General features: G+C 62.2%; 222 protein-coding genes, 1 pseudogene and 1 riboswitch (2 of these 224 cut by a window edge). Of the genes and pseudogenes, 107 read left to right on the forward strand and 116 right to left on the reverse strand.

What is annotated here, in order from left to right:
* The 3 genes in view from hpaE to ABI796_RS18875 are tightly spaced (at most 14 nt apart) and all read right to left on the reverse strand, a layout consistent with a single transcriptional unit that may run on beyond the window.
* Positions 1-853 carry the 5' portion of a 5-carboxymethyl-2-hydroxymuconate semialdehyde dehydrogenase gene (hpaE, locus tag ABI796_RS18865; RefSeq protein WP_141283856.1) on the reverse strand. The gene continues 659 nt to the left of window position 1, outside the view, so the window shows 853 of its 1,512 coding nt (coding positions 1-853); it begins with the start codon at positions 851-853; its stop codon lies beyond the left edge, outside the window.
* 14 nt (positions 854-867) lie between these two features.
* Positions 868-1,572 carry a GntR family transcriptional regulator gene (locus tag ABI796_RS18870; RefSeq protein ID WP_141283785.1) on the reverse strand — a complete coding sequence of 235 codons (705 nt, stop codon included), beginning with the start codon at positions 1,570-1,572 and terminating at the stop codon, positions 868-870.
* On the reverse strand, positions 1,565-3,076 hold the full coding sequence (locus ABI796_RS18875) for a fumarylacetoacetate hydrolase family protein (protein WP_141283784.1): 1,512 nt from the start codon (positions 3,074-3,076) through the stop codon (positions 1,565-1,567). The genes ABI796_RS18870 and ABI796_RS18875 overlap by 8 nt, the downstream gene beginning before the upstream one ends.
* Positions 3,077-3,252: 176 nt before the next feature.
* Here ABI796_RS18875 and ABI796_RS18880 point away from each other — a divergent pair, with 176 nt between their 5' ends.
* Entirely contained in the window at positions 3,253-3,843 is a 591-nt protein-coding gene (locus tag ABI796_RS18880; protein ID WP_141283783.1) for a YdeI family protein, read from the forward strand.
* Between the two features lie 42 nt (positions 3,844-3,885).
* A complete protein-coding gene (locus ABI796_RS18885) occupies positions 3,886-4,590 on the forward strand; it encodes an alpha/beta fold hydrolase (protein ID WP_141283782.1) in 705 nt (234 codons plus the stop codon).
* Positions 4,591-4,697: 107 nt separating this feature from the next.
* Here ABI796_RS18885 and ABI796_RS18890 read toward each other — a convergent pair whose 3' ends face one another.
* Entirely contained in the window at positions 4,698-5,216 is a 519-nt protein-coding gene (locus tag ABI796_RS18890) for a hypothetical protein (protein WP_141283781.1), read from the reverse strand.
* Positions 5,217-5,399: 183 nt separating this feature from the next.
* Between ABI796_RS18890 and ABI796_RS18895 the strand changes: the two genes are divergently transcribed.
* From ABI796_RS18895 to ABI796_RS18910, 4 genes are all read left to right on the forward strand, one after another.
* Complete coding sequence (locus ABI796_RS18895; protein ID WP_141283780.1) at positions 5,400-5,597, forward strand: CsbD family protein; 198 nt, start codon at positions 5,400-5,402, stop codon at positions 5,595-5,597.
* A gap of 303 nt (positions 5,598-5,900) precedes the next feature.
* Complete coding sequence (locus ABI796_RS18900) at positions 5,901-6,170, forward strand: GlsB/YeaQ/YmgE family stress response membrane protein (RefSeq protein ID WP_011776522.1); 270 nt, start codon at positions 5,901-5,903, stop codon at positions 6,168-6,170.
* Positions 6,163-6,423: a hypothetical protein gene (locus ABI796_RS18905; protein WP_141283779.1), complete on the forward strand. Its 261-nt coding sequence runs from the start codon at positions 6,163-6,165 to the stop codon at positions 6,421-6,423. Before ABI796_RS18900 ends, ABI796_RS18905 begins: the two co-directional genes overlap by 8 nt.
* A gap of 247 nt (positions 6,424-6,670) precedes the next feature.
* The gene (locus ABI796_RS18910) at positions 6,671-7,534 is read left to right on the forward strand and encodes a helix-turn-helix domain-containing protein (RefSeq protein WP_141283855.1); all 864 of its coding nucleotides are present in this window, start codon (positions 6,671-6,673) and stop codon (positions 7,532-7,534) included.
* Here ABI796_RS18910 and ABI796_RS18915 read toward each other — a convergent pair.
* From ABI796_RS18915 to ABI796_RS18935, 5 genes are all read right to left on the reverse strand, one after another.
* Positions 7,526-8,089 carry a cysteine hydrolase family protein gene (locus ABI796_RS18915; RefSeq protein ID WP_141283778.1) on the reverse strand — a complete coding sequence of 188 codons (564 nt, stop codon included), beginning with the start codon at positions 8,087-8,089 and terminating at the stop codon, positions 7,526-7,528. The genes ABI796_RS18910 and ABI796_RS18915 overlap by 9 nt on opposite strands.
* Positions 8,090-8,129: 40 nt before the next feature.
* A complete protein-coding gene (locus ABI796_RS18920; RefSeq protein ID WP_141283777.1) occupies positions 8,130-9,065 on the reverse strand; it encodes an SDR family oxidoreductase in 936 nt (311 codons plus the stop codon).
* A 78-nt stretch (positions 9,066-9,143) separates the two neighbouring features.
* A complete protein-coding gene (locus ABI796_RS18925) occupies positions 9,144-9,947 on the reverse strand; it encodes a DUF1206 domain-containing protein (RefSeq protein WP_246095798.1) in 804 nt (267 codons plus the stop codon).
* Positions 9,948-10,062: 115 nt separating this feature from the next.
* A complete protein-coding gene (locus tag ABI796_RS18930) occupies positions 10,063-10,263 on the reverse strand; it encodes a hypothetical protein (protein ID WP_141283775.1) in 201 nt (66 codons plus the stop codon).
* A 172-nt stretch (positions 10,264-10,435) separates the two neighbouring features.
* The gene (locus tag ABI796_RS18935; protein ID WP_141283774.1) at positions 10,436-10,729 is read right to left on the reverse strand and encodes a hypothetical protein; all 294 of its coding nucleotides are present in this window, start codon (positions 10,727-10,729) and stop codon (positions 10,436-10,438) included.
* Between the two features lie 193 nt (positions 10,730-10,922).
* On the opposite strand from ABI796_RS18935, the gene ABI796_RS18940 reads away from it, so the two are divergent.
* The 8 genes from ABI796_RS18940 (at position 10,923) to ABI796_RS18975 (ending at position 15,011) form a co-directional block, all read left to right on the forward strand.
* The gene (locus ABI796_RS18940) at positions 10,923-11,417 is read left to right on the forward strand and encodes an Asp23/Gls24 family envelope stress response protein (RefSeq protein WP_141283773.1); all 495 of its coding nucleotides are present in this window, start codon (positions 10,923-10,925) and stop codon (positions 11,415-11,417) included.
* Positions 11,414-11,605 carry a DUF2273 domain-containing protein gene (locus tag ABI796_RS18945; protein WP_141283772.1) on the forward strand — a complete coding sequence of 64 codons (192 nt, stop codon included), beginning with the start codon at positions 11,414-11,416 and terminating at the stop codon, positions 11,603-11,605. Before ABI796_RS18940 ends, ABI796_RS18945 begins: the two co-directional genes overlap by 4 nt.
* Positions 11,602-12,132, forward strand: coding sequence for a hypothetical protein (locus ABI796_RS18950; RefSeq protein ID WP_246095797.1), 531 nt, complete (start codon positions 11,602-11,604; stop codon positions 12,130-12,132). The genes ABI796_RS18945 and ABI796_RS18950 overlap by 4 nt, the downstream gene beginning before the upstream one ends.
* The gene (locus tag ABI796_RS18955; RefSeq protein WP_141283771.1) at positions 12,129-12,710 is read left to right on the forward strand and encodes a hypothetical protein; all 582 of its coding nucleotides are present in this window, start codon (positions 12,129-12,131) and stop codon (positions 12,708-12,710) included. Before ABI796_RS18950 ends, ABI796_RS18955 begins: the two co-directional genes overlap by 4 nt.
* Entirely contained in the window at positions 12,707-13,312 is a 606-nt protein-coding gene (locus tag ABI796_RS18960) for a hypothetical protein (RefSeq protein WP_141283770.1), read from the forward strand. The genes ABI796_RS18955 and ABI796_RS18960 overlap by 4 nt, the downstream gene beginning before the upstream one ends.
* A gap of 99 nt (positions 13,313-13,411) precedes the next feature.
* The gene (locus tag ABI796_RS18965; RefSeq protein WP_141283769.1) at positions 13,412-13,996 is read left to right on the forward strand and encodes an RNA polymerase sigma factor; all 585 of its coding nucleotides are present in this window, start codon (positions 13,412-13,414) and stop codon (positions 13,994-13,996) included.
* Positions 13,987-14,649 carry an Asp23/Gls24 family envelope stress response protein gene (locus ABI796_RS18970; RefSeq protein WP_246095796.1) on the forward strand — a complete coding sequence of 221 codons (663 nt, stop codon included), beginning with the start codon at positions 13,987-13,989 and terminating at the stop codon, positions 14,647-14,649. Before ABI796_RS18965 ends, ABI796_RS18970 begins: the two co-directional genes overlap by 10 nt.
* Entirely contained in the window at positions 14,646-15,011 is a 366-nt protein-coding gene (locus tag ABI796_RS18975; protein WP_141283768.1) for a hypothetical protein, read from the forward strand. Before ABI796_RS18970 ends, ABI796_RS18975 begins: the two co-directional genes overlap by 4 nt.
* Before the next feature lie 28 nt (positions 15,012-15,039).
* On the opposite strand, the gene ABI796_RS18980 is transcribed toward ABI796_RS18975, so the two are convergent.
* Positions 15,040-17,901: a glycoside hydrolase family 3 C-terminal domain-containing protein gene (locus ABI796_RS18980; RefSeq protein ID WP_246095795.1), complete on the reverse strand. Its 2,862-nt coding sequence runs from the start codon at positions 17,899-17,901 to the stop codon at positions 15,040-15,042.
* Between the two features lie 185 nt (positions 17,902-18,086).
* Between ABI796_RS18980 and ABI796_RS18985 the strand changes: the two genes are divergently transcribed.
* From ABI796_RS18985 to ABI796_RS18995, 3 genes are read left to right on the forward strand one after another with little or no spacing between them, the layout of a single operon-like run.
* Positions 18,087-19,793, forward strand: a complete 1,707-nt coding sequence (locus ABI796_RS18985) for an extracellular solute-binding protein (RefSeq protein WP_246095794.1) — start codon at positions 18,087-18,089, stop codon at positions 19,791-19,793.
* Positions 19,794-19,805: 12 nt separating this feature from the next.
* A complete protein-coding gene (locus ABI796_RS18990) occupies positions 19,806-20,870 on the forward strand; it encodes an ABC transporter permease (RefSeq protein WP_141283767.1) in 1,065 nt (354 codons plus the stop codon).
* Entirely contained in the window at positions 20,867-21,790 is a 924-nt protein-coding gene (locus tag ABI796_RS18995) for a carbohydrate ABC transporter permease (RefSeq protein WP_141283766.1), read from the forward strand. The genes ABI796_RS18990 and ABI796_RS18995 overlap by 4 nt, the downstream gene beginning before the upstream one ends.
* A 7-nt stretch (positions 21,791-21,797) precedes the next feature.
* Here the strand turns inward: ABI796_RS18995 and ABI796_RS19000 are convergent, their stop codons facing one another.
* Positions 21,798-22,823 carry a LacI family DNA-binding transcriptional regulator gene (locus ABI796_RS19000; protein ID WP_141283765.1) on the reverse strand — a complete coding sequence of 342 codons (1,026 nt, stop codon included), beginning with the start codon at positions 22,821-22,823 and terminating at the stop codon, positions 21,798-21,800.
* Between the two features lie 25 nt (positions 22,824-22,848).
* Between ABI796_RS19000 and ABI796_RS19005 the strand changes: the two genes are divergently transcribed.
* Positions 22,849-24,921, forward strand: coding sequence for a beta-galactosidase (locus ABI796_RS19005; RefSeq protein WP_141283764.1), 2,073 nt, complete (start codon positions 22,849-22,851; stop codon positions 24,919-24,921).
* Between the two features lie 6 nt (positions 24,922-24,927).
* On the forward strand, positions 24,928-27,105 hold the full coding sequence (gene yicI / locus ABI796_RS19010) for an alpha-xylosidase (protein ID WP_141283763.1): 2,178 nt from the start codon (positions 24,928-24,930) through the stop codon (positions 27,103-27,105).
* A gap of 89 nt (positions 27,106-27,194) precedes the next feature.
* Here the strand turns inward: yicI and ABI796_RS19015 are convergent, their stop codons facing one another.
* The 4 genes from ABI796_RS19015 to ABI796_RS19030 form a co-directional block, all read right to left on the reverse strand.
* The gene (locus ABI796_RS19015; RefSeq protein WP_141283762.1) at positions 27,195-27,692 is read right to left on the reverse strand and encodes a hypothetical protein; all 498 of its coding nucleotides are present in this window, start codon (positions 27,690-27,692) and stop codon (positions 27,195-27,197) included.
* Between the two features lie 77 nt (positions 27,693-27,769).
* Entirely contained in the window at positions 27,770-28,675 is a 906-nt protein-coding gene (locus ABI796_RS19020; protein WP_170224923.1) for a cation transporter, read from the reverse strand.
* Between the two features lie 72 nt (positions 28,676-28,747).
* A complete protein-coding gene (locus tag ABI796_RS19025; RefSeq protein ID WP_141283760.1) occupies positions 28,748-29,170 on the reverse strand; it encodes an STAS/SEC14 domain-containing protein in 423 nt (140 codons plus the stop codon).
* Positions 29,171-29,319: 149 nt separating this feature from the next.
* Positions 29,320-30,261, reverse strand: a complete 942-nt coding sequence (locus ABI796_RS19030) for a GlxA family transcriptional regulator (protein WP_170224921.1) — start codon at positions 30,259-30,261, stop codon at positions 29,320-29,322.
* A gap of 131 nt (positions 30,262-30,392) precedes the next feature.
* On the opposite strand from ABI796_RS19030, the gene ABI796_RS19035 reads away from it, so the two are divergent.
* A complete protein-coding gene (locus ABI796_RS19035; RefSeq protein ID WP_141283759.1) occupies positions 30,393-31,031 on the forward strand; it encodes an isochorismatase family protein in 639 nt (212 codons plus the stop codon).
* 9 nt (positions 31,032-31,040) lie between these two features.
* Here ABI796_RS19035 and ABI796_RS19040 read toward each other — a convergent pair whose 3' ends face one another.
* Positions 31,041-32,456: an MFS transporter gene (locus tag ABI796_RS19040; protein WP_141283758.1), complete on the reverse strand. Its 1,416-nt coding sequence runs from the start codon at positions 32,454-32,456 to the stop codon at positions 31,041-31,043.
* A 78-nt stretch (positions 32,457-32,534) separates the two neighbouring features.
* Between ABI796_RS19040 and ABI796_RS19045 the strand changes: the two genes are divergently transcribed.
* Entirely contained in the window at positions 32,535-33,764 is a 1,230-nt protein-coding gene (locus ABI796_RS19045) for a GAF domain-containing sensor histidine kinase (RefSeq protein ID WP_141283757.1), read from the forward strand.
* An 86-nt stretch (positions 33,765-33,850) separates the two neighbouring features.
* Positions 33,851-35,509 carry a polysaccharide deacetylase family protein gene (locus ABI796_RS19050; RefSeq protein WP_373091978.1) on the forward strand — a complete coding sequence of 553 codons (1,659 nt, stop codon included), beginning with the start codon at positions 33,851-33,853 and terminating at the stop codon, positions 35,507-35,509.
* A gap of 161 nt (positions 35,510-35,670) precedes the next feature.
* On the opposite strand, the gene ABI796_RS19055 is transcribed toward ABI796_RS19050, so the two are convergent.
* A complete protein-coding gene (locus ABI796_RS19055) occupies positions 35,671-37,239 on the reverse strand; it encodes a serine/threonine-protein kinase (RefSeq protein ID WP_141283755.1) in 1,569 nt (522 codons plus the stop codon).
* 174 nt (positions 37,240-37,413) lie between these two features.
* Positions 37,414-38,076 (reverse strand): TetR/AcrR family transcriptional regulator, encoded by a 663-nt coding sequence (locus ABI796_RS19060; RefSeq protein WP_141283754.1) that lies wholly within the window; start codon positions 38,074-38,076, stop codon positions 37,414-37,416.
* A 112-nt stretch (positions 38,077-38,188) separates the two neighbouring features.
* Here ABI796_RS19060 and ABI796_RS19065 point away from each other — a divergent pair, with 112 nt between their 5' ends.
* From ABI796_RS19065 to ABI796_RS19085, 5 genes are all read left to right on the forward strand, one after another.
* On the forward strand, positions 38,189-39,649 hold the full coding sequence (locus tag ABI796_RS19065) for a purine-cytosine permease family protein (protein WP_246095792.1): 1,461 nt from the start codon (positions 38,189-38,191) through the stop codon (positions 39,647-39,649).
* Complete coding sequence (locus tag ABI796_RS19070) at positions 39,646-40,887, forward strand: serine hydrolase domain-containing protein (RefSeq protein ID WP_141283753.1); 1,242 nt, start codon at positions 39,646-39,648, stop codon at positions 40,885-40,887. Before ABI796_RS19065 ends, ABI796_RS19070 begins: the two co-directional genes overlap by 4 nt.
* A complete protein-coding gene (locus ABI796_RS19075; RefSeq protein ID WP_141283752.1) occupies positions 40,884-42,503 on the forward strand; it encodes an amidohydrolase in 1,620 nt (539 codons plus the stop codon). Before ABI796_RS19070 ends, ABI796_RS19075 begins: the two co-directional genes overlap by 4 nt.
* A 108-nt stretch (positions 42,504-42,611) precedes the next feature.
* A complete protein-coding gene (locus ABI796_RS19080) occupies positions 42,612-43,205 on the forward strand; it encodes a histidine phosphatase family protein (protein ID WP_141283751.1) in 594 nt (197 codons plus the stop codon).
* Positions 43,206-43,315: 110 nt separating this feature from the next.
* Positions 43,316-44,035 carry a hypothetical protein gene (locus tag ABI796_RS19085; protein ID WP_246095791.1) on the forward strand — a complete coding sequence of 240 codons (720 nt, stop codon included), beginning with the start codon at positions 43,316-43,318 and terminating at the stop codon, positions 44,033-44,035.
* A gap of 122 nt (positions 44,036-44,157) precedes the next feature.
* Here ABI796_RS19085 and ABI796_RS19090 read toward each other — a convergent pair whose 3' ends face one another.
* Entirely contained in the window at positions 44,158-44,802 is a 645-nt protein-coding gene (locus ABI796_RS19090) for a TetR family transcriptional regulator (RefSeq protein WP_141283750.1), read from the reverse strand.
* 133 nt (positions 44,803-44,935) lie between these two features.
* Here ABI796_RS19090 and ABI796_RS19095 point away from each other — a divergent pair, with 133 nt between their 5' ends.
* The 3 genes from ABI796_RS19095 (at position 44,936) to ABI796_RS19105 (ending at position 48,359) form a co-directional block, all read left to right on the forward strand.
* Positions 44,936-46,543, forward strand: coding sequence for an APC family permease (locus ABI796_RS19095; protein ID WP_141283749.1), 1,608 nt, complete (start codon positions 44,936-44,938; stop codon positions 46,541-46,543).
* A complete protein-coding gene (locus ABI796_RS19100) occupies positions 46,544-47,443 on the forward strand; it encodes a carbon-nitrogen hydrolase family protein (RefSeq protein ID WP_141283748.1) in 900 nt (299 codons plus the stop codon).
* A 118-nt stretch (positions 47,444-47,561) separates the two neighbouring features.
* The gene (locus tag ABI796_RS19105) at positions 47,562-48,359 is read left to right on the forward strand and encodes a ZIP family metal transporter (RefSeq protein ID WP_141283747.1); all 798 of its coding nucleotides are present in this window, start codon (positions 47,562-47,564) and stop codon (positions 48,357-48,359) included.
* Positions 48,360-48,479: 120 nt separating this feature from the next.
* On the opposite strand, the gene ABI796_RS19110 is transcribed toward ABI796_RS19105, so the two are convergent.
* The gene (locus ABI796_RS19110) at positions 48,480-48,710 is read right to left on the reverse strand and encodes a DUF6458 family protein (RefSeq protein ID WP_043470828.1); all 231 of its coding nucleotides are present in this window, start codon (positions 48,708-48,710) and stop codon (positions 48,480-48,482) included.
* A 116-nt stretch (positions 48,711-48,826) separates the two neighbouring features.
* Complete coding sequence (locus ABI796_RS19115) at positions 48,827-49,723, reverse strand: SDR family oxidoreductase (RefSeq protein ID WP_141283746.1); 897 nt, start codon at positions 49,721-49,723, stop codon at positions 48,827-48,829.
* 117 nt (positions 49,724-49,840) lie between these two features.
* On the opposite strand from ABI796_RS19115, the gene ABI796_RS19120 reads away from it, so the two are divergent.
* Positions 49,841-50,443 carry a helix-turn-helix domain-containing protein gene (locus ABI796_RS19120; RefSeq protein ID WP_141283745.1) on the forward strand — a complete coding sequence of 201 codons (603 nt, stop codon included), beginning with the start codon at positions 49,841-49,843 and terminating at the stop codon, positions 50,441-50,443.
* Positions 50,440-51,414: a DMT family transporter gene (locus ABI796_RS19125; RefSeq protein ID WP_246095790.1), complete on the forward strand. Its 975-nt coding sequence runs from the start codon at positions 50,440-50,442 to the stop codon at positions 51,412-51,414. Before ABI796_RS19120 ends, ABI796_RS19125 begins: the two co-directional genes overlap by 4 nt.
* Positions 51,415-51,432: 18 nt before the next feature.
* Here the strand turns inward: ABI796_RS19125 and ABI796_RS19130 are convergent, their stop codons facing one another.
* The gene (locus tag ABI796_RS19130; RefSeq protein ID WP_141283850.1) at positions 51,433-52,551 is read right to left on the reverse strand and encodes an NAD(P)-dependent alcohol dehydrogenase; all 1,119 of its coding nucleotides are present in this window, start codon (positions 52,549-52,551) and stop codon (positions 51,433-51,435) included.
* A gap of 132 nt (positions 52,552-52,683) precedes the next feature.
* On the opposite strand from ABI796_RS19130, the gene ABI796_RS19135 reads away from it, so the two are divergent.
* Together ABI796_RS19135 and ABI796_RS19140 are read left to right on the forward strand one after the other, a co-directional pair.
* Complete coding sequence (locus tag ABI796_RS19135; protein WP_141283744.1) at positions 52,684-53,346, forward strand: TetR/AcrR family transcriptional regulator; 663 nt, start codon at positions 52,684-52,686, stop codon at positions 53,344-53,346.
* Positions 53,347-53,445: 99 nt separating this feature from the next.
* Complete coding sequence (locus ABI796_RS19140; protein ID WP_141283743.1) at positions 53,446-55,305, forward strand: glycoside hydrolase family 15 protein; 1,860 nt, start codon at positions 53,446-53,448, stop codon at positions 55,303-55,305.
* Here ABI796_RS19140 and ABI796_RS19145 read toward each other — a convergent pair.
* Both ABI796_RS19145 and ABI796_RS19150 read right to left on the reverse strand, forming a co-directional pair.
* Positions 55,274-55,474, reverse strand: a complete 201-nt coding sequence (locus tag ABI796_RS19145) for a hypothetical protein (RefSeq protein WP_141283742.1) — start codon at positions 55,472-55,474, stop codon at positions 55,274-55,276. The genes ABI796_RS19140 and ABI796_RS19145 overlap by 32 nt on opposite strands.
* A 115-nt stretch (positions 55,475-55,589) precedes the next feature.
* Positions 55,590-56,420 (reverse strand): DUF2382 domain-containing protein, encoded by an 831-nt coding sequence (locus ABI796_RS19150; RefSeq protein WP_141283741.1) that lies wholly within the window; start codon positions 56,418-56,420, stop codon positions 55,590-55,592.
* 397 nt (positions 56,421-56,817) lie between these two features.
* Here ABI796_RS19150 and ABI796_RS19155 point away from each other — a divergent pair, with 397 nt between their 5' ends.
* From ABI796_RS19155 to ABI796_RS19180, 6 genes are read left to right on the forward strand one after another with little or no spacing between them, the layout of a single operon-like run.
* The gene (locus ABI796_RS19155) at positions 56,818-58,167 is read left to right on the forward strand and encodes an MFS transporter (protein WP_141283740.1); all 1,350 of its coding nucleotides are present in this window, start codon (positions 56,818-56,820) and stop codon (positions 58,165-58,167) included.
* Positions 58,167-59,174, forward strand: coding sequence for a C-terminal binding protein (locus tag ABI796_RS19160; protein WP_141283739.1), 1,008 nt, complete (start codon positions 58,167-58,169; stop codon positions 59,172-59,174). Before ABI796_RS19155 ends, ABI796_RS19160 begins: the two co-directional genes overlap by 1 nt.
* Positions 59,171-60,244 carry a zinc-binding dehydrogenase gene (locus tag ABI796_RS19165; RefSeq protein WP_141283738.1) on the forward strand — a complete coding sequence of 358 codons (1,074 nt, stop codon included), beginning with the start codon at positions 59,171-59,173 and terminating at the stop codon, positions 60,242-60,244. The genes ABI796_RS19160 and ABI796_RS19165 overlap by 4 nt, the downstream gene beginning before the upstream one ends.
* Positions 60,241-61,029, forward strand: a complete 789-nt coding sequence (locus ABI796_RS19170; protein WP_170224920.1) for an SDR family oxidoreductase — start codon at positions 60,241-60,243, stop codon at positions 61,027-61,029. The genes ABI796_RS19165 and ABI796_RS19170 overlap by 4 nt, the downstream gene beginning before the upstream one ends.
* Positions 61,026-61,727, forward strand: a complete 702-nt coding sequence (locus tag ABI796_RS19175; protein ID WP_141283737.1) for a bifunctional 4-hydroxy-2-oxoglutarate aldolase/2-dehydro-3-deoxy-phosphogluconate aldolase — start codon at positions 61,026-61,028, stop codon at positions 61,725-61,727. Before ABI796_RS19170 ends, ABI796_RS19175 begins: the two co-directional genes overlap by 4 nt.
* On the forward strand, positions 61,724-62,713 hold the full coding sequence (locus ABI796_RS19180) for a sugar kinase (protein ID WP_141283736.1): 990 nt from the start codon (positions 61,724-61,726) through the stop codon (positions 62,711-62,713). The genes ABI796_RS19175 and ABI796_RS19180 overlap by 4 nt, the downstream gene beginning before the upstream one ends.
* A 159-nt stretch (positions 62,714-62,872) precedes the next feature.
* On the opposite strand, the gene ABI796_RS19185 is transcribed toward ABI796_RS19180, so the two are convergent.
* Complete coding sequence (locus ABI796_RS19185) at positions 62,873-63,643, reverse strand: IclR family transcriptional regulator (protein WP_141283735.1); 771 nt, start codon at positions 63,641-63,643, stop codon at positions 62,873-62,875.
* Between the two features lie 134 nt (positions 63,644-63,777).
* Here ABI796_RS19185 and ABI796_RS19190 point away from each other — a divergent pair, with 134 nt between their 5' ends.
* Positions 63,778-65,178, forward strand: coding sequence for a glutamate decarboxylase (locus ABI796_RS19190; RefSeq protein WP_141283734.1), 1,401 nt, complete (start codon positions 63,778-63,780; stop codon positions 65,176-65,178).
* Between the two features lie 35 nt (positions 65,179-65,213).
* Positions 65,214-66,074: a class II glutamine amidotransferase gene (locus ABI796_RS19195; RefSeq protein WP_141283733.1), complete on the forward strand. Its 861-nt coding sequence runs from the start codon at positions 65,214-65,216 to the stop codon at positions 66,072-66,074.
* Between the two features lie 85 nt (positions 66,075-66,159).
* Here ABI796_RS19195 and ABI796_RS19200 read toward each other — a convergent pair whose 3' ends face one another.
* Complete coding sequence (locus ABI796_RS19200) at positions 66,160-67,542, reverse strand: MFS transporter (protein ID WP_141283848.1); 1,383 nt, start codon at positions 67,540-67,542, stop codon at positions 66,160-66,162.
* 244 nt (positions 67,543-67,786) lie between these two features.
* Here ABI796_RS19200 and ABI796_RS19205 point away from each other — a divergent pair, with 244 nt between their 5' ends.
* Entirely contained in the window at positions 67,787-68,671 is an 885-nt protein-coding gene (locus ABI796_RS19205; RefSeq protein ID WP_141283732.1) for a helix-turn-helix domain-containing protein, read from the forward strand.
* A gap of 90 nt (positions 68,672-68,761) precedes the next feature.
* Complete coding sequence (locus ABI796_RS19210; RefSeq protein WP_141283731.1) at positions 68,762-69,385, forward strand: hypothetical protein; 624 nt, start codon at positions 68,762-68,764, stop codon at positions 69,383-69,385.
* A gap of 115 nt (positions 69,386-69,500) precedes the next feature.
* On the opposite strand, the gene ABI796_RS19215 is transcribed toward ABI796_RS19210, so the two are convergent.
* Positions 69,501-69,959, reverse strand: coding sequence for a VOC family protein (locus ABI796_RS19215; protein ID WP_141283730.1), 459 nt, complete (start codon positions 69,957-69,959; stop codon positions 69,501-69,503).
* Positions 69,960-70,073: 114 nt separating this feature from the next.
* Here ABI796_RS19215 and ABI796_RS19220 point away from each other — a divergent pair, with 114 nt between their 5' ends.
* Complete coding sequence (locus tag ABI796_RS19220) at positions 70,074-72,269, forward strand: HNH endonuclease signature motif containing protein (RefSeq protein WP_344761907.1); 2,196 nt, start codon at positions 70,074-70,076, stop codon at positions 72,267-72,269.
* Positions 72,270-72,316: 47 nt separating this feature from the next.
* Here ABI796_RS19220 and ABI796_RS19225 read toward each other — a convergent pair whose 3' ends face one another.
* Both ABI796_RS19225 and ABI796_RS19230 read right to left on the reverse strand, forming a co-directional pair.
* Positions 72,317-73,504 carry a 4-hydroxybenzoate 3-monooxygenase gene (locus ABI796_RS19225; RefSeq protein WP_141286714.1) on the reverse strand — a complete coding sequence of 396 codons (1,188 nt, stop codon included), beginning with the start codon at positions 73,502-73,504 and terminating at the stop codon, positions 72,317-72,319.
* 118 nt (positions 73,505-73,622) lie between these two features.
* Positions 73,623-74,363, reverse strand: coding sequence for an IclR family transcriptional regulator (locus ABI796_RS19230; protein ID WP_141286722.1), 741 nt, complete (start codon positions 74,361-74,363; stop codon positions 73,623-73,625).
* 265 nt (positions 74,364-74,628) lie between these two features.
* Here ABI796_RS19230 and ABI796_RS19235 point away from each other — a divergent pair, with 265 nt between their 5' ends.
* Positions 74,629-75,927, forward strand: a complete 1,299-nt coding sequence (locus ABI796_RS19235; RefSeq protein WP_373091990.1) for an MFS transporter — start codon at positions 74,629-74,631, stop codon at positions 75,925-75,927.
* 60 nt (positions 75,928-75,987) lie between these two features.
* On the opposite strand, the gene ABI796_RS19240 is transcribed toward ABI796_RS19235, so the two are convergent.
* The 3 genes from ABI796_RS19240 to ABI796_RS19250 form a co-directional block, all read right to left on the reverse strand.
* Positions 75,988-76,416 carry an Hpt domain-containing protein gene (locus ABI796_RS19240; RefSeq protein WP_141286718.1) on the reverse strand — a complete coding sequence of 143 codons (429 nt, stop codon included), beginning with the start codon at positions 76,414-76,416 and terminating at the stop codon, positions 75,988-75,990.
* The gene (locus tag ABI796_RS19245; protein ID WP_141286720.1) at positions 76,413-76,730 is read right to left on the reverse strand and encodes a hypothetical protein; all 318 of its coding nucleotides are present in this window, start codon (positions 76,728-76,730) and stop codon (positions 76,413-76,415) included. The genes ABI796_RS19240 and ABI796_RS19245 overlap by 4 nt, the downstream gene beginning before the upstream one ends.
* Before the next feature lie 181 nt (positions 76,731-76,911).
* A complete protein-coding gene (locus ABI796_RS19250) occupies positions 76,912-77,520 on the reverse strand; it encodes a TasA family protein (RefSeq protein ID WP_344761910.1) in 609 nt (202 codons plus the stop codon).
* Between the two features lie 301 nt (positions 77,521-77,821).
* On the opposite strand from ABI796_RS19250, the gene ABI796_RS19255 reads away from it, so the two are divergent.
* Positions 77,822-78,577: a ZIP family metal transporter gene (locus ABI796_RS19255; RefSeq protein ID WP_141286703.1), complete on the forward strand. Its 756-nt coding sequence runs from the start codon at positions 77,822-77,824 to the stop codon at positions 78,575-78,577.
* A gap of 57 nt (positions 78,578-78,634) precedes the next feature.
* On the opposite strand, the gene ABI796_RS19260 is transcribed toward ABI796_RS19255, so the two are convergent.
* Positions 78,635-79,963: a hypothetical protein gene (locus ABI796_RS19260; RefSeq protein ID WP_141286705.1), complete on the reverse strand. Its 1,329-nt coding sequence runs from the start codon at positions 79,961-79,963 to the stop codon at positions 78,635-78,637.
* Positions 79,964-80,282: 319 nt separating this feature from the next.
* On the opposite strand from ABI796_RS19260, the gene ABI796_RS19265 reads away from it, so the two are divergent.
* From ABI796_RS19265 to cls, 3 genes are read left to right on the forward strand one after another with little or no spacing between them, the layout of a single operon-like run.
* Positions 80,283-80,660: a hypothetical protein gene (locus ABI796_RS19265; protein WP_141286707.1), complete on the forward strand. Its 378-nt coding sequence runs from the start codon at positions 80,283-80,285 to the stop codon at positions 80,658-80,660.
* Positions 80,661-80,705: 45 nt separating this feature from the next.
* The gene (locus tag ABI796_RS19270; protein ID WP_141286708.1) at positions 80,706-81,770 is read left to right on the forward strand and encodes an AI-2E family transporter; all 1,065 of its coding nucleotides are present in this window, start codon (positions 80,706-80,708) and stop codon (positions 81,768-81,770) included.
* Positions 81,771-81,775: 5 nt separating this feature from the next.
* Complete coding sequence (gene cls / locus ABI796_RS19275; RefSeq protein ID WP_141286710.1) at positions 81,776-83,284, forward strand: cardiolipin synthase; 1,509 nt, start codon at positions 81,776-81,778, stop codon at positions 83,282-83,284.
* Positions 83,285-83,318: 34 nt separating this feature from the next.
* Here the strand turns inward: cls and ABI796_RS19280 are convergent, their stop codons facing one another.
* Positions 83,319-83,954 carry a DedA family protein gene (locus tag ABI796_RS19280; RefSeq protein WP_246095914.1) on the reverse strand — a complete coding sequence of 212 codons (636 nt, stop codon included), beginning with the start codon at positions 83,952-83,954 and terminating at the stop codon, positions 83,319-83,321.
* 90 nt (positions 83,955-84,044) lie between these two features.
* Here ABI796_RS19280 and ABI796_RS19285 point away from each other — a divergent pair, with 90 nt between their 5' ends.
* The 4 genes from ABI796_RS19285 to ABI796_RS19300 all read left to right on the forward strand — a co-directional run bounded on the left by ABI796_RS19285 (position 84,045) and on the right by ABI796_RS19300 (position 92,130).
* The gene (locus ABI796_RS19285; RefSeq protein WP_303446796.1) at positions 84,045-86,789 is read left to right on the forward strand and encodes a LuxR C-terminal-related transcriptional regulator; all 2,745 of its coding nucleotides are present in this window, start codon (positions 84,045-84,047) and stop codon (positions 86,787-86,789) included.
* 115 nt (positions 86,790-86,904) lie between these two features.
* Complete coding sequence (locus tag ABI796_RS19290; RefSeq protein WP_141286590.1) at positions 86,905-88,707, forward strand: SLC13 family permease; 1,803 nt, start codon at positions 86,905-86,907, stop codon at positions 88,705-88,707.
* A 181-nt stretch (positions 88,708-88,888) separates the two neighbouring features.
* On the forward strand, positions 88,889-90,622 hold the full coding sequence (locus tag ABI796_RS19295) for an MFS transporter (RefSeq protein WP_141286592.1): 1,734 nt from the start codon (positions 88,889-88,891) through the stop codon (positions 90,620-90,622).
* Positions 90,619-92,130 (forward strand): leucyl aminopeptidase, encoded by a 1,512-nt coding sequence (locus ABI796_RS19300; protein ID WP_141286594.1) that lies wholly within the window; start codon positions 90,619-90,621, stop codon positions 92,128-92,130. Before ABI796_RS19295 ends, ABI796_RS19300 begins: the two co-directional genes overlap by 4 nt.
* Before the next feature lie 61 nt (positions 92,131-92,191).
* Here the strand turns inward: ABI796_RS19300 and ABI796_RS19305 are convergent, their stop codons facing one another.
* The 16 genes from ABI796_RS19305 to gcvP form a co-directional block, all read right to left on the reverse strand.
* Positions 92,192-92,452, reverse strand: coding sequence for a GlsB/YeaQ/YmgE family stress response membrane protein (locus ABI796_RS19305; RefSeq protein WP_141286596.1), 261 nt, complete (start codon positions 92,450-92,452; stop codon positions 92,192-92,194).
* 74 nt (positions 92,453-92,526) lie between these two features.
* Complete coding sequence (locus tag ABI796_RS19310) at positions 92,527-93,495, reverse strand: serine/threonine-protein kinase (protein ID WP_141286598.1); 969 nt, start codon at positions 93,493-93,495, stop codon at positions 92,527-92,529.
* Positions 93,492-93,893: a hypothetical protein gene (locus ABI796_RS19315; protein ID WP_141286600.1), complete on the reverse strand. Its 402-nt coding sequence runs from the start codon at positions 93,891-93,893 to the stop codon at positions 93,492-93,494. The genes ABI796_RS19310 and ABI796_RS19315 overlap by 4 nt, the downstream gene beginning before the upstream one ends.
* Positions 93,894-93,972: 79 nt before the next feature.
* Positions 93,973-94,470 (reverse strand): MarR family winged helix-turn-helix transcriptional regulator, encoded by a 498-nt coding sequence (locus tag ABI796_RS19320; RefSeq protein ID WP_246095910.1) that lies wholly within the window; start codon positions 94,468-94,470, stop codon positions 93,973-93,975.
* Between the two features lie 96 nt (positions 94,471-94,566).
* The gene (locus ABI796_RS19325; protein WP_170224988.1) at positions 94,567-95,631 is read right to left on the reverse strand and encodes an FUSC family protein; all 1,065 of its coding nucleotides are present in this window, start codon (positions 95,629-95,631) and stop codon (positions 94,567-94,569) included.
* Between the two features lie 176 nt (positions 95,632-95,807).
* The gene (locus ABI796_RS19330) at positions 95,808-97,067 is read right to left on the reverse strand and encodes a hypothetical protein (protein ID WP_246095911.1); all 1,260 of its coding nucleotides are present in this window, start codon (positions 97,065-97,067) and stop codon (positions 95,808-95,810) included.
* A complete protein-coding gene (locus ABI796_RS19335) occupies positions 97,064-97,639 on the reverse strand; it encodes a hypothetical protein (RefSeq protein ID WP_246095912.1) in 576 nt (191 codons plus the stop codon). The genes ABI796_RS19330 and ABI796_RS19335 overlap by 4 nt, the downstream gene beginning before the upstream one ends.
* A 1-nt stretch (position 97,640) precedes the next feature.
* On the reverse strand, positions 97,641-98,516 hold the full coding sequence (locus ABI796_RS19340) for a hypothetical protein (protein ID WP_141286604.1): 876 nt from the start codon (positions 98,514-98,516) through the stop codon (positions 97,641-97,643).
* A 128-nt stretch (positions 98,517-98,644) separates the two neighbouring features.
* Positions 98,645-99,097: a hypothetical protein gene (locus ABI796_RS19345; protein WP_141286606.1), complete on the reverse strand. Its 453-nt coding sequence runs from the start codon at positions 99,095-99,097 to the stop codon at positions 98,645-98,647.
* 208 nt (positions 99,098-99,305) lie between these two features.
* The gene (locus ABI796_RS19350) at positions 99,306-99,437 is read right to left on the reverse strand and encodes a hypothetical protein (protein ID WP_281283990.1); all 132 of its coding nucleotides are present in this window, start codon (positions 99,435-99,437) and stop codon (positions 99,306-99,308) included.
* A gap of 269 nt (positions 99,438-99,706) precedes the next feature.
* On the reverse strand, positions 99,707-100,726 hold the full coding sequence (gene lipA, locus ABI796_RS19355) for a lipoyl synthase (RefSeq protein ID WP_344761923.1): 1,020 nt from the start codon (positions 100,724-100,726) through the stop codon (positions 99,707-99,709).
* Between the two features lie 120 nt (positions 100,727-100,846).
* The gene (locus tag ABI796_RS19360) at positions 100,847-102,259 is read right to left on the reverse strand and encodes an L-serine ammonia-lyase (protein WP_344761925.1); all 1,413 of its coding nucleotides are present in this window, start codon (positions 102,257-102,259) and stop codon (positions 100,847-100,849) included.
* Between the two features lie 202 nt (positions 102,260-102,461).
* Entirely contained in the window at positions 102,462-103,781 is a 1,320-nt protein-coding gene (glyA, locus tag ABI796_RS19365; protein WP_141284247.1) for a serine hydroxymethyltransferase, read from the reverse strand.
* Positions 103,778-104,161 (reverse strand): glycine cleavage system protein GcvH, encoded by a 384-nt coding sequence (gcvH, locus tag ABI796_RS19370; RefSeq protein ID WP_090821801.1) that lies wholly within the window; start codon positions 104,159-104,161, stop codon positions 103,778-103,780. The genes glyA and gcvH overlap by 4 nt, the downstream gene beginning before the upstream one ends.
* A gap of 84 nt (positions 104,162-104,245) precedes the next feature.
* Positions 104,246-105,382: a glycine cleavage system aminomethyltransferase GcvT gene (gene gcvT / locus ABI796_RS19375; RefSeq protein ID WP_141284249.1), complete on the reverse strand. Its 1,137-nt coding sequence runs from the start codon at positions 105,380-105,382 to the stop codon at positions 104,246-104,248.
* Between the two features lie 11 nt (positions 105,383-105,393).
* On the reverse strand, positions 105,394-108,264 hold the full coding sequence (gene gcvP, locus ABI796_RS19380; RefSeq protein WP_141284251.1) for an aminomethyl-transferring glycine dehydrogenase: 2,871 nt from the start codon (positions 108,262-108,264) through the stop codon (positions 105,394-105,396).
* A gap of 148 nt (positions 108,265-108,412) precedes the next feature.
* Positions 108,413-108,511: riboswitch (glycine riboswitch) on the reverse strand.
* A 171-nt stretch (positions 108,512-108,682) separates the two neighbouring features.
* On the opposite strand from gcvP, the gene mscL reads away from it, so the two are divergent.
* From mscL to ABI796_RS19395, 3 genes are all read left to right on the forward strand, one after another.
* Positions 108,683-109,156 (forward strand): large conductance mechanosensitive channel protein MscL, encoded by a 474-nt coding sequence (mscL, locus tag ABI796_RS19385; RefSeq protein ID WP_141284253.1) that lies wholly within the window; start codon positions 108,683-108,685, stop codon positions 109,154-109,156.
* A 292-nt stretch (positions 109,157-109,448) separates the two neighbouring features.
* The gene (locus ABI796_RS19390) at positions 109,449-110,384 is read left to right on the forward strand and encodes an amino acid-binding protein (RefSeq protein ID WP_141284255.1); all 936 of its coding nucleotides are present in this window, start codon (positions 109,449-109,451) and stop codon (positions 110,382-110,384) included.
* 114 nt (positions 110,385-110,498) lie between these two features.
* Positions 110,499-111,134 (forward strand): hypothetical protein, encoded by a 636-nt coding sequence (locus ABI796_RS19395; protein WP_141284257.1) that lies wholly within the window; start codon positions 110,499-110,501, stop codon positions 111,132-111,134.
* 74 nt (positions 111,135-111,208) lie between these two features.
* Here ABI796_RS19395 and ABI796_RS19400 read toward each other — a convergent pair whose 3' ends face one another.
* The 5 genes and pseudogenes from ABI796_RS19400 to ABI796_RS19420 form a co-directional block, all read right to left on the reverse strand.
* Positions 111,209-111,556, reverse strand: coding sequence for a hypothetical protein (locus tag ABI796_RS19400; RefSeq protein WP_141284259.1), 348 nt, complete (start codon positions 111,554-111,556; stop codon positions 111,209-111,211).
* Between the two features lie 122 nt (positions 111,557-111,678).
* Positions 111,679-111,933 (reverse strand): hypothetical protein, encoded by a 255-nt coding sequence (locus ABI796_RS19405; protein WP_246095830.1) that lies wholly within the window; start codon positions 111,931-111,933, stop codon positions 111,679-111,681.
* Positions 111,934-112,056: 123 nt separating this feature from the next.
* Entirely contained in the window at positions 112,057-113,430 is a 1,374-nt protein-coding gene (locus ABI796_RS19410) for an NAD(P)(+) transhydrogenase (Re/Si-specific) subunit beta (protein WP_141284261.1), read from the reverse strand.
* 119 nt (positions 113,431-113,549) lie between these two features.
* Positions 113,550-113,846 (reverse strand): annotated as a pseudogene (locus ABI796_RS19415) (NAD(P) transhydrogenase subunit alpha); the annotation flags it as partial.
* Entirely contained in the window at positions 113,846-115,009 is a 1,164-nt protein-coding gene (locus ABI796_RS19420; RefSeq protein WP_141284263.1) for a Re/Si-specific NAD(P)(+) transhydrogenase subunit alpha, read from the reverse strand. The gene ABI796_RS19420 and the pseudogene ABI796_RS19415, both read right to left, overlap by 1 nt.
* Before the next feature lie 186 nt (positions 115,010-115,195).
* On the opposite strand from ABI796_RS19420, the gene ABI796_RS19425 reads away from it, so the two are divergent.
* Positions 115,196-115,807 (forward strand): NADPH-dependent FMN reductase, encoded by a 612-nt coding sequence (locus ABI796_RS19425; protein ID WP_141284265.1) that lies wholly within the window; start codon positions 115,196-115,198, stop codon positions 115,805-115,807.
* 130 nt (positions 115,808-115,937) lie between these two features.
* Positions 115,938-116,321: a hypothetical protein gene (locus ABI796_RS19430; protein WP_141284267.1), complete on the forward strand. Its 384-nt coding sequence runs from the start codon at positions 115,938-115,940 to the stop codon at positions 116,319-116,321.
* Positions 116,322-116,388: 67 nt separating this feature from the next.
* Here the strand turns inward: ABI796_RS19430 and ABI796_RS19435 are convergent, their stop codons facing one another.
* Positions 116,389-117,093: an HAD family hydrolase gene (locus tag ABI796_RS19435; RefSeq protein WP_141284269.1), complete on the reverse strand. Its 705-nt coding sequence runs from the start codon at positions 117,091-117,093 to the stop codon at positions 116,389-116,391.
* Positions 117,083-117,421, reverse strand: coding sequence for a hypothetical protein (locus ABI796_RS19440; protein ID WP_246095832.1), 339 nt, complete (start codon positions 117,419-117,421; stop codon positions 117,083-117,085). Before ABI796_RS19440 ends, ABI796_RS19435 begins: the two co-directional genes overlap by 11 nt.
* An 82-nt stretch (positions 117,422-117,503) precedes the next feature.
* Between ABI796_RS19440 and ABI796_RS19445 the strand changes: the two genes are divergently transcribed.
* Both ABI796_RS19445 and ABI796_RS19450 read left to right on the forward strand, forming a co-directional pair.
* Complete coding sequence (locus ABI796_RS19445; RefSeq protein ID WP_141284271.1) at positions 117,504-118,145, forward strand: NADPH-dependent F420 reductase; 642 nt, start codon at positions 117,504-117,506, stop codon at positions 118,143-118,145.
* Positions 118,146-118,356: 211 nt separating this feature from the next.
* Positions 118,357-119,139, forward strand: coding sequence for a VOC family protein (locus ABI796_RS19450; RefSeq protein WP_174754567.1), 783 nt, complete (start codon positions 118,357-118,359; stop codon positions 119,137-119,139).
* Positions 119,140-119,204: 65 nt separating this feature from the next.
* Here ABI796_RS19450 and ABI796_RS19455 read toward each other — a convergent pair whose 3' ends face one another.
* Positions 119,205-120,104 carry a PaaX family transcriptional regulator C-terminal domain-containing protein gene (locus tag ABI796_RS19455; protein ID WP_246095833.1) on the reverse strand — a complete coding sequence of 300 codons (900 nt, stop codon included), beginning with the start codon at positions 120,102-120,104 and terminating at the stop codon, positions 119,205-119,207.
* Between the two features lie 96 nt (positions 120,105-120,200).
* Positions 120,201-120,434: a hypothetical protein gene (locus tag ABI796_RS19460; protein ID WP_246095834.1), complete on the reverse strand. Its 234-nt coding sequence runs from the start codon at positions 120,432-120,434 to the stop codon at positions 120,201-120,203.
* Positions 120,435-120,775: 341 nt separating this feature from the next.
* On the opposite strand from ABI796_RS19460, the gene ABI796_RS19465 reads away from it, so the two are divergent.
* Positions 120,776-121,309 carry a hypothetical protein gene (locus ABI796_RS19465; RefSeq protein ID WP_141284277.1) on the forward strand — a complete coding sequence of 178 codons (534 nt, stop codon included), beginning with the start codon at positions 120,776-120,778 and terminating at the stop codon, positions 121,307-121,309.
* Here ABI796_RS19465 and ABI796_RS19470 read toward each other — a convergent pair.
* The 7 genes from ABI796_RS19470 to ABI796_RS19500 form a co-directional block, all read right to left on the reverse strand.
* A complete protein-coding gene (locus tag ABI796_RS19470) occupies positions 121,293-121,697 on the reverse strand; it encodes an acyl-CoA thioesterase (RefSeq protein ID WP_141284279.1) in 405 nt (134 codons plus the stop codon). The two genes, ABI796_RS19465 and ABI796_RS19470, sit on opposite strands and share 17 nt — an antisense overlap.
* An 8-nt stretch (positions 121,698-121,705) precedes the next feature.
* Positions 121,706-123,064, reverse strand: coding sequence for an aromatic acid/H+ symport family MFS transporter (locus ABI796_RS19475; RefSeq protein WP_141284281.1), 1,359 nt, complete (start codon positions 123,062-123,064; stop codon positions 121,706-121,708).
* 2 nt (positions 123,065-123,066) lie between these two features.
* Positions 123,067-125,457, reverse strand: coding sequence for a bifunctional salicylyl-CoA 5-hydroxylase/oxidoreductase (locus ABI796_RS19480; RefSeq protein WP_141284283.1), 2,391 nt, complete (start codon positions 125,455-125,457; stop codon positions 123,067-123,069).
* Positions 125,458-125,472: 15 nt separating this feature from the next.
* Positions 125,473-127,161 carry an AMP-binding protein gene (locus tag ABI796_RS19485; protein WP_141284285.1) on the reverse strand — a complete coding sequence of 563 codons (1,689 nt, stop codon included), beginning with the start codon at positions 127,159-127,161 and terminating at the stop codon, positions 125,473-125,475.
* A 62-nt stretch (positions 127,162-127,223) separates the two neighbouring features.
* Positions 127,224-128,096 carry an acyl-CoA thioesterase II gene (locus tag ABI796_RS19490; protein ID WP_141284287.1) on the reverse strand — a complete coding sequence of 291 codons (873 nt, stop codon included), beginning with the start codon at positions 128,094-128,096 and terminating at the stop codon, positions 127,224-127,226.
* 3 nt (positions 128,097-128,099) lie between these two features.
* Complete coding sequence (locus tag ABI796_RS19495) at positions 128,100-128,582, reverse strand: cupin domain-containing protein (RefSeq protein ID WP_141284289.1); 483 nt, start codon at positions 128,580-128,582, stop codon at positions 128,100-128,102.
* A 17-nt stretch (positions 128,583-128,599) separates the two neighbouring features.
* A complete protein-coding gene (locus tag ABI796_RS19500) occupies positions 128,600-129,478 on the reverse strand; it encodes a fumarylacetoacetate hydrolase family protein (RefSeq protein ID WP_141284291.1) in 879 nt (292 codons plus the stop codon).
* 137 nt (positions 129,479-129,615) lie between these two features.
* On the opposite strand from ABI796_RS19500, the gene ABI796_RS19505 reads away from it, so the two are divergent.
* Both ABI796_RS19505 and ABI796_RS19510 read left to right on the forward strand, forming a co-directional pair.
* Positions 129,616-130,014, forward strand: coding sequence for a RidA family protein (locus ABI796_RS19505; protein ID WP_090821857.1), 399 nt, complete (start codon positions 129,616-129,618; stop codon positions 130,012-130,014).
* Between the two features lie 94 nt (positions 130,015-130,108).
* A complete protein-coding gene (locus tag ABI796_RS19510; protein WP_141284293.1) occupies positions 130,109-130,453 on the forward strand; it encodes an iron chaperone in 345 nt (114 codons plus the stop codon).
* Here the strand turns inward: ABI796_RS19510 and ABI796_RS19515 are convergent, their stop codons facing one another.
* From ABI796_RS19515 to ABI796_RS19570, 12 genes are all read right to left on the reverse strand, one after another.
* Positions 130,454-131,257: an IclR family transcriptional regulator C-terminal domain-containing protein gene (locus ABI796_RS19515; protein ID WP_141284295.1), complete on the reverse strand. Its 804-nt coding sequence runs from the start codon at positions 131,255-131,257 to the stop codon at positions 130,454-130,456. It abuts the gene before it with no gap.
* A 136-nt stretch (positions 131,258-131,393) separates the two neighbouring features.
* Positions 131,394-132,062 (reverse strand): 3-oxoacid CoA-transferase subunit B, encoded by a 669-nt coding sequence (locus ABI796_RS19520; RefSeq protein ID WP_141284297.1) that lies wholly within the window; start codon positions 132,060-132,062, stop codon positions 131,394-131,396.
* A 2-nt stretch (positions 132,063-132,064) separates the two neighbouring features.
* Positions 132,065-132,748 carry a 3-oxoacid CoA-transferase subunit A gene (locus ABI796_RS19525; RefSeq protein ID WP_141284299.1) on the reverse strand — a complete coding sequence of 228 codons (684 nt, stop codon included), beginning with the start codon at positions 132,746-132,748 and terminating at the stop codon, positions 132,065-132,067.
* A gap of 7 nt (positions 132,749-132,755) precedes the next feature.
* Positions 132,756-133,970: a thiolase family protein gene (locus ABI796_RS19530; protein WP_141284301.1), complete on the reverse strand. Its 1,215-nt coding sequence runs from the start codon at positions 133,968-133,970 to the stop codon at positions 132,756-132,758.
* 76 nt (positions 133,971-134,046) lie between these two features.
* Positions 134,047-134,490, reverse strand: a complete 444-nt coding sequence (pcaC, locus tag ABI796_RS19535; RefSeq protein ID WP_141284303.1) for a 4-carboxymuconolactone decarboxylase — start codon at positions 134,488-134,490, stop codon at positions 134,047-134,049.
* On the reverse strand, positions 134,487-135,290 hold the full coding sequence (locus tag ABI796_RS19540) for an alpha/beta fold hydrolase (RefSeq protein WP_141284305.1): 804 nt from the start codon (positions 135,288-135,290) through the stop codon (positions 134,487-134,489). The genes pcaC and ABI796_RS19540 overlap by 4 nt, the downstream gene beginning before the upstream one ends.
* A complete protein-coding gene (locus ABI796_RS19545; RefSeq protein ID WP_141284307.1) occupies positions 135,283-136,701 on the reverse strand; it encodes a lyase family protein in 1,419 nt (472 codons plus the stop codon). Before ABI796_RS19545 ends, ABI796_RS19540 begins: the two co-directional genes overlap by 8 nt.
* Positions 136,698-137,312: a protocatechuate 3,4-dioxygenase subunit alpha gene (gene pcaG / locus ABI796_RS19550; protein WP_141284309.1), complete on the reverse strand. Its 615-nt coding sequence runs from the start codon at positions 137,310-137,312 to the stop codon at positions 136,698-136,700. The genes ABI796_RS19545 and pcaG overlap by 4 nt, the downstream gene beginning before the upstream one ends.
* A gap of 4 nt (positions 137,313-137,316) precedes the next feature.
* The gene (gene pcaH / locus ABI796_RS19555) at positions 137,317-138,186 is read right to left on the reverse strand and encodes a protocatechuate 3,4-dioxygenase subunit beta (RefSeq protein ID WP_141284311.1); all 870 of its coding nucleotides are present in this window, start codon (positions 138,184-138,186) and stop codon (positions 137,317-137,319) included.
* Positions 138,187-138,236: 50 nt separating this feature from the next.
* The gene (locus tag ABI796_RS19560) at positions 138,237-140,108 is read right to left on the reverse strand and encodes a bifunctional sugar phosphate isomerase/epimerase/4-hydroxyphenylpyruvate dioxygenase family protein (protein ID WP_141284318.1); all 1,872 of its coding nucleotides are present in this window, start codon (positions 140,106-140,108) and stop codon (positions 138,237-138,239) included.
* Positions 140,108-141,010: a shikimate dehydrogenase gene (locus tag ABI796_RS19565; protein ID WP_141284320.1), complete on the reverse strand. Its 903-nt coding sequence runs from the start codon at positions 141,008-141,010 to the stop codon at positions 140,108-140,110. The genes ABI796_RS19560 and ABI796_RS19565 overlap by 1 nt, the downstream gene beginning before the upstream one ends.
* A gap of 293 nt (positions 141,011-141,303) precedes the next feature.
* Entirely contained in the window at positions 141,304-142,074 is a 771-nt protein-coding gene (locus tag ABI796_RS19570; RefSeq protein ID WP_141284322.1) for an IclR family transcriptional regulator, read from the reverse strand.
* A gap of 206 nt (positions 142,075-142,280) precedes the next feature.
* Here ABI796_RS19570 and ABI796_RS19575 point away from each other — a divergent pair, with 206 nt between their 5' ends.
* Complete coding sequence (locus ABI796_RS19575; RefSeq protein ID WP_141284324.1) at positions 142,281-143,618, forward strand: MFS transporter; 1,338 nt, start codon at positions 142,281-142,283, stop codon at positions 143,616-143,618.
* Positions 143,619-143,760: 142 nt separating this feature from the next.
* On the opposite strand, the gene ABI796_RS19580 is transcribed toward ABI796_RS19575, so the two are convergent.
* Complete coding sequence (locus tag ABI796_RS19580; RefSeq protein ID WP_141284326.1) at positions 143,761-146,481, reverse strand: FG-GAP-like repeat-containing protein; 2,721 nt, start codon at positions 146,479-146,481, stop codon at positions 143,761-143,763.
* Between the two features lie 226 nt (positions 146,482-146,707).
* On the opposite strand from ABI796_RS19580, the gene ABI796_RS19585 reads away from it, so the two are divergent.
* The gene (locus ABI796_RS19585) at positions 146,708-146,944 is read left to right on the forward strand and encodes a hypothetical protein (protein ID WP_141284328.1); all 237 of its coding nucleotides are present in this window, start codon (positions 146,708-146,710) and stop codon (positions 146,942-146,944) included.
* A gap of 23 nt (positions 146,945-146,967) precedes the next feature.
* Here the strand turns inward: ABI796_RS19585 and ABI796_RS19590 are convergent, their stop codons facing one another.
* The gene (locus ABI796_RS19590; protein ID WP_141284329.1) at positions 146,968-147,255 is read right to left on the reverse strand and encodes a MoaD/ThiS family protein; all 288 of its coding nucleotides are present in this window, start codon (positions 147,253-147,255) and stop codon (positions 146,968-146,970) included.
* A 7-nt stretch (positions 147,256-147,262) separates the two neighbouring features.
* On the reverse strand, positions 147,263-148,495 hold the full coding sequence (locus ABI796_RS19595) for an exo-alpha-sialidase (protein WP_246095835.1): 1,233 nt from the start codon (positions 148,493-148,495) through the stop codon (positions 147,263-147,265).
* A gap of 375 nt (positions 148,496-148,870) precedes the next feature.
* Between ABI796_RS19595 and ABI796_RS19600 the strand changes: the two genes are divergently transcribed.
* Together ABI796_RS19600 and ABI796_RS19605 are read left to right on the forward strand one after the other, a co-directional pair.
* Complete coding sequence (locus tag ABI796_RS19600; RefSeq protein ID WP_141284331.1) at positions 148,871-150,073, forward strand: GGDEF domain-containing protein; 1,203 nt, start codon at positions 148,871-148,873, stop codon at positions 150,071-150,073.
* A 149-nt stretch (positions 150,074-150,222) separates the two neighbouring features.
* A complete protein-coding gene (locus ABI796_RS19605; RefSeq protein ID WP_141284470.1) occupies positions 150,223-151,002 on the forward strand; it encodes an isocitrate lyase/phosphoenolpyruvate mutase family protein in 780 nt (259 codons plus the stop codon).
* 86 nt (positions 151,003-151,088) lie between these two features.
* On the opposite strand, the gene ABI796_RS19610 is transcribed toward ABI796_RS19605, so the two are convergent.
* Complete coding sequence (locus ABI796_RS19610; protein WP_141284333.1) at positions 151,089-152,012, reverse strand: LysR family transcriptional regulator; 924 nt, start codon at positions 152,010-152,012, stop codon at positions 151,089-151,091.
* Between the two features lie 181 nt (positions 152,013-152,193).
* Here ABI796_RS19610 and ABI796_RS19615 point away from each other — a divergent pair, with 181 nt between their 5' ends.
* Entirely contained in the window at positions 152,194-152,538 is a 345-nt protein-coding gene (locus ABI796_RS19615) for a CBU_0592 family membrane protein (protein ID WP_141284335.1), read from the forward strand.
* 5 nt (positions 152,539-152,543) lie between these two features.
* On the opposite strand, the gene ABI796_RS19620 is transcribed toward ABI796_RS19615, so the two are convergent.
* Positions 152,544-152,744: a hypothetical protein gene (locus tag ABI796_RS19620; protein WP_141284337.1), complete on the reverse strand. Its 201-nt coding sequence runs from the start codon at positions 152,742-152,744 to the stop codon at positions 152,544-152,546.
* A 133-nt stretch (positions 152,745-152,877) separates the two neighbouring features.
* Here ABI796_RS19620 and ABI796_RS19625 point away from each other — a divergent pair, with 133 nt between their 5' ends.
* A complete protein-coding gene (locus ABI796_RS19625) occupies positions 152,878-153,384 on the forward strand; it encodes a universal stress protein (protein ID WP_141284339.1) in 507 nt (168 codons plus the stop codon).
* Between the two features lie 161 nt (positions 153,385-153,545).
* Here the strand turns inward: ABI796_RS19625 and ABI796_RS19630 are convergent, their stop codons facing one another.
* Genes ABI796_RS19630 through ABI796_RS19645 form a run of 4 tightly spaced genes read right to left on the reverse strand, consistent with a single transcriptional unit; the run spans position 153,546 to position 156,520 of the window.
* Complete coding sequence (locus tag ABI796_RS19630; RefSeq protein ID WP_218028015.1) at positions 153,546-153,818, reverse strand: hypothetical protein; 273 nt, start codon at positions 153,816-153,818, stop codon at positions 153,546-153,548.
* Positions 153,819-153,854: 36 nt separating this feature from the next.
* Positions 153,855-154,181 carry a glycosyltransferase gene (locus ABI796_RS19635; protein WP_307723099.1) on the reverse strand — a complete coding sequence of 109 codons (327 nt, stop codon included), beginning with the start codon at positions 154,179-154,181 and terminating at the stop codon, positions 153,855-153,857.
* 57 nt (positions 154,182-154,238) lie between these two features.
* Positions 154,239-155,552: an LssY C-terminal domain-containing protein gene (locus tag ABI796_RS19640; protein ID WP_141284472.1), complete on the reverse strand. Its 1,314-nt coding sequence runs from the start codon at positions 155,550-155,552 to the stop codon at positions 154,239-154,241.
* Between the two features lie 2 nt (positions 155,553-155,554).
* Positions 155,555-156,520: an NAD(P)-dependent oxidoreductase gene (locus ABI796_RS19645; protein WP_141284341.1), complete on the reverse strand. Its 966-nt coding sequence runs from the start codon at positions 156,518-156,520 to the stop codon at positions 155,555-155,557.
* 232 nt (positions 156,521-156,752) lie between these two features.
* Between ABI796_RS19645 and treS the strand changes: the two genes are divergently transcribed.
* Positions 156,753-159,044 (forward strand): maltose alpha-D-glucosyltransferase, encoded by a 2,292-nt coding sequence (treS, locus tag ABI796_RS19650; RefSeq protein ID WP_141284343.1) that lies wholly within the window; start codon positions 156,753-156,755, stop codon positions 159,042-159,044.
* Positions 159,045-159,240: 196 nt separating this feature from the next.
* Here the strand turns inward: treS and ppk2 are convergent, their stop codons facing one another.
* The 4 genes from ppk2 to ABI796_RS19670 form a co-directional block, all read right to left on the reverse strand.
* The gene (ppk2, locus tag ABI796_RS19655; RefSeq protein WP_141284345.1) at positions 159,241-160,185 is read right to left on the reverse strand and encodes a polyphosphate kinase 2; all 945 of its coding nucleotides are present in this window, start codon (positions 160,183-160,185) and stop codon (positions 159,241-159,243) included.
* Positions 160,186-160,271: 86 nt separating this feature from the next.
* Positions 160,272-160,949: a hypothetical protein gene (locus ABI796_RS19660; RefSeq protein ID WP_141284347.1), complete on the reverse strand. Its 678-nt coding sequence runs from the start codon at positions 160,947-160,949 to the stop codon at positions 160,272-160,274.
* Positions 160,946-161,404, reverse strand: coding sequence for a hypothetical protein (locus tag ABI796_RS19665; protein WP_141284349.1), 459 nt, complete (start codon positions 161,402-161,404; stop codon positions 160,946-160,948). The genes ABI796_RS19660 and ABI796_RS19665 overlap by 4 nt, the downstream gene beginning before the upstream one ends.
* A gap of 72 nt (positions 161,405-161,476) precedes the next feature.
* Positions 161,477-162,391, reverse strand: a complete 915-nt coding sequence (locus ABI796_RS19670) for a MurR/RpiR family transcriptional regulator (protein ID WP_141284351.1) — start codon at positions 162,389-162,391, stop codon at positions 161,477-161,479.
* A 176-nt stretch (positions 162,392-162,567) separates the two neighbouring features.
* On the opposite strand from ABI796_RS19670, the gene ABI796_RS19675 reads away from it, so the two are divergent.
* Positions 162,568-163,860, forward strand: a complete 1,293-nt coding sequence (locus ABI796_RS19675) for an exo-beta-N-acetylmuramidase NamZ domain-containing protein (RefSeq protein WP_141284353.1) — start codon at positions 162,568-162,570, stop codon at positions 163,858-163,860.
* 58 nt (positions 163,861-163,918) lie between these two features.
* The gene (locus ABI796_RS19680; protein ID WP_141284355.1) at positions 163,919-165,961 is read left to right on the forward strand and encodes a glycoside hydrolase family 3 protein; all 2,043 of its coding nucleotides are present in this window, start codon (positions 163,919-163,921) and stop codon (positions 165,959-165,961) included.
* A 6-nt stretch (positions 165,962-165,967) separates the two neighbouring features.
* Here the strand turns inward: ABI796_RS19680 and ABI796_RS19685 are convergent, their stop codons facing one another.
* Positions 165,968-166,978: a YdcF family protein gene (locus ABI796_RS19685; RefSeq protein WP_141284357.1), complete on the reverse strand. Its 1,011-nt coding sequence runs from the start codon at positions 166,976-166,978 to the stop codon at positions 165,968-165,970.
* Between the two features lie 91 nt (positions 166,979-167,069).
* Between ABI796_RS19685 and ABI796_RS19690 the strand changes: the two genes are divergently transcribed.
* On the forward strand, positions 167,070-167,747 hold the full coding sequence (locus tag ABI796_RS19690) for a hypothetical protein (RefSeq protein WP_141284359.1): 678 nt from the start codon (positions 167,070-167,072) through the stop codon (positions 167,745-167,747).
* Here the strand turns inward: ABI796_RS19690 and ABI796_RS19695 are convergent.
* Positions 167,744-168,409 carry an alpha/beta fold hydrolase gene (locus ABI796_RS19695; RefSeq protein WP_141284474.1) on the reverse strand — a complete coding sequence of 222 codons (666 nt, stop codon included), beginning with the start codon at positions 168,407-168,409 and terminating at the stop codon, positions 167,744-167,746. The genes ABI796_RS19690 and ABI796_RS19695 overlap by 4 nt on opposite strands.
* Positions 168,410-168,538: 129 nt before the next feature.
* On the opposite strand from ABI796_RS19695, the gene ABI796_RS19700 reads away from it, so the two are divergent.
* From ABI796_RS19700 to ABI796_RS19710, 3 genes are read left to right on the forward strand one after another with little or no spacing between them, the layout of a single operon-like run.
* A complete protein-coding gene (locus tag ABI796_RS19700) occupies positions 168,539-168,904 on the forward strand; it encodes a metal-sensitive transcriptional regulator (protein ID WP_141284361.1) in 366 nt (121 codons plus the stop codon).
* Between the two features lie 49 nt (positions 168,905-168,953).
* On the forward strand, positions 168,954-169,187 hold the full coding sequence (locus ABI796_RS19705) for a heavy-metal-associated domain-containing protein (RefSeq protein ID WP_170224939.1): 234 nt from the start codon (positions 168,954-168,956) through the stop codon (positions 169,185-169,187).
* 8 nt (positions 169,188-169,195) lie between these two features.
* Positions 169,196-171,640: a cation-translocating P-type ATPase gene (locus ABI796_RS19710; RefSeq protein WP_141284364.1), complete on the forward strand. Its 2,445-nt coding sequence runs from the start codon at positions 169,196-169,198 to the stop codon at positions 171,638-171,640.
* 114 nt (positions 171,641-171,754) lie between these two features.
* Here the strand turns inward: ABI796_RS19710 and ABI796_RS19715 are convergent, their stop codons facing one another.
* The gene (locus tag ABI796_RS19715; RefSeq protein ID WP_141284366.1) at positions 171,755-172,027 is read right to left on the reverse strand and encodes a DUF2277 domain-containing protein; all 273 of its coding nucleotides are present in this window, start codon (positions 172,025-172,027) and stop codon (positions 171,755-171,757) included.
* Positions 172,028-172,184: 157 nt separating this feature from the next.
* Between ABI796_RS19715 and ABI796_RS19720 the strand changes: the two genes are divergently transcribed.
* Complete coding sequence (locus ABI796_RS19720) at positions 172,185-172,448, forward strand: WXG100 family type VII secretion target (RefSeq protein ID WP_011776688.1); 264 nt, start codon at positions 172,185-172,187, stop codon at positions 172,446-172,448.
* A gap of 132 nt (positions 172,449-172,580) precedes the next feature.
* Here the strand turns inward: ABI796_RS19720 and ABI796_RS19725 are convergent, their stop codons facing one another.
* A complete protein-coding gene (locus tag ABI796_RS19725; RefSeq protein WP_141284368.1) occupies positions 172,581-173,621 on the reverse strand; it encodes a DMT family transporter in 1,041 nt (346 codons plus the stop codon).
* 71 nt (positions 173,622-173,692) lie between these two features.
* Here ABI796_RS19725 and ABI796_RS19730 point away from each other — a divergent pair, with 71 nt between their 5' ends.
* From ABI796_RS19730 to ABI796_RS19755, 6 genes are all read left to right on the forward strand, one after another.
* The gene (locus ABI796_RS19730; protein ID WP_141284370.1) at positions 173,693-174,241 is read left to right on the forward strand and encodes a CGNR zinc finger domain-containing protein; all 549 of its coding nucleotides are present in this window, start codon (positions 173,693-173,695) and stop codon (positions 174,239-174,241) included.
* A gap of 19 nt (positions 174,242-174,260) precedes the next feature.
* A complete protein-coding gene (locus ABI796_RS19735) occupies positions 174,261-174,770 on the forward strand; it encodes a hypothetical protein (protein ID WP_373092022.1) in 510 nt (169 codons plus the stop codon).
* A 200-nt stretch (positions 174,771-174,970) separates the two neighbouring features.
* Positions 174,971-175,402, forward strand: a complete 432-nt coding sequence (locus tag ABI796_RS19740) for a hypothetical protein (protein ID WP_141284372.1) — start codon at positions 174,971-174,973, stop codon at positions 175,400-175,402.
* A gap of 176 nt (positions 175,403-175,578) precedes the next feature.
* Complete coding sequence (locus ABI796_RS19745; protein ID WP_170224941.1) at positions 175,579-178,308, forward strand: SpaA isopeptide-forming pilin-related protein; 2,730 nt, start codon at positions 175,579-175,581, stop codon at positions 178,306-178,308.
* 98 nt (positions 178,309-178,406) lie between these two features.
* On the forward strand, positions 178,407-179,891 hold the full coding sequence (locus ABI796_RS19750) for a SpaH/EbpB family LPXTG-anchored major pilin (protein WP_170224942.1): 1,485 nt from the start codon (positions 178,407-178,409) through the stop codon (positions 179,889-179,891).
* A gap of 111 nt (positions 179,892-180,002) precedes the next feature.
* Entirely contained in the window at positions 180,003-180,956 is a 954-nt protein-coding gene (locus ABI796_RS19755; protein WP_141284376.1) for a class C sortase, read from the forward strand.
* A 172-nt stretch (positions 180,957-181,128) separates the two neighbouring features.
* Here the strand turns inward: ABI796_RS19755 and ABI796_RS19760 are convergent, their stop codons facing one another.
* The 3 genes from ABI796_RS19760 to ABI796_RS19770 all read right to left on the reverse strand — a co-directional run bounded on the left by ABI796_RS19760 (position 181,129) and on the right by ABI796_RS19770 (position 183,472).
* The gene (locus tag ABI796_RS19760; protein WP_141284378.1) at positions 181,129-181,473 is read right to left on the reverse strand and encodes a hypothetical protein; all 345 of its coding nucleotides are present in this window, start codon (positions 181,471-181,473) and stop codon (positions 181,129-181,131) included.
* A 67-nt stretch (positions 181,474-181,540) separates the two neighbouring features.
* Positions 181,541-182,122, reverse strand: coding sequence for a hypothetical protein (locus ABI796_RS19765; RefSeq protein WP_246095836.1), 582 nt, complete (start codon positions 182,120-182,122; stop codon positions 181,541-181,543).
* Positions 182,123-182,131: 9 nt separating this feature from the next.
* Positions 182,132-183,472, reverse strand: coding sequence for an MATE family efflux transporter (locus ABI796_RS19770; RefSeq protein WP_141284380.1), 1,341 nt, complete (start codon positions 183,470-183,472; stop codon positions 182,132-182,134).
* Between the two features lie 41 nt (positions 183,473-183,513).
* Here ABI796_RS19770 and ABI796_RS19775 point away from each other — a divergent pair, with 41 nt between their 5' ends.
* The 5 genes from ABI796_RS19775 to ABI796_RS19795 all read left to right on the forward strand — a co-directional run bounded on the left by ABI796_RS19775 (position 183,514) and on the right by ABI796_RS19795 (position 189,278).
* The gene (locus ABI796_RS19775; protein ID WP_141284382.1) at positions 183,514-184,101 is read left to right on the forward strand and encodes an antibiotic biosynthesis monooxygenase; all 588 of its coding nucleotides are present in this window, start codon (positions 183,514-183,516) and stop codon (positions 184,099-184,101) included.
* Positions 184,102-184,169: 68 nt separating this feature from the next.
* Positions 184,170-184,604 (forward strand): DoxX family protein, encoded by a 435-nt coding sequence (locus ABI796_RS19780; protein ID WP_141284384.1) that lies wholly within the window; start codon positions 184,170-184,172, stop codon positions 184,602-184,604.
* A gap of 181 nt (positions 184,605-184,785) precedes the next feature.
* Positions 184,786-185,760 carry an acyl-CoA thioesterase gene (locus tag ABI796_RS19785; protein WP_141284386.1) on the forward strand — a complete coding sequence of 325 codons (975 nt, stop codon included), beginning with the start codon at positions 184,786-184,788 and terminating at the stop codon, positions 185,758-185,760.
* Between the two features lie 335 nt (positions 185,761-186,095).
* Positions 186,096-188,660: a LuxR C-terminal-related transcriptional regulator gene (locus ABI796_RS19790; RefSeq protein WP_246095837.1), complete on the forward strand. Its 2,565-nt coding sequence runs from the start codon at positions 186,096-186,098 to the stop codon at positions 188,658-188,660.
* Positions 188,661-188,783: 123 nt separating this feature from the next.
* Positions 188,784-189,278, forward strand: a complete 495-nt coding sequence (locus tag ABI796_RS19795) for a response regulator transcription factor (RefSeq protein ID WP_141284390.1) — start codon at positions 188,784-188,786, stop codon at positions 189,276-189,278.
* Between the two features lie 6 nt (positions 189,279-189,284).
* Here ABI796_RS19795 and ABI796_RS19800 read toward each other — a convergent pair whose 3' ends face one another.
* From ABI796_RS19800 to ABI796_RS19825, 6 genes are all read right to left on the reverse strand, one after another.
* Complete coding sequence (locus ABI796_RS19800) at positions 189,285-190,664, reverse strand: UDP-glucose dehydrogenase family protein (protein ID WP_141284392.1); 1,380 nt, start codon at positions 190,662-190,664, stop codon at positions 189,285-189,287.
* Between the two features lie 53 nt (positions 190,665-190,717).
* On the reverse strand, positions 190,718-191,683 hold the full coding sequence (locus tag ABI796_RS19805; protein WP_141284394.1) for a nucleotidyltransferase family protein: 966 nt from the start codon (positions 191,681-191,683) through the stop codon (positions 190,718-190,720).
* 3 nt (positions 191,684-191,686) lie between these two features.
* Positions 191,687-192,652: a GDP-L-fucose synthase gene (locus ABI796_RS19810; RefSeq protein WP_141284396.1), complete on the reverse strand. Its 966-nt coding sequence runs from the start codon at positions 192,650-192,652 to the stop codon at positions 191,687-191,689.
* Positions 192,649-193,686, reverse strand: a complete 1,038-nt coding sequence (gene gmd / locus ABI796_RS19815; protein ID WP_141284398.1) for a GDP-mannose 4,6-dehydratase — start codon at positions 193,684-193,686, stop codon at positions 192,649-192,651. Before gmd ends, ABI796_RS19810 begins: the two co-directional genes overlap by 4 nt.
* A gap of 47 nt (positions 193,687-193,733) precedes the next feature.
* Positions 193,734-194,960 (reverse strand): glycosyltransferase family 4 protein, encoded by a 1,227-nt coding sequence (locus ABI796_RS19820; protein WP_141284400.1) that lies wholly within the window; start codon positions 194,958-194,960, stop codon positions 193,734-193,736.
* Positions 194,961-195,021: 61 nt separating this feature from the next.
* Entirely contained in the window at positions 195,022-195,267 is a 246-nt protein-coding gene (locus ABI796_RS19825) for a hypothetical protein (protein WP_141284401.1), read from the reverse strand.
* A gap of 518 nt (positions 195,268-195,785) precedes the next feature.
* Between ABI796_RS19825 and ABI796_RS19830 the strand changes: the two genes are divergently transcribed.
* The 9 genes from ABI796_RS19830 to ABI796_RS19870 all read left to right on the forward strand — a co-directional run bounded on the left by ABI796_RS19830 (position 195,786) and on the right by ABI796_RS19870 (position 205,669).
* On the forward strand, positions 195,786-196,442 hold the full coding sequence (locus ABI796_RS19830) for a DapH/DapD/GlmU-related protein (protein ID WP_246095838.1): 657 nt from the start codon (positions 195,786-195,788) through the stop codon (positions 196,440-196,442).
* Positions 196,439-197,764 carry a hypothetical protein gene (locus tag ABI796_RS19835; RefSeq protein ID WP_141284403.1) on the forward strand — a complete coding sequence of 442 codons (1,326 nt, stop codon included), beginning with the start codon at positions 196,439-196,441 and terminating at the stop codon, positions 197,762-197,764. Before ABI796_RS19830 ends, ABI796_RS19835 begins: the two co-directional genes overlap by 4 nt.
* A gap of 29 nt (positions 197,765-197,793) precedes the next feature.
* The gene (locus tag ABI796_RS19840) at positions 197,794-199,128 is read left to right on the forward strand and encodes a lipopolysaccharide biosynthesis protein (RefSeq protein ID WP_170224943.1); all 1,335 of its coding nucleotides are present in this window, start codon (positions 197,794-197,796) and stop codon (positions 199,126-199,128) included.
* 97 nt (positions 199,129-199,225) lie between these two features.
* Positions 199,226-200,011, forward strand: a complete 786-nt coding sequence (locus tag ABI796_RS19845; protein WP_141284407.1) for a hypothetical protein — start codon at positions 199,226-199,228, stop codon at positions 200,009-200,011.
* Positions 200,012-200,043: 32 nt separating this feature from the next.
* Positions 200,044-201,291 (forward strand): glycosyltransferase family 4 protein, encoded by a 1,248-nt coding sequence (locus ABI796_RS19850; RefSeq protein WP_170224945.1) that lies wholly within the window; start codon positions 200,044-200,046, stop codon positions 201,289-201,291.
* The gene (locus ABI796_RS19855) at positions 201,281-202,372 is read left to right on the forward strand and encodes a glycosyltransferase family 4 protein (protein ID WP_141284411.1); all 1,092 of its coding nucleotides are present in this window, start codon (positions 201,281-201,283) and stop codon (positions 202,370-202,372) included. The genes ABI796_RS19850 and ABI796_RS19855 overlap by 11 nt, the downstream gene beginning before the upstream one ends.
* Positions 202,373-202,379: 7 nt before the next feature.
* Positions 202,380-202,979 (forward strand): glycosyltransferase, encoded by a 600-nt coding sequence (locus ABI796_RS19860; protein ID WP_170224946.1) that lies wholly within the window; start codon positions 202,380-202,382, stop codon positions 202,977-202,979.
* A complete protein-coding gene (locus ABI796_RS19865; RefSeq protein WP_141284415.1) occupies positions 202,972-203,964 on the forward strand; it encodes a PqqD family peptide modification chaperone in 993 nt (330 codons plus the stop codon). The genes ABI796_RS19860 and ABI796_RS19865 overlap by 8 nt, the downstream gene beginning before the upstream one ends.
* Positions 203,965-204,094: 130 nt before the next feature.
* A complete protein-coding gene (locus ABI796_RS19870) occupies positions 204,095-205,669 on the forward strand; it encodes a polysaccharide biosynthesis tyrosine autokinase (protein WP_141284416.1) in 1,575 nt (524 codons plus the stop codon).
* Between the two features lie 159 nt (positions 205,670-205,828).
* On the opposite strand, the gene ABI796_RS19875 is transcribed toward ABI796_RS19870, so the two are convergent.
* Positions 205,829-207,250, reverse strand: coding sequence for a sugar transferase (locus ABI796_RS19875; RefSeq protein WP_170224948.1), 1,422 nt, complete (start codon positions 207,248-207,250; stop codon positions 205,829-205,831).
* A gap of 457 nt (positions 207,251-207,707) precedes the next feature.
* Here ABI796_RS19875 and ABI796_RS19880 point away from each other — a divergent pair, with 457 nt between their 5' ends.
* Positions 207,708-208,367, forward strand: coding sequence for a hypothetical protein (locus ABI796_RS19880; protein ID WP_246095839.1), 660 nt, complete (start codon positions 207,708-207,710; stop codon positions 208,365-208,367).
* 346 nt (positions 208,368-208,713) lie between these two features.
* Here ABI796_RS19880 and ABI796_RS19885 read toward each other — a convergent pair whose 3' ends face one another.
* Both ABI796_RS19885 and ABI796_RS19890 read right to left on the reverse strand, forming a co-directional pair.
* Positions 208,714-209,265, reverse strand: a complete 552-nt coding sequence (locus ABI796_RS19885; protein WP_141284420.1) for a transcriptional initiation protein Tat — start codon at positions 209,263-209,265, stop codon at positions 208,714-208,716.
* Between the two features lie 124 nt (positions 209,266-209,389).
* Positions 209,390-210,667, reverse strand: a complete 1,278-nt coding sequence (locus tag ABI796_RS19890; RefSeq protein ID WP_141284422.1) for a hypothetical protein — start codon at positions 210,665-210,667, stop codon at positions 209,390-209,392.
* Positions 210,668-210,941: 274 nt separating this feature from the next.
* Here ABI796_RS19890 and ABI796_RS19895 point away from each other — a divergent pair, with 274 nt between their 5' ends.
* Positions 210,942-211,499 carry an AAA family ATPase gene (locus ABI796_RS19895; RefSeq protein WP_141284424.1) on the forward strand — a complete coding sequence of 186 codons (558 nt, stop codon included), beginning with the start codon at positions 210,942-210,944 and terminating at the stop codon, positions 211,497-211,499.
* Between the two features lie 119 nt (positions 211,500-211,618).
* Here the strand turns inward: ABI796_RS19895 and dnaB are convergent, their stop codons facing one another.
* Positions 211,619-213,007: a replicative DNA helicase gene (gene dnaB / locus ABI796_RS19900; protein WP_017197290.1), complete on the reverse strand. Its 1,389-nt coding sequence runs from the start codon at positions 213,005-213,007 to the stop codon at positions 211,619-211,621.
* A 589-nt stretch (positions 213,008-213,596) separates the two neighbouring features.
* On the opposite strand from dnaB, the gene ABI796_RS19905 reads away from it, so the two are divergent.
* Positions 213,597-214,067: a hypothetical protein gene (locus tag ABI796_RS19905; RefSeq protein WP_141284484.1), complete on the forward strand. Its 471-nt coding sequence runs from the start codon at positions 213,597-213,599 to the stop codon at positions 214,065-214,067.
* 7 nt (positions 214,068-214,074) lie between these two features.
* Positions 214,075-214,650, forward strand: coding sequence for a hypothetical protein (locus tag ABI796_RS19910; RefSeq protein WP_141284426.1), 576 nt, complete (start codon positions 214,075-214,077; stop codon positions 214,648-214,650).
* 3 nt (positions 214,651-214,653) lie between these two features.
* On the opposite strand, the gene ABI796_RS19915 is transcribed toward ABI796_RS19910, so the two are convergent.
* The 5 genes from ABI796_RS19915 to ABI796_RS19935 all read right to left on the reverse strand — a co-directional run bounded on the left by ABI796_RS19915 (position 214,654) and on the right by ABI796_RS19935 (position 218,311).
* A complete protein-coding gene (locus tag ABI796_RS19915; RefSeq protein ID WP_246095840.1) occupies positions 214,654-214,998 on the reverse strand; it encodes a zf-TFIIB domain-containing protein in 345 nt (114 codons plus the stop codon).
* 120 nt (positions 214,999-215,118) lie between these two features.
* On the reverse strand, positions 215,119-215,439 hold the full coding sequence (locus tag ABI796_RS19920; protein ID WP_141284430.1) for a hypothetical protein: 321 nt from the start codon (positions 215,437-215,439) through the stop codon (positions 215,119-215,121).
* Positions 215,440-215,501: 62 nt separating this feature from the next.
* The gene (locus ABI796_RS19925; RefSeq protein ID WP_141284486.1) at positions 215,502-216,128 is read right to left on the reverse strand and encodes an FMN reductase; all 627 of its coding nucleotides are present in this window, start codon (positions 216,126-216,128) and stop codon (positions 215,502-215,504) included.
* A gap of 94 nt (positions 216,129-216,222) precedes the next feature.
* Positions 216,223-217,173: an alpha/beta hydrolase gene (locus tag ABI796_RS19930; RefSeq protein ID WP_141284432.1), complete on the reverse strand. Its 951-nt coding sequence runs from the start codon at positions 217,171-217,173 to the stop codon at positions 216,223-216,225.
* 61 nt (positions 217,174-217,234) lie between these two features.
* Entirely contained in the window at positions 217,235-218,311 is a 1,077-nt protein-coding gene (locus tag ABI796_RS19935; RefSeq protein WP_141284434.1) for an alpha/beta hydrolase, read from the reverse strand.
* A 249-nt stretch (positions 218,312-218,560) separates the two neighbouring features.
* Here ABI796_RS19935 and ABI796_RS19940 point away from each other — a divergent pair, with 249 nt between their 5' ends.
* A complete protein-coding gene (locus ABI796_RS19940) occupies positions 218,561-219,811 on the forward strand; it encodes a CaiB/BaiF CoA-transferase family protein (RefSeq protein WP_141284436.1) in 1,251 nt (416 codons plus the stop codon).
* Positions 219,808-220,761, forward strand: coding sequence for a hydroxymethylglutaryl-CoA lyase (locus tag ABI796_RS19945; protein ID WP_141284438.1), 954 nt, complete (start codon positions 219,808-219,810; stop codon positions 220,759-220,761). The genes ABI796_RS19940 and ABI796_RS19945 overlap by 4 nt, the downstream gene beginning before the upstream one ends.
* Before the next feature lie 21 nt (positions 220,762-220,782).
* On the opposite strand, the gene ABI796_RS19950 is transcribed toward ABI796_RS19945, so the two are convergent.
* Both ABI796_RS19950 and ABI796_RS19955 read right to left on the reverse strand, forming a co-directional pair.
* Positions 220,783-221,226 (reverse strand): SRPBCC family protein, encoded by a 444-nt coding sequence (locus ABI796_RS19950; protein WP_141284440.1) that lies wholly within the window; start codon positions 221,224-221,226, stop codon positions 220,783-220,785.
* Between the two features lie 76 nt (positions 221,227-221,302).
* On the reverse strand, positions 221,303-221,596 hold the full coding sequence (locus ABI796_RS19955) for a DUF4287 domain-containing protein (RefSeq protein WP_141284442.1): 294 nt from the start codon (positions 221,594-221,596) through the stop codon (positions 221,303-221,305).
* Positions 221,597-222,212: 616 nt separating this feature from the next.
* Between ABI796_RS19955 and ABI796_RS19960 the strand changes: the two genes are divergently transcribed.
* Positions 222,213-223,091, forward strand: coding sequence for a hypothetical protein (locus ABI796_RS19960; protein WP_141284444.1), 879 nt, complete (start codon positions 222,213-222,215; stop codon positions 223,089-223,091).
* A 28-nt stretch (positions 223,092-223,119) separates the two neighbouring features.
* On the opposite strand, the gene ABI796_RS19965 is transcribed toward ABI796_RS19960, so the two are convergent.
* The gene (locus ABI796_RS19965; RefSeq protein ID WP_141284446.1) at positions 223,120-224,019 is read right to left on the reverse strand and encodes a diacylglycerol kinase family protein; all 900 of its coding nucleotides are present in this window, start codon (positions 224,017-224,019) and stop codon (positions 223,120-223,122) included.
* A gap of 320 nt (positions 224,020-224,339) precedes the next feature.
* Between ABI796_RS19965 and ABI796_RS19970 the strand changes: the two genes are divergently transcribed.
* Together ABI796_RS19970 and ABI796_RS19975 are read left to right on the forward strand one after the other, a co-directional pair.
* Positions 224,340-225,431, forward strand: coding sequence for an acyltransferase (locus ABI796_RS19970; RefSeq protein WP_170224949.1), 1,092 nt, complete (start codon positions 224,340-224,342; stop codon positions 225,429-225,431).
* Positions 225,432-225,540: 109 nt separating this feature from the next.
* On the forward strand, positions 225,541-225,560 hold the 5' end (the start) of the coding sequence (locus tag ABI796_RS19975) for a histone-like nucleoid-structuring protein Lsr2 (RefSeq protein ID WP_141284450.1). The gene runs 211 nt beyond the window's last position; only the first 20 of its 231 coding nucleotides appear in the window; it begins with the start codon at positions 225,541-225,543; its stop codon lies off the right edge, out of view.

Here is a 225,560-nt window from a genome sequence, read left to right on the forward strand (position 1 = left end):
CGATCGCGGCGTCCAGGTCCGCATCGGCGAACACCACGCACGGGGACTTGCCGCCGAGCTCCATGGACAGGCCCTTGAGGTTTGCAGCAGCGTTGCGGAAGATGGTTTGGCCCGTGGTGGTCTCACCGGTGAAGGAGATCAGCGGCACGTCCGGGTGCTTCACCAGGGCATCACCGGCTTCCTCGCCCAGGCCGTTGACCAGGTTGAACACGCCGTCGGGCAGGCCTGCGTCCTTGAAGATCTGCGCCCACAGCGACGCGGACAGCGGGGTGAACTCGGCCGGCTTCAGCACCACGGTGTTGCCGGTGGCCAGTGCCGGGGCGAGCTTCCAGGACTCCAGCATGAACGGTGTGTTCCACGGGGTAATGAGGCCGGCGACGCCGATCGGCTTGCGGTTCACGTAGTTGATCTGCGAGCCCGGGACCTTCATGGCGTCATCGAACTGGGCCACAATCAGGTCCGCGAAGAAGCGGAAGTTCTCGGCAGCACGGAGTGCCTGGCCCTTGGCCTGGGTGATCGGCAGCCCGGTATCGAACGTTTCCAGCTCCGCGAGGCGGGCTTCCTGGGCCTCCACGGCATCGGCAATTTTGTTCAACACCCGGGCACGCTCGCGCGGCTTCATTTTCGGCCAGGGACCGTTCACAAAGGCTTCCCGGGCGGCGGCGACGGCGAGGTCGATGTCTTCTTTCTGGCCGGCGGCAGCAGTGGCGTAGTTGCCGTTGGATACCGGGTCCAGGACATCGAAGGTCTTGCCGGAAATGGAGTCAACGAACTCGCCGTTGATGTAGTGCTGGATGTGGGACGGCAGGTTCTCTGGAATGTAATGCTTGGTGGTCTCTACGGAGGTCGTCATCATTGAAGTCCTAACTAGTGATCAGGTTTTGCTTGGGCGAGGTAGGCGTCCAGGGTGGCGGCGCGGTGTTGTCGGGCTGCTTTTTCGATGGTGTCGGCGTCTGCGGCGTTCTCGATGAGTTGCAGCAGTGCCTCGTGTTCGCGTACGGATTCCTGGGCGCGTCCGGGGACGAAACGGAACGTGGATGAGCGCAGTGACGCCAGCCGGTTCCAGCCGCGGTGGACGAGGTCCAGGATGTGCGGGTTGGGGCAGTGTTCGAACAGGACGCTGTGGAAGTCCTGGTTCAGCGCGGTAAACCGGACGGGGTCGAAGTGCTCCAGGCACTCACGCATTTCCTCGTTCACAGCACGGGCGCGGGCAATGGCAACCGAATCGATCAGCGGCGCTGACAATGCGGTGGCCGCACCCTCGACGATGCTCAGGGTCTGCATGGTGTAGAGGTACTCGGTGGGGTCGATCCCGGACACGGTGGCGCCGACGTTCCGCTCGAACTTGACCAGTCCTTCGGCTTCGAGGCGGCGGATCGCTTCGCGCACCGGGACTACGCTGAAGCCCAGGTCCTCGGCGATCTTGGCGAGCACCAGCCGGTACCCCGGAGTGTACGTCCCCTCAATGATCCGCGCCTTCACGGTGGCGTACGCTTGCTGGGACTTGCTCTCCGGATGAGCCGTCGGGGCGGCGTTTCCGACGGCGGGACTTCCGACGGCGGTTTCAGTCACCGGAGGCTCCTTCCGGGCTTTGCTGGGCGGACCATTCCTGATAGCGGGCCTGCCATTCCTTGTTCATGGGGTAGAGCCCGTCAACACTGTTGCCTTCCTGGACCATCCGGAAAATGAACGTCTCTTCCTTTTCCTGCTGAATGCAGTCATCCACCAGTTCCCCGGCAATGGCCGGCGGGATCACCAGGATGCCGTCGGAGTCGGCAACAATTATGTCCCCGGGCTGGACCGTGGCTCCACCGCAGGCGATAGTGATGTCCGTATCCCATGGAATGTGGCGGCGTCCCAACACTGCCGGGTGCGGGTTGGCGAAGTAGGTGGGCATTTCCAGGTTGGCCACGGCTGAGTAGTCGCGGACGCCGCCGTCGGTGATGATGGCAGCGGCACCACGGACCTGGGCACGCAGTGCGAGGATGTCCCCCACCGTGCCTGTGCCTTTCTCGCCGCGGGCTTCCATGACCAGGATTTCGCCTTCATTCACAGAATCGATGGCCCGTTTTTGGGCGTTGAAGCCGCCGCCGTGGCTCTTGAAAAGGTCCTCGCGGTTGGGCACGTAACGCAGGGTCCGGGCCAGGCCCACCACCTTCCGGTCCGGGCGGGTGGCCTGCAGTCCATCGATGCTCACGTTGTTCAGCCCGCGCTTACGGAGCTGGGAAGACAAGGTAGCGGTGGCAACCGATTCCAGCTTTGCCTTCAACTCAGGAGTCAGGACGGAAGCAGATCCGGCAGGAGCCAGTCCCGCGGCTTCGCGCGATCCGTACGCTTCTTCCCGCTGGGTGTCATCAGTCTTGGGCTGGGCACCAAAGTCCGCGAACGGCGTCGTGCCTTCCGTTACCTTGGTGGCCAGGCGGCCGCTGCTGAAATCACCTCCGGTGACTTCGATCTCGACGACGTCACCCGGCTTGGCCACAGAAGCGCCAGCCGGGGTGCCGGTGAGGATGATGTCGCCCTCCTCGAGCGTAAGCAACTGGGAAAGGTCCGCCACGAGCTGCGCGAACGGGAAGAGCAGGTCCTCTGTGGTGTCATCCTGGACGAGGTCCCCGTTGTGCCAGGCGCGGATCCGCAATCCGGCCGGATCAACAGCATCCGCGGGAATCAGCGCCGGGCCAACGGGGGTGAACCCGTCACCACCCTTGGACCGGACGTTGGAACCCTTGTCCGCGTAGCGGAGATCGTAAACGCCAAGATCATTGGACGCGGTAACCCACTGGACGTGGCTCCAAGCATCCTCCAATCCCACGCGCCGGGCGGACTTGCCCATCACCAACGCGATTTCACCCTCATATCCAAGCAGTTCACAACCGGCGGGGCGCTCAACCGTGCCCGGAACATCTGCGGAACCGAGCGCCAGTGAGGAAGAAGGCTTAAGGAAGTAGGACGGCTGTTCTGGAGTACGGCCACGCTGGGCCGCGCGACTGGGGTAGTTGATGTGGACGGCAATGACCTTGCGCGTCCGCGCCAGCATGTCCTGACTGACTTCCTGGGTCCGGAACTCCAGTGTCACGGCGCCTCCTCTTCCTCGAACATCTATCAAGTACGAAATCGTATACGAATTACTATGGCCGGGAACGTGATCTGCGTCAACCCCCTTCCCGCCCCCAATTGACTGCCAGTAGTGGTTGTAATGCGCCGCCATAACAACCACTATTGCGAGTTAGTTGGGTGACCATGGCTGTGGGCATGGACCGGGGAAGGGAATTTGTGGAGCGCAAGGACGAGCCAGAGCTGTTGAGGTTTACCGATGGCCAGGAGTGGGAAACCTGGCTCTCCGCGAACCACGCCACAGAGACCGAAGCGTGGCTGGTGATCGGCAAAAAGAACTCGGGCGCCGGGCTCATCGAGATCCAGGATGCCTTGGATGGCGCCCTTTGTTTCGGCTGGATTGACGGCCAGCGGAAGGGCAACGACGAGAAGACCTTCCTGCAAAGATACTCACGGCGCCGGGCCCGAAGCTCGTGGTCCCAGGTGAACGTTGGCAAAGCGGAAACGCTGATCAGTGAAGGCCGAATGCGTCCGGCTGGTTTCGCGGAAATAGACGCGGCCAGAGCCGATGGCCGCTGGGACGCGGCGTACGTCCCGCAAGCCAACGCCGAGGTCCCGGAGGACCTGCGAGCCGCACTCGAGAACAACCAGGAAGCCAGGAAGACCTTTGATGGCCTCAACAAGACCGGGCGCTATCTCATCATCCTGAAGCTACTCAAGACCCGCACACCGGAGTCGCGCGCCACCACCTTGGCGAAGGCCGTGCAGAAGCTGGCAAACGGCAGCTAGCCCCTCTTACATACTGTCGGTGGGCTCCCGTAGGGTACCGGCATGGACATCATCCTTGTACCCGGTTTCTGGTTGGACGCATCCTCGTGGGAGGAGGTGACGCCGCCGTTGGAAGCAGCCGGCCATACCGTGCATCCACTGACGCTGCCCGGCCTGGAGTCGGTGGATGCGCCTCGCGCAGGCATTGGCCTCCGCACCCACATCGATGCTGTGGTGGCCAAGGTTGACTCCCTTGATGGCAAAGTCATCCTGGTGGGCCACTCAGGCGGCGGTGCCATCATCCACGGCGTGGCTGATGCCCGCCCGGACCGGGTGGCCCGGACCATTTACGTGGACAGCGGGCCACTTGGGGAGGGCGCGGTCATCAATGATGAACTGCCCGACGACGGCGATGAGATCCCGTTGCCGCCGTGGGAACTGTTTGAGGAAGAAGACCTCGTGGACCTGTCCGAGCCCCTCAAAGCCGCCTTCCGGGCACGGGCCGTTCCGGAACCCAAGGGGGTGGCCTTTGATCAGCAGCACCTGAATGACGTCCGCCGCTACGAGGTGCCCGCCACCATCATCGCCTGCCAGTTCCCGTCCTCGTTGCTGAAGGAATGGATGGATGCCGGGCACCCGTTCACAGCGGAACTGGCCAGGATCCGGGACGTCCACTTCATGGACCTCCCCACCGGCCATTGGCCTCAATTCACCAAGCCAAAGGAACTGGGCGAAGCGATCCTCACCGCCGTGGAACGCACCCAGTAAATCCCGACGACGGCGCTCACCGTGGGGCGGGCGTCGGCACCCAAACGCAACGGCCGCCGCCAAGTGGGCGACGGCCGTTGCGGTGTGAGGCCGTTTACTTCAGGGCTTCAGTGCTTGGGCGGCGTGTTGGTGGCCGGCCCTTCCGGTGCTGCACCGCCCTCGTCCGTCCAGTCACTTCCCGTGGTGTCATCCAGGGCGGGATCAGAAACTACATCCGAGTGGATGGCAGGTCCAGCGCCAGCGGCATTCCCTGACGCGCCGGTGGGCTCCGTCTTGAGAGTGGACTCCGCCTTTTGTGAGGACACCGTCCTTTGTGAGGACACCGTGGACTTGTCCCCCGGAGTCCCGGAGCCGGGATGCTGACCCGCCTTCGGGGCCGTGATGCCCGGGAACACGGACTCAGCCTTTTCCAGCAACTTTTTGCCTGCCTCATAGAGGTTGTCCAGGATATCCGGCACGGACTCCTGAACTGCTTCCGTTGCCTGATGGACGTTCTCCTGGACTTCGGGGTTCTTCCACAGCTTCTGTGTACCTCCGCGGACCCGCCGATACACCTCCGGCCAGGACTTCGAACCCCATACGTAGCCTACGGCCACGCCAACGGCGAACAATGCTTTGCCTTTCACAGCGATCACTCCTTCCGAGGTGTTTATTCCTCGACACTATCCCCGCGAAGCACACCCTGTCACCTGCCCAATCATTGCGGCCCGGTTAATAGTGATTTGCCGAAAAAGAACATTCGACTAAACTCTTATGCCAACCAGCGGACAACCGCAGGAACTAAACATCGCACCCGAGGAGGTAAACCAATGGGACTGGATGACAAAATCAGCAATGCCGCCGAACAAGCGGGCGGCAAGGTTAAGGAAAAGACCGGCGAAACCACCGGGGACAGGGACCTTCAGGCCGAGGGTCGCGGCGATCAAGCGCGGGCAGACCTCAAGCAGTCCGGTGAGAAAGTCAAGGACGCCGCCAAGGGAGTTGCGGACTCCCTCAAGGGCCACTAGACAGCGAATCCGGGGCATCTCGGGGCCGCAAGCAAGGGCGAGCTAATAGTCAGGTTACTTGCTACTAGCCCCGGGAGCCGCTAGCGTTGCTGGTGTAGTACCGAGTCTGACCCAATCGGCAGGAGTGCTTTATTGGCTGCATTTCATAAATTCATCGGGGTTTCACACTAGTTCCAATTCCCCACATTCCATAGGGCCTTCAAGGGCCCCATTACGGTGCCTACACCTTGGAACAGGCACCCGGTGAACTTACTCGCTTCATCACGTTCATGGAATTTCCATAACAAGAAAGTAGGAGCAAAAATGGGTTTCTTTGGTTTTCTTCTGCTCGGTCTTTTGGCCGGCGCTATCGCAAAGCTTATTCTTCCCGGCCGTCAGGGTGGCGGCTGGCTGATCACCCTTCTCCTGGGCGTCGTCGGCGCTCTTCTGGGCGGCTGGATCGGCGGGCTCATCTTCGGAACCGGCCTGCAGGAATTCTTCTCCCTCACCACGTGGCTCCTGGCCATCGGCGGCTCCATCATCGTGCTGCTGATCTACGGCCTGGTAACTGGTCGCAAGGCACACCATGGCTAATAACCAGAACCGCGATGCCAACGGTGAAGAACTCGAAGGCCAGTATTCCGAAGGCGACTACGGCGACACGGGAGTGTCCCCGGAAACGCTTAAGGATGACGCCGGAGGCGACTACACCGAAGGCGACTACGCCGAGAAGACGGTGCCCTCGGCGGAGGCCGAATTGGACGAAAAGAACACGGAAGACGTCCCTAAGGACCGGCCCTTCTCGTCCGAACCGGACGAAGAAGCATCCGGCTCAAGTCGCCCGTAACATCTGAATACCGTCAAGAACCCGGAGAACTGCAGCTGCAGCCTCCGGGTTCTTGCGTTGCCCGGGTTCTTGCGTTGCCCGGGTCATTGCCATACCCAGGTTGTTCCTGCGCGCCGGGTCCCTCACGGCATGGGCCTGATACTTTCGGGCATGGATTATTGGGGCATCGGCCATGACGCCCGCGTAGCGTCGATGGAAAGGATGGAGTCAGGTGCAAAAAGCAGACGGAGCGCAGGCGGGGGACATGATGCAGGGCTGGAACAGGGCAATCGAGCTCATTGAGCGGGACCTCACCACAGAGGTGGAGGTGCGGGCTTTGGCCACGGCCGCTTTGACATCCGAGTACCACTTCCGGCGCATGTTTTCCTCGCTGGCGGGCATTCCCATCTCTGAGTACATCCGCAGGCGGCGGCTGACAGCCGCTACGGCGGAAGTACTGGAAGGCCTCACGGTCCTGGATGTGGCTGTCCGTTACGGATACGGATCCGCAGAGGCGTTCAACCGCGCATTCAAAGCCATGCACGGGCTGAGCCCCTCTGAGGCCCGGCTGCCCGGCGCCGTCCTACATTCACAACCTCAACTGAGGTTCCATCTCCGAGTCGAAGGAAATACCGATATGAAGCACCGCATAGAAGATCGGCCGGCTTTCCGTCTCATAGGCCTTAAAGCCCGGGTCCCGCTGGTCCACCAAGGACCCAACAACGCCATCATCGAGTTCCAACGAGGATTGGACCCCTCCGTCACCAAGCGTCTTCTGGAGCTTGCCGATATGGAACCGGCAGGTCCCTTGTCCGTTACAGACAACATCGAAGAAGAGCGCACCGAGGGCAGCGAGCTGGACTACTGGCACGCTGTGGCCTCTACCAAACCGGCCCCGGAAGGTTTCGAGTCCCTTGAAGTCCCGGCGGGCCTGTGGGTGGTCTTCGAAGCTGAGGGGAAGTTCCCTGGAGTCCTGCAGAGCATGTGGGCAGACGCTGCCACGGAGTGGTTTCCCGCCAACCCTTACAGGTGGGCACCGGGACCGGAAATGCTCAGCGTTCAGGTGGAGCCTGGCGGCACCCACGGCCGGGGTCAGTTGTGGATCCCCGTTGAGCGGGAGGATCTACGCTGACGGGACCGTTCCCAGAAGCTGGCGGATTCCTTCCAGCGGCAGCACGCTCTGCCGGTATTCACGGGTAAAGACCCGAAGCACGGACTCGGCAGCGTCCGCGTTTTCCGTTCCTATTGCTTCGGCCGCGTAGACGACTTTGATGTTGTGGGCAAAGGCATCGGCGGCGGTTTGGGCAATGCAGTTATGGGCGGAGATGCCGGCGAGAATCACGGTGTCCACCTTCCAGTTGCGCAGGCGCATGGCAAGGTCCGTTCCGAAGAACGCGCTGTCGCGGGTTTTGATCAGCCACGGATAATCCTCAGTGAGCAGGCCGGGAACAAACCCGGCCTGCTCACTGCCCCTGAAGATGAAGCCTTGGTCATCGTCAAGCATGTTCAGGCTCCAAGTGGACTTGTCCCGTTCATGGACGGTTCCCACCAGGAGAACTTTGGCGCCGGCTTGAGACGCTGCGCTGGTTAGCGAATTGCAGGCAGCAACAATTTCTTCCTGACGCCCCTTCAAAGCCGGGTCCTCAAAGTAGGCGTTCTGCATGTCGATCACCAGCACCGCGATCATCTGTTTCTCCCAACCTCAGTTCCCAGAGTCCAGCCGAAGATCAGAGTCCCTTGCCGCCCGTGACGGGAAGGACGGCCCCGGAAATGTAGGACCCTTCATCGGAGGCCAGCAATACGTAAGCGGGTGCCAGTTCAGCCGGCTGCCCGGCGCGGCCCAGCGGCGTGTCCTGCCCAAAGGTGGGGAGCTTATCCGGCCATTCCGTGGCAGGAATCAACGGCGTCCAGATGGGACCGGGCGCCACAGCATTGACACGGATTCCCTTGGGACCGAGTTCCTCGGCCATGGCTTTGGTAAAGGCCACCTGGGCCGCTTTGGTCATGGCGTAGTCGATCAACTGGGCGGACGGATTGAAGGCCTGGATGGAGGCCGTGACAATGATCGAGGCGCCCGGACGGAGGTGCGGAATGGCCGCCTGCGCTGTCCAGATGAGGGAGTACAGGTTGGTTTTGAAAACGCGGTCAAACTCCTCCGTGGGAATGGTCTCCAGGCCTTCGCGGTTCTTCTGGTACGCCGCGTTCAACACCACAACGTTGAGCCCGCCAAGCTCCTGCACGGTCCGTTCCACGATCCGGGCCGCGAACTCCTCATCCCTGGCATCACCGGGCAACAGCAGGACCTGCGCTCCGCACTCACGGATCCATTCCGCCGTCGACTGCGCGTCTTCTTCTTCCTCCGGAAGATAGCTGATGGCCACGTTGGCGCCTTCACGCGCGTAAGCGATGGCCACGGCAGCGCCGATGCCGGAATCACCGCCGGTGATCAGCGCCGTCTTACCCTGCAGGCGGCCGTGCCCTGCATAGCTCTTTTCGCCATGGTCAGGTTGCGGATCCAGCGGCTTGGTAAGACCGGGCTGCTCCTGCTCCTGTTGGGGGAACTCACCCGAGTGGTACCCCTTGCGCGGGTCCGATGGCGCGGAGGACAGGCGGTTCCCGTCCGTGTGAGGCTTGTCAGTCTGATTCGAATCACCTTGAGTCATGGTTCTGCCCCTTTTCGCTTGCACTGCACGGTACTTTTGCCCTGTACCCAGCCATACAAGCTCCTAAACGCAGATGGACTATGTCCGGAGGGTCCTCGCTTTGACCATGAGAAACAGTCCGTACGCGATGAGCCCCAGCGCCACTGCAGCCAACAGGTAGGGCCCGTAAGGCTGCTCCTTGAGGGCTTTCAAACCACCGTCAAGACCGGTTGACTGCTCCGGTTGGGCACGGACCGCGGCGATGACCACCAACAGGCCAACCAGGAACAATGCGATTCCCTTGGCGATGTAGCCCACCACCCCAACCCAGAGTTGGAAGCGATGCACGGAGGGGTTGGATGACAGGGAAAGGTCCTTGGTGAATTTCTTGCGGAAGCCCCTCACCGCAAACACGATTCCGGTGATGGCAATTCCGGCGCCGATGGCAACGAGCAGGAACACTCCGAATGGCGCCTTCATCAGAGTCACGGTGAAATCGCTGCTGGATTCCCGGCTGTTCCGGCCTTGTCCCATGACAAAGGAGATGATGGTGGCGGCCAGGGCAGCGAAGACCAGTGCCTGGCCCAAGGCAGAGAGTCTTTTGGTCAGCTTGTTATCGGATGCGTTCCGGTAGCCCAGAATGGCATTTCCCAATTGCCACAAGGCCAAGGCCGCACAGGCGGCGAAGCAGGCCCAGAGCAGGAGGGGCCCTGCTGGTTTGCTGGCCAGCTCGGTTACCGCGCCACTGACGTCAGCCTCGCCGCCACCGCCCACCGCGAGTTGGATTGCAATGACCCCAATGAGCAGGTGGAGCAAGCCGCTCACGGCATAGCCGGCCCGGGCAACAGCAGCAAAGGTTTGCGAGTTCGCCGCATCCTCCGCCAGGCCAGCGGCCTTTTTCATCTCATCCTTGATGACAAGCCTCCTTATTTTCGCTGTGGACTCCATCGTCCCTTAAACGACGTCGGGCATGTACCCACCCGAACAACGAGGCAGTTGCGCCAGGAAGCCTTGGCGCCTAGAAACCAACTACGGATTGTGGCCAGATGCTCCGGAGGCCCGCGCCCAGAGGATTGAACTGCTCACGGACTGTTACCACGGCACGGGTCTGGCTGAGGCTTTCGCCAGCCTGGCCGGCTGCGTCCTGGGCGGCACGGAGGGAATCGGACTCGATACGTCCAACAACAGTGGTGGGCTGGGCCGAGATCTGGTCAGTCATTTCGGTGGTCCTTCCTGGAAGTTCCCGTCAGCTGATTGGCTGATGTTTCAACCATCTGACGAGGTCCTCAAGAAGGACGCCGGGTCATCTCAAGATTTCCTCAAGATTGGGGAGAGTCAGTGATGGGCAGCCACGCTTCTGGACCGCCTATCCCGAGTACTTACCGCGTGGATCAGTCGCGCGCGGAGTCCTTGAGGAGCCGCTCGATGTCCGCAAAACTCATCCCCGAGGCAATCGCAAGGTCCGGAAGCCCGGCTCCGGCAGCAGAAGCATTACGCATCGCCCTCGCCAGAACGTCCTCAGCCTCGTCCATCTCCCACTGGAGGCCCTCAACCCGGGCCGAGGCGGTCCAGACTTCGTCCAAATACCCGGTTCTCCTGGACGGAGCGGTCGCCGCTGGCGGCGCCTCCACCGTCGTCCCTGGAAGAGCTTTCTCCTGCATGTCCCTCGTTGCTACCGCGGTCATCTGATGCCCTTCCGTGTAAGAATTTATCTCGACAACCTAGTTATATGACAATCTAACTAATTATTCCAGCAGGGTTTTTCTTTGAAGTGACTCACATCACATATTTCCGAGCGTGAGGAATGGGGTAGCCATCACGTCTTATTCACGACGGCGGATAACAAGCGCCGCGCACAACGGACAGGAGCAAATCGACATGACGATTCAAACGCAGACCCCCGCAGGCGTCCCCGCAAAGAAGGCGCAGACTTCCCCAACCTCCTCATCCGAGGCCCCAAACGGCACACCGCTGAAGGGTAAAGACGGACGAGGCGCCACCACGGTGGCCGACGGCGTTGTAGCGAAGATCGCCGGCATTGCCATCCAGGAAATACCCGGCGTTCACGCTCTGGGTGGCGGAGCGGCCAGGGCAATCGGAAACCTCCGCGAGAAGGTAGGCCAGAAGGACCTCACCCAGGGCGTCAGCGTGGAGGTGGGTCAAACCCAAGTGGCTGTTGATGTCACCTTGGTGGTTGAATACCCGCACCCGCTCCAGGAAGTTGCCGACAACGCCCGCGACGCCGTGTACACCGCGATTGAGGACTTGGTGGGCATGGAAGTCACCGAGGTCAACGTGACCATCACCGACATCCATGTGCCTTCCGAGGACGATGATGCCGATGGTTCCGAGCGTGAACCGAGGGTGGCATGAGCCCCACCATCGCTGGCCTTGCCATAGGCGCGGTGCTGGCCTTCGCCGGGCTGGCCTTCGGCTTTTGGGGCCTGTTGCTCACGGCACTGTTCATGGGAGTGGGAGCGGTGCTGGGCCGCTCCGCCGAAGGGAAGCTTGACCTTCGCGGGGTTCTGGATGCCCTGCGGGGCAAGCGCTCCTCCACATGAGCAGGACAGCCCCCACCAGCACAGCCCCTACCAGCACAGGACGCGCCGGCATGGGACGCGCCAGCAGAAGCAGCCTGATGAGCGGAGCCAGGACGGGACACAACCGAATCACCCATAATGCCCTCCGCAAAACGGTGGAAACCGTCGCGGCACAGGCCTTCAACGTGGGCCCCGGCAATGTGGCTGTCTCGCTGGAGGACGACGGAGGCAAGCTGGGGATCAGCGTCTCCGTCGCGTTACCGCTCCCACCGCTTTTGGGAATGCCGTATTCGGACATGGCCCCTGTTGAGGCCCGCCCGGGCGAAGGCACAGTCTTCGCCATGGCCCGGCAGGCCCGTGCTGACATCGTCGCGCAAGGTGCGGAACTCACCGGACTGGAAATCGGCCGCGTGGACATCCGCCTCCACGGCGACAAGAACAGCGGCGCCAAGAACAGTGGCGACAAGAACAGTGGCGGCAAGAACACCGGACGCGGCTCGAACAACAGCGGCAGCAGGAACAACCTCAGGGAAAGGAGAGTCAGATGAGCAAGGACCCGCTGGTACGGCGTCTCATTCGCCGTGAAACGCACTCTTCCAGGGCCCTGCCCTCCATAGTGGCCGCCTCAATCCTGCTGGCGACTGCCCTGTGGTTGACGCTCGAGTACGTGCTGTGGCTGCTCAAGGACCAGCCACTGCTGGCCAGCCCGGCCCAAACGCTCCGCTGGTTGCAGGACCTCCCCGGCAACACCGTCCCCGGGGGCATGATCGGAGCCGGAGCCGGCATGGCCCTACTTGGCATCCTGACCTTGGGGCTGGGTTTGGGAAAGGGCCGCAGGCATCGCCGCTCACTCCACAGCGACCGGGCAGCGGTTGTTGTGGACGACGACGTCATTGCAGCGGCCATCTCCAACACCTCCCGTCTGGCCGGGGGCCTCGCCGCGGGGCAGGTGACCACAACCGTGGGTGGACGGTCCGTCCTGGTACGGGTGCGTCCGACGTCGGGGGTTTCGCTTGAGACTGCAACCATCAAAACAGCGCTCGACGGCGAATTGGCCGCCTATGCGGTGGACCGCCGGTTGGCGTCCCGCATCCAGGTTCTAAAGGAAGGAGCGGTAGGGCAATGAGGAACACCAACAGGGCACTGAACCGCATGGTTCTGACGCTTTTGGGAATTGTCCTGCTGGGAGCCGGTGCCGCACTGATCGCGGCCGGATCCCTCCCCGGGGCCGCGGAAGTGTGGACCAGCACGGCGTCGTTGGTGCGGGACCAAGCACGGAACCTCGCGGGCATGGCGCCCCTGCCGGACCCGGTCCGGAGTTGGTGGTTGGTGCTGGGAGTCGCCATACCGCTGGTGGGCGCCGTGCTCAGCGCCGCTTGGCTGGCTTCCCAGGGCGGCGGCAAAACACCCCGGCTGGCCGAGCAATCAGAAGGCCCCGCCGGACGGACCGTTATTGACTCCGGTTTGGTGTCCGTCGCTATTCGTGAAGCCCTGAGCGGCAACACTGACGTGCTGTCCTCTTCCGTCTCGGCGTGGGAGTCACGCCGCGGCACAGCCCTCCGCATCCGGGTGGAGGCCCGCAAAGGTGCGTCTCCACGGGCTCTGGCAGACTCCGTGGAGCTGCTCCTCCAGCAACTGGACAGGCTGCTGGGGCATCCAATGCCGGTTCTGGTGCGAATCACCAGCGGAACCCGCACGCAAGTGTCAGGTTCCCGTCGTGCCCGGTGACCCTCGAGTATCAAGCGCTAAGAACTAACACCCAGAAGCTCAAAGAAGGCTTCACCTGGAACTAACCCCACCACCCACCGTGCATTGGAAGGCAGAAACGTGACTGGTTCACCCGCAGCGCAGCACCAACTGGACCTGGTGCCCGATGCCCTGTTGGCCGGCCGGGCCGCAGACGGTGACACAGCGGCCTTCGAGGCACTCGCCCGCCGCCACGGCCCCCTGATGAGGGCAACTGCCCGACGATTGACCGGATCGCTGGCCGACGCCGACGACGTAGTGCAGGAAACCCTGGTCCAGGCGTGGAAACAGATGGACACCCTCCGCGACCCGGCGGCTGTGAAGGGCTGGTTGCTCCGGATTGTGGGCAGCCGCAGCATCGATCACTTGAGGAAACGGCGCCATCACGTGGGCCTTGATGATGTGGTGGACCAGATGCAGCACGATCCCAAGCCGCAGGCGGAGGACCCTCAACACCGCGCAGTCAACAGCTCACGAGTGGACGCTTTGAAGGCGGCCCTGGCAGCACTACCCGAGGAACAGCGGCGATGTTGGGTACTTAAAGAGTTCAATGACCAGAGTTACGAGGAGATCGCACTGACGTTGAACATCAGCCCGGCCAGCGTCCGGGGCCGCCTGGCCCGGGCTCGGATCACCCTTGCACGCACGATGGAGGAATGGCGATGAACACCCCCGGCGATGCCTTGGAATGCGGGCACAGTCTTGCCGAGCTGAGCACCTATGTGGACACCGGTCAGATTGCCGATCCTGTCCATCTTCAGTCCTGCCCCGAATGCCAGGCCGGTTTGGCATCCCTGCGCAGCCTCTCCCAATTCGGGAGTGAGCTGCTCAGCTCCGATCTGGCCGATGCCGGTTCCGGCCATGACGACTGGATGCAGTCGATCCTGGACAACCTCCGGTTGGAACTCCGTCCCGGCAGGAGCATCCCCTTGACGGCCGGGGACCCCCGGGACTCCCTCTGGGAAACCGAAGGCTCCATCTCGGCGCTCATCCGTTCGGTTGTGGATGCGTTCCCCGGCACCGCGGCAGGAAAGTGCCGCTTGCACGGTGACATCACCACGGCAGGGGCGGGGATCTGCGTGGAAGTGGAGATAGCGGTTGTGTACGGACATCCCATGGAAGAGCGGGCTGCCGAGCTGCGACGGCAGCTCTCGGAGACCCTGGCCTTTCAGACCGAGCTGACCATTGAGTCCATCAACATCACAGTGACCGATGTCCTGGAACCACCCCCGCCCACATCAGCTGGCCCCGGAAAAGCCGGCACTACCCCTGCCGCATTCACTACCCCTGCACCGATCGATCGGGAGGATCAGCCATGACCGAGTCCCTGGACCCCGCAAGCTCGTCCCCCTCAGTGGCCCTCCCCGCACCAGCAGCATCGGATCTTGCAGAGGAACTGTTGGGCGTCATCCAAGCCGTGGACGGAGTCACAGCCGTGTATCCGGCGCAGCCCCTCTGGCAGTCCATCGCAGGGGCGGCGGTGGCTGTGATCACCGGGGAAAGTATGCCGTTGATCGCGGTCACTGATCATCCTCATGAGCCGGTGGTGAAGGCCCGGATCGGAGTGGGTACGCTCCGGCCGGCGCCCCAGGTGGCCCGCGAAGTAGCTCAGGCCGTCCGCAGCCACCTGCTCCCCCGCGTAGCCGTCGTCGAGGTTTACATTGTCAAGGTAGGCACCTAGCCGTCGCCGCCCCTCCGGCTCCCCGGACTCAGCTCACCTTCAGTTGGTGAACGGTGACGTCCCCGCGGAGCTCCAGTCGAAGCGTCCCGCTTGCGGTCCACGCCGGGAGCCCGGAGGGGTCGACGTCGATGCGAACCTCGCCGCTGTAGCCCTCCTTCAGTTCACACTGGCCAAGCTGCAGCCATGAGCCGGCCGGACCGGAAGTCTGGACGCTGATGCTGCAGCCGCCGAGGCTCCTTGCTGCCCTTGCGGACAGGACCTCACAGTGCACTGCGGTGATGGGCTGCCCGTCCCACGTCCGGTAAACGGCCCGCGCCGGCGCCGAGGGATTGGCCGGAGCGATCGCCGTGCCTGAGAGGGGCCGGGCTGGGACCAGATCCATGTTGGAGGTGGCGTCGTAGAGGCGGGCGGGGACCCACGTGCCCGGCATCCGTCCGGGTTGCCGGCCGCCGTCGGGAATCCGGAACGTCACGCTTACCGGCAGCATCGAGGCGGAGGAGCCCAGGAGGATCACGTATTCACCCGGTTCAACCACCATGGACGCCGTCACCGTGCTGAATGTGGCCAGGCGTTCCACTGGAATGCGCAGCTTTGCTGTTGAGCTGCCATGCGGAGCAACCTCCACGCGCTGGTGGGCTACCAGAAGCCTTCGCGGAAAGTCGTACGGATGGGCAGGAGCTGCTGCATAGGCCTGAACCAGCTCGTGGGCCACGCGATCCCCATGATTGGCCAGGGTGACCTGAACATCAATGAACTTACCGGGGATTTCGCCGGTGATCACGGCGTGGATGTACTGGACCTTTCCGTAGTTCAGTCCGTGTCCCAGCGGATAGAGCGGCTCAGCACGGGTGTACAGGTAGGTGGACTCAGAGCCAATGATGTCGTAGTCCAGAATGTCCGGCAGGTCCCGGTCCCGGGCAAACCACGTTTGCGGGAGGCGTCCTGTGGGTTCGGTGTCACCGCTGAGCACATCCACCACGCCCGGCCCCAGTTCCTGGCCGCCGTGCGATGTCCAGGCAATGGCGGGAAGATCGGCCAAAGCACCCAGGGCATAAGGGTAGGAGGAGACGATCAGCAGGACAGTTGCGGGATTCGCGTCCCGAACAATCCTGACGAGTTCCTGTTCCGACTGTGGCAGGTCCAAAGTGTCCCGGTCCAGGGTTTCCCGCCCGCCAAGGTGGGGGTCGTTGCCAACAACCACCACTGCCACATCGGCTGAGGCGGCAGCGGCCTGCGCTGCCTCGTGGCCGGACTTGATGGTTCTGGGCACAAAACGATCAGCGGCGGCTTCCAACCCGGAGGCCAGCACCAGGCTCCCAGTCCCGGATTCCACCCGCACCCACTTGGACGAAGCAACGTGCTGCAGGGCAACAGTTCCGTCGTGTGAAGGCAACAGCCGGAATGTCTCCTGCACCACCCATCCCCCGATTCGATCCGCCGAGGCCCTGAGGTAACCGTCGCCGTCGGCGGCAACAAAGCGGCCCGTCAAGCCGGACTGAAGACTGAACTCCCCCCGCCCCCAGTCCTTAAGCGTGAAGTGCTCCCCAACGGCCGGTGAGGCTTTGTCCGCCACCAGGACACCGGCGTCGTCAGTGGTTTCCGACGACGGCGGGAGGCCCACGTAGGTGCCGGTGCGGGCACTTCGCAGGGCAATAACGTCCAGGCCGTCCTCCGCAGTGACGTCCTTGTAGCGCCGGGAAAAGGCCTCAGCAATGCCGCACTGGTTCTGCAGGGTTCCGCTGTACCAATCGCTGAGGACACGCTGGCCAAGTGCTCCTATCACGGCAATGGATCCCGGGTTGTCGCCCAACGGGAGGAGTGCGGATTGTGCCTGGTTTCTGAGCAGCACCACGGACTTTCGGGCTGCTTCACGGGCAAGGGCCGCAGTGCTGGCTGCGTCAAGAGCACCTTTGCCGGCATCGGGAGTCCCTGCGCCGGTTTCAGTGAGGCTGCCGCCGTCGTCGTCGAACTCTCCGGTTCTGGCGCGCAGCGTCAGGAGCCTGGTGACGCTGCGGTCAAGGTCCTCCTCCGTCAGCAGGCCACGCTCCAGGGCTTCCTCGAGGTAGGCAATGGACGGGTCCGGGTTGTCGCCGTCGTCGGTGAAGTTGTCCACGCCGGCCTTGAGTGCGGCCGCGTAGGCGGCTGCGGCGTCGGGAAAATACTTCTCCGCCCGGAAGAGCGCGGAGGGAGCTCCGGCATCGCTGACCACGGTGATCTCCTCGCCGTTGGTCCATGCCCGCAGGTGCTGGTTGACCAGATCGGACACATGGGCGGGGCGGCCGTTGACCAGGTTGTAGGAGAGCATCACCGCTCCGGCAACTCCGTCCTCAATGGCTTGCCGGTACGCCGGTAGCTCGTATTCGTGCAGGACCCTGTCCCTGAGATTGCTGGAGGTGAGGCTGCGATCGTGCTCATTGTTGTAGCCAAGGAAGTGCTTCAGGGTGGGCACCGTCAGCCAGGTGCTGGAATCTGTTCCTTTCAGGCCCGCACAAAAGGCGGTGGCAAAGCGGGCAGTCAAGTGGGGGTCCTCGGAAAATCCTTCCTCATTCCTTCCCCACAACGGATGCCGCAGCGGGTTGACCACGGGCGCCCACACGTTGAGGCTGACGCCGGAATCCGCTGCCTTCTTGGCCCGGACCTCATGCCCAACCGCTTGGCCTACACGGGTGATGAGGTCCTCGTCCCATGTTGCGGCCAGCCCCACCGGCTGCGGAAAAACGGTGGCGGGTCCGAGCCACGCCACACCGTGGGCAGCCTCGGTTCCTGTACGAAACGGGGCGACGCCCAGCTCTGGAACCGCTGGAGCGTGCTGGTGGAGCATGGCGATTTTCTGGGTCAAGGTCAGCTGATGGAGCAGCCTCTGCGCTGTTCCAACCTGGTTTTGTGTCACAAAGTTTCCCGTCGTTCACTGTTGAACCGCTTCTACAAAATTGACATCGAACTTCAGTCTTCACCAGGTCAATGTGATTCGCAACACTAAAACCGTTGCATGAAAGTCGCGGAATGCCCTAGGGTGGACGCAATCGAAGCGTTTCGACAATTCCCGCATTGAAAGCCATCACAAAGGAGTGTTTCATGCCTGGTCCCAGCATGCCCCCGTTTATGACTTCCCGAGGAAAACGCGCAGAAGCCCCACTCCGCGGAACGGGAGCCATCAACGTCAACCGTCGATCCTTTCTGGGCGTCCTTGGCGGCGCAGTATTCCTGGCAGCCGCACCTGCAGCGCTGACAGCGTGCAGCCCGGGGGCGTCCGCGCCGCTGGCCACCACTTCCGGCGGACTGGCCGAGGCAGTAGCCAAACTGGTCCCCAGCTACATTCCGCTTGATCTGGTGAAGCCTGACATTCCTTCGGTCAAGGGCTCCACCCCCGGCTTCACCACCCTTCCCGGCACCTTGGTCAAATCGGTCAAGGACACTCCCGGCAAAGGCGGCACCTACACAGCCATGACGCCCGCATGGTGGGCAATACCCCCGTCCTTGCCGGAGAACAGCTACTACAAAGCCGTAAATGCCGAGCTCGGCACCACCATCAACTTCCAGGTGAACGACGGCAACAGCTACGCCGATAAGATCCAGACAGTCCTCGCCTCCCCCAAGGATGTACCGGACTGGGTGGTCATTCCCTCCTGGAACCTTCCGCCCCGCTTCGGCCAGGCCGCCAAGGGCATCTTCACCGATCTCTCCGAATTCCTGGCCGGGGACAAAGTGAAGAAATACCCCAACCTTGCCAACATCCCCACAGCCTCCTGGAAACTTGGCTGCTTTGAAGGCGGCCTCTACGGGCTTCCCTACCCCGGCGCGCTGATTTCGGATGCCATTTTCTACCGTGCGGATCTTTTTGAGCAGCTGGGCGTGGAACCGCCAAAATCCGCAGATGAGTACCTCAAGGTTGCCAAGCAGCTCACGGATCCTGCCAAGAACCGTTGGGGCTCCGAGGACGTGTGGAACGGCGCCCAGATCATGCACGGCGTTGTTCCCAAGTGGAAGCAAGTAGACGGCAAGCTGCAGAACAAGTTTGAAACGGACGAGTACCGGGCAGCGCTGGAGTGGACCGCCAAGCTCTTCGCCGATGGTTCGGTCCACCCGGACGCTGTTGCGGGCAACGCCCAGCAATCCAAGCAGCGCTTCGAATCCGGAGCCTCACTCATGGCCTCGGACGGCGTAGGTGGCTGGCACGAAGCCCTGGCCCGGGTTCTGCCTTCCAACCCGGACTTCAAAATGCTGCCCATGGACTACTTCGCTCCCGACGGCGGCGCGCCCACCTTGTTCCGCGCCCAGCCGGCTGCGATCTTCAGCTTCATCAAGAAGACAGAGGACCCAGCCAAGGTGGAGGAACTTTTGGCCCTGGCCAACTTCATTGCAGCCCCCTTTGGAACGCAGGAAAACCGGCTGATTACCAGTGGCGTGGAAGGCGTTCACTACACCAAGGACGCCCAGGGGATCCCCAAGATGACCGGGAAGGGAAGCCAGGAAGTTACCAGCACTTACGCGTTCCTCGTGGCCGGTCCGATCGTGAACTCCATGGTCCAGTACCCCGGTCTGGTGGAAGCCCAGTCCGGATGGGAGGCCCGCCAGGCTCCCCACGTAACTGAGGACGCCTTCTTTGGCATGCAAATTGAGGAACCCACCAAATTCGCCTCATTGGGCAAACCGTTCAATGATCTCGCGAAAGACATCATCCGCGGCCGCAAGAGCATCAAGGACCTGGACAGCGAAGTGGCATCCTGGCGGAGCAAGGGTGGAGACGAACTGCGCGACTTCTACGCAGGCTTCCTGGCGTAGGACGGCACTTCCATGACTATCGAAACCGAAAAACCCGCGGCTTCGGCCGGGGCCGATACCAGCCAGGCGCCTCACAGCGGATCCGCGCAGCAAACCACAACCGGCAAGTCAAAGTCCGGCCATGCAAAGTCCGGCAAACGCCTGCAGGAACCTGGTTCCGGAAGGCCCCGGGCCGGCAAGCTGGCCCGCTTCAAGCGGGACCGTTCCCTGGTGTTCATGGCCTTGCCCGCAGTACTCCTGCTGGCCGTGTTCGCCTACCTTCCCATGCTGGGCAACGTAGTTGCGTTCCAGGAGTACTCCCCCTTCATCGGCTTTGCGGACAGCCCCTGGGTTGGCCTGGAAAACTTCTCCAGGGTTTTCAGCGATCCCGATTTCTGGATGGCCGTCAAGAACACCCTGGTGATCACTGCTTTCCAGCTGGTCTTCTTCTTCCCCATTCCCATCGCCTTGGCCATCCTGCTCAATTCCCTGATCAACCCCAAGCTGCGCTCAGCCATCCAGGCCGTGGTGTACCTTCCACACTTCTTCTCGTGGGTGCTGGTGGTCTCGGTGTTCCAGCAGCTCTTTGGCGGCGCCGGCCTCCTGAACCAGTCCCTGCGTGCCAACGGCTGGGAAGCAGTTGACGTCATGACCAACCCGGACACCTTCCTCTTCCTGATCACCTCGCAGGCCATTTGGAAGGACGCGGGCTGGGGCATCATCGTCTTCCTCGCGGCACTGAGTGCCATTGATCCCGCGCAATATGAAGCCGCCGCGGTAGACGGCGCGGGGCCCTGGAAGCGCATGTGGCACGTGACGCTGCCCGGGCTGCGCAGCGTGATCGTGTTGCTGCTGATCCTGCGGCTGGGCGATTCCCTGTCAGTTGGCTTCGAGCAACTCATCCTTCAACGGGACGCCGTGGGCGCCGAAGCGGCCGAGGTTCTGGACACTTTCGTCTACTACACCGGCGTGCAGAACGGCGACTGGAGTTATGCGGCCGCGGCAGGCCTCATCAAGGGCGTCATCAGCCTGGCCCTGATCCTTGCGGCGAACAAAGTGGCCCACATATTCGGCGAGAGCGGTGTGTATTCAAAATGAGCATCCTGGTCAAGAACACCAGAAAACCAAACAGCAACTCCCAACGTGCAGCGTGGGAAGAAGAACCGGGTGTTGTGGCGAAGGCGGGGAAATTCCTGATCCTCGGCGCCGTGGTCCTTGCCGTGCTGGGGCCGCTCTACACCATTGTGCTGACCAGCGTTTCTTCCCAAGCCACCATCACCCAAGCCGGTGGTTTGGTACTGATCCCGGGGGAGATCACTTTTGCCGCATACCAGCAGATCCTCAGCGGCGGCGTGGTCACCAGGGCGGTGCTGGTCAGTGTGGGGGTTACTGCAACCGGCACGCTTTTGAGCATGGTGGTGTCCGTTCTGTGTGCCTATGGGTTGTCACGCCCCGGCTCCTTCGCCCACACACCCATACTGTTTACCCTTCTGATCACCATGTTCTTCAGCGCGGGCATCATTCCGGCGTATCTGCTGGTGTCCAGCCTGGGCCTGATCAACACCTACTGGGCGTTGATCCTGCCCAGCTGCATCTCCGTTTTCAACATCATCATCCTCCGCGGCTTCTTCATGGGAATTGACCGCGGCATCCTGGACAGCGCCCGCATGGACGGTGCGAGTGACTGGCGGACCCTCACGCAGATTGTCCTGCCCATGTCCAAGGCTGTCACCGCCGTCATCGCGCTTTTCTACGGCGTTGGGTATTGGAACGCCTTCTTCAACGCCGTCCTCTACATCAATGACAGCGCCATGAATCCGCTTCAGGTGGTTCTGCGTTCCTACGTGCTCCAGGGCGTGACGGTACCGGGACAGATCGACGTCGGCCAAGGGGCGGCAGCTTCGCCCGCACTGCAGATGGCCGTCATTGTGCTGGCCATGGTGCCCATCCTGATCGTCTACCCGTTCGTTCAGAAACACTTCACCAAGGGCGTCATGATCGGCGCGGTCAAGGGATGAGTGCGGCTCAGGGTGCTTCGGCTGTGGTTTCGCCCAAGGTCAGCGACGGCGCAATGAGCCGTAGTTCCGCGGGTTTGTCACGGCTGAGGCGGTCCATCACCATCTCCACGGCAGACCGTCCAATATCCATGGCCGGGATGGAGACGGCGGTCCACGGCCGGGCGGCCGCTTTGGCCACATCTGCCGGAGCAATGACAACCACTGAAATGTCGCCGGGTATGGCCAGGCCGCGGAGCGAAAGTTCTTCCCTGAGCATGGGCAGCAGGGCCTCGTTGTGCACTACCAGCGCGGTGGCCGGATTCTTGCCGGAAAAAACGGCATCCAGCGACTTCGCCAACTGCGGGGAATCTGCCTCGCATGCCACGGACCGGCTGGCAGCGCCAAGGCTGGCTGCGGCGTCGGTAAATCCCTGCAAGGCGCGGTCAGCGTACGTGGCGTGGCGTTTAAGCGAGGCGGGTGGTGAGCCGATGAACGCGATGCTGCGGTGTCCCAGGTCCCACAGGTGGCGGACGGCGAGGCGGGAGGCACCGGAGAAGTCAAAGTCCACGCAGCTCAATCCCCGGGGTTCGTCCGGCATGCCGATCAGGACAGCGGGCTTCTGCAGGCGGGCCAGGACGGGAATGCGGGGATCACGGGCCTCGATGTCCATCATCAACAACCCATCCACCATCGATTGCGAGGTGACTCGTTCGATGCTTCCGGGATCGTCCTGGGTCAGCAGCAGCACATCCTGGTTGAAGGTCCGGGCGGTGGTAACCACGGCTGTTACGAACTGCATCACCACGCCAACGTTCACGTCCGGCCTCAGCGGCACTACCAGTCCCAAAACATTGGATCGGCTGGACGCCAAGGCCCGGGCGCTGGACCGGGGACTGTAGTTCAGCCGGGCCATGGCGGCCTCCACCACGTCCCGGGTTTCTTTCGAAATTGTTCGCTTACCACTCATCACATAAGACACCGTGCTGGTGGAAACGCCGGCCTCCCTGGCGACATCAGTGATGGTCGCACTTGTTGAAGCCTTTCGATTATCCATAGCAACCATTTAACCAAGGAAAACAATGCAACTCCGTAGCCACGGCCTGAAGAACGTCACTGATGCGGCCGGCCTGCTCTTTGGAGCGGACTACAACCCGGAGCAATGGCCGGAAGAGACCTGGCCGGAGGACATCTCCCTGATGAAGCAGGCAGGGGTGAACATTGTGACAGTGGGGGTGTTCAGCTGGGCCCGGTTGCAGCCAGAAGAGGGGCAGTGGAACTTCGGCTGGCTGGACCGGCTCCTGGACTTGCTGGCGAACAACGGCATCCGTGTGTGCCTTGCGACGCCCACCGCGTCCCCACCCCCGTGGCTGGGCCACCGCTACCCTGCCTCGCTTCCCACCACTGCGGATGGCACCACGCTCTGGTACGGTTCCCGGAACCAGTTTTCGCCATCATCCCCGGCCTACCGGGCAGCGGCGTTGGCCGTCACTTCCCAGCTCGCCGCACGTTACGCGGACCATCCAGCCGTTGCCATGTGGCATGTGGGCAATGAACTGGGTCAAGTCAGCTACGACGACGAAACTGCGGTGGCTTTCAGGTCCTGGCTGCTGCGCCGCTACGGATCCCTCGACGCCGTCAATGCGGCGTGGGGGACGGCCTTCTGGAGTCAGGGCTACAGCGGGTGGGAACAGATTCTTCCGCCGCGTGCCGCGCCGTACATGCACAACCCCACCCAGGTCCTGGATTTTCACCGGTTCACCTCTGAGGCCCTCCTGGAGTTGTTCGTGGCCGAGCGTGATGTGATCCGAAGCCATGCCGGGCAACCGGTAACCACCAACCTGATGGGATTCTTCCGGGGTGCCGACTATTTCCGTTTTGCGCAGGAAACGGACTTTATCGGCAACAACCACTACGTTGATCCGGCCGAGCCGCAATCATGGGAAACAGCAGCTCTAACGCACGATCTTTGCCGAGGTTTGGCCGGAGGCGCCCCGTGGATGCTGATGGAATCTGCAACCTCCGCAGTCAGTTGGCGGGGCCACAACGTGCCAAAGGATCCCGGCGCGCTCCGGGTGGACTCGTTGGCAGCCATCGCGCGGGGCTCCGATGCCGTGTGCTACTTCCAATTCCGCCAGTCTGCCTTCGGAGCCGAGCGCTTCCATTCGGCCATGGTTCCCTTGGCCGGAGCTGACACCAGGGTGTTCCGTGAAGTCTGCTCGCTGGGCTCTGATCTTCAGGAGCTGCGCCTCCTGGCCGGCACCCCTGCGCCTTCGAAAATAGCGGTCCTGTTCGACTGGGACAGCTGGTGGGCTTCGGAATCCCCGGACCGCCCCAGCAACCGCCTGGGCGTGATGGATCAGATCCTCGCCTATTACCGGCCCCTGCTCCGGCGCGGGCACTGCGTGGAAGTCATCCACCCCGCAAGTTCCCTGGATCGCTTCGATCTGGTTCTTGCCCCGAGCCTGTTCCTGCTGACCGGGAAGGACGCAGAATCACTGGACGCCTGGGTACTTGCCGGCGGCACCGCCGTCGTAGGTCCTTTCAGTGGAGTGGCCGATTCCAACGGCCACCTTCGCAGCGGCAGGCACCCCACAGTGCTTGCCCGGATGCTGGGGGTGAGCGGGGAAGAATGGCGTCCGTTGGCCGGCCCGGAACGGCTGACGTTCACGCTTGGCAACCTCCCGGAGTCGGAGGCGCTGAGCTGGTCCGAGGACCTGCGCATCCACTCCAGCAGTGCCAGCCCCGTGGCATCCTTCGCCTCCGGTCCGCTGTCCGGCAAACCTGCGGTGGTGCGCAACAGCCACGGCAAGGGGTGGAGCTGGTACGCCGGAGCCGAGCTGCCTGAGAGTGCACTGGCCGCGATCATCGAGGGCGCGCTCAAGGATGCCGGGCTCCCCTCTTTGGTGGCCGCGGAACTGCCTGCAGACGTTGAGCTTGTTCAGCGCGGCGAGTACCTCTTCGTGCTCAACCATGGCTGCGAAACTCGCCGCGTAGAGCTCAGCGGGCACATCAAAGCCAACGGCCCCTCCATTGACCTGCTCACGGGCGCCAGCCACCCAGCCGAACTGATGCTGCCTCCTTACGGCGTCCTGGTGCTGAAAAGCGGCCCTTTTCCTCAAGACCTCCAATCGCCACAAAAGAACGGAAACTGAGTCACCATGAAATTCACTGACGGATATTGGCTCTACCGCAAAGGTTTTTCAGCCCTGCGCCCCCAAGACGTCTCCGACGTGGTGGTTGACGATGATGCGTTGACGGTTTACGCACCTACCAAGCGGATCTCCTCCCGCGGGGACGCACTGAACCTTCCCCAAATCACCGTCACCTTTGACGCCCCGATGCCCGACGTCATAGGCGTGACCATTGAGCATTTCCAAGGCGGTTTGGACAGAGGGCCACACTTTGAGGTCAAACACGACGACGCCGGACCCACTTTTGGCGTGCACCAGGACTTCGCGCAGATCACCTCGGGCGGCCTCACGGCGAAAATCAGCACCAGCGGTGAGTGGGGCGTGGACTTCTTTGGCGACGGCCGGTTGCTCACCAGCTCCACACCCCGGAGCGTTGGAGTCATTACGGACGATCAAGGGCGGACATTCGTCCATGAACAACTCAGCCTGGGCGTGGGAACCAACATCTATGGACTCGGCGAGCGCTTTGGTGCGTTCGTCAAGAACGGGCAGTCCGTGGACATTTGGAATGAGGACGGCGGAACGTCCAGCGATCTTGCCTACAAGAACGTCCCGTTCTTCATGACCAATGACGGCTATGGCGTGTTCGTGAACCATCCGGAGCTGGTTTCCTTCGAAGTGGGTTCTGAGGTGGTCTCCAGGACGCAGTTCAGTGTGGAGGGCCAGAGGCTGCAGTACTACGTGATCCATGGCCCTTCCCCCAAGGACATCATCCGCCGGTACACCGAGTTGACGGGCCGGCCGTCCCGGATCCCGGCGTGGTCCTACGGCCTGTGGCTCTCCACATCCTTCACCACTGACTACGACGAGGAAACGGTGACCTCGTTCATTGACGGTATGGAACAGCGGAACCTGCCGTTATCTGTTTTCCACTTTGACTGCCATTGGATGCGTTCCTTCCACTGGAGTGATTTTGTGTGGGATCCGGCCACGTTCCCTGACCCGGAGGGTATGCTTCGGCGGCTTCATGACCGGGGTTTGAAGGTTTGTGTGTGGATCAATCCCTATATTGCCCAACGTTCCCATCTGTTCCGTGAGGGTTCGGATCTTGGCTACCTGGTGAAGCGGCCTGATGGTTCGGTGTGGCAGTGGGATATGTGGCAGGCGGGAATGGGCTTGGTGGACTTCACCAACCCGGATGCGGTGCGCTGGTACCAGGACAAGCTGCGGGTGCTGCTGGAACAGGGAGTTGACTCCTTCAAGACTGACTTCGGCGAGCGCATCCCCACTGATGTTGCCTGGCATGACGGTTCCGATCCCCAGCGGATGCACAACTACTACTCCCAGCTGTACAACCGGACGGTCTTTGATTTGCTGACCAAGGAGCTGGGTGAGGGGGAAGCCGTGGTGTTCGCCCGTTCAGCTACTGCGGGCGGCCAGTCCATGCCGGTGCATTGGGGTGGGGATTGTGAATCAACGTTCGCTGCGATGGCGGAGTCGTTGCGCGGCGGACTTTCCCTGGCCGCCTCGGGGTTCTCTTTCTGGAGCCATGATATTGGTGGTTTTGAGGGGACGCCTGAGCCGGAAATCTTCAAGCGTTGGATCGCTTTTGGGCTTCTTTCTTCCCATTCGCGCCTCCACGGTTCCAATTCGTACAGGGTTCCGTGGCTTGTGGATGAGGAGTCCGTGGATGTTCTGCGCCATTTCACGGAGCAGAAGATGCGTCTGATGCCTTATCTGCAGATGGCGGCCGAAGAGGCCTATTCGCAAGGTATTCCGCTGATGCGGCCCATGTTCATGGAGTTCCCGGAGGACCCTGGCTGCGCACCTTTGGACCGTCAGTACATGCTGGGGCCGGATCTTCTGGTTGCTCCGGTAATGACTCCGGGCGGGGAGGTCTCCTTCTACCTCCCGGAGGGCACCTGGACGCATTTTCAGACGGGTGAGACGTTGAGCGGTCCGCGCTGGCATCACAAGGAGTGCACCGTAATGGAGGCTGCGGTGTGGGTGCGGGAAGCGGCCGTCATTCCGGTTGGCACGGTGTCCAACCGGCCGGATTACCAGTGGACCGAGGACGTGGAGTTCCATGCTTTTGCGGCCCCGGACGGTCTGCGGCGCACATTGCGCGTTCCTGCCCCTGATGGAGGCAGCAAGACTTTCGAGGTGGTGGTCCAGGGCGGGAAAGTCACGGCGACGTCCCTCTGACGGAATAACGGCACCGGAGCGGCACCGCAGTAAAGGCACGACGGCGCCCCCCGCCGTCGTGCGTTTGCTGCTTTTTGCCGGTGGCCGGCTTAGCGCGCGTCCTTCTTGGCTTGGCGTTGGGCGCCCTGGGAACGGCTGGAGGCGTCCCGTTTGACGCCGCCGGTGGTTTTTTGGTGCGAGCGTGCGCGACCCGAATCGGTGGTGGAGGAGTTCCCGGCGCCGGTGCTTTCCGGTCCGGTGGACTTACCGGCACTGGCGCGTTCCAGCCGCTCATCCTTCAGTTCCTCCGCGGCCTCATGCGCCACCCGGGCCAGTTCTTTGCTGACAATGGAAAGTGCTTCCTCGAACACGAATGCGCGGGCGCGCGCTTTGTCCGATTTGTTGGCAGCGGCTCCGCGGGCGCCGGCCTCCAGCACCTCCTCTGCCGCCTTGCGCCGGTAGTTGGTGGTGTATTTGTTCCGGGCCTTGCGTACCCGTTTATGGAGTTTGAGGAGGCCTTCCTCGTCCAGGAGCTCGAGCCTGGCTGGCTCCAATTCGCGAATCATATCGAGTTGATCTTGCTTCAACACCCACAGATATTGGTCCATTTGCCGATACTTCCATACCTCCCGTCCAAGGTATAGACCGTCACGGAGTTCTCACTTGAAGAGGGTGGGGGCATGTTCTATTCGAAGAGCGTGGGGTCCGCCGTGAGGGCCACGTACGCCCAAACATCAAGGCCCAGGGGCTCGAGTTCCGCCACTACAGCCCGGCGGACGGCATCCTCCTGGCCAATGTTCCACTCGGACCCGGCCACCACGAAGTCCACCTCTACGTAGAGCTTGCGGCCCACCTTGCCGGACCGGATCAGCGGCTCCTGCAGCCCGTACTGTTTCCGGACAGCGTGGACAGCCTCGGTAATGGCGGCGTCGATCTCTTTGGATGGCGCGCCTTCGAGGAGTTCGTTCAATCCTGACCTGATCAAGCCGACGGGGATGTAGGCAAGGATCAGGCAGGCGATGAGCACCAGCACGGGGTCCACGTAGAGGGCCGCGTCAACCAATCCCTGGCCCTGCAGGATCAAGGCAACCCCGGCCCCGAGGACCATCATGACGCTCAGGATGGCTCCCGCCCGCCATTGCGCAATCTCCGCACCCGCCAGGTCCGAGTCCGGTGCCGCACGCCGCATCCACCAGGCCACGAGGAATCCCACTGCGGCGGTAACCGCCCCGTAAACGGCAATGATGGCGGCGCTGACCGGGGCGCCGCCGTCGCGAATGACCAGCACCGCATCAGCTGCAGCCACCAGGAGAGTGGCGGCCACCGCGATCCCCTGGATCAACACCACAAACGGCGTCAGAGCATCCCGCCCAAAGGGAAAGCGACGGGTTGGTCCGGCCGCTGAAGCGGAGGAAGCTGTGAGGGACACGGCGGACAGAATCAGGCCGATGCCCATATAGGCGCCGTCAAAGACAATGATCCTTGTTCCGCTGAGCACGCCCAGGATCAGGGCCCCGGCTGCAGTAATGGCTGAGACCCATAAAGATACCCGCAGGGCGCGTCCCTCAGCCCTGAGCGCCGGTTGGCTCACGGCGACGCCATCAGTTGGCGCCCGTGGCAGTGGCAGCCGGCAAGGACGTTGTTCCTTTCGGTGCCGGTCCGCTCACTGTGAAGATCCTCCCAGGGAACCTGCACGGCGGGTCAATGATTCGCCTGCCGGCTGCCCCTCCAGAAGCCATGCAGTGGCCTCTGCTTCCGAGGTAAAAAACCGGGTGGGGCAAGGTGCCGGCTGGGCGGCCAGCTGGTAGTCGACCAGTATGCGGTCAACGGCGTTTTCACCCAGCAACGCAATTTTGGAGGCCGCGCAGGGTTCAATGAAAACGTCACGTGCAGCCCGGCTCAAGTGGCTCGCGTTGGCCATTCTGACAAGCAACGGATAGCGGGTGCCGCCGGCGAACCCGTTGACTGCGTCCACAGCGGCCCGGGCATTCTGCGCTTCGATCCGGACGCCCGGATGCCACGCCAGCAACAGGACATTGTCCGGTTGGAGCTGGAGGGTGTAATCAACGTGGTCCGCCTCAGCCATAGAACCGTCTCCATCTGTGCAGGTTCCCGGATCTCTGCAGATTCCCGGATCCCTGCACGTTCCCAGGGCAGCCCGCTCGCCACGGGCTGACTCCACCCTGCACCACGAGGCACTGATCGCGTCTCATCCAAAAAGAGTGATCTTTGCGCTCAGGCCGTAAAGCGGCGCCTGTAGTCCGTGGGCGAGGTGGAAAAGGCGCCGGCAAAGTTCTGCCGCAGGGTCACGGCGCTGCCGAAGCCGCATTCGGCCGCCACTTGGTCCATGGACAAATCGGTGGTTTCCAGCAGCCTGCGCGCAGCATCCAGGCGGCGGGTGCGTATCCAGGCCGACGGCGTGGTCCCTGTTGAGGCGCGGAAGGCACGCACAAAGGTTCTCCGGCTCATGTGGGCCTGGGCCGCGAGCCGGTCGATGCTGAGGTTTTCGCCCAACCGACCCATGGCCCATTCGAGCAGCCGGGCCATGAGGTCATCTTCGGCCCGCGGCGGCAGAGGATGCTCAATGTACTGGGCTTGGCCGCCTTCACGGTGTGGAGCGATGACGAGGCTTCTTGCTACTTGGTTGGCTGCCTCCGACCCCAGGCGGGCCCTCACCAGATGGAGGCAGGCATCGAGTCCGGACGCCGTACCGGCGGAGGTCAGGACATCTCCGTGATCGATGTACAGCACGGTCTGGTCCAGGGAAACCTCGGGATGACGGACGGTGAGGGAGTCAAAAGCCTGCCAATGCGTCACGGCAGAACGCCCCTTGAGCAGGCCGGCGTCCGCAACAGGGATGGCCCCCAGGCACAGCCCCACTATGGTTGCGCCCCTGGCATGGGCCTCTTGAAGGACGTGGCTGAGGGCCCCGCCGGGCTCGCGTTCGTCGTCGAACCACGAGGGCACCACCACGACGTCAGCCTGTTCCGCCGTCGAGGGTCCTTGGACCTGTCCCAAGGTGTACCCCTCAGCGGTTTGGACGCTGCCGGCCCGGTCAGAGAACAGGACGGTGGTCCACTCAGCCAATCCTTGGCGGGACACTTCGTCGAACACCATCTGCGGCACCGCCAAGTGGAACATGGTGATGCCGTCGAAGGCATAGACCGCGATTCTCACGCTGAGTTCCTTCTTCCTTTGGCCCAAATCAATCGTATATGGGCAGACGTGCCACTGGTGCGCCGGTTCGCAGGGATCAAAGATGGAATGGTCCGCCAATTCCGCCCCAGCTATTACTCCGGGAGACCACTATGAGCACCACCCGCCGCGCCCTGATCCTCGTTGATGTCCAGCAGCAGTACTTCAGCGGACCCCTGGAGATCCAGTACCCGGCCCACCAAGAGTCGCTTCCCAGGATCACCCAGGCGATCGATGCAGCTACTGCTGCAGGCCTTCCCATCGCAGTGATCCAGCACAGTGAAGGTGAAGGCGCCCCCGTCTTCGCGCCCGGGACCGCCGGGTATGAGCTGCATCCTGAGGTGGAAGGCCGCAGGACCGGTTCCTGGAAGGCGGTGGTCAAGCAGCACGGTTCGGTGTACGCCGGCACCGACGTTGCCGCTTGGCTGCGGGAGCACGACGTCGGCACCGTCACCTTGGTGGGTTACATGACCAACAACTGCATTCTCGCCTCAGCCGCCGAAGCAGAATTTCTCGGCTTCACCACCGAAGTCCTCTCGGATGCCACCGGCGCCATCAACCTCAGCAACCATGCCGGAAGCGCTGATGCGAAGACTGTTCACACCACCTTGATGGCACTGCTGAACTCCAACTGGGCTGCCGTTGCATCCACCCAAGCATGGGCCGGGGCCGTCCAAGCGGGCCAGCCTCTGGAGAAGAGCGATCTGGGCAGCTCCGCCGTAGCGGGAGCGGCCGTGCACGCAGCGCGCTGATCAGCTACCTCAGTGGGAAGACGGCGAGTCCGCGCTTTCGCTCTCCCGTTCTTCCGCCGCTTTCTGCGCATAGGAGGCAGAGACGCGGCGGTAGACGGGCGTGAGGAAAGCGATCAACGCCACCACGATCATGATGATGCCGGCAGCAAGGAACACCAAGGCGATGCCACGGGAAATCCCCTCGCCAAGCAGCGGCTCCAGGCTGGCCGATCCCTCAGCGGAACGGGCGTAGGGGATGATCCAGAACTGGGCGATCGGTGCGATGAGGAAGGAAGTGATGGGCGCTGCTGCGGACTCGAAAGCCATGGCGAAGCCAAACACCCTGCCCTGCCGGGGCAGCGGCACCACGCTTTGGATGACTGTCTGCTCGGCGGCCTCCACCACGGGAACCAGCGCCATGTAAAGCCAGATTCCCACGATGTAGAGCCAGGCCCACTCGCGGAACGTGAACATCGCACCAATGAAGCCCATGAGCACCACGGCAATGAGCATGGTCCGCAAGGGGTTGGAGCCCAAGCCGAACTTTCCAATCAGAGCACCGCCCAGGATGAAGCCGGTAGCTCCAATGGCAAAGACAATCCCCCACATCTCCACGGAGAACATTTCCAGGCCGTAAGGGTCCATCAACGCCATGTAGACGCCGCCGATGAAGTTGTTGAACGTGGAGAAAAGAATCAGCGCAAACAGCCCGGATATTGCCATCACTGCAGCCCATGATCCCCGCAGATCAAAACCACCCTGGGCATCGGAGGCAGCGGCCTTCACTTCCTCCGGGAGACGCAGCGTCAGTAAATGTGCGAAAGCGAGGGCTGTCAGAACCAGGGCCACAACAACGGTCCACCCCATGCCCAGCATCCCCACCGACAACCCGGAGAGGACCGAGGTAACAATGAACATGAGCCCTTGGACCATGCCCACCAACCCGTTGGCGTTGGCCCGCCGATCAGGTTCGATCAGGATGGTGACGGTGGTGGACAGGGCAATGTTGCGCATGTTTTCCACCACGGCGCCGATCAGGATGATCATGGTGAAGATCCAGAACCACGGCTGGGTCAGGTCAAGGAGTGCTTCCTCCGGTGTCAGCAGGAACATGACGCCGGACAGGACGAACATCAGCATGGTGAACGCTGCAGCGAACCGCATCACGGCAAGTTTCCGGTAGCGGTCCACAAAGGTTCCAAAGCTGATGCTGGAGAGTGCGATCAACAGCATGTACGCACCGCCGATCACCCCGGTGGCTATGACGTTGCGTGTCTCCAAATACACCCAGAACGTCAGGGCGAACCACAGGTAGCTGGTGGTGATGTTCGCCAAGGCGGTGTTGACCAGGATCCCGTAGAAGGTCCTGGAACTTTCCGCGGGAGTCCGCAGGGAGAGATCGATGCTGTCAGTAGACGCGGCTGAGGCCGGTTCCTGCTCGGTCATGGGTCCCAGTAAACCACCGCCGCCAACGTCCCGGTAGTATCGGCAGGGAATCCTAATGACGCTTGGGGGAGTAATAAGATGACGGACGTTCAGGGACAGCTGTCCTTCACAGATGACATCAGCCGGGACCTGGAATTGCTGGAATACGGTCTGGACCCCGCCGCGGATTCCACCCTGCTTCCCAATGCCGCCGTCATGAGTGCCCTGCAGAACCTTGTGCGGCTCGCCACGGAGCTTTGCGGCGCTCCTTTTGGCGTGGTCAACATCATCAGCGCGGAGTACCAGCACCAGATCGGCGCTTGGGGTGTGGACCCCGGTGTCTGCTCGCGTGAAGATTCCATGTGTGCCAAGGTTTTCCTCTCCCGCGAGAGGACCGTGGTCCCTGATGCGTCCCGGGATCCACGCTTCGCGGACAACCCTTTTGTTACCGGTGAAATCGGCAACGTCCGCTTCTATGCCTCGGTCCCGTTGCAGACCGAATCCGGGTTTGTCCCCGGAACCTTGTGCGTCTTCTCGGACAAGACCAAAGAGCTGCGTCCCGAGCAGGTGAGCATGCTGGAGGTGCTGGCTAAGCAGGTGGTGGAGTTGTTGGAACTTCAGCACCGCACCGTCCAGCTGGACAGGACCTATGCCGAATTGCGGGAGAGCAACGCCAAGCTCGCAGGCTTTGCCGGCAGGGTCAGCCATGATCTCCGCATTCCGCTCACCACCATCCTGGGCTATGTGGAACTGGTGGAAGACGATCCCGACGTTGAACCGAACAGCACAGCGGCACGTTATTTGGACCGCATCGGCTCCAGCGGGCGCCGGATGCTGGGCATGCTGGAGGACGTTCTGAGCTATTCCAGGGTGGGCGGAGCAGTCCAACCCACCTATGTGTCGCTGCGCGAGGTCACCGAGGAAGTAGCCCGCGATTTGGGCATTGAAAACCACCGGATTGTTGAAGTGGAAGACCTGAGTTTGCATGCCGACCGCGGGCAGCTCCGCACACTGCTGCAGAACCTGCTCTCCAACGCCATGAACTACCGCAGCCCTGAGCGCGATCTCCGCGTCCGGATCAGCGGTGTTTCCAACTATCAGGGCGCAACGGTGTTCGTTGCGGATAACGGTAAGGGCATCAGGCCGCAGGACCGCGCCAAAGCCCTGGAACCACTGGTGCGCCTGCGGCGGGAAGGCGACGGTCCTGGTTCCGGACTTGGCTTGGCCACCTGCAACAGCATCGCCAAGGCTCACGGTGGCGACCTCACCCTGACGGAAACCCCCGGCGGCGGAACCACGGTGGCCATCAGCTTCCCCGCCGGTCTCTAACCACTCCGGGGTGTCGCCGCGGCCCGGGGCGTTGCGCCTGTCATCATTCGAGGCATGACCACCAGGTACGCCCGGTAAAGAAAACCATGCAGCGGCTTGCCCCAGTCCGCTCACCGTTCACGATCCCACTCGTCGTCATCGTGCTCTTCCTGTCCGCCTGCGTCCCCTTTCAGGGTCAGCCGGGGCAGCCGGGCCAGCCGGGCCAGCGAATCCAGCCGGGCCAGCCGGGTTTCAGCGCACCCATCGCGGTGATCGGTCCAGCGCCGTCCAGGATTGATCCGCGGGGGTCTGCCCTCCAGGGATCCATTATTGAGATGACCACGCGCACAGCCGGCCCAGCACCCACCGTTGCCACATGGCAATACATCAGTGGCGCGGAGGCATTCAACAACAGGCTCGATGACCGGTTGCTCGGTATTTTTGATGCCAGGGCCGGTGGGCGGCACCAAGCGGCGGCGCTCCCGGCCACCCCCGGCGCGCTGGTTGCCGACGGCGTTTCCATCACCCACGAACTGGTCCTGGCCGCCGGAAGCGTTGTTGGTTCCAGGTTTGTGCAAACCACCATGAACGACGGCGTCCGGACCGGCCTCGTCCAGGAGGTCACCTACGAGGACCTCACCACAGGCGCCGTCACCTCCAGCGCCGCCCTCATCAACCCCGCCATGACCGGCAGCTTGCGGGCCATGCTTGGCAACGCCATCAGCCCGGTTTCAGCCACGTCGACTCCAGCCCCGGCCGCAACCTTGTCTCCATCCCCGGCTGCAACCCTGTCTACAACCCCGGCTGCAACCCTGTCTACAACCCCGGCTGCAACCCTGTCTACAACCCCGGCCCCCGCCCCGGGTTCCTTTGACGACGCCGCGTTGCTCACCGCCGTCGTGATTACCCCCGACGGTAATCTCAGCGTCACTATCCAACAGGACCCCGGAACGGGCTCGCCTCTGCCCCGCCCGCTGGCCGTGAGGCTGAACGCCGAAGCCACAGCCGATGTCCTTTCACCGGGAGGCCAGGCTCTCCGTGCTGCAGTGATCGGTGCTGCAGTGATCGGTGCTGCAGTGATCAGTGCCGCACCGTTCAAAGCTCCCCAGCCCTCGCCCGATGCCGAAGCGCATATCAACTGCGATCTCGTGGCCTGTGCGGCACTGACGTACGACGACCGGCCAAACGCCCAAACAACCCGCCTGTTGGCGATCCTGGCAAAGCACAAGGTTTTAGCCACGTTCTTCCAACAGGGCGGATACGTCAGGGCCAGCCCGTCCGTGGCTAAAGCCGTGGCAACAGCGGGCCACACCATCGGCAACCACACCATGAGTCACCCCAACCTCAGCAAATTGCCGCCAGCGGGCATCGCGGCCGAGGTCCAGGGGGCCACGAACGTCATTGAGGCAGCAACGGGAACAGCCCCGGCCTATGTCCGGCCACCATACGGAGCCACGAACAGCTCGGTGGCCGCTTCGGTGGGATTGCCCCAGATCCTCTGGGACGTTGACTCCCTGGACTGGCAGTCCAGGAACAAAGCCGTGTTCATCCCCCGGATCATGAACCTGGTCAAGCCCGGATCCATCATCCTCTTACACGACGTCCATGCCTCCACTGTGGACGGCCAGGCGGAACTCATTACCCGGCTCAAAGGCAAAGGTTTCCACCTGGTCACCCTGCCCCAGCTTTTCAAGGGAATCGAGTTGAAACCAGGCGCATCGTACAAGTGCCGCGGCACGGCGCCCGGGTGCGTTGCCGGACGCTGAGCTCACCGGACGCTGAAGAACCTGAACCACTGAACTACTTCAACACAACGCACGACGGCGGGAGGTCGCCGTCGTGCGTTTGTTCAGTCGTGCGTTTGTTGACTCGTTCGAGTTTTGACTCGTTCGAGTATTCAGTCGCTCGTTTATTCAGGGAGCCGCGGCTACTTGCCCTCGCCAGGCCCCTTGGCTTTTTCAGGCTTTTTCTCACTCTTGCCGTTGCTCATTTCCTTGGCAAGGTCCGGGCCCGGAACCACAGCCGGGGCCGGCGCTTGTGCTGGTGCCGGCGCCGTGTCCTGGGCGGGCTCCTGCAGATTGATGACCTCGGCGGGCTGGACGCCGGTATTTCCAGCGTCAGCATTCCCTGTAGTTGCATTCCCGGTATCAGCGTTCCCGGCTTCGGTGGAGCCACCACCAGGAGTGGTGGCGTCACTCGGTATCACGGGCGCAACTGGTTGCGGGTCTGCTTGCGAAACGCCGGTGTCCGCAGGCTGGGTGGGGTCCACTGTCTTGCCTGAAGGGGCCAGACCCTGGGTAAGGATCAGGAGAGCGAGCGGAATGGTCACCGCTGCTGCTGCAACGCCCCGAACGGTCTTGGGCCGCCGTTTGCTGAAGGCCACCAGGCCGGTCACTGTTGCCTGTTTCCGGGTGGCTGCCCTCCCCGCCGGCCGCGAAGGCGCTGAATGTATGGAAGGTGCTGAATGCATGGAAGCCACAGAATGCGTAGAAGGCACCGGAGACACGGAAGGCAGCAGGGCGGTCCTTCGCCCGGACTGTATGCCGTCGTCGGCGAGCGCCTGCTCCACCTCGTGGGCGGTTGGACGCTTGGCGGGATCCATATCCGTCATGGCTTCAAGGAGTTCCCGCAGCGGACCGGGCAGTTCCAAGGGAACCTGCGGCGCGCGGTGAAGGCGGGCTGATGCCGTTTCGATGGGCGTGCCCGGGTACTCAGCCTTGCCCGTGAGGCATTCGAGGAGCACCAGGCCCAGCGAATAGATGTCGCTCGCGGGAGTCAGGCCCAGGCCTTGGGCTTGTTCCGGGCTGAGGTACTGGGCGGTCCCCACAGTGAAGCCGGTGGCGGTGAGTCGGTTGTCGTTCATGACCAAGGCCACGCCAAAGTCCGCGAGCTTCACGGACTGTCCCAGTCCGTCGTCGTCGGATACCAGGATGTTGGCCGGTTTGATGTCGCGGTGGATCACGCCGTGTTCATGGACCTGGGACAGTGCCCCGGCGAGCCGGATCCCGATCCTCGCGGTCTCAGGAACGGTGAGAGGGCCATCGGCCAATATGGCGCGCAAATCCCGGCCTTGGGCCAGTTCCATCACCAAGTACGCGCGTTCTTCGTTGTTCCGCGTGTCTACGCCGGCGTCGAATGCTGCCACCAACCCGGGGTGATCAAAGGCTGCCAGGAGGCGCATTTCGTTTTCCTGGCGGGCACGGAACGATTCATCCCCTGATCCGGGGAGGAAGATCTTGATGGCCACGGATCGGCCCAGCAGGAGGTCGGTCCCTTGGTAGACCGCGGACATGGCTCCTCTGCCCAGCAGGGATTCCAGCTGGTAGCGGCCGTCCAGTATTTCTGTTGTCCCTGTTTCTGTTCCTGCGGTGTGTGTTCCTGCGGTGCCAGTTCCGGCGGTCTCGCTGGAGGTATGGAGTTGGGGGTCCACGGCCTCGTAGTTGTTGCCCACGAATGTCACGTCCTTCAGGCTTACCCGGAGCCACGGACCATTCATCGTCCTGCGTCACCAAGTAATGCCGTCAATCAAACTTTCACGATGGCCGCGCGGCCGTCTGCTTCAGCCACGTGCGGCCCAGGCAATGAGCCCAAACAGCATCATCCGGTTAACCAGATAAGTCATCAGGATACTGATTAAAGAGCCGGAAGGGTAACGCGAGGACTCACATGACTATAAGGGCCTACTGGGGTCGGAGTGGATCCGAAGCCGGTCCACCGCCGCGCGAAGCGTGCCTGCCGGAATGCCCAGCGACCATTCGGCCACGTCCGTGACGAAGCGTTTGAAGGCGTCATATTCAAACGACTCGGAGTTGTTGACGTAGGAACCAACGCCGTCGATGGCCACCCAAATCCGAATACAGGCCGCAAAGGGATCCTCCACGGAGAAGTCGCCGGAGTCGACGCCATCCTCAATGAGGGCGGTCAGTCGGTTGCGATCCAGGTATTCCTGACCCCGCAGCGCCTCAGTCAATGCCGGAATAAAGCGGCAAAGGTGCCGCGCATTGAGCCATAGCCGGCTGAGCTCCAAGGATTCGCGACCTTCGCTGCGCGAGACCAGGTGGGCCATGCGCTCGAGTGGGGTTCCGGCGTCGGGAAACAACTCTTCCCGCTCCTCCGAAACTGCGCGCACAAAGGCGGCGATCACCAGGTCTTCGGCGGCGGGGTAATAGTGACTGATCAGGCCAGGCCGTACACCCAGGCGGTCGGCGACGGCGCGGAGGGTGATCCGCTCCAGCCCCTCAGTTAAGGCAATGGAAGCGGCTTCGGCAAGGATCTCGGCGCGGCGCTCGTCAGGTAATTTTCGGACGCGTTGCGATGTGGGGCTTGACACCATGCCGTTCAGTCTATTGGATTAGTGACCAATAGCACGTTGGTCATGCGACCAATAGCGTCCATGGGCCGGTATCCCAACGGTGCGAACCGGTCCTTGCCCGAGAGGAACAGCGTTGTCCCACCCCCATTTGACCGATGCGGTCAGCTATCCCGAACCCCTTGCCCACCCCGAAAAACGCGGCATTGAACTCATCGAATCGTCCGAACGCCATGGCCGCGCCCGGGACCTCTTTCCGGTGTGGGCCGCCCCCAACGTCAGCGTCCTGAACTTCACGGTGGGCGCCACGCTCATCCTGCTGGGCATGGAGCTCTGGCAGGCTTTCCTGGTCATCATCGCGGGCAACCTCCCGTGGATCCTCACCGGGATCGTGGCCACCAGTGGCCCGGCGGCAGGCACCTCCGGCTCCGTCATCACAAGGGCCATTTACGGAATCCGCGGGAACAGAGTGGTGGTGGCCTTCTTTGGCTGGTTCATTTCCGCAGTTTTCCTGGCGCTCAACTGGCTCGCGTCCTCGTTCATGGGCGCCGAGCTCCTGGCGCAGATTGGCTTCACCGATCCCGTCCTCGTACCGGTGCTCGTCACCATTATTGTTGCCGCCATCACCGTGCTGGTGGCTGTGTTCGGCCACAGCCTGATCCTGCGCAGCTACCCCGTGGTTGCCTCGGTGTTGCTTGCCATCTTCCTGCTGGTGACGGCCTTCGTTCTGCCGCACGTGCAATGGGGCTACACGGCTCCTGCACCGTTGGAGGGTCTGCCGCTATGGTCTGCCATGACCATCGGATTCGCCATCATTGCTTCCTCGCCCCTGTCCTACTCAAATAGCCCGGACCTGGCGCGCTACCTCCCCAAATCCACCAAACCTTCGCACATCATCGCGGCCACAGCCCTCGGTGGCGCTTTGCCAGCCATCTTCTTCACCTCAGTGGGCGCATTGCTCGCAACAGGGATTGGCTCCGCAGCGATGGATCTTGGCATCGAATCGGCGCTCCTGGCCCTGCTCCCGGCCTGGCTCGGGCCCATCTTCGTAGTGGGCATCATCATCAACACCATCGCGCTCAACGGGATGACTACCTACACGGCGAGCATGGCGTTCCAGTCCATCGGCGTACCCATCCGCCGCATCCCCTCAGCGGTGGTAGTTGGAGCGATCGGCACAGCGCTGACCATCTATCTCGTCATGTCCACCAACCTGCTGGACGCCGTGAACCTCATGCTGCAGCTCTTGGTCCTCATCTCCGGACCCACCATGACCATCTTCGCCACGGACGTCATCCTTCGACGCAACCGTTACAGCGGCGAAGACCTCTTTGACGAGCAGCCCGGCAGCCGCTTCTGGTACTCCGGCGGCTGGCACGTCCCCGGTTTGCTCGCCATCGGCCTTGGCGCAGCCGTGGCCTCCCTTTTCCTCACCAGCTCAGTGTGGACCGGCCCTATCGCCGCGGCCATAGGCTTCCTGGACCTTTCGGTGCCGGTGTCCATGGTGGTGACAGCCGGCGTCTACATCGCCCTGACGCGCCTCGCCGCGAAGCGCCGCCCCACCGCAATCCCCTCCATTGAAGGAGCCCCCGCATGACCACCACCGGAGCCCATCCCCCGCGTTACCGCGGCGCCGCCGGCCAGCCAACCCTGGATTCGTGGCAGGAAGGACCGCACAACCGTTGGACCTTCGCCCACCTTGGTGAAATGCTGCCGACGGCGTCAGTCCCCCGCCACTTTCCGTCCGCCCCGGCAGCGGCTACTGAGCGGCTGGGCTCCCTGGCCGTTCCCGGCTTGAGGCAACGGCTGGAGGAGAGCTACACCGACGCATTCCTGGTCCTGCACCGCAACACCGTGGTCGCGGAGTACTACCGCCCTGGCTTCGCCCCCGATGACCTGCACCTGGTCATGAGCATTTCGAAGTCGATGTGCGGCCTGGTGGTCGGGGCGTTGGTGGATTCCGAAGAAATCGTCACGTCCCACCGCGTTGTCCACTACGTCCCCGAACTCGCCGGATCGGTCTACGACGGTCCCACCGTCCAACACGTCCTGGATATGGCTCTCCACCTCAACTACAGCGAGGACTACCTGGATCCGTCTTCCGAGGTGCAGACCCACGACCGCTCTGCCGGGTGGCGCACCCGCCGGGACGGCGACCCCCAGGACACCTACGAGTTCCTCACCACGCTCACAGGCAACGGGACAGTGACACATAATGGTTCGGGGGGCACGTTCCAGTACTGTTCCGCGAACACGGACGTCCTGGCATGGATCATCGAGCGCGTAACTGGACTCCGTTACTCAGAGGCTCTGTCCAAGTACCTGTGGTCCAAGCTCGACGCAGACCGGGACGCCACCATCACCGTGGATTCCAGCGGCTTCGGCTTCGCTAACGGCGGGGTCTCCTGCACTGCCCGCGACCTCGCGCGGGTGGGCCGGTTAATGCTCGACGACGGCGTAGGTCCGGCGGGCCGGGTGGTATCCGAGGGGTGGGTCCGCAGCATACTCGCTGGAGGAGACCGGGAAGCCATGGCCGACGCATCCTTCACCGGCATCCACCCCCACGGCTCCTACACCCGCCAGTGGTGGTGCACGGGAAACGAGCGAGGCAACGTGACAGGAATCGGCATCTACGGCCAGTACCTCTGGATCGATCCCGCCACGGATACGGTGATAGTCAAGCTCTCCACCTGGCCGGAACCGGATAGCGGCCACCTCCACGAGCTCCAGAACCAACTGCTCCTCGATGTCAGCCGCTCCTTGGATCAGCCCCTCGCATCACAAGAGATACCAACAGAAGAAACTGCCCAGGAAAGCAAGGAAACCGCAGCGTGAGAACCCAGCTCTACACCAACGCCCGCATCTTCACCTCCGATACCCGCCGCTGGGCCGAGGCCATGCTCGTCCAAGGCGAACGCATCCTCTACGTGGGAGACATCCACACAGCCGAACGCTTGGGCGCGGACGCCGAGCGGATTGACCTTGAGGGCCGATTGGTGGTCCCCGGCTTTGTGGACGGCCACGCTCACGTCGTCGGCACGGGAGAAGCCTTGGGGCAAGTCAGCCTCTGGGGAGCCAAATCAGTGGAAGAGATTCAGCAACGCATTAAGGCAAGGGCCACCGAACGCCCGGATGCCGAGCGGATCCTGGCTACCGGGTGGCTGCACGGCGCAATACCGGGCGGTGTACCCGATTCCGGCATGCTCGATGCCGTAGTTCAAGACAAGCCCGTGTATGCCTTCGCCTACGATTTCCACTCCGTGTGGGTGAACTCCGCGGCGCTGGCCGAACTGGGGATCGATGAGCACACAAAGAATCCGCACGGCGGAACCATCAAGCGCGATTCCCACGGCCAGGCAACCGGCTACATCGATGAGAACGCGTTCTACGACCTCGTGCTCCCGTTCCTCGACTCACAGGTCAGCGAGGATGAGCACGAGGCCAGCATCGCCGCCGTCCAGGAGGCCTACCGGGAGACCGGCGTGACCACTGCGTGCGATATGGGATTCAACGAGACCGATCTCGAAGCCTTCAACCGGGCCGACAAAGACGGCACACTGACCAGCCGGCTGATCGCCTACTGGCGCGTGAACAACGCTGGATCGGCGGCGGAAAACATCGCCCAGGTCCAGCGGGCGGCCGCGCTCGCCGTCGAGCATGTTTCGCCTTTCCTGCGCGTAGTGGGCATCAAAGTCATCATTGACGGCACCATCGACGGGTGCACGGCAACCTTGGGTATGCCGTACGCCGATGGTTCGAATGCGGAACCGATCTGGAGCCTGGAGGAACTGGCACCCGTGGTTGCTGCGGCGGATGCGGCCGGTTTGAAGGTGGCCATGCACGCCATCGGCGACGAATCGGTGAGGATCGCGATCGGCGCCGTGGAACACGCCGTTGCGGAGAACGGCCCCCGCGAACGCCGCCACCGCATTGAGCATCTTGAGCTGGTGGACAGGGCCGATGTGGATCGCCTCGCCGCGCTGGGCATCACCGCCAGCATGCAGCCGGTTCACGCCGATCCCGCTATCAGCGAGAACTGGGCCGCCAAGTTGGGTGACCACCGCGTGGACCACGGATTCGCGTGGCCTTGGATCACGGCGGCGGGCGCCCGCCTCGCTTTCGGCACGGACTCCCCCACCTCCCCGCACGCACCACTGCCCAATATGTATGTAGCCACCACACGGTCTTCGGCCTTGGACCCGTCCGCCGGAACCAACGTCCCGGAGTTCGCGCTGCCGCTGGCCGATTCCATCGAGCATGCAACGCGCGATTCTGCCTGGACGTGCGGGGCTGAGCATGAGATTGGTCGCCTCGCCGCCGGCCTGTACGCGGACTTCGTGGTCCTGGACACGGACGTTTTCGCTGCAGAGAACCCGGGAGCCCTCCTGGAAGCAAAGGTCCTGCGGACTGTGGTGGGTGGGCGCACCGTCTACACTACGGATCCGCGCTAACCGCAGCCGAACGCCCGACGGCGACCACCCGCCGTCGGGCGCTTCTTCCGTGCTGTGCCGGGGTTACGTGACGTAGGAAACTGCGGCGCAGAGCGCCTGCAAGGCACAATGGAAGGCATGACCCTCACAACTTTCGCCCTCGTCCGTCACGGCCAAACCGATTGGAACGCGGAGCGCAGGTTGCAAGGGGCCACTGACATACCTCTTAACGACGTCGGCCGCGGCCAGGCGCGCGACGCCGTCGCCTTCCTGTCCGGTCAGCAATGGGACACCGTGGTGTCCTCACCGCTGAGCCGCGCCGCCGAAACTGCGGAGATCATCGCCGAGGGTCTCGGCCTCAAGGTTGCCCGGCTGGTACCTGAACTCACGGAGCGCAGCTTCGGTCCCGCCGAAGGACTCCAGGCCGGGCCCGAGCTGGAGGCACTGCGCATTCCCGGCGGTTTCCGCGGCGGGGAGAGCGACCAAGCCGCTGCTGATCGCGGCATTGCTGCTTTGGAATCCCTGGCTGAGGAATTTCCCGGCAAACGCGTCCTGGTGGTGGCACACGGCACCCTGATCCGGCTGACGTTGAGCCGGGCGATCGGACGCACCTTGGACAGCGTGCAGAACGCAGTACTGAACCTGGCCCATCATCACGTGACCGACGGCTGGCAGCTGGAGTACTTCAACGGCGAGCGCGTCACGGCCGACGTCGAGTCCTGAGCTGTTCTTCCCTCCCATCCCGCGCGGCTGGCGCAAACGTGGATCACCGATAGTGTTATCTCGGCTGGGAATGGCCCGGCTGGAAACGTAGCACCCAATGGGGGAATGAAGTGAAGAAGTTTGCGCTGCAAAGCGCCGGAATATCGGCGCTGGTAATGATGGCATTGACCGGCTGTGGCGGGTCCACGGAATCCGCGGGATCCACGGAGGCAGCCACGCCGTCGGCAACTCCTACCGTAGCCAAGCAGTACACCAGTGATGAACTCATGGCCATGGTCAAGCAGGTCAAGAGCCCGTCCGGCAAAGAGCTCACCGTTGTTTCAAGCGAAGAACTCGCGCAGGAAAATCCCATGAAGGCACTCCTGAGCATGTTCACCGTTGAACCTGCCGAGTGCAAGGACCTGGGAACCCTGGGTGGCTCTGAAGTTCTTGAGGGTTCCACTTCGGCCGCTGGCGGAGACTTGAACGCCGAGACCGGTGTCATGACCATGGTTACCCTGACGTCCGGTGTGGATGTTCAGAAACTGAAGGACAGCATGGCCAAGAGCGCCGATCAGGCCAGCAAGTGCGCCACCATGACGTTGTCCATGTCCGGCCAGTCCATGACCGTCTCCACGGAGAAGTTTGAAGGCATCAGCACGGTCCCGGGAACCCAGGGCTACAAGACTGCCATGTCCTCCGCCAGCGGCTCTTCCCAAACCACGTACATGGCGTACGTCATCAAAGACGGAGTCATGATCTCCGCTACAGCATCCGGAAAGGGCGCCGAGGCCGCTGGGGTGGCTGCCGCCGGCGCAATGATGGACCAGGCAGCTGCACTGATCAAGTAGCTGGCGCTTCAGAGGCAAGGGCCGTGATCCTCAGGTGAGGTTCACGGCCCTTGCTGGCCCAGTGGGCAATGGGCAATGGGCAATGGGCAATGGGCAATGGGCAATGGGCGCAGCCTACGCGGTTACCGGGCAGGTGCTGACACACCCCGGGCCACTATGAGCTCGAGCAGGTTCTCAGCTTTGAGGCCTAGAAGGGCAGCCGCGAGGTTCCCCATCAGGTCAAGCACGTACTCGCTGCTGGCACTTCCGGCCAGCACGTCCATCACCAGTCCATCTTCCTGCGCAACCAAGGTCCGGGCGATCTTGGCCGGGTCCAGAAGGGGCGTGAACTCGCCGGCGCTGGTTCCGGCGTCGATGATGTCCCGGTAGACGCGTTCCTGCGCCTTGGTCAATTCTTCCTGGATCCGGCGCTGCCCGGCATCGCGGAGCATGTGGGGCCAGTACTCGTAGAGGATCCGTGAGACGTCGTCGTCCAATCCGGCGGTAGTGCCGGCGCTGATAACCGCGGCGAGCCGCGCCGTCGGGCTCATGCCGGGGTCAACGGATTCAGCGAGCTTCTCAAGGAACCTGCCGGAGGAAGCCTGCACGGCGGCGGCGATGATCTCTGCATGGCTCCCGAAGTAGTACAGCACGGCGTTGGCGGCCATGCCCGCCTCTGCTGCAATGGCGCGCAGCGTAGCGCCCTCCGCGCCGTCACGGGCAGCCACAGCCTGGGCTGCAGCCACGATTTCCTGGCGCCGGATTTCCTTCTTGTCTACCTTTGCCATGGCCGCTCCCCCGTGGACTCTTGAAAATTTCTGTTGACATTGACTCTAGACCGGTATTGAATGGCATTCAAATTTGAATGTGATTCAAATAAATGACTTGAGATACCAACAACAGATTCAACGAGGAGTCTCCGTGTCACATCCCCCTTCCCCCACCCCGCTCACCGGCAACCCACCTCAAGTGGCACCATCAGAAATTCCGACAGCCGGGAATCCTGCGTCCAAAGGCTTGAAGGCCGGATCCATCGGCATCGGCCCCACCGTCGCCCTCGGCCTGGCAGCCGTAGCACCCGCCTACAGCCTGGCCGTGACGCTCGGCTTCGTAGTCCTCGCTGTAGGGGCGAGCACCCCTGCAGCATTCCTCCTGGGCTTCGTTCCCATCCTGTTCACCGCCCTGGCGTTCAGGGACCTCAATAAGGAGATGCCCGATTGCGGCGGCGTTTTCGTCTGGATCACCCGCGTCTTCGGGCCGGTTGCCGGGTGGTTCCTGGGCGGCTGGGTGCCACAGATGGCCACCTTCATTGCGGGCGCCGCCGTGGCTCAAGTCGCCACCACGTACCTGCTCACCTTCTTTGGCTTGGCATCGATCGCCGCCCAACCCCTTGCCGTAGCTGCCATCGCATGTGGGTTGATCGTCCTGAGCGCATGGATCGCGGCGAGGGGAATCGAGCTCTCCGCCTGGGTGCAGTACGCGCTGATTGGCCTCCAGCTGGTGGCACTCGGCGGATTCTGCATCGCAGCCTTCACCGCCATGGCCACGGGTAACGCCACAGAAGGCGCAGAAAAGCCGGGCCTGGACTGGTTCAATCCCTTTGCCTCCGGCGACATGTCCGGCCTTGTGTCCGGCGTCATCCTCTGCCTCTTCATCTACTGGGGCTGGGATGCGCTGATCGCGGTGAATGAGGAAACCACGGACCGGAAAGGCACACCCGGCAAGGCTGTGGTGATCACTACCATCATCCTGCTGTTCTTCTACGTGGTGACGGCTACGGCCGCCGTCGGATTTGCCGGAACTGCCAGCATCATCGATCCCGAGACCGTTTCGGACGTCCTCTCGGTTCTCGGGCCGCAGGTGACGGGAAGCGTTTTTGGCCAGGTGATCGTTCTCGCGGTGGGGCTGTCTGCGTTGGCAGCACTGTTGACGGTGGCGGTCAGCACGCCGCGCACATGGCTCAGCATGGGCACGTACGGCGCCCTCCCCAAGGCCACCACAAAGATGCACCCCAAGCGAGGAACACCCACCACCTCCATCGTCTGGTGGGCCGCCATCACCGCAGCCATCACCCTGGGGCTGACGGCAATCAGCGCTGACTTCATCGGCCTGGCCATCCTGTCGGTGGGACTGATGATCGCTGCGTACTATGCGGCCACAGCCCTGGCCTCCGTGGTGTACTTCGCCCCGCAAATGCGCACCTCCGCATCAGCCCTCATCCTGAAGGGCATCCTCCCTGGTTTAGGCGCACTCCTGATGATCGGAGCGTTCGCTTACAGCGCCGTGGACATGCTGTCCCCTGAATACGCGGGACTGTCCTGGCTGGGAATCGGTTCGGTGTTCTGGATTGGGATCGGCGCGCTGTGCTTGGGCTTGCTGGTGACCGCGATCCTGAGGACCAAACTGCGCCGCTTCTTCTCCGGCGAAGCCATCCCCCGCGGAAATGTCACCACCCGCCACCACCTTCCAACAATTCTCAGCAATCAGATTCTCAGCAATCAGATCCACAGCAACGAAACCGAGGCATAAATGCGCATCCTGTCCATCGCAGCAATCCAGACCACCCCGGTCCCCCACGATCTTGAGGCCACCTGGGCTCGGTTTGAAGCACAGGCTGAGTCAGCCAAGAAGCTGGGCCCCGACGTTGACGTCATCGTGGTTCCGGAACTGCTGCTGTCCGCGCCCGGCGAGTTCCTGCTTCCGGACCCTGAAGGCGAAACCCGTTCCGCTGCACCCATCCCCAGCCCACTGACGGACCGCATCTCGGATCTCGCGCGCAGGCTCAACGTGTGGCTCGTGCCCGGTTCACTGCTGGAAACGGACAACGGAAACACGTACAACACCGCAATAGCAGTCTCACCGCAAGGCGAGATTGTGGCGCGCTACCGGAAGCTCTTTCCTTGGCGTCCGTTCGAGACCACCACGCCCGGCGATTCCTTTGTGACCTTCGATATCCCCGGATGCGGACGAATCGGCCTGGCCATCTGCTTCGATGGCAGCTTCCCCGAAGTTGCGCGCCAGCTGGCCTGGCTGGGGGCTGAAGTCATCATCCAGCCCACACTGACCACTACCCGGGACCGGGCCATGGAAATTGTCATGTCCCAAGCCAATGCCTTCGCCAACCAGGTTTATGTGGTGAACGTCAACGGAGCGTCGCCCTGCGGCGTGGGCGAGAGCGTGATGGTGGATCCTGAGGGGACCATCATGCAGCAAGCCCGGGGTGGGGAAGAGGTCCTGTTCGCCGTACTGGATCTTGACCGCGTCACCCAACTCCGCCGCTACGGCACGCATGGCATCAACCGTCCGTGGGCGCAGCTGAGGGACCAGGAGGGCACCTTGGCCTTCCCCATGTTCGGTGGCGCGCACTTCCAATCACCGGAGTGGGCTGAAGAGTCGGCTCCGGCCGGGCAGGCCAGCCGGAGGGCCTGAGCGCCGGCCAACCCAGGACCCACGCAAACTCAAGAAGCGTTCGACGGCGGGCTGCCGTCGTCGAACGCTTTTTCCGCACCCTAGAGAAGATCAGGTTACTTACTTCTATACTGGCGTTGTGATGGCATCACTGTGGTTTGGATTGATTGCCTCAAGCGCCTTGGTCATAGGCGCAATCATCGGCGTGCGCTTCGAGCTTCCGAAGCGGCTCCTTGCCATCCTGCTGTCCTTCGCCGCCGGCTCACTCATTACTGCGCTGGCCTTCGAATTGTTCGAGGACGCCTACGAACAAGGCGGGATCATCCGGGCGGCGGTGGGGCTCCTGGCAGGCGCAATCGTCTTTACGGCTTTGAGTGCGCTGCTGGATCGCTGGGCGCAACCCGGGCGAACATCACAGTCCAAACCTGCAGACGAAGTACAAGGCAGCCCCAAGCTGGACACCGACGCCGCCGCGTCAGACAAAGCCGCCACCTCCGCCTCAACACGTGGCGCGGCCGGCATGGCATTGTTGGCGGCGGTGACCTTGGACGGCGTGCCGGAAAACGTGGCCTTGGGCATCTCTTTAGGGGAAGGAGCGGGCGGCCTCGCACTTCTGGCAGCCATCTTTGTTTCGAACCTCCCCGAAGCCCTGGTGGGCGCATCATCCATGCGCAGCCAGGGGCGCAAAGCCGGGTCCATCATGCTGCTCTGGAGCGTATGCGCCGTGTTGCTGGTTGCCGCAGTGGTACTCGGCGCCGGGCCACTCTCCTCAGTGGAGCCGGAAACAATTTCACTCCCCCTCGCTTTTGCCGCCGGTGCCGTGATCGCCTCACTCGCCGACACCCTGATGCCTGAGGCCTACGAGCACGGAGGGCCGGCCGTGGCTCTGAGTACCGCAGCAGGATTTGTCCTGTCCTTCACACTCTCCCTGGCCTGAGCAGCACTCAACGCAAGCGGCACTCAACGCAGGAAACGCACGACGGCGAGTACTCGCCGTCGTGCGTTTCTTCTGTAAGTTGCGGCTGCTGGGCCTTGCGAGAACTAGACCCTGCGAGAACTAGACCTCGGGGCGCCGCTCGACCACGGTGTGGGGATCGCCGCGGCGCTCAACCACGGTGCGGCGGGTCCTGTTGGACATGGCAATGGAAATGATGAGGCCGATGATGCCCACCCCAATCAGGATGTAGCCCACCAGGACTTGATCAAGGAAGGGAATGATTCCGGGGGCGAGCGCGAAAGCCAGAATAGCTCCAATGGCAATCAGTGCAATGGAAGAACCAATTCTCATAACGTGCTCCTCAGGTTTTTTCGGTGCAGTCAGGGTCTACACCGAATCTGTGTCATCAGGATACTTATGATCTGCGGCTCCGGCCAGTCATCGCCGCGCCGCTTTAAGCAGCCTTGTTAGTGACCGTAGCGTTCCGCCACCCGGGCGATTGCGTCCTCAGGAGTCGGAGCCGGGCCGAAAACCTGCTCCTGACGGGTGACGTCCGCTACGTACTTTCCGGTTTCAAACCATGCCACCATGCTGGCCATATCGCCCACCAACGGCAGGACCTTAGCCGTCACCTTGCCCAGCCCGGCAATTGCGCCTGAGGGCACGGACATCACCTTGATCTGCTTGCCTGCCCTGTAGCCGGCCAGTTCCGCGGCTTCATGAATGCTCACCGGCCTGCTCCACCCAATGTCTATGCGCTCACCTTCAACAATGTCCGCGTCCACCGCTTCGGCAAGGTAGGCGGCAACATCGCTGGCCAGGACGAACGTCAGCCGGGCGTCCTTGGAACCGAGCCACACGAAGCGGCCCTTCGCAAAAGGATCCCCTCCCATCCCCACCGCCTGGTCAAAGAAGGCCCCCGGCCGCAGGGCCACAAACGGAACACCAAGCCTTTCGAACGCGTCCTCGGCCAGTTTTTTGTTCCAGAAATGGGGAATCTGGGGAGTTTGGTCGCTGGTGACAATGCTGATCAGCACAAAGCGCGGCACGGCAGCGTACTTGGCGGCGACAGCCAGGTTGCTGTTTCCGAACGTATCAATGGCTTGAGCGTTCCTGTCATTGCGGGTATAGCCGGCAGCCGTGGAGATCGCCGCGGAAACCCCTGTCATCGCGGTGATCAGGGAAGCGGTGTCCAGCATGTCGCCGCGGACGATTTCCACACCCTTGGCCTCAAGTTTTGCGGCCTTGGATTTGGGCCGCACCAGCGCCCGGACCTTCTTGCCGCGTTTGAGAAGCTCATCCACCACTTGGCCACCCAGGAAACCCGTAGCGCCAACAACAAGGACAGGCAGGTCTTCGGCCACAGTTTCTCCTCAGTGGTTCTGTTTCTAGGGTCAGTGGTAGCACGCCATGGGAGCTGCAATCCAGAGCCGACTCCAAGTCGCTACTAAAGTGCACTGTTAGTGCAGTATGATGCACTAATGGATGAAAGCACCACCACCCTCTCCCTGGCAATCGGCGCCCGGGTAAAGCAGGAACGCCAAAGCCGCGGATGGACCCTGGATCAGTTGGCCGACGCCGCGGGAGTGAGTCGCCGAATGATCATCAACGTGGAGCAGGGAGCCGCAAACCCCAGCGTCGGAACACTGTTGCGCATCAGCGATGCCCTGGGTGTTGGACTTCCTTCCCTGGTGGAATCCCCCCGGCCCAAAGCGGTCAAAGTGACCCGCAGCGGCGAAGGCGCAACCTTGTGGACCAGCAAACAGGGCGGGCGCGGAGTCCTGGTGGCCGGCACCGAGTCTCCGGATGTGGTGGAACTCTGGGACTGGACGCTTGGCCCCGGAGACCAGCACGGCAGCGAAGCCCACGCCTCAGGAACCAAAGAACTCCTGCAGGTACTCCAGGGCACCCTGACCGTGGACGTCGACGGCCAGGTGACCACCCTTGAAATGGGCGATTCCATGACCTTCCCGGGCGACGTTGCCCACTCCTACGCCAACCAGGGCAAGGAGCCCGCCCGGTTCTCCCTGGCCGTGTTTGAGCCGGGCGTGGGTTCAGGACACCTGCAGGAGGCCGGCTCATGAGGACCCCTCAAAGCCTTCCCGTTCCCCCATGGGGGTTGGCAGTGGCCGCCATGATCTCCGTCCAACTGAGCTCTGCTTTCTCGGTAGGCCTCATTGGCCAAGTGGGCGCGGCAGGGACGGCATGGCTGAGGTTGAGCATGGGTGCCATCATCTTCCTGGCCATCGCCCGGCCGCCCCTTCGCTCTATCCGCAGGCCGGACATCCTGCCCCTCCTGGGACTCGGCATTGCCACCGGGCTCATGACCATCATGTTCCTCGCCGCGATCGAGCGCATTCCGCTGGGCACCACGGTGGCCATCGAATTCCTGGGACCCCTGACGGTGGCAGCGATTCGAAGCCACAACCGCAAAGCCTTGGCGTGGCCCGCATTGGCGCTGGCCGGCGTCGTCCTCCTAACCGAACCCTGGCATGGGGAGATCGATGCGCTGGGCGTCATGTTCGCCGCGATCGCCGCCGTTGGCTGGGGGGCCTACATTCTGCTGACCCAAAAAATCGGCGACCGTTTCACCGGAACAGGGGCCCTCTCGCTCACTGTCCCCGTAGCTGCCGTCACGGCCGCAATAGTCGGTGTTCCACAAGCAGCCGGGCACCTCAGCCTGGAAGTTCTGCTGGCTGCCCTCGGTGTGGCAGTGCTCATGCCGGTGCTCCCCTTCATCCTGGAAATGATGGCCCTGCGGCGCATGACGTCCAACGCCTTCGGCACTCTCATGTCCCTGGAACCGGCCTTTGGTGTGCTCCTTGGACTACTGGTCCTGCATCAGCAACCGTCCATTGTCCAGTTCATTGGCATCACCCTGGTTGTGCTGGCGGGTGCCGCGGCCCAGCGAGGTGGCCAGAGGAACCCGCCGTCCGCTGAGGCGGTCCTGGGCTTGGAGCCGCCGCTTTCCAACGGCCCTGGGAAGGTGACTACGCCAGCCAGCACGCCGGCCAGCACGCCGGCCAACACGTCCGGAAGTTCGGCCCGGACTTAAGCCCGGGATTCTGCGTGCTCAGATGGTGATGACCACCTTCCCGCGGGCTTTACCGCCGTCGAAATAGCGCATGGCTTCCGGCACCTGCACCAGCGGATACGTGCGGTCGATGGCCGGGGCGATGGTCCCTGCATCCAGGAGGCCTGCCAGATACTCAAGGTCGGCGGCCGACTGGGCGCCCAAGATCATGGTGAGCCGTTGCTTGATGAAAGGGGAGAGCATCACGGCCCGCAACTGCCGATCCAAACTGCCCGTCCATGAGCCGCCCTCCTCTCCACCGGTGATCACAGCAGTGCCGGAAGGGGTGAGCGCGCGGCGTAGCCGGGAAACGGAAGGGTTGCCTGCGATGTCGATGATGACGTCGTAGCGGGGAGCGCCCCCGGCGGCATCGCGCCCACCGACACCCGCGAAGTCCTGGGTGGTGTAGTCAATGACGTGGTCCGCGCCGAGCACCCGCACCAGGTCCAGCTTGGCGGTACTTGCCACACCGGTCACCTCGGCGCCGGCTGCCTTGGCCAGCTGCACCGCAAAACTACCCACACCACCTGAGGCGCCGGTGATCAGGACCTTGGGTTCCTTGTCCGCCCGGCCGGAATGGGAGTGGATGCCGCCGGAAGCGGGCTGGATACCGGCGGCATTGGGCTGGATACCGGCGGCACGCAATGCCATCAAGGCAGTGCAGGCAGACACGGGAACAGCTGCGGCTTCCTCAAAGCTGATACCCGCCGGCTTGTGGGCGAGCTGGTTCTCGCGGGCAGGGGCGAACTCCGCGAAGGAGCCCTTCCCCGAGCCGAACACCTGGTCACCCACCACAAACCGCGTCACTTTGGAACCCACAGCTTCCACCGTCCCGGCGAGGTCCAAACCGGGGACCGGATTCCTCGGAGCCCGGAATCCATAAGCCAAGCGGACGGCATACGGCAGGCCTCTGGTGACATGCCAGGTCCCGCGGTCCAGTCCCGCCGCCACAACCTTTACCAGCACCTCGTTGTCCGCCATGGACGGGCGTGGGATTCGAGCCTCATGCAGCATCTCGGCGGAGCCGTAGGCCTCCTGGACAACAGCCCGCATGAACGGAGCCGGCATGGCGGGCTGGTGGTGATCACGTGATTCCTTGGCTTGCTGACCAGTGGTCATGGCCGGACCTTTCAGGAGTGATTGGTTTTTCAGCATTTTCGTACGCTGTACCAATCACGCTACCGTACACTGTACTAAAGCGCTAGGGGCCCACGCTTCCGCCCATAAGCCCCCACTAAACATGGAGACCACGTGACTGCAGCACCCCAGCGACCACCCCTCAGCCGGGAACGCGTTCTCGAATGCGCCGTCGCGCTCGCAGACCAGTCCGGGATCGGCGCCCTGACCATCCGCACGCTGGCACAAAGCATGGGAACCAAACCCATGTCCCTCTACTACTACGTGGCCAACAAGGACGAAATCCTGGACGGCATAGTGGACATGGTCTTCAGCGAGATCGATCCTCCGGCGCCCGGGGGAGACTGGCGCGGGGAAATGCAGCGGAGGGCCCACGGAGTGCGGTCAGCGCTGAGGCGGCACCCCTGGGCAGTGGGCCTGCTGGAAAGCCGATCCGCCCCGGGCCCGGCCACGCTCCGGCACCACGAAGCCACGCTCGCCACCTTGAGGGAGGCGGGCTTCACCGTCCATCTGACAGCCCACGCCTATGCGCTGCTGGACAGCTACATCTACGGCTTCGCCCTGCAGGAAGCCGCCCTGCCGTTCGAGGGGCGGGATACTGCTGCCGGGATCACCAACCCCATCATGGAGCGCTTCGCCACCGGTGAGTATCCGCGGATGGTGGAGATCGCCGTCGAGCATGTCCTCAAACCCGGCTACGACTTTGGCGACGAGTTCACGTTCGGACTCAACCTCATCCTGGACGGCCTTGAACGCTTGAAGTCAGGCACCGACTAAGACCCCGCCTGACGGGAGTCGCGAGTCTCATTGGAGGCGCTCAGGATGACGGGGTACGGTCAGGCATAGCTGACCACGCCGAATAAGGGAGCTGAGTTCATGGCCATGATTGAGGACTATGCCATCATCGGGGACCTGAATACGGCCGCCATGGTGGGACGCAGTGGTTCCATTGACTGGATGTGCCTGCCGCGGTTCGATTCCCCGGCCTGCTTTGCCTCACTGCTGCACAATCCCGACGCCGGCCGCTGGCTCCTCGCGCCCGCCGGAACACCGGAGGGCGGCAACTGCACCCGCCGCCAATACCGCGAGGACACCCTGATCCTGGAAACGGAGTGGGAAGTGGACGGCGGCTCCGTCCGCGTCATCGATTTCATGCCCGTCCGCGACGACGCCGTTGATCTGGTGAGGATCGTCGAAGGGTTGTCCGGCGAGGTGACCATGCAGATGGAACTGGTTCTGCGCTTCGATTACGGCCGGGTGGTGCCGTGGGTCCGGCATAGCGAGCACGGCATCAGCGCGGTGGCCGGCCCCGACTCCGCATATCTCACTACTCCCGTCACGTTGGAGGGCCGGGATAAGCGCACCGTCAGCGAATTCACGGTACGGGCCGGCGAGCGCGTTCCTTTTGTGCTGCGTTGGGCTCCCAGCCACGTGCGGGAGCCGCGAAGGATCGACCCCTTCCGGGCAGTTTCGGTGACGGAGAAGTTCTGGCTTGAGTGGATCAGCCGGAGCGAGATGACCGGCAAGTACAAGGAGCCTGTGGAGCGGTCCTTGATCACCCTCAAAGCCCTCACCTACGCACCTACCGGCGGCATTGTGGCGGCCGCAACCACGTCCCTGCCGGAGCAGCTGGGCGGCCCGCGTAATTGGGATTACCGGTATTGCTGGTTGCGTGATGCCACACTGACGTTGCAGTCACTCCTGGCTGCGGGCTACACAGAGGAAGCGTCCGCGTGGCGGGATTGGCTGCTGCGCGCCATCGCCGGCGATCCTTCGGAGCTTCAGATTGTGTACGGGCTCGACGGCGCCAGGAGACTTCCGGAGGCGGACATCCCCTGGCTGTCCGGTTACGAAGGTTCACAGCCTGTCCGGACGGGAAACGCCGCGGCCCCGCAACTGCAGCTGGATGTGTGGGGCGAGGTCCTGGATGGGCTCTCCCTCACCAGGGCGGCTTCCCCTGACCACGCTGTGGACACGTCCTGGGACATCCAGGTGGCGTTGATGGAGTACTTGGAGGGGGCGTGGAACCAGCCCGACAACGGGCTGTGGGAGATGCGTGGACCCCGCCGGCATTTCACGCATTCCAAGGTCATGGCGTGGGTTGCTGCGGACCGTATGGTCAAGGCTGTCCGAACCTCCGGGTTGCCGGGCCCTGCTGACAGGTGGGCGGCACTTCGCCGGGAGATCCATGCAGACGTCATGGAAAAGGGCTTCGACGAAAAACTCAACACCTTCGTCCAGTCCTACGGCAGTACGGAACTTGATGCGAGCCTGCTCCTGATACCGCGGGTGGGATTCCTTCCGCACCGGCATCCCCGGGTGGCAGGAACAGTGGGCGCCATTCAGAAGGGGTTGACTGACGATGGCCTCGTCCTCCGGTACCGCACCGAGTCCGGCCATGACGGGCTGCCGGGCGATGAAGGCGTGTTCCTGGCCTGTTCGTTCTGGCTGGTGGATGCGCTGCTGGGTATTGAGAGGAAGGATGAGGCAACTCAGCTGTTCGAGCGGCTGCTGAGCCTTCGCAATGATGTGGGGTTGCTCAGCGAAGAGTGGGATCCGCGGACGCAGCGGCACCTTGGAAACACCCCGCAGGCCTTCAGCCATTTCCCCCTGATTCACAGTGCGTTGCAGCTACATGAGGGTGAAGCCCACAGCAGCGACACCCCGCTCCATAAACCCAGGCATCCGGAGCGGTCCAGCGGCTCTACCCTTCGGAATGATGCTCGCCTTCGGTAGCGGGGGCCTCGCCTTTGTGGCTCGCTTCCTCCAAGTGAAGGTCCAGTTTGCGCTCGGCTTCGCGCCTGCGCTGGCCAATGGTCCGCATCTGTTGGGTGGTGGGGTCTCCCCACTCATCTGATGCGGCGCTGGCTGGCCCGGCGGGCTGCCCGTTCTCTTGTTCGCCCATACGTCAATGGTCCCATCACGAGGTGGTCAGCAACAGCTTAAATCCGCCGTTGTGAGGCCCGCCCTGCGCGCTCCCAGGTGTTTTTAGGGCGCAGAGCGGGCCACACAACCAGTGTTTAGCGGCGGTCGCGGTCGATGCCGGTTCCCTCGGTTTCGATCCTCTCCTTACGGACCTCCTCATTTACCTCAACGTCATCGGTGACGGTGTCCTTTTCCAGGCGTACCCGCTCCACCGGAACGGTCTCCTTCTCCACCACGGGCCGCTCTTCGTGGATGGTGACCTCGTGTTCGCTCTCCGTCAGATCCGGGCCGGACATGGCATCACCTGCGTTGGCGTCGGTGATGGGCTCACGCTCCAACCGGACTTCCTCGCGCTGCACCGGAACGGTGGTAGTGACGTTTTCGGTGGTGATGTACTTGCGCAAGCGGGCACGGCCTGCGGCCTGCTTCTCCGTGCCAACGTTCAGCCGCTCTTCAGAGCGCGTCATGGCGTCATCGTCGCGGCGCGTGTCAGTATCCCTCGCGTAGTCGGTATCCCGGGCGTAGTCAGCATCGCGCGTGTAGTTGGCGTCTGTGCCCACTGCGTCCCTGGTGCCGGCATAGTCATCATGGCCACTGAAGCCACGTTCATCTTCGAGTCCGTAGTGGTTGTAGAGGCGGCTTTCCTCCCCGGGATCCAAGTGACCGTCCTCGGCAACCCGCGGAGCGTCCTTGATGTGGTCCTTACTGAAGGGCACTATTACGTCGTCACCTTCCACGGTGGCATCCCGGAGCGGGATGAATGATTCCGAACTTCCGAAGAGACCGGTTTTGACGGTCACCCAGGTGGGCTCACCGGTGTCATCGTCAGTGTAGAAGGTACCAATGGAGCCGACCTTGTCACCTTCAGTGGTGCGGACGTTTCCGTTGAGCCCCATCAAACGGTCAATGTTTTCCCTCGCGAGCATGATGTCTCCTTGGAATGCGGTTCTCTTATGTAGGTTGCCAAGCGGGCTGCATCACCAGGCATGGTTTCCGGACGCCGGGCGGGGAATGGGTTCAACCCGTCGGCTTTAAGGAACACAAATACCATAAGCATGCTTAGTGTTTCTTTGGCAAGCCCTAATTGCGAACCGGGATCCCCTTCACCCAACCGAACCGCACGACGGCGGGTGGCCCGGCTGGCTCGACGGCCGACTGCCGCCGTCGAGCGCTTTTTGCACACTTTCCAGAAATCGCTTTCTTCCCGCTCTCGCATGCACTACATTTATCTCCAGCGGTTTTCGGGATGCTATCCCGATAATCGGAATCTATGAAAAGCGTCCTTATTCACGGCTACCAGCCAACACCCGCTTTGGAGACACATTGACTGAGAACAGCGTTGTTCAGAATGCCGACCGGCCAGGTGCCGGCGCCGCGCCTGAGGTGAAAAACGTCCGTCGGGCCGCATGGGCGGGACTGATCGGAACCGCCCTGGAGCAGTACGACTTTGTGATCTACGGAACCGCCTCCGCGATCATCTTCAACAAGATTTTCTTCCCTAACGTGGACCCTTCAATCGGCATCCTGGCGGCCTTCGGCACTTTTGCCGTCGGCTTTGGCGCCAGGCCATTGGGCGGGCTCTTCTTCTCCAAGTACGGCGACCGTCTGGGCCGCAAATGGGTTCTGGTGGCCACCCTCTTCCTCATGGGCATCGCCACCTTTGCCATCGGCCTGCTCCCCACCTTCGAACAAGCCGGACTATGGGCACCTGCCCTGTTGGTGATTTGCCGTTTCTTCCAAGGCTTCGGAGCCGGCGCTGAACAGGCCGGCGGCGTGGTCCTCATTGCCGAAACCGCACCCAAGGGTCGGCGTGGCAAGTACGCCTCATTGGTGTTCGTCGGGGCAGCGGCCGGCACGGCACTCGGTGCTGTGGTGTGGATTCTGGTCCAGATGATGCCCAAGGAGGCGCTGGAAGCCTACGGATGGCGGCTGGTGTTCTTCTCCTCCATCTTTGTGACGATTGCCGCTTACGTCATCCGCCGCAAGCTCAAGGAATCCCCGGTATTCCAGGAAATCAAAGAGGGCGCAATCGGCAAGCGGGACACTCCTGTGGCAGATGTGGTCAAGAACGGCCGCACCAATCTCTTCCGCGTGTTCTTCATGAACGTCGGCGCCAATGCCCATTCCTACTTGTTCCAGGTGTTCCTGGGCACTTACCTCATCAGCCAGCTCAAGATCGACCCCACGTTCATTCCAAAGGTCCTCCTGGTGGGTGCACTGTTCGCTTGCGTGTCCGCCTACGTGTTCGGCAACCTCTCGGACAGGTTTGGTCGCCGTTCCATGTACTTGGTGGTGACTACCTTCCTGTTCGTCTTCCCCATCCCGGCCTTCCTGCTGATCAGCACCGGCAACCTGTTCCTGATCTCGCTGGTCATTGTGCTGGGCTTCATTTTTGCCGCCCAAGGATCCGTAGGCGTCCAGGCTGCGTACTTCCCTGAGCTCTTCGGCGCACGCTACCGCTACGCCGGGGTGACCCTGGGCCGCGAGTTTTCCTCCGTCTTTGGCGGCGGCATCGCCCCTCTGATCTGCTCCGCACTGGTCACGGCCTTCAGCGGATCCTGGATCCCGGTGGCCATTTACATGATGGCCATCATGGGCATCAGCTTGTTCACCACCATCAAATCCCCGGAGACGGTTGATCGTGACCTTCTCCTTGAAGAGGACGCCAAGTAATGCAGACCCCCGTTACGCCCATCCATCCGAGCAAAATAGTCATCACCGATTGCGACCACCATTCGATCGACATCGAGCGGGCGGTCGCCAGGGAGGCCGGCGTCGAACTGGTTCTGGCGCAATGCCGTACCGAGGACGAGGTGATCGCTGCCGCCGCCGACGCAGACGCGATCGTGGTCCAGTACGCGCCCATCACCGCCAAGGTTCTGGACGCTTTGCCGGGCCTGAAAGCGATAGGCCGTTACGGCGTCGGGGTTGACACGCTCGACGTCGAAGCCGCCACCGCGCGCGGTGTCGCCGTCTGCAACGTCCCCGATTACGGCACAGAAGACGTCAGTGACCACGCGATTGCGCTGGCCGTCAGCCTGGCCCGCGGTATCACGCAACTGGACCGTGGTGTGCGCCGCGGGGACTATTCGCTGGGGCCGGTCCAACCGTTGCACCGGATCCGGGATCGCGTGTTCGGGGTGGTGGGTTTGGGGTTGATCGGCGCCGCCACGGGCCGGAAAGCGAAGGGGCTGGGCTACCAGGTGATCGGGTCCGATCCCCTGCTGACCACGGGCTCTGTCACGGCGGACGGAATCACCGTAGTCAGCTTCGAGGAGCTCATTTCCCGTGCCGACGTCATCTCCCTGCACGTGCCGCTCAACCAGCACACGCACCACCTGATCAACAGTGACGTCCTGGACAGGACCAAGCCCGGAGCCGTTCTGGTCAACACATGCCGCGGCGCTGTGGTGGATACCGATGCTGTGGCAGCAGCCCTGAAGGACGGGCGCCTGCATGCAGCGGGCCTGGACGTCTTTGAAGTGGAGCCCCTGCCCAGGACCAGCCCGTTGCTGGAACTGGAGAACGCGGTCCTCACGCCACACGCCGCCTGGTACAGCGAGGAATCCTACGCCGAGCTCAAACGCCGCACGGTGGAGAACGTGGTGGAGGTCTGTGCCGGGCGTACGCCGCGCAATATCCTCAACCCGGATGCGCTGAAAAAGAGCGTGTGGGCATGAGCGCCGGGGCAGTCGCCGAAACGGCCTCCAGGACCATGCGCGCAGCGGTGTGGACCGGCCCGGACACCATTGAGAACCGGACCGTGCCCCTTCCCGAGGTCCCTGAGGGCTGGGCGTTGGTCAGATCTGAACTCACGGGGATTTGCGGCACGGACTTCTCCATCCTCCACGGAAGCCACCCACGCGCTGAAGCGCCCGTGGTGATGGGCCATGAAATCACCGGAATTGTGGAGCGCGCCGCCCCGGGAGGCCCGGCCGCGGGAACCCGCGTGATTGTGGAACCCCTGATTCACTGCGGAAACTGCCACCCTTGCCGGGAAGGCAACACGCATGTGTGCCGGAGCCTGAAGCTTTACGGGATCGACGTCTCCGGGTCCCTGGCCGAATACGTTGCCTTGCCGGTGGAAACACTCATCCCCATCAGCTCCGGGGTTCCGCTCCGGGAAGCCGCGCTGGCCGAACCGTTAGCCGTAGCTGTGCACGCCGTTTCCCGGTCCGGGCTCCGTGGCGGAGAGCGGGTGGTGGTTTTCGGAGCCGGCCCCATCGGTATTCTTACCGCCCTTGCAGCCCGGCATGAAGGGGCCGGCAGCGTCCTGATTTCCGAGCCCTCCCCGGAACGCCGACAGGTGGCCGAGGAGCTGGGCTTTGACACTGTTGCTCCCGGCGCGGACCCGGTGGAGGCCATTCTGGAGGCAACAGGCGGGGACGGCGCGGACATTGTGTTCGACTCCGCAGCCCACCCCTCCGTGGCGGCCCTGCTGCCGAAGGCTGTCCGGGTCATGGGCACCATCGTCCTGGTGGGTGTCTACAAGAAACCGGTTGAGGTGGACCTCCAGGCCCTGACCTTCGCCGAGAACACGGTAGTGGGGGTCCGCGTCTACACCCGGGCGGACGTCGAACGCGCGGTCAAACTGATCGAAAGCGGCGAGCTGGGCCTCGGACGCGTCCCCGTGGAGGTCTTCCCCCTCAAGGAAACCTCCGCCGCGTTCACCAAAGCCATGACCGCCGGCGCGGTCCTCAAAGTATTCGTGGGCCCTGCTGAAGCGGGCCCCGGCAAGGAAGAAGAATGACAGACACCGGCAGTACTGACACGGCGCCGCTGCGCGCCCCCTTTGACCTGACAGGTTCGACGACGGCCATCACCGGAGCGTCCCGGGGCATCGGCCTGGGCATCGCCTTGGGTATGGTCCGTGCGGGCTCAAACATTGTTGCGCTCCAACGCGGTCCACTCGCCCCGGAACTCGCCAAAGCCGCGGCCGAAGCAGGGGTAATAGCCGAAGCCGTGGCCATCGACCTCTCCAGCCAGGACTCCGTGACCCAGGCGATTGAAACGACGCTGGCCACACACAGGATCGACGTCCTGGTCAACAACGCCGGCACGCAGATCCGCCATGACTCCGTGGAATTCCCCCTGGAGGACTTTGACGCCGTGATGAACATCAATACCCGGGCAGTGTTCCAGCTGTGCCAGGGCTTCGGCAAAGCAATGGTTGAGCGGGGACACGGCAAAATCATCAACCTGGCCTCATTGCTGAGCTTCCAAGGTGGACTCCGGGTTCCGGCCTATGCAGCATCCAAGGGAGCAGTAGCCCAACTGACAAAGGCCCTGTGTAATGAGTGGGCCCCGCACGGGGTGAACGTCAACGCCGTAGCCCCCGGCTACATCGCCACGGACATGAATCAGGCGTTGCTGGCCGACTCTGCACGCAACGAGCAGATCTCCAGCCGGATCCCCGCCGCACGCTGGGGTTCAGGCCACGACCTCGCCGGAGCAGTGGTGTTCCTGGCATCCCCGGCCGCGGACTACGTCCACGGCGTGGTTCTCCCCGTAGACGGCGGGTGGCTGGCCCGATGAACAGCAGCCAGACCCCGGACAGCAGCCAAGCAGCCAACCCGGTTCACCGGCCGGTCCCTTCCGCGATTCTTGCAGCCAACCCGGTGGTGGCCGTCATGCGGGCACAACACGCCCGCGAGTACGCCCCAGTGATCGAGGCCCTGGTCCGCGGCGGAGTCCGATCGATCGAGCTCACCCTCAGCACCCAAGGAGTGTTCGAGGAACTGCCCAGGCTCAAGGAACGCTTCGGCCAGGACGCCGAGATCGGTGTTGGCACCATCACCACCCTCCACCAGGGGCTGCAAGCCCTCGACGGCGGAGCGGACTACCTGGTCACTCCGGCGATGGTCACCGCAGTGGTGAGCGCCGCCGTCGAGCGTGGTATTCCTGTGTTTCCGGGCGGACTGACGCCCACGGAACTGCTGGCAGGCTGGAACGCCGGAGCCACAGCGGTGAAGCTCTTCCCGGCCTCGGCGGTCGGTACCGGATACATCGGCCAGCTCCGCGGGCCGTTCCCTGACATGCGGATTGTGCCCTCCGGCGGAATCGGGATTGACGATGCACCGGCCTGGATCGCGGCCGGCGCCCTGGCTGTCAGCCTTGGCGGCCCGTTGTTGCGCGATGCCTTCTCCGGCGGAAGCCTGACAGAACTGACCACTAGAGCAGAGAAACTCAGCCGTCTGGTCGCCGAGGCAGTGGAAGCGAAGGCAGCCAAATGACCCGCGAGGACCGGGGCTCCGGTGACGTGAAAAACCAGGCCTACAGCGATGTGGTGACCATGGGCGAAACCATGGCATTGATGAAGGCCGCAACACCCGGCCCCTTGGCCCATGCAGGATCGCTGGAACTTGGCATGGGCGGGGCCGAGACCAACTTCGCCATTGCCCTGAAACGCCTGGGCACCAGCGTCACCTGGCTGGGACGGGTAGGCCAGGACAGCCTCGGAGACCTGGTTCTGCGCGAAGTAGCCGCCGAGGGCATCACCACACTGGGCATCCGCGACGCCGGAGCACCCACAGGCCTGATGATCAAGGAACGCCGCACCCTGGAACACCTCAAGGTCTGGTACTACCGTTCCGGCAGCGCCGGTTCACGCCTGGCCCCGGAAGACGTCCCGGTGGAGACCATCCGCAACGCGAAACTCCTGCACCTGACCGGAATCACCCCCGGCCTCTCCGGATCAGCGTATGAAGCCGCCCTCAATGCAGTGAACGTGGCGCGCGAAGCCGGGGTGAGAGTCTCGTTCGACCTGAACTACCGCGCGGCCCTCTGGACAGAGGAGGACGCCGGCCCGGTTTTCCGCCGCTTCATTGAGCTGGCCACCATAGTTTTCGCCGGTGACGACGAAGCCAGGATCGCCGTAGGTCACGGGGCGGATTCCTTTGAACTCGCCCACAAAATCGCCGCTATGGGACCCCGTCAAGTCATCATCAAGAACGGCCCACTCGGCTGCGCAGCTGTCATCGATGGCGTCGAGCTCCGCCAGGAAGCAGTTCGGATCAACGCTGTGGACACGGTTGGGGCAGGAGACGCATTTGTGGCCGGGTACATCTCCGACCTCCTCGCCGGAGCCCCCGCAGAAGAGCGGCTGCGCACTGCCGTGAGGACAGGAGCCTTCGCCTGCCTTGTCCCCGGCGACTGGGAAGGCATGCCCCGACGCCACGAACTGGGGTTGTTGGATGCTTCAGAGCCTGTGACGCGGTAGCCGGATCTGGGTCAGCTGCGGCTGGTTCGGCTGCGGCTGGTTCGGCTGCGGGACTGGGTCTGCTGCGGCTGGGTCTGCTGCGGGACTGGGTCTGCTGCGGCTGGTTCGGCTGCGGCTGGTTCGGCTGCGGCTGGATCTAGCTGCGGCTGGGAGACGCAGCTAGATCCAGGCCCTCTCAAATCCGGGCGGCAGGCAGCTGGTGAGTTCGGGCTGGAACTTTTGCAGCAAGGCAACCAAGGACTGGATGCGATCAGGAGTCATGTGGACGCTGGGGGCCGAAACTGACACGGCGGCGGCCATCGCTCCGCTCAAATCAGGTATCCCAATGGCAAGGCACGTGATTCCGAGCTCGTTCTCCTGATCGTCCATGGCGTAGCCGTTGTGCTTGGCCTGATGAAGCGCGTCCAGGAAGTCTTCGGCCGTCCTGATGGAGAGCGGCGTTGGCGTGATGGCGGGGTTGAAGGCCTGGATCGCCTCGGAATCCGGTTTCTCCGCCAGCAGCACTTTACCCAGGGCCGTGGTCTGGGCCTTGCGGCGAACCCCGGGGTAGGAGGTCATCTCGAACCCGCGGTGGCCGCGGGCCTTGGCCAGATAGATGACTTCATCGGCGGACAGTATCCCCAAGTGAGTGGCATCGAGGGTGATCCGGGCGATGTCTGACAGGATCTGCTGCACGGTCCCCGGCAAATCAATGCTGCTTTGGGCTTGCGTTCCCAGTTCCAGGAGTTTGACGCCCAGATGATAGCTCCGGTCCTCCGACTGGCTCAGGTATCTGGCTCCCACCAAGGAAGTCAGCATTCTGTGGGTGGCTGATCTGCTGAGTCCTGCGGCTTTGGTGATGTCTTCCAACCGATGGTTGCCGGCCGCTACATGGTCAATCAGGCTGAGTCCGCGTTCCAGGGTCCGGGCTCCGGCGGTGGTGGCTTCCATGTTTTCGATTCTCCCACGAAACAACCTGCTGTCCCTATAAATGGGAAACCTTGGGTGGGCGGCCCGTCCCCGGTAGCGTGAGCGGAAGACAGCTTGCGCCCAGCGCAAACGGACGATCCCCAAGGAGTTGCCCGATGAGCAGATCCCACCGAGCGTCACGGCACCAACCGGACACCGCCGTCGAACTCAATCCTTTGTTCAGCAGGCCCGGTGAGTCCACCATATTTCCCCGTTTCACCCTGCCGGAGGGTGAATCCCTGCCGGGCACGGCCTATCAGGTTGTGCACGACGAAGCCATGCTGGACGGCAATTCGCGGCTGAACCTGGCCACGTTCGTGGGGACCTGGATGGAGCCTGAAGCGTCCAAGCTCTACGCCGAGACGTTCGACAAGAACATGATCGACAAGGACGAGTACCCTCAGACCGCCCTCATTGAAACCCGGTGCTGGCGGATGCTCGCGGACCTGTGGAATGCGCCGGATCCCGAGCAGAGCATCGGCACGTCCACCATCGGTTCCTCCGAAGCGTGCATGCTGGGCGGGTTGGCCTTGAAACGGCGTTGGCAACATTCAAGGCGCTCCGCCGGCAAATCCACGGACAAACCCAATCTTGTGCTTAGTTCCGCAGTCCAGGTGTGCTGGGAGAAGTTCTGCAACTACTGGGATGTGGAGCCGCGTTATGTCCCGGTCTCCGCCGAGCATCCCACACTGGACGGCCATGACCTGGACCAGTACGTGGACGAAAACACCATCGGCGTAGTGGCCATCCTGGGAGTGACCTATACCGGCAAGTACGAACCCGTGGAACTCATCTCTGCTGCCTTGGACGAAATCCAGGCACGCCGGGGACTGGACGTCCCCATCCATGTAGACGGGGCGTCCGGAGCAATGGTTGCTCCGTTCCTGCAACCCGAAACAGTGTGGGATTTCCGGCTCCCCCGTGTGGCATCAATCAACACCTCGGGCCATAAGTACGGGCTGGTGTACCCCGGCCTGGGCTGGGTGGTGTGGCGGGACGCGGCGGCACTCCCGGAGGACCTGATCTTCCATGTCAGCTACCTCGGCGGGGACATGCCCACGTTTGCCCTGAACTTCTCCCGGCCCGGCGCCCAGGTATTGCTGCAGTACTACCTCTTTCTCCGCCTTGGCTTTGCCGGATACCGGTCCGTCCAAGCGACCTCCCGCGATGTGGCCCTATACCTTTCCCATGAGATCGGGGCCATGGACGCGTTCACCCTGTGGAGCGACGGCTCGGACATACCGGTGTTCGCGTGGCAGCTCAAGGAAGGCCACACCGAACACTGGGACCTGCACCATCTGTCGGAGCGACTCAGAATGAACGGATGGCTGGTTCCGGCGTATCCGCTGCCTGATGGTTTGAGTGAGGTCACGGTCCAGAGAATCGTGGTCCGCAATGGATTCACCCGGGACCTTGCCTCCACATTCCTGACGGACCTCAAGAAGGAAGTCGACTACCTCGACAGCCTCACGGCACCAATGCCCACCACCAAGCAGTCAGAAGGATTCCACCACTAACTTCGCTACCACTACCGCCCTGAAGGGAATATTCCATGTGCCGTCTCTTTGGGCTCCATGCCGGTCCACGGCCGGTGCGCGCCACATTCTGGTTGTTGGACGCCCCGGACAGCCTCTCGGTGCAGAGCCGGCGGGAGCCCGACGGCGCCGGCATAGGCACCTTTGATACGGCCGGCAAGGCTCACGTTGCCAAACAGGCCCTGGCTGCATGGGAGGACCACGCTTTTGCCCGTGAAGCGCGGGACCTTATGAGCACCACCTTCCTGGCCCACGTGCGGTACGCCAGCACCGGAGCGCTCACCTTGGTCAACACCCACCCGTTCGAGCAGGATGGGCGGTTGTTTGCGCACAACGGCGTCCTTCACGGCCTGGCAGAGCTCGATCAGCATCTGATGGAGCTGGGGGTGATGGACCTGGTGCTGGGGCAATCTGACAGTGAGCGCCTCTTCGCACTGATCACGGCGGAAACCCGACGGGCCGGAGGAGACGTGAGGGCCGGGATAACAGAGGCCATCACATGGGTGGCCAGGGAACTACCCGTGTTCAGCCTCAACTTCATCCTGTCCATGGCCACGGAAATGTGGGCACTGAGGTACCCGGCCACCCACGAGCTGTACGTGCTGGAAAGGCACCCGGCCACCACATCCGCCCCGTTTGACGCGCGAAGTCCCCGAATCCGTTCAAAGAGCACCGAGCTCTCCCGCGCCCCGCATGTTCTTTTTGCCACCGAACCCATGGACTCTGAACCCGGTTGGCGTCCCATGGCATCAGGCGAGCTGATTCACGTCGGGCCGGATCTCGCCATGACTTCCACAACGCCCTTCCCGGCTGCTCCCGCCCGGCTACTCACCCTCGCCGACCTCGAACCCACCGCGGCGGCATCCCAGCGGCCCTGACCGCGGCTGTGCCGGTCCGCGCTTAACGGAACAAGCGCACGACGGCGACCTTCCGCCGTCGTGCGCTTCCCGCCTCGCTGCGGGGCTAAGCCACGCGCTGCTTCTTGAGGAAGACGGCCACCGCAGTGGCAGCCGCGAGGCAGATGGCCGCGTTCACCGCGATGGCCACGGTGACGCCGCTCATCACCGCAGATCCGTCGCTCCCTCCGGCGGCAAGCAACTGCGCCGTGAACACCGCGCTCATCACCGGGATGCCCATGGTGATGCCGATCTGCTGGCTCATGGTGGCCAGCCCGGTGGCCATTCCCTGATCAGCGTCCGGAAGCCCGGACGTGGCGGTGACCATGAATCCCACAATGACCACCAGATTGGCCACTCCCCCAATGAATGTCGCCACCAGGAGAAGGATGATCGAACCCGGATCTGAACTGAGCCATATCAGCGCCCCGGTTGCGGCTGCCTGCACCAGGAACCCATAGACAATCGCGTTCTTACTGCCCATCCTCGTGATGATTTTGGGGCCCAGCAAGCCGCCAAGGACTGTGCCCAAGCCCAGGACCGCGAAGGCCAGACCCGCGCCGAGCGGCGTGTAGCCCAGGACCTGCTGAAGGTACAGGGTGAGCAGGAACACCAGCGACGTCTCGGTGACGAAGGCCAGCACCCCGGCAACGTTGCCCCACGCCACGTTTGAACGTTTGAGAATGCCGAGGGGCACCAGCGGGTGCGGTGCGCGCCGCTCAACCCGGGCAAAGACGGTAAAGAGGACGACGGCGGCCGCAAGCGCACCGAGCGTTAGCGGATGTGTCCATGAATGCTCAGCGGCATGGGTCAGTCCGAATACCAAGGAGAGCAGGCCAAGGGTGACCGTTATGGCTCCGGGAACATCGAGCCGCAGTTTGGATGCGGGCCTGCTTTCGGCGAGGACAACAGGTGCGATGAGGAGGACGGCCACCGCCACGGGAACATTGATGAAGAACGCCCACCGCCAGCTCAAAAGGTCGGTGAGCAGCCCACCCAGAATAGCTCCGGTGGTGAACCCGGCAGCCATCAGGGAGCCGTTGAGTCCAAGCGCTTTATCGCGCAGGTGCCCCTCCGGAAATGAGACCAGCAACAGGGACAACGCAGCAGGCACCACCATTGCCGTGGCTATTCCTTGGCCCACCCGCGCCAGCAGCAGCACCGCAGGATCCCCGGCCAGACCACCAGCCAGTGACGCTGCCCCCAGCAGGGCCATGCCCATCAGGAAGATCTTCCGCCTGCCCGCCAGGTCCGCCACACGGCCGAACAACAACGTGAAGCCGGCAGCGCACAAGGCAAATGCCGTGGCAACCCATTGGAGGTTCTCCAGCGAGAAGCCAACATCGGAACCGATGGCAGGCAGCGCGACGTTGAGGATGGAGAAGTCCACGGCCAGCGTGAAACCCGCGGTCAAGAGGACAAGGAGGGCCAGCCGTTGCCTGGTGGTCATGGCAATCGCGGTTGTGTCCTGCGCGGTTGTGTCCTGCGCGGCTGTGATTTGTGTTGGCGCGCTTTCTGTTGGCCCGCTTTCTGAAGGCCGGGCGCTTTCTGAAGTGCCGACGTCGTAATTGCTGGTTTTGTTGGTAGTTGGCATGCCTACAGCGTGGCCATTTCCCACGACTGTAACCACACCCCGCCGTGGGTACCACTGGCAGTGACAGGACAAGCCCGGCCGATGGCTGAACAATGGGGGCATGGGTACACACAGTGAACTGGGGGATTTCCTCCGCGTCCGCAGGGCAGCCTTGCAACCTGAGGACGTGGGTGTCCTGAATTACGGTATTCGGCGCGTCCCGGGCCTGCGTCGGGAGGAGCTCGCCATGTTGGCCGGTGTCAGCACCACGTACTACACCCGGTTGGAGCAGGGCTTTAGCACGAATGCCTCAGAAGCTGTCATCGAGGCAATCGGCCGGGCCCTGAACCTCAGCAAGGACGAACGCTTGCACCTCTTCAATCTGGCACGCCCCGAAAAGGTGAAGCGTCGTCTCCCGGCCAAGCCGGACAAAGTCCGGCCCGGCACATTGACGTTGATCCAGTCCATGCCCGGAACACCGGCGGTGGTGTTGGGGCGTCGGAGCGAAGTGTTGGCGTGGAATGCCTTGGGGCACCGGCTCGTTGCCGGCCACGTGGACTTCGAAGCCCCGCAGGTACCTGCAAGTCGTCCCAACATGACCCGGCTCCTCTTCCTGGACCATCACACACGGGAGCTGTACGCGCGGTGGCCGGAGGAGGCGGGCCGGGCGGTCGCTTCGCTGCGTCTGGTGGCGGGTAAATCTGCAGATGACCAGGAGTTGGCGTCCCTGGTTGGTGAGCTCACGTTGAAGAGCCCGGAATTCGCAAAGCTCTGGGCCAGGCATCCGGTGGAGAACTGCATGTCCGGGGTGAAATACCTGCACCATCCCGAGGTTGGGTACCTGGAGTTGAACTTCGAGGTCCTAACACCCCCGGACGAATCCGGTCATCGGGTTCTCCTGTATGCCGCGGCACCGGGCTCTCCCTCCGCGACGACTCTTGCGCTTCTGCAACGCCCGGGCGGCATGGAGGGCGTTCCGCGGGGTTTGTCAGCAATTAAGTCCTGAGCAGCAAGTTAGTAAGTACCCTTGCTTTCCTGTCGGAGGTGGTGTTTTGCTTGACTAATCACAGTTCAGGCACCCGGCAAAGGAGCTGACATGGCATACGACAATGACACGGGATCGAGCACCCCTCAGGCCCGCCGGGACGATGTTGTCAGGGCGGAGAAGGAACGCTTTGGGGGCATCAAGTGGGGTTCGGCTTTCTTTGGCTGGTTAACGGCCATCGGCATGACTGTCCTCCTCAGCGCACTGGCCACAGCCATCGGCGTAGGGGTAGGGGCGGCGAACTCATCCGGTGCCGAACAAGCAGCAGACCAGGCCCAGCAGAACGCGGAAACGCTGGGGATCGCGAGTGGGATTGTGCTCGCAATCGTCCTGTTCCTGGCGTACTACTGCGGAGGTTACGTCGCCGGCCGCATGGCCCGCTTCGACGGCGTGAAACAAGGGCTGGCCGTGTGGCTCTGGGGCATCATCATCGCCATCATCGTGGCGGTCCTTGCTGCGGTGGCCGGAAGCCAGTTCAACATCCTGAACAACCTCAATGGCGCTCCACAGATACCCGTGGACGGAAGCCTGATGACCGTCAGCGGCATCATCGGTCTCGTCATCGCTTTGATCGTCCCCCTCATCGGCGCCATTGTGGGAGGCAAGGCCGGTATGCGCTTCCACCGCAAGGTGGACCAAGCCGGCGTCGACCACCAATCCGGGCTCGTGGGCTAAGGCCCACCAAGTACCGCAGACTTTCGACGGCGACCACCCGGGGACGGCTCGGCGACGGCCCGGCGACGGCCCGGCGACGGTCCGGCGACGGCCCGGCGACGGCCCGGCGGCGGCTCTATGGGCTTTTGAATCCGGGCTTTGAGCTTCGGTCTTCGATTGATTCGAGCTCCTGGAAGAGTGTGACCTGGAGGCCCGCGGGTGCTTCGAGCCGCGAGTTCAGGGACCTCCAAGGCGTTTCGCGGGGTTCAGCAATCAAGGTGCCCCCAGCCTCAAGCAAGTCTTTGGTGACCGCCACGGAATCGTCCACTTCGAATGCGATCCGCATCTTGGCGCTCGGCTGACCTTCGGCCTCAACCCGGTCGATGAGCCGAACTTGGGCGGGGTTGGCGATTTCCAAAGTAGCCCGGCCAGCCTCAAGGATGGTCACCCGGGCGTCCCCATCCCCTTCGAAAACGGCCTGCTCGGGCAAGCCCAGGGCGTCACGGAAAAACGTCAAGGCGGCCTCGTAATCCTCCGCTTCCACCACAAGGCGCAACTGGCGGACGGGTGATTTCGCGCTGGGCTCAGTAGTCATGTCTATACCGTAGCCCCCGCCTCTTATCCCCCTGGTCCAGAGCATCCTGGCGGGTTTTCCACATAGCGCAGATGAGGGCTGATAAATGCTGAGCCACCATGACAGGGTTGAACCATGGAAGGCATGGGGCAGATCACGGCGCGGCGGGCAGGTTCGTCCGGTGTAATTGAGGTGCCCAGGAATGCCTCACCCGTATTCCTGGAAATGCCGCCCTCTCCCTCAACGAGCAAGAGCCCGACGACGGAAGGAACCAATGCGGTAACGCCCCGCAAGGCTGGGCTACTTCGTGAATCCGAGTCTGTGTTGAAGGCTGGGAACTCCGCGTTTGAGGGCATTCCCGGCGCGGCGCCTGCGGAGGTGGGCTCAACCACACCGGCGCAGGAGCCCACGGCACAAAGCGCCACCGTCCCCCTGCCCGCGGCGGAGGGCTCAACCACACCGGCGCAGGATCCCAAGGCACAAAGCGCAGCCGTTCCGCTGCCTGCGGCGTTGCATGAGCCGTCTGCTGAGGCTCCCGAAGCCACAGCCGTGGAACGGTCCCATCTGCCGGCTATCCCGGCGGGATCTGCGCGTTCAGCAGGGCCCGAGTGCTCGAGTGGATTCTCGTCGTATGGGTCCGAAGCCGGGCGTGCTGTTCCCGGGCTTCTGGACGGTTCGCTTCTGGACGGTGCGCTTCTGGACGGTATTGCGGCCGTTGATGCGTTGCGGTCGATGGCCTTTGATGAGGTGCGGTTGTTGGGGTTTGTTGGGGCTGCTGATTTTGCGGGCAGGATCGAGGAGATTGCCCGGTGCGTGGAGTATTTGCAGGTTGTTGCCGCCCAGGCTGTGGAGCGGGCCCGCACAGAGGCACAGCAAGTGCAACAGGCACGGTCGGGGCGCTCGTCCTCACCGTCAGCATCAGCATCAGGGGCAGGGGCAGGGGCAGCTGCCGCTGTAACGGGGTGGCAGACGGGCTGGTCAGAATCAGCTGCGGACCCGGAGATCCCCGCCCCTGCTGGTTTCCCGAATCAGCCGGGTGTTCTTGATGACGGGTACCGGAATGCTGCGGAGTTCCTTCGGGCACGGTTGCGGATAGGCATTGGAGAGGCCAGGCGCCGACTCGCCCTCGCCCCCGACGTCCTCCCCCAAATCGGAATGACCGGCCAACAGATCCCGGCCCGCCGCGAAATCCTCGCCGATGCTGTCGGGTCCGCGTTGCTGCCTTCCCGCTCCGCGACGATCATCAGCACCGCCCTGGACAAAGTACGGCACCTCACCGACGACGAAACGCTCACCCGGATGGAACACGCCCTCACCACCACCGCCACCGAGACCGACCCCGACTTCCTCACCAAAATGACCAAACGCTGGATCGACCACATCGACCACGACGGACCCGAACCTTCCGAAGAAACCCTCCGACAACACCAAGGAGCATTCCTGCGCCGCCGACGCCGCTACGGACTGCACCACATCGAAATCTTCGCCACCGACGAACAATACGAAACCCTCACCACCACCATGAACACCGCCACCAACCCCAGACTCCACAACACCACCGACACCACACCCGCCACTGCCACCGCCACAACTGCTGCCACCGCTGACGAGGGAACCGCCACGGCGGGACCGGGCACCAAGGCAACGGAACACCAAACAACGGGCCCCGATCTTGACCGACGCTCCCGGGCACAGAAACTCCTCGACGGCCTCGTCGGCGCGTGCGGTGTGGCGATGAGCACCGGGCAACTACCCTCCAACGGCGGACTCCGGCCCCAACTCACCGTCACCATCGACCACCGCGACCTCCTCAACCAACTCACCACCCCCACCACTACGAGCAGGACCGGGGCGGGCCCAGGGAAACCGAGCAGGACCGGGACAGGAACCGAGGCGGGTGTGGGTTCGGCTATGGCGACGTTCACCGGCCCGATCCACCCTGCCACCATCCGGAAAATCGCCTGCGACGCCGACATCATCCCCGTCCTGCTCGGCAGCGACTCCCGAGTCCTGGACATCGGCCGCACCACCCGGATCTTCCCACCCCACATCCGCAAAGCCATCACCGCCCGCGACGGTGGCTGCGCCTTCCCCGACTGCACCATGCCCGCACCCTGGTGCGAAGCCCACCACACCACCTACTGGTCCCACGGCGGCACCACCGGCACCGACAACGGCACACTCCTCTGCAGCCACCACCACCACCTCATCCACAAAGAACAATGGCGCATCGACATGAAAACCGGCGTCCCCTGGTTCATCCCCCCACCCCACATCGACCCCAACCAAAAACCCCGACGCAACCACCACCACACACCCCAGAGAACATAAACACACCCCCCAAACCGCTATCGGGTTTAGTGCGTGCCTGCTCGGGTTTAGTGCGAGGTCGGCCAGCCCGTGTACGACTCCGCCAGATACGCCTTGGCGTGCTCGGACGTGACCACAGAGTGGAGCTCACCGAGCTGGCGGGCGCGGTCGAAGTCACCGGCACCTGGCACCGTGTGCAGCATCGACGTCATCCAGTAGGAGAAGTGTTGGGCCTTCCACACGCGGTCAAGTGCACGGTCGCTGTAGGAATCGAGCAGCGCAGTGGAACCTTTGGAGTAGTAAGAATCCAGGCCCTCGAAGAGCACCTTGACGTCATGGATGGCAAGATTGAGGCCCTTGGCCCCGGTGGGCGGGACTGTGTGTGCGGCATCGCCGGCGAGGAAGAGGTTGCCGTGACGCATGGGGGTGTGCACGAAGCTGCGGAACGGCAGCACCATCTTTTCCAAGACCGGGCCCTCCTTAAGCTCAAACCCGTTGCCGTTGACGCGCTTGCGGAACTCGGTCCAGATGCGGTCATCGTCCCAGTCGGCCACGTTCTCCTTGGGGTCGCACTGGAAGTACATGCGTTGGACCGTTTCCGTACGCTGGCTAATCAGCGCGAATCCGTTCCCGGAGTTGGCGTAGATGAGTTCGTCAGCGCTGCGGGGGGCTTCGGCGAGAATCCCGAACCATGCAAACGGGTATTCGTGGAAGTACCACTTCCGGTCGGCTTCCGGGATTTGGAATCGGCAGTGGCTGCGGGACCCATCGGCACCCACCAGGAAATCAGCTTGGATTTCGAAGTCCTGGCCGTCGGCGTCGGTGAACCAGACCTGTGGCTTGCCTTCAAGGTTGTGCACAGTGGTGTCCGTAACGCTGTACCGGACGTCACCGCCGTCGGCCTCCCGCCTGGCGGCGAGATCCGCGAAAACGTCCGTCTGCGGGTACAGCCACACCGATTCGCCCACGAGTTCTTTGAAGTTGATGCGGTGGCTCTCGCCGTTGAACCGCAGTTCGATTCCGTCGTGCCTGTCGCCCTCGCGCAGCACCCTGTCCGAAACACCGGAGTCGACCAGCAGGTTCACGGTACCGTGCTCGAGGATGCCTGCACGGACGGTTTCCTGGATTTCCTTGCGGCTGCGGATTTCCACCACCACGGACTCGATGCCCTGCCGTGCCAGCAGGTGGGAGAGCATCAGGCCGGCGGGGCCCGCGCCCATGATGGCCACTTGGGTGGTGATCGTTGTGCGTGCCATGTTTTTCCTCGCTTCGTTGCGGATCCCTGCTTGCTTTGAAGCGGGATGAATCTGGATTCAGTGTGGCCCGCGGGGCGTGATTGACGTTACAGGGATTCCGTTGAACGGAAATCAGCATTTAGTCGCCGAGTTGCCGACCAATCCCCCGAGCAGCCGTTTGGAGCGCGGGGACCAGCGCTTGCAACCGCATCTCGGCCAACGGCACAACCACCCCCAGCGCTGCTACCGTGCGACGCTTGGCGTTCATCACCGGAACCGCAATTCCCCAAGTATCCGGATCCACCACACCAGCCAGTTGCGCGTATCCTTGCTGTGCCGCTTCGGCCAAAAGATGACGCACGACGCCGGCAGTCAGCTTTCCGGACGGATCAACGAATTGTTCGAGGTACTCCGCCTGCAGCTCCCGCGACTGGTATGCCATCAGGGCGAGCCCTGCCGAAGAAATATGGACTGGCATTCGTCCGGCGATTCGTGCCCGGTTGGCCACCGATCCCCGCCGTGAAAGTCGCTCTACAAAGAGCGCCTCCCAGCCGTCGAGCACTGCCAGGTTCACATTCTGATTCAGGACTTGTTGGATGTCTTCCATGAAGGGCATGGCCGCCTGCCTGAGGGCCAGGGTGGGGGAATTCCGATTCACGAGTTCCCATAAGCGCAGCCCCAACCGCACTGTCCCGCCGGCACCAAGATCAAGGAGGCCATGCTCGGAGAGTTGCCGGACCAGACGGTGGGCCGATGACAACGGGAGCCCGGAACGGTCAGCCAGTTCGCTCAGCTGCAACGACGTGACCCCCTCCGGGAAGGCCTCGATCACCCGCACCACGCGGTCAACCACGGAATCACCCGACGCAGAGTTGGCCATGGTGTGCTCCTTTGCTTGCTGGCCGGCGGGTGGTACGCGTCGGCGGGTCATGTTGCGGAACCGGCGGATCATGGTGGCGGACCGCCGGGTGACGCTGCCGGATAGCGTGGCTCCAAGGCTTCCCGGCCCGGCAGATGAAGTGCCGCCTTCCATTCAATGGTATAACGTGTGACGGACAACATGAGGCGGTGATACAACTCTCATAACTGACCGACCGACCGTTCCGGTTGCCGGGACCGCCCATCTGAGAAGTACCGAGGACGCTATGCCAACGATGTCATCTGCCCGCCGCTCCCAATGCCCCGTTTGGCTCTGTTGGCTGGCCATGGTGTTGGACGGCTTCGACCTCGTGGTGCTGGGTACCGTCATTCCAACTCTCATCAAGACCGGCGAGCTTGGCTTCGACGCGTTCGGTGCCACCTTCGCCGCCACCATTTCCTTGGTGGGCGTGGGCTTGGGCGCCTTGTTCATCGCACCGCTCTCGGACAAGTTCGGGCGCCGCAAACTACTGATCGCCTGCGTGGCAAGCTTCTCGCTTTTCACAATCGGAGTGGCCTTTGCCCCGAACGTGGCGGTCTTCTCCCTGCTGCGCATGTTGGCCGGACTGGGTTTGGGCGCGTGCCTCCCCGCCGCTTTGGCGTACATCAACGACTACGCTCCCGCCGGATCCGCTGGCAAGTCCACCACCCGCACCATGACCGGCTATCACGTTGGCGCCGTAGCAACGGCGCTCCTGGCGATTTTCATCGTGCCAAACTGGCGGCTCATGTTCGTCATCGGTGGCGTTGCCGGCCTGGCACTTTTGCCCTTCCTGTGGGCAAAACTCCCGGAATCATTGCCTGAAGCAGCGCCCGCCAATGACCACTCCGCAAAAGCAGAGCAGCGACAGGCCGCTGCCGCCTCGAAGGCGCCGCACGCCGTCGGGAGTTCAACAACCACCAAACCAAAGACGGGCTTCCGCGATCTCCTGCAGAAGCCGTATCCCATGGTGGCCGTGGGGATTGGCATCGCCTCGTTCATGGGCCTTCTGCTGGTCTACGGTTTGAACACGTGGCTGCCGCAGCTGATGGCCGCCGCCGGATACCCCGTCAGCACCGGCCTCACACTGCTGCTCGTCCTGAACCTGGGCGCCGTCGCGGGCCTGTTCCTTGCCGGAATCCTGGCCGATAAACACGGCACTAAGAAGATCGTGCTGATGTGGTTTGGATTGTCTGCGGTGTTCCTGGCAATCCTGAGCGTCAAGATCCAGAACGAGTTCCTGCTCAACGCAGCCGTGTTCGTCACCGGTGTGTTCGTCTTCAGCTCCCAAGTGCTGGTCTATGCCTGGGTCAGCCAACTCTTCCCGCCCCGCCTTCGCGGAACCGCCCTGGGCTTCGCAGCAGGGGTGGGCAGGCTAGGCGCGATCGTGGGACCCGCAGTGACGGGCACTCTGGTTGCGGCAAACATCGCCTACCCTGCAGGCTTCTACGTGTTTGCCGCCGCCGGGCTCTTGGCCGTAGCTGCGCTGTTCCTGGTGCCGCATGAGATTAAGGCAGTTGAGACCGACGTGCCGGTTGGGCGCTGAACCTCAGCATGCACCCGCGAGGCACCTAAACGGGCACTGCCGGGCACCCGAAACTTGCACCTACATTGTCCGGGAATGATGCGAAGTCCGAATGCCGGTGCAGAGTGACTCCCTCGCCTGCCCCAGCAACTGCGGTCCTGCCGCGAAGCAGCGGTCCGTGGAGTGCTGAAGGGCTGGAAATGCCTGCATAGCGGAGTCAAAGAGGTCTTCACGGATCATCAGTTCGATGGCCCGGCATTGGTCCTCTGTTTCCAGGGCACCCACCATGGCCGAGGAGATCTTGAGACTCAGGATGGCATCCATGCTTGCCTCGGAATCGTGCCCGCATAAGCCCCTGGAGATGCTCAGCATCCGGTGCGGCAGCATGGACAGGTAATTGGAGAGGAAGCCGAGTGCCGGGATTGAGTCACCCAACTCATCAGCCAACTCCTGCAGTCTGCACGGTTCCAGGATGGTGGCCTCTGCTGTAGGTGCTGGGTCTTCACTCACCGCTGGCCACCTGGGGCAACTGCACTGCGCGGTGTTGACGCGGTGAGGCCTTGGGCCCTGATGGAGCCTTCGACCACGTTGCCGGCCACCCGGGGTAATGCGCCCGGATGGGTATGGGATGAAGTTGTGGCCGCTGCGGGCTGCTTCACAGCGGCGGTCTTGGGGGCTCCAAGGAAGAGCGCCGCCTCAGGGGAATGCGGGGCTCCAAGGAAGAGCGCGGCCACCAGGAACGACGCAGATTCATGGGTTGGTGCGACGGAACGCCGGCCGTGGGCTGCAGAGGTGGTGCTGGTGCTGGTGCTGAATGCGCTCATGCCTGGCGTTTCCTTTCGTGCCTGAGGTGAAGCTTGCGGGGGATCAAGAATGCCCGGCGTTCTGAGCCGTGGGTGCGGATGGCCAATACCGGCGGACCTGATCGGGCAGGGGGGCGCCCGACCAGGTCCGGCGGGGCTGGTGGTGATTCTTCTACTTACCTGGTGGTTCTGGGGGCAGTGCTTATTTGGTGGTTTCGGTGCGTTGGGTGCCGGTGAAGGCGAAGGCGATGGTGGAGGTGGCGCCTTGGAAGTCGTTGTTCGCGGTGGTGGGGAACGCGGTGGTGATTTTGAGGTTGTCGGTTTTGGCTGAGGTCAGGGAGGTGAGGTTGTTCAGGGCTTTGTTCGCTGCGATCACGGGTCCGGAGGCCAGGACGGTGCTGCGGGTGCCGGTGCAGTTGTAGGGTGCGGTGGCGCCGGTCCAGGGAACACTGCAGTTTTCGATGGTCAGTTGCAGGCCGTTGGTGGCGTCGGTGGTGAGCAGGGAGCCGGTGGCCCCGGCGGAGGTGGTGAGGGTGACGTTGTTCAGGTCTGAGTTGCCGGTGTTGGCCAGGGTGACGAGTTTTTCGACCTTGTCACCGGGCAGCAGTCCCGCGACGGGGACGTTGAGGGTGTTGGCCGGTCCGGGTGCGCCCAGGGCTATGGTGACGGTGCCTGCGGTGACTGCCTGGGAGGCGGAGGTGGAGGACGTGAACGCGCCGTAGGTGCCCATGCCGGCCACGGCGGCTGCGGTGCCGACCAGTGCGACGGAGGCGAGGATTTTGCCGGAGGTGGTTTTGAGGCTGATGGCCATGAGGATCAGTTTCCTTTCGGGAGGCCACCGTGAGACCGGCCGGCCGTTCTTTTCCAGCCTCTCTGGCTGACACGTTCTACTGTGTCGGGCGTGGATCAAGAACAAATCCTGTGAACGGTCAACACTGCCTCAGGAAAACCTCAAGACTCCCGCAAGCCAACCCAGCCTCCAACCAGACCCCAACCCAGCCTCCCAATCGAGCACCCAACCCCACCAACCAACTGAGCCGTTTAGGAGAGTCACTGAGGCCATGTGCAACACTTCTTGATGCACGTGGAAGGCCGAAGAGAGGGCGTTACAAATGCCGATGTGGTTGCAAGCCTTGTTGTGGGGAACGCTGGCCGGTGGTGCTTTGGTCCTCGGGGCGGGCATTGCGTGGATCTGGAAAGTGCCGCCCAAAATTGTATCCACGGTAATGGCCTTCGGTGCTGGCGTCTTGATTTCTGCATTGGCTTTCGAACTCGTTGATGAAGCCGTGGAGGGCGGCGGACTCCTTCCCACCATCCTGGGTTTCCTTTTGGGCGCCGTGATCTTTGTGGGCTCCAATGTCCTGCTGGCCCGGGCCGGAGCCAAGCACCGGAAACGCTCCGGAGGGGCGCAGCCCTCAGAGAAGGACTCCCCTGGTAGCGGCACGGCGATCGCGGTGGGTGCCCTGATTGACGGCATCCCGGAATCCGTAGTGCTGGGAGTTGGCCTCCTCGCAGGTGGCGCAGTCAGCCCGGCCATGCTCGCAGCGGTCTTCATTTCCAACGTTCCGGAAGGCCTGTCCAGCACAGCAGGCATGAAGAAGGCCGGACGCAGCCCCGCCTACGTCTTTGGCACATGGGCTGGCATCGCCGTATTCAGCGGACTCGCTGCATTGCTGGGATACACAGCCTTGGAAAATGCTCCTGACAGTGTGATCGCATTCATCACCGCAATCGCCGCGGGCGGAATCCTGGCCATGCTTGCCGACACCATGATCCCTGAGGCCTTCGAAGAGCACCACAACCTCACAGGGCTTACGGCCGCCGTCGGCTTCCTGAGTGCCTTTACGATTCATCATATTGGCGGCTGACCGGTCACGGGCGAGGAGACAGACCGGCCAACTATCTGCCGGCACAAGGCCCACGTTTTAGGGCAGCAGCCCAAGCACCGGCAACGCGACCGCCGTCGAGATTGCCATGGCCGCCGTGTTGCCAATGACCGGGTGGAAGCCCGCCGGCAGCCGCGCCGAAACGGCCCGGGCCACAGGCGGCGCGAGGACAGCACCCAGCAAGGCGCCGCCAACAATTCCCTGCCAGGAGCCGCCGCAGGCAAGGACCGCAGCCGGAGCGACTGACACCACGGACGCGTAGGTGGCCGCCCATCCGCCGTCGCGGTACCAGCCCCGCCAGAGCGTGATTCCAATCGCCGAGGTCAACGCTTGGGCAAAGAGAATGTGCGGCAGCAGACCCACCCCATAGGACGGCAGCCCCGGGTTGAGGACAAACGCCGCTGCCACGGCCAGAATCACGCAGGCCCCGGCGAGCTCGTTGGCGAAGAAGTGGGTTTCCGTGAAGTCCTTAAGTACACGCCGGGCCGCCCAAGCGGCCTCGTTCACGACGCTCCTTTTAGGGCTCGACGGCGGCAGCACCGGTTGCGTCGCCGCGAAGACTTCGCGGCCCTCCCGAACCGAGCCATCCTCCGGAAATTTCCGAGCCTCCCGGGCTTCCCGGGCCTCCCGGGCCTCTCGAGCCTCCCGCAGGACCAGCCACGGCAGGCGTCGGGCCACGAGGAACGAGATGACCGAACCCACTGACATGGCGGCCACGCTTGCCACAACCGCCGGCAGGCCCAGAGGCGCTGAGAGGGTGGGGATGAAGAGCAACGCCAACGGTGTGGTGGTCACTGCCCCCAGGAAAGCACCCGTGACGCAGGTCCTCCACCCCGCCCCATACAGGAGAACCATGGCGGGAGCGACGCACACAAAGGGCACGAACGTGGGCTGCCACCCGGCGTCGAGCATCCATCCGAACATCAGGTTGGACAGCATCAGACTCAGCGACGCCGAAGCCAGAATCCATGGCCAAAGCCCGGAACGGTAACTGAGCGAGCCCGCCCAGGAGATGCGTCGCCGGCCAAGCCACCATGCGGTCGCGGCACCTGCCAGCAGTCCCAGCGCCGCAAGGTCTGATTTGTAGAACAGGGGTTCGGTGATGTCTCCAAGGAACCAGCGAACTGCGGGCAAGGGACCGGCACTGGCATCCTGCGGCCACCCCGCATAGCCGGGACCAATCTGCGGTGAATACTGCCCCACGAGGTGGAGGAAAACCGCGAGCACGCCGATGACGGCCGCCATTCCGAACGCTCCCAAGGCGGTACCGGTCACGCTGTGTCCAACAAGGGCGCTGTGTTCAAGCGAAGGTTCCGACCGTTTTTCCAACTGCGGGACGGCGTTGTCGGCGGCGAAAGAGTGCGTCATTGGTGACCCTATGCGTGCGGAAGTGGTGTGACTTTGAGCAGCGTAACCGACCTCCGGACGCCGTCCACAGCCGCCGGGCTACGGGGGATTTGTGACCGGCGGGCAATCGCCCTCCCGCCGAGCTTTGGGGTCAAACACCACCGAATCGGGGCTCACCCTTAGTGGGTGATCTTTCTGTCCATTCGATACCGATCCCATCAAGGCGCGCGCAGTTGGACGCGGGCGAATCGAGAATGGTGGTGTGATCCTGCCGAAAAAGGATTTCCACTGGGGATGACGCGGTCCTGCCCCGGGCCGAAGGAACGAATGGAAAGACACCATGAACTTCTTGGAATCGTTGTGGAGCATCATTGTTGCATTCTTCTTTGTTGCATATCTGATCCTTCTCTTTCAAATAATTTCTGATCTTCTCCGTGACAAAGCGTTGAGCGGCGGCGTGAAAGCACTGTGGATCCTGTGCCTCTTCGCGGCTCCCTTTATCTCCGCATTGATCTACGTCATCATGCGCGGCAAGGGAATGGCCTTGCGCAGTGAAATCCGCGTCAGGGAATCAGTTGAGGAAGCGGAGAATTACATTCGCGAAGTAGCCGGAGCCCCAACCCCCACGCAACAAATCGAAGCGGCTAAAGCGCTTCTGGTTGCTGGAGATATCAATGAGGCCGAGTACGCTCGGCTCAAGGAGATCGCCCTGGCCTGATCCGGGGCTGTGGTCCGCCACTCAAGTTCGGCCGAAAGGGTCCGTATGACTCGATTGAAGGCATTCCCGCTATTGGAAGGCGGACCGTTCAAATTCGGGCTTATCGCGGCACTCGGTGTACTGGTTGCCCTGGCTTTGGGCTCCGCGGTCATCACTCTGCGCTACTCGCTGACTTTGATCTTTGCCGCCTTATTCATCTCACTCGGCCTCTATCCCCTGGTCCGTTGGCTGGAACGCTGGAAACTTTCCCGCGGTGGCGCGGTCCTGGCCGTAGCGGTTGGCTTCCTGCTGGTGGTGGCCGTGCTGATCCGCTTTATTGTCCCGATTCTGGCGGAGGAGGGCGCCACCCTTGTTCGGGTGCTTCCTTCAAGCTTCGATGCAGTAGGCGAACAGAGCTGGTTCAGGGATTTCAACGGTTCGTTGGGTGGCGCGCTGACCCCGCTGCTGGAATGGCTGGAAACCTCCGCCGCTGATCCCAACGTATGGCTGGCCATTGGCGGCGGCGCCGTGCAAGTGGGCTACAACGTGGTCAATGGCGCCTTTGCCGTGGTCTTCGTAGTAGTTCTCACCCTGTATTTTGTGGCCGGCCACGAAGTCATGAAATCAAGCCTTTACGCACTGGTTCCAGCATCGCGTCGTGAGTCATTCGCCGATATCTCCGAAACAATTATTGCCTCTGTTGGCAAATATCTGAGCGGCATGGCAGTTCTTGCCCTGTTCAATGCGATCTTCACCTTCATTGTCCTCTCGGTTGCCGGCGTTCGGTACGCCGCGGTGCTCGCAGTGCTGGCATTCCCCATCACCCTCATACCTTTGGTGGGCAGCGCAATAAGCACCGCAATCATCACTGTTGTTTCGCTTTTCACCTCCCCGGCAACGGCACTGGTGGTTTTCCTCATCATGCTGGCCTACATGCAGGTAGAGGCCTACATCCTGACGCCCCGGGTGGTGGGCAAAGCAATCAGTATCCCCGGCTCACTGGTTCTCATTGGGGCCATGGTGGGCGGGACTCTCCTGGGGCTGCTAGGGGCGCTGATAGCGTGCCCCACCACTGCCTCAATTTTGCTAATCATCAAGAAGGTAGTCATACCTCAGCAGAACGCCAAGTAGCGCGCATGCAAGAACTACTGCGTAATTTCCAGGAACTACTGCCTGGTTTCCAGGAACTACTGCACGACGCCGATGCTGTGGCCTTGATCCTGCTGGCGCTCCACATTGTGCTCGGATCAATAGCGGCGGTAATGGTCTCCGCCAATCGCAAGCCGTCCTCCGCCATCGCCTGGGTACTCGCGATTGTTTTCATCCCCTACTTGGGAATGGTGGCTTTCCTGTTGGTGGGCCGGGGCAAGCTTCCCAAAGCCAGGCGCCAAAAACAGCGCGTCGTCAACGAGCTCATGCTGGCACGGACGCCTGGCCTCTCAGCCGTAAGTCACAGTGAGGACTGGCCCGCTTGGCTGCGTTCCGCCGTCGAACTTAACCTCAGGCTGGGCGCGCTGCCCATGGTGGGCGGAAACAGGGCAGAGCTGCTGGAGGACTACACGGGATGCTTTGACCGCATGATCGTGGACATTGACGCCGCCACGGAGTACGTACACGTGGAGTTCTACATTTTGGCGCTGGATCCCACCACGGCACCGTTCTTTGATGCGATGGCGAGGGCCTGCAGGCGCGGTGTGCCGGTGAGGGTCCTGTTCGATCATTTGGCGGCGGTCCGTGATCCCACCTACGGGAAGATGGTGCGCGCCTTTGATGACATGGGCGCCCAATGGCATGCCATGCTTCCTCTGCGCCCCTTCAAAGGACAATGGCAGCGCCCGGACCTTCGCAACCACCGCAAGCTGCTGGTGATGGACGGCAAGGTGGGTTACACAGGATCGCAGAATCTCATTGACGCTTCCTACAACAAGAAGAGCAACATCAAACGGGGCCTCCAATGGCATGAGTTGATGGTGAGGCTGGAAGGTCCTGTGGTTCGGGAGCTGGATGCTGTGTTCGTCACTGATTGGTACAGCGAATCCGAGACGCTGCTGCCGCTGGATACGTCCCCTGTGGTCCTAGGCTCAGCGCCTGAGCTGATCGACGCACAAGTGCTGCCCAGCGGCCCCAGCTTCGACAATGACAACAACCTCAAGCTCTACACCACCCTGATTTACAAAGCAGAGCACAGGGTCAGCATCACCAGCCCCTACTTCGTGCCGGACGAGGCCATCCAGTTGGCCATCATCACCGCAGCCTCCCGCGGCCTCAGCGTGGAGCTCTTCGTCTCCGAAGTGGGCGATCAGGCCATGGTCTACCACGCACAGCGTTCTTACTACGAGGTATTGCTGCGTGCGGGCGTCCGGATCTACCTTTACAAAGCTCCGCAGGTCCTGCACGCCAAGCACTTCACGGTGGACTACGACGTAGCGGTGATCGGCTCAAGCAACATGGACGTTCGGTCCTTCAGCCTCAACATGGAAGTTTCCGTACTGGTCCACGGACGCTCCATGGTGGACAGGATGCGTGCGGTCGAAGACAGTTATCGGGCTGCCAGCACCGAGTTGCTGCTGGAAGACTGGCTCCGGCGGCCGGTAGGCCACGTGGCGCTGGACAACCTGGCGCGGCTTACGTCCTCTCTTCAGTAGCTGCAGGGAGTGTTACTGGCGCGGTTGGGTTAACTCAGTCATCGAGCTGGAGGTACCACGTCACTCCGGCGCTGATGGCCCGGCCCAGCAGCAGGGAAAACGCTATGGCAATGACCACAGCCAGCTCCGGGGACAGCCCCGGCAGAAGTCCCGAGAGGGCCCCAATGCCCACGGAGTACGCAGACCAGAGGACCCCTGCGGCCGCTGAATACAGGATGAACCTGCCCCGCGGAACCGGGGTGATGGCACTGGCCACATTCATAGTCAGCCGCCCCATGGGAACGAATCTGGACGTCAGGACCCACGAGGCTGCATGCTTGGCCAGGCGCTCCCGGGAAGCGTGCAGGGCCTTTTGGGTGCGGGGACCCCGGAGGATCTTCCAGTTGGCCATATCGCGGCGCCTGACCAACTCATAGACGCCCAGATCGCCGGCCACGGCCCCGGCCAACATGGCTGCCGCCAGCAGGAAGCCGTTGGGAACGTTGTAGGTAGCGGACAGTGCCCCCAAAGCAACGAACAATGACGTAGTGGGGATTGGCGGGAAGATGGCCGAGACTGCAACAAAAATCGCCCCCAGCGGGTAGACCCATCCGGAGTCCGCGGCACTCATGATGTCCCTGAAAGCCTGCATGGTGAAACCCCTCTCCCGGGCCTCGTCCAAGCGTCTCACGGCCGCCAGGATCATCCTTACGTCCCCGGCCCGCCACGCGGATCGCCTTTACCGGGTGAATCCTCGATCCCCCGCACCTACACTGAAGGAGTGGACGACCAAGGTGGTACCCGCCCGGACCTCTTGAGCCTGAAGCCAACCCCGGCCCCTGGGCCGCCTTTGGCCCTCCTGGCTCGCTCCCGACTCACGGCCAAACTTGATGGCCCGGCCGGTATCGTCCTGATGTGCGCTCCCGCGGGGTACGGAAAAACAGTCCTCTTGAAGCAGTGGCTGGAAGGTCAACGGCACAACGTTGCATGGCTCACCCCCAACCAACACAACCGGAATGCCCTGTGGCCCGCCATGTTGCAGACGCTGCGGCGGTGCCCTGCCATTCCGCCCGGCGCACTGCAGCTCTTCTCCGGAACAGAACAGGATCCCGTGGAGGTACTGGGAGAACTGGCCCGGATATTGAGCGCCACCGGCACCACCATCCGTCTGGTGATTGACGGCGTGGACGGTATTGATCCGGATGAACGGGACTACTGGATACCGGCCCTGCTAAACCAAGTGAGCCAGTTCAACCAGGTGAGCCAGTTCAACCAAGTGAGCCAGTTCAACCAAGTGAGCCAGTTCAACCAAGTGAGCCAGTTCAACCAAGTGAGCCAGTTCAACCAAGTGAGCCAGCCGATCCAGTTGGCGTTGGCATACCGGGACAACACAGCGGTTGATCCCGGACCTGCCCGTCTTAGTGGCCGCGTGGTTGAGTTGGGCACCAAGGACCTCGCGTTCACCATGGATGACATCAATGTCCTGGCCGTGAAAACCACCACTCTGATGGGGATGCCTCAACTGCGTGAGCTTTTCAGGCAGACCGCAGGGTGGCCGGCTTGTGTGGTGCTTGCGTTGCGTTACTTGCGCGAAGCCGCCAACCCTGACGTCCCCTTGGGAGACCTCGCAGCCAACAACCGGCAGCTCGCTGATTTCCTGGATCACCAGATCATCCGGGATCTTTCCTGTGAAGAGCGGCACGTCCTTTCCAGCACCAGTGTCTGCCGCGTGGTTGTTGCCGCGCAGGCCAGCACCCTTGCCGGCAACCGGAATGCGGGGCTGGTCCTCTCCGGCCTGGCTGATGACAGGGGAATTGTGGAGTCGGCAGGCAGCGGGCGGAGCGTCTTCCTGGTCCACCCCTTGATCCGCGCACATTTCAGGGCCGATTTGGCTCGCAAGCAGCCTGACGAACTGATCCGCTACAGCCGGATTGCGGCGCGCTGGCATGAGCACGCCGGTGACCCTGTTGCGGCGCTCAGGCACGCAATGGACTCCTCGGATCACGGTCTGATCGGAGACATCCTTGAACAGCATGGCGCAGCACTTTTGGGATCAGGTGAAGTGATTCATGTCCGCCGCGCGATCGCGGCGTTGCCCGATTCCCTGTTTACCGTGAGCCCCAAGCTCTGCGTGGTTGCCGCGTTGGCGCACGTGGAGAGCCGGCAGCCCACCACGGCTTCGCGCTACATGGCGGTGGCAAACCGCAACCGGAGCGATGATTCGCCTCCCGAGCTCCGCGAATTGCAGGCGTTGGCGAAAGCGCGCCTGTCCTGGTTCAGCGACGGGTGGGAGGAACAAGACCCTAAGGCCACCGTGGAATACGCCGCCCTCACTTTTTCACGGCACAGCGATGTTCGTATCGAAGCGAAAATGGTGACGGTCACGGCCGCACTGGTGGAGGGGAATTATGGAACAGCGGAGAACGAAGCTTCCGCAGCCCTGATCGAAGCCACCGAGGCAGGTAACGCCTACCTCGCCGGCAAGGTCTACCTCAAACTCGCCGCAACGTACTCTATGCAGGGCCGCCTCCGCCGTGCCAGTGAATTCCTGCACCTCGCGGAGGAGAATCTGCCAGCACAGATGTGGACGGCCGGGGCGGGCCGGTCTACCGGATCCCTAATGCATGCCTCGGCTGCGCTGCTGCGCGCTGAACCGAGGAAAGCCCTGGAGTTCACGTCGGCAGGCCTGGCTGAACTCGGACAGCTCGGTTCTTCTTCCAAAGGGGTGGGAGGCGCCATGCGCGCCACCCTGGAAATTATCACAGCATGCGCGCATCTGGATTCCGGCGACAGGCGCAACGCGCTTGAGGGATTGCGCCAGGCCCGGTTGCGTATCGGCAGGGACCACGTCTTTGCCCAGCCACTGGCCGCTTCCATCGCCGTCATTGAGCACTCGGCTGCATTGGCACTGGGACATGCTGACCATGCCCGTGAGGTGTTGGACTGGGCGGAAGACTTGATTCCAGGTACGGGTGAGCTTTGCCTCCTGCGCGCCCAGGGACCCGCCGGGATCAGCCGCTTTGATGCCGCCACGGATCGCCTCAAACCCCTGCACACCGGCGCGGTGAAACCGCTCCTGGAATGGACCAAGCTCCACGTCAACGTTCTGGAATGCTCCATGGCCCTGAGAACCGGACGGCGGACGCTGGCCGGCAAGCTTCTGGACGAAGCCTTCCATCTGGCCGGTGAACTGGACGTTCTCAGGCCATTGGCCATAGCTCCCCAGGAAGTGATCGGTCTCTTGATGGAAAGAGTGGGTGCCTACGGTCCCCACGAGGCTCTGGCTCAGCGCGTGCTTTCCTTGCGTCCGCCCACCGACGCCCGGCGAGCGCAGTCGCTAACGCCCCGGGAACGGGAAGTCCTCAGCCTCCTTCCGTCGCACTTGTCGCAGGAACAGATGGCAGCGGAATTGCATCTGTCCGTGAACACTGTGAAGACGCACGTTCGCATTATCTATTCGAAGCTGGGAGCCGGTTCACGGCATGACGCCGTGGCCGCAGCCTACAAGGGTGGATACTTGCCCTAGCCGTGACCTCGGATGACGCCCATCACTCACCTGAATGAGGTGAGCCTGCGGCGGGAACCCGGATCTAGTCTGAAAGAATGCTGGCCAAAGATCCTTCGGGTTGCCCAAGGCACTCATGACAGACGTCACCGTCACCTTGTTGGTGCTCGTCGTGGTGATTGCTGCGTTCGTGTGGAACCGTCTGCCGGTGGAAGTGGTGGCGTTGGGGGCAGCTTTGGCCGTGTACGGCACTGGCATTGTGAGTCTGGACGATACGTTTGCCGGCTTCGGCAGCGGGACAGTGGTGTTGATCGCTGCGTTGTTCGTGGTGGCGGAGGCTATTGATGCTGCAGGCGTGACGACGTGGCTGGGGAGCCTGTTGATCAGGTTTTCCGGGACCAGCCGCACCCGCCTCATGGTGCTGATGATGGTTCTTACGGCCTTGCTGACGGCACTTATCAGCGTCAACGGTGCAGTGGCTGCGTTGCTTCCCATGGTGGTTGTTTTGGCTGTTCGGCTGGGCAGGCGTCCTTCCGAGCTGCTCATGCCCATGGCGTTCGCGGCGCATGCGGGGTCCTTGCTGATCCTGACCGGTTCCCCGGTGAATATCCTCATCCTCAATGCGGCGCTGGACACCACCGGAACCGGGATCGGTTTTTTTGAATTCGGTCTGGTGGGGCTTCCGCTGCTGTTGGGAACCATCGGGTTGACCCTTTGGTTGGGTCCGCGGCTTTTGCCCACCAGGACCCCGGATGCACTCCCCAAGGATTTGGGCTCCCATGGTGAAACGCTCATGAGCCATTACCTGGGCGGTGATGGGTTGAGCCGGCTCAGCATTCCCTCCGGTTCTGCCTTGGTGGGCCAGCCTGTTGCCTGCCTTCAGGACGAGCACGACGGCGGTCATCTCCACCTCATCAGCGTGCAGGGGCAGGACGGCAAGCCGTCCGAGAACAGCGTGTTTGAACAGGGCGATGAGATTGTGGTTCGCGGTGGCCAGCCAACGATCGACGCCTTGGCAGCCCGGCACGGCCTGACACAGGATGATGATGCCACTTGTGGACTCATCAGCAGGAGCTATGGAGTGGCCGAAGTTGTGGTTGCGCCAAGGTCAAACCTTGTTGGCACGGAGGCCTACCCGGGCATGGTGACGGACAGCGGAGATCTTGTGGTGTTGGCTCATCACCATCCGGGCGAGCCGGAGTCGTCAGGGCGGACCCTCATCACTGCCGGCGACAGGTTGCTTCTCCAAGGAACATGGTCTGCCCTGGACCAGCACACGGTAGATCACAACGTCTTGTTGGTGGACTCGCCGGACACTATCCGCAGGCAGACCGTCCCCTTGGGGCCACGCGCCACACCAGCACTGATCGTGGTGGGGATCATGGTGATCCTGTTGGCTACCAACCTCGTCCCGGCACCGGTTGCCGCACTGCTGGCCGCACTGGCCATGGTGGTTCTTCGGGTGGTTACGGTTCAGCAGGCCCACCGTTCCATGGCGTGGACCACGCTGATCCTGGTGGCCGGGATGATCCCGTTGTCCACGGCCATCACCTCAACGGGCACCGCGGAGATCCTGGCTGAGGGGATGGTGGCTGTGGTGGGAGGTGGCGGGCCTTTGTTGTTGCTGGTGGGGCTGTTCGTTGTCACCGCGGTCCTGGGGCAGCTGATCAGTAACACTGCCACAGCGTTGATCATCATTCCCATTGCCCTCTCCGTGGCCCAGGAGTCCTCCATCAATCCCTATGCCGTGCTGATGTGCGTGTCCGTGGCTTCCTCTGCTGCCTTGCTGACGCCGGTGGCAACTCCGGCCAACATGATGATCATGCAGCCGGCAGGATACCGCTTCGGCGATTACTGGAAGTTCGGGCTGGCGATCATGGCCCTCTATGCGGCCGTGGCCATTCTGCTGGTGCCCGTTTTTTGGCCGCTTCAGAATTAGGACGCTTCCGGACCCATCAGCCCCAGCAAGACCAGCAAGACCAGCAAGACCAGCAAGACCAGCAACCAAGGATTGGAGATCAACCGCCGAGGCAAACCCGTACACCGTTCCGCCAACACCGCTGTGAGGTATTCAGAGGCCCGCTCCTTCAAGGACGGGCAGAGCACATCAGGAGCAAGACATGGCCAGTGACCACACCACCAAAGAAAAATCACCACCCGTCAAGGCGGCTTCATGGCTGCCCTTGATCGTAGTGGTCCTCACCCAAATCCAGGCATCGTTCGCTGTGAACGCCTTGACGGTTTCCATGCAGGGCATCACCACCGACCTGGATACTGCAGCAACATCCGTGGGCACTGCCATCACTGCCGGAACTTTCTCGATGGCGGCTTTCATTTTGTTGGGAGCGAAGCTGGGGGCCCGGTTCGGAACGCGAAAGGTGTTCCAGATTGCCGTCGCCATTCATGCCGCCGCCATGGCAGGTGTGGCACTTAGCCTCAGTCCCGCAATGCTGTTCATTGCCCAGGCTTCTTCGGGCGCTGTTATTGCACTGATCGCACCAGCGCTCACGGTCTTCATCGCCACCAATTACAAGGACCAGCAGCAAGCCAAAGCCATTGGGCTCCTGGCGGCTGCCATTCCGGCCGCGGGCGTCCTGGCCCTGCTGATTGCCGGCTGGTTCGCAACAACCATCGGCTGGCGCTACTCGTTCGGCCTCATGGTGATCCTGGGCGCCATCAACCTGCTGTTGAGCTTCAAGCTCAAGACCGTCCCGGCACAACCTTTGCTGAAGATCGACTGGACCGGTTCAGTCATCGCCGCGGTGGCCGTTATCCTGTTGAGCTTCGGCTTCAGCGGCTTGTCCGCCTGGGGCACCTGGTTCGCAACCAGCCAGGCACCATTCGAGATCCTGGGACTCTCGCCCGCGCCGCTCCTGATCCTTCTCGGAGCGATCGCCGGCCAGGTGTTCTTCATGTGGATCCGGAAACGCCAGGACGCCAAGCTCCCCCGGATTTTTGACCTCAGGGTTCTTGCCTCAAGCTCCGAACTCGCCGTGACTGCCTGCATGGCCATCATGCTGTTCGTGGGCACAGCAGCGAACTTCCTGATTCCCCTGTACATGCAGATTGTGCAGGGAAGATCCAGCATTGAAACCTCGTTCTCGATCATTCCTTACACGTTGTCCATCTTCCTCGCGAGCACCTTTGTGGCGTTCCTGTACGACAAATTCCCGCCACGTACCATCGCCCAAGGTGGCTTTGTGGTGGTTGCGGGCGCGCTTGTACTGCTCGCCTTCACCATCCGCAACGACTGGGGGCAGCTCTTTGTGGTGTTGGGCCTGATCCTCCTGGGGCTCGGCCAAGGCGCGATCGTCGCTTTGGTGTTCAACACGCTTCTCAGCGCGGTTCCGCGCGAGTTGGCCGGCGACGTCGGAGCCTGGCGTGGGCTTGTCCATAACCTTTCCGGAAGCGTGGGCATAGCGGTGGCGAGCGCGTTCGCCGTCGGAATGCTGTCCAGCTTGATCGCCACCGGCGCCGCGGAGCATCCCGAGGTGTCCCAGGAGTTGATCTATAAGGTGAACGTCAACGAGGCGGACTTCCTCACCAATGCCCAGGTGGAGGGGGTTATCGGCGATCGCGTGAGCAGTCCGGGGGAGTTGGCGGCCGCGATTGAAGTCAACGAAGAAGCGCGTCTGCGGGCCCTGCAGATTTCCCTCCTGGGGTTGTCCGGCCTTGCCTTGCTGGCCATTGTCCCGGCGGGGCGCATGCCGGGCCGGATGAAGGGCGACCTGCCTGAGCAGCTTGAACCCGATGACCCGGATGCCATTCCGGAGCCGGATCTGCCCGCGGACCGTGCGGTCACAGCGGTCTCGGCAACACCAGACCAAGCACCAACAGAACGGGTAAAACGGTGAACCACGAACCTTACAAACTGATCCCGGAACGCTTCTCAGCCGTCCCGTCCCTTGATGCTGACCAAGCTGAGCTGCATTTTGTGGACGGCTTCGATCAGCTCGATTCAATAGGCGTAGTGGTCCCCTCAGAGGGTGATGTTCCCGCGTCCGTGGGTCTGCACCGGGAGGCTCTGGAAAGCGCGGGCTTCGACGCGAAACCGGGAACCACACTGCAGTTGGCCAATGCCTCAGGGACCCTGGTGGTGGCTGTGGGTGGCGGTAAACCGGGTTCACTGGACGCAGACGGTTGGCGTAAGGCTGCCGCTGCCCTGGTCCGCGCTACCCAGCGCCACTCCCGGATCGGCTTGGAGCTCTCAGATTCCTCCTCCATTGATGCCGAGCGTTTGGGGCAGGTGTTGGCTGAGGGCGTGCTGCTGGCACGCTACAGCTATGACACGCTCAAGAGCAGGGGCAAGCAGACTGCGTTGAGCGAGGTCCAGTTCCTTGCCCCGGGCCTGGACAGGGAAGCCGCGGAGCGGGGTGTGGCCACGGGCCGGGTGAAAGTCAGGGCCGCCACCATAGCCCGCGATCTGTGCAATGCCCCGCCGAGCCACCTTACGGCCGCCGGTTTGGGCGAGGTGTCCCAGGAACTTGGCAAGCGGTTCGGATTCACCGTGGAGGAGTTCAACAAGCAGCAACTCATTGACCTCCGCTGCGGAGGCCTCCTGGGCGTCAATGCCGGCAGCGCCCAGGAACCGCGAATGATCAAACTCAGCTACAAGCCCGAGGGCTCACCCACAGGCCACCTCGGTTTGGTGGGCAAGGGCATCATGTACGACTCCGGGGGCGTCAGCCTCAAACCGAGCGACCCCATGCACCTGCTCATGAAGATGGACATGGGCGGGGCGGCCGCGGTGTTGGCCGTCTTCACGGCACTCCGGGATCTTGAGTGCAAATCCGCGGTTACCGGATTCCTGATGTGCACGGACAACATGCCCTCGGGTTCGGCGTACAAGTTGGGAGACGTCCTCACCACCCGCAGCGGCCTCACCATAGAGGTGAAAAATACCGACGCCGAAGGTCGCCTGGTGATGTGCGATGCCATGACGCTGGCGGTGGAAGACCAGGTGGACGGAATTGTTGATATTGCCACCCTCACCGGTGCTGCCCTGATGTCCTTGGGTCAGCTCACCGCTCCCGTGTTCGGGAATGATCAACCCTTGGTGGACCGTGTCCTGGAGTCCGGCGGCAATGCTGATGAACAAGTGTGGCAGCTGCCCTTGGAACGGGCTTACCGCCCCCAGCTGGATTCCGATGTCGCTGACATTTCCAATCTGGGCGGGCCCTACGCCGGTTCAACCACAGCGGCGCTGTTTTTGGCCGAGTTCGTTGGGGACACTCCCTGGGCCCACATAGACATTGCCGGCACCATGCAGTCGGATAAGGACGATGCGTGGCGAAGCAAAGGGGCCACGGGATTTGGCGCCCGCCTGCTGATTGATTTGGCCTTGGGCTACTCAGCCAGGTAGCAAAGAGGCCCCGGCCCTCCATGAACAGCAGGAGCATCGGGGCCTCTTGGGCTCGTGGCAGTTACGCCTTTTTGCGCGTGAACAGGCCCCAGCTGATGAGGACCAGCAGAGCGCCACCAATGGCCAGCAGCCAGGTGGAAAGCGACCAGAACTCGTTGATGCCCACCTTGAACAGCGCACTGCCGATCCAGCCACCCAGAACGGCGCCTACAACGCCGAGGAGGAGGGTGGTGAGCCAGCCGCCACCCTGCTTACCGGGCATGATGGCCTTTGCAATTGCGCCTGCAATCAAACCCAAAATGATCCAACCGATAATTCCCATTTTTCATTCTCTCTTTCATAAAGGAGGCCCCAGTTCGGCACAAGGACGCATGCCGCTATCTGCCTGATTGTTGGCTACCAGCTGAGGCGTCGGAGCATGCCCACGGCTTGGCTGGCAGACGGCCTGCCGGCAGGACGGGGATCAGTCATGGCATGGAGCACCATGGACCAACGCCGCCGAACCGTGCCGGGAAGTCTGGGTTCCCCAAGAGTCCTTGCCACCATGGACTCAAGAGGAGGGCCTGGGAACGCTTTGGTTCCGGTCAGGCATTCGAGGGCAACCAGGCCCAAGGAGTAGATATCGCTGGCGGATGTGGATGCTCCGCCGCAAACCTCCTCGGGGCTGAGGTAGTGGGGTGTGCCCGACGAAGAATTGGGAGCGCCGTGGCGTCCTTTGAGGGCGATTCCGAAGTCAGCCAGTTTGGCTGTTCCGTGCCCTTGGGGGTCGGTAGCGAAGTCCACCAGGATGTTGCCCGGTTTGATGTCGTTGTGGACAATTCCCCTGCGGTGAACGTGGGCCAAGGCCCGGGCAACGTCGGTCATCCACGCAGCGGTCTGTTCCGGGGACGCCTGGTTGTGTTGCATGATCCCGCGCAGGTCCTTGCCACCCACCAGTTCCATCACCACGTAGTTCCGGTGTTCCTGATGCCGGCCTGCTTCCGCCGGGTCCACGGTGGTGCCGGAGCCAAGAACCCGGACAATATTCCTGTGCCGTAAACGTCCGTGGATATCCAGCTCGCGCCGAAAAGGGGCGCTGCCCCCGGAGTCCGTTGACCTGAAAATCTTGACTGCCACCGTTTTGCCTGTAACAAGGTCCAAGGCCTCTTTGACGTAGGCTTCCGAACCCCCACCCAGTTGGGTGCCGAGCCGGTAGCGGCCTCCGAGCACCGGAGCGGGCTGGCTGGTATTGGCGGGCGCCGCCACCGCGGCGCGGCGCGCCGTTGGAATGTCCCTCGCACCGGTGGGATCAGTGGAGTCGGCCCCACGATCAGTACAAACGGCCCCGCGATCAGCGCGGACAGCCGCCCGTTCCAGGAGCGTCACTGGAGGAGGGAGTCTATTTCGGTGGCCGGGACCCCGGTCACCTCGGCCAAAGCGCGGGGGTCGACGCCGGCGTCGACCGCTTTTTTGAACGCCAGCTGAAGCGTGTTCTGGGCGATTGCCAGCTCGTGCTGCAGGCTCTGGCGCCGAAGGGCCGCGATCCATACGCCGCTCACGGGGTCCAGGGCGTCAATGTCCATACGGAACCCGCAGCCGCAGGCCCATTCCGGCCAGATCGGTTCCACCGCGACCCACTGCATGGAGTCGTAGGATGGACCGGCGGAAATGGCCATATGGGAACCGCAGTGGACGGGCCCCTGGGGAATTACTTGCTCCGGGACAATGTCCACGGTGTTTTCAGCCACTGGTGTGGAGCTTGGTTCACGCAGCGCGACTGTCATCGTTCTCTCCCACACATTCCCTAGTAAGTAGCTTGGCTATCTAGTTATATGTGTACTTACTACTTAAGTCCAGTCGGAGTTACGGAGCCACACTGTCAATCGCGCTGCGCATGCGCCTCAGGAAGTCCACCACAACGGCTGATTCCTCCGGATTCAAGGTCTCTGCAACTTCCATCATTCGGGCATGCATATCACCCAGGGTGCTGCGGACTTCCTGGTCCGAGCCGGGGGTGGGCTTGAGAATAAGGGCGCGCCGATCAGTGGGGTGCGGCTCGCGGGTGACGTAGCCGGACCTGACCAAACGGTCCACCAGGGACGTCATGGAAGCAGAAGTCATGCCCAGGCGGACGGTCAATTCCTTGGGGCCAACATCCCTGCCCGCACGCTCAGCTTCCAGGAGATAGCGAAGCGCCATGAGGTCCGTCTCCCCCATGCCCATGGCAGCCTGCGTTCGCCGACGCATGTCAGCCTCAGCAGAGCGGTAGTCCCTGAGGGCATTCAGCACGTCCACAGCACCCATCTGCTTGCGGCTCTCCAGCCCGTACCAATAGCCCTGACGTTCACTTTTGTCGCTCATCACCGGTCCTTTGGTAGACATGTATCTCGCTTGTCTAACCAATTGATACTAGGTGATTTGTTCCCGCAGTGCTGACACCGTGACTTTGGCCTGAGGCTACGCCACCTCTTCGGCTGCCCGCATGCACCGCCACAGCGCCGGAGCCACCACCACGGCAACACCCACGGCGGCGCCAATGACGGTCTCGATGATGCGGTCCCTCAGCAACAAAGCCGGGTCAACCGGAGCAGCCAAAAGAGTGGCGATCAACGCCAACGGCGTCACAAAAACCTGGGCAACCAAGTACTGGCGGGCTATGAACATCTCCGCTCCGAACTGGCATGCGGCAATCACCAACACCATTGCCCACGGCGCGGGATTCAGCCAAAGAATGCCTGCGAGCAACACCAGCCCGAGCACCGTTCCCGCGATTCTTTGGATGCCCCGGCTCACCCTGTGCCGGGTGGAGTGGCCCACCAACGGAACAACGGCTGCCACCATGGCCCAGTACGTGTGCCCGAACCCGAGCCGCTCCCCCACCAGCGTGGCGATGGTTCCCGCCAAGCCCGCAGCAATCAGGTAGCCGCCACCCTCAAGCCACATCGCCCGCCGCTCGGCCGGAGTGTGGCGGATGGGTGGAGGACGCTTCCACGGAGTCCTGTGGCTCTTGAGGACGCGGGCTGACATGCCAATCAGCAAGCAAAAAACCGTAGTGCCCACCGCCACCAGCATCGCTTCCCACAGGGGAGGCTGGACCGTGATCGAGGCAATGGCGGCGAAGGCGAAAATGTGAAAGAGCGAGCCGCCAGGGCGGAGTCGCCACGCTGCCACCACTACGGAGCACGCGCCGGCCACAAGAGTGGTGGCAGCCGTTAACAGCCAGGAATACGCGGCACCATCGAGGCCTCCGGCGTGAGCCGCGCGGGCCATGAGCGTTGCCAACAGAATGATCAAAAGCATGAAGCCGCCGGCGCGCAATTGGCTGCGGAAACGCACGCTGTGGGGTTCGTTCCTGCCATAGATTCCGGTGAACGCGCCAAACGAGGCAAAAACGGCCAGATCCAGCCGTCCCAGCAGCGTCAACGTGATCAGCGGAACAAACACACCTACTGCGCAGCGGAGTGCGGGATGGTGGTCCTTGTTCCCAGGACCCATCGTGAACATTTCCGCTACAGCCTTCAAGGGGCGGCTCGCCTTTCGTCGCAGGATCAAACGTACGACGGCGGCGCTGGCGTCCGCTTCAAGGTTACGCCCGTGATTTTGGGCAACCCCGTCATTGGGCACCGATAGTGCCCCTCATCACTGTTGAGGGGCACTATCTGCGGCACATCTGCGGCCCACGGGTGGAGCCGATGCTCCTAGAACCGGGAGGGCGTACCGGAAACAGAACCCGGAACCAGGGGATTGGTTGCCGTGTCAGTCAGCCCGGAAGCCGGTGTGTACGTCGGGAAGACGGACGTGGAGGCCACCGTGCCGGCGCTGCTTGGCCCGGCACCAAGGGTGATGGTGATCCGGTTGCCACTCCACGCCAGGGAGGAGTAGTTGGGCGTAGTTCCATTTCCCATTCCGTTGCCGGAGAAGGACAGGGCTGTTGATGTGTAGTCGGCGCCCAGGAAGACCGTGCCCAGGTTGAGTACACATCCCCCGGCAGTGACTGTGAGGAGATCATTCTGGTCAATATGGACCGCTACCTGGCCACCGTTGCCCAGTGTCTGCGTGCCTGTGGCCGGCCAGGTGCTGCAGATGCTGGTGCCGCGGATGTCCTCGGAGAACGTGATGGTCAGCGAGTCTCCCTTGTCGATCCTGCCCAGGACACCTAGTGAGAAGTTGTTGAGTTGGACGTTGGTCACCGTCGGCGCTGTCACGTCCTTTGTGGACGCTGCCGTGCCTGCCGGACCGGTATTGCCGGCCGCATCCGTGGCACGCGCCGAGTAGCTGATGGCTCCTTCAGAAAAAGCGCTCAGGTTCAGGGGTGCTGCTGTCCAGTTTCCAGAACCGTTTGCCATCATGGTTTGCGTCAAGGGCTGGGCCCCGGCACCGGTGACCGTAAGTACCACGGTTGATCCAGCTTCTGCCGTGCCGCTCACTGGAACGCCCGCCACGTTCCCCTGATGAACATATGAAGGAGCTGTCACCGCAGGAGCCAGAGGCGCAGTGGTATCCGTCACCGGGGCTGTGACGTCGCTACGGATACTCTCCGGACCTTGCCAGGCCGAAAGCAAGGGAGTGACCGAGTAGTACCAGGTTCCCGCCGGGACATTGGATTCCACGCAACCGGGCCCAGTGACGGTTCCAGCGCATCCGCCCGTGGCCGGCACACGGATACCACCAGTGGCGGAACCATAGCGGGCGATGCTGTAACCGGTCACGGGCCGGCCCGCCGTCGTCGTACTTGCCGCCCACGTGAGAGTCACGGTGGTGCCGTTGACAGCGGTGGCAGGCTTGGCACCCTGGGCCAGGGCGTCGGCCTTTGCCGCTGCCGGGCCTGAGGTGAGCGAACCCCAGAATGCGCTGGCAGCCGGGCCTCCCCAGGAAACCAGGAGGATGCCCAACACCACAACCATGAAGCGGTTCCAGCGCCCCATACTCACCCGTGAGGCTTCACCACGCCGGCTCACTTGCGCACCTCCAGTGCCACGGGGATGCTGAATTGCGCTCCCTGGCAGGCAGAATCAGAAGCGGCGTCCATACTGGCCGCCCCCTGAAGCGTCACCAGAATGGAACTGTTCGCCTGGATGGTCAGGGACGGGTTCAGCGGCGCAGGCGGCGGCGCGAACGCCACCCCGGTGGTGGAGCATTCCAGGTGGGCGGCGTCGGCAGTCACGGGGCCGTTGGCGGCGAAACCATAAATGGTGACCGAGTGAGGATTCGGGTTGGTGGCGCGGAGGATGACGTCGGCCGTTCCTCCCGGGACCAGGCTGGTCTGCAGGGTGTCGCCCGGGACGAGTGCGTCCACCGTGACGTCCTGCATGGTGCCATTGGTGGCCGATCCGCTGCCCAGGCCGGCGGAAGTCCAGTAAGCGTAGGCGGATCCTGCACCGCCCAGAACACAGAGAGCGATTGTTACAGCCGCAGTTCGGGCAAGCCTTCCGGACCTTGCCGGGGCTTTGACCGGCACTTTAACCGGCGCTTTGACTGGCACGGCGCGGTGACGGTCAGAGCCGTTAAGGGGCGAGCGGAAGATGTTCATATCAGTTCGCCTGTCCCGTCCCGGAGTAGGTGAGTCGGAGGGTGGCACCTTTGCAACCATCCTGAAGCTGCGCCGTATCCAGCATGGTGATCCGCGGCCACTTGGCCTGGCTCACACCCATTCCGGAAAGTGACCGGGATCCCGGTTCCACCGTCAGCGGGTACGTACCGGAGTATTGCGTGAGCTTGTAATCGGCCGTTGTGCAGGGCATGTTGGCCGCTACAGCGGCAGGGGTCCGGACCACCTGGCTGATGGAAACAGAGAGGTTGCTGACGTCGATGGCCCTGACGTTGCTGTTGTTGATTTTCAGGTCCACTGGCTGTGTTGTCCCGGGCGCCAACGGCCCCAGGACAGTGCCTGTGACGCCGAAAGTCCGCTTGACCTCCAGAACCTGCAGCTGACCTGGCGCCGTGTTGGACACGGTGGTTCCGCTCATTGCCTTGACCGTGAAGTCGGTTTTGGCAACCGGAGTGGTTGTCGCCGTGGAAACGGTCAAAGTTACCTGTGCGGTGCTTCCGGCCGCCAGACTGACCGACGACGGCGACGCGCTGGCCGCTGCTCCTGCCGGCAGTCCCGTAACCGCGAAGGTCACAGGACCCGCGAAACCGCCTACCGACGTCGCGGCTACCGTAAACGAGGCCGACTGCCCTTGATCTACGGTGCGGCTGGAGGGTGAGAGCGTCACGGAGATTCCCTTGCTGACCTTGCCCTGGCTGGTGCTCGTTTGGGTCCCGGCAGTTTGGGTGCCGGCAGCTTGGTTCCCGCTCGCCGCCAGCGCCGCAACAGGCACAACAGCCACCACCAGCGCCAAAAGCAGCGCAGGCAGTGGAATGCGGACTCGATGCATGGGCGCTGGGCGCTCTGGCCGGTGGTCCATTCAAAGCTCTTTTCGGACGTTATTGGCGGAGGAGAAAAGGCGGGAACGGGCTAACCGGGGGCCATCATGAGCGGGATGGCCCCCGGCGCCGTCCATCGCGTTCGGTGGTGGACCGATCGCGTGCAGTCTTAGACGCTGCCGACCGTGACCGTTACCACTGCACCCTTGCAGGCGTCCTGGTTGACGGCTTCATCATTGAACTTCAGCACGCCCGAACCCACGGTGGTGGCGGTCGAGTTAGCGGCCACGCGGGTGTTCGACGTGTCGGCAGTGACCTCAAACCACGCGGGCAGGCAACCAGCCACGTTGGTGGTGACGCTGGCGTTCAGGGCACCCACCACGGTGCTGGACGTGGTGGAGTTATCGGCCGTGTACGTCACGTTCACCTGGTTGCCCGGTGCCAGGCCGCCCGCAAAGTTGGCGTGCAACGTAACCGTGCCGCCGCCGGAAGAGTTGGTGGCCTCGCCACTGCCCGAACCCGTGGTGGTCCAGTAGGCGTAGGCAGCTCCGCCGCCCACTGCCACCAGTGCCACGCCGGCTACGGCTGCTGTGATCCGGCTCTTCTTGGAAAGCTTGCGCATGGTAAGACTCCTTGGTTGATCTACGTCCCGGGGGCCCGCCTCGCAACCCCCAGCATCCGATCCGTGGTGGTCGGATGAAGCGATGCCCCCAATAGTTCCGTCAGCACAAGGACGCTGGCTACGATTCGGCCTACCCAACTTTTGGGCTCGAACATGGGCCGGGACATACCTGCACGTACCATGCGGGTACTCAGTTTTTGCAGAGCGACTACTCGGATGGCCGCTGCTCATAGCGGCCACGGCACGGCAGCGAGTACTCGCCTTCCAGCCCGGTGTCCACAGGGTGGACAGGGTCTGTGAGCCTGCCGGCGCCGGGATGCCATGGCCGTTGCGTCAACATTGTGCCCATCTTGAGCAAAAACTGCGCTGGTGTTCGATTGCTGAGGAGTTCATTCAAGGAGCCCTCGGCAAGCAGCGTCAGGGCTGCTCACCCCGGCCAACGCCCGCTTAACCCCCGACGGCGGCCGGTCGCCTCCAAGAGGTAACCAGCCGTCGTCGTACTGCTGCAGCTTTCCCAGCCGCTGCTGCTGTGGTGTGTTTGGGCGTGGGGCGTGTTTGGGCGTGGGGCGTGTTTGGGCGTGGGGCGTGTTTGGGCGTGGGCGGGTGTGTTTAGGCGTGGGCGGCGAGGATGGTGGAGGCTTCCTGGCGGGTGGTGCCGGAGTCCTGGATGCCCTCGGCGATGTGGGCGAGCTCGGCGGGGATGTCCCGGCCTTTCTTCCGCATGGCGGTGGCCCACAAACGTCCGGCACGGTAGGAGGACCGGACCAGGGGGCCGGACATGACACCGAGGAAGCCGATCTCCTGGGCTTCTTCCTGGAGGTCCACGAACTCCTGGGGCTTGACCCAGCGGTCCACCGGCAGGTGTCGCTCGGACGGGCGCAGGTACTGGGTGATGGTGATCAGGTCACAGCCGGCGGCGTGCAGGTCCCGGAGGGCTTCGGAGATTTCCTCGCGGGTCTCGCCCATGCCCAGGATCAGGTTGGACTTGGTCACCATGCCCAGATCCCGGCCCTGGGTGATGACGTCCAGGGAACGTTCGTACCGGAACGCCGGACGGATCCGCTTGAAAATCCTCGGCACGGTTTCGACGTTGTGCGCGAATACCTCGGGCTTGGAGTCACAGATCGCCGCGATGTGCTCGGGTTTGCCGGAGAAGTCCGGGATCAGCAGCTCCACCCCGGTGCCCGGGTTCAGTTCATGGATTTTCCGGACCGTTTCGGCGTACAACCACACACCTTCATCGGCCAGGTCATCACGGGCCACCCCGGTCACCGTGGCGTACCGCAGCTGCATGGCCTGGACGCTGCGGGCCACTTTGGTGGGCTCGAACATGTCCACCGGGGAGGGTTTACCCGTATCGATCTGGCAGAAATCACAACGCCGGGTGCACTCGGACCCGCCGATCAGGAACGTCGCTTCCTTGTCTTCCCAGCACTCAAAAATGTTCGGGCAGCCGGCCTCCTCACATACCGTGTGCAGGCCTTCCTTCTTCACCAGATTCTTGAGCTGGACAAACTCCGGGCCCATCTGGACCTTGGCTTTGATCCACTCAGGCTTACGTTCAACCGGGACAGCCGAGTTGCGCTGCTCAACGCGCAGCAACTTACGGCCTTCAGGGGCGAGTGTCATGACGTTCCTTCTGGTTTGTTATCAGCAGTCTGCGTGCGGTCCCTTGTGAGGCCCGCTATGCGCCCTTCAAGAGCGTCCAATCGCGCAGAGCGGACCCCACAATGCATGGTGGTGTGCCACTTAGCATTCGACGACGTTGACGGCGAGTCCGCCCATGGCGGTTTCCTTGTACTTGTGGGACATGTCCTTGCCGGTCTCCCGCATGGTCACAATGACCTCGTCCAAGGACACCCGGTGTGTTCCATCGCCCCACAACGCCATCTTCGCCGCGTTAATGGCCTTCGCCGCAGCAATCGCGTTCCGCTCAATACACGGAATCTGCACCAACCCCCCGATCGGATCACACGTGAGCCCCAGGTTGTGTTCCATCGCGATCTCCGCAGCGTTCTCCACCTGACCCGGTGTACCGCCCATCACCTCAGCCAGACCAGCAGCAGCCATCGACGACGCCGACCCCACCTCACCCTGACACCCCACCTCAGCACCCGAAATGGACGCCTGCTCCTTATACAACACACCCACAGCACCAGCAGCGAGCAGGAACTTCACCACCACATCATCCCGGTCCTGCTGCGTCGCCTGATCCATCCCCGGCGCGTAATTCAACGCGTAATACAACACCGCCGGAATGATCCCCGCAGCACCATTGGTCGGCGCCGTCACCACCCGGCCACCAGTGGCGTTCTCCTCATTGACCGCCAACGCGATCAGGTTCACCCACTCCTGCCAGTACTTCGGATCGTTCCGGTCCTTGTCCTCCTTCAGGAGCCGCTCCAACCAATCCGGAGCACGACGACGAACCCGCAACCCACCCGGCAACACACCTTCACGCTTCAACGAGGTCTCAACACAGGCCTCCATCACAGCCCAGATATGCAACAGACCCTCACGGATCTCCTCCTCAGACCGGGACGCCCGCTCGTTGATGAACATGATGTCGCTGATCCCCAAACCCTTGGACGCACACCTGCCCAACAACTCCGCCGCCGTCCTGAACGGCAACGGCAACTCCTTCTTGGACTCCTCAAGATCCTCCCGGGCCGCGTCTTCCTCACCCTCCCGGACAATGAACCCACCACCCACCGAGAAGAACGTCGCCTCCCGCAACACATTCCCCTGGGCATCGGAAACAGCGAACTTCATCCCGTTCGTATGCCGCGGCAACACCGTCAACGGATGCAGAATCATGTCCTCCACCGCATACGGCACCTCCACACCCCCACCGGAAGCACCCGCCAGATTCAACACACCCGTCTCCGCGATCGCCGCGAGCCGCTCCTCCACCTCCTCAGGCAGGATCAGCTCGGGGTGGTACCCCTCCAAACCCAGCAACGTAGCCGTCATGGTCCCATGGCCCTTACCCGTCGCGGCCAACGACCCATACAAATCAACACGCAAAGACGCCACCGAACCCAGGACACCAGCGTCCTTGAGCTCACCGGCAAACACCGCCCCAGCACACATCGGCCCCACAGTATGAGAACTCGACGGGCCAATACCCACAGTAAACAGATCGAAGACCCCAACGGCCATGGTCATTTCCTAACGACGTATAACGAATAGAACCCGCCCCGCCCCCAAACAAACGGAGCGGACCCCACAAAGACCCTGCCCCGCCATTTCGGGGGTTCCCTGCCAAACATGCCGTGCGCACGGCACCTCCCGCAGGGAACCCCCGAATCGGCTAGACGGGGCCCGCGGAGGATGCCAGCTCCGACGGGCCAACCCAAGAGGCTCAGCCCAGGTTCGCTGTCCCCGGGTAGAGCGGGTGGGCCGCAGCAAGAACCTCTACGCGGTGACGCAGCCCGGAGAGGTCCGCGTCGGCGTCGGCGATCAGTACTTCGGCGATGATGTCCGCTACCTCACGGAAGGCCGCTTCCCCGAAGCCGCGCGTTGCCAAGGCCGGGGTGCCGATCCGGAGACCGGAAGTGACCATGGGCGGGCGGGGGTCGAAGGGGACTGCGTTGCGGTTGACCGTGATGTCGATCGCGGCGAGTCGGTCTTCGGCTTGCTGGCCGTCGAGTTCGCAGTCGCGCAGGTCCACCAACACCAGGTGCACGTCGGTTCCGCCGGAGACAACGGAGATGCCCTTGGCGGCAACGTCGGGCTGGATCAATCGCTCGGCGAGGATACGGGAGCCTGCCAGGACGCGTTCCTGACGTTCCCGGAATTCTTCCGAGGCAGCGATCTTGAACGCCACGGCCTTGCCGGCGATGACGTGCTCCAGCGGTCCGCCTTGCTGGCCCGGGAACACGGCCGAGTTGATCTTCTTGGCGATGTCGGCGTCGTTGGAGAGGATGATGCCGCCGCGCGGACCGGCGAGGGTCTTATGCGTGGTGGACGTGGTGACGTGAGCGTGCGGGACCGGGGACGGGTGCAGCCCGGCGGCCACCAGCCCGGCGAAGTGGGCCATGTCCACCATGAGGTAGGCGCCCACGGAGTCGGCGATCCGGCGGAATTCAGCGAAGTCCAGCTGCCGCGCGTATGCGGACCAGCCGGCAACGATCAGTGCCGGTTTGTGTTCCTGCGCCAAGGCCTCAACCTCGGCCATGTCCACTGTGTGGGTGTCCTCGCGGACGCCGTAAGGGACCACGTTGTAGAGCTTGCCGGAGAAGTTGATCCGCATTCCGTGGGTCAGGTGTCCGCCGTGGGCGAGGTTCAGGCCCATGATGGTGTCGCCGGGCTTGATCAGTGCGTGCATCACGGAGGCGTTGGCCTGCGCACCTGAGTGCGGCTGGACGTTCGCGTATTCGGCACCGAACAGGGCCTTGATTCGGTCGATGGCCAGCTGCTCGATCACGTCGACGTGCTCGCAGCCACCGTAGTAGCGCTTGCCCGGGTAACCTTCGGCGTATTTGTTGGTCAGTACCGAACCCTGCGCCTGCATCACGGCGACGGCGGTGTGGTTCTCGGACGCGATCATTTCCAGGCCATCGCGCTGGCGAGCCAGTTCGTCGTCGATCTTCGCCGCGATCTCCGGATCCAGCTCGGACAGTTGGGCGTCCAGCGACGCCGACACCACCTGCTGGTACTCAGTTACAGATACCGGGTTCACAGTTCTCCACCGTTCGTTGCAGCGTATTCTTCGGCCGACATCAGCGGCCCTTCTTCCGTTGCGGCTACCTTGAACAACCAGCCGGCACCGTAGGGATCGTTGTTGATGAGCGCGGGATCGGTGACGACGGCGTCGTTGATCTCTGTCACTTCACCGGTCACGGGTGAGTACAGGTCCGAGACTGACTTGGTGGATTCCACCTCGCCACACGTCTCGCCTGCGGTCACTGTGGAGCCAACCTCGGGCAGGTCCACATACACAATGTCGCCCAGGGCATCAGCGGCCACCGCGGAAATCCCGATTCCCACCGGCCCGTCCCCATCGACGGCAACCCACTCGTGCTCAGCCGAGTATTTCAATTCAGCAACTACTTTGCTCATTCCAATTCCTTCTCTCTCTTCGAGTTTTTGTACATGTGAGGCCCTTAAACGGGCCTTATAAGGGCGGTATGTGTACAAAAACTCCTATTTTTGGCGCTTGTAGAACGGGAGCTGCACTACTTCGAACGGCTCGGCTTTGCCACGCAGGTCGACGTCCACGGTGGTGCCCGGCTCGGAATGCTCGACGTCGACATACGCCAAGGCGATCGGGTAACCGAGCGTCGGGCTCGGCTGGCCGGAAGTAACCTCGCCGATCAGGGAGCCGTCCTTGAGGACCGAGTAGTGGGCGCGTGCTGCACGACGTCCAGTGCCTTTGAGGCCCACGAGCTTCTGCCCCAGAGTGGTCCCGACGCCGGCGGCCTTGATGGCTGTCAGTGCATCGCGGCCAATGAAGTCGCTTTCCTTGGCCAGGGAAACCACCGGGCCCAACCCTGCAGCGTAGGCGTTGACGTGGCGGGAAAGCTCGTTGCCGTACAGGGGCATCCCGGCTTCCAGTCGCAGGGAGTCGCGGGCAGCGAGTCCGGCGGGGATGAGACCGTGGCCGTCGCCGGCGTCGAGCAAAGCTTCCCAAAGGCCAGCAGCATCGACGTTGGGGAGGTAGATTTCGAAGCCGTCCTCGCCGGTGTACCCAGTGCGGGCCAGCAACAGGTCCTGCCCGTTGATGGAGACCTCCACGGCCGCGTAGTACTTCAGCTCGGTGACCAGCGCGTGCTGCTCTGCCGGAACCAGAGCAAGCAGGATCGCCTCGGCATTCGGACCCTGCACAGCGATCAGCGAGGTTTCTGCCGAAGCGTCTTCCACCACGACGTCGAACCCGGCCGAACGGTCCTTCAGCGCAGCAGCAACTACCTTCGCGTTGCCCGCGTTGGGCACCACCAGGTAACTGTCCACGCCTTCTTCGGGAGAGGGGCGGCGGTAGGTAATGAGGTCATCGATGATGCCGCCGTCTGCGTTGCAGATCAGCGAGTACTTGGCCTTGCCCACCGCGACGGCGGACAGTTTGCCCGCCAGCGCGTAGTCCAGAAAGGCGGCCGCGTCCGGGCCGCTGACCCAGACTTCGCCCATATGGGAGAGGTCGAACAGGCCGGCGGTCTTGCGGACCGCGTGGTGCTCGGCGAGCTCGGACTCGTACTTCAGGGGCATCTGCCAGCCGCCGAAATCGGTGAAAGAGGCGCCGGCCTTTTTGTGCTGCTCGTAAAGAGCGGTGTAATTCTCAGACATGTCAGGAGTCCTTAGTTTTCGAAGTCAGCAGTGTTCTCGAACGCCTCGAGGGGCGGGCAGGAGCACACAAGATTCCGGTCACCTGCGGCGCCGTCGATCCTGCCGACCGGCGGGAAGTACTTGTCCTGCTTGAGGTGGTGGACGGGGAACGCGGCCTGCTCACGCGGGTAGTCACGGTCCCAATCGGAGTTCACGACGGCGGCAGCCGTGTGCGGTGCGTTGCGCAGCGGCGACTTCTCAACAGTGAAATCACCGCCGGCCACCTGCTCGATTTCGGCCCGGATGGTGATCATGGCTTCGATGAAGCGGTCGATCTCGGCCAGGTCCTCGGACTCGGTGGGCTCCACCATCAAGGTGCCCGCAACCGGGAAGGCCAGGGTGGGGGCGTGGAAGCCGAAGTCGATGAGGCGCTTGGCCACATCCTCGGCAGTAACGCCCGTGCGCGCGGTCAGTTCGCGGAGGTCCAAAATGCACTCGTGGGCAACAAGTCCGCCCTCGCCCGTGTACAAAACGGGGAAGTGCTCATCCAAGCGGGAGGCAACATAGTTGGCCGCCAACAGCGCGGACTTGGTGGCTTCCGTCAGTCCCTGGCCGCCCATGAGCTTCACGTAAGCCCAGGAAATCGGCAGCACACCGGCGGATCCATAACGCGAAGCGGAGATGGCCACGCCATGACCTTCCTCGTGCACAGCCTTGTTCGCGTCGCCCGGCATGAACGGCGCCAAATGGGCTTTCGCAGCAACCGGCCCAACGCCCGGCCCGCCGCCACCATGCGGAATGCAGAAAGTCTTGTGCAGGTTCAGGTGGGACACATCCCCGCCGAACTTGCCCGGCTGGGCCAAGCCAACCAAGGCGTTCAAGTTGGCGCCATCGACGTAGACCTGGCCACCGGCTGCGTGGATGGCATCGCAGACGTCGCGGACATCAGCGTCGTACACACCGTGCGTGGACGGGTAAGTAATCATGATGCAGGACAGCACGTCCTTGTTGGCCTCGATCTTGGCCGTCAGATCGGCGTGATCGATGGTGCCGTCGGCAGCCGTTGCCACCACAACAACCTTCATGCCAGCCAGCACAGCAGAGGCCGCGTTGGTCCCGTGAGCCGAGGCCGGGATCAGGCAGACCGTGCGCTGCTGGTCACCGCGGGAATGGTGGTAGCCACGGATAGCCAACAGGCCCGCCAGCTCGCCCTGCGAACCGGCGTTGGGCTGAATGGAGACCTGGTCATAGCCGGTGATCTCCGTCAGGTCCGCTTCAAGATCCTCGATCAGTTCACGCCAACCCGCCGTCTGGTGGTCAGGAGCGAACGGGTGGATGGAGGCGAACTCCGGCCAGGAAATCGCTTCCATCTCAGCAGTCGCATTCAATTTCATGGTGCACGAGCCCAACGGGATCATGGTGCGGTCCAGCGCGAGGTCCCGGTCTGACAGCTTGCGGATATAGCGCAACAGCTGCGTCTCGGAACGGTGCGTGTTGAACACCGGATGCTGCAGGAAATCCGACGTGCGGACCACGGATGCGGGCAATTCGAACCCTGCGGCGTGCCCAACCGGGCCGGCACCGAAGGCGACGGCTACTGCGGAGAGGACCTCCGGCGTCGTGGTTTCATCAACGGACACGCCAACAGTGTCAGCATCGATCAAGCGCAGGTTGATGCCGCGGGCTTCGGCGGCGGCGATGACCTTCTCCGCCTTGCCGGGAACGCGGACTGTGAGGGTGTCGAAGAACGTCTCGGACACCAGTTCGCGGCCGGCCTTCTGCAAAGCCGAGGCCAAAACACGGGCGTGTCCGTGGACTGTTTCGGCGATCGCCTTCAGGCCCTCGGGACCGTGGTACACCGCGTACATGGAGGCGACGATCGCAAGCAGCGCCTGAGCGGTGCAGATGTTGGACGTGGCCTTCTCGCGGCGGATGTGCTGCTCACGGGTCTGGAGTGCCAGGCGGTAAGCAGGTACGCCGGCGTTGTCCTTGGAGACGCCCACGATGCGGCCGGGAAGCGTGCGTTCCATGCCTTCGCGGACGGCCATGTAGGCAGCGTGCGGGCCGCCGAAGAACAGCGGCACACCGAAACGCTGCGCGGTTCCGACGGCGACGTCCGCACCTTGCTCGCCCGGGGGCGTGATGAGGGTGAGCGCCAGCAAATCCGCGGCGACCGTCACCAGCGCACCGCGTTCCTTGGCGTCGGCAATCACGGCCGTGTGGTCGAAAACGCGGCCCGAAACGCCAGGCTGCTGCAGGACAATACCGTTGATCTCGCCGTCGGGAAGACCCGCGCTGAGGTCGGTGACCTCAACCTCGAAGCCGAGCGCCTCGGCGCGGCCCTTCACAATGGCGATGGTCTGCGGGAGGAGGTCAGCGTCCAGGACGGTCTTGCCGTCCTTGGCCGTCTTGGACTTGTTGGCCCGGCGCATCAGCAACACAGCCTCAGCAACAGCGGTGGCTTCATCCAGCAACGAAGCATTGGCCACGGGGAGTCCGGTGAGGTCCTGCACCATGGTCTGGAAGTTCAGGAGAGCCTCAAGGCGGCCCTGCGAAATTTCGGGCTGGTACGGAGTGTAAGCCGTGTACCAGGCCGGAGCCTCCAGGATGTTGCGGCGGATAACGGGCGGCGTCACAGTGTCGTAGTAGCCCTGGCCGATCATCTGGACGGCGGTCTTGTTCTTGGACGCGAGCTTCCGGAGCTCGGCGAGGACCTGCACCTCGGTGAGGGCGTCCTGCAACTTCAGGGCAGTTTCCTGGCGGATGGAATCGGGGACGGCGACCTCTACCAGGCCGTCGACAGAGTCGTAGCCGATGGCCTTGAGCATGGTGTCAACATCAGCCTGGCGGCGAGCGCCGATGTGCCGGTCCGCGAAGGCGGTGGGGGTTGATTGAACAGTCAAGAGGAACTCCATGATTCAGGCGCCCAGTGAGCGCTCGATGATGTGGGGTTCCTCCCCGCTCTGTATTGGACCTGAGAGATTCCGCAGGAATGGCTGCCTGCTTGCACCGTCGGTGAGCCCGGTTACCCGGACTGCTTTCCAGAGTTGCCTAACCGCGGCGGTACATGGGCCTGAGAGATTCCTGGGGAGGATTTGCTCCTACGGCGCCTGACTGGATGTACCGGCAGGACTCTCCCGCCGCAGATCAAAAGCGTTGCATCACGTTCAGTGACACGCTTCACACCATAGCGGGTTGTTTTGAAAAAGCGCAAGCAAGGTGTGTCAACATCCCTGCCCTTGTGACAAGTTCCTGAAACCTTCGAGTGGTAGTTTGAACTCTGCTGAGCCAGACACCCGCACCAAAAACGGAGGACTATCCATGCTTAAGGGTTTCAAGGACTTCATACTTCGCGGCAACGTGATCGAGCTGGCCATTGCCGTAGTCATCGGCAGTGCGTTCACCGCTCTCGTTGCTGCTTTCACCACCAACATCATCAATCCCGTGATCGCCGCCGCCGGTGGCATGAACGCTGACGGACTCGGCTTCAGGATCTGGGACAACAACCCCGCCACGTTCATCAACTTCGGTGCTGTTTTGACCGCGCTTGTGACCTTTGTGATCACAGCCGCCGTGGTCTACTTCATCTTCGTAGCGCCCATGAACAAGATCAATTCCCTGGTGAAGAGCCGCCTTGCTACCGAGGAGCCTGAAGAAGAGCCCCTTCCCGCAGATACTGCCCTTCTGGCCGAAATCCGCGATCTCCTGAAGGAAGCAGCGGCCCACCGCTCCGATCGCGCCTCGGATCTGGACTCCACCCTGGACAGCGAGCTCGATTCCGACCGCACTCGCTAGAGCAGGCAACACCCGGCAGGCTCCCCGGCCCGGCCGTTCTTGCACGGTTACGCTCGTGCACGGTTACGCTCCTGCCCGGTTACCAAGTCAAAACCCGGCATCCTCAACGCGAGGATGCCGGGTTTTCGCGTTGAGAACGCCGTCAGAAGGGCACAAACCGGGAGGGAACGCACGCTCCAGGCCAGATTATTCACCGGCCTCACTATTCACCGGCCTGACTATTCACCGGCCTGACCCCAGAACGTGATTCCAGGGCAACGGGTTTGAAACACGGTCAGGGCAGCATGAGAACATGAAGCCCATCCCGAGCACTCCCGTCACCGCGGATCTCCTCTGTGACGTTTGCGGCCAATTGCCCGAAGCTTCCAAGGCGCGGCTCACGCTCGCGAACATCGCAGTCATGCTTCCCATCGAATTGCTGGTTCATGCGGCAGTGGTTGGCACCCATTTGCCCTACGTGGCCAAGGTATTGCTGCTGGCGGTCACCGCCACGGTATTGGTCATCTGGGTGGCTGAACCATCAGCGGCCAAGGTCCTGCGACGCTGGTTGCACGCGCCGGCACTCCGCCAGCGGCACAAATTGCACCTCGCTCCAGCGCTGTGGCGCGCCCGAACCATCTTGTTGGACCAGCCAGGGTCCTTGCAGAAAATGACCCAGTCCCTTGCGAAGATCGACGCCAACATCCTGAGCCTCCACGTCCACCCGGTGGCCGGCACAGGCCGCGTCCAGCCTGACCTCTCCGCTGCATCCGCTGCATCCACGGCATCCGCGTCCAACGAACGGGTGATGGACGAGTTCGTTCTCTCCACCCCGGGCGAAATCACGGAGCAGGAACTTCTGAAAGCACTTCACGACGGCGGCGGGCATGAGTCACATGTTTGGCCCACCACAGCTCTGGCCATGGCAGACGGGCAAACCAAGGCCCTGAGCCTTGCAACCCGCGTCGCAGGCAACCCGCAGGAGCTCCCCTTGGTCGTCGCCGAGCTCCTGTCCGCAAAAGTAGTCCCGTTCAATCCTGAACACTCCACACCGGAGGCGACCACCGGCGTCGGGCTTTCCGCCGACACCCTCAAAATTCCGACGGCGTGGCACGGTCCGCTGGTCTTTTCCCGGCCCGGCGAACCGTTTTCCCCGGCCGAGTCGGCACGCGCCCACAGACTGGCAGAACTCGCGGAGATCCTGGCGCACACGCCTTCCGCTTCCCGTCTGTCTCCAAACAGGCTGTAGGGTTTGCGACACATTCGAGCTCTTGCGGTTGCTAAGACAGGAAGGGTGCGTACGCCATGCGAAGATTTCTCCGACACTTCGCATCGCACTCTTTCTTTCTTCAGTGGGGGACCCATGTCTGACAACACACCATCCAACGCGCCCGAATTCGGCGGACCGAACTCCAATCCGGCCCCGGAACCTCGATTCGGAGTCCGTCTTCCTGCCGGGCAGGGTCCTGAAGTCCCGTCGTGGCATCCGGAAGCTGCACCGTCCGCGCAAGCTGCCCAGCCAGCTCAGTTCAACTCCCAGGCGAGCCGTCCCAACGGTCAGGAGGACATCGGGCGGGGCACCTTGTTCGCGTTGGCCGCGCTGCCTATTGGCGTCATTCTGTGGATGATCCTTTGGAACTTCGGATGGATGACATCCCTGGTCACCTACGCAGCGGCTTTCATGGCCGCAAAGTTCTATGTTGTGGGAGCCGGCGCCCTGAGCCGCAAGGGTGTTTGGGTGGTGGCTGTGGTCACCGCCGCTACAGCACTGGTTTCCTTCTTGGGCGGAGTCTGGCTGGACGCCGTGAAATTTCTTGGTCGCGAGCCCCTGGCTATGGTGATGAGCTCTGAGCCGTGGGCCCTCATGGCGGACAACTTTGCCTACAACCCGGACTTCATTGGCGGCTACATAGGGGACTTCCTGCTGGCGCTCCTGTTTGGCGCCCTCGGTTGCTTCTTCACCCTCAGGCAGCTTTTCGCCGAAACCAAAGAGTCATAGGACGGCAGCCGGGCCTCCAGCCATGTAGCCGTCCGAGGACATGATGGCCGAATAGATGAGCCTGGCCACGGAGTTCAGTCCTCGTCGATTTTTTCGAGAAGCTTCTTTAGGGCATCACGAATGTCATCGTGGTTGTACTGGCCGGCCCTGCTCTCTGCCGAGATCACGCCGCATCGATGAATTTTCCTGAAGTCGCCGATGGGGAATTTGTAGTGGCCCTTCTGGTCCTTCGGATGCTCGTCGTCCACGCCAAGGAACCACTTGGAGTACTCGGCGTGGCCATGCTTATCCAGAAAGTCGTTCTCGTCCTTGGTGTCCGGAGCGTGCTCGCTCCAAGCATCGCGGTTGTCCTTGACCACTTTGCCGTCGCCGATCAGGTGCTTCGCGTGGTCGAAAGCCTTCTTGTTCAGTTTCACGGTCATGACGCAGCCTCGCTTGGATATGCGGTTCAGCTTGTTCGGTTCAGCTTGTTCGGTTCAGCCAGCATAGGACCGCCGATGCTTCCCCGGAAGGCCCGACGCTTCACTCCGGACCGTCCGGGACCTCAGTTCATGAGCCGGACCCAAAGGCCGGTGCCCCGTTCTTTCATCACCAGTCGCCGTTGTATGACCCCTGTTTGAGCAAGCCACAACACCGTTCCGTCGGCAGTCACCGCTTCCACCGTGCCCTGATCCAAGATGTGGTTGTCCTGCCAAATCTGGACTGTGTGCCCAACCAGCAACCTCCAATTGGTGACCCTCTTGCCCCGGGCGAAGCCGAAGCGCGACCCAAACAGCGAATCCTTTTTACCGTTCTGCAATTGGTGACTCCTCGCCAGCCGTACAAGTATTCCTTGAAAGGTTTCTGTACAAGTCGTGTGCCGTAGCGGCTCACTCCATGACGAAAATTCACGGCCGTATTGAAGAGAGATTCGTCTCCTCTACTAGAGCGCCTTCACCGCGCCGAGCACCTTGGTCAGCGAATCCTTGGCATCACCGAACAGCAGGGTGGTTTGGGGTTCGTAGAGCAGCTCATTTTCAATCCCGGCAAAACCGGGACGCATGGAGCGTTTGAGGAACACCACCTGCCGGGAGTCGGCTACTTCCAGAATGGGCATCCCGTAAATCGGCGAGCCGGATGTGGTCTTAGCGGCCGGGTTCACAACATCGTTGGCGCCCACCACCAGCGCAACATCGGTGGTTTTGAATTCGGAGTTGATCTCGCTCATCTCCTTCAAGGACTCGTACGGCACACTGGCCTCAGCCAGGAGCACGTTCATGTGGCCCGGCATGCGTCCGGCCACGGGATGGATGGCGAAGTCCACCTCAATTCCGCGTGCTTCGAGGGCAAGGGCAAGCTCGGCAGCGGTGTGCTGGCCCTGTGCCACTGCCAGGCCGTATCCCGGAACGATGATCACCCGCTGCGCATAACCAAGCAACACTGCCACGTCCTCCGGACTGGAGGACCTCACGGGCCGCTCACTTACTGCAGTTGAGCCCGCGGTGGATCCACCTTTGAAGGCCCCGAACATGATGCCCGCAACACTGCGTCCCATCGCGGCAGCCATGGCGCGGGTCAGGATGGTGCCCGAAGCCCCCACCAGCGTGCCCGCCACCACCAGAAGAACGTTGCCCAGCACCAGACCCGATGCCGCGACCGCCAAGCCGGTGAAGGCATTCAAAAGGGAAATGACAATCGGCACGTCCGCGCCTCCCACCGGGAGCACCAACAGGATTCCGGCAACCAGCCCCAACAGCAGCAGAACCTGTGCCAAGGCCAACCAACCGCTCAGGATCACCACAATCCCGGCTCCGACCGCGGCCAGCAACACCACTGCCATCAGGGCGGGCAGGCCCGGGAACGTGACGGGCCTGGTGGTCATGAGCCCCTGCAGTTTGGCGAAGGTGACCCCGGACCCGGCAAAGGACACAGCGCCCACCAGCAACGTAAAGACAATCGCCAGGCGGACCCACGGATCAGCCGTGTGGGAGAGTTCCAGCAACGCCACCAAGGCCGCCGCGCCACCGCCCACACCGTTGAAGAGTGCCACGAGCTGCGGCATCTGCGTCATCTGCACTCGGCGGGCAACCGGCGCGGCGATGCCCGAACCCACAGCAATTGCCCCAAGAATCCACGGAATGTTGTCCAGCTTGACCGAAACAAATACCGTCACCACAGCCAGCAGTGCACCAAATGCCCCGATCAGGTTGCCGCGCCGGGCAGTCCGCGGTGAATTCAGGCCTTTCAGCGCAAGGATGAAGCAGGCCGCCGCGGCAAGGTAGAGAAGCGCCGTCCATGTGGGGTTCAGAAGCGTCATGGCCTGCGCTCCTTCTCCGCCGGCTCTACGGAGCCGGCCCCACCAAGAACACCGGGACTTCCTGGGTCTCCGGCACTTATGTCCGGACCGCGGCCATGACCGCCTACGCCTCCCGCTCTCCCAGTGCCCGACGCCGGCCGCTGCCGTCCGCGGAACATCTCCAGCATCCTGTCGGTCACCACAAAGCCGCCGACGAGGTTGGCCGTGGCAAGGACAACAGCCAACAGGGCCACCGCCAGCACCCAGGGATCGGAGGCCTGCCCTGCCACGATGATGGCTCCCACCAAGATGATGCCGTGGATTGCGTTGGCACCGGACATGAGCGGCGTGTGCAGGGTGCTCGAAACCTTGGAAACAACCTCAAAGCCCACGAACACAGCCAGGACAGTAATCGTTAGAAGGCTCATGCCGTCCATCAGCGCGCTCCTTCACTGCGGGGTTGTGCGGCGAGTGCTTCGGCAGTGGGCATGTGCCGAACATCGCCATGATGGGTGAGGCATGTGCCGGCAACAACTTCGTCCGAGAAGTCTGGGGAAACTGTGCCATCCCGTGTCATGAGGGCCAGCAGGTTGGCCACGTTTTTTGCGAACAAACGTGAGGCATCAGCGGGCATTGCCGATGCCGCGTCCTTGATTCCCACCAGTGTCACCGTGCCGTGGCCGTCTCCGGTGGGGATGGGAAGGTCCTGGCCGGGGATGCTTCCCTCCACGTTTCCGCCGGATTCCGCTGCAAGGTCCACCACTACGGAACCGGGCCGCATGCCCTGGACCATCTCCCGCGTTACCAGGAGCGGGGCACGTCTGCCAGGTACCGCTGCAGTGGTGATCAGGACGTCTGCCTGAGCTACGTGGGGTGCCAGAAGGGCCCTTTGCAGGGCACCCCGGTCCGCGCTGAGTTCCCTGGCATAGCCGCCGGAAGCCTCGGCCGTTTCCAGGTCCAGCTTGATGAATGTCCCTCCCATGGATGCCACTTCATCTGCCGATGCTGGCCGGATGTCGTTGGCTGACACGCGGGCGCCGAGCCTTTTGGCAGTTCCGATTGCCTGCAAACCAGCTACTCCGGCCCCGAGTATCAGCACGCGGGCGGGCGGGATGGTCCCCGCCGCCGTCATGTACAGCGGGAAGAAACGTGGGAGCCTCATGGCCGCCTCGAGGACGCAGCGGTAGCCGGCCACCAGGGCCTGCGAAGTCAGCGCATCCATGGACTGGGCGCGAGAGATGCGCGGGACCAGTTCAAGGGCAAAGGAGGTGATTCCCCCGCTTGCGAGCGCTTGCACTGTGGGTAACTCCGAGGCTGGCGACCCCAGCCCCACGGTGACTGATCCGCGGCGGAGAGCTTCCGCCGTCGACGGTTCCATGGGACGCACGTGGCAGTAAACGTCCAAGGACCCAAGGTCCAGTGACTGCACCACGGTGGCCCCTGCAGCGGCGTAGTCCTGGTCGCTGTGGCCGGATGCCAGACCCGCCCCGGACTCCACTTCAACCTCAAGGCCCAGCCCTGCCAGTTGCTTCACCGTGTCCGGTGTTGCGGCCACTCGTCGCTCACCGTCGAGCCTCTCGCGCGCTATGCCTGCCTTCACCCGCCACCCCTTTTCCGGAGCCTCCACAACTCAGTTGGCATGAGTCTATGACTGCGGGGGGCCGCGCGGGAGTAGGGGGCTGCGCTATGTGCATAAGTCCACTAGGGTCGGTGGGAGCTGGGAGCAACCAGTCACCAACACCGTCGACGAGCCGGTCCGGCCGTGCCGTCGGAAAGGAACGCCACTATGGACACCTTCAAAATCGGTTACTTCGTCGGAAGCCTGGCGAGCAATTCCATCAACCGGGTCCTCTCCAAGGCCCTTATCAGTGTGGCTCCGCCGGAACTGGAATTCCATGAGATCGCCATCAAAGACCTTCCCTTGTACAGCTCGGATTACGATTCCGATTTCCCGCCGGCGGGACGGGACCTGAAGGATGCCATCGCCGCCTCGGACGGCATCCTGTTCATCTCCCCGGAGTACAACCGCTCCATTCCTGGCGCACTGAAGAACGCCATCGATTGGGGTTCACGCCCTTGGGGCACCAACTCCTTCGCCCGCAAGCCCACGGGAATCATTGGAGCCTCGCCGGGCGGTATTGGAACGGCCGTGATGCAGTCCTCCATGCGCAGCGTCCTGAGCTTCCTGGACGCGCCGCAGCTGAATGCGCCGGAGGCTTACATCCGCTTCGTCGCGGACGCGTACGACGACGACGGTTCAGTTAAGGACGAGGCAACGGCTGGGCTGTTGCGGCACTATATGGAGGAATACAGCGCATTTGTCCAGCGTGTCCTCGCCGCCAACGCACCGGGCCACATTGGTGATCAGGAACCGGATTCCGCCAAGCTCACGCGGTAGCACCACGTTCGGGTGCCGCTCGCGTGGCGGGCCGCATGGTGCGGGCGGCACCGCAGCAAACCATCCACAGTCCAGGTTTAGTCAGTATGCTTACTTTACGAGGAATCATGCGAGTAAACCAGGAGGAACGATGCTTCGCAGATTAGCCATGACCGCCCTTGCTTTGGTCCTTTTCGCCGGCGCCACACTCTCCACGACCGTTGCGGCCAACGCAGTAGTGGGCACGCAGGGTAGCGTCGCCGCCACCACCACGCCATCGCCGGAACCCAGCAATCCCTCCGGGCCATCCACTGCCACACCAACGGCGGAACCGACAACCGACGTCTCGAATCCCGCCGGCACCGGACCGGCCAACCCAGGCACCAGCGAGACAGAACAGCAGGAGCAGACGCGCACCGACGTCGTTCCTTATGTTTTGGCGGGAGTCGCGGCGGTGATCATCATTGCGCTGATCATCTGGACCGCGCGGAACCGGCGCGGACGGGACAAGGGCATCAGCCACGAGCCCCGCTAGCCACAACAGCGGGGCGCTAGCCACAACGGCGAAACAGGCAGCGAGATGCGCCGCGCGGACAGGAAAGCTAGGCGTCCAGTGAACCCGTCATGAGTTTGCCGATCATGCTGCTTTCCAAGTGCTCCAAGAGGTGCCGCGGATTGTCATAGACTTCCGCGGCACCGGCGTCGCGCAGTTCGGCTTCACTGATTCCGCCGCAGGTCAAAGCGATCACGGGCACCCCGATCGCAGCGCCGGCCTTTACATCCCACACGGCGTCGCCCACGAACACCACATCCTCCGGACCGAGCCCGAGCTTCTCCAGGCACGCTTCCAGAATGTCCGGAGCCGGCTTGCTCTCCTTGGCGTCATTGGAGCTGGTCCACGCATCAATGGAGGACGCGGCGTCAAGAAGGTGCCTGCTCACTTCAAGATCGCGCTCCTGCGCCGAGGACGCCAATCCCACTGCCAGCCCTGCGTCCGAGCATGCGGCCAGGAGGTCGCGAACGGAGTCGAAGGTCCGCAGGGAAGGCCAAAACGTGGAAAACACGGCACTATGCCCGGCTTTGAGTTCCTCCTGCATGTCCTCGGTGCAGTCCGGGACCAGGCTCTGAATGAGCTTGTCCCCTCCCATTCCCACGCGGCGATGGATGGCGGACATTTCAATGTCCAGGCCTTCACGCCGGAACGCCTGCCACCAAGCCATTGCATGGAAGTAGCTGGAATCGATCAGCGTTCCATCCACATCGAAGAGAACGCCGTGCTTCTTTTTGCCTGGCCCGTCAGCCGCCACAGTTGACCACCTCCGCTTGAGTCTGCGCCTGCGCCCGTGACTGCGCCTGCGCGCCTTGGGCGGCCAGCGCGGAATCGATCACCGGCTCTTCCAGCATGAGCACGGCATACCGCTCAGCCGATGCGGGCCGCAGCAGCCCCGTCCCCGCCACCTCACGGATCGCCGCGACTCCCTCAACAGCCTCATCCATAGTGGAAAACTGCTTGGACAGGCCCATCAACACGTCGTCGCCGTCCACCATCAGAATCCGAAATTCCCCATCAGGCGTTTCAACCAGTTCCAAATGCCCGGCCATCCGTACCTCCTCGTCTTCGATGCCAAACAGCATAGTAAGACTACTTAGTATAAACCTCTCAGTAATATTGCGTCACGCGGGAAATAGGCGTGTGCAACTTGTTGTTGGCACAGGCATGACAACAATCGGAATCATCGGTGCAGGACACATTGGCAGCCAAGTCGCCCGCAAAGCGGTAGAACTCGGCTATGACGTGGTCATGAGCAACTCCCGAGGGCCGGAAACCCTCAGTGAGCTGGTGACCGAACTCGGGCCGCGTGCCCGGGCCGCAACAGCAGGCGAGGCAGCAGCGGCTGGTGATTTCGCCGTCGTGACCGTCCCCCTGAAGAACTACAAGGACATCCCCGCGGAGCCGCTTGAGGGCAAGATCGTAATCGACACCAACAACTATTACTGGGAGCGCGACGGCCGCATTGCCGAGCTGGATAACGGCGAAGCCACCACTTCCGGCCTGCTCCAGAAGCACCTGCCCACCTCCAAGGTGGCCAAGGGCTTCAACCACATTTTCGCCAAGGACATCACCACCGACGGCACCCCGGCAGGCACTCCCAACCGTCGTGCCCTGGCTACCTCGAGCGACTTCTCCGAAGCAGCCGAGCTCGTCACCAAGCTCTATGACGAGTTCGGCTTCGACACCGTCAACATCGGGCCGCTGGAGGACAGCTGGCGCGTAGAGCGGGACCGCCCGGCCTACGTCATCCGCCAGAACGCGGACGAACTCCGCGAGAATCTCGCCAAGGCAACGCGCACGGTTTAACCCGGAACGCACGACGGCGGTAAGCGGCTTACGCTTGCCGCCGCACCTCTATGTGGTGCCGCGGACTTCGGGCGCCACGAAATGTGGACCGAAAATGTGTCACGAATCGGGACCAGGGTGCACTTTATGGGTGGCTGCCTCTCCGGAGGCCCGGCGCATCGGGCTTTCGGGGAGGCAGCTGCCCCTTAGCGCCCTATTTCCGAGGAGTTCCATGTCCACCAAAATTTCCAACTGGCCTGCGGCGACGCCCATGTGGGTGGACCTGGGTGTGGACGACCTCGCAGCTGCGAAAAGCTATTACGCAGACCTCTTCGGCTGGGACTTCACTCCCGGAGATCCGGAGGCCGGTGAGTACTCCCTCGCACACGTCCGAGGGCGTGCGGTGGCGGGCGTGGGGCCCAAGCAGGATCCGGGCGCGCCCACCGTGTGGATAACGTTCCTCGCATCAGATGACGTCAATGTCACCGCCAAGAAGATCAGCGCAGCCGGTGGAGAGCTGATAGCTCCTCCCTTTGACGTCATGGAATCCGGCCGGATGGCATTGGCAGCTGACAGCGTTGGCGCAACCTTCGGCGTGTGGCAGGCAGGTACTCACATCGGCGCCGAACGCGTCAATGAGCACGGCACACTGTGCTGGAACGAGCTCCGCACCCGCGACTTCGCCTCAGCGCGGTCCTTCTACGCCGAGGTTTTCGATGTCAGCTACCAGGATGTCAGCAAGGAAAGCCTGACGTACTCCACCATTCGCAGGCCGCTGGACGGCCGCGAAGTGGGCGGGGTTCAGCATGACCTTGACCTTGCCCCCAACACCCCCAACCACTGGCTGACCTGGTTTGCCAGCGACTACGTCCAGGGCACTGCGGACCGGGCCGTGGAGCTCGGTTCCAGCCTTCTGATGCCCGTCACCGAGACGGCACTGGGACGCATGGCCATCATTCAAGCGCCGCAAGGTGAGGTGTTCGGCATCATCGACGCACCCCGCATCGGCGAGTAACTGCGGGGCCGCCCTGAGACAGCAAGCGGGCTGAGGCAGCAAGCAAGTTCAGACAGCAGGCAAGTTCAGGCAGCAGCCGGGTTCAGGGCCTCGGCTATGACCTCATGCGCATGGGCCGCGGCGAGCGGGGCGGCCAAACGATGGACCGCCTGGAAAGTCCTGCGCACGGCAGGACCGTGCCACTCGGGCGGCAAGTAGTCAGCGGGGAGATTCGGGTCCCGGTACGGAAACTTGCGCCACATGGTGAGCATGGGAATGTAATAGCGGAAGGCGTCGCGTCGCAGCTCTTCGGTGGATTCAGCCAGGGCGATTTCCGGGTCACTGCCCACAAGCCCGGTCCAGTGCTGCTCCGCACCTTCGTAGAGTTCAAGGAATTCGGTGAACTGCTGATCGAGTTCCTTGAGGTCCCACCACTCGGAAATTTTGGGCCGCATGGGGCCGTCAAAAACGTAGTCGCTCCGGAAAAGATCCACGAACTCGATCAGCCCGCTTGCTGTGAGCCGCTCCCGGGCTTGCTCCAACTTGTGTGCGGGGGCGATCCACACACCGTTGGCTACGGAACCGAAGCCAAGGGCCAGCAAGGCGGACCGCAGCTGGTGCCGGCGGTTCCGCATGGATTCGGGCACGGAGAAGACCGCCAGCACCCAGGTGTCCACGGGCGCGGGCTGCTCCGGGGCAAAGATCCTGCGGTCACCTTCCCGGAACACATCACTGATGGACTCGGAGATTTTGTATTTGGCGATTCCGCCCTCGCGGACACTCTTCAGCACGCCTTTGGCCTTGAGCCTGGAGACTGAGGACCGCACGCCCGGAGCATCGTACCCGAGGGAGCCCAGCATGGAGATCAACGCTGAGACAGGCAAAGCATCGCCTGCATTTCGCCCGTAGAGGCCAAAAATGGTGACGAGCAGTTGCTGGTGGCGCACCGGGGGTGCCGGGACGGCGAACATCGAAAGGATCCTCATTTCCGCGCCGAAGTTCCGGCGCCAGTCCAGTTCATCATAGGTACCTGCAGCGTCGGGGAACGTGTGCGTCCCTGGTGCGCGTTTAGCCCAACAGGATTAACCCAGTGAAAGAAGAAGGAAGAGAACCGCAAGAACCAGCGCCACTGGAGTCATGACGAAACGCTCAGGCTTGCTCCGGGAGATCGCGTTCATGAAGACGCCCACAGCGAAGTAGGCCGTAAGCACCCACATGAAGATATGGGTAAAGGGTTCACTGACGAGTACCGGCGCCAGTCCCGCCTTCGCCAGAGCGGTGTACCCAAAGAGGGCGTACAGCGCGATCGAGACCACGCTCCCCACTCTCAGCTTTTGTGGCAGAACCTCATGTTTCCCACCCCAGGCAAACCGTCCCAGTGGCGCACCGGCTGCCAGTGCCACTTGGAAAACCGCCAAACAGCCAAGAATTATGCACGCGAGAATCGCATAGAGGTGCTCCACCGGCTAAGCGTAACCGTCAATGTGCGTAGCCGGAGTGGAACGCAGGATGAACGTGAACCGAAAGCTGACCACCGCATTCCAGGATCCAGCCGACTGGCCGCACCTTAGTAAGCATGCTTACTATAGAACCACGCTGATTCGAGGCCACCACCGCCTCGGAAGGTCCTTTCCGTATCAACGACAGGAAGCACATCATGGCAGGAAATCTCGTAGCCCGCTCCATTCACGACCTCACCGCCGCTGCATGGTTCGGCGGCTCACTGATGGGCGCCATTGGACTTAACGGTGCCGCAGCAGAAGCCAAAGACCCCACCGAGCGCACCCGCCTTTCAAGCAAGGGCTGGGGTAAATGGGCTCCTGTTCAGACTGCAGCTTTCGCAGGACACCTGGCTGCGGATCTGGCCATAGCCTGGGAGAACAAAGGCCGGATCGCCAAGCAGGACAGCGTCGCCTCGAACACCATCTACAAGACCGTGGTAACTCTGGCCGGAGCAGCCGTCACCCTGTACGCAGGCGTGGTGGGCAAGAAGGTTGATGAGCTTTCGGAGGAAGGCGCCGAAGGAGCCACGGAACCCCGCGCGGGCGCTTCGGATGAATTGAAGTCAGCCCAAACCCAGCTGAAAGCACTCCAGTGGGCCATCCCGGCATTCGCAGCTTGGGTGATCGTCCTTGGTGCCAAGCACGGCGAGATGCAGCGCCCCAAGAACATCCTCAAGGGCCTGCGCTAACCAAGCCCCCACGCCAGGACGGCACCGGCCAGGGTTCTGCAGTCGTGGTGCCGTTGGGGACATGCACCGTGGTGACCGTCCCGTACGCGGCAACCTCACCGGCGTCGGACGTTACATCAAAAGCCATGGTCAGCGAGGTCCGGCCGAGCGCCTGAATCTTCACCGTGGCGGTGATGCGCTGGCCGAACCACAGCTTGGCCTTGTAGTTGATGACTTGCTGCACCCGCGGAGCGTTGGGGAAATAGTCCGGCAGCTCCAACTTTCGGAACAGCTCGGCCTCCGCAGCCTCAACCCAGCGCAGGATGGCCGAATTGTGCTGGTGTCCGGAGGCGTCGGTGTCCACCCATTCCACCGTTCGCTCGACGCACGCCTCCGGAAAGCTGTCCATGATTGCTCCTAGCGGGCACTGACGGTGGCGTCGTCGGGATCGACGTCGACGGCGGCAACCGGCACCTCAGGCTGTGGCTTGGGAATCATGGCCACAGCGCCGGCGGCCAGTACTGCAATACCGGCGAAGATCGCGAAGTTGGCTTCGAAGGGCAACTTGGACCCTGCAATCCACCCACCAATCAGCGGCCCGGAGATGGCGCCGAGGCGGGCGAAGCTCAGTGCCCAGCCCGTCGCCGTGCCACGGACCTTGGCCGGGTAGTAGTCGGCGATGTAACCGGTGAGGACCAAGGATGTGGAGATGGAACCGACGCCGGCGAAGGCAACGAACAGCAGGTTCACCACCATGGTGTTGGGGAAGACCAGGAGCATAATGCCCAGGCCGCCCAGGATGTAGAACACCACCAGGATGAGTTTCTTGCCGTACTTGTCCGCAGCGCGGCCCAGGAGCAGGCCGCCGATTGCGGAGGCGAGGCTGAAGACCAGCAGGAACGTCAGGGAGGAGCCGAGGTCGTAGCCGGCCTTCTTCATGATGCTCGGCAGCCAGGTGTTCAGGCCGTAGACCAGTACCAGGCCGCAGAAGAGCGAGATCCAGAAGAACACAGTGGAGCGCAGGTACTTCCGGGAGAACATGGTGGTGATGGTTTTCCACCATGGGTCAGCCTGCATGCCCGCTACGGGGGCCACGGCAACAACTGGCTTGTAGTTGGAGATGTTCAGCTTGGCGGCCAAGGCCTTGGCCTCGGACTTCCGGCCCTTCGATTCCAGGAACTCCAGGGATTCGGGCAGGAACTTCCAGATGATCGGGATCAGGACCACCGGTGCTGCACCGATGGCAATGACTGCACGCCAGCCGCCCAGGGGCAGAACGAACAGGGCGGCCAGGGCTGCGGCAACAATACCCAGCGAGTAGCCGGAGTACATGAGGCCGTAGTTGTAAGAGCGCTTGTTCGGTGCCGAGTATTCTATGGTCAACGCTGCTGCCACCGGGATGACACCGCCCATGCCCAGGCCGCCGATCAGCCGGAAGAGGCCGAAGAGCTCCGGGGTGGGTGCCCAAGCGGCACCTGCCTGGGTGAGAGTGAAGATCGCCATGGAAGCCAGGAGCATCTTCTTGCGGCCCACAAGGTCGCTCAAGGTGCCGATGAAGAGGGCACCGATAAGCATGCCGATCAAGGCATATGACCCCAATCCGCCCAAAGCGAGCGGCGAAAGGTTCCATTCCTTGTACTCGGCGAGGGCCGGAAGGATGGCACCGAGGACGCCTACGTCATAGCCTTCGGCGAGGATCGCGAGCCAGCAGCAGAACAACACCAGGCCGGTGGTCTTTTTGGGCACGTTCCAGTTGTTGACGGGTGCAGTTGCCATGGCTACTTCACCAGAACCGATGCCGTGGCTGACTCGGGAGTCCAGCGCAGGTGGGTGTTGTTCTCGTCCATGTCCACTTCCTTGAGCAGGCTCAAGCGCGGACGGACAGCGTCGGTGCGTGAGCTGGGGGGTTTGCGGCGGCCGGCACGGAACTGGGGAATCCAATCAGCACCGGGGCCCTGGTATTCCTGCTCCGCTGCAGCGTGCAGCGTCCACTGGGGATCGTAGAGGTGCGTACGGCCCAGGGCGATCAAGTCCGCGCGGCCCGCCAGGAGGATCGAGTTAACGTCGTCGTAAGTGGAGATGGCGCCGACGGCGATCACAGCCGCGCCTGCCGGAGCGGCAACTTCCTGACGGATACGGTCCGCGAACGGGGTCTGGTAGCTGCGGCCGAAAGCGGGCTTCTCTTCCTTGGCCACCTGTCCGGTGGAAACATCCAGGCCGGCAGCGCCGTGTGCCACGAAAGCACGTGCTATTTCCACGGAATCGTCGGAGGTGTTGCCACCCTCAATCCAGTCCGTGGCGGAGATGCGTACCGTCAGCGGCTTGCTTGCAGGCCAAGCCGCGCGAACGGCGTCGAACACTTCAAGCGGGAACCGCAGCCGGTTCTCCAGGCTGCCACCGTACTCGTCGGTCCGCTTGTTCGATACCGGCGAGAGGAAGGAGGACAACAGGTAACCGTGGGCGGCGTGGATTTCCAGGAGGTCGAAACCTGCCTCGTCAGCACGGACAGCGGAGGCGACGAACTCGGCTTTGATGGACTCCATGCCGGCGCGGTCCAGTTCCACAGGAGTCTGGTTCCCGGCGCTGTACGGCAGCGCGGAAGGGCCGACGGCGGTCCAGTTGCCGGAGTCAAGGGGCTGGTCGATGCCTTCCCACATGAGCTTGGTGGAACCCTTCCGGCCGGAGTGCCCCAGCTGGGCGCCGATCTTGGCGGTGGAACGGCTGTGAACGAAGTCTACGATTTCCTTCCAGCTGTCCCGCTGCTCATCCGTGTAGAGGCCGCTGCAGCCGGGGGTGATGCGGCCCGCTTCGGAAACGCAGACCATTTCGGTCATCACCAAGCCGGCACCGCCCAGGGCCTTGGAACCGAGGTGGACCTTGTGGAAGTCGCCCGGAACGCCATCCGTGGCGGAGTACATGTCCATGGGGGAAACCACAATCCGGTTCTTCAGCTCCAGCCCGCCGATGCGGAACGGCTGGAACATGGCGGGAGCCACCTCGCTCAGTCCCTGCGACGATGCAAAGTGGCGGTCCACGGCGTCGGCGAACTCAGGATCACGCAGGCGCAGGTTTTCCTGGGTGATGCGGCGGCTGCGGGTAAGCAGGTTGAAGGCGAACTGCGTGGGGTCCTGGTCCTTGTACTGACCGATCCGCTCGAACCATTCAAGCGATGCCTGTGCCGCGCGCTGGGTGGACGCGACCACGGGCCGACGCTCTGCCTCATATGCAGCCAGCGCCGACTCGACGTCAGGGTGCTCGTGCAGGCAAGCGGCCAGAGCCAGCGAGTCCTCCATGGCCAGCTTGGTGCCGGAACCGATGGAGAAGTGTGCCGTGTGGGCGGCGTCGCCCAGCAGCACCACATTGTTGTGGCGCCAGCTCTCGTTGCGGACCGTGGTGAAGTTGATCCACTTGGAGTTGTTGGTGAGGACCTCGTAGCCGTTCAGTTCCTCTGCGAAGATCTCGCGGATCTTGGCGATCGCTTTCTCGTCCGAGACGCCGGGAGGGAAGACCTCGTTGGCAGTCTCGTCGAAACCGGCCGCGTGCCACACGTCCTGGTGCATCTCCACAATGAACGTGGAACCTTCATCCGAGTACGGGTAACCGTGGATCTGCATGACGCCCCACTCGGTTTCCTTCACAAAGAACTTGAAGGCTTCGAAGACCTGGTTGGTGCCGAGCCACATGAACTTGTTGGTCCGGGGGTCCAGGTTGGGCTTAAAGGAGTCAGCGTACTTGGCGCGGATCTGGGAGTTGATGCCGTCCGCGGCCAGAACAAGATCGTAGTTGGCTTCAAGCTCTTCAACGGCAGGGGCGAGGGTGCTGAAGCGTACGTCCACGTTCAGTTCAATGCAGCGGCGCTGGAGCAGCTCCAGCAGTTCCTTGCGGCTCATGGCGGCGAAGCCCTGGCCGCCCACCGTGATCATCTGGTCGCGGAAATGGATGTCAATATCGGACCACCGGGCGAAGCGGCGGCTCATGTACTCCGCCACCACGGGATCGGCGTTGCCGATGCCGCCCAGCGTTTCATCGGAAAACACGACGCCGAAGCCAAAGGTGTCGCTGGCAGCGTTACGTTCCCAGAGGGTGATGTCGTGCGACGGGTCCAACTGCTTCATCAGGGCTGCGAAGTACAGGCCACCGGGGCCGCCTCCGACGATTGCGATTTTCATCTCTAGTGCTCCTTCTCAGGCCTGGCTCTGGCCGGCGGGGGTAAGTTGTTCGGTCTGGCTCCCGGTCTTGTCCTGTGAGAGGACCCTGTCGCGGAGCTTGAAATGCTGGAGTTTGCCGCTGGGATTGCGTGGAAGTTCGTTGACGAAGCGGACATCCCGCGGGTACTTGTACGGGGCGATGGTCTGCTTCACGAAGTCCTGGATTTCCTTGCGCTTGGTGGCATCGCCGGTGACGCCCTCGCGGAGGACAACGAATGCGCAGACGATGCTGCCCCGCTCTTCATCCGGAACCCCGATGACCGCGTTCTCCACCACGTCCGGGTGCTGGTCAATGGCCGTCTCAACCTCGGGCGCACCGATGTTGTAGCCGGAGGAGACAATCATGTTGTCCGAGCGTGCCTGGTACGTAAAGTACCCGTCTTCGTCCATGGCGAAAGTGTCACCGGTGACGTTCCAGCCACGGACCACGTAGTTGGCCTGCCTCGCGTCATCCAGGTAGCGGCACCCGGTGGGGCCAATGACGGCCAGGCGTCCGATGTTGCCCGGGCCCAGTTCGTTGCCGTCGTTGTCCAGGATGGTGGCACGGTAACCCGGTACTGCGCGGCCGGTGGTTCCGGGGCGGATGTCATCCCCTGCCGCGGAAATGAAGACGTGCAGCATCTCCGTGGCACCGATCCCGTTGACCAGCCGCAAACCCGTAGCCTCATGCACGGCTTCCCAGGTTTCCTTGGACAGGTGCTCTCCCGCGGAGACAGCCATGCGCAGGCCCCGGAGGAGATCTCCACGCTGCTCCTTAAGAATGGCCCGGTACGCCGTGGGTGCAGTGAAGAGAATGGTGGCACCGGCCGCGGCTGCTGCCTGGGCCAACTCCACAGGGCCGGCCTTCTCAGTCAGGAGCGAGGAAGCGCCGAAGCGGAGTGGGAAGACCACCAGCCCGCCGAGCCCGAACGTGAATGCCAACGGCGGGGACCCTGCGAACACGTCATCCGCCGTGGGCTCCAGGATGTACCGGGCGAAGGTGTCCGCATTGGCCAGGATGTCCCTGTGGAAATGCATGGTCACCTTCGGCACGCCGGTGGTGCCCGACGTCGGACCCAGGAGGGCAACGTCATCCGCCGCTGTGTCCACTGGAGTGAACTTGCCACTCTTGTGCTCACAGCGCGAGGCGAGGTCGCCGTCGTCGTCGAATCCGTTGCCGGCGCCGTACGTCAGGACCTTCACCTGGTCTCCTGCCGCGATGGTGAGCTCGTCCACAAACCGGTGATCGGAGATGGCTACCACCGGCTTGGTGAGTTCTATCAGCGTGGAGACCTCGCTGGAGCGCAGCATGGGCATGGTGGTGACAACCACGGCGCCGGTCTTCAGTACACCGAGCCAGGCTGCCACGATCCAAGGGTTATTGGGCCCACGGAGGAGCACGCGGTTGCCCGGAACAACCCCGAGGTCTTCGGTGAGCACCTGGGCTACCTGGTTTGAACGCTGCTGGAGCTGACCATAGGTCCACACCGAGCCGTCCGGTGTCCACAGGGCAGGCCGGTCCGCGCCGAACCTTTCGACAGCGTCGTCGATCAGCACGGCAGCGGCGTTGAGCCGTTCCGGGTATTTGAGTTCGGGGAGGGTGAATTCAAGCGCAGGCCAAGTATCGGCGGGCGGCAAGTGGTCGCGGGTGAACGTGTCCACGTGGGCCGATGGCATCATGCTCATGGCCGGTCCTTTCAGTGGTGCGTCGTTAGAGCGAGGGAGTTGGGAGTTGGGGGTACTGCTGTTCAGGCTCCGGCGCGGATCATGCCCTCTTGGGCCACAGTGGCAAGGAGTCTTCCTTGGCGATCGAAGAAGCGGCCCATGGCCAGGCCCCTGTTGCTTTGACCGGAAATGGCGTCCTGGGCGTAGAGCACCCAGTCGTCCGCGCGGCCGTCCCGGTGGAACCACATGGAGTGGTCCAGGCTGGCTGTGGCGAGTCCCGGGGTGGACCAGTTGAGTCCGTTCACCCGGAGCAGCGGCTCCAAAATCGTGTAATCGCAGACGTAAGCCAACGCTGTGCGGTGGAGGTCGGCGTCGTCGGGCAGGGCGTCGAAGGCTTTGACCCAAATCGCCTGCTGCGGCACTGAACCGCCTTCCAATTCGATATATACCGGCCCGGGAATATGGCGCATATCGAAGCTGCGTCCGGTGGACCAGTAGTCCGCGGCCTTGCCGTCCACGCCGTCCAATGCTTCCGCTGCCGAACGCAGGGACTCAGGCTCGACGGCGGCAGGAGCCTCGGGTTGGAAATCCGGACCGTCCTCGGGAACCTGGAACGAGCCCATGGCGGCGTACACGGGCTTGCCGTTCTGGAAACCGCGAACCGTGCGGGTGGAGTATCCGCGGCCATCCCGCAGGCGTTCCACTTCGTAGCGGACACTGGAACCGATATCCACCGGACGCATGAAGTAGCTGTGCATCGAGTGCAAAGTCCTGTCAGCATCAACGGACCGCATCATAGCGGCCGCGGCCTGTGCCACCATGTCTCCACCATAGGCTTTTGGCCACGGCACGTACTGGGTGGTTGCTTCATAGGCTTCGTCAAACACCTCGGCTGTTGTGGGCGTGAGTTCAACGGCCTTAAGGAAAGTCTCGGAGGTCAGGGTTCCAGTGATCATGGTTTAGGCCCGGCGGTAGTCGGCGAGGGTTTCGTCGGCAACGTCCTCGAGGTTGACCACGAGGTTCTCCGGCGTGCGGGCCGTGAGCCAAACGAGTTCTTCGGTGATGGACATGTTGGCTTCAACATGGGGCATGAACGGCGGCACGAACACCCAGTCGCCGGCTTTCATGTCAATGAACTCGGAGTAGTTCTCGCCGAAGTAGATCCGGCCGTGGCCGCGCAATACGTAACCGCCGGTCTCAGCCTCGCCGTGGTGGTGCGGGAGTGAGCGGTATCCGGGAGTGTTGGACACCTGGCCGAACCAGATCTTGGTTGCCGGCGTGTGCTGGATGCTGACGCCGGAGACCCGGATGCAGTCACCGGACTGGGCCGTGTTGGTATCTTCGGCACCGGCGCGGGTGACTACCGGGACAACCTTGCCGTCGGCCTGGGCGTAGATGGAGTTATCGCCGTCGAGGCGGTATTCGGTGGTGCTCTGGCTCATGGGGTTCTCCTTTGTTGTTAGACGGTTGCTTCAGCGTGTGCGTGGATTCGGAACTGGTTCTCCAGCCGGCCGATCCCATCGATTTCAGTGGTGAGGACGTCGCCGTCCTCGAGGTAGCGCGGCGGGGTCATTCCCATTCCCACTCCCCCGGGCGTGCCCGTCAGGACGAGGTCGCCGGGACGCAGGACGGTGAACTGCGATATGTAGGACAGCAGCTGTGCCGGGCCGAACACCAAGGTGCTGGTGTTCCCATGCTGCACCAGCTCGCCGTTGACGTAGCCGCGGACCTCAAACTCTTCCCCGGCCTCATCCGCCGTGACCATCACCGGGCCTACCGGGGTGGTGGCATCCCACGCTTTGCCTTGGAACCACTGCAGGGTGCGGCTCTGCCAATCGCGCATGGAAACGTCATTGGCAACCGTGTACCCGCCAATGGCCTCACGGGCCTGGTCTTCGTCCGCACGGAACAGTTCAGAACCCACGACGACGGCCAGCTCGGCTTCCCAGTCGACGCGGCCACTGCCATGGACTTCCACGGCGTCGTTGGCTCCCAGCAGAGTGTCCGCGTACTTGGCGAACAGCGTGGGATATTCCGGAAGTTCACGGCCCATTTCCTGAATATGGTCGCCGTAGTTCAGGCCGCAGCAGATCACTTTGCCGGCACGGGGCAGGAGCGGCGCAAGGTCAGCGTCCGCCGCAGCGATGAGGTTGATCTCCGTGGACGCTTGGTCCTTGTCCGCCGCAGCTTCTGCTGCCTTCTCTACAACAAGACGCCACTGCGGCTGGGCCAGCAGGGCCCCAACATCAAGGGCCGGCAGCGTGAGGTAAGAGCCGGCGCCCGTGACGAGCGCCGCCGTCGTACTTCCGCCGGCCGTACGCAAGGTGGCTAGTTTCATTGCGGGTTCCCTTCGAGATTTTGTGATGTGTCGACTTTTTTACGATCGTCACATATGCTCAACGTAGCACGGCGGAAATGATCTGCACAGAGGCTTTCCAAAAGTTTTTTGCAGTTGCCACAACGAGGAGGAACAGCATGAGCCACACAACGATCAACCCGGAATCGCTGCCCAAGCCATCGGGCTTTGCCCACGGGATCCTGGCCGGCAACACCGTTTTCCTGGGCGGGCAGACGGCCCTGGACAAGAACATGAACATCGTTCCCGGCGGCATCGTGGAGCAGTTCACCCAGGCGTTCACCAACGTTTTGACCACTCTGCGCGAGGCCGGCGGGCAGCCCGAAGACTTGGTCAACGTGACCATCTACCTCACGGATGTGGATGACTACATGGCCAACGGACGCGAAATCGGACGCATCTGGCGCGACATGGCTGGTTCGCAGTACCCCGCCATGGCCGGAATCGGCGTCACGCGTCTTTGGCAGAAGGAAGCCCTCATTGAAATCCAGGGCATCGCGGTGATTCCGGAGCGCTAATCCTCTGGAGTTTTTGTACAGATACCGCCCCTAAAACCGCTTCTAAAGGGCATTATCTGTACAAAAACTCCCGGCTATGACGCAGGATTGGCCTATGGGAACCGTCACCGAATACTTGGAAAGCGTCACCGAGGACAACCGCTCCATTTTGGAACGGATTGTGGGGATCGCCCGCGAGCTCGCGCCCGATGCCGAAGAAGGCGTCAGCTACGGCATGCCCGCACTGCTGGTTGATGGCAAGGGCTTCCTCAGCGTGCTCGAAACCAAGAAACACTTGGCCCTGTACCCGTTCAGCGGGCAGATCCTGCCGGAAATGTCCGAGGAGCTTGGGGGTTACTCGTGGTCGCCGGGGACGCTGCGGTTTTCTGCGGACAACCCAGTGCCGGACTCCATGGTGCGCCGGATCCTGGAGACGCGATTGGCAGCAATTCGGAAGTAATCAGTGCTTGGCGGAAACGTCCTGGGAGATGGCGTGTGCCGTGGCCACAACTTCCTGACGGACCGCGTCCAGGTACTTCGCCGGATCCGGCTGGGCGGCCACAGCCTGAGCCTGCAGGGACACGTTGATCGCAGCCACATTGTCGCCGTTGTTGTGGTTCCACACCGGGGCAGCAATGGACATCAGCCCGATCTCCAGCTCCTGGTCCAGCAGGCACCAGCCCTGCGAACGGACCTGCTCGACGGCGGCCCTCAAGTGGGGGACGCTGGCGACGGTTCGCGGGGTGAGTGGGGTGAGTTCCGCCGTCGAGAGGTAGGCCTCTAGCTTGGCCTGCGGCAATCCGGCGAGCAGCACGCGACCCATGGACGTGGCATAGGCCGGGAAACGCGTGCCCACCGTGATGCCCACGTTCATGATCCGGCGCGTAGCCACGCGGGCCACGTAGAAGATGTCCGGCCCGTCCAACACCGCTGCGGACGTGGACTCCCCCAGCTTCAGGCTCAGTTGCTCCAGGTGCGGCTGTGCCAACTGCGGCAAGGACAATGCCGACAAATACGAGTAGCCGAGCTGCAACACCTTTGCCGTGAGTGCGAAAGTCTTGCCATCCGTACGGACATAGCCCAGCTCAACCAAGGTGTGCAGGAAGCGGCGGGCCGTGGCACGGGTCAGATCCGTGCGGGCAGCGACTTCGCTGAGTGTCATCACCGGGTTGTTCGCGTCGAACGCCCGGATCACCGCCAGACCCCGGGCCAGCGACTGAACATACTGATCGCTGGCTTGTGGGGTTCCTGCGGAGTCGGTCATGGTTACCAATCCTAGATTGCGTTGCGGGCCCCACAACGCGAGGGGGCCAACGTTGCGGGGCCTACTCTGCGCGCTTGGTTCACGAAATGGCGCGCAAAGCGGGCCCCACAACGCGAGGGGGCCAACGTTGCGGGGCCTACTCTGCCTTCTTCAAGGGCAGCGGCACGAGCTCCTGGATTTCTTCGAGGGTGCAGCCGAACGTCTCCCGGACGGTGACGCCGTGGGGTCCTGTGAGGAATACAGCCTTGTCCGTGTACACGCGGGTCACGCAGCCCACGCCGGTGAGCGGGTAGCTGCACTGCTCCACGAGCTTGGACACTCCCTCGCGGGTCAGGAGGGTCATCATCACAAACACATCCTTGGCCCCGGTGGCCAAATCCATGGCGCCACCCACCGCCGGGATGGCGTCCGGAGCGCCGGTGTGCCAGTTGGCGAGGTCACCGGTTGCAGAGACCTGAAAAGCCCCGAGGACGCAGATGTCCAAGTGCCCGCCACGCATGATCGCGAACGAGTCGGCGTGGTGGAAGTACGAGGCCCCGGGCAGCTCGGTGACGGGAATCTTGCCGGCGTTAATCAAATCGCCATCGATCTCATCACCAACAGCCGCCGGGCCCATGCCGAGCATCCCGTTCTCCGTGTGGAGCGTGATGTTTTGTTCCTCAGTGAGGTAGTTGGACACCAGGGTGGGCTGGCCGATGCCCAGGTTCACGAACGAACCGGGGGCGATGTCGCGGGCCACCAGCTGGGCGAGTTCGTCGCGGCCCAACGGCTTCTCCGAGGTTTGGAGGCTGGTTTGGGTGCTCATGATCAAGCCACCTTTTCTGCGCTGGAACCGCTGACGCGGACCACGCTGTTGACGTAGATACCGGGTGTCACCACGTTCTCCGGATCCAGGGAACCGGTAGGCACGATTTCCGAGACCTGCACGATGGTGTGCTTGGCTGCGGCGGCCATGATGGGTCCGAAGTTCCGGGCAGTCTTGCGGTAGACCAGGTTGCCCTTGCCGTCAGCCTTGAGTGCCTTGATCAGCGCGACGTCGGCGTGGATGGGCGTTTCGAACACCTGCCATTTCCCGTCCAGCAACCGGGTTTCCTTGCCCTCGGCCAGCGTGGTGCCGTACCCGGTGGGGGTAAAGAACCCGCCAATACCGGCACCGGCAGCACGGATGCGCTCGGCGAGGTTGCCCTGCGGAACCAGTTCCAGCTCGATCTCACCCGCATGGTATTTGGCGTCGAAGTGCCAGGAATCGGACTGACGGGGGAAGGAACAGATCATTTTACGGACCCGGCCTTCCTTGATGAGCAGCGCCAGGCCCTGATCGCCCTGGCCGGCGTTGTTGTTCACCACGGTGAGGTCCTTCGCACCGCATTCCATGAGGGCGTCGATCAGTTCGAACGGCTGCCCGGCGTTGCCGAACCCGCCGATCATCACAGTGGAACCATCCTTGATCCCGGCAACAGCCTCGCCAACAGTGTCAATAAATTTCAGCATGATCCACCTATTCCGATACGCCCGCAGTAACGTTTTCGAGCACCACTGCCAGGCCTTGGCCCACGCCGATGCAGATCGCTGCGACGCCCCAGCGCTGCCCTGAAGCCTGCAGGGACCTGGCGAGCGTGCCCAGGATGCGCGTGCCGGAAGCACCCAGCGGGTGACCCATGGCGATCGCGCCACCGTGCTGGTTCACGATTGCGGGGTCAATCCCCCACGCGTCAACGCACGCCAGCGACTGCGCGGCAAACGCTTCGTTAAGTTCGACGGCGCCCACCTGGTCCCAGCCGATGCCCGCCTTCGCGAGGGCCTTGTTAGCGGCCTCCACCGGGGCGAATCCGAAGAACTGGGGATCATTGCCGTGCGCACCGCGGCCCGCGATCCGGGCCAGTGGTTCAAGGCCAAGGATGGACGAAGCAGCCTCTGAGCCGATCCACGCCGCCGAAGCACCATCAGACAACGGCGAGGCGTTCCCGGCGGTGACCGTACCGCCGTCGGGCCCGTCAGACTCAGGCCGGAACACGGTCTTCAATCCGGCCAGCTTCTCCGCAGACGAACCGGCGCGGATGCCCTCGTCACGGACGAGGTCCGTGCCGGGAACCTGTGACACAAGGTTGTCGTAGAAGCCTTCGTTCCACGCAGTGTCGGCCAGGTTGTGGGAGTCGGCCGCAAAGGCATCCTGCCGTTCCCTGGTGATGCCGTACTTTTCGCGGAGCCGTTCGGTGGCCTCGCCCAAGGAGATGGTCCAGTCCTTGTTCATGGCCGGGTTGACCAATCGCCAACCGAGCGTGGTGGAGGCCAAGGTCATGTCGCCAGCCGGGTAGGGCTTGGACGTCTTGGGCAGCACCCACGGCGCACGGGACATGGATTCGGCGCCACCCACCAGCATCAATTCAGCGTCACCGGCGTTGATCTGCCGCGAAGCGATGATCGCCGCGTCCAACGAGGAACCGCAGAGCCGGTTGACCGAGGTGCCGGGAATGGAGACCGGCAGGCCAGCCAGGAGCGTGGCCATGCGGGCTACGTTGCGGTTTTCCTCGCCGGCACCGTTGGCGTTGCCGAAAACCACTTCATCGATCCGCTCCGGATCCAGCCCCGGCGCACGCTTGACGGACTCGCGGACCACGTGGGCGGCAAGGTCATCCGGGCGGACAGCAGCAAGACCGGAGCCGAACTTGCCAAAGGGCGTGCGCACGGCGTCGTACACAAAAGCCTGTTTCATGGGTTTCTCTTTCTCTTCGCCCAACCAGGTAGCAGTTCAGGCCGTTGTGAACGATGAAAACGGCCTGACGTGCAGCTCAATTGGGTTGGTTGGCGTCAATCTCGGCGAATACTTTCTGGGCCGTCTTGAAGGCCGAGTTGGCCGACGGCACACTGCAGTAAATGGCGGTCTGCAGCAGGATTTCCTTGATTTCGTCCCTGCTCAGTCCGTTGTTGAGGGCTGCCCTGATGTGCATGGCCAGCTCCTCCCAGTGGCCATGCGCCACCAGTGCCGTGAGGGTGACGGCGGAACGCATTTGCCGGCTCAGGCCCGGCCGCGTCCAAATGCCACCCCAGGCGATCCTGGTGATCATGTCCTGATAGTCCTCAGTGAAGGAATCCTTGGCGGCGTTGGCGCGGTCCACGTGCGCATCGCCCAGCACTTCGCGGCGGACCACCATGCCGGCGTCGTAAATGTCCTGCGCAGTAGCCTCGGGCTGTACGGCGCCATTCCGTTCGGAAGCGTTGTATTCAGGGCTCACAGTCCGTTCTCCTTCATGAAAGTGCGCATCAAATCAGCCACGGCGGCCGGTGCCTCTGCCGGGGCGAGGTGCCCGACGCCGTCGAGCGTTTCCACCACGGCAGACCCTCCACCGGCGCGGATGCCTTCGGCCGTTTCTTCGGCGAGCGACGGCGGCGCTACTGAATCCTCGACGCCGGCAATCACCTGGGTGGGGACAGTGATGCTGCCGAGTTGCTCGCGAACGTCGAAAGTGGCGAGGGCTTCGCAGCAGAACGAGTAGCCAAAGCGGTCGGCGTCGCGGAGCGCGTGCAGGAGGCGGCTGCTGATCTCCGGCTGGCGGTCCATGAAGCCGGGCCCGAACCAGCGCTCGGCGGAACCTTGGATCATCACGGGTGTGCCGAGTTTCCGAACCGTCCCGGCACGTTCCAGCCAACCCTCGGGGGTGCCCAGCTTGGCGCCGCTGCATTGGACGGACAGGCTGCGGAGGCGGTGGCCGTGCTTGATGCCGAGCTGCAGGCCCGTGGCCCCGCCCAGGGAAACACCGGCGTAGTGGAACGCTGATTCCGGCGACACCGAGTCAACAAGATCCACGACGGCGTCAGCCAGTTCCGCAACATCGAAGCCTTCCGTGACGGTTGGCGAGATGCCGTGACCGGGGAGGTCCCAGCCGATGACGTCGTAGTCATCGCCGAGGAGGGCCGCCGTTTCAGTCCACAGCACAGTGGACGTGCCCAGCGACGGACCCACTACCAAGAGCGGCTTGGCTCCGAGTTCGCGCTGCGGGGACAGCAGCACGGCCTTGACTGTTGGCTTAGCCACGAGTGGCTCCTTTCGAGGTTCCTGCATAATCCGGGTAGGCGGCCAGGATGCGGCGGCTGATCTCCGCGGCCTCGCCGAGGTAGCTCGCGGGGTCCAGGAGGGCGTCAAGTTCGGCGTCAGGGAGCTTGTCCGCGGGGACGGCTTCCCGCAGGAGTTTGGTGTAGATGCGTCTCTGTTCTGCAGCAGGCGCCTTCAGGGTTTCGTCGACGACGCCCTGCAGCTTCTGCTTCCCGTCCTCGCCCAGGAGAGGCGCGACGGCGGCCGACACACCTTCGCTGAGCAGCAGCGGCCCGGAGATTTCCAGGTTCCTGCGCATCGCATCGGGGAAGACGCGGAGGCCCTCGGTGAGTTCGCGAAGGTGCCCGGCGGCTCCGAGCGCAAGGGCCAGGAGTTGGCGGAGCGCGGGCCATTCACTGTGCCAGGCACCATCGGGTCGCTCGTCGTTGAATGTTGCTGCGGCAAGGTGCAGTTGCGCTGCCAGACCGGGAGCCTGCAACGCCGCACTGCGGATCAGCACGGACAACACGGGGTTCTGCTTCTGCGGCATGGCAGAGGAAACACCACGGCCGGCAGCCAAGGGTTCGCCGAGTTCGCCGACTTCCGGGCGACTCAGGAACAGCAGGTCTGCAGCGATCTTGCCGAAGGAATCGATCAGGGCGGCGAGCCCGTCGCCGAATGCCGTGACGGCGATCCGGTTGGTGTGCCACGGGGCGTGAGCAGGAGCCAGTCCAAGCCGTGCGGCCAGGGAATCCGCCAAGGTGAACGGCGTCGAGCCGGAGCCTGCCGTCAGCTTGGTCCCGGAGGCCAACGTTCCGCCGGCGCCACCAAACTGCACCGGCAAATCCAACGACTCCACACGGGAAGCCGCAGCCGTCACCCCCTGGAACCACTGCGCAGCCTTGAGCCCGAACGTGTAGGGAAGCGCGTGCTGCGTCAGACTCCTGCCCACGCACAGCGTGTCCGCATGCTGCTCCACCAAGGTGGCGAGCGCCGTCGTCGTGCGCTTTGCTTCAAGCAGGAGCTCCGAAACGGTGCGGCTGGCGAGCAGCATCAGGGCAGAGTCCAGGACGTCCTGGCTGGTCAGCGAGGTGTGGACAGCTTTGGTGGCGCCGATCCCGGAGGCGTCCAGCTCCCGGACGCGGGCGCGCAAGTCGCCGAGCAGCGGGATGACCGGGTTTCCGCCACCTTGGGCGCGTTCCGCTACTGAAGCTACGTCGTAGAAGTCAACATGGGCGGCTTCGGCCACCACAGCGGCAGATCCGGCAGGAACCAGTCCCGCTTCCTCAAGGACTGCAGCCCAGGAGGCTTCGACGTCGAGGATTGCCGTCATGACGGCACGGTCACCGGTCAGCGCGGCCACAGAGGGCGACGCCGACACCGGGCTGAGGAGGCCGAAGTCGCCGCTGGTCATGCCTGGTTTTCCTTGGCTGAATGGTCCGCGTTGACGCTGGTTTCCAATGAGCCGTCCTGCTGGAAGTCCAGGAACACGGTTTCGTCGCCGCCCTGCAGACGGATGTCCCAGGTGAGGCCGCCGTCGGGATCGCGGCGTGCAATGAGAGTCTTGCGGCGCTCGGGGTCCAGGGAGCTCAAGAGAGGATCCTTGGCGAGGGCTTCCTCGTTTTCCGGCAGGTACATGCGGGTGAAGAGGCGGTTCATGAGGCCGCGGGCGAAGACGGCCACGGAGATGAACGGCGCTGCGCCCGGCTTAAGCGGGCCGGGGTTGACCGTGGTGAACGTGTACACACCGGAGTTGCCCACGGAGCCTCGGCCCCAGCCGGTGAACGTGTAACCATCGCGGACCAGAGAGCCGGTGCGCTGGACGATGTTGCCCTCGGAGTCCGGCTGCCAGATTTCCAGGATGGCGTCCGGGATGGGGTTGCCGGCGCCGTCGTACACGGTGCCTTGGAGGCGGATGCTGCCCGGGACGCCCGGTGCCAGGAGTTCGTTGTCCTTGGTGAACGGGAGTGCGTAGCCGTAGAAGGGGCCTACGGTTTGGCCCGGTGTGGGTGCCAGCTTGCTCATGCGCTTACTCCTCGTCCCCGGCGTCGCCGTATGCTTCGTTTTCCGTCCAGGTCCGCTTGGAACCGGTCAGGATGATGTCCCACTTGTAGCCCAGGGCCCATTCAGGGCTCGTCAGCTCATGGTCGTACTGTGCCACCAGGCGGTCGCGGGCGTCCTGGTCCACGATCGACTGGTAAATGGGGTCCAGCGGGAAGAGCTGATCGCCCGGGAAGTACATCTGGGTGACGATCCGCTGGGTGAATTCCGAGCCGAACATGGAGAAGTGGATGTGCGCCGGACGCCAGGCGTTCAGGTGGTTCTTCCACGGATACGCGCCGGGCTTGATGGTGGTGAAGCTGTAGGAGCCATCCGCGCCGGTGATGCAACGCCCGACGCCGGTGAAGTTGGGGTCCAGCGGTGCGGGGTGCTGATCGCGCTTGTGGATGTAGCGGCCGGAGGCGTTGGCCTGCCAGATCTCCACGAGCTGGCCCGCAACCGGCCTGCCGTCGCCATCAAGGACGCGGCCGGCCACGATGATGCGTTCACCCTGGGGTTCGCCGTTGTGCTGGATGGTCAGGTCCGACTCCAGGGCGTGCACATCCTGGTGACCGAAAGCTGGCGAGTAGAGTTCGATCGTCTCCGGGTCCGCGTGATGCAGGTTCTTGGTGGGGTGGCGCAGGATGCTGCTGCGGTAAGGCGCGTAGTCCAGGCGCGGCATGGTCTCCGGTGCCCGGCCGTTCTTGAGGGCCTCGGCGTAGCGGTCGCCCATGGCTTTGATCTCAGCACTGAGATCGGCCTGGGTCTCCACCTTCTTGGACTCGTGTGCGGCGTGTGGCTCAGCTGGCGGCACGAGTTCCTCTGATTCGAGCGCCTGTGCTGTCTGTTCCTGTGGCACGGCCGGCTCCTTTCGGTTGACGGTTCTGGTTCATTTGCGGGGCAGCGGATTTACACCCGGTGGAGCGAGTCATATTGGACGGCGTGGCGCACAGGGGCGTTGGGCGCCCCATAGCCGTCATAGTTGCCGCGGCGCTCCACCATTTCGAAGAACACACTGCCCACGGTGGCGGTGTAGAAGTGGAGGAACTCGCCGTTGGCGTCCCGGTCATACAGGAGGTTGAGCTCCTTGAGGGTGGCCAGGAATCCGGGTTCAAGATCGAACCGGGCGTCCAGGTCCTCGTAATAGTTGGCCGGAATCTGCAGGAACTCGAGGCCTCTCTCTTGGGCGGACCGGGCAGCTGCCACGAGGTTGTCCACGGCGAAGGCGATGTGTTCCTGGTATGTTTTGCGCGCTGTTTGTGCCTGCTGGGCCGGTGCCAGATTCAGGACCAGCCGGACTGCCCCGTTGCTGGTCTCCATCACCTGCGAGCGCACCAAGCCGCTGGGGCTGGGGACTTCGGCGAACGGCTGCGGTTCCAGTGCAAGGGCGCTGGTGTAGAAGAGGACGGCTTCGTCAAAGTGTTGCCACGGCTGGGCCAGGTTCACGTGGTCAATGACCGCGTTTTGTGTTTCCGTGGACCGGTCCAAACCTTCGCCGAACTCGTGCGTCCACGCTGCGGTGCCGTCCGGGCTTCCCTGGCACAGGAAGATTTCCGTGGAGTCCGGGGCGGAGATGCCTTGGAAGACTTCCTCGTCAGCCTGGACCTTGCGGGCCACCACAGGCGCCTTGAGTTGCTGGGCGCGAGCGGAGGCAATCACTGGGGAGTCGACGTCGAACCCCAATGCGGCGATAGCCGGCTCGGAGTGCGAGGCAGCTTGCTCGTTGATGATCACGCGGGCCTGGCCCATGGTCCAGAGCTGGACGTCTTTGGTGCGGTGCCGGCCCTGGAATCCGAACCCCAGCTGGCCCAGGAGCTTCTCCAGCTGAGCGGTGTCGTCAGCTTTTACTTCGGCGAAGTTGAAGCCTGCGGGCTCGTTCACCTTGGGCAGCGTGGCCAGTTCCATGGGATAACGACGCCGGGACGCGGCTTTGTTGTCCGGCGCATCTGCACCGGAGGCATTGGCGAGCCACTTGGCGCTCTGCTCCTCCAGCCAAATGAGCGATCGCATGGCGTCCACGGCGGTGCGCTCGGTGTCCGACTGACGGAAGACGTCGTTGAAAACCTCAAGCGACACCGGGCCCGTGTACCCGGCGCGGACAACGTGTCCCAAGAACTTGGCGAGCTCGAACTGTCCCTCACCGGGGAAAACCCGGTAGTGGCGGCTCCAGGACAGCACATCCATGGAGAGTTTGGGGGCGTCGGCAACCTGGACGAAGAAAATTTTCTCCGCGTTGATCTGCTCGATCGGTGCGGTGTCCCAGTCGCGGGACAGGATGTGGAAGGAGTCCAGGCAGGTGCCGAGGTTGGGGTGGTCCACCATCTCAACCAGGCGGTAGGCGTGCTCGTAGTCATTGACGTATTTGCCCCACGCCAGGGCTTCGTAGGCAACCTTGACGCCGTGCGCCCCGGCCAACTCTGCCAATTCCGCGAGCTGCCCGGCCCTGAGATCGTCGTCATCGATGGTGGCCGTCGCGACGTTGGAGCACACCAGGATGGTGTCCATGCCAAGGCGCTCCATCAGCTTGAACTTGGCCTCGGCCCGCTTGAGGTTGGCCTTCAGCAAATCCGGAGTGACGCCGTCGAAATCGCGGAACGGCTGGTAAAGGTCAAGGCCCAAACCCAGATCCGCAGCCATTTTGCGGACTTCCTCCGGGCTCAGCGGTGAGGTGACGAGGTCCTGCTCAAAGATCTCAATGCCGTCAAAACCCGCGATCGCGCAGGCCTGCATTTTCTCCTTCAGCGTGCCGGACAGGCAGACCGTGGCAATCCCGGTGCGCATCAGTTGCCCGCCTTTGCAAGCTGGGGGGCTTCTTCCTCTTTGGCAATCAGCTCCAGGAAGTGTGCCCGCATCCGCTCCCGGTCAGCTTCGCGTCCCGTGATCAGCTGGAAGGCGTCCGCAGCCTGACCCACTGCCATCCGGCCGCCGTCCAGGACCTCGCAGCCCTTGGCGCGCGCTTCGCGGACCAGCTGCGTTTCGATGGGCCGGTAGACGATGTCCGCTACCCAGTGCCGGGGCTGCAGAAGGTCAATGTCCAGGGGAAGCCCGGGGTGGGCGGCCATGCCTACCGGGGTGCAGTGCACCAGGCCGTCAGCAAGGTCCATGATGTGGCTCAGCTCGGTGGTGCTGCGCGGGGTGACCGTGGCTTCGGGGAAGAGTGCGCCCAGCTCGGAAGCGCGTTCCGCAGCACGGGCAGGGTCCATGTCCACCAGGTCCAGCGTGCTGACGCCGGCGGTGAGGAGCGCGTAAGCAACGGCCGAGCCGGCACCGCCGGCACCGAGCTGCACCACGCGGTCCAGCTTCGCCCCGGGGAGTCCGTCGGCGAGCGCCGAGCCGAAACCCGAGAAATCCGTGTTGTGGCCTATCAGCCGATCGTCCCGGATCAGGACGGTGTTGACGGCACCCAGGCGCGCGGCGTCGTCGGAAATTTCATCAAGGTGCTTCAGTACCAGCTGTTTGCACGGGTGCGTGATGTTAAGGCCGTTGTAGCCCATGCGCTGGGCTGCGATGAGGAGATCCCCGACGGCGGTGGCCGGCAATGCCAGCTGCAGGAGGTCGATGGGGCGGTACAGCAAGCGAAGGCCCTGCACATCGGCTTCACGTTCATGCATGGGCGGCGTGAGCGAGGGCATGACGCCTTCGCCTATGAGGCCCACCAGAACGGACTCGGCTCGGTTGCTCATCCTAAAGCTCCTTTGACTTCAGCACCGTGGACCGTGGGCGCTTTCTGAGGGCGCCGCCGGTCCGGGTGTTATTTAGATTACTACAAGTGTTCATATTCCGCACGCTTGTTCTTATCGCGAACATTTATGCGGCATGCCTTGGGTTTAAGGTGCGTTGTGGGGCCTGCTCTGCGCGGCATTCCGGGGTTTTGGGGCGCAAATCGGGCCTCACAACGGGCGGGGGCTGCGTTGCGGGGCCTGCTCTGCGCGGCATTCCGGGGTTTTGGGGCGCAAATCGGGCCTCACAACGAGCGTCAGCGCTGGGGCAGGCGGGCCGCGAGTTCAGCTGCGGCTTCCTGCAGGGTGGGCACGTGCGCAATCAACTCCTCCAGGCTCATGCGGAACACGGGGACCGCCGTGGCGAGCGATGCGAAAGCGTGGCCCTGGGAGTTCAGGACGGGCACAGCGACGGCGCGCATGCCCACCTCGTTCTCTTCATCCATGACGGCATACCCCTGCCGGCGCACTTGCTCGATTTCTTCGCGGAACTTGTCGCGATCGGTGATCGAGTGCTCCGTCAGCGGATCCAAGGGGAGCTCCTCGAGAAGTCGCTTCCGCTCGATCTCCTCCTCGAACGCCACAATCGCCTTGCCTACGGACGTGGTGTGCAGCGCGCCCAGATGGCCGGGGTCGCTGGTGACGCGGAAGGTCTTGGGCCCGTCCACCTTGTTGACCGTGAGGTGATGGTTGCCGTCGCGGACAGAGAGGATGGTGGCCTCATGCGTACGATCGGTAACGCGCTGGAGGACAGGCAGCGCAGTTGCCGCGAACCCGTGATGGTTTGAGACACGCTGACCCAGCTGGAAGACACGCAAGCCCAAGTGATACCGGCGCCCATCCGGCTCGTAGTCCACAAACCCGTCACGCGTCAGCGAGCCCAGTAGCCGGTAGGTGGTGCTGAAGGGAAGGCTCGCACTCCTTGCCAGATCCGCCGCACTCGCCCCGCGGGGTTCATTGCCCAATAAAACCAACAGGCTCAATGCCTTGCCGACCATGTCGGTCTTTGTGTCCTCTTTCACACTCATATCTCGATGCTCTCACATGGTGAGAGCTATTTCTAGATAGTGGCGACTTCTCTTGACAAGTGACCCCACTCACAGCCAGTATTGCTGTATTGCACAAGTAGCTCTCACCATGTGGTTACTTATGTTGGGATCGACCGGCCGCACCTCGCTGGGGTCTCCCACAGAAGCCAGATCCGCGACATCGTCGTCACAGAAGGAACACCCCCATGAGCCAAACAATGCCGTCAGCGACGCCAGGCACTGAAACCACCGCCGGAACCCCCAAGAAAGCCGCACTTGCCAGCTTCCTGGGCAGCGCGGTGGAGTACTACGACTTCTTTATCTTCGGTTCTGCCGCGGCCCTGATCTTCCCCCACGTCTTCTTCCCTTCCGCCGATGCCAACGCGGCCATCATGTCCTTCGCGACGTTCGGCTTCGCTTACGTTGCCAGGCCCGTGGGTGCTGTGATTCTGGGGCACTTCGGAGACCGCATCGGCCGCCAGAAAGTCCTCATGTTCACGCTGGTCCTCATGGGTGCAGCCACGTTCGTGATTGGCTGCCTCCCCGACTTCAAGACCATCGGCTGGTGGGCCCCCATCCTTCTGGTGCTTGCCCGGTTGTGCCAGGGACTCTCCGCCGCCGGCGAGCAGGCCGGAGCCTCCTCCATGACCCTGGAGCACGCCCCGGACAACCGCCGCTCCTTCTTCACCTCCTGGACCCTCACCGGCACACAAGGTGGCCAAATCCTGGCAGCCCTGGTGTTCATTCCCGTGGTGGCACTGCCCGATGACATCAAATACGGCATCGGCTGGCGTATCCCGTTCTGGCTCAGCGCCGTGGTGGTTTTGGTTGCATTCTTCATCCGCCGCACCCTCCACGAGCCCCCGGCCTTCGCGGAAGCCAAGAAGAACAACGAGATCTCCAAGCTCCCCGTCGCCGACCTCCTGAGGCTGCACTGGCGCGATGTCCTTCGCGTGGTGTGCTGCGCCTTCATCGCCGCAGTCAGCACAGTCTTTGGTACCCTGGCCATCAAGTACGCCCAGGATGTTGCCGGCGTCAACAGCACCATCACACTCTGGCTGGTAGTTGCGGCCAACGTTGTTGCCTTGGGAACCCAGCCACTGTTCGGCATGCTCTCGGACAAGATCGGCCGTAAGCCCGTGTTCATCTACGGAGCCTTCTCCAGCGCGATCATGACTCCGGTGTTCCTCCTGACCCTCGAGGGCGGCAATGTTCCGCTTATGTTCCTGGTCTCCGTGGTGTTCTTCTCGTTCGGTTACGCTGCAGCCAACGCCGTATGGCCGTCCTTCTACGGCGAAATGTTCAGCACCAAGGTCCGCTTCTCCGGCTTGGCAATCGGTACCCAGCTGGGCTTCCTCATGGCCGGCTTCGCACCGGCAATCGTCACGGCCCTCGGTGGCACCAAGCCGGGAGGATGGGTCCAGATCTCCATCTTCACCGCGGTGATCTGCGTAATCGCGGCCGTCTCTGCCATGACAGCCCGCGAATCAGCCAAGACGCCCACAACAGAACTCGGCCTGCACAAGCGGAAACAGCACGCCTAGAACTCACGCTCCTGCCCACTAAGTGAGCAGAGGAAACCCGAAAGCCCGGAATGTCCCCGCGACATTCCGGGCTTTTCGCTGCTCTCAAGCAAGGTCCAGCCGAGGCAACTGGGAAGGAACGTCGCCCGGCGTCCTCAACGATCTACCGCGGGTCCAGCACCACGGTCTGGAACGCCCCCGTGCCGGTGCCAACGTAGAGGAACAGGGTCCCATCGCCGGCGGTCCCTACAATTGAAGGGTTCCCCGTTCCCGTGAAGCCATTGCCCAGGGCGGCAAAGGAAGTGAACATGTTCCATCCGGTCCCCATGGAGGATCGGGTCATGAATCCCCCGTTACCGTTCCCCGGGTAGAGCCACAACGCGCCATCAGTTCCACGGGCGATGATGTCCTCCCGGCCATCACCATTGAAGTCACCACCCTGCATGACGGAATCGAAAATGTTCCAGCCCGTGCCGATCTGCCTCCACGGTTGGAAACCCCCGGCACCGTTGCCCGGATACAGCCACAGGTTCCCATCGGCCGCCCGGGCCACAAGATCCGCCTTGCCGTCACCGGAGAAATCACCCGGCGCGAGCATTTGCGTAAACCCTTGCCACCCTGTGCCAATCTGCTTTCGGACCAGGAACTGGCCGCGACCATCCGTTGGATACAACCACAGCACGCCGTCCGAAGTCCGCGCCACAAGGTCCGGGTGACCATCGCCGTCGAAATCCCCAGCGCTAAGCACCGAGGTGAATGCACCCCAACCTGAGCCCACCTGGACTCTTGGAAGGAACCCGCCGGAGCCGTTGCCCGGGTACAGCCACAACACACCGTTGCTGCCCCGTGCCAGGACGTCCGCCACAGCGTCGCCGTCGAAATCCCCTGCTTCCCAGACCTGGCTGAACTGGTTCCACCCGGCACCAATGGCAAGCCGATCGGCAAATCCCGAGCCGCTGCCCGGGTACAGGCGCATGGTCCCGGTGGACGTCACAGTGAGGACGTCAGTACGGGCATCCCCCGTGAAATCCTGCCCACTGACAATGTCACCCACGGTATTCCAACCACTTCCGACGGCGATGCGAGGCACAAAACCGCCCCACCCGTTCCCGGGATACAGGTAGAGAGTTCCATCGCCCGCCCTTGCGAACAGCCCGGCTCCTGCACCGGTGAACGAACCGTCCGAGGTGATGCTGGTGAATCCGTTCCACCCCGAGCCGATCTGGGACCAAGCCCGGAATCCGCCCTGGCCGTCGGTGGGGTAAAGCCAGAGGCTGCCATCGGGCTTGGCGGCCATGAGGTCCGGCCGGGCATCGCCGTCGAAGTCTCCCACGCCGATCAGGTGAGAGAAGCCCTGCCAGCCCGAACCAACCTGACGTTTGGCGAGGAAACCGCCGCTCCCATTGCCCGGGTACAGCCATAAAGCGCCGTCGCTGGTGCGTGCCAGGATGTCCGCGCGGCCGTCGCCGTCAAAGTCCGAGATGCCGGTGATGGCATCAAAAACGTTCCACCCCGAGCCGATCAACCGGGGATTGTTGATTCTGTTGCCGGGCAGCCCCGAGTACAACATCAGCGAACCGTCCGGCTCACGGGAGAGGACATCGCTGAGCTTGTCGCCGTCAAAGTCGCCCACCGAGAAGCGGATCTTCGCCGTGAGCTTGGGGTCGGCAAAGATAGTGACCGACGCCGATGTGGTGGACACCGAGTTGATGGTCACCTGCGTGCCGGTATAGGTAGTGAACGTGCTGCCGGCCTGCCATGCATGGTTGGTTGCGTACCAAGGTTCCTGAAAGGGCTTGGTGGACGGCATGAGGATCAGCGATGAAGCGACCGTAGCCCCACCGCGCTGGACGATCTTGACACCCCTGTTTCCCGGTGGCCTGCCTGAGTCGTCCAGGTAGCTGTCATAGCCTGCAGCCTGCCGAAGCTCCAAATAGTAGACCTCTTTACTGATGGGGTCCGTGAACTTGATGGCACGCTGGGCTTCGGTTCCGCCCCAGGGTTTGAGTGTGTAGGTCTTGGCACCGGTAGCAACGCCGACATCCCGGATTTCATCTCCACGGCCGAACCCCGCATAATCCCACAGCGAGCTGCTCACCACAGGCGACTCGAATTGGGCAGCACCCATGATGTCCGTGGTATCGCCATACTCCCGGATGTAGCAGGAAGGATCCGTGAACCGGCCGTTGGAGTCAACCCCGACGTCCGACGCCCCACTGCCGCACTGCAACGCATCCGCGTGCATCAGGCCGATGACGTGCCCGAACTCATGGCTCATCACGTTATTGGTGAACCCGCTGATCTGCGGCAGAAGCACCCGGCCGCTGTAGCTTCCGCTGCTGTACCCGGCCCCCAGGGCATTTCCGGACAGCGTGGACGTAGGAATGAAAATCACCAGGGCGGTGTACGGGCTGGCCGACCAATTCAGCTCACTGGTGATGGTGGAAATGATGGTGCTGTAGCTGTCAGTGGACTTCGCCTTGGACTGGTGACCTGCCACCTTGGTGTTGACCGTCATGGACAGCTTGTTGGCTGTCATCGCTTTCCAGTAGTTGCTGGATGCTGCCACGGCTTGCTCGGCACTGGTCATGGACACCGAATTGCTGTTGTCCGCCAGCTTGGCCGTCACCAGCCGCACCCGGATGTCGCCGCTGGGCCCGGAAGCCGCAGCTCCGGACCCGGGACCGGTGTTGAACGGTGTGGCGCGCTCCGGTGGATTCTCGAACGTATGCTCCGAGTGCGGCGTCCCCTCCACGAACTGTACGTTCGGATTCTCCGGCCCTGGCAACGGCACCGCCGTCGCAGGGGCCTGTACAAAGAACAAGCCGGCGGCAAATACCGCCAGGCCTGTGGACAACGCGATTGAACGCCGGAGCACACCCATTCGATCTCCCTGAGCCGGAGCCTGTGGTTCCTGTGAGTCTCAAGAACCGAGATCAGGCTACAACCGGGCAGTCAACCAACCCGGAAGGCGGGGCTGTTCACGCTGAAACCAAACCATCCCGGAATGCTAACGGGACCCTAACCGGGCCGAAATACCGTGGCAACATTGCCGCGCCACACTGGAATGGCCGGCAAGTGCAGGCACCAGCTCCAGCCAGGAGGACACCATGCTGAAGGAAGCCACCACTCACACAACACGCATACGCTCAATCAGCCAGCTTCACCGCGGGGACGAGATTGAAGCCCGCCTGTCCGTAGGGCCCGCTTACGACGACGTAGTGATCCGCCGCGGGCGCGTTCAGGAAACGGCACCCGGAATCGGCGTGGTGTGGATCATGGACCACGCCACCGGGATGCGCAAAGCCATCAATACCGATGAATGCAGTGTTTGGCGTGTCGCCTGATCCGGCTCGACCCCAAACCTTCCTCAGCCGCCAGCCACGGATTGGATGATCAAAACCTCCTGGCCGGCCGCCACCTCCGTATCAAGACCTTTCACACGCCGGATCTCATCGCCGTTCACGTAAATATTCACGTAGCGGCGCAGTGCTCCGGTTTCATCCCGCAAACGCCTGGCCAGCACCGGATAATCTCCGGTGACTGTGTCCAGCAACTGTCCAACGGTCACAGCGCCGTCGGCGGACGCAGTCAGATAGGACTGTCCGCCGACGAGCGGCTGCAGGACGCCAGGCAACATGACCACAAATTCAGCCACGGCCGGCCTAACCAGGTACCGGGGTTTGGTCTTCGGTACCAGGATCCCGCGTCTGTGCTGCTGCCTCCACAAATTGTTCAGTTTCTGCCACCAGCGTGGCTTCCGCCGCTGCCAGCGGGTTTCCCGCCCCGGCTGTGTTTCCAAACACGACGGCGCCACGTACGCAGAGCACGTCCGGCAGGTGAGAGGCCACTTCAGTAAAGGTCTCTCCTTCGTCAGCGCTGGCATACACTGAGCCGCCGCGGGTTCCAAAGTACACACCAGCGGGCTCTGCGGTGTCTACGGACGCCGCGTCCCGCAGGACTGCGTTGTATTCGTGGTCCGGGAGACCCGTGTGCAGCTCTTTCCACGTTCCGCCGGCATCGTCCGTGCGGTGGACACTGAGCTTGCTGTCAGGCGGGATGCGTTCGCCGTCTGCCTTCAAGGGGACAACCCAGGCCGTGCCTTCACGGCGGGGATGGGTGAGCATGACGAAGCCAAAATCGGCAGGTAGACCGTCCGCGATCGAGTCCCAGTTCTCGCCGCCGTCGTCCGTCCGGTACACGCCATGGTGATTCTGCGCGTACAAACGGTCCTCGACGGCGGCGTCAGCGGCGATCTTGTGAACGCATTGACCGAACTCGGGGTTGGGATCGGGCATGAAGTAGGCGGAAATTCCCTTGTTGCGCGGCTCCCAGGAGGCACCGCCGTCGAGCGATCTGTAAACCCCGCCCGTGCTCATGGCGACGTGCACCTTCTTTCCGGAGGGATCAACCACAATGGAGTGCGCCGCCGCTCCTCCGTACCCGGCACCCCACTCATTACGGTGCGGGTGGTCCCACAGTCCACGGTTCAGCTCAAAGTGTTCGCCGCCGTCTGTTGATTTCCACACGGAGATCGGCTCGCACCCGGCCCAGACAACTCCGGGGCGGGACTCGGAATCGGGGTATATCTGCCAGACTCGCTCCAATGCGGCGTCGCTCCCGTCCGGAAACTTGATGGCGCCTTGCTCGGGCTCGGTCCACGAGACGCCAAGATCATCCGAGTGGGCCACTGTGGGACCCCAGTGCTCAGACCGGACACCCACCATGATTCGTGTTTTGCCTTCCCTTGTATCTATCCCGATGCTGGGAATCTCGCTCATCAGGAAATACGGGCCGGAGAGGGACCATTCCTTGCGGTCCGGGCTTTTTGCGAGCCACAGGCCTTTCTTGGTCCCGATCGCGATGAGGTAACTCTCTGCGGTAGCCATGAACCCCATCGAACCATCAGGGCGAGTAGGAGGCAACGGTTATTTGGGCCTATGTGGATAGTCCGTTTTACGGATACAGGCAGCGGGGGCCAGCCACGCCGCGTGCCCGACTTCGGTCTGTTTCAGCGCATTCGGACTCTGAACAAGACCACCCCTTACGGTTACAGTGCACTCAAACACGGAATCGTGACGCGAAAAACGAAAAAACTTTTCGAGGCTGTGGTGATGGTGGTCTCACCCCATCAAAAAACATGCTTGACTGTGCTTTGCGGTCAATCCGGACCGATAAGACTATTTGGGGGATTAAATGTTTTGCGAGGTCAAAGAGCCATGAGGCCGTCAAGAAGGACTTTCGCGGTGGTCGGCCGGTAGCAGGACCGAGCCATGGTTGCAGTCTCTTTGCAAGAGGGAGCGATAGTCCTGGACCCGTTCTCCGTACGAATGATCCTGGGGCTGGTCACCTTGACCCTGATAGTCCTGTCCTACGCCTCTTCCCGGCGGTTCCGGTCCGCATGGACCGCATGGTGGCGTGCCGCCCTGCTCCTCTTCTTTGCGGGCAATTTCGCGTTCCTTCTGAACGGAACCACCTTCCTGGCCTGGGCCAATCCACCGGGGAAGGCGCTCATTGTGGCCGGAGCCTTCAGCATCTGGGCAGGTGCACGTGCTCTTCGCCACCGTAAAATCAGCGGTTGGCAGTTGGCACCGGCACCGCTGATCACCTTCTGTGCATCAGTGGTGGACGATGCCGAATCCAGTTTGTGGTCCGGCGGTTTGGTCTATCTGGTCATGACGGCGACAGGCCTGGGGATGGCCGCCGCCGAGTTGTGGTTCACCAGATCCGCGCAGTCCCGGGCCATCAAATTCCTGTCGCTGATCGCCGCACTCACTTCCCTGTACTACCTGGGCCGAGCCATCACGTTTGTGCTGGAGGGGCCGGATGGAAGCGCGTTCCGTACCTTCTTCGGTTATGCGCCTGCGGCTTTGATGCACCTGATTCTCCTGGTGTCGCTGTCCTTCACCATCAATGCCCTGAGCAACAGCCACGTCATCAAGAGGCTTCGGGAACGCGCCGAACGGGACCACCTGACCGGGCTGCTTAACAGGGGCGCCTTCCTTGGCCTGGCCGAAAAGGAGCTGGCAGGCCCGGCTTCCCAGGACGGTGCGGCCCTGATCCTGGCAGACCTGGACTACTTCAAAGCAGTCAATGATGAGCATGGACACGCCGCCGGTGACGCTGCCCTATGCGCGTTCGCCCAAGCCTGCACCGCCTCGGTTCGGTCAACAGATCTTGTGGGCCGGTACGGCGGGGAAGAGTTCATCCTTCTCCTGCCGGGCGCAACACAACAACGGGCCGAAGCCATTGCGCTGGACATCAGCCGGCGCCTGTCCGCCATGGCAGATCCGGACGGTTTGCCCTACCCCACGGTCAGTTACGGTGTAACGTCCACGGACGCCACCGTTTCGGACCTGAGTTTCATGATTCAGGTGGCGGACACGGCCCTGTACAGCGCCAAAGCGCAAGGAAGGGACCGGGTGGTGGGCGCGGATTCAATGGAACCGCTGCCCACATTTCATCGAGGACCGTAGTACACGGACGAAGGAAGCCACAGCGGCGGCGGCAAACCCGTGGTATCGCGCTGTGTGACCTTATGCCTAGGCTGTGGGTGGCACATGTGCCCGGTTCCAGCCGTGGGTAACGCAAAAGCATGACGGACAACGATGACGGAGAACAACAGATGATTGAAGCAAACACCACTGCACGTGCACAACGGCTGAAGGCCCTGCATGAGGCACCGGAAATCCTCAGTGTGGTCAACGTGTGGGATGCCATCAGTGCCCGCACTGTTGCAGAACTTTCTGAGACGAAGGCCATCGCTACAGCTGGGCATTCCATTGCTGCGTCCTTTGGCTATGCCGATGGCACCATGCCCTTGGACGTTGCGCTGGACGGGGTAAAGCGAATTGTCGACGCCGTGGATCACCCGGTCACGGCCGATCTGGACGATGGCTACGAGAACCCTGCAGAGACCATCCGCCGGGCGATTGGAATTGGCGTGGTTGGCGCAAACGTTGAAGACCGCTTGCGGCCCTTCGACGAAGCCGTTGCCCGTGTGCAGGCGATCATCTCCGCCGCTTCAGACGAGGGGATCGCGTTCCAACTGAACGCACGCACTGACGCTATTGCCCGTGGCGGGGACCGCCCCATTGAGGTAAGCATCCAGGACGCCATCGCCAGGGGACGCGCCTTCCTCGACGCCGGGGCTTCCTTGGTGTTTGTGCCCGGCGCCATGACCCGTGAAGTCATTGAACCGCTGGTGGAGGGCCTGGGGCACGGCAAACTCTCCGTAATCGGCGCTCCCGGCGCCCTGCCCGCAGCCGAGCTTCAAGAACTTGGCGTGGCACGTGTGTCCTATGGTCCTTTCACCCAGCGGGTGGCTTTGCGGGCTCTGAGGGACCTTGCCTCTGACCTTTACGGCTCGGGCGTAGTCCCCACTGACACTCCTGCGCTGAACTAACAGAACCGGCACTAACAGAACCGGCGCTGTGAAGAACCGGCGCTGTGAAGAACCTGACCGGTCCTGCCTCCATAAGGCAGGACCGGTCAGGCGCCGGAACGGGTGTCGAACGCCGCCGCGGACTCCCGCAGCAAGCGGGCCACTGTGTCCACGGGCAAGCTCGCTGCTTTCCTTCGGTCGAAGCGGCGCAACGCAATATGGCGGGTTCCCAGGCCGGGGACGTCCAGAATGTCCACTTGATCGTGGACCACGCCGGTCAGCGCCAGGGTGGGCACAATGGCCACCCCCTCACCGGCAGCAACCAGTGCCAGCGCGGTAAGGGTGTCGTGGTACTGGTGAACAGTCTCAATCCGTGTGCCCGTTGAGTGGCGGAGCCGTCCCAGCACCGCGGTGTTGGCTGCCGATGGTTCCACTCCCAACCACGGCAAGGGCAGGCGGCTGAGGTCGATGTTGTCCGTGCCCAGCAGGCTTCCCGCCGGCACCACCAGTTTCCACGGCTCGTCCAACAGGGGCTCCTGAATCATTCCGGCGGCCATCGGACGCTGCTCTGCCGCCGTCGAGTCCTGTTCAATTACTACGGCATCGAGCTGCCGTTGACGGAGCAGCCGCATCAGCGCAGGGAAACCGTCTTCAACGATCTGGATCTGCAGCTGGGGGTACTGGCTGCGCCACTCGGGAAGTCGGGGGATCACCACGGTGCGCATGAAGCTGGTGAAGCCACCCACCCGCACCACGCCGGCAATATTGACTTCACTTTGCATCCGGGCCCGGGCGACGTTGAGTGCCCGTTCTATCTCTTCCCCAGCCTCTGCCATGGCCAATCCGGCGGGGGTGAGCACTGAGCCTTTGGGGGTCCGGAGGAGCAATGCCTGCCCGGCCTCATTCTCGAGTTTGCTGAGCTGCTGCGACACGGCGGACGGCGTTATCCGCAATTCATCCGCTGCCGCCAGAACGCCTCCGGTGCGGGCAACAGCCAGCAGAACCAGCAGCCTCCGCGGGTCCATTTCCATGTTAAGAGCTCCTAAACATGGGATTCAGAATAATGCAATTGAACTAAAGGTGTCACTGCCTCAATATTGACTCACAAGCACGATTCAGTCACTCAGCATCGACCCCCGAATCAAGCCCCCGTCCCGGACCTCACGCCGCCTGTCGGCTTCATCCGGATGCCCAAATCCTGAAAGGACTCCCATGGAACTGCTGTTCGAAATTGCCGGTTGGGCCGGCGCAGTGGCAATGCTCGGCGGCTACATGGCGGTGTCCATGGGCTGGTTACAGGCGGGCAGCACCTTTCAGACCGTAAACCTCTTTGGCTCCTGCGCCTTCATCATCAACGGCACGCTGCACGGGGCTTGGCCATCCGTAGTGACCAACGTGGCCTGGTTCCTGATCTCAGCCGTAGCCCTTCTGCGGATGAGGGCCAAGCAGGGTCCCACGGCAGTTGCGGCCGATGCCCAAGAAAGCCCTTCACTTGGCCCGGACACCGCCGCGCAGGTCATCGTCACAGCCGCCCGCCCCACCGCAAGCTGTGCCTAGGGATCTCAGTCCACGAACTCCGACTGCGTCTCAATGAAGTCCCAATCCGCCGCGGTCAACACTCCACTGACCTTGTCCGGATGGGGTCCGCCGGCTTCGGCAATATGCTGAACCACTTGGAGCGGCAGTTCATCGGCCCGCAGGTTTTCGCGCAGCCACTCTTTGCTGTCCAGGTGCAGATCGAGCCACCACATGAAGATTTCCATCACGGACCACCTCTCTTCGGATTAACCGTAGGCCGGGGCTGGTGTCACTACAAGGGCCAACGGCTTGCCTTGTCCCTGACAGATAACACCAAACACGCTGTTCAAGCACCCGCCGCAGAGCAACAATAGGGGTATGGCTGTGGAAGGTTTCAGCGGACGGATTCCCTTGGTGGTAGGCGTGTTGCCGGACCAGCATGTGGAGGTCCTCCAGACTGCCAGGACGTTGGCCGAGCAACTCGGCGTGCCACTGGTTTGCGCTTACGTGGACGAGGCCAGCTACCTCGTGGAGTGGGACCCCTCGCGCGAAACACACCGGATGTCGCTTCACCCCGAGAAGGACGACGAAGATGTTGCAGCCGTCCGTGGTGATTTGGGCAAGGCCATCGCGGAGGCCATGGATGGTGGCACGGCAGACTGGACGTTGCGTCTGCTCGCCGGTGACCCTGCCCGGGCCCTGGGCCGCCTGGCCTCGGACATTGATGCCTCAATGATCATTGTGGGATCGCCCGAGCCTGGCTTGGGACATCGCATTTCTGAAGCTTTGAACGGCTCGGTGGCGGCTTGGCTTAGCCATCACCAGCGGCGTCCGGTGCTGATTGTGCCCCAAAAGAAGAGGCACGAGGCCGCCCATAAAAACTAAAGCGAAAGTACTTATTCGAGGTGGTGGCAAAGGCCTCGAACGGCACGTAGAGTGGTTACTGCAGGCGGCGAGAGCCCCTGCTCAAAGGCTGCTCCGGAGTGCGTATCCCCCAATAACGCACTCCGGAGCTTTTTGTTTAAGCGCCGGCTAGCACCGCGCGCTTACTTCCGGAACCGGAGCTTCCACGGTGTAAGTGCGGACTCCAACTGCTCACGGAGATTCATCTTGGATGCACCCTCCACCCGTTTTTCAAAGTGAATGGGCACCTCGGCAATTGTCAGGCCCTGGCTGGCTGCCCGGTGGTTCATCTCCACTTGAAACGAGTATCCGTCACTTCGAATTGATGCCACATCAATGTGGTGGAGGGCGGAGGCGGTCCAGGCTTTGAAACCTGCCGTCGCATCTTTGATCTTCAGGCCCAACATCGCCCCCACATAGAAGTTTGCCCATGCAGACAGTGCCTTGCGGTGTCAAGGCCATTCCGCTGCTGTGGACCCGCCCGCCACATAGCGCGAACCAATCACCAGCGCAGCACCGGAATTACGGATCCGGTCAACCATGGTGGGAATCACCGAGACGGGATGGGACAAGTCAGCATCCATTTGAATGACGAGGTCCGTGTTCTCCGCCAAGGCCCGGGTCATGCCAGCTACATACGCCCGGCCCAGACCATCCTTTTCTTTCCGATGCAGGACCGAGACCGCCCCCTTTGACTCCACAGCCAGTATAAAAGCGCCCCACCCGGAGCGCAGCTCGGCCCCGGCGTGTACCGCCACCACCCTCTTTGACGGCGACACAGCCCCGACACCCCGTGAAAGACGGCGTGTCGCCGCCCCCGGGAAGCTCAAAGAAGGTCAGGAAGGCACGCGCCTGGGAACCACCGACGCCGGGACAGCCGGGACGCGCTGCCGCTTGGCGTACACCCGGGCCCGTTGGCTGGACAGGGCCAAGAGCACCAGGATGTCGGTGGCCAAACCGGAGAGGCCCGCTTCGAGGGTGATATTCGCGCTGCCGGTGGCGTAGTCGACTGCCTGAACCAGGATAGAGATGGAACTCAGGCCCATGGCAATCACACGGGCGCCGTTGCTGCCCAGGAAGATGCGCCAGGCAAGGAACACTTCACCCAGCCCGAACACCAGGACCACCGACGCTATCAAGGCGATTGCCGCCGTCGTGCTTTCCGGGTCTGACGTGTCGGCGTCCAAGGCGAGTCCGGATATTTCACCTCCGGAAGTGAACAAGGTGATCGCGAGGACCAGTGCCGCCGCCGCCCTAGCCACCACCAGAGCGGCGCCCATCATGATGGGTGCGGGCCGTCGGTCCCTGCTGTCGGTCCGGCTGGGTGGCTGGTCCGCGGGAACCCGGACGTGGCGGGCGTCGATTATTGGCAGGTCGCCGTCGGTGGAAATCGAGTCGCCGCCGCCGTTGCGTGTGTGATAGCCGGTGGAGAAGTCCTCAATGACCTGCACCGTAACGGCTGGCTCAGCGGCCGAAATTGTTGAGACGATGTGGTCCCGTTCCACATCGGTGTTCTGCTCAATCTTGTGCGTGATCTGCAGCGTGAACAAGGAAAAACCGACGCTGCGATCGTAGGTGCCGGCCGCGAGCCAATCCACCTTGTGGCCGCCCGGGAGAAGCCAGCCCTCGGGGCAGCGCCAAAACCGGACGTGGTGGCGCTTGCCCGGGGTGTTGTTGACCTCCTGCTGGTAGGCGAAGTCCTGCTGCCGGTCGAAAAGGTACAGGGGGCTCACCGGCGCCTCCGTATAGCTTTGCCGGAAAACTGTGGAGCTGATGATGCGACGGCTGCTGGCAAATGTGACGTCGTCGGCCATGGTCCAGCCGGCGGCCCTCATGATCGCGTGGATCTGGGGTTCGGCCCCCAGCAGTGCAACATTGACGGGGTCGCCCAGCAGTCCGTCACTGGTCCGCGCCCGGCCGATGAAGTAGCCGGGGACGTAAATGGTGGTGAGAATCCGGTGCAGCCTGGGCAACAGCAAGTACGCGAGGAACGCCCAGAACACCACAGAAAACCACAGCTGTCCCCATCCCAGGTGGAAGCTTTCTCCCACCAAGAGGAACGCCAGCCACACTGCAGCGGCACCGCCCAGGATGAAGAATCCGTGGTCGAGGCGGCTGTCTGTGGCGTCTTTGTTCGGCACTTTGTACATGGCTACGTCCGCACCTCCAGCTTCCCGTTGCTGATGAGCCATTGCAGGGACTCGTGCACGGCTTCCTCAGGTTGGTACCTGGGTGCGTAGCCGAGGCGGGAAACGGCCTTCTGAATGGACATGCAGTGGTTTCGGGAAAGGTGGGCCCAGCTGATGTCGGCTGCTTCAGGGGCGGTGTTTCCGCGGAACTCTTCCCAGGTCACGGTTTCCATCCTGGGTTCCTGCCCGAACCATGACGCAGCCATGCCCACGTAACCCCGCACGGTCAGGGCCGTGGGGGCAACAATGTTGAAGTCTTCACCGGCCGCGGCTTCCCGGTTAAGGATGGCTTTCTCGAAGGCCTGAGCGACGTCGTCGGCATGTACGTGGTGCATCAGCTCGGTCCCGCTCCCGGGAACCTGGAGCGGCAGTCCGGCGGAAATTGTGTGCCATACCGCCGGGTCCAGGTTCCCCAGTGGCCCGATCGGGAACCACCCCGGACCCACAATGTGGCCGGGGTGGATTGAGGTTGTGGTCAAGCCGCCCGAGGCAGTCTCCTCCTTGAGCATGCGGGCGATGTCACGTTTCCGGATCCCGTAGTCGTCCAGGGGTTCGGCAGCCGAATCCGCTCCCTCGGTGATGGGCAACTTCATACTGATGCCGTATCGCCAAATGGAGCCACAGTGCAGCAGATGCTCCGTCTGGTTTCGGAGACTTTCAACCAGCGCAGTGGTCGACTCGAGCGTGAAGCAAATCAGGTCAACCACGACGTCGGCACCCAGTCCCGCTACCCGGTCACCGAAGCTCCCCTCGCGTTCCTCCTGCTCGCGGTCCGCGCTGACCTGACGGACCTGCTGCCATTCGGGGGAATCGGCGTAGGGCCGGCGGCTTCCGCGGCTGATGGTGATGACCTCATGGCCGGCCCGGACGAGCCGGGGCACCAGGAAGGAGCCAATATGGCCGCTGCCGCCGATCACTACGATTTTCATGGGTTCTCCGATCTCCACAAGTCACGGTACTGAATGTCCCGTATCACCGGTAGGCCCGGGCGCCCAAGGTCAATTCGGCACATAATAACGAGACTTACTTGTTCCCGGGTTAGACAAACGGCGGCCTCCCCCGACTAGCATGAATAGTCCGGGCAAGCCCGGGTACGTGACCTCTTGAACGACCCCCTCGGACGGTCGGCGTTGACGCGGCGACCACGTAAAGGAGAAAACTGTGCGGGAGCCTGCAGTCAACGAGAGCGTGTCAGAAATCAGCGAATCTCCGGAAGAAAATCCGGAGTTGACGCCACAGGAAACGCCCGATGAAACCGCAAGCGAACCGGCGGAAATCACGTTTGATGAGCAGTTCTATCCGGCCCGGCCCAAGGCGCTGCGGCCGATAGCCCGGAGGCGGCAGTTCTTTGCCGCCCGGCCTTCTTTGGAATTCGACGGCCTGAACTCCACCTACGTGGATTGGCTCAGGAACCAGTCCATGCTCGGTGACGCCAACACCATGGCCCGGCAGTTGTCCGGGCAGGCCAGCATGTGGCAGAACTCGTACGCCAGGCCCAACCCACGCGCAGCTGTTGAGCGCGCGCCGGTCTGGTTCACGGCCTACCCCCTGTCCTTTATCACCAAGGACGGCCAGTCCTTCCTTTCAGCGCTGGGCGAGCCCGCGCTCTGGGACGCCTTCAGCGAGATCGGCATCAGGGGATTGCACACGGGCCCGGTGAAGCTGGCCGGTGGCATCCGCGGGTGGTCGCAGACGCCCAGCGTTGACGGACACTTCGACCGGATCAGCATGGCAATTGACCCCGCCTTCGGCACGGAGGAAGAGTTCCGCCAGATGTGCGAGGTCGCCAATGAGCACGGCGGCACGGTCATTGACGACATCGTCCCGGGTCACACCGGCAAGGGTGCGGACTTCCGGCTCGCAGAAATGAACTTCCGGGACTACCCCGGCATTTATCACATGGTGGACATCCCCGAGGAAGACTGGCATTTGCTGCCGGACGTTCCCGAGGGCGAGGATTCGGTGAACATCAGCCCGGCAGCTGAGGAAGCCCTGCAGAAAGCGGGCTACATCATCGGGCGCCTCCAACGGGTGATCTTCTACGAACCCGGCGTCAAGGAAACCAATTGGAGCGCCACCAAGCCCATCATCGACACCACGGGCAAGAAGCGCCGCTGGGTGTACCTCCACTACTTCAAGGCCGGCCAGCCTTCCATCAACTGGCTGGATCCCACCTTCGCCGGCATGCGCCTGGTGGTGGGTGACGCCCTGCACTCATTGCTGGACCTCGGAACCGGCGCGCTCCGCCTTGACGCCAACGGGTTCCTCGGCGTGGAGAAGAGCGCCGAGGAAGAACCGGGCTGGTCCGAGGGCCACCCGCTGTCCGAGGCAGCCAACCAACTGATTGGTTCCATGATCCGCAAGGTGGGCGGGTTCTCCTTCCAGGAGCTCAACCTCACCATTGATGACATCAAGACGCAGTCCGAGTCCGGCCCGGATCTCTCCTACGACTTCATCACCCGGCCCGCCTATCACTACGCCCTGGTCATAGGCGATACCGAGTTCCTGCGCTTGACCCTGCGGCTTTCCATGGAGATCGGGGTGGATCAGGCCTCGCTGGTTCACGCCCTCCAGAACCACGATGAACTGACCTACGAGCTCCTCCACTTCGCAGCGGGGCACAGGGACGACGTCTTCGAGCTCGCGGGCGAGGAACTCACCGGCGCGGAGGTGGCGGAGAAGGTCCAGAACACCATGCGGGAACGGCTCACTGGCGAGAACGGGCCGTACAACGCGGTCTTCACTACCAACGGCATCGCCTGCACCACGGTCAGCTTCATCATGGCCGCCTTGGGCATCAAGGATCAGGATGCCATCACGGAGGAGCAGGAAAAACAGGTTCTGGATGCCCACGTGCTGTTGTCCATGTACAACGCACTGCAGCCCGGAGTGTTCGCGCTGTCCGGCTGGGACCTGACAGGCATCACGGCCATTGACCGTGAGACAGTCCGTGAACTTACCTCGCAGGGCGACACCCGCTGGATCAACCGCGGCGCGCACGATCTCATGGGGACAAGCCCTGATGCGAAGACGTCCCTGGCCGGCATGCCCCGCGCCCGGAGCCTCTACGGTCCGCTGCCGGATCAGCTGAAGGATCCCAACTCCTACGCCCGGCGGCTCCAGAAGATCCTCACGGTGCGGGAAGAGTCCGGGATCGCCACCAGCACGCTGCTGGATGTGCCCGATGTTTCGCACCGCGGGCTGCTGGTGCTGGTCAATGAGCTCGCAGACGGAGCGTTGCAGGTGACGGTCCTGAACTTCTCGGACCAGGACATTGCCGGCAGCATCCAGTCCTCGCACCTTGTCCCAGGGGCTATCGTCCATGACTTGTTCTCGGGCGAGGACGTGGGCCAGGTTGATGACCTGTGCAGCTTCTTCCTCGAGTTGCCCGCCTTCCAGGGCACGGCGCTCCTGTTGAAGGACCCGGTAGTGGAGGACGAAGTCACCGAATAAGAAGTACGACGTCGGCACTTGCGGTGAGTGCCGACGTCGCGGTTTGTTGCTATTCACTCCGGCCAGGGTAATCCCCGGAGTAAGCCCGCACCTCTTCCATGTGGATAAGCCTGCGGCCATCTGCGCACTGTCCGACCAGTGTTCCGTCAGGCATCACCAGCCCGGTGTCCGAGACTTTGGTGCCAGTAGCTGAGGGTTAGTCGCCTACGGCGTCGCGGCCGCGGCGGAGGATGAGCGGATCGGCGTCGTAAACCACCTCGGTGTCCTTGTCCGCGTAGTCGAACTGGTTGAGGAAGTAGCGCATGGCGTTGATGCGGGCGCGCTTCTTGTCGTTGGATTTGATGGTGATCCACGGCGCGTGATCGGAGTCCGTATGCAGGAAAGTCCGTTCCTTGGCGTCTGTGTACTCATCCCAGCGATCCAGGGACGCCAGGTCCATGGGCGAGAGTTTCCAGCGCCGCACGGGGTCGATCTGGCGGATGGCAAAACGGGTGCGCTGCTCTTGGCGGGTCACGGAGAACCAGAACTTTGTGACGTGGATGCCGGCGTCCACCAGCATCTTTTCGAACACCGGTGCCTGACCCATGAAGGTGTCGTATTCGTCGTCCGTGCAGAAGCCCATAACGCGTTCTACGTTTGCGCGGTTGTACCAGGAGCGGTCGAACATGACGATTTCACCAGCGGTGGGAAGGTGCTGGATGTAGCGCTGGAAGTACCACTGGCCTTGCTCGCGGTCAGAGGGTTTGGCGAGCGCCACGGTCCGGGCCGAGCGTGGGTCCAAATGCTCTGTGAACCGCTTGATGGTGCCACCTTTGCCGGCGGCGTCGCGGCCCTCGAAAACAATCACATGCTTGAGTCCAAGGTCCTGGCCCCAGTACTGGAACTTCAGGAGCTCGATCTGCAGCCGGTACTTCTCAATCTCGTACTCGTCGCGGGTCATTCGCTGCTGGTAGGGGTAATCCTCGTTCCAGGTCTCCACTGCTGATCCCCCGGGATCGATAAGGTCCGGGTCCTCCCCTTGCCCTCCGCTGATGGTGTAGCCCAGTTCCACCAAGAGATCGATGGTTTCACGCAGGTTGTCCCTGACCCACCAATCGTCCAGTGATGTGCCTGTGGGACTTGATGGGCTTGCCTCCGTCATGCGGTGCTCCTGGTTTTGTGTTCCATGGGGGTGCGCGGCAGCCTAACAGTGCTTGGTGACGGGAACGTGAACGGGCAAACCGGCCGCTAGCTGTGGTTGCGGCGGGTTTCGTTTTTGGTGAAGAGCAGCCACGTCAGCCAGACGCCCAGAAGTATTGCGGCGCCGGGCAGCAGGTCCAGGGGCGCGAGTTCACGACCGGCGGGGAGTATTCCGAACCCGAGTCCAACAGCACCAGCCACAACCACGAGGCTGATGGCATCAGAAGCCAGTTCAACTGACCGGTGCCGCATCAGTTTGACCAGCAACTCTCCGGCCATGATCACAACGATCGCCGCACCCATTCCCAGCGGGTAGGCGCTGAAGCCCGGCACCAGATCCTGGGACACCGTCCACGCCATAAAGATCAGCAGAGCGGCGAAGAGCGCCAGTGAGGTGATGAGCGAGGCAGCGATGGTCATGAACGTTATTTGCCGCTCTTTGTCATGGCGCTTCCGGGGAATGTAGTCCCATGCGCCGCGAGTGAGCTTGGAGCTGACCCACCCTGCAATCACTACCATTACCAGCGGGACCAGGACGGGAGTGACGTAGTTATTGCTGACTGCCCAGAAGAATGCCAGAAGTGCGGTGTAGACCTGCGGGGTGGCAACAATTCCCAGCCACCAACCTGTGAGAAATTCCTTGCGGGCACCTGGAAGGTCAACGGGATGGACCAGGAACTGGGTGTCCGGGTCCGGTAGTTGGATTTTTTCTTCGATGGGATTCATGACGCCCTCCACGGGACCTGCTCGATGTACGGCGGGCGGAGACCCGCTCTGGCGATTTCGTAGACCTTCTGACGCGCCACACCGAGCTCGCTGGCTACGGTTACTGCGCTGTATTCGTCCAGGAGTTGGGCCACAGCTGCTGACCTGACTCCGGAGGCCCTTGAGTTCAGATGCGCTGCGAATAAGCTGACCTCGGCTGCGAGGAGAGCAACGGCGAGGGGGCCGCCGAACGGCTCGGCCCAACCCGGTTTGCCCTGGGCGGCAGCGGAGTAGAGGGCATCGCCGCAATCGGCCAGCACGGCCCGGACCTCATCCGGGGTGATGCCGCGTTCGGTGAATCTGGTGGCTGCGGCGTCCCGGGAGCCGTCATCCGCAGGCCGGTGCATGAGGACCTGCTGCCATTGCGGATCGGTAATGCCAGCGGCAAGGTTGTCACCCCGGGGTTGACTACTCACGCACCCCACTATGCGCCTGTCGGGTTCCGGCGTCAACCCCCGGGTGACAAGCGGAGGCTTCGCCCCAAAACGCTAACGGACAGGGGGTTTTGCCTGAGGTACCTTCCTTCCCTGCACAGCCGCATGGGTCTTTTGGAGTGCAGCAATGGACGCTTCATAGGAGTGCTGGGCCACCCCCACGAACAGGCAGTCAACGATCATCATTTGCGCTATCCGGCTACCCATGGCCCCCGGCCGAAATGGGGTCTCCCGGGCCGCCGTGCTCAGCACAATGTGGGCCGCCCTCCCCAAGGGGGAATCGGCATGGTTGGTGATGGCGATCGTGGCGGCGCCTGCCGCGTTGGCGGAATGCAGGAAGTCGAGTGTATCCACGGTGGCGCCCGAATGTGAGATGGCGACAGCAACGCCGTCGGAATTCAAGAGCGCCGCGGAAGCCAGTGCCGCGTGCGGGTCCCACCAGCTAAAGGAGGCGAGGCCTATCCGGTGCAATTTCTGCTGCAGGTCCTGGCCCACCAGCCCTCCCGCCCCCACGCCGAAGATGTCCACCTTGCGGGAGCCGGACACCGCGTCAATTGCCCGAGCCAGCTGCTCAACGTCCAGCATCTGGGCGGTATCGGCAATGGACATGGTCTCGTTGAAAGCAATCTTGGAAACGATGTCTTCCAGCGAGTCTGCAGTGTTAATGTCCTCGTAGACCTCCGCTGGAACGTCATGCGCCACACTCTCCCGGGCCGTTTCGCGGGCCAGGTCCAGGCGAAGAGCTGAGTACCCGCCGTAGCCCACCTTCTTGTAGAACCGGACCACCGAGGTGGTGGATGTTCCGCATGCCTCAGCGAGATCGCCAATGGACAAGGTGGCAGCCCGCGAGGGGTCCATCAGGACCAACTCGGCCACAGCCCGCTCGGAGGGTCGCAAGGCTGGCAGGACAGAGCGAATCCGCACCAAAACCGTGCGGGACAACTGCGCGTTTACCGGCCCTTCCGTCATCGGAGTCCTTTCAATTGGCCCGCCCCGGTCCAAGCTTCCCGGGGACTTGTCATTAAGTTACACAAGTGACAGCAGGTAGGTAAGTCATTGACGCATGCCTGCCCAGCGAATACGGTCGATGTAACGAAAGTCACAACATTTGTCATGTTCACCCGCACAGCCCGAAAGGCTTCCCCATGGCACTCGACCGTAGAAAACTGCTCAGTGCATCGGGGCTGGCGGCTGCTGCCGCCGTCGTCGCGCCCTTTGCCCCCGGCGCAGTTGCCGCTTCCAGTCAGACCCGCCCGGGAAAACCTGGGTCTCTGGTCAACGGTGCCGATGTGGCCGCCGCGAACAACTGGGGTGTTTTCGCCGGCCGCAAAGTAGGAATCATCACCAACCCCACCGGCGTCCTTGCGAACTTCCGCTCGATCGTTGATGACATGGCGGCAAAAGGCGTGGACGTCAGGGCAGTGTTCGGGCCCGAGCATGGCTTCCGTGGGACCGCTCAGGACGGCGCCAGTGAAGGAACGTCAGTGGACCCAAGAACCGGCATCACGGTCTATGACTCCTACGGAGCCACCGTCACCGATTATGTGGGCTTCTTCGAAGCCTCAGGCGTGGACACCATCTGCTTCGACATCCAGGACGTGGGCGCGCGTTTCTACACGTACATCTGGACCATGTGGGGTGCCATGCAGGCGGCATCAAAGAGAGGCGCCGGCTTTGTTGTGCTGGACCGTCCCAACCCCATCGGCGGCCAAGCCCGCGGGCCGGTCCTGCAAAAGGGCTTCGAGTCCGGTGTCGGTCAGCTGAGCATTGCGCTCCAGCACGGAATGACGGTGGGTGAGCTCGCCACGTACTTCAACGCGGTCCATCTTCCAGCCATCGGCCTGAAGCCAATCGCGGATCTGCAAGTGGTGGAGGTCCAAGGGTGGCGGCGGGAGATGACGGGACCGGACAACCGGGCTGCGTGGATCCTTCCGAGCCCCAACATGCCTACGCCCGAAACCGCCACTCTTTACCCCGGAACGGCGTTGTTCGAGGCCACCAACATGTCCGAAGGGCGGGGAACAACCCGGCCCTTCGAACTCATCGGAGCGCCCTACGTGGACTACCGCTGGGCAGAAGCGCTGAACAGCAGGAACCTGGCCGGCGTCACGTTCCGTGAGGCTTACTTCCAGCCCACACTCTCCAAAAACCAAGGAATCATTTGCGGCGGCGTGCAGGTCCACATCACGGACCCCACCCGGGTAGAAGCCTTGGAAGTGGGCACCCACATGCTGGTTGAGGCCAAACGCCTCTACCCCGGCTTCGCCTGGCGCGGTGATGCCGGCCGTTGGATGGGTTTGCTGAGCGGCTCGTCCCGCTTTGCCGAACAGCTCGACGCCGGAACTGATGCCAGGACCATCATGGACAGCTGGCGTTCCGAGCTAGGCCAGTTCGTCCGCGATACCCGCGGGTACCTCCTCTATAACGGCCAGCGCTAAGCGCGCAGACCTCCGCCACAACCTCGGTTACAACAAGGACGATGGGATTTGGGTTTACATGCAAAAACAACGAACGTCACTGGTGACAGCGGCCGCCACCGCACTGCTGATGACAGGCGCCGGCGTGTTGACCGGCACGGGACCGGCCTTCGCGGCCGTACCAACTACAGGAAGTACGACGACGGTCACCGCCTCACCTGACATCGAGGCCATGATTGCCGGCATGACGCTGGACGAAAAGATCGGTCAGATGACCTGGACCCACGTTTACGGTTCGTCGGCGGACGATGCCTCCATGGCCGCAAAGAACCAAGAGCGGTACGGCGTCAATACGCCCGCCGAAGTGGTGGAAAAGTACAACCTCGGCGGCGTCCTCTACTTCGCTTGGTCCGGAAATACCAACAATCCCGGGCAGGTGGCAGGTCTGTCCAACGGCTTGCAGCAGGCAGCCTTGCGGGAGGGTGGAAACGGCATCCCGCTGGCAGTCACCATAGACCAGGAAGGCGGCCTGGTGGCCCGCATCGGCCCTCCTGCCACGGTACTCCCGGGAAATATGGCACTCGGCGCCACCGCGGACGCAAACCTGGCCAAGGCACAAGGGGAAATCCTGGGCTCAGAAATGCGCGCCATGGGTATCAACGTTGATTTCGCCCCGGTGCTGGACCTCAACTCCAACCCGGACAACCCCGTGATCGGAATCCGGTCCATGGGCGAAGACCCGGCATTGGTCAGCGCCCTGGGCGTCGCCCAAATAGAGGGCATTCAAGCGCACAACGTCGGGGCGGCCGCCAAGCATTTCCCAGGCCACGGCGACACCTCAGTGGACTCCCACTACGGGCTGCCCACCGTCACTTACGATCGCGAAACCCTCAACCAGCATCTGAAGCCATTCAAAGCCGCAATAGACGGCGGCGTGGACATGGTCATGACTGCACACATCATTGTGGAGGCAATCGACCCCGAGATGCCCGGCACCCTCTCCCACAAGGTACTCACCGGCTTGCTTCGCGACGAGATGGGCTTCAAAGGCCTGGTAACAACAGATGCCTTGGATATGGCAGCAATGGCCGCCGAGTGGCCCCAGGAAGAGATCGCCGTCAAGGCCATTCAGGCCGGCTCTGACATCCTCCTCAACTCCCCGGATGTGGACGCATCATTCGCCGGGGTTCGCGCCGCCGTCGAGTCCGGCGAGCTCACCGAAGCCCGCCTGGATGACTCAGTCCGGAGGATCCTTGAATGGAAGGTCAAGCGCGGCGTCTTCGAGCAGCCCCTTGCCCACCCTGCCGCCGTGGACACCCTTGTTGGAAGCGCAGAAAACCTGACAACCGCCAAGCTGATCTCCGATCGGGCCGCCACGCTGCTCCGCAACGAAGGCCGCGTCCTGCCGCTTGCTCAAGGCAGCCGTGTGCTCATGGTAGGTGCCGGCTCAGCGTGGCCTGAGCTCGCGGGCCCCATGCTCAGGGATCAGGGATTCACGGTCACTGAAGACTACGAGGACGGGGCATCACCCTCCGCTGCCTACCGTGCGCGTGCGGTGGCCGCTGCGGGCGCCGTGGATGCAGTGGTCTTTGCCTCCTACAACGCAACGGGCAATGCCGCTCAACAGCAGATGGTTGCTGAACTCGCAGCCACAGGGACGCCGGTCATTGTTGTGGCCACCCGCAATCCCTACGACATCAACGTTTTTCCGGGTGCTGACGCCGTGCTCAACAGCTACGGAGTCAAGGACGTCAACTTCCACGGCGCGGTCCGTGCCATCTCCGGTGCCGTCAACCCCGGCGGCAAACTACCCGTCAATGTTCCCAAGGCGGACGGATCCGGTGTTCTGTTGCCGCTGGGCTTTGGCCTGAGTTATGAAACCGCGACGCCGGTCCCCGTCACCTTTACGGACCGCCCGGGTCATGGACAGGACGAGTACACCGTTCCCTCCGTCCTTGGTGTGGCATACCTGATGGACGGCAAGGAAGTGACGGCCGGAAACTACAGGAAGCCGTCCGGCACAGTGACCGTCACGGCGGCACCGCAGCCCGGATATGTGTTCACTCCCGGCTCCATTACCGAATGGAGCCACACGTTCACCACCGGCCTCCCCAAGTCCTAGAAAGGTTTACACCACCGGAGAGTTCATCAGTGCCACCGTGATGAGCAGGGCAATCCCGAACATGGGCAGGCAAAGAATGATGTTTGTCAGGCGATTGTCCCTCATCACGGCCACGAACTCGCGGAGGAAAGCGCTGGGCACAAAGTACCTGGCCGTAGGAGCACCCACCACCTCGGCGTTGATCTTCTGGCGCCGGGACAACAGGGCCGCGCGCAGCACGTGGTAGTTGTTGGTACACACAAGCACCGGGCCCTCAATGCCCTTCTCTGCAAGCAGCGCAACGGAGTACGCAAGGTTTTCGCGGGTGGTGGTGGCCTGGTTCTCCTCCAACACATCGGAGGCGGCCGCCCCCTTCGCCACCAAGTACTCCTTCATGGCAGTGGACTCGGGCCGGGGCTCATCCGGGCCTTGACCCCCGGAAGGTACCAAAACCGGCTTGGCCCGGCTGCCGCCGTCGTAAATTTCCAGGGCCTTGTTCAGGCGCGCGGCGAGCAACGGCGGAACCTTGCCATTGATCAAACCGGAGCCCAGCACAATGACAGCGGCCGGGTTTGGGCTGAAACGCATCCGCGAATAGACCACCGCGTAACCCAGGAACACCACAAACGCGCTGCCCAGATAAGCGCAGAGAAAGAACGCCAGAGCGGCCATGCCGGTCAACACCGGCTGCCCGCTCAGCACGAACAGGAAGGCAATAACCGGCGCGAGGAACACCGCGAGTCCCACCGCGATGGGCAGGAAACTGGTGATGCCCGGCCCTTCCCTGCGAACCATGGTGACGCCGTTTGCTATGAGGAAGCCTGCGAACACGAAGATGCTCACCACGGGCACCACCAGCACCAACAGGTTCAGCCATTCAAACCACGGGTTCAGGTCAATGAGGAAATCCAGGGCAGCCTGCAGGAGAAACCACGCCGCCACCAGCAGGAGCACACCGTTACGGAGCCTGCGCCGGTCCGATTGGAACGAGGCAAAGAAGAGCCCCGCGAAGAGAAGTCCAAGGACCAAAGTCAGCATGACCTAAGCCTATGCGCTGGCCCCCCAACCCCTCCGCAGAGCCTCCCGTGGTAGATTCGATAGGCGAAAAAACGCAAACAAGGGGTTGATCATGGGCGCTGCACGGACATCCCGGCCGCGGTATCTCAAAGCGGTTGCAGCCTCGCTGTTGCTGGTCACGGTAACCGGCGGGCTCTCAGCATGCCGCGAGGAGAAAAAACCGGCACCCCCTTACCCGGCTGTTGAATGGCAAGGTTCGGCGCCGGACTCGGCCATCGAGGCCGATCCTTGGGTCATAGCGGCCCGCAAGTCCTTGGAGGCACAGGCCGTGGCGCAGAACGTTACGGACTTCACGTTGCCCGAGCTGGTGGAGACCACCAGCTTGGACCTTCGGGTACGTCTCTCCCGGCACCCCCGCAATGACGTTGCACAGAAACGCCGTCCGGACATCCGCCCGGGACCCGATCCCTTCCTTCCCATGGAGGTCAAACCCGGCCCATCCGCCGGAACCGCCGAGGTTCGGGGTTGCGTGGTGCGTTGGGCGTCCGAAACAGGTGACGTGCCGGATGAACTCAACGCTTCCGGGGTCATGTTCCGCATGGAACACCTTGCAGGAGGGCAACTCCGGATCAGCAGCGTGGTCACGCTTCCCGATCTGGACTGCAGCACGGCTGTCCCGCCTATTGCTTTGTTCGTTCCTGCTCCCGAACAGTCGGATGTCACCGATGCCGCGGACATAGTCCGGCCAAAGACAGCCGAAATTGACCCCGAGTTCGTCAAGCCCGCCTAGCCGCTTTTATTTGCTCCGTCCCCGGAAATCTGCTGTGCAAAGTCATTAAGGGCCACCGCCACAGCGTTTGGGTGGCTCAACGTCACGTAATGGCCCCCGGGAATTTCCACGGCCTCGGTTCCAAGCCGTTCCTGCACCTGCCTCCTCATGAAGGATGCCGGGAAGAAGTGGTCGTCACGGCACAGAATCGCCAGCGTGGGAACATCCGGATGCCGGCCAGGCCAAGGCCCGGACATCCACGCACCCTGCTGGTCCCGTTCCCTGCGGGCGGCCTCCCGGGCAAGATCTTCCGGCACCAGGTTGAAGAATGCTTCTTCCGGAATGCTCTCGCGGTCATGCCCCGTGTTGGTCCACCAGTCGCCGAAAGTTTCGCCCGGCCTCGGGATCATGGCCGAGAGGTACACCAACCCGTCGGAGCGGAGTTCGTCGCACACCAACGGCGCCGTGAATCCACCCAGCGAGTGGCCCACCACAATGGTGTGCTCAGCATCCCCCACAGCAGCGGTCACCGCACGGGTATAGTCCTCAAGCCCAGCGTCCTTGTCCTCGATGGGAAGGTTGACGGCCACAACACCATGCCCGGAGGCTTCGAGCAAGGGACTGACCAGATGCCAGTCCCACGCTGTTGAACCGCCACCGTGAATGAGTACGAACACTGCCATCATTTCCCCGTTTCACCCGGAACGCCGTTTCCGGAAGTCCCAGCGCTCTTCCTTCGGCGCTCTTCCTGAAGAGCATATACCCCCTGGGGGTACTTGACCAGATACCCCCCATGGGTATAAGTTCGAGTCATGAGCATGCCAGACCTGAGTATGAGCCATCCGGACGCCCCCATCATTGAGGTGGACCTGGAGCACGCCGCGCCTCATGGATACACCAGCAACAAGGAGGCGTACCTTAAACGCCTGAAACGGATCGAAGGGCAGGTCCGCGGCATTGCCCGCATGGTGGAGGATGACAAATACTGCATCGACATCCTCACCCAAATAGCCGCCGCCACTAAAGCCCTCCATGCAGTAAGCCTGGGACTCGTAGAGGAGCACATCGGCCACTGTGTAGTGGGTGCCGCCTCCGAACCCAACCCGGAAGCCCGCGCCGAACAGATCGACGCCAAAGTCAAGGAGGCCACCGATGCCATCGGGCGCCTGCTGCGGTAACCCCGCCAACAACCACCACTCCATTCAACTCATCACCAAGGAGACTGCCATGAGCCAGACCATCCAAACCAACGTCAACGTTTCGGGCATGACCTGCGGCCACTGTGTCTCCAGCGTGAGCGAGGAACTTGAATCACTCAACGGCGTACAAAACGTAGCCGTGGACCTCAATCCCGGCGGCCTGTCCACCGTGACCATCACATCAACCAAGGAGCTTTCGCCGTCTGAAATCGGCGAGGCCGTGGCAGAAGCCGGCTACCTGGTGGTAGCCAACGAAGCTTAGGAGTCGTCTTGAGTAGCCAGGAGACTTTCAACCAACCCGTACAAAGGGTCATCGAACTGGACATCGAGGGCATGACCTGCGCCTCGTGCGTCAATCGAGTGGAACGAAAACTGGGCAAACTCGAGGGCGTAGAGGCCAGCGTCAACCTTCCCCTCGAATCGGCCCACGTCACAGTCCCGGCAACCGTCACAGACCAGCAGATCGTGGACACCGTCAACGCAACGGGTTACAAAGCCACGCTCCGCCAAGCCCCGACGCCAAACACCCGCGAGCGCCAAGCCCACACTTCACCCATCCAAGGCCTGGAGCGTCCTGACGCTGGACTCATGCCGGAAACCGCACCACGTGGCGACGTCGACGGCATGCGGCAGCATGCGTCCAAGCGAGGCACGAGCGAGCATGCAGAGCATGGCACCGGCGTCGCCGCACCAGCTGGCCACGCCGATCACAACGAGCACGAAGACCACATGGCTCACGGCCCCGCGGCCTCTACGCTGCGTCCGCGCCTGATCGTTGCGGCGCTGCTCACCATTCCGGTGTTCGCCATCTCCATGATTCCCGCGCTCCAATTCGCCAACTGGGGATGGGTTGCCGGCGCACTGGCCTTACCCGTGGTGAGCTGGGCGGCCTGGCCCTTCCACAGAGCAGCGGCAATCAATGCCCGGCACTTCGCATCCACCATGGACACTCTCGTCTCCATCGGCGTTATTGCGGCGTACCTGTACTCGGCATGGCAGTTGTTTGCCGATCCGCGCATGACCGAGCACCCCGGCATGGAAAACATGGGCGGCGGCCTCTACTTCGAGGTCGCAGCTGTGGTCACCACATTCCTGCTTCTGGGCCGCTACCTTGAAGCGAACGCCAAAGCCAAGGCCGGCAATGCGCTCAAGGCTCTGCTGAATCTTGGAGCCAAGGACGCAACCATTCTGGTGGACGGCGTTGAAGAGAAGATCCCGGCGGATCAGCTCCTGGTGGACGATGTCATTGTTGTCCGCCCGGGTGAGAAGATCGCCACCGACGGCGTAGTCACGGACGGCGCTTCCGCCGTCGACGCTTCCCTGGTTACCGGCGAATCGGTGCCGGTAGAGGTTGGACCGGGCAGCCTCGTGACGGGCGCAACCATCAACACCTCCGGCCGGCTGCTGGTGCGGGCCACCCGCGTGGGCTCGGATACGACTCTTGCCCAGATGGGCCGGCTGGTCAGTCAGGCGCAGACGGGAAAGGCACCCATTGCACGGCTCGCGGACAGGATCAGCTCTGTCTTCGTTCCGATAGTGCTTGCCATTGCCCTGCTCACCTTCCTTCTGTGGCTGTTCTTCTCGGGTGACCTCAACGCCGCCTTCACGGCAGCGGTAGCAGTTCTGGTGATCGCCTGCCCCTGCGCCCTCGGCCTGGCCACTCCGGTGGGACTGCTGACCGGGACGGGCCGCGGAGCTCAACTGGGCATCCTCATCAAAGGCCCGCAAGTTCTTGAGGACACCCGCCACGTGGACACCATCCTGCTGGACAAGACGGGTACGGTCACCAGCGGCAAGCTCGCTGTGGACCACACCGTTGGCCTCAACGGATACTCTTCTGAAACCGTCCTCACCTTGGCCGGAGCTGTTGAATCGGCCTCCGAGCACCCTATTGCGCACGCCATCGCGGCCGCCGCGCAGGACGCCGTGCCCGACGCCGGGACCCTCCCGGGTGTCGACGGCTTCAGTTCCGCTCCCGGCGGCGGCGTGCGGGGAACCGTGTCCCTCGACGGAATCACCAGGACGGTGGTGGTGGGTCGATCCGGCTGGTTGGAGCAGAACGGCATCACGCTCAACCCCAGCCAGCGGGACGCGCTGACCGCAGAGGAGAACGGTGGCGCCACAGCTATTTGGGTTGCGGTTGACGGTCAGGCCGCAGGGATCGTGAGCTTAAGTGACACCATCAAGCCTGGCTCCGCAGCAGCAATCGGGAAGTTGAAAGACCTGGGTATCCGCCCCATCCTCCTGACCGGAGACAACGCCGCAGTGGCCGCCCAAGTGGCTGCCGCCGTCGGAATTTCACCGGAGGATGTCTTCGCCGGCGTCCTGCCGGAGGGGAAGGTCGAGGCCGTCCGGAAGCTTCAGGCCTCCGGAGCCACGGTTGCCATGGCTGGTGATGGCGTGAATGATGCCGCGGCTTTGGCCCAGTCGGACCTCGGAATCGCTATGGGCTCGGGAACCGACGTTGCTATTGAGGCCTCGGACCTGACCGTGATGGGGAGCGATCTCGGCCAACTGGTTCAAGCGATCGAACTCTCCCGCAAGACTCTGTCCACCATCAAGACCAACTTGTTCTGGGCCTTCTTCTACAACGCGATTGGCATTCCCATTGCAGCACTGGGGTTCTTGAACCCTATGATCGCCGGCGCAGCAATGGCGGCCAGCTCGGTGCTGGTGGTTGCCAACTCGCTAAGGCTTCGCTCATTCGGGAAGTAGACGCAGTTGCTTGGCGGTTGCGGGTGACCTGGGCTCCAGATCACCCGCAACTGCTTTCTGCCGAATGCGTCCTGTTGTCCCGCCGCTGCGGCCGACGGGCCCAGCTGCTGACGGCTACGCGGCTCCGAACCGGACCGCGGACCGGGCCTTCGCCTTGGCGGCTTCCTCGTCACGGTTCTTCGCCGGGGCATGGCTCACCAAGGAGTCGAGGAGATGCTGCGTAATATGAGCGATCTCGTGGACGGCCTCTGCGAAGGCTTCCTCGTTGGCCTTGGAGGGCTTGGTGGATCCACTGATTTTGCGCACGTATTGCAGGGCAGCGGCCTCCACTTCGGCACTCGTGGCGCGCGGTTCAAAGTTATGCAAGGTCCTGATGTTGCGGCACATAACCCCATGCTAACTATGGGCAGTGCTGCATGGGGAGGGGTGCCCATCGACGCTTTTTGGATTCCCGGGATAGGTTTTAGTTATTGGATCTTCCGGATGAGCCGGAGGCCGCTGGGGATGCCGAAGAGCTCGGGTCCGAAAAATGAAGGAGAATCTCATGGCTATTTGGGGTGCAGATGTTGATCAGCTTCGTCAGCTCGGTAACAAGCTGAAGGCTGGTGCCGAGAACATCGAGCAGCAGCGTTCACAGCTCAAGGGTGCACTTGACGGCACCGACTGGAAGGGCCCGGACGCTGACAAGTTCCGCGGCGAGTGGGACAGCCAGCACGCTTCGAACCTGAAGAAGGTAGCCGACGCACTTCGCGAAGCCGGCGATCGCGCTCAGAAGAACGCAGAGCAGCAGCAGCAGGCCTCCAACTAAGACAGTTGGGAAACCCCCGGGCGCAATGGCGTCCGGGGTTTTCGCTGTTAATACACTCTGTTTAATCCGTTGTGAGGCCCGCTCTGCGCCCTATTCCACACTTTTGGAACGCAGACCAGGCCCCACAACGCGTTATCCGCGCGGCGCGTCGGTAACCCGCCCTGTAGGAACGGGTTCAACGTCGTTCGGGTGATCCAAAGCGCGGGCAGCTTCCTGAGTGGCTCGGGCAGCCTTGCGGTCTCCCCGGAGCTCATCGACGCGAACCAGGACTACGCCACCCACAATGAGGAGTCCGCCCAGCAGTTGAATTGGCCCCGGGAGTTCGCCCAGGAGCAGCCAGGCCCAGATCACGGCGAAGAGCACCTCGGTCAGGGACACGAACGATGCTACTTTCGACCCCAGGCTCCGGGCGGCCATGATGCCGCTGATGTAGGCGAGCACTGTGGCCAGGATGATGAGCCCGACGGCGGATACCCACCAAGGGGTGGTCCACGGACCCAGCGTTGTATCTGCGGTGCTGAACGTCATGGGCAGCAAACCCAGCAGGCCCACGAGCCACATCACCAGCGCACCTACCAGCAGGCCACCGGAAGCGAGTACCAGAGGGGGCAGGGTGTCGTTTTCCTTGGCGGTGATGAAAAAGTAGATCACCAGGCAGACGGCTGCGGCCATGCCCCAGAGGACGCCCACAAAGTCCACCTTCACGGCACCAGTGAGGTCCAACACCAGAACCAAGCCACCCAGGGACAGCAGCGCGCCGGCCGCAGTGAGCGCGCGGGGCCGGCGCCGGCTGGCAATCCAGAGCCACAGCACAATCATCACCGGAGCCAGGTACTCGAGCAGCAATGCGACGCCCACGGACAGGCGGGCAACGGCGTTGAAGTAGAAAAGCTGGCAGCCCGCTACGCCGATGAGGCCGAACAGCAGGATGGTGAGCCAGTTGTCCTTGAGCTGGTGCCAACGGCCACGGAGAACCACGACGGCGGGAATCACCAGGATCAGCGCGGCACCGGTGAGGCGCACGGCAACTGCGGCGCCGGGTGACCAGCCGGTTTCCAGCATCGATTTGGCGAACGAGCCGGACGTACCGAAAACGGCCGAGGAAAAGAGCGCAATGCCGAGTCCTGATGCCAGGAAACTCTTTGCATCAGCCTTCGTCGTTGGAGCTGACACAGCAGCCTCCTGTCAGGAGTAAAGTGGGCTTATGGTCATGACAGTACTCCCGAAACATGTAAGGAGTCAAAGTGCTTTTTGCGCCTGACACCGTGGTCGCCCTCCGCAGCACCGTCAATCTCATCAACACTGCCGCCAACGGAGAAGAAACACTGGCAACCGTGCAGGACCTCGATGCCTTCCTGAAAGCCGAGCAATTCACGGGTTCACGGGTCAATACGCCAGCGGAATTGAACAGCGTCAAGCGCCTTCGCAGCCAACTGGCAGCACTGTGGAGCGCCGATGAGGACACGGCGGCCAAGTCCGTCAACAAGCTGCTTGCCGACGCAAAAGCCCTCCCGCAGCTGGTGAAACATGACCACTGGGACTGGCATCTGCACGCCACAACCCCCGAGGCACCTCTGGCGGATCGGATGGGAACCGAGGCCGCAATGGCCATCATTGACGTCATCCGAAGCAAGGAAATGGACCGGATGCGCGTGTGCGCGGCGGACGATTGCGACGCTGTTGTCCTGGACCTCAGCCGCAACCGCTCCAAGCTCTACTGCGACACCGGCAACTGCGCCAACCGCGCCCACGTCGCCGCATACCGGGCCAGGAAAGCCGCCGAGGGCGAGTAAGACCGGCATAATTGCGAACATGGGGGAACATGCAGACTCACATGCACGCCTAAGAGGGAGTTCGGGGGCACGCGCGCCGGAACCGAGCCCCTGGGTTCGGCCTTTGGACATGCCGGATATGGCGCCGGTCAGCCAGCTGGCCATTGCCTACCCATTCCTGACGGTCCTATGGCTTGCGGCCGCCATGGCCACCAGCCCTGGTTACGAATTCCCGGGTACGATCCTTTTCCTGATGATCGCACCAAGCTTCGTTATGGGAATGGGCGTTGTTGTTGGCCTCCCCGTTCGCCTGAACCGCCGGCTCAGCCGGTGGTGGCTGGGAAATTGGCCCATTTATATCGTGATTGCAGCAGCCGGAGCAGGCCTTATGATTGCCGGCTTCAACACACCCGAGCGTCAGATCGGCGTGGTGGACGGGATGCCTTATGACGTGACAACCCGCCACACGGGTCTGGTGCTGAGCGGGTGCTTTGTCCTTACTTTTCTGGCAGTCAACGCCGGCCGCCGCCCCCCGCGACAAGACCGCTAAGAGCTGACATGACCAGCGGAGCCGAGGAATCGAGACCTTCCCCAGAAGAGCCACCGCACTACCCTGTCAGCCCAAAATCGCGGCTTGAAGACGCCAACTGGCAGCGCTTCGGAGCAACAACGCCACAGCCCCCGGCCGGACCGGCACCACAACCTCAAACATTGGGCGCCCTTCCCCCCAGACAGTATGCAAGCACGGCCATGACGCCGGTCGCCCAACTGGCGCTGACCTTCGCACTGCTCGCACCGAGCTGGTTCGTCCTGCAAGCATCCCTCATGGCGGCGTACGACGGGCTCCTGAGCATGATCGGGCTGGCACTGACCAGCGTCATAGTGCCGCTCATGGCAATTGTTGCTTCGATCACCGTTGGCTTACCGCTCCGCTTCATCCCTGCGGTGAACCGCTGGTGGGCGGGTAGTGCGCGCATTTACATCTCCATTGCTGCCATCGCCGTTGGCCTCATTGCGGCCGGGTTAGTCAAGACAGTTCGCCAGGTTGGCGAACTGGATGGGATTCCCTACGACACTACAACTCCGGACCCCATGCTCCTTTGCTGCGGCTGGCTCCTCTTGGCGTTCCTGCTGGTGAACGCATCCCTGCCGCTGCGCTGGACTAGGGAGTCCGGCTCCTAGCCATCTTTTCCCGCTGCATTGGTACTTTCGTAGCCAATTTTCGCAAGTGTGATCAGGATCACATTCCTAACTGCATCACGATATTCGTCCTGGCCGTACTTACTCCTCAGTAACGGACAAAAGGGCATCCCTCCACAAGGGTTGTCAGCCACGGCGGGATGAGGAAAAGGGACTCCATGCGGAAGCAAATTGAGCACGATCGTGCCCAGGATCAGGTCAGGCGGGGTGAAAGCAAGGCCAAATCTCTGCTGGCACTCATAGCCTGCGTGCTTCTCGTGGTAGTAGGGATGACCGCCTACGGAGTGGTCAACGCTTCCACACCCGTGGCCGCCCTGCCAGGATCCCCTGGCGTGACCCAGCCTGGCACCTTGGTGTACAGCGAAGATTTCTCCAACATGAGCGCGGCCACCGCACCAATTCCCTTGGGCTCCTATATCGGCGGCGCTGCGGCCCAGAACGAGCAGTACACGGCAGATGCCGCCTGGCTTCCCGGCGCCCAGGCCTGCAACGGCTGGGTCCTGGGGCAGAGCACTCCATTACCTGCCAACGGCGGCATCATCGTCAACAATGATCAATGCGGACGCAACAATGCCATCAACTTCCTTCGCGACATGGCCTTTGTCATGGGCAAGTACCAAGGCATGACCGACGCCCAGGCCGCTCAAAACCAGATCCTCAGCGAATACACGAACACAGTCAGTGGTATCCAGCCGGCAGGACTTCAGCTCCAAACCACCAAGAACACCATTCCTACAATCGCCGGCCACTACTATGCGATTTCGGGAATCTTCGGTGAAACGAACTGCTTCTCCAACCACGCCCGCCAGGAATTCTCCATCCTCATCAACGGGGCGCCTACGGTGGTGGGTTCAAATCTGGACCCGTGCGCCGATCCCAGCCGGCAAGTCATTAACTATGGCAACACCAACTACAGCGTGGCAAAGCTCCAGTCCGGAGCCATCCAGGTCCCGTTGACCGGTACCACCCCTACGCTGGGTATCCGGGTGAGGAATCTGCAGGCCACGGGCACAGGCAACGATGTCGGGTTCGACCTCCCGCAGCTGGTGGACGTTACGCCGCAGCTTGACAAGGCGTTCAGCCCCACCAGCATCTTCCAGGGCCAGAACACTACGTTGACCTACACAGTTACTAACACCAGCGACCTCATGGCCAAGAACGGCTGGCACTTCGTTGACACCCTGCCCACTGGCCTCACGGCAGTTGGTCCGCTCGGTGGCACATGCGTCCGCACTGCGGGCACTGTTTCCGGCCGCACGGTGGACGTCACCGGAAACCTCGCACAGGGCAGCGCATCCTGCACCATCACGGTAACCGTCACCAGCAACACCCCCGGCGTTTACAACAACTCCGGGTGCGTGGCCAATGACGGTACGCAGATACCCAACTGCACCAACAACTTCCCCACTATCACGGGGCTCTACTCTCCCGGAACGGCCAATCTGACCGTCCGGCCGGTGGTGGACCTGTCCATCACCAAGAGTGCCAACATCACCGCCTACATTCCGGGCCAGCCCATCACGTACACAGTGGTAGTCCACAACAATGGGCCCAGCGATGCTGTCAACGCTGTGCTTACCGATCCCCTGCCGGCATCCATCACCGGTGCAACATGGACCTGTGCCGTGACAGTGGCGGGCACCTCCAACCTGCCTCCGGCCGGACCCACAGCCTGCAACGCCCCCAGTGGCACAGGCAGCATATCCGGCACCGTCAGGATCAACGTGGGCGGAACCCTGACGTACACCGTCAAGGGCACGGTAGCGATGGGCACCACCGGAATCATCACCAATACGGCCACCATTGCGCCTGCGGCTCAAACGGCTGTTCCCAACATGCCAGGCGGTGGACCCATTCCGGTTCCCGGATCAACCACCATGGTTCCTACCGTGGATGTGGCCTGCCCGCCTTTACCTGGGGTTGGATGTTCCGCAACGGTAACAACACCCGTAGATCCCCTGTGGACCATCGCCAAGACCGCCACGGTGGGCGGTAACTCCTCGAACGGCCAATGGGTGAAGCCCGGCGACACCATCACCTATTCCGTGACCGCCACCAGCAACCGCGGCCAGATCACTAACGTTGTCCTCACTGACAATCTTGCCGATGTCCTGGATCAGGCCACGTTCGTTCCGGGATCCGCAGTGCTGACCATCGGCACCGCGGCACCAGTCGCCGTCGCCAATCCTGTGGCTCCGTCCACCACGCTGACCACCCAGCCCTTTACACTTCCGGCCGGTCAGACCGCAGTGCTCAGCTACAAAGTCACCGTCAAGGCGGACGCTTGGAGCGCACAACTGGTCAACGTGGTCACCGGTGCCGGCAGCGTGGCACCCGTCCGCTGCGCTAACAGCACCACTCCGCTGGCTCCGGAGTGCAGCACAACCCACCTGACTCCGGCCAAGATCCTCATCGAAAAGCTCGGTGAATCCTCCGGCGAAGAATGGGTGCCCATGGCCGGCTCTACCTGGGCCGTCCACAATGACGCAGCCGGGACTCCCGGAGCAGTCAACACCAGCTTCACGGTGGCTCCCATCCCGTCCCAAACCGGCCAGTTCCAGCTCGAGGGCATCCAGCCGGGCGTGTACTGGCTTGAGGAAACCACAGCACCGGACGGCTTCAACCTGCTGGCCGAAGCCGTGCAGTTCACCGTGGCCGCCAATGGTGCAGTGACGCTCGGCCAGGGCAGCGGCGGCGGAGTCGTAACAACAAGCGACGCTGACGGCAACGGCATCTTCCTGGTCACAGTCCGCGATGTGCCCGCATTGAAGATGCCCGAATCCGGTGGCGTCGGATGGTGGCCGTTTGCAGCCGCTGGAACGTCGCTGCTTCTGGTGGCCCTGGTTCTGGCTAATAACAATGTCCGTCGCACCCGAAACCACCCATAAACGTCATTCCCCCAGCCTGCAGCAAAAGCGGCAGGCATCAACCCCGGAAAAATGTTCGCTCCCGAGCATCGCATCACCACCCATGAAAGAGGAAAACAGTGAGTAATCAAAGCTCCCGGCGCCTTTGGAAGGCCGCCGCCACCACGATTGCCGGAGCGGTTTTGGCAATGTCCTTCTCCGCCGCGCCGGCCTCAGCCGCTCCGCTGGTCGACGGAGACCAGATTGGTTCCATCACCGTTCACAAGTTCGAGCGCCCGGACACTCCCACCGGACTGCCCAACAACGGCACGGCAGTGGACACCACAGGGCTGACCGCCCTTGCCGGAATCGAATTCACCATTCAGCAGGTCAACACCATCGACCTCGCCACGAATGCCGGCTGGGACGCAGCTCATAACCTGAGCAGTGTCTTCTCCCCCGCCGATCCCGCAGGATCCATCACAGGTGCAGGGTTCACCCTGGGTACCGGCACCGCGCAGGTCACCGACGCCGCGGGCACCGCATCGTTCGGCAACCTCCCCGTTGGCCTTTACTTGGTAACGGAAACCAACTACCCGGCAGGCGTCACACCGTCAGCTCCGTTCCTTGTTTCGGTCCCCCTGACGGATCCGGACAACAACGACAACTGGATCTACGACGTCCACGTGTACCCCAAGAACTCCATCACGGGTGCAGAGAAGATCGTCACGGACGCCCCTGACGTCAAGCTCGGCGACCAGATTGACTTCACCATCACCGGTGACATCCCCAACGAAGCAGTCATTGATGGCTACAAGATCGTGGACCAGCTGGATGAGAAGCTGACCTACCTTGGCGCCTCCGCCACCTTGGTTGATGGCACGGTCATCACCGAAGGTACCCACTACACGGTTGCCTTCGATGCTGACACCAACACCGTCTCCATCATCTTCACCCCGGCTGGCCTCGCAGTGCTGGCTGCCAACAACGACACCAAGGTTCAGGTTGTTGTAAACACCGCCGTCAACACCATCGGCGAGATCGAGAACGACGCCATGGTTTACCCGAACCTGGGCAGCTTCACCACCGTTCCCGGCCAGCCCGGCGGCCCCATCGTTACTCCCCCGGTTGTTACCAAGTGGGGCGAAATGACCCTCCAGAAGACCAACGAAAACGACGCTGCCCTTGCCGGCGCTTCTTTCTCGGTCTACACCAATGAGGCTGATGCATTGGCCGGAACCAACGCTGTTGTCCTCAACGGTCAGAGCACCTTTACGGTTGCTGCCGATGGAACCCTCACCATCTCCGGTCTGCGTTACTCCGACTGGGCCAACGGCGCTGCAGTACTGCCCGGCTCCGCTGATTTCCGCACGTACTACCTGGTGGAAACCACCGCGCCGGAAGGCTACGAGCTGCTCGCAGAGCCGATCTCCTTCCTGATCAACTCCACCAGCACCACGGTGGGTATTGACCTCAACGTCAAGAACATCCCGTCCAACGGTGGCTTCGAACTGCCGCTCACCGGTGGCGTTGGCACCGGTCTGCTCTACGCAGCCGGCGCACTGCTGGTAACCGGCGCCGGACTCCTGCTGGTCCGCTCACGCCGCAACAGCACCAACAGCTAGTCACAGCCAACCTGCAAAGGTTCGCAACCTGAACACCAAAGCGGGGAAGAACGCCGAACACGCGCTCTTCCCCGCTTTGTTCCCCCAGAGCACAAATTCCCCAGGACTCTCATGTCAAAGCACCAAGATTCCAAACTTCGGCCGCTGCAACGTTTCCGCAACAGATGGAGCACCCAACGCATCATCATTGTGGTGGTGGCAATTCTCGGCGTGGGAGTGATGCTGTACCCCACCGCCGCTTCCTGGTTCTCCGACCGCGTTCATGCGACGGACATCAGCGGCTACGTGGATAGCGTGGAGAACCTTTCCCCGTCAGCCCAAAAGACACTCCTGGATGAGGCCCGGCTGTTCAACAAGGAGCTGCCATCCGGACCGCTTCGCGATCCGTACTCCTTGAATGAGAACGGGGAGAAGATGGTGGTGGGAGCAGGTTCGGACGCGTACAAGAAAATGCTCGACGTCGGTCCAGGCGGCATGATGGGACGTCTAAGTATTCCCTCCATCCACTCGGATTTGCCCATCTTCCACGGCACCGATGATGAAACGCTGTCCAAGGGTGCCGGCCACCTGTTCGGCTCCGGCCTGCCGGTTGGCGGAACGGGAACCCACAGTGTCCTCACTGCCCACTCCGGCTTCGTCAACGCCACTCTCTTTGACGACCTTGACCAAGTGCGCGAAGGTGACGTCTTCTCCATCACCGTGCTCGGTGAGTCTTTCTACTACAAAGTGGACCAGATCAAAACGGTGCTACCGGAGGAAACGGACGATCTCCGCAAGGTCCAGGACAAGGACTACGTGACTCTGGTGACGTGCACGCCCACAGGGGTTAACAGCCACCGCCTTTTGGTGCGTGGCGAGCGCGTTGACGCTCCAGCCGCCGGTTCTTCCCAAACACTGCCCAGCCAGGCATTGGATCCCGGCTTCCCCTGGTGGGCACTGGCCCTCCTCGGCACCGCCGTCCTCATAGTGGCGGCCACCCACCCGCGCAAAGCCCGGCCCAAGCCAACAACGCCGGACCCTAAACCGGCCGGCGACGAGGATCTGGCCGACTCGCTCCTCCGCTAAGCCCCGTTCCCGGCTAAACCACGTTCCCGGTCAAATCCCGTTTCCGGTCAAATCCCGTTTCCGGCCAAACCGCTCTCCGTGGGATTAGTCCCGGGCAGCGCACCACACAGCGTGGGCTCAGCCAGCCCACAAAAAAGCGCTCCCCCACCAAAGGTGAGAAAGCGCCTGAAGGTCAGCGGCCGGCGTCGGGCGTTTCCGGCATGTCGTCCGTAGCACCCGGGCCGCCGTGGCCTGGACGCTTGGAACTGAGGTTGACGCCGGATCCCTTGCCGAGGTGGTCGGCGTTCTCTTTGTGGCTCATGGACAACATGGCCGCCACGACGAGGCTCACAATAAATGCGATCCCCGCGCCTGTGAAGGCCAGATCAAACCGCGGTGCCTTGGCGCTGCCGCCGGAGGCGAAGATCAGCACGGCAACAAATGCCAGTACTGCAAAGAACGCGGAGAACATGAGGGGTCCCTTGACCGAGGTCCGCATCTTGCGCGGTTCTCCTGGTGTCTGGTCAGCCACGGTCATTCCTCCAATGATGGCGGGTGATTCCGCCGGTCAGCAAAAGTTCTACAACGAGTAGAACGTCCAGCTACTAGTTTACGGCCTCGGGCGAAGCGCCGGGAGCAGCCTGGGCAGGTCCACCGGCAGCCGCCTTGGCTTCGTGCCGCAGCGTCAGCCCTGAGAGAATCCACAGCACACCGGCAAGGATGGCTCCTCCACCGGCCACGCCCAGCAGCGCATGCGCTCCCAGCGACGTGAAGAACGGCAGCAGAACCGCAGTGCCTACGGCAATAACACCGGAAACGAGCCAGTCACGTGCCAAGGCATCGCGCTTCCGGAGGCCGTGAACAAACTCGAGGAGGCCCAGCACCAACAGCGCAAGCATGGCCGAGAGCGCCACACCCTCATCGGATTGCGTGACCAACGCGCCGATGCCGCCCAGCCCAACAACAACCGGAACAGCAGCTGGCAAAGCGCGGGACATCCACACAGCCGCTGCCGTGGCCAGCAGATAAAGGCCCACGGCCCAGGCCAGGACGTGAACCGAAGGCGCAGCCCAGAAGATGGTGACCGCGCCGAACAGCAAGGCAACAGTGGCGCGGATCAGCACGGGTTTCCAGAGGCCGGCCACAGTGGCAGCAGGAGTCTGGGCAGGAGTCGCTGGGAGAGTCACCCGTCCAGTTTAGTGCGAACCCAGCACCATCCACCGATCCGTCCGCGCCCGCAGTCCCAAAGTCACCCCGCGGGCCAGCATGTAGCCCAGCGCGAACGCAGCCCACAGCCAAAGCAGCCCCGCCTCGCCGTCGGGCCTGAGCTGATGGATCGCCACCAGCAACGGCAAATAGACCAGCAGATTCGCGACGCCGGCAATCGCCAGGTAGCGGGCGTCACCGGCGCCGATGAGGACTCCGTCGAGGACGAAGACATAGCCGGCCAGCGGCTGCCCCACGGCGAGGACCCAGAGGGCGACGGTCAGAGCGGACCGTACTCCGGCGTCCGAGGTGAAGAGGTAACCCGCCCAGGGGGCCGCGATGGCCAGGAGTACGCCGGTGATCACACCGAATCCAAGCCCCCATCGGATCATGGTGCGCGTCAGCTCACGCACGCGCTGGGCGTTTCTGGCACCCAGTTCTTTGCCGATCAGGGCCTGCGCGGCGATGGCCAGCGCATCCAAGGCAAAAGCCAGGAAGGAGAAAATGGTCATGGCCAACTGGTGCGCTGCCAAATTCACGGCGCCTTGAGCAGTCACCACCAAGACCGTGGCCAGGATGGCAAGGCGGAGACTCAGCGTACGGAGCATGAGCCAGGAACCCACTTTGGTCATGTCCCGGATGCCCTGCCAATGAGGCTTGAGGGATACTCCGTGGTGGCGCGCATTCCGGCTGACCATCACCAAGTAGACCGCGGCCATGGCCCACTGTGCGATGCTCGTGCCAATCGCCGAGCCAGTGACGGACATGTTCAACCCGTACACAAAAAACAGGTTAAGGATGATGTTCACAGTAAACCCGGCGGTTGCCACAATCAGCGGAGTCCGGGTGTCCTGCAGCCCTCTCAGGACGCCGGTGCCGGCAAAAATGAGGAGCATCGCAGCCAGGCCCGGCATGGACCATCTCAGGTAATCGACGGCGAACTGCCGAACGTCTCCAGTGGCCCCCATGAAGCCAACCAGGGGTTCGGCCGCCACAAAACCAACCACCGCGAGCGCCAATCCGAGCAGCAGTGCCAGCCACACGCCGTCGCGCCCTGCGGCCAAAGCCTTCCCCAATTTGCCGTCGCCGATCGCCCGGGCCACCGCCGGCGTCGTTGAATATGCCAGGAAGACCATGAGCCCCACCGCGGTGTGCAGGATGGTGGATGCGAGGCCGACGCCTGCCAGCTGGTCCACGCCCAAGTGCCCCACAATGGCTGAGTCAGCCAGCAGGAACAGCGGCTCTGCAATGAGCGCACCGAAGGCAGGGACGGCCAGGCGCAGTATCTCGCGGGCGTTGGAGCGGGTGGGTGTGATTGTGGTTTGAGGCACTAAACAAGCCTAGTCCGCCGGAGGCCGGGTAAATTTGGGCCGTGTCACATGAGCATCCCGTCACCGTTTCCGTAGCCCGCACCATCCTTCCCGGCTATACCCGGCAAGCCAATGCCTGGGCCCATGCCGGCCAGGAGCTTGCCCGTGAATGGCCCGGATATTTGGGTTCCGGCTGGGTGCGCAATGGGGTGGATTCCACTGAATGGCACATGCTTTACCGCTTCGCCGATGCCGAGTCGCTGCAGGAGTGGGAGGACTCAGAGGAGCGCCGCTGGTGGATCGATAGCGCCAGGGACATGATGGAGACAACCCGGGTTGAGCGGCACACAGGGATTGAGGGGTGGTTCTCGCGTCCCGGAGACGTCTCGGTGGTGGTGCCCGAAACGGTGGTGCCGCCGCGCTGGAAGCAGGCCATCAGCATTTTCCTGCCGTTCTTCCCTCTGAGCCTGCTGGCGAATTTCCTGCTGCACCCTTTGACGCAGGACTGGCCGCTGGTGTTCGCGGTGCTGCTGAACATCGTGATCCTCACGCCACTGATGACTTACATCTTCCTGCCCATCACCACGCGGCTGCTGCAGCCGTGGCTCCAGGCGAAGCCGCGAAGGAAGCGGCGAATGCAGGCTTCTTAGCTGGGAGTTTGGTCATAAAAAGCCCCAATTAGTTGACACTTCAAGTTAGCTCCGGAAGGGTTGAAGGTATGAACAAGCCCAACTTGACCACCACAGCCCTGACCATCCTGCGCGTTATCGCAGGATTTCTCTTCGCCGCGCACGGTTGGCAGAAGTTCAACGAATTCACCATTGCCGGCACGCAGGCATCATTCGCCCAAATGGGCGTGCCCGGCGCATCGGCAGTAGCGCCGGTAGTAGCAACCCTTGAACTGGTGGGCGGCATTGCGCTGATCATCGGCCTGCTGACCCGCGTGTTCGCAGCACTCCTGGCCGTCAATATGCTGGGCGCCCTGTTCCTGGTCCATGCTCCGGCGGGAATTTTTGTGGGCAACGACGGGTACGAGCTGGTTCTGCTCTTCGCCGGCGCAGCCCTGGCCCTTGCGCTGGCAGGTGCAGGCAGGATCTCCGCGGATGCAGCACTGTTCGGCCGCCCGGGATCCAAGCTCCACGCCTTGGCATAACCCCCGCCCCACCCGGCGCTCTCTCACATAACACCCCCAAATCCCCGGCGCTCTCTCCCTTGCTTCAAGAAAGGGAGAGAGCGTTCGGCTTAAGGCCCCGGGATCGGATAGATGGTTGCGAGCCCGACGCCCGCCATTCTTAGTCACGTAACAGAAACACTGCAACAGTAAGATTCCAAGCATGAGCGATGACGCCGCCAACTCAGTGACCCTCCGCTTCCTCGCGGCTCCCATGGACGTCGGACACAGCGGGTCCGTCGACGCCGGCACGGTGCTTGAGTGGGTGGACAAAGCAGCGTATGCGGCAGCGGTTGGCTGGGCCAAGGCATATTGCGTCACAGCGTACGTGGGCAACATCCACTTCACGGATCCGGTCAATAGCGGAGACATGGTGGAAGTGACCTCCACCATCGTCTACACGGGGCGCTCCTCCATGCACATCCACACTGTGGTCAGCTCCCGTGATCCCAAAGGCGGCCCGGAGACCATGCACAGCCAGTGCATGGTGATCTTCGTTGCCGTCGGTCCTGACGGTAAGCCGATTCCGGTACCTCAATTCGAACCGTCCACACCTGCCGAGATCGAGCAGCGCGACCACGCCTTGGCACGCATTGAGGTCCGCGAGCAGATCGTCAACGCAATGAATGCGCAGGAATATACCGACGCCGGGACCGCCGAGCGCGTTGTCCTGCGGTTCATGGCGTCCCCCACGGATGTGAACTGGGGCGGCAAGGTCCACGGAGGCATCGTGATGAAGTGGATTGATGAGGCCGCGTACGTTTGCGCCTCACGCTATTGCGGCATGGACACCGTTGCGGTGTTCTCAGGAGGCGTCCGCTTCTACCGGCCACTCCTGATCGGACACGTCGTGGAAGTGGAGGCGCGCCTGGTTTACACCGGCGCCAAGGGCATGCACATCGCCGTGCACGTCCGCTCCGGTGATCCCAAGACCAAGGTGATGAACCTGACCACCTATTGCCTCACAGTGATGGTGGCACGTGATGAAACGGGGACTGCAGTTCCCGTCCCTGCCTGGGAACCAGTCTCTGATGAAGACAAGAAGCTGCATGCGCATGCCCGCGAGCTGCTCGAAATCCGGGGCAGGGCCCCAGGAAACCGTCTGCCGGACCACCTGCAGAAACACGCTGGACGCTAGGGCGGTCCTTACTCTTCCAACGCTGCCACGGCCGAGGTGCCGGGGCTTCATTGGCATGCCCTTTTGCAACCATTCAAAAGTACTAAGGAACATCAGGGTTCCACGACACGAATCGCATCATAGGGGCACTTGAGAGCTGAGTAATACGCGGATCGGGCGGAGGTATGACCTTGTCATGCCAGCACCCCTTCCCGTTGTTTGGAGGGCTGGTATTTCCTTTCTCCGATGACTCTCGGGCAAAAGACAGTTCTACAGAAGCAAGGCTTTTGGCAGCGTCAAGGGGTCCAAAGCCGCTTCCATAAGGGGTCAGCAAGCAAGTGTATGAGCGGAAAATAATGAGTGTCCTGGACTATGTCGCCAAAGGTCTGGGCGTAAGAATTGTTGGCGCACCCGGTAGCGGCCGGACCAGTCTCCTTAAGAGCGTTGTTGCGAAATTGGAAGAAGACGGCGCCACGGTTTACACCATGTTCGCAGCGCCGGCTCTGGCTACCGTGCCTTTTGCGGGTGTTCTTTCATTGGGTTTGGATCTTCGCTCCAGGACCGTCGGGATTCTGGGAATCGTGGACCTTCTGTCCGTGCAGATGGCCCGGACGGGGTCACATTTGATAGCGATCGACGATCTCGAGAATCTGGACCGCGAGTCATTGGCCGTAGTGGACGTGCTGCGGAGAAGAAGCAATGTTCCTTTGATTACCACCGTGAATGATCGGCCGTTTCAGCCCAGAACCTCCGGCTATCTGGGGAGCATCCCTGAGGCCACGGTCTCACTGGCACCGCTGGAATACGAACAAATCAGCAAACTCATCACAAGAATCCTCGGTCATCCGGCAGAAGTGAACGTGGTGGCAAATGTCCTCACCAAATCCGGCGGCAATTTGCGGTTGGCCGTCCGAATCATCCAAACCGCTGCACTTAGTGGTCGTGTGACTCTCAAGGACGGCCGGTGGTGCATGAACAGCCCCAAACTGATGAATGAACATCTCAATGGGACAGTGGAAGCCCTGCTCCAGGGTTTGCGGCCGGAGGAAGTTCGGGCGCTGAACAAGATGTCCCTCCTTGGCCCCAGCCCGGTAGACCGGTTGGTGGCGACTGTTGGCGAGGACGTCCTGGATCACCTCGAGTACAACGGGCTGATCTCGGTCATTCAAGGCCCGGATCAGTCTCTTCTTGCTGCCGTGTTTCCGCCCATTGTGGACGACTACCTGCGCGCACACACCCTGAGCTCACGGAGAATTCTCCGGAGCGCAGTGGCTGATCACGTAGTTGCAGAATCAGGTGACCACCCAGCGCGGGCAACCAAGGATGACATGTTGTCGGCTTCGATTTCGGTACTTCGTAAGGAAATGGGCAGCAACCATGCAGCTGCCACCCGCTACTTCCAGCAGCGCCGCGATGCCCTTGAAGAATCCTGCTACCAGAGGTGGCAATGCGACCGCAGCCTGCCCACAGCTGTCGCGTTGCTGAGGTTCTATTGGGGAGCTCCCGTCGATATCCGCCGAGTCCAGGAAGTTCTGCGCCGAACCGACACTGACCGTGGCGAATCCGCAGATCTTTTCCTGTTTACCCTGTCGCTGGCCTGGTGGCAGTTCTCCCATGAAAAGAACCTGCCCGGCGCGATCGGCACAATGCAGGCTCTGTCTTCCAGGGAACCAGGCCTGCAATTCGAAGCTGAAGGGTTCATAGCGTTCCTTCGGGCATCCCACGGCAGCCTCCCACACAACGCGGAACTTCTTGCCAATGACCCCGGAAACGAATCTCAGGGCGGAATCATTGAAACCATCAGGGGAATGCTGGCGCTTTACCGCCTTGACCCCCGGGAGGCTCAAAGCAAGGCGGGCTTAAACGAGGGAGCGTCCGTTTATCCGCCCTTCGAAGCGTTCATTCAGGGGATGGCTTCGCTATCCAGCGGACGTGAAGAAGCAGCCCTCGTGATGGCAATCGAATGCCGGGAAAAGGCTTTGCAGAATGTGGATCAGTTTGCCTTCGTCAGCCAGAGCTATATAGCTGCACTCGCCCTCCTCCATCACGGTCTGTTCGACGAAGCCGAATATCTCATGGGACGTGCCTTTTCGTTGGGGAAGCCGGGATTTCTGGTGGAGTCTTTGCACGTAGCCATGCTGCGTTTATCTTCCCTTCGGGACGCGGTTCCAGCCACTTCAACGGGAGTGACACCGGGTTTCGGCAGGAGGGACCGTGGGCCGTTCCCTGGCATCGGAACAGGTTTACATGATCTCGCCGCCAGCCGCCCGGCCAGCGCCAGAGCCTTCGACGAGCGAGCCAGCAGAATCATGGAGAAGTCCCTTGCGCGAGGCTTTGCTTTGGAAGCCATGCATACGGGACTTTTCGCACTGGGCCTCCTGCCCGGACCCCGGGTAAGGGGCCACCTCCTGGCGATTCTGGAGGATCGCGGAATGACTGTGCACCAGCAGCTTCTGACTGTTGCGGGTGCCGCCATAGAGATGGACCTTCCCCGCCTGCGTCAGCTGCTGGATACCTACGTGCTGGATGGAGATACATTCCAAGTAGCCATGCTCCTGCGCGGAGCCGAGCAGAGGTGCCAACTCAGCGGCGAGCCCGCAGCTGCAAGCGAGATCCGAAAGGCCGCCAAGGACTTTTCCGCCCGTTTTGGCGTGGTGGGGACGTTGCTTGATTTCCGGTCTGAGCCTCCCGGCTCGTCCTTGACGTTGAGAGAGATCGAAGTTGCCCTCGTCGCCGGGCAACAGAGCAACCAGGACATTGCTGAGCAATTTGGCATCAGCATCCGGACTGTGGAGAGCCATATCTCCAATGCCCTGCGAAAAACCGACACAACCACCCGTAAACAACTCGCAGATCTCATCCGAAACGCACCCAAATCCTCAGTCTCAGATGCCAATGAGGTTTCACAGGCCATCTCCTAGCGCTGTTTTGAGAACCTTTGATCCACCACAAAAGGAGTCACAGAGTTGCCCCAAATACTAGTTGTCAGCATGAATCGGCAATTCACGGCGCTCATCCATTGGGCTACCAGACCGTTACAAACCTTGTCCGCAGGCAGCATTGCCGTGGTTGACGGGACCTTGCCCGAGCTGGAAAGCAATGTGGTGGATCTGTTGCATGACAGCTACAGGGTGCTCGTCTACGGCGGCGTGCTCCACAGCTCCCGGGTTCTTCGCCTGGTGGACCTCGGCGTCCGCGGTTACGTTCCTGAAACGGCTACTCTTCCGGTCCTGTTGGCTGCGGTCAAGAGCGTTGGCGCTGACGGAACACATCTGCCGTTTGATCCTGCTTCCGGCCGGAATTCCCTTCCCCTAACCACTGCCGAAGAGGTAGCGGCCAACGCCTACTTCCTCAGTGATGAGCAGCTACCTCGGAGTGAAGTGGCGAGGAAACTTGGCATTGCAGATTCAACGTTGCGCAATCAGCTTGCCTCGGTCCGACGAAAATTGGGAATCCCCCCGCAGGCCAGCCGGACGGCCGTCAGCCGACGCTACCGCGCCACCGTTAGACAGCCGTTACCGCGCAGGCAATCCGTGTAATACCGCCTAAGCGGCTGGGCCGGAACTCAACTGAAGTTGCTCACTGGGAGGCATGTTAGTCAGGTGATTCGCTTCGAAGCGCCGACCGGGTGACGCAACGGACCAACCAGAGTCTTCCCATGCTTTCGCCTGGAGTACGTTCCGTCCGTCAATGATCTTCCGGGCTCCCGTTTGCGCAGAAAGTCCCTCCGGGGTGAGGGCTTTGAACTCGTCCCACTCAGTGAGAAGGAGGATGAGGTCTGCGTTTTTGACGGCATCCTCAGTGGAAAGCACGTAGTTATGTTGCGGCGAGCGCCGTGAGGCGTTGAGGTTTCCTGCAGGGTCATAGATACAAATCTGCGCACCTTCGTCAGCCAATCTGTCGGCGATGTCCAACGCCGGTGAGTCGCGGACGTCGTCGCTGTTGGGCTTGAAGGCAACGCCAAGGACGGCGATCCTGGTTTGGGACAGCGAACCAACCATCACGCGAGCCAGGTCAACAACACGCTCCCGGCGCCTCAGATTGATCCCGTCCATCTCATCGAGGAACCGCATGCTTCGATCCGCGCCGAGCTCAGCCGCACGTGCTTGAAGGGCACGTATATCCTTGGGCAGGCACCCACCACCGAAGCCGATGCCTGCGTTGAGGAAGCGACGCCCTATTCGTGCGTCGAGGCCGATGGCATCTGCGAGCGTGCGGATATCTCCGCCAATAACCTCGGTTACTTCGGAAAAGGCATTGATGAAGGAAATTTTTGTAGCGAGGAATGCATTTGCGGCGACCTTGACCAGTTCTGCAGTCTCAAAATCGGTGCTGATCAAGGGCACGCCGCCTGCGACGGCTGCCGCATACACCTGTCGCAGGATTTTCTCGTCTTCAGGCGAATCGACGCCGATGACGAGGCGATCAGGGGCCAGGGTGTCCACTACGGCGAATCCCTCCCTCAGGAACTCAGGGTTCCAGGCAAGGTTCACTCTGACCCCGGGGCGCTTGTTCTCACGAACGAGGGACTTCAGGCGCCTCGTGGTTCCCACAGGAACGGTCGACTTTCCCACAATGAGGGCATCTTTGGTGATGTTCCGCGCGAGGGACGTGGTGGCCGCATCCACGAATGACATGTCCGCGGCGCCTGCACCGGCGCGCTGGGGGGTTCCCACACCAATGAAGTGCACATCTCCCCAAGCCCCCACTTCCTGGTACGAGGTGGTGAACCGGAGACGTCCGCTCTTCACGTGTTTGCGGAGGAGCTCGGGCAGGCCGGGCTCGTGAAAAGGCAGCAGCCCCTCTGACAGCGACGCCACCCTCGCGGGGTCGATATCAAGGCCAAGCACCTCGTAGCCGAGTTCAGCCATGCAAGCTGCATGGGTAGCACCTAAGTAGCCGGTTCCTATGACGGTAATACGCATGAATTCTCGCTTCTCGAGAGTGACAATGGTGATCAAAACGGAGGTCTCCGCCGTCAAGCGGAGGTGTCAGTAGATTTCCGGATGCGGGCACGGATTTCGCGTACTTCCCTAAGGGTTTGGACGCCTTCGGTCACACTCCGCCATAGTCGCCGGAGGCGGAAAGGAGCCTGTTGCCACTGACTCACGTTGCGAAGTTCCAAGTCATGCCAGCTAATGGAGTCCCGGGAGGGAACGAGCGCTTGCCATAGTGCTGCCGGCTTCTGGGACCAGGGGATTTCCAAGAGATGGAAGAGACGGAGCGTTGCAGATCTTTGCGCGGTTGTTCGAAGAACCCAATCAAAGGGAGGCTCGCCAAGATCGAATGACTGGGTCTCGGGCAGCGTCGCAAACAAAGACCCCAAGGGACCTATGGCCCCCAGTTCAAGTGCCCGGTCATAGTGCAGCTGCGGGGACTGTTTGATCTCGCGGAGGCAGAACGAAACGTCGTCGTGGAGCACACCCTTGGCTGGACTTCTCAACGCATGCAGGAGAGTAACCAGGAGCGCGTCATTACGTGAAAGCGTCCAGACCGGCCGGCCACCGAGCTCGACGCTTTGCTTTGCACTCCACAGATGCTCGAAAACCACAGATTCGTCTTCATAAAACCCCGGAAACCGCCAATGAACGTCAATGTCCGAGGGCCATCCCGGGTTGATCAGAGTGGTTGAGTGATCAGGGAATGCCTCGGACACTTCAGGGATCCTGGTCTCCCATCCTCTTTGCTCAAGGGCCTGCAGCAGAACCTTCAGGTCCGAGCGCTGGAGGAGGATGTCGAGGTCGAGGGATGGTCGTACGGGGCGCGCACCAACGAGGGTGGCTGCTGGACCCTTGATGAGCAGAACGCGAATGTTTGACTCTGCCGCCAGATGGGAAACCATCGCAGCGGAAAGCACGATCGACTCGTCGATCCGGAAAACTTCACCCGGTGGTGTTGCCGGGACTGGATGTTTCGCAGCCGCCGGCATTAATCGACGCGCCACAGGCTAGTCCCTGAGGCCATTGCGGTTCGCCCTGTACCAGGCGTAGGTGGACTCGATCCCGTCCTGCAAGGAGATGCGCGCGGTCCAACCGAGCGCCTCCAGTTTTCCCACATCCATCAGCTTGCGGGGCGTCCCATCAGGTTTCGTAGCATCCCACCTCAGTGCGCCCTCATAGCCGATGGTGCCGGCAATGAGGCCGGCTAGCTCTTTGATGGTCATGTCCGCGCCCACGCCAACATTGACATGCTGCGGACCATCGTAGTTTTCAAGGAGGTGCAGACAGGCATCAGCCAAATCGTCCACGTGAAGGAATTCGCGACGCGGCGCGCCTGTTCCCCAGTTGGTTACTGACTTGTCTCCCCGAACCCTGGCCTCGTCCAAGCGGCGGATCAGGGCGGGCAAAACATGGGAGCCTTGGGCCGAAAAGTTGTCTCCGGGGCCGTACAGGTTGGTAGGCATCGCTGAAATCCACGGCAAGCCATACTGCTTTCGCATGGCTTGGACCTGCATGATTCCCGAGATTTTGGCTATCGCGTAAGCGTCGTTGGTTTCCTCCAATGGTCCCGTCAGAAGGTACTCCTCCTTGAGGGGCTGGGGTGCCAGCTTGGGGTAGATGCATGATGATCCCAGGAACAGCAGCCGTTCAACCCCGTATTCCTGGGCAGCATCCATCACATTGACCTGAATCCGGATATTTTCGCTCAGGAAATCAACCGGGTACGTCTTGTTCGCAAGAATGCCGCCAACCTTGGCTGCGGCTAATGCCACGTATCTGGGCCTCTCCTCTGCGAAGAAGGCAAACACAGCGGCGCGATCCTTGAGGTCCATTTCCTTGGATGTTCTCCCGATGGTGTTCGTGAAACCCTCCGCCGAGAGCTTCCGCCACAAGGCAGATCCCACCAGGCCCCCATGCCCTGCAACATAGAAGGGGGAGGATCGATCAAGCCGCCCGGGAGTGAAGGGTGTCATCCGGCGAGAGCCTTCCACGTTTGCAAATCGACGGAGTCGATCCACGGGTTTCCTCCGTGCTGCAAAGCTTCCATGTCAGCGTCCACCATGAGGCGAGCCAGCTCAGGAGTCCTGACAGTGGGTTCCCAGTTCAGCTTTTCCTTGGCTTTGGAGTAATCACCAATGAGTGCTTCAACTTCTGTGGGACGAAGATAGCGCTCATCAAAGCGCACGTGGTTTTCCCAGTTCAAGCCGGCATGCTCAAAAGCGTTTTCAAGAAAGTCCTTGACGGTATAGCCCTCGTTTGTCGCCAGAACGTAGTCGTCAGGCTCGTCCACCTGAAGCATGCGCCACATGCCCTCTACGTATTCCGCGGCGTAACCCCAGTCGCGGATAGCCTGAAGGTTCCCCATGTACAGCTCGGACTGTTTGCCGGCCTTGATGGCGGCGACAGCCCGCGTGATTTTGCGGGTCACGAACGTCTCGCCCCGACGAGGCGATTCGTGATTGAAAAGAATGCCGTTGACGGCGAACATGCCGTAAGCCTCCCGGTAGTTCTTTGTCATCCAGTAGCTGTAGACCTTTGCTGCGCCGTAGGGAGAACGGGGATAGAAAGGCGTGGCCTCATCCTGGGGCGGCGGGGTAGCGCCGAACATTTCGGACGAGGATGCCTGATAGAAGCGGGTTTCGATTCCAGCCATACGCACAGCTTCCAGAAGACGGGTTGTACCAATTCCAGTGGTGTTACCCGTGTGCTCGGGTTCGTCGAAGGAAACCCTCACATGCGACTGGGCCCCAAGGTTGTAGACCTCGTCGGGACGGATATCAGCCAGAAGCGTCACCAGACGGGCACCGTCGGACAGGTCTCCGTAGTGGAGAAAGAGGCGTGCTTTGCTGTTATGCGGGTCCACGTAGAGGTGGTCGATGCGGGAGGTGTTGAAGGTGGAAGAGCGGCGGATCAATCCATGCACCTCATAGCCTTTGGAGAGCAAAAGTTCGGCAAGGTACGAGCCGTCCTGTCCCGTGATTCCTGTGATGAGCGCTTTCTTGACCAAAGTTCTTCTTTCCTTTTTTCGTACAGATGGTTGAGGTAATTCCCGTGTCAGTGCGGTCGCTTCAGCGAGGCCAGATCGCTCAACCACTCGACGTAGCTGCGCACAGCTACCTCTTCGCTGAGAACCTTGTCGCTGTATTGCCGGCCGGCAGCTCCAAAACTCTCGGCGGAACCAGGGTTTGAGCGGAGGCGTTCGATGGCGGCCACCAGATCCGTGGGTGATCCGGAGTCAGCCCGGATGCCTGCCCCCGCCGTCGACAACTCGTGTGCCGTTGCACTGTCTGCCTCCGTTGCGGCGATAATCGGAAGGCCGGTCACGAAGTAACTTGTCAGCTTGCTCGGCACGGACATTTCCCTGACACCCGGACGCTCATTGACGAGCAGCACATCAGCCGATCGGAGCGCCTCCGAGTAGTCGCGGTCCGGAAGCGGCTCCAAGAACTGCAGCCGGTCGATTCCCGCGCCTTTCGATTCGAGGGTGCGCCGTTGATTGCCGTTGCCCAGCAAGACAAAACGGACATCGCTTCCGCTCCGGCCTGCCAGGCGTGCAGTATCAATCACGTTCTCCAGCCCCTGTTTGACCCCCATGTTTCCCGCGTGAAGTGCCACAAAATCTGTCGCCGCCCAGCCGAGCCGCTGACGGGCAGCTGATCTGTCAAAAGAATGGTGGTGTTGAACGTGGGTCCAGTTCCTGATCACACGCACCCGATGCGCGGAAACCCCCAGATCAGTGATGACGTGGTCCCTGAAACGTTCGTGAATCACGGTCACTCCATCCGCGGCGTTCAAGATCGCGGATTCAAGGCGCTTCATGAGTGAGGCCAGCGGCGAACGCGCAGGGCCCGTTTCCTCGACTCCCTTGCTGTAGAGATCTTGAACCCAGATGCCAACGGGTACCCGGAAAATCCGTGCCCTAAGAATGGCGAACGCCGCGGAGAAAAGGGCGGGGCTGACTACGAGAACCACATCGGGGCGGTCCCAGCGTGAAAGCATGGTGCGGACCCCGAAAGTAACTTCCATAAGAAGACGGCCAAGTCCGTTGGGCCGGCTCGGGACGCTGGACCTAAGGCGTTTGACGGCAACGCCGGCCAGATTCTCCTCCATGGATAGGCCGTTGTAGCCGTCCTGAATCTTCCATTCGGGATAGTGCGGATAGCCTGTCAAAACTTTGACGGAGACCCCACGCCGCGTCAGCCCTTGCGCGAGTTTGCTGGTGTATGGGGCGTTTCCGCTGCGTTCCGGGGCGTAGTTCAAGCCTACGATCAGCGCTTTCATAAACCATCACCGCTCCGGAGCGGATCCCGCGCACCAGCCCGGGGCAGAGCAGGCTTGTTCATCACAGGGATGCCAGGGGCCACTGGCCAAGCAGCATCGGCCCGAACAGGGTGACAATATGCCCCATGACGATTCCCGCGATCAATGCGGTGCGTCGTCTCTTTCCACCACCCTTGGAAGAGGGCTCGGCAGCGATCGCCCGATCAAACCAAATGGGGTGGCTTTGAGCCCCCGGTTTCTGCTCCGGGGCATGGGCCTGACTCGTCATCGATGGTGAACAAGCAGGCGCCCGCGTCGTGGTGTCCATATGTCTTCAGCCTTCTGTCATTCGGATACCAGTCGATTGTGGTTGGGCTCATACGCCCCCTAGAGCTGAAGGGCCCAAGTTTCTCAGTGGTAGGACCGTCTGAAAGCTAATCGAGGCCTGCCCGAAACCGCCGGCCATCTCACTCTCTCCGTGGAGATCAACCTGACTTAGGTATGGCTGCCGAGGACATCTGCGTGTAGCGGAAAAGCGAGGCAAATTCGTAAGGCGACACAAAGGTCAAGATCAAGAAGAGGCCATCCCAGACCTTCCAAACGTGGCTCCGGTGGCAACCGCTCCCTGATACGCAGAAGGTAGTCAAGCCCCTACGCAATAGCGGCGGACCTCCACGGAGGGCCTCAAAGGCGGCTGTGGGAAAACCCCCGTTGGAAACCGAAAATTCCGCCTCGGTTGTCCTTGCACATGGACGCAGCGTGGGGCGCCACCACGGAGAAGTTGCGGCTGTCCGGGTCTAGGGGGTGCCCGACCCCACAAGAATCATTGCGTATCCGAAAGACAGAATGGCGAGGACAAATGGACACCACCACGAGGACGCTGGCTGGTTCAGCATCGGCCCGAAGCCACGCCCATACCTTGGCACTCCGCCGAGGATGAACCGGTTGCATCTGGCCGGGTTCACCGGTGCCGGCTACAACAAGGGCCGCGGATTACTCTGGCAGGCGGCCTGGTTCGCCGTTCAAAATCTTGTCTTCAGCGCGTGGTGGTGCCCGTCTTTTCTGCGCGTACAAATCCTCAGAGCTTTCGGTGCCTCTGTTGGACGGGGTGTGAAAATCCGTCACGGCGTAAAAATCCATTGGCCGTGGAAGCTGTCGCTGGGTAATGACGTATGGATTGGCGTCGACGCCTGGATCCTCAACCTTGAGCCGGTAACAGTCGGTTCCGATTGCTGCCTTTCTCAAGGCGTGTTCATTTGCACCGGCAGCCATGCATTTGACTCACCGACCTTTGAGTTTGATAACGCTCCGATCGTCGTTGGTGACGGGAGCTGGATTGGCGCCCGGGCAACAGTGCTGCGGGGAGTGAACATCGGCACTTCATGCTTGGTGGGAGCTGGCGCCCTGGTAGTGAAGGACGTACCCGGTGGTACGCGGCTGCTGGCATCGGCGGCAACCACTGGAGCTGCACGGCCGGGCAAGGATGACGGAGAGCCGCGTTGAGTACGCTGATCGTCTGGATAGGACTCAGCCTGGTCTTCAGCGCCGTCTTCATACGTCGGATACAGATCGTTTTGGCTGCCGTCATCGTGATACGAATCCTGGTTCCGGGTGTGGTTCAGAACGAAGTCATGCCTGGGCTGCACCCGTCCACTTACCTGTTTCTGTGCTTCATTCTCATCCAGGGGGCATTTGCCCCAAGGATTTTCGGACAGGCGATCCGTTCTGCCGGTGCTTGGCCGCAGATAGTTCTCGCCGCCATCGCGGCAGTCATGATGACCGACGTCGGAAACCCCGGCAGTGCTGGACTACTGGACACTACGATGTTCATTGTAGGGATCGTATGGGCCCCCTACTACGTCTTCGTGTTCATGCGGTATTCAATCCGCTCAATACCCGGTGCCGGAAAAGCCTACCTGGTGACGTTTGCGCTCCTGGCCCTCACGGAGGCCGTACTATCCCAGGTCCAGGTGGCAACTGGCCGACCGGTAGTTTGGGAAAGCGACTTCTCAAAGATCTGGTTGACGGGCACGGTTTCCGAGCTTGGTGCCGCAATTGGAACTTTTGGGCACGGCATCCAAGTCGGTGTCTTTTTTGCTGCCACCATGCCGCTCCTTGCCTTGATCAAATCGATGCTGCTGCGCTTCACGTTGGCGGCAGGCCTCCTCGTTACAGTGCCGCTTGCCTACGGGCGCATGGGCCTGATTCTCACAGTGGTCGGGTTCATGTTCCTGGTGGTGATCGGAGGACGAAAACTCCTTCGCAGCATCCTTTTCGCTGCTGTTGTACTCGCAGCCCTTCTCGTCAGCATCCAAGGTGTCGCAGGCGAGAAGCTCCTGCTCAAGTTCGAGGACGACAACGGCTCCGCGGCGCTCAGAGTGGCTGCTTTCGATTGGTTTTGGGAGCACACAGCAGAATTCTTTGTTGGCGGATATCCCGGGGGCAGGGATCTCAAAGGTGAGGGCACCCTTGGCTCCAGCCTTGAAAACGGCTACTTCATGATGGCCCTCATGTTCGGAATTCTGGCTGTAGTTGCATTCTTCATTTTCATGGTGTGCCTCCTTTTCAGTCAGTTGGATATCAAGGGAAGGGACAGCTGGCCCGGCGCCGCGGCCGCGGCCCTGATCATCGTGGCCATCAACGGCTACAGTTCCATCGGCGGGAACTCCATCGATATCCACCTCTTCTGGTTCGTCCTCGCGATGGCGAGCTACCGTTCCTTCCGCAGTCCTCATCCGAGGGACGAGCCCCGCACGGTTTCGTCGCCAAACAGCACCGCACCCGTGGAGGCATTGGGACTTCGCGTGGGTCAGGTATCAGCGTGATGAGAAGCGAAAAAGGCCTGAAAAGCGGCTTGATCACCAGTGCAAAGGAAAGCCACGGACAACGAATTTTCTACGCAATTGCCGGGGCGGCAGTAACCCCACTCATGTCCCTGGCTACGGCTCCGATTTTGGCTCAGTCCCTGGGTGTCTTGGGCCGTGGAGAACTCGCCGCTGGTATGGCCCCCATGCTTTTTGCGGTAGCCGTCGGCGCACTGGGAATCCCGGAGGCACTCACGTTTCATGTAGCCAGGCATGCTGGGGGCGCGCGAAAGGTGCTCAAACGCGCCTTTTGGATTCTTACGTTCCTGGGTATGTCTACAGCCGCAATCGTTGCCCTGAGTGCCTCACTTCTCTCCGATGGCAATACCGATATTGAGCAACTCATCTTTATCACCGCCATCCTTACCGTTCCTACGTTCTGGGCGTCAGTGCCCAACAGCGTGCTGGCCGGGAATCATCAGTGGAAGCAAGCAGCCAGGATTGACCTGTGCCTGGCGGCAGTGCGTCTGCTTGTCCTGTCCGTCTTCGCTATGGCCTCTTTGCTGACCCCCTTGACGGCGATGATGGTGATGCTAGGCATCCCCCTGATAAAGGGCATCGTGATGTTGCCGTACCTCTTTGCCTACATACGGGAAAGAAGAAACCTCCCCCCTGCCAGAGCGCGCCTCATCAATTATGGAAGTCGCCTGTGGGCGGGATCCCTGGCAGGCATCGTGCTTCTCCGACTTGACCAGCTTCTTATGGTCCCCTTCGGCAACGCTGCGCAATTGGGACTCTACGTGGTGGCTGTCAGTCTGGGCGAGATCCCTGCTCTACTTTCCGGCGCCGTCCGCAACGTCGTCTTCTCTTCCGATGCTGAGAGCTCGCACCGGCCTGAGGATCAGGACCGTCTGCAACAGACCGCACGTTTGACGTCGGCCGCCACGGCCCTCGGCAGCCTGGGAATCGGCGTCGCTCTTCCCTGGGCGGTTCCGTTGCTCTTTGGAGATTCATTTGCAGCCGCAGTCGCAGTTTCCTGGGTGATTCTTGCGGGTGTGGCCCTGGGAACCCCCGGTTCCATAGCGGGCGCCGGTCTCAGCGCACGTGGCCGGCCCGGGCTGCGAAGTATCGGCATGGTCATTGGAGCTGTGCTCAACACCGCCATTCTTCTGGCGACCGTGCCCGTCCTGGGTGCGATGGGAGCCGCTCTGGCCACCCTGGCCGGAAGCATCGTGGCCGGCACCATGAACATCGTGTGGCTAAGGGCGCATTTTGGAATGCCGATGCGCGGTTTCTTCGGGCTAAGAGGCGCGGATTTTCAACTCATTCTCACAGGAATTTCAAAAATGACAGGAAAGAAGAGAGTACATGCCGCTTCCAAGTAATCCAGGGCCGCAGCTTGCCTTGGACAGTGCTCTGCCGAGAATTCCGCGGCTTGTGTACAAGGCGCGTCTCATCAGCAGCCTGAGGCTACGCAACCGCTTGAGCCGAAAGAAGGTGACGGGGTCAGCGGACGTCGTGGTGAGTATGACTTCCTATGGCCGCCGGTTAGGAATCGTTGCCCATGCTCTGGAGTCCATCGCCGCAGGTTCGGTGCGTCCGGCCCGGATGATCCTGTGGGTCAACGAGCCGGATTTCGAAGTAGCAAAGTACCCCATGCTCCAGCGTCTTCAGCGCAGAGGATTGGAGATTCTCCGATGCGAGGACTTTGGGCCTCATAAGAAGTACTTTCCCTATTGCCGGGAGTTCGCCCGCGATGATATGAACCTCGCTTTGGCCGACGATGATCTGATGTACCCGCGGCGTTGGCTTGAAATCCTCCTCAGCGCGTCCGGGGCAGTCCAGGAGATTCCTGCTTACCGAGCGCACCGCATGAGAACTGATGTTGCGCACAGCACCCTGGAAAATTACAACTCCTGGACGCCGGCCCCCACTGGTTCCACAAGCCATGCCAATTTCCTCACGGGTGGAGCAGGAGTGCTTTTGCCTCCGCGGCTACAGTCAGCCATACGGGAAGCAGGAACTTCGTTCCGGGAGGTGGCTCCCCGGGCGGACGATATTTGGCTCAATGCCTTGGCAATCCGGCATGGCTACCGACGCCGGGTGGTCGCCGCGCAAGGACAGCACCTCACCATGTATCCCCGTTCGCAGAGAGAGGCCCTTCACAGCGAAAATGTGGAAGGTGGCCGCAATGACCTGCAGATCGCTGCGGTCTTTGGCCCGCGTGACATCGCCGTCATCAGCAGCGACATCACCAACACGCCATGAAACTACCCACACCAAACGCATCCCAAGGCCCCATGGAAACCGTACTGGTCCACCCCTTCGGGAACGAGAATGTCCGTCAGACACTTACTGCGCTGAGCGAGCACAGCCAACTGTCTGCTTTTGTCACTTCGATTGGTTGGACAGATCCGGAGGCATTGTCATGGCTTCATCCCGCAAGGTCGCTGGTTGAACGGCGGCTGTTTCCGATGGTTGGGAACAGCCAGCTGCACGTCACTCCCGCCAGCGAACTGGTCCGCAATCTTCTTCTGCGCGCACAGCCAGCGGCTGTACGACGGCTTGGCTCGGCGTCAGGTCCACTCTCCGCGCACTGGGTGGCCGAGAAGGTTGAAAGCAAAGCCATCAAAGCTCTCAACCGACGGAATCAACCCATGTCCGTCTACGGATACTCAACCTTCGCGTCTCGAGTGTTCAAGGCGGCCAGAGGACGCGGCATGGAAACCATCCTGGAAGTACCGCACGTTCACTGGGCCACCACCAGAAGCTGGGCCGGCCAACTCGAAAGCCTGTCACCTGGCTGGGCAATAACAGCACGGCGGGACATGATCCGGAGCAAGGTCCATGTCATGGAGGACGTTGAGCTCGGATTGGCAACCAGACTCATCTCACCTTCGGCCCAGGTTACCAAGAGCCTTCGTAAGGCCGGCGTGGACAGCGAAATCACTGAGATTCCCTACGGGTGCCCCGATGTTGAGCCCGGGCAGACTCCGCTGAGGTGGGACGGCAGCGGGCCGCTAAAAGTGTTGTTTGTGGGCCGGATCGTGGGAATGAAAGGGATCGCGGACGTGGTGGCAGCGGCCAAGGCACTCTCTCCCGCCGTGCACGTTACTGCCATTGGCCAACTACCAGGTGAGACTTTCCCTGCACTGGAGGACATGCTCGCAACGGTGGATTACCGCGGGACGATGCCCAGGAGCGAAATCCTCCGCGAAATGAGGAGGCACCATGTGCTGTTGCTGCCGAGCCTTGTTGAGGGCCGTTCCCTCGCGGCCTTGGAAGGACTGAGCCAAGGCCTGCCAGCGGTAGTCACGGCCGGAAGCGGAGTGGAGGACCTTGTTTCCCAAGGTGCGGGAGCCGTTGTTGACCGGTTTGCACCTGAGCAGATCGTAGCCGAACTCCACCGCTTCCTGGACGAACCTGGACTGGTTGAAGAGCGGAGCGCCAAAGCGCTGCGAATCGCCGGATCCTCGGGATGGGGGCCATTCCGCGAAGAAACTGCGCGCTTTCTCCGGCAGGTTGGGAGTGGTTTCCGTGGCCAATGACCATCAAGCACAACAACGGGCACTGCGAATCGCTTTGGTAGCGCACGTGTTCCACCCGAGCGTCGGAGGAGTGGAAATTACCTCCGACATCCTGGCGCGGGGGTTCATGCGGCATGGTGCCGAAGTTACAGTCATCACCAACACACCTGACAGCCGCCCGCCGACGCGGACTTTCCCTTACGACGTCGTCCGGCGACCCTCACCGTGGCGCCTGCTGGCGCTGGTGAACAGAGCCGACGTCGTTTTTCACAACAACCCGGCCATCTCACTGTGGTGGCCGCTACCCCTGGTCCGCACGCCGTGGATGGTCGCCCTCAGAATGTGGGTGACTATGCCCGGGCAAGTACTGTCAGGCTTCCAGCGGCTTAAGTACGCCGCCAAGTACCGGATCATTGGGCGGGCCGATGTCCTTGTGGCAAACAGCAGGGTTCTGGCGAATCACGTTGAAGGTGACGTCGAAGTGATCCCGAACAGCTATCGGGATGAATACTTCTCCATCCTCGACGACGAGCTGCGCGACCCATTGGGGATCGTATTCCTGGGACGTCTCAGCCATGACAAAGGCGTTGATCTCCTGCTTCAGGCAACAGCGGATCTCGTAAGAGAGATAGACGGCGTCACCCTGACAATCGTGGGTGAGGGCAGCGAACGTGAAAGCCTTGAAGCCCTCGCCCTGGAGTGCGGTTTGGGCAACGCAGTGAGGTTTGTGGGCTCCCAAGGCCCGGAGGAAGCAAACCGGATCCTGAACCGGAATTCCATCGTGGTCATACCGAGCCGGATGCCGGAGCCTTTCGGAACTGTGGCTCTGGAGGCTGCCGCCGCGGGCTGCGTGGCGGTTTACGCGAATCACGGCGGGCTGCCGGATGCGGCCGGCGAGCAAGCAATAGGGTTCACGCCACTGGATCCGACGTCGTTGAGCGGTCACCTTAGGGCACTGCTCAACAATCCCAAGGACCTTGCCGCCCGGCAAAAAGACGCAGTTGCCCATGCGGACCGACACAGAGAGAACGTCATGGTGGACCGCTATTACGCCGCGATCAAGCGCACCTTGGCGGTGGCTGGCCGTGCCGGGAAACACTAGGAATTCGATGAACATCGTGCAGGTAGTAACGCTGGTAAGTCCGGATGGAGCCTACGGCGGCCCTGTTCGAGTTGCGCAAAACCAGTCCTCGGAGCTTTCAAGGCGTGGACATCAGGTCCAGATATTTGCCGGTGCACGCGGGGATGTTGACGAAGCATACTTTGGTCCAGGGGTGCGGACCCGGCTTTTCAAGGCCCTCCGAATCATTCCAGGAACCGGGTTCGCCGGGCTCTGCGCTCCAACTATGCTGCCGTCGCTGTGGCGGACCCTCAAGAACGCGGATGTTGTTCACCTGCACCTGGCCCGCGACTTGGTGATGCTTCCGGCCGCCCTCCTTTGCCTGGTCCGGGGCGTACCTTTTGTGGTCCAAACGCACGGAATGATCGACGAATCGGAGAAGATGCTGGCAAAGATCCTCGACAGGTTGCTGACCCTTCGTGTGCTGCGCGCCAGCCAACGATGCTTCTGGTTGACGCCCGAGGAACAGGCATCCCTTAGTGAGCTCTTGGGAGACAGTCACCGAACACTGGAACGCCTCGTCAACGGAGTGCCTCTGGCCGAAATCACCTTGGACCAGCACCCGGCAACAGCGGGGCACCATGAATAAGGACAGGAGATCCTTCGAGTTCCTTTACCTGGCCCGGCTGCATCGTCGAAAAAGGCCCACGGTGCTTGTTGAAGCTGCTGCCTTGCTGGCTACCACAAGCAATCAACCCATAGAGGTGGCTTTTGTAGGGCCGGACGAGGGCGAAGAGTCCAAAGTACGTCGGCACATTGAGGCCACGGGAACCTCGGACTGGATCCGGGTTGAAGGGCCGTTGGAACCCGGTTCCACCCTGGACCGCATGCGAAAGGCATCCGTGTACGTGTTGCCCTCAATTAACGAGCCGTTTCCCATGAGCGTCCTTGAAGCCATGTCCGTGGGAATTCCCGTCATCGTGACCGATAGTTGCGGGCTCGCCCCTTTCATTACTGAGTCAGGGGCGGGGATCGTTTCAGACTCAAGCGTGGAGGGTCTTTCGGATGCCATGCGCCGTTTTGTCGAAGAACCAGGGCTCAGGGCTTCATCGGCCCGAGCCGCCCTGGGCCTCGCGAGGGATCGATTCTCCATGTATGCAGTCACCCGTCAGCTGGAGGACGTTTATCAAAGCCTGACCGACTACACGGTTGGTGGTTCCTCCATGAAACGTCTGGGCGAAGGACCAGAAGGGCTCCCGCTGACTACTGAGAATGTGGGCCTTAATTACCTAGAACCGTCTGCGCAACCCCACGGAGACCACGCGGCGGATCAGTTCTGGCACAGAGCCAAGGCCGTGGCCGAGATCCGAGCCTTAGGCGAAGAGCGCTTGGTCGTCTTGAACTTGGAACGCGGCACGCCTCTTGTCCTTCTGGGCTCGGCCGCCGCAATCTGGGAACTGATCGATGGAACACGAACTGACAACGACATTCTCAAGGAGCTAACCCGCGCCTATTCGGGAGCAGATGAACCCTCCACGGCGCAGCAACTCCGGAATTTCCTGGCGGGGCTCTCCTCCCATGGCCTTGCCCAGAGCAAGGACAGTCCCGCTGCAGGTTCACTGGACCAGCACTGAGTCAGGCAGCTTTTTAGCTACTCAGTACTCCGCGGCAGTACCGAGACTGACACTACAAGTCTGTAATAGTACGCACCTGGCATGCATGGAGAGGACCACACAATTGCTGCAGGACGATAAACCTCAAGGGATGTCAGGAAACGACCTCCTTTCCGTAGTCCGCTCACATTGGCTCGGGATCCTTCTCATCACAGTTTTCATGGTGGGAGGCTCCTTGGGGTGGTACACCCTTCAGCCCAAGATATATTCCGCTGAATCAAGCGGCATAGTGGTCACAGCCGGCGCCGAGAACCTTGGCATGTCCCTCGCGGGAGACAACCTCGCCAAGTCCAAAGCCAAGGGCTACCAGTCCGTTGGCGAGTCCATCCTGATTGCTGAAAGCGTCATCGAGTCGTTGGGTTTGAAGGAATCGGCCCCGGACATCACACGGTCCGTCAGCGTGAGTGTCCCCCTCGATTCGGTGGAGATCCGGATCAGTGCACGTTCCTCTGATCCGCAGACTGCCCAGAATGTGGCTGATGCGTGGGTGGCGGCCTTGGCTTCGCAGGTTTACGAACTGGACAAGGGAAATGCGAGCCCCGGAACAGAGCCTGTCACCAAGATTGTCCCGCTCACCAAGGCGAGCCTTCCCTCCGCCCCCATATCGCCGCTTCTCACTGCAACCCTCGGAATTGGACTGGCCGCGGGATTGCTCATCGGTCTGGGCTACGCCATCGCCCGAAACCACTTCGATCGAAGAATTCGCGGTGCCAGCGAGATTGAACGACTCTTTGGCTTGGCAGTAGTGGGGACTTTGCCCCTGGACAAACGGTTAAGCGAAAAGTCGAGCGTATTGGAAACAACGGGAACTCACCGCGTTCCCGGTGGCCACGCCATGGCTGAAGCGTTGAGGGAACTGCGCACGAATTTGGACTTCATTGATGTAGACAACCCTCCACGAATCCTGCTGATTACCAGTTCTTTACCCTCTGAGGGCAAAAGTACCGTGACCAGCAATCTGGCTGCCACCATCGCAGCTGCAGGCAGGGATGTCATTGTTGTGGATGCTGACCTCCGCAGGCCAACAGTTCACCAGGTTTTTGGTGTGTTGCCGGATGTGGGCGTGACGGACATCCTCTCAGCCCGGGCGTCCATTGACGAGGTCCTTCAGGAATGGGGTCCGAATCCCCACCTCCGGATCCTCACCGCGGGCCGCATCCCCCCGAATCCGTCCGAGCTCCTTGGTTCACGGGCTATGGAACACCTCCTCAACGAACTGTCACAGCGAGCCATGGTCCTCATTGACGCGCCGCCACTGCTTCCTGTGACGGACGCGGCCGTGCTTTCCCGTGTTGCGGACGGCACGCTTGTGGTCGCGAGGGCGCGGAAGACTACCCGCGACACCTTGTTCCGGGCGCTGGGCAACCTCACCCGCGTTCGGGGGCGCGTCCTGGGTGTCATTCTCAACTGTGTGGCTACGAATGGACCCGGGGACGTCAACTACGGCTACTACGGGGCATATGGCAGCGCAGAAAACCCGCAGGATGACACTCCGCCCGTACCGGGCACAGTCCTGTCAGCTCCGGCCGGGGCCCTGGCAGACAACCCCGCGACTCCCTTGCCTGAACCTCGTGAGGCCTCAACATTTCTGGCTCCCGACAGCCCATGGCGTGCTCCTCAAGATGGATCCAGGGGCCGGCGCTCGGCACCTCCCAGACAGGTGTAGTGCCCAGGGGGTCGGTGAGAGTTGGAGGCAAAGATGCGGCGGCCGCGGCCTGCTGCAAATCGTCAATGTTCTCTGTGAGTAGTCATCGGCCCAAGCCAACGTCGGAGGACCACAGGGCAGTGAAAGCACCGAGTCACACCGGCCCCGTAGATCAGGCTTCTAGTAGGCGCCGTCTTTGCCGAAGACTGCTCTCACGGTTCGCAGGAGATAGATCATGTCCTGAAACATCGACCAGTTCTCTACGTAGTAGAGGTCCAGACGGATTGAATCATCCCAAGAGAGGTCGCTGCGTCCGCTGACCTGCCAAGGACCCGTCAATCCGGGTTTGACCAAGAGGCGGCGGTGGGCAAAGTCGTCGTAGGTCTCCACCTCAACGGGAAGTGGTGGCCGGGGACCCACCAAACTCATCTCGCCCCTGAGGACATTGAAGAGCTGGGGCAGCTCGTCAATGGAGTACCTTCGGATAAACCGTCCCACCTTGGTGACGCGGGGATCGTCTTTCAACTTGAAGAGGACGCCGTTGCCCTCGTTCAGTTCGGTGAGCCGGGACAACTGCTGCTCGGCATCAATCACCATGGACCGAAACTTCCACATACTGAAGACCTCACCGGAACGGCCGATGCGGGTCTGACGGAACATTGCCGGGCCGGAGCTGTCCGCTTTGACCAAAAGGGCAACGATGCACATGGGGACGGCCAGGACCATGAGTAAGACCAATGAAGCAAAGACATCCAATCCGCGCTTGGCTACGGCTTTCGGACCTTCCAGGTTAGGCGTGGTCACATGGATGAGAGGCAAACCCGCCAAGGGCTGCATGTGGATACGCGGGCCCGCAACGTCGGTCAATGCAGGAGCCATGAACATGCCGACGTCGCGGGCAGTCAAGGACCAGCCCAGTTGACGCAACGTGGGCGGGTCAACGTCTGCGCCGGATATGGCCACGGAGTCCACCGCGGCGGCTTCCACCGCGGCCAATATTGCCTCCAGATCCTTGCCCCTGCCAATGACAGGCAATTTAAGCGCCGCCGGCCAAGGCTCACCGGCGTCGGAGGTGGTCAAGTACGCTGCCACAGGCTGGTAACCCGCGGCTGGCTGCGCACGTAGTTGGCGGGCCAGATGGGCTGCACTCGGGGCCCCTCCAATGACGAGAACACGGCGGAGATGCTGGCCGGATTTCCGCCGGAGGATCAAGTCTTTCCGCAAGGCCCACCGGCCGATGAGCAGGCTGACGATGCCCAAAGGCAGGGCCACCGCTACGTAGCCTCGGGCGGTGTCCAGCTGGAATACGTAAGAGAAGATGGCTATTCCGCCAAACAACCACAGTGAAGCAGTGGTAACCCGCCGGTACTCCTCAGTGCCAAAGCCGTGGATTCGGGGCTCGCGGGTTCCCAGCGCGCCCAATGTCATCAACCACAGGACGTCCAGCACCACACTCACCAGAGGATATGGGGTCTGGACGGTTCCTATGCCCAGTGAGGGACGCTCCAAACCGAAGCGAAGGAGTTCGGCGAACGCAACAGCCCATGTAATGCACAGGAAATCAACCAGCAGCACTTTGACCCGGCCGTCATGTTCCAGCATGTCACTTGCCTGCCGCGAACCGCTCGCACTTTGGGTGGGTTTATTCATCAATGTCAACACCAAAAAATCCCATGTGGCTAGCTGATGGTTCCTGAAGGAGTGAGGTCCGAGATCCCGCTTGCATGACCGGAACAGGCAACAAAGGTTGGCATCGAGGCCTCCCGTGCCCGGCCATGTCTATTTCATCCCCGACAGAAAGCGGAGTTGCTCCGCCTGTCCGATTATGAAAGGGCCCACGACACTGTGCGATTTGGCTGCTCCCAAAGTACTAGGGCCATGGGACCAGTCCACGCGGGTCAGAACGTTCCGGTGGTCCGTCCCTGACCACTGACTCCGTGGAGAAAAAGCCACTGATACGGCGTAGCCGGGAGGCTAATTTACTCATGTGTCAGATGGACATCTACATATGGCTGGCACGGCGACAAGCCGCGGCTTGTTCATCGATCGGAGGGGCAAATTGGGAGCTATTGCATATACCTTTGATGTGGACTTCATTCACCGGAACCCGGTGCTCAACAGCGCCGTAACGTTCGAATGGGCGGGCAGTGCAAAAGCCACAACTCTTGGGAAGGTCTACAGTTCCTGGGCTTCCTTTTCACGCGATCATCCAAGAGCGGCACACTGGGTAGCATTGGATGCCTTCCTCGATGATGAAGTCCCCCTCCCGCTTAAAGTCCGCACCATTGCGGCAACCGGCCGACGCTGCATTGTGGTGGGAAGTGTGAGGTCGGCTCAACGGTCTGCGCTGGCCGCAGAAGGTGCAGTTGCAATTCTGGACGGGGACTCCACAGCTGCGGAGATCCCCCGGCAGATAGAAGCTGTGGTGGCTGGGGCAGCACCTACGCTGCCAACACAGCCCGGCGTGGGAACCAAGCTCACAGACCGTGAAATCCAGGTGCTGGAACTCTTCGCCCAACGCCGGGCGCACACAGCCTCGTCCTTGGCTGCAGGGCTCGGACTCCGTACAACCACGGTGCGGGGCCACCTCTTCCGAGGACGCCGGAAGCTGGCTGCAGCGGGCTATAAATGTGCCACACGCGGAGAGCTGGCCAATACACTTCAGCAGATTGGATACAGCCACACCGAAGCGCAATGGCATGCCGCCGGGCGTTGGTGAACGGCCACGGGATGGCACTTGCCACGTAGAGGTGCGGGATCCACCACGGAGATCATCGCGCCACGAATCAGCCGCCAAAAGTGGTAAGCAGCGGTAGCCAGGAGGAGTGTCGCCTACAGCGAGCAGTCGTATTCCGGCACTGAGAGAATCATGCAGAACATGGCCCTGTTGGGGAATGGTGTGGGCAGTGGAGGGAGTGGCCCACCAATCATCGTGACGCGATGCCACGGAAGTGCCGGGAGACTATTGGTGTTGATGCGGGCTCTACCCAAAGGCCTTAAAACACTGCAGGAACTGCCCTCCGAAGCGGGGCAGTTCCTGTTTCTGCTCCTAGTTGTTTCTGCTGCTAGTCAGACTCGGTCAATACAACACTGATGACAGACACAGTAGTGGTTCCGTTGTAGGTCACGGTCACAGACATCGTGGCAGTAGAGGGCTGCTCGCTGGAGCTGAGATTCTGTGTACTCACGGCGAAGGCAGCAACGCCATCGGCCGCCGTTACCGCCGTAACGCTACGGCTCTGATCCGATTCCGGACCGTCATTATCCGGCGCCGGGTAAGCGTAGATACCCAGAATGTCACCGTCCTCGTTCTGTCCGGAGACGGTAACGGTGACGGTGGCACCCACAACAGGGTTACCGCTCGCGTCCGTAACTTTCACCGGGAAATCGTAGGCCCGCTGATCCAGATCTTCTTCGAAGCTTCCGTAGTGGTGATCGCCCTTCCAGTTGCTGATGACGGTGCCGGTTCCAGGCATCACAACGACGGGTGGGAGCGAGGCCGCCACCGCCGGAGTTGCGGCAGCCATGGCGATGGCGGGAATGGTCCACGCCGTGCCAATAACCACTTTGCGCCGGTCAATAGTGGAACTTTTTTCTTTAACTTTATCCAGGGTCATCGTTTGCTCCTTCAAGCCGGTCAGCCCGCTAGCTGACTGAAGTAATTCTTTCGTGGAAATTGGTGCAAACGGAACTTACCACTGGACTGTTTCGCCAAATTATTTACTACGTGTTTTGTACTATTCAGGATTCACTGGTTTCCGTTGCTGAAGAATCCAGTAGAATTCCGTGGAACTTCAGTTCCTCTACGCCTTTCAGCAAATGGGATTCGTACCCTTCCGGAAGTCCAATAAGGGAAGCTATCCGCCCGGCAATGCCGTTCAGATCGCAGGGGGTGGCCAATGCGCGCCAGATTGCAGGCCCAATGCCGGTCAGCCGGACTACGCCTTGCCCGGTCATGGCGATGAGCTCCGTGCCCTGTCCGTCCGGCAGCGGAAATTCGACGGCGTCAAGAAGCTCGGCGCGCTTCAGAACCATGGACCGAACGGCATCGGGGTGCGGAAGCCCTTGGGTTGCCTGTGTGTCCTCAGCCAGTACTGACCTCCACGTCTTGGAGATGGCTGGACGTTCCAGGATGGCCGCCAGGACTGCGGCCAAGTCCCCGGCTTCGCGGTATGACACCCGAACCGCCCCACCGGTGGCGTCCAGGATTCCGCACAGGCGACTCAGTGGCCGGTTGACGTCCCCCAAGGACGAAGTATGGGGTGCCAGTTCGATGATCGCTTCAGCATGGGAAAGCGGGACCACCTTGGGATCGGCAGCATCCGGATTTCTGTCAAGCAGAACAAGCGAAGCCAGCATTGGCGCGGCTGGTGCCATCAGCAGTTCCAGGTCATCCGGGCCGACCTGTTTCTTTGGGGCGGCAGGGTCTCCAACTATGAGCGATAGTGGTTTGGCGTAGGGGACTATCCGGCCCGAAGCATCAACGCCAACGGTTTCATCCGTGATGTAGCCCAGTCCGGCCCCGAGACGCTTGGTGGCGGTGGTCTTTCCCATGCCGGAACGGCCCACAAGGGCCACTGCCCTTCCGGTCTTTTCCTCCGCCAACGCAGCACCATGCAGCATAACCAGATCACCCCGGCACTCGGTGATGCCCGCCAAGGTAACAGCGGTTGTCAGATTCGAAGCGAACTCCCTGAACGTGCCGGCGGCCACCGTTGTGGTGCCGGACGTTGAAGAGACAGTGGCCTGAAAGGGACGTTCCTGCGAGCGGCCCGACGCTGGCACGCTGATGTCCCGGGCATGAAACAACCACTCATCGGACTCATCGAGGCAGCGTGACCATACTCGCCGCAACTCCGCATAAAGGTCCGGAGTGACTCCTGCCTCCAGCACCACTGAGACAGCAGCCCCCAGAACACGGAGTTTCAGTTGGTCCCGTTCCGCAATAATTTCTGCTTTTTCTGCCGATTCGCACACCTTGGTCCATTGATGGATGCTCGCCGCAGACCCTGTGGTCATGGTTGTGTTCCTCTTCTTTAAAGTGGCCTCTACCGAAGTTCCCAGCCCTGTAAACTCTCGTAGCGCCGGGTCCGGAATTGCCTCATGGCTCATCGGCATTCTTGATTGCACCCAATAAATACCACTAAATACCCACTGACATTCAGGGCAATCCCCTGCCGTCTACGTAGAAGAGATGGAGTGCGACCACTGATGGCTAGGGGAGAAAAATAAAGTAGGGCTTTCAGCTATAACCCTGCGGAGTGGAACACCGAGGTGGTCTACAGTGTCCACCATGGCTGAACTTATTCTCTTGAACGGTCCCCCGGGAATCGGAAAATCGACTCTTGCCAAAATGTACGCGGATCAGCATTTTGGTGTCCTCAACCTTGATGTGGATCAGGTACGCTGCCTGATCGGAGGCTGGGAGGAGGACTTTCAAGCCGCCGGAAATTTGGTACGTCCGATCGCGCTCACTATGGCCGCTACGCATCTGGCGGCCGGGCATACAGTGATCATGCCGCAGTACCTCGACTCCGGGGATGAAGTTTCCCTGTTCCGGACTGCAGCGGAAAATTCAGGCGCCGGGTTTAGGGAAGTGGTTCTCATGGACAGCCGTGAGGCCTCTGTTGAAAGGTTCTTTTCCCGCAGGGACAGTCATGATCCTTGGCACGCCCGGGTTACAGCCATTGTGGAACAAGGCGGAGGCCCGCGCCTGTTGGAGTCGATGTACGAGGACCTCACCCAGGGCCTCCGCGCCCGAACATCGGCCACCACGATTTTCAGCCGCAGAGGCGAAATTGAGGAGACCTACCAGAGCCTGATGGAAGCTTTGGCGTTGGCCGATCGGTAGCACAGTAAAAGGGCCGCAGGGCGAGGTGAACTCCTCCCCCTACGACCCCTTAGTTGCAGCTATTTGATGAGTGCGGCAGCTTGGTCCATGAGGGCACCGGCGTCAATAAGAGCAACGGGCTAGAAGCCGCCTCCACCCGCCCCGGTTTCACCGGCCATGTTGGCAAAGCGTGAGTAGTGGCCCTGGAACGCAACCACGATGTCCTTGGTAGGACCGTTACGGTGCTTGGCAATGAGGATGTCCGCCTCACCGGCGCGGGGCGACTCTTTGTCATACACATCTTCACGGTGGAGCAGGATGACCATATCGGCATCCTGCTCAATGGAGCCGGATTCACGGAGGTCGGACACCATGGGGCGCTTATCCTGGCGCTGCTCGGAACCACGGTTCAGCTGCGACAAGGCGATGACCGGAACCTGAAGCTCCTTGGCAAGCAGCTTCAGGGCACGGGAGAACTCGGAGACTTCCTGCTGCCGGGACTCAACTTTTTTACCGGAGCTCATGAGCTGGAGGTAGTCGAGGATGACGAGTTTGAGGTCGTGCTGCTGCTTCAGTCGGCGGCACTTTGCACGGATCTCCATAAGGGACATGTTGGGGCTGTCATCAATGAACAGTGGAGCATCGTTCATCCGGCCCATGGTGGTAGCGATCTTGGACCACTGCTCATCCTTGATGGTGCCTTTACGGAGATCCTGGAGGCCAATGGTAGCTTCTGCGGAAAGGAGACGCATGGCGATCTCATTCCGGCCCATTTCCAAGGAAAACATGACGGTGGCCAGATTGTTCTTGATAGCGGCGGAACGGGCGAAGTCCAACGCAAAGGTGGATTTACCTACGGCGGGGCGGGCGGCGATAACAATCATCTGGCCGGGGTGGAGCCCGTGCGTCAGTTCGTCGAGTTCGTAGAAGCCGGTGGGGACACCGGTCATACCTTCGCCGCGGTGACCGGAAGCCTCGATCTCGTCCACGGTGGATTCCATGACGTCCTTCAACGCCACATAGTCCTCGGCAGTGCGCTTTTCAGCCACCGCGTACACCTCGGCCTGGGCCTGGTTGACGAGGTCTTCCACTTCGCCGTCCTGGCCATAGCCCATCTGGACGATCTTGGTACCGGCGTTAACAAGGCGCCGCAGCACCGCACGCTCCGCAACGATCTCCGCGTAGTAACCGGCATTGGCCGCTGTTGGGACCGTCTGAATGAGTTCGTGGAGGTACGCGGGCCCGCCGATCCGGTTGATTTCACCGCGCTTTGTCAGCTCGTCCGAGACGGTGACGGCGTCAGCGGGTTCGCCGCGGCCGTAAAGATCAATGATGGACTCATAGATGGTCTCGTGGGCGGGACGGTAGAAGTCGTGTCCTCGAACGATCTCCACGACGTCCGCAATGGCATCCTTGGACAGCATCATGCCGCCGAGCACCGACTGTTCGGCCGGGATGTCCTGGGGAGGTTTCCGGCTCGAGTCCGAAGCGCGAGAGCCCTCGATTGAGTCCAAGTGCGTAACTGACAAAGCCGTCCTCCATTTGTGTGCCGCTGCAGAGCTGTTTTCCCTGGCGGCCCGTAAAGCGCAGTATGTGGCTACGGTCCGCCTGATGCATCTCACGATCTCAGGCGGGTCCGACAGAATAAGCCGTATCCACAAGTTATCCACAGTCGATTCCGAGGATCCGTGGTAAGCGGCGACTTTTCACGGGCCCGGAAACACATTGCGGGATATCGGTGCCCAAAATGGACACTTCAGACACGTTACAGCAGGCGCTGACCACCCCCTGTGGATAACCTGTGGAATACCGACCACACGTTGTGCACAGACTGTGCGTTACCCTGTGGATAGAGAATTTCTTTTTGAGGAAATAACGCTCTGACCTGCGGAAACACTCCTCACATGCTGTGGAGGGAAGAAAGTTTTAACGGCAACTAATCCACAGCCGGCACGGCATAAACAGTCTCCCGCGTTGGGAAAATGATCCCCAACATGCCCCAAATGTGATGCATCTTACTTAAAGGGACTTAATTTGACAGCGACCTATCGGAAGCCTATGCCGAAAGTGGAATGTGCTGTGGATAACCAAGTTCTGGCATAAGCTCTAAGCATGGGGATGAACTTTGGTGACGTACTGACGATTGTCCTTCCGCTTCTTGTCCTTGTAGGCCTGCTGTGGGCGCTCACCGCGGCCTTCAAACCACGCGATACGGGTGTCTCTGACGCCGAGAGATACCAGCGCGAACTAGCGGCACGTTCAGCCGCCCACCAAGCCGCCCAGGTGCAGGAGGCGCTTGCCCTCCGGGCCCGGATCGAAGCCACCACCAAGCCGAGCCAAAATACGGCAAGCCAAAGCGAGCAGGCGCAACAACGCCGAATTCCGATTCAGGCGCAGACCGGCCCGTCCCAGGCTGCACGCCCGGGCGAGCAGCCCGCAGTGCTGCCCAATGGTCAATTGAACCCGCAGCTCGCCTTCGAGCTACAGAACCTGGTCCGTAGTGGTAAAAAGATCGAGGCCATCAAAGTCCTGCGCCAGGCCACCCACACAGATTTGCTTACTGCCAAGAACTACGTAGATCGGCTCTGACGACGCCATGGATTCCATCCTTATCCCGCTCCTGATCCTTGTTGCGGTCATAGCGGGCGTGCTCCTGCTTATTCGCTCCTTCTCCAAGCGCTCCGCCGAGAGCCAGGCCGATTTCGCTGCGGCGAATGCGCCCAAGGATCCAGTGGAGTTGGCCAAGGAGTCTGCAGCCAAGCTCAACCAGGAGCAGCACAGGCAGCTTTACTCGCTCATTGCGCAGGGGCAGGGCATGGCGGCCATCAAGCTGTACCTGCAGGCCACGGGAGAGGGCCTGCGGGCCTCGCGCAACGCCGTCGGGGCCTTGGCTGCGCATCCCCAGCCGTTCACGCCTGAAGCGCCGCCCAGGGACTTGCTGGCCGACGACGACGATGAGCCCGAACGTTTTCCCTACAGGTATAGGGCGATCGTCAGCAAGGGGGATGTCACCAGGGAAGTGAGCAGCAACATGCTCAACGACGAGATCTACGGACGCATCCGTACGCTGGCCAAAAGCGGCGATGTTGAGGGCGCGGCACTTGCCTTGACGCGCCACTCTGACATCAACATCAAGCAGGCCCGCGAATTCATTGAGCTCCTGGACGACTAAAGCCTAGAAGTCGAACAAGTCTCCCAGGAAGCCTTCCTTCTTTTTGCGCTTGCGGCCGTATTGGTCGTACCCGTCACGACGATCATTGTCCCTACGGTCGTAATCGCGCCTGTCCCTGTCGTCATACCGCGGCTGCTGAGGCCGTGACTCGAAGGGGTTGTAGATGGGCGGCGGCGCAATCGGGGGCTGCGCCGGCGCGGCTGCGGGGCGGGCCGGGATGGTTTCGGCCGCGACGCGATCAATGATCTTGTCCAACTCCCCACGATCCAGCCACACACCCCTGCACTGCGGGCAGTAGTCGATCTCCACGCCGCTTCGTTCACTCATCACCAGGTCAATGGAATCCACAGGACATTTCATGCTTGCCCCAACGATCGGACCCGCCAATAAGTTCGGGTGTATCAAAGACCGGAGTCAACCAAGCGTCGGTCAGCGTTCCGAGGCGCCGCAATCCCATGTCAGCGAGCGTCAAAAGCCGCGCCGGACCGCCGTACCGTCTGCCTGGAGGTGATTCCGCGCCCGGCGGAGAAAGCTGTCCAGCGCCTCTGCCTCCGAATCCGTGCGAAGGACGGAGAAGTCCATGATCACTGCCCGCTCATCGGTATCCCACACCCGCCAACCCAGGCCTTCGCGCTTAATCCACGAGGACCTGTCCGGACGCCCGGTTGGGCCAAACCAGTTGGCGGTGGCCAGGCGATGGGTGGCGAGGTATTCCGACACCCTGGCCAGGGTCAGGGGTTCGCCCTCCGCCAGCAACTGGTCCAGATCGTTCAGCGTTGGAGATTGCATAATCCCATCATTGGTCACAATGCGATCGAAGCCGCTCATTTCCCGCACTGAGGCACAGGGATTTACCTGCCCGCTGAGATTCCAGCCAGGAGTTGTTCAAACGGCAGCGACTCCAGAACCGGGGCCTTACGCCCGGGCTGGGGGCCGCTCAACAACTGCACGAGTTCACCCGCGGCCCGGTCCACTCGCGAGGAAAGGGGCGAGCCGCCGTCGTCGGTGTTTCCCCAGTCCTGCGGACCTGCGAAGACGCCGGTGGCCGCAATCCTGGTGCGCAGGTAGCTGAACAGCGGACGCATGGCGTAGTCGAGGACCATCTGGTGGCGGTCGGTGCCGCCCGTGGCGCCCAAGAGTACGGCCTTTCCGTCCAGCGATTTGGGGTCCAGGACGTCAATGAACGACTTGAACAGTCCGCTATAGGAGGCGCTGAAGACCGGGCTCACCGCGATGATGGCGTCGGAATCCTCGACGCCGGCAATCACGTCCGCGAGGCGGGGCGCCGCATAGCCGGTGACGAAGTTATTGGCGATGTCCACCGCGAGGTCGCGCAGTTCCACGACGTCGATCTTCACATCGAACCCGGCCACGCGCAGCTGCCGCTCGGTGGAGGCAGCCAACTGGTCGGCCAGCAGGCGGCTCGACGACGGGACGCCGAGTCCGGCGGAAAGGACGGTGATGCGGCGGGTTTCCATGGCATTCTCCTGTTGCTCGTTCATCCAGCTTACATGCGTTTGCATCTAAATCAGTGAACAGGGGCCCGATCAAAAGTATTCCCGGAATGCCGGTTCAGCCCTTCAGTTGCTCCAGGAACGCCGCGGTGGCCTCGCCGATCTGCTTCCGGGCATCGTCACGGCTCACGGACGGTTCGCCATCCCCGGGCTGCGCTCCATAGTCTCCGAAGAACGCATGGTTCCCGCCGCGAACCTCCACGAAGGTGGCATTGAGGGGCAGCAGCTCCCGGGAAGCGTCAATCTTGGCAGGAGTGCTGAGGCCGTCTTCCGAGCCGGATACGGACAAAACCTGCAGATCCCGGCGGTCACGCAGGGAGTCCAGCGGGTAGGAAGCGTAGAGCAGAAGACCAGTAACATCCTGGTTTTCCAACGCAAAGGAGCTCGCGCTCACCCCACCCAAGGAGTGGCCACCTACTGCCCACGTGGCGATCCCGGGATGCTCAACCATGGCCCCGCGCGCCTGGTTTCCGTCCAGCAGGCTGAGGTTCAGGGGCGTCTTCAGGATCACCACGAGGACCCCTGCTTCCGCTGCAGGCCGGAGGATGTCCGCGTAAGCGCGTGCTTCAACACGCGCGCCCGGAATGAAAACCAGCCCGCGGGTGGCAGCTGCCCCGGCGGGCTTCATGGTGAGGGCGGTGGGCGATTCCGACAGCGAAATTCCGGCGCTTAATCCCGCCCCGGAAGCCTGATATGCGAAGGGGTTCAGCCACGCCAGTGCGGCCACGAGTGCCAATACGGCCACCCGCGCGGCCCACGCGCCAACGGACCTGGCCGGAGACCGTCTTGCAGCGCTATGGCGCCGACGCCACAGCAGAACACCCCAAAGAAGTCCGACGACGGCGGCGGTCACCAAAATGGCGGGCAGCAACGGGTGGCCACGCAGGACAGCCGGATTCCCGATCAACATCCAGCCCGGGATAAGGACCAAAGCTGCAGCACATACTCCTGAAGCCCAGTAGAGGGCAGGCCTTCGGGTGGGTTGCTGGGCGTCAGGAGAGGAGGTCATAACTCCAATAATAGTTCCATGATGGAGATACTTTTACTGCTGCCTGCTTTGACGGGACCCATCAGCGCCGCGGGGCGTGCACGGACAGGAAATCAAACGTCTTGTCCCGCGCCTCACGTGCCTCGGCAAAGTTCAAATGGAACTGGTACTCGTGCGGCAGCTCCGGCTCATGAGTGGCAGGCCAGAACAGTTCAGTCACCGGAACTCCCGAGTCCTTCAGGCGGTTGCTGTAAGGCACGGACTGAAGCCAGGTAAGTCCGTCTCCGTTGCCACCGCTGATGAAGGTGGGAGGGAATTCATCGGTCACGAAGTCGATGGTGGACATGGTGGCGCCGGCGTAGGTTGCGGACCAGTCTTTGGTACCCGTGTAGGCCCACAGGGAAGTCTTGAATCCCCACGCCACAATCCCGCTGAGATCCGCCATGGCCCGGAGGTCATACACACCGCAATGGAGAATGGTGGCGGCAAGATCGGACTTCTGCAGCGCGGGCTCAATACCCATCAGGTTGGCGTACTCGGGGTTCACGGTGAGCGTGGTCATCTGGCTGGCGAGTTGAGCGCCGGCGGAGTCCCCGGCCAGGACAATCCGGCTGGTATCAACGTTCAGCTCGGCGGCGTGGGCCTTGATGTAGGCCAGGGCCTCATTGATGTCCCGAACGGCGGTTGGGTAGGTAGCTTCCGGGGCAATCGGGTAACTCATGCCAATGGTGGTGTAGCCCTCGGCGGCAATGATCTGCAGATACGGATTCACGTCGCGCTGGGCTCCCGAAATCCAGGCACCTCCGTGAATCCAAACCACCGTAGGAAGCGGGGCGGTGGTGCCCGAAGGGCTGAACACATCAAAGGTGGAACCGGGCTTGTAAAGAACCCCCATCTCCGTTTGCAACGGCGCCGGGGGTACGTACGGCGTCATTTCATCGATGGTTGCCTGCGCCCCGCGCTCAAAAACACTGCGGATCAGCATTGCCGAGGGCCACGGGGTGGCAGAAAGTGCCAGCGCGACGATCAGCACCAGCAGAATTGCCAGCTCGAGCTTCCGCTGCCGCGTAGTCCGTTTTCGTGGAGCCCTCGACGTTGGATCCTTTTGTGCGGGGTCACTCTGCCTCGTATTGGCTTGGATCGATTCCAACGGCCCCATCACACACTCCCCCGGTCGGTGCATTCTCTGGACCATGCTAAAGCGGAACGGCGTCCCTTGGGGTCAGGCCAGCGGTCGCGCCGCCCGCAGCGGGACCCCTTCACCGGCGTCGGGCGTTACCGGCTCGGACTGTGAAAGTCATGTTCCGGTCCGATTTCAGAAAGGCTTGCATTATGAGTGCACACTCATATTAGGAGATCGGTGAAACGGCCCCGCCAACCGCCTGCCCGCCACGCACGGAAGAAGACCATGACACAGCAAACAATTGCCCCTCTGGACGGCGTCCGGGTTCTGGAACTCGGCAACTACATCGCCGCGCCCACGGCAGGCAGGCTGCTCGCTGACTTCGGAGCTGAGGTCATCAAAATTGAACGGCCGGGCACCGGTGATGAACTGCGCAACTGGCGCCTGCACAAGGGCACCACGTCCATGCTGTACCGCACATTGAACCGCAATAAGAAGTCCGTGGTTCTGGATCTGCGAACGGACGCCGGCAAGCAGGCCGTGCTGGATCTCGTGGCCAAGTGCGACATCCTGCTGGAGAACTTCCGCCCCGGCACCTTGGAGAAGTGGGGCTTGGGGCCGGAGGTCCTCAACGAGGCCAACCCGGACCTGATTGTTACGCGAATTTCAGCCTTCGGACAGACCGGGCCTTTGTCCGAGCGGCCGGGTTTCGCCGCCGTCGCCGAGGCCTACGGAGGCTTCCGTAACCTGGTGGGCGATCCCGACCGCGCACCAGTGCGCGTAGGCGTTTCCATTGGTGATTCGATCGCGGGCCTGTACGCCGCCTTCGGCTCCGTCATGAGCTTGTACCAGCGTGAAGCACGACGCCGGGACCCGGCCGGCGCTGTCCCCCTCACCGAACGCGTCATTGACGTCGCCCTGAATGAGGCCATGTTCTCCATGATGGAGTCACTGATTCCGGACTATCAGGCCTATGGCGTGGACCGGCAGCGTGTTGGCGGCCGCATGGAGGGAATCGCTCCCTCCAACGCTTACCTGTGCAAGGACGGGTCCAGTATTGTGGTGGCCGGAAACGGTGACTCGATCTATCAGCGGTACATGCAGACCATCGGCCGCCCAGACCTGGCGGAGGACCCGGCCCTGCAAACAAATGCCGGCCGTTGGGCAAAGCGCGAGGAACTTGACCGGGCTATCGGTGAATGGGCAGCTACGCTTTCAGGCCCTGAGGCCCTGGCTGCACTTGAGGCCGCCGGCGTCCCTGCGGGACCCATCTACACCGCGGCGGATATCAGCACGGACAGCCAATACGCGGCCCGGAACATGATTCAAAAGTTTGATGTTTCCACAGGCGAGGAAATTCTCCCCGGCGTAGGATTTCCGGGCATTGTTCCGGTCATCGGGGACCAGTCCCTGCCCATACGGAACCTCGGCCCTGACCTGGGCGAGAATACGCAGGAAATCCTTGGCGGACTCCTGAACATGGACTCCGCACAGATCAGGGCGGCTTCAGGCCGCGAGGAGGCCATCACATCATGACGCGCTTTGAAAGCCCCCTGGCCGCAACACTTGGCAACGTCATTCTGAGGGACGTCACCTTGCGCGACGGGCTCCAGCTGACCGGCAAACTCCTGCCCACCGAGCAGAAGATCGACACCGTGCGGGAGCTGCTGCGCCTGGGAGTGCCGGCGATTGAACTGGGATCCATGGCCCGCGCAGACCTGGTCCCCACAATGGCCAACACACTCGAAGTGGTCCAGGCCCTCACCCCCGAGGAACTGGAAAAGTGCTGGATCTGGGTGGCCACCCCCGGCCATGTAGCCAAGGCGTCTGCCGCTGGTGCCCGGAATTTCCAGTACTGCCTGTCCGCGTCAGATTCCCATAACAAAGCGAATATAGGGCGCACCACTGATGAGAGCCTGGCTGCCCTGCCACAAGCTGTTGAGTACGCGCGCGCAGTGAATGGCCAAATCCAACTGTGCATCGCAACCTCCTTCACCTGCCCTTTTGAGGGCTATGTTCCCGAGGAGCGTGTCCTCTCCATCGCCAACGATCCCCGGGCGGAGGGCACCACGGACATCGTCATCTGCGACACCCTGGGCCAGGCCGTTCCGGCCCAGGTATCCCGGCTGATCACCCGCGTAAGGGATGAGTCCCCTGCCCGGCGGATTGTCTATCACGGCCACGACACCTGGGGCTTGGGCGTTGCCAATACCCTGGCCGCCATTCAGGCCGGGGCTTACATGGTGGACGGCGCCCTGGGCGGGTTGGGCGGCTGCCCCTTCGCGCCCGGCGCCAGCGGAAACACCTCCAGCGAAGACATTCTGTTCGCAACCCGTCCCGCTTGGCTCACCCCGAATGTTTTTGCGGAGCTCGTGGTGCTTTCGGAGAAGCTGCTTGCCGAATTGGGCGAACCGAACCGCTCCAAGGCAGCCCAAGGCGCACGGTCCAAGGCCGCGGCCTTTGACTGGGTTATGCCGTCCGCCTAGCGTTCCTGTGGATCCACGACTCTATCTGCCGGCCCCACCGGCGGCCATCAATTCAAGGCGTTTCAAGGTCTCCCGGTTCCGGACGCCGATGACAGGATCCCGCAGGACCTTGGGAACCACTTTTCCCGGACCACGCACAGCGTCCTCGGCAATGGACACCCGGCACTCACGGCCACCCAGATCTTCAAGGGTGATCACTATTTTCGCTTCACCCATGGGCCACCCCCGGGCCAGGAGCTCCAGCTTACGGCCGGTCTCCACGCCGGTCACGCTGGTGCTGTCATCGATGAGGAAGGGCCAAGAACCCACGGAATGATGCAGTTTTGCCCCCAGTTGCGGCCATGTCCCGTCCACTGCGCGGATTCGGGAGGCACCCACCACCCAACCGGAGTAGAGCCAGCCATCCTCGATCACTTTCCAGACGTCCGCGGCAGGGGTTTTGAACAGCTGGGTCACTGTGGACATGGTGTTCCTCTCTGCGTGCTCACCGGGATGCCTTGACTAAGCTAAGCATGCTTAGTGTCAGCGTGTCACTGGGGCATTAAGGAGTGGGCTTGCTCGCCTTGCCGTCCAACCAGAGAGTGTCCGATTCGTCGCGGTGCGTGCCGTCCGATCCCACATGCTTGCTGTCAATCCGCGGCCCCTTCTTGATGACATGCACCAACGCCATTCCGTGACCGCGTCCAAGATCGTAGTCCGCTTTGAGCCATTCAAGAATCGCCCCGGCCTTCACCGAAGGGTCTTTGAAACCCTTGGTCTCTGCTATTTCAACCAACTGACGCGGAGTGAGACCGGTTTTGTCTTCAATAGCGTCAAGGTAGGCCTGGAATGACATCAGGGTGGCCTTTCGTCCGGGAATCGGCGAGCAGAATTCTGCGTGCGTGCGGTCATCTTACCCAGCTCAAGGCAACAGATCATGCCCATGTAGGCTGGGATCGGCAAAATGGGGGAATCAGTGGCTGAACCGGGCAAAACTCAAACACGTCCGCCCTTAGGATGCTTTGCCGTGCTCCTTATTGGAGTGGTCTTGTTTGCATGGGTGTGCTCTATCCTCTGGACAGCAATAGACGAGGGCGCCGTTCCACCGGATTCAGCATTTCCCTCGATTCCCGGCCCCAGTCAACCGAGGGCTGTTTCCACTGAATGCGGATCCGGTGGTTGTTGGCGCGAAATGGCTGTAGAGGTCAAAGCACCGCATACTGCCGAATCCCTGGCAGCCGAAATGGGCCTGGCTTCGCACCGTTGCGGTGCAGCAAACTTGTGGACTCTAAGAAAAACCTGCACCGGAATCGCCCATACCAGTGCGGGGAAGCTCCGGATCTCCTTGTCATATTCGCCTCTTATCTCAGAGTACTAACCGCGAAGCGGATACCGGGCAGGAGCGGACCGCGGAAGGGCTCCACCTGGTTGGCCCGGAGACTCCTACTGGTCCGCGCCCCTACACTGATCGCATGACGTGCCGGCAGCGGCTTTCCCTTGCGGCGGGTCTGGCTCTGGCCATGACCATGCCATTTCTGGCTGCCTGCAGCTCCGGCTCTCCCTCCGGCAGCGGGAGTACCCAGCCCGTGGCTGTGGAGATCAACCAGTCCCGGGACCAATATGGAAAACAGGCCATCCTGCTGCAGCTCACCAACACCACGGATTCGCCAATAACTGTGACTGTGGCGCAGCTGCAATCCCCGCTGTTCCAAGGTGACATCTCCTGGAAGCCATCTGCTGGCGGCCTCGAACTGCCACCCCGTCAGCCGAAGAGCCTGCCCGCAATGCTGCCCGCTGCCGCCTGCGAAGTATCAGAAGGCACAACAACAGAACTCAACGCCAGGATCACCTATGCAGAACCGGGCAAGGAGCCCGTGGAGGCCAGCACCAACGCTTCCGATCCCTTCGGGGTCCTTTCCAGAAACGCCGGCGAGCTGTGCCTGGCATCTGAGGCCGCCGCCGTCGCAGCCCTGGTCCTGGACCCCGCGCTGGAGGTAGCAGCGGACGGCCGCACCGCCGTCGTACGCCTTCGCATAACGCCAGCCAAAGCCGGAGATGACCCGGGACGAATCACTATCGAATCAATTGAGGAGACCACACTGCTGGCGCAATCCCCCACAGACCCCTGGCCGGCCAATGTCAGTGTGGGCGCGATCAAACAGGAACTACCACTCACTATCCGCCCCGCCCGCTGCGATCCCCACGCTGTTGCAGAAGACAAGGTGGGCACCCTTTTGCCGCTGAGGGTGACCGTTGGTGACCGGAAGGGCCTGGTGAAGATAGCAGCCTCCAATGAACTGCGCGGCCGGATCCATGACTTCGTTACGGCCGCCTGCGCCCCGGCAGGCTAGAAGTGTGTCTAACGCAGGCTAGAAGTGTCTAACCGAGCGTAGCCAGAGCGCGGGGAGCGCACTCCACCCGGACCTTGACGTTGGCCTCAACGGACTTCACTTCACCGTCCATTTGGTATGGCAGGGGCTTGAGCGTGGTGAATTCGTAGCTGCTCACGCTCGGCTGGTCACCCAAACCTTGCGTTGTGGCCTTCAGCGCAGTCAGGAGAGTGCGCCACTTGGGCATGTGCGGGAACACGATCACCTCGAACTTCCCGTCCGACGGGTGGTCCTCTGCCTCGCTCAAGGTGGCGTACTTGGCCATTTCATTGATGTTGGCGAAGACGAGGCTGTCGAACTTGCGGCGCTTCCCATCTGCCAGGCGGATACCAAAGGGCTCAAACTTGGAGAAGGTCTGAATGACGGTGACCATCTCCTTGAGCGCGCCTTTGCTGCCCTTCTCGAGTTCCGTGGCCACCACGGGAGTGAGGCCGAATCCGATGTACGAATGAGCGTATTCGAGGGGCTCATTTTCTTTTTGGCCCGTGTGAATACGGAGGAGGTCGATGTTATGCACATGGCCCTCCGCAATGGCCTCTTCCAGAGGTTTTGTCCCGATGATCCGGCTGTGATCATTGGCATTGCCCGCGGCCCGGACTGCGCAGACGGCATTCGGGTTCCCGGCCTGCATCACGCCGTTGACCACCTCGTTGTAGCCGCCATCTCCACTCACCGAAACCACCAGGACGTCGCCGCCCCTGGAAGCCGCTTCCCGCGCCAAATCCACGGCGTGGCCGGCGTGCTCAGTAGGCTGAAGCGTGATTTCCGGCTGGTAAGTGAGCAGCTCCCTCAGCTTGTCATGCAATTCCTGCGCCAACTCAGGCGCGTCCCCGGTGCTGTTGGGGTTGAAGATGATGACAATCGACTCAAAGGTCCGTGCAGAATCCATACTTGCTCCTCCTAGGTGCGCCCGCTTAACTTCTACCCAATGCGCTGGGCGTCAATCAGGTGCCGGGTGGAGTGAGTGATGAAGGGGCGGCCAGCTCTCATTTGCTCGTCCAGCTCTTTGAGTTTGTCACGATAGCCCGCGAGGGAGAAGTCGGACGCCCACCATCCGCAATTTTCGCGAAGAATCCGCAGCTCTGCGCTGCGTAGACCAAGCAGGTGGTGTGATCAGGGCAAACACCTGGACCCGGTCACACTATTTACACCATTGGCATGAAGCTGCCGGGACCTCTCAAGGCAGACAGTGAGCCTGAAAAGGGATTTGTGGAAAAGCCAGAGTCGTCCTTCTTGTCCGCCCGGTACTGGCCGCAGCTGGACGGGCTCCGAACCGTCAGCATCGCAATGGTTCTCGTATCGCACATGAGCGACCCCCATATCTGGGGATTTCTCAACGGATCGCTGGGAGTGACTCTCTTCTTTGTCATCAGCGGTTTCCTGATTACATCGCTCCTGACCCGGGAAGAACGCCGGCGCGGCCGTGTCTCGATCATCCGTTTCTATGTCAGGCGGGCATTTCGCATTCTGCCGCTTTACTATCTTGCGCTCTCAACTGCTGCCATAGCAGTCTTCGTGTTGGGGCTTGGTGAGGGTCCGGAGAAATTCGCGGAGCGGCTACCCCTCCTGGCAACTTTCAATGGAGACCTCGCCGGCGGCGGCTCCTTTGTCCATAGCTGGTCGCTTGGAATCGAGGAAAAGTTTTACGTCGTATGGCCATTCCTCATGTTCGCCATACCGCTGATGAAAAGGCACCGCCTTGCCGCGGCCACGGTTCTGCTGGGCCTCGCATCCGCAGCAGGCTACATTGAAGGTGCCCGCTACTTTGGGACCTACACCGCCATTCTGGCCGGTTGCGTCCTTGGCCTCATCATGCACACGCCCCGGGGATTCCGGGTAGTGTCCAAGCTCGCCCAGCCAAGAGTGGCCGCCCTGCTTATACCTGTAGCAATCACCGCGTACATCCTTGACCCGATACTCCCCGGCGGTTACCAGAGCGGCCACGCGCACGTGGTGTTCTCCTACACCGTTGCCCTTCTCTTCCCCTCCGTCATTCTCGCTGCCTCGCCCCTGACCAAATTGCTTAGTTGGAAGCCCGTAGCATTCCTCGGGACCAGGACGTATGCGATCTACCTTTTCCACCCTTTTTGCATCGACGTAGTCAGCATGGCCATCCCTGCCGGCCAGCAGAACTTTGCACTTGCCATCGTCAGGCTGGTGCTGGCCGCAGTCCTGTCAGTCGCCGTTGCGGAGGTCATGGCCCGCGCAATCGAGCAGCCCCTGATCCGGATGGGGAAGCGGCTGACCTCCTCTCCGGGGCCCACGACTACCCGGTCCCCGGCACCGGTCAGCGAAAGTTAGTTGCAGCGCAATTCATCGCAACGCCTAAGCGATTCGTTCACTCTCCGAAAGATGGGACAAGTGAATCGGCGACGCCGGACCGCCGACCAGCGGGCAGTAGGGTCTTACGGTGGCTACACGAAGAATTGT

This window comes from Paenarthrobacter aurescens (genome assembly GCF_041549525.1).
GTDB classification, from domain to species: Bacteria; Actinomycetota; Actinomycetes; order Actinomycetales; family Micrococcaceae; genus Arthrobacter; species Arthrobacter aurescens.

Excerpts from the sequence above, each read along its gene's own strand:
- ABI796_RS19830 (WP_246095838.1), top strand. The coding sequence starts at position 195,786 with ATGGCGAGGACAAATGGACACCACCACGAGGACGCTGGCTGGTTCAGC.
- ABI796_RS19395 (WP_141284257.1), top strand. The coding sequence starts at position 110,499 with ATGTCTGACAACACACCATCCAACGCGCCCGAATTCGGCGGACCGAAC.
- ABI796_RS19930 (WP_141284432.1), bottom strand. The coding sequence starts at position 217,173 with ATGACCTCCTCTCCTGACGCCCAGCAACCCACCCGAAGGCCTGCCCTC.
- ABI796_RS18930 (WP_141283775.1), bottom strand. The coding sequence starts at position 10,263 with ATGACTGACCAGATCTCGGCCCAGCCCACCACTGTTGTTGGACGTATC.
- ABI796_RS19350 (WP_281283990.1), bottom strand. The coding sequence starts at position 99,437 with ATGTTGACGCAACGGCCATGGCATCCCGGCGCCGGCAGGCTCACAGAC.
- ABI796_RS19585 (WP_141284328.1), top strand. The coding sequence starts at position 146,708 with ATGCTGAAGGAAGCCACCACTCACACAACACGCATACGCTCAATCAGC.
- ABI796_RS19340 (WP_141286604.1), bottom strand. The coding sequence starts at position 98,516 with ATGGACCACCGGCCAGAGCGCCCAGCGCCCATGCATCGAGTCCGCATT.
- ABI796_RS19140 (WP_141283743.1), top strand. The coding sequence starts at position 53,446 with ATGGCCATGATTGAGGACTATGCCATCATCGGGGACCTGAATACGGCC.
- ABI796_RS19445 (WP_141284271.1), top strand. The coding sequence starts at position 117,504 with ATGACAACAATCGGAATCATCGGTGCAGGACACATTGGCAGCCAAGTC.
- ABI796_RS19525 (WP_141284299.1), bottom strand. The coding sequence starts at position 132,748 with ATGCTGAAATTTATTGACACTGTTGGCGAGGCTGTTGCCGGGATCAAG.
- ABI796_RS19685 (WP_141284357.1), bottom strand. The coding sequence starts at position 166,978 with ATGCTGACTTTGGTCCTTGGACTTCTCTTCGCGGGGCTCTTCTTTGCC.
- ABI796_RS19470 (WP_141284279.1), bottom strand. The coding sequence starts at position 121,697 with ATGGACAGCTTTCCGGAGGCGTGCGTCGAGCGAACGGTGGAATGGGTG.
- ABI796_RS18920 (WP_141283777.1), bottom strand. The coding sequence starts at position 9,065 with ATGACTCAAGGTGATTCGAATCAGACTGACAAGCCTCACACGGACGGG.
- ABI796_RS19510 (WP_141284293.1), top strand. The coding sequence starts at position 130,109 with ATGGGAACCGTCACCGAATACTTGGAAAGCGTCACCGAGGACAACCGC.
- ABI796_RS19180 (WP_141283736.1), top strand. The coding sequence starts at position 61,724 with ATGACCCGCGAGGACCGGGGCTCCGGTGACGTGAAAAACCAGGCCTAC.
- ABI796_RS19950 (WP_141284440.1), bottom strand. The coding sequence starts at position 221,226 with ATGTCCACAGTGACCCAGCTGTTCAAAACCCCTGCCGCGGACGTCTGG.
- ABI796_RS18950 (WP_246095797.1), top strand. The coding sequence starts at position 11,602 with ATGAGCAGGACAGCCCCCACCAGCACAGCCCCTACCAGCACAGGACGC.
- ABI796_RS19955 (WP_141284442.1), bottom strand. The coding sequence starts at position 221,596 with ATGTCATTCCAGGCCTACCTTGACGCTATTGAAGACAAAACCGGTCTC.
- cls (WP_141286710.1), top strand. The coding sequence starts at position 81,776 with ATGCAAGAACTACTGCGTAATTTCCAGGAACTACTGCCTGGTTTCCAG.
- ABI796_RS19870 (WP_141284416.1), top strand. The coding sequence starts at position 204,095 with ATGTCAGGAAACGACCTCCTTTCCGTAGTCCGCTCACATTGGCTCGGG.
- ABI796_RS19055 (WP_141283755.1), bottom strand. The coding sequence starts at position 37,239 with ATGAATGGTCCGTGGCTCCGGGTAAGCCTGAAGGACGTGACATTCGTG.
- ABI796_RS19205 (WP_141283732.1), top strand. The coding sequence starts at position 67,787 with ATGGGTACACACAGTGAACTGGGGGATTTCCTCCGCGTCCGCAGGGCA.
- ABI796_RS19560 (WP_141284318.1), bottom strand. The coding sequence starts at position 140,108 with ATGCGCACCGGGATTGCCACGGTCTGCCTGTCCGGCACGCTGAAGGAG.
- ABI796_RS19315 (WP_141286600.1), bottom strand. The coding sequence starts at position 93,893 with ATGACAGTCGCGCTGCGTGAACCAAGCTCCACACCAGTGGCTGAAAAC.
- ABI796_RS19185 (WP_141283735.1), bottom strand. The coding sequence starts at position 63,643 with ATGGAAGCCACCACCGCCGGAGCCCGGACCCTGGAACGCGGACTCAGC.
- ABI796_RS19530 (WP_141284301.1), bottom strand. The coding sequence starts at position 133,970 with ATGAAACAGGCTTTTGTGTACGACGCCGTGCGCACGCCCTTTGGCAAG.
- ABI796_RS19465 (WP_141284277.1), top strand. The coding sequence starts at position 120,776 with ATGGCAGGAAATCTCGTAGCCCGCTCCATTCACGACCTCACCGCCGCT.
- ABI796_RS19230 (WP_141286722.1), bottom strand. The coding sequence starts at position 74,363 with ATGGCCAACTCTGCGTCGGGTGATTCCGTGGTTGACCGCGTGGTGCGG.
- ABI796_RS19515 (WP_141284295.1), bottom strand. The coding sequence starts at position 131,257 with ATGACCGACTCCGCAGGAACCCCACAAGCCAGCGATCAGTATGTTCAG.
- ABI796_RS19850 (WP_170224945.1), top strand. The coding sequence starts at position 200,044 with ATGGAAACCGTACTGGTCCACCCCTTCGGGAACGAGAATGTCCGTCAG.
- ABI796_RS19295 (WP_141286592.1), top strand. The coding sequence starts at position 88,889 with ATGGCCAGTGACCACACCACCAAAGAAAAATCACCACCCGTCAAGGCG.
- ABI796_RS19735 (WP_373092022.1), top strand. The coding sequence starts at position 174,261 with ATGGGGGAACATGCAGACTCACATGCACGCCTAAGAGGGAGTTCGGGG.
- ABI796_RS19925 (WP_141284486.1), bottom strand. The coding sequence starts at position 216,128 with ATGGAAACCCGCCGCATCACCGTCCTTTCCGCCGGACTCGGCGTCCCG.
- ABI796_RS19215 (WP_141283730.1), bottom strand. The coding sequence starts at position 69,959 with ATGACTACTGAGCCCAGCGCGAAATCACCCGTCCGCCAGTTGCGCCTT.
- ABI796_RS19890 (WP_141284422.1), bottom strand. The coding sequence starts at position 210,667 with ATGACCACAGGGTCTGCGGCGAGCATCCATCAATGGACCAAGGTGTGC.
- ABI796_RS19160 (WP_141283739.1), top strand. The coding sequence starts at position 58,167 with ATGCAGACCCCCGTTACGCCCATCCATCCGAGCAAAATAGTCATCACC.
- ABI796_RS19335 (WP_246095912.1), bottom strand. The coding sequence starts at position 97,639 with ATGAACATCTTCCGCTCGCCCCTTAACGGCTCTGACCGTCACCGCGCC.
- ABI796_RS19780 (WP_141284384.1), top strand. The coding sequence starts at position 184,170 with ATGAACAAGCCCAACTTGACCACCACAGCCCTGACCATCCTGCGCGTT.
- ABI796_RS19480 (WP_141284283.1), bottom strand. The coding sequence starts at position 125,457 with ATGAAAATCGCAATCGTCGGAGGCGGCCCCGGTGGCCTGTACTTCGCA.
- ABI796_RS19605 (WP_141284470.1), top strand. The coding sequence starts at position 150,223 with ATGATTGAAGCAAACACCACTGCACGTGCACAACGGCTGAAGGCCCTG.
- ABI796_RS19245 (WP_141286720.1), bottom strand. The coding sequence starts at position 76,730 with ATGAGCGCATTCAGCACCAGCACCAGCACCACCTCTGCAGCCCACGGC.
- ABI796_RS18880 (WP_141283783.1), top strand. The coding sequence starts at position 3,253 with ATGGACCGGGGAAGGGAATTTGTGGAGCGCAAGGACGAGCCAGAGCTG.
- ABI796_RS19060 (WP_141283754.1), bottom strand. The coding sequence starts at position 38,076 with ATGGTGTCAAGCCCCACATCGCAACGCGTCCGAAAATTACCTGACGAG.
- ABI796_RS19620 (WP_141284337.1), bottom strand. The coding sequence starts at position 152,744 with ATGGAAATCTTCATGTGGTGGCTCGATCTGCACCTGGACAGCAAAGAG.
- ABI796_RS19670 (WP_141284351.1), bottom strand. The coding sequence starts at position 162,391 with ATGACGGAAGGGCCGGTAAACGCGCAGTTGTCCCGCACGGTTTTGGTG.
- ABI796_RS19700 (WP_141284361.1), top strand. The coding sequence starts at position 168,539 with ATGAGCATGCCAGACCTGAGTATGAGCCATCCGGACGCCCCCATCATT.
- ABI796_RS18940 (WP_141283773.1), top strand. The coding sequence starts at position 10,923 with ATGACGATTCAAACGCAGACCCCCGCAGGCGTCCCCGCAAAGAAGGCG.
- ABI796_RS19865 (WP_141284415.1), top strand. The coding sequence starts at position 202,972 with ATGAATAAGGACAGGAGATCCTTCGAGTTCCTTTACCTGGCCCGGCTG.
- ABI796_RS19425 (WP_141284265.1), top strand. The coding sequence starts at position 115,196 with ATGGACACCTTCAAAATCGGTTACTTCGTCGGAAGCCTGGCGAGCAAT.
- ABI796_RS19575 (WP_141284324.1), top strand. The coding sequence starts at position 142,281 with ATGAGCCAAACAATGCCGTCAGCGACGCCAGGCACTGAAACCACCGCC.
- ABI796_RS19820 (WP_141284400.1), bottom strand. The coding sequence starts at position 194,960 with ATGAAAGCGCTGATCGTAGGCTTGAACTACGCCCCGGAACGCAGCGGA.
- ABI796_RS18910 (WP_141283855.1), top strand. The coding sequence starts at position 6,671 with ATGCAGGGCTGGAACAGGGCAATCGAGCTCATTGAGCGGGACCTCACC.
- ABI796_RS18975 (WP_141283768.1), top strand. The coding sequence starts at position 14,646 with ATGACCGAGTCCCTGGACCCCGCAAGCTCGTCCCCCTCAGTGGCCCTC.
- ABI796_RS19345 (WP_141286606.1), bottom strand. The coding sequence starts at position 99,097 with ATGCGCAAGCTTTCCAAGAAGAGCCGGATCACAGCAGCCGTAGCCGGC.
- ABI796_RS18970 (WP_246095796.1), top strand. The coding sequence starts at position 13,987 with ATGGCGATGAACACCCCCGGCGATGCCTTGGAATGCGGGCACAGTCTT.
- ABI796_RS19965 (WP_141284446.1), bottom strand. The coding sequence starts at position 224,019 with ATGGATTCTGCACGGACCTTTGAGTCGATTGTCATCATCTTCAACCCC.
- ABI796_RS19100 (WP_141283748.1), top strand. The coding sequence starts at position 46,544 with ATGCGCATCCTGTCCATCGCAGCAATCCAGACCACCCCGGTCCCCCAC.
- ABI796_RS19360 (WP_344761925.1), bottom strand. The coding sequence starts at position 102,259 with ATGGCCGTTGGGGTCTTCGATCTGTTTACTGTGGGTATTGGCCCGTCG.
- ABI796_RS19520 (WP_141284297.1), bottom strand. The coding sequence starts at position 132,062 with ATGAGCACCCAAACCAGCCTCCAAACCTCGGAGAAGCCGTTGGGCCGC.
- ABI796_RS19430 (WP_141284267.1), top strand. The coding sequence starts at position 115,938 with ATGCTTCGCAGATTAGCCATGACCGCCCTTGCTTTGGTCCTTTTCGCC.
- ABI796_RS19825 (WP_141284401.1), bottom strand. The coding sequence starts at position 195,267 with ATGGACACCACGACGCGGGCGCCTGCTTGTTCACCATCGATGACGAGT.
- ABI796_RS19265 (WP_141286707.1), top strand. The coding sequence starts at position 80,283 with ATGAACTTCTTGGAATCGTTGTGGAGCATCATTGTTGCATTCTTCTTT.
- ABI796_RS19885 (WP_141284420.1), bottom strand. The coding sequence starts at position 209,265 with ATGACCCTGGATAAAGTTAAAGAAAAAAGTTCCACTATTGACCGGCGC.
- ABI796_RS19200 (WP_141283848.1), bottom strand. The coding sequence starts at position 67,542 with ATGACCACCAGGCAACGGCTGGCCCTCCTTGTCCTCTTGACCGCGGGT.
- ABI796_RS18935 (WP_141283774.1), bottom strand. The coding sequence starts at position 10,729 with ATGACCGCGGTAGCAACGAGGGACATGCAGGAGAAAGCTCTTCCAGGG.
- ABI796_RS19910 (WP_141284426.1), top strand. The coding sequence starts at position 214,075 with ATGGATTCCATCCTTATCCCGCTCCTGATCCTTGTTGCGGTCATAGCG.
- ABI796_RS19960 (WP_141284444.1), top strand. The coding sequence starts at position 222,213 with ATGACGTGCCGGCAGCGGCTTTCCCTTGCGGCGGGTCTGGCTCTGGCC.
- ABI796_RS19080 (WP_141283751.1), top strand. The coding sequence starts at position 42,612 with ATGGAAGGCATGACCCTCACAACTTTCGCCCTCGTCCGTCACGGCCAA.
- ABI796_RS19035 (WP_141283759.1), top strand. The coding sequence starts at position 30,393 with ATGAGCACCACCCGCCGCGCCCTGATCCTCGTTGATGTCCAGCAGCAG.
- ABI796_RS19410 (WP_141284261.1), bottom strand. The coding sequence starts at position 113,430 with ATGACGCTTCTGAACCCCACATGGACGGCGCTTCTCTACCTTGCCGCG.
- ABI796_RS19475 (WP_141284281.1), bottom strand. The coding sequence starts at position 123,064 with ATGGCAACTGCACCCGTCAACAACTGGAACGTGCCCAAAAAGACCACC.
- ABI796_RS19800 (WP_141284392.1), bottom strand. The coding sequence starts at position 190,664 with ATGCGTATTACCGTCATAGGAACCGGCTACTTAGGTGCTACCCATGCA.
- ABI796_RS18885 (WP_141283782.1), top strand. The coding sequence starts at position 3,886 with ATGGACATCATCCTTGTACCCGGTTTCTGGTTGGACGCATCCTCGTGG.
- ABI796_RS19150 (WP_141283741.1), bottom strand. The coding sequence starts at position 56,420 with ATGCTCGCGAGGGAAAACATTGACCGTTTGATGGGGCTCAACGGAAAC.
- ABI796_RS18895 (WP_141283780.1), top strand. The coding sequence starts at position 5,400 with ATGGGACTGGATGACAAAATCAGCAATGCCGCCGAACAAGCGGGCGGC.
- ABI796_RS19690 (WP_141284359.1), top strand. The coding sequence starts at position 167,070 with ATGGGCGCTGCACGGACATCCCGGCCGCGGTATCTCAAAGCGGTTGCA.
- ABI796_RS19305 (WP_141286596.1), bottom strand. The coding sequence starts at position 92,452 with ATGGGAATTATCGGTTGGATCATTTTGGGTTTGATTGCAGGCGCAATT.
- ABI796_RS19600 (WP_141284331.1), top strand. The coding sequence starts at position 148,871 with ATGGTTGCAGTCTCTTTGCAAGAGGGAGCGATAGTCCTGGACCCGTTC.
- ABI796_RS19645 (WP_141284341.1), bottom strand. The coding sequence starts at position 156,520 with ATGAAAATCGTAGTGATCGGCGGCAGCGGCCATATTGGCTCCTTCCTG.
- ABI796_RS19220 (WP_344761907.1), top strand. The coding sequence starts at position 70,074 with ATGGAAGGCATGGGGCAGATCACGGCGCGGCGGGCAGGTTCGTCCGGT.
- ABI796_RS19165 (WP_141283738.1), top strand. The coding sequence starts at position 59,171 with ATGAGCGCCGGGGCAGTCGCCGAAACGGCCTCCAGGACCATGCGCGCA.
- ABI796_RS19250 (WP_344761910.1), bottom strand. The coding sequence starts at position 77,520 with ATGGCCATCAGCCTCAAAACCACCTCCGGCAAAATCCTCGCCTCCGTC.
- ABI796_RS19090 (WP_141283750.1), bottom strand. The coding sequence starts at position 44,802 with ATGGCAAAGGTAGACAAGAAGGAAATCCGGCGCCAGGAAATCGTGGCT.
- ABI796_RS19255 (WP_141286703.1), top strand. The coding sequence starts at position 77,822 with ATGCCGATGTGGTTGCAAGCCTTGTTGTGGGGAACGCTGGCCGGTGGT.
- ABI796_RS19695 (WP_141284474.1), bottom strand. The coding sequence starts at position 168,409 with ATGGCAGTGTTCGTACTCATTCACGGTGGCGGTTCAACAGCGTGGGAC.
- ABI796_RS19490 (WP_141284287.1), bottom strand. The coding sequence starts at position 128,096 with ATGATCACTGGAACCCTGACCTCCGAGACTTTCCTTAAGGCCGTTGAA.
- ABI796_RS19225 (WP_141286714.1), bottom strand. The coding sequence starts at position 73,504 with ATGGCACGCACAACGATCACCACCCAAGTGGCCATCATGGGCGCGGGC.
- ABI796_RS19745 (WP_170224941.1), top strand. The coding sequence starts at position 175,579 with ATGCGGAAGCAAATTGAGCACGATCGTGCCCAGGATCAGGTCAGGCGG.
- yicI (WP_141283763.1), top strand. The coding sequence starts at position 24,928 with ATGAAATTCACTGACGGATATTGGCTCTACCGCAAAGGTTTTTCAGCC.
- ABI796_RS19875 (WP_170224948.1), bottom strand. The coding sequence starts at position 207,250 with ATGCTGGAACATGACGGCCGGGTCAAAGTGCTGCTGGTTGATTTCCTG.
- ABI796_RS19130 (WP_141283850.1), bottom strand. The coding sequence starts at position 52,551 with ATGACCACTGGTCAGCAAGCCAAGGAATCACGTGATCACCACCAGCCC.
- ABI796_RS19715 (WP_141284366.1), bottom strand. The coding sequence starts at position 172,027 with ATGTGCCGCAACATCAGGACCTTGCATAACTTTGAACCGCGCGCCACG.
- ABI796_RS19390 (WP_141284255.1), top strand. The coding sequence starts at position 109,449 with ATGAAGCCCATCCCGAGCACTCCCGTCACCGCGGATCTCCTCTGTGAC.
- ABI796_RS19495 (WP_141284289.1), bottom strand. The coding sequence starts at position 128,582 with ATGAGCCAGAGCACCACCGAATACCGCCTCGACGGCGATAACTCCATC.
- ABI796_RS18945 (WP_141283772.1), top strand. The coding sequence starts at position 11,414 with ATGAGCCCCACCATCGCTGGCCTTGCCATAGGCGCGGTGCTGGCCTTC.
- ABI796_RS19705 (WP_170224939.1), top strand. The coding sequence starts at position 168,954 with ATGAGCCAGACCATCCAAACCAACGTCAACGTTTCGGGCATGACCTGC.
- ABI796_RS18960 (WP_141283770.1), top strand. The coding sequence starts at position 12,707 with ATGAGGAACACCAACAGGGCACTGAACCGCATGGTTCTGACGCTTTTG.
- ABI796_RS18995 (WP_141283766.1), top strand. The coding sequence starts at position 20,867 with ATGAGCATCCTGGTCAAGAACACCAGAAAACCAAACAGCAACTCCCAA.
- ABI796_RS19785 (WP_141284386.1), top strand. The coding sequence starts at position 184,786 with ATGAGCGATGACGCCGCCAACTCAGTGACCCTCCGCTTCCTCGCGGCT.
- ABI796_RS19450 (WP_174754567.1), top strand. The coding sequence starts at position 118,357 with ATGTCCACCAAAATTTCCAACTGGCCTGCGGCGACGCCCATGTGGGTG.
- ABI796_RS18990 (WP_141283767.1), top strand. The coding sequence starts at position 19,806 with ATGACTATCGAAACCGAAAAACCCGCGGCTTCGGCCGGGGCCGATACC.
- ABI796_RS19290 (WP_141286590.1), top strand. The coding sequence starts at position 86,905 with ATGACAGACGTCACCGTCACCTTGTTGGTGCTCGTCGTGGTGATTGCT.
- ABI796_RS19050 (WP_373091978.1), top strand. The coding sequence starts at position 33,851 with ATGCAGCGGCTTGCCCCAGTCCGCTCACCGTTCACGATCCCACTCGTC.
- ABI796_RS19860 (WP_170224946.1), top strand. The coding sequence starts at position 202,380 with ATGAACATCGTGCAGGTAGTAACGCTGGTAAGTCCGGATGGAGCCTAC.
- ABI796_RS19025 (WP_141283760.1), bottom strand. The coding sequence starts at position 29,170 with ATGGCTGAGGCGGACCACGTTGATTACACCCTCCAGCTCCAACCGGAC.
- ABI796_RS19400 (WP_141284259.1), bottom strand. The coding sequence starts at position 111,556 with ATGACCGTGAAACTGAACAAGAAGGCTTTCGACCACGCGAAGCACCTG.
- ABI796_RS18915 (WP_141283778.1), bottom strand. The coding sequence starts at position 8,089 with ATGATCGCGGTGCTGGTGATCGACATGCAGAACGCCTACTTTGAGGAC.
- ABI796_RS19485 (WP_141284285.1), bottom strand. The coding sequence starts at position 127,161 with ATGAGCATGATGCCATCGGCCCACGTGGACACGTTCACCCGCGACCAC.
- ABI796_RS19505 (WP_090821857.1), top strand. The coding sequence starts at position 129,616 with ATGAGCCACACAACGATCAACCCGGAATCGCTGCCCAAGCCATCGGGC.
- ABI796_RS19570 (WP_141284322.1), bottom strand. The coding sequence starts at position 142,074 with ATGAGTGTGAAAGAGGACACAAAGACCGACATGGTCGGCAAGGCATTG.
- ABI796_RS19580 (WP_141284326.1), bottom strand. The coding sequence starts at position 146,481 with ATGGGTGTGCTCCGGCGTTCAATCGCGTTGTCCACAGGCCTGGCGGTA.
- ABI796_RS19640 (WP_141284472.1), bottom strand. The coding sequence starts at position 155,552 with ATGTACAAAGTGCCGAACAAAGACGCCACAGACAGCCGCCTCGACCAC.
- ABI796_RS19045 (WP_141283757.1), top strand. The coding sequence starts at position 32,535 with ATGACGGACGTTCAGGGACAGCTGTCCTTCACAGATGACATCAGCCGG.
- ABI796_RS19935 (WP_141284434.1), bottom strand. The coding sequence starts at position 218,311 with ATGGGGCCGTTGGAATCGATCCAAGCCAATACGAGGCAGAGTGACCCC.
- ABI796_RS19675 (WP_141284353.1), top strand. The coding sequence starts at position 162,568 with ATGGCACTCGACCGTAGAAAACTGCTCAGTGCATCGGGGCTGGCGGCT.
- ABI796_RS18985 (WP_246095794.1), top strand. The coding sequence starts at position 18,087 with ATGCCTGGTCCCAGCATGCCCCCGTTTATGACTTCCCGAGGAAAACGC.
- ABI796_RS19740 (WP_141284372.1), top strand. The coding sequence starts at position 174,971 with ATGACGCCGGTCGCCCAACTGGCGCTGACCTTCGCACTGCTCGCACCG.
- ABI796_RS19120 (WP_141283745.1), top strand. The coding sequence starts at position 49,841 with ATGGATGAAAGCACCACCACCCTCTCCCTGGCAATCGGCGCCCGGGTA.
- ABI796_RS19940 (WP_141284436.1), top strand. The coding sequence starts at position 218,561 with ATGACACAGCAAACAATTGCCCCTCTGGACGGCGTCCGGGTTCTGGAA.
- pcaG (WP_141284309.1), bottom strand. The coding sequence starts at position 137,312 with ATGAGCAAGCTGGCACCCACACCGGGCCAAACCGTAGGCCCCTTCTAC.
- ABI796_RS18925 (WP_246095798.1), bottom strand. The coding sequence starts at position 9,947 with ATGAAAAAGGCCGCTGGCCTGGCGGAGGATGCGGCGAACTCGCAAACC.
- ABI796_RS19210 (WP_141283731.1), top strand. The coding sequence starts at position 68,762 with ATGGCATACGACAATGACACGGGATCGAGCACCCCTCAGGCCCGCCGG.
- ABI796_RS19680 (WP_141284355.1), top strand. The coding sequence starts at position 163,919 with ATGCAAAAACAACGAACGTCACTGGTGACAGCGGCCGCCACCGCACTG.
- ABI796_RS19625 (WP_141284339.1), top strand. The coding sequence starts at position 152,878 with ATGGCTGTGGAAGGTTTCAGCGGACGGATTCCCTTGGTGGTAGGCGTG.
- ABI796_RS19440 (WP_246095832.1), bottom strand. The coding sequence starts at position 117,421 with ATGCTGTTTGGCATCGAAGACGAGGAGGTACGGATGGCCGGGCATTTG.
- ABI796_RS19260 (WP_141286705.1), bottom strand. The coding sequence starts at position 79,963 with ATGACGCACTCTTTCGCCGCCGACAACGCCGTCCCGCAGTTGGAAAAA.
- ABI796_RS19895 (WP_141284424.1), top strand. The coding sequence starts at position 210,942 with ATGGCTGAACTTATTCTCTTGAACGGTCCCCCGGGAATCGGAAAATCG.
- ABI796_RS19920 (WP_141284430.1), bottom strand. The coding sequence starts at position 215,439 with ATGCAATCTCCAACGCTGAACGATCTGGACCAGTTGCTGGCGGAGGGC.
- ABI796_RS19170 (WP_170224920.1), top strand. The coding sequence starts at position 60,241 with ATGACAGACACCGGCAGTACTGACACGGCGCCGCTGCGCGCCCCCTTT.
- ABI796_RS19070 (WP_141283753.1), top strand. The coding sequence starts at position 39,646 with ATGACCACCACCGGAGCCCATCCCCCGCGTTACCGCGGCGCCGCCGGC.
- ABI796_RS19565 (WP_141284320.1), bottom strand. The coding sequence starts at position 141,010 with ATGAGCAACCGAGCCGAGTCCGTTCTGGTGGGCCTCATAGGCGAAGGC.
- ABI796_RS18955 (WP_141283771.1), top strand. The coding sequence starts at position 12,129 with ATGAGCAAGGACCCGCTGGTACGGCGTCTCATTCGCCGTGAAACGCAC.
- gcvT (WP_141284249.1), bottom strand. The coding sequence starts at position 105,382 with ATGTCTGAGAATTACACCGCTCTTTACGAGCAGCACAAAAAGGCCGGC.
- ABI796_RS19905 (WP_141284484.1), top strand. The coding sequence starts at position 213,597 with ATGAACTTTGGTGACGTACTGACGATTGTCCTTCCGCTTCTTGTCCTT.
- ABI796_RS19195 (WP_141283733.1), top strand. The coding sequence starts at position 65,214 with ATGTGCCGTCTCTTTGGGCTCCATGCCGGTCCACGGCCGGTGCGCGCC.
- lipA (WP_344761923.1), bottom strand. The coding sequence starts at position 100,726 with ATGACACTCGCCCCTGAAGGCCGTAAGTTGCTGCGCGTTGAGCAGCGC.
- ABI796_RS19610 (WP_141284333.1), bottom strand. The coding sequence starts at position 152,012 with ATGGAAATGGACCCGCGGAGGCTGCTGGTTCTGCTGGCTGTTGCCCGC.
- ppk2 (WP_141284345.1), bottom strand. The coding sequence starts at position 160,185 with ATGACGGAGGCAAGCCCATCAAGTCCCACAGGCACATCACTGGACGAT.
- ABI796_RS19760 (WP_141284378.1), bottom strand. The coding sequence starts at position 181,473 with ATGACCGTGGCTGACCAGACACCAGGAGAACCGCGCAAGATGCGGACC.
- mscL (WP_141284253.1), top strand. The coding sequence starts at position 108,683 with ATGCTTAAGGGTTTCAAGGACTTCATACTTCGCGGCAACGTGATCGAG.
- ABI796_RS19235 (WP_373091990.1), top strand. The coding sequence starts at position 74,629 with ATGCCAACGATGTCATCTGCCCGCCGCTCCCAATGCCCCGTTTGGCTC.
- ABI796_RS19790 (WP_246095837.1), top strand. The coding sequence starts at position 186,096 with ATGAGTGTCCTGGACTATGTCGCCAAAGGTCTGGGCGTAAGAATTGTT.
- ABI796_RS19720 (WP_011776688.1), top strand. The coding sequence starts at position 172,185 with ATGGCTATTTGGGGTGCAGATGTTGATCAGCTTCGTCAGCTCGGTAAC.
- ABI796_RS19320 (WP_246095910.1), bottom strand. The coding sequence starts at position 94,470 with ATGAGCGACAAAAGTGAACGTCAGGGCTATTGGTACGGGCTGGAGAGC.
- ABI796_RS19125 (WP_246095790.1), top strand. The coding sequence starts at position 50,440 with ATGAGGACCCCTCAAAGCCTTCCCGTTCCCCCATGGGGGTTGGCAGTG.
- gcvH (WP_090821801.1), bottom strand. The coding sequence starts at position 104,161 with ATGAGCAAAGTAGTTGCTGAATTGAAATACTCGGCTGAGCACGAGTGG.
- ABI796_RS19810 (WP_141284396.1), bottom strand. The coding sequence starts at position 192,652 with ATGACACCCTTCACTCCCGGGCGGCTTGATCGATCCTCCCCCTTCTAT.
- ABI796_RS19500 (WP_141284291.1), bottom strand. The coding sequence starts at position 129,478 with ATGAAACTAGCCACCTTGCGTACGGCCGGCGGAAGTACGACGGCGGCG.
- ABI796_RS19145 (WP_141283742.1), bottom strand. The coding sequence starts at position 55,474 with ATGGGCGAACAAGAGAACGGGCAGCCCGCCGGGCCAGCCAGCGCCGCA.
- ABI796_RS19000 (WP_141283765.1), bottom strand. The coding sequence starts at position 22,823 with ATGGATAATCGAAAGGCTTCAACAAGTGCGACCATCACTGATGTCGCC.
- ABI796_RS19615 (WP_141284335.1), top strand. The coding sequence starts at position 152,194 with ATGGAACTGCTGTTCGAAATTGCCGGTTGGGCCGGCGCAGTGGCAATG.
- ABI796_RS19945 (WP_141284438.1), top strand. The coding sequence starts at position 219,808 with ATGACGCGCTTTGAAAGCCCCCTGGCCGCAACACTTGGCAACGTCATT.
- ABI796_RS18905 (WP_141283779.1), top strand. The coding sequence starts at position 6,163 with ATGGCTAATAACCAGAACCGCGATGCCAACGGTGAAGAACTCGAAGGC.
- ABI796_RS19190 (WP_141283734.1), top strand. The coding sequence starts at position 63,778 with ATGAGCAGATCCCACCGAGCGTCACGGCACCAACCGGACACCGCCGTC.
- ABI796_RS19270 (WP_141286708.1), top strand. The coding sequence starts at position 80,706 with ATGACTCGATTGAAGGCATTCCCGCTATTGGAAGGCGGACCGTTCAAA.
- ABI796_RS19040 (WP_141283758.1), bottom strand. The coding sequence starts at position 32,456 with ATGACCGAGCAGGAACCGGCCTCAGCCGCGTCTACTGACAGCATCGAT.
- ABI796_RS19175 (WP_141283737.1), top strand. The coding sequence starts at position 61,026 with ATGAACAGCAGCCAGACCCCGGACAGCAGCCAAGCAGCCAACCCGGTT.
- ABI796_RS19755 (WP_141284376.1), top strand. The coding sequence starts at position 180,003 with ATGTCAAAGCACCAAGATTCCAAACTTCGGCCGCTGCAACGTTTCCGC.
- ABI796_RS18900 (WP_011776522.1), top strand. The coding sequence starts at position 5,901 with ATGGGTTTCTTTGGTTTTCTTCTGCTCGGTCTTTTGGCCGGCGCTATC.
- ABI796_RS19005 (WP_141283764.1), top strand. The coding sequence starts at position 22,849 with ATGCAACTCCGTAGCCACGGCCTGAAGAACGTCACTGATGCGGCCGGC.
- ABI796_RS19455 (WP_246095833.1), bottom strand. The coding sequence starts at position 120,104 with ATGAGGATCCTTTCGATGTTCGCCGTCCCGGCACCCCCGGTGCGCCAC.
- ABI796_RS19595 (WP_246095835.1), bottom strand. The coding sequence starts at position 148,495 with ATGGGGTTCATGGCTACCGCAGAGAGTTACCTCATCGCGATCGGGACC.
- ABI796_RS19660 (WP_141284347.1), bottom strand. The coding sequence starts at position 160,949 with ATGAATCCCATCGAAGAAAAAATCCAACTACCGGACCCGGACACCCAG.
- ABI796_RS19110 (WP_043470828.1), bottom strand. The coding sequence starts at position 48,710 with ATGAGAATTGGTTCTTCCATTGCACTGATTGCCATTGGAGCTATTCTG.
- ABI796_RS19015 (WP_141283762.1), bottom strand. The coding sequence starts at position 27,692 with ATGGACCAATATCTGTGGGTGTTGAAGCAAGATCAACTCGATATGATT.
- ABI796_RS19545 (WP_141284307.1), bottom strand. The coding sequence starts at position 136,701 with ATGACCAGCGGCGACTTCGGCCTCCTCAGCCCGGTGTCGGCGTCGCCC.